The organism is Luteirhabdus pelagi (assembly GCF_016827595.1).
Lineage (GTDB): Bacteria > Bacteroidota > Bacteroidia > Flavobacteriales > Flavobacteriaceae > Luteirhabdus > Luteirhabdus pelagi.
In genome coordinates this window covers 857,655-1,056,819 of record NZ_JAECMS010000001.1, presented here as the reverse complement: position 1 = coordinate 1,056,819, position 199,165 = coordinate 857,655, and the positions used below count along the sequence as shown (strand labels likewise).

Genomic DNA, 199,165 nt, shown 5'->3' with positions numbered 1-199,165 from the left:
CAGGGTGGTTTTTTGTCTTTCATAAGGTATAGTACTAAAAGGGTTAATTTTTAGTCAACCTATTTCAGGACGATGCATACCAATAACATTGCCCCAACGTTTACGGCTAATTTTAATCCTTCTGTCGTTCCTCTCGAAATAGCATCCAATACATTGCTTCCTACCTTATCTTTTGAAATATCCAGTGTTTTATCCACCTTTTCGGTTTCAGGATATAGCATTTTTGCAATTAGGATAGCTGCTGGAGCCGACATGATGGAAGCGGTAAGCAAGTGTTTGGTGAAGATTACCTTCTCTGCATCGCTATCACCACCCAAGAACGCGATAAAAGCGGCAAGTACGCCGCCAGCAATAGTTGCCATTCCACCAACCATCAAGCAGAGGATTTCCGATTTGGTCATTTTATCTAAATACGGCTTCACCACTAGAGGCGCTTCGGTCTGACCGATAAAGATATTTGCCGCAGCCGCCAAACTCTCTGCTCCTGAAAGATGCATGGTTTTGCTCATAACATAAGCAAAGGCTTTTACAATTTTCTGTAGAATTCCGAGGTAATATAGTAGTGATGTAAACGCTGAAAAGAATACGATGGTAGGTAGTACCTTAAAAGCGAAGATATATCCGAACGTGTCCATGTCGGTCACTAATCCACCGAACAAGAATTCGGCACCTTTCTCACTAAAGTTCAGGAACTTCACCACCTTATCGGAAATCCAATCGAAGCCCATGGCTACGAAATCGACCTTCAACACTAAAATCGCAAATAGCAATTGAAGGGCAAGCCCTGTAGCGACCAACCGCCAGTTAATTTTTCTTCTATTACTGCTTAATAGAAAGCATACCGTTAGCAAAAAAATCATTCCCAATACCCCACGCCAAATACTGGTAACGTTTATGCCCACTCCTTCATCTGGATCTAAGGCTAGGCTGCTATCAGTATCCACTTCAACCTGGGAGACCTGAGTGTCATCGGGAGCTGAAAAACGATAGTTTACCTTATTTTCAGAAAACACCAACGTGCTATCGGTCAGTTCTGAAACGTGATACCTTCGAATGGTGTCTTTCGGCAGGGTGTAAAAAAACACCAATAAATTATTCTGATAAATATAATCGCCAGCAGCATTCAGGCTGTCCTTTGCTGCTAATGAGTAGGTAAAGCGACCTTTTTCAAGGCGCAATGAATCCGATTCAGGGTTTATATTTAATAGGGTTTCTCCTTCTTCATTTTCGATGGAAGCGAAGTCCCAAGTACGCTCGATAGATTGACTGTGAAGGGTGAGAAATGATACGCTAAAGAGGATGAATAGTAGAAAGTGACGCATGGATTCTAATCGAGTTATCGGCTGCTTCAAAAGTGGTTAAAAGTTGAAGGGTTGAATTTTGCAGGGCAAAAGTAGAATAGAAATTGAAACTGCCTCATAAAATCGAATTATTTACGTTTGGAAATCTCATCCCGAATCCCGGCAGCTTGTTCATAATCTTCACCAGATACAGCTTTTTCCAACATCTTTTTCAGTTGCTTAAGGGTGTATTTGCTGTAATCGATTTTCTTTTTTTCCGACGTTTTTTCTTCACCCCCAGAAATTAGATCATCCAACACTGCTTCTTCCTCGTCGGAAAGCTTTTCTTTCTTCTTTTCAGGAGTTGTTTTCAGGAAAACTCCAGCCTTGTCTAAAATAGTTTTATAGGTGAAAATAGGAGCATTGAAGCGCAGTGCTAACGCTATTGCATCGCTGGTTCGGGCATCCACAATTTCCTCAAGTCCGTCTCGCTCGCAGATAATACTACTATAAAAAACACCATCGATAAGCTTATGGATAATGACCTGTTTGATCAAAATTCCGAAGCGATCGGCGAAATTCTTAAAAAGGTCGTGGGTTAAGGGACGTGGTGGTTTTATTTCCTTTTCCAGCGCAATGGCAATCGATTGGGCTTCAAAAGCACCAATAACGATGGGCAATTTTCGCTCCCCTTCCATTTCACTTAGGATAAGGGCGTAGGCCCCGTTTTGGGTCTGACTGTAGGATATTCCTTTTATGGTTAGGCGAACAAGACTCATGTAAGCGGCTCTATGTTTGAAAAGTTTCGTATACCTTTCATTGGGCGAATTCAGCAATGAAAAAAGCTGTTCAAAAAAAGGACGTGCCTTTCTCTGAACAGCCCTTTAATCAGGCACAAAGTAACAAAAATTATGCGTTCTGTGCCTTAAACTCTTTCAATTTTTCATTCAGTTTCGGTACCACTTCAAAGGCATCGCCAACAATTCCGTAGTCTGCTGCCTTAAAGAAAGGCGCTTCAGGATCGTTATTGATAACCACCTTGGTTTTGGAAGCATTAATACCTGCCAAGTGTTGAATTGCTCCAGAAATACCGATTGCGATATATAGGTTGGAAGCTACAGGTTTTCCTGTCTGTCCTACGTGTTCACTATGTGGACGCCATCCCATATCGCTTACTGGTTTGGAGCAAGCGGTAGCAGCGCCAAGAATATCGGCCATTTCTTCAATCATATCCCAATTTTCAGGACCTTTCAATCCACGGCCACCAGAAACTACAATTTCAGCATCGGCTATTGTTACCTTATCGGTTGCTTTATCGACAGAAACCGTTTCCACATTATAATCGTCTGAAGATAGCTCGGGAGCAAAGTCTTCAATTGTTGCGTCGGCATGATTTTCGTGAACGCCGTAAGCATTCTTCGCAAGTCCGACAACCTTTATATCAGTCTTAATTTCAGTGGTAGCAAAGGCTTTGTTGGTGAAAACACTATGTTTTACTTTAAACGGACTTGTGCTTTCAGGAAGTTCGCTAACGTTTGGAACATAACCAGCGTCAAGATTAACAGCCAATAATGGTGCTAAAAACTTTGCGTTTGCACTACTGGATACCACTACTACTTTCGCTTCTTCCTTTTTGGCAGCTTGCGCCAAGACATCAGCATAGGCAGCTGCATTGAAATTTTTAAGCGCGTCATCCTTCACTTGCAATACCTTATTGGCACCGCATTTTTCCAATTCGGAAGCATCGCCACCGTTAATGGCAACGGCTGTTACGCTCATATCCATCTTATCGGCTATGCCACGCGCAAAGGATACGGCTTCCTGGGCAATTTTTTTATATTTTCCTTCTTCGGATTCGGTATATACTAATATAGACATGTTCTAATTATGAATTATGAATTATGAATTATGATTCAGAGTAACTTTTACTTCTGAATTCTACATTCAGCATTCTGTATTATTAAATTACTTTCGCCTCGTTATGAAGTAAATCGACTAATTCGTCGACAGTTTCAACCAACTTCACATCTCCTTTTGGAGCAGGTTTTGCAAAATGAACGGCTTCGGTTTCAGCATTTGCGTCGACAGCTTCTTTCACATTCAACGGTTTTTTACGCGCTTGCATAATACCGCGCATATTGGGGATGCGAAGATCGCTTTCTTCAACCAAACCTTTCTGACCGCCAATGACTAATGGAAGTTCTGCTTTTAAGGTTTCCTTACCGCCATCTATTTCGCGAGTAGCTGTTGCGGTAGTACCATCGATTTCAAGTCCGATACAGGTATTGATAAAGTTAGCACCGGTAAGTTTTGCGACCATCCCGGGTACCATTCCACCATTATAGTCGATGCTTTCACGACCTCCAATGACTAAATCGTAGCCACCTTCTTTTACTACATTAGCTAATTGCTTCGCAACGGAAAATCCGTCGGTTGCCGGAGCATCTACACGAATGGCCTCATCGGCACCGATTGCTAGCGCTTTTCTAAGCGTTGGCTCTGTTTCTGCTCCGCCAACGTTTACCACGTGTACGGTAGCACCTTGCTTTTCTTTAAACCACATGGCACGGGTAAGACCGAACTCGTCGTTCGGATTAATTACGAATTGCACACCATTGGTGTCGAATTTCGAATCGCCATCGGTAAAATTAATTTTGGATGTGGTGTCGGGAACGTGACTAATACACACTAAAATTTTCATATTATGCAGCTATTTTTTTAGATATAAATTTCGTTACTGTCTTAGTAGTTGTAAGCGTTTACAGCTATTTGGATAGTCTAAGACATTTTGGGTTACGAAGATACGGATATATTTCCGAAAAATGCTATGCATGCATAATAAATTTGCGTTAAATGTTAACATTTTTTCGCCCTACCCATTCAGATTATGCTATTTTTGTCCTCCGAACTTTTATTGCGATTCTTTAAAGCAGTATTCCTATGAAAACAATCCAATTTCGAGAAGCGATAGCGGAAGCAATGAGCGAAGAAATGCGCCGCGACGATACCATCTATCTTATGGGCGAAGAAGTAGCCGAATATAACGGTGCTTACAAGGCCAGTAAAGGTATGCTAGACGAGTTCGGGGCGAAGCGCATCATCGATACGCCAATTTCGGAACTTGGATTCGCGGGCGTTGGAGTGGGATCTGCAATGAACGGAAACCGACCGATCATTGAGTTTATGACCTTTAACTTCTCGTTAGTGGGTATCGACCAAATTATAAACAACGCTGCAAAGATGCGTCAGATGAGCGGAGGCCAATTTAATATCCCGATTGTTTTCCGTGGACCAACCGCATCGGCAGGTCAGTTAGCAGCCACACACTCCCAAGCCTTTGAAAGCTGGTATGCCAACTGTCCGGGATTAAAGGTCGTAGTACCCAGTAATCCAAAAGACGCAAAAGGATTGTTGAAAAGCGCCATTCGTGATGATGACCCCGTGATCTTTATGGAAAGCGAGCAGATGTATGGCGATAAGGGTGAAGTGCCAGAAGGCGAATACCTTATTCCACTAGGAGTTGCTGAAGTAAAGCGAAAAGGTGCCGATGTAACCATCGTTTCCTTTGGGAAAATTATCAAGGAGGCATACAAAGCCGCTGAAGAATTGGCCGAGGATGGTATTGAATGTGAAATCATCGACTTACGAACGGTTCGTCCGATGGACCATGACACGATTTTAGAATCGGTGAAAAAAACCAATCGACTGGTTATTTTGGAAGAAGCATGGCCCTTTGGAAATGTCGCTACTGAAATTACCTATCAGGTACAAAGCCAAGCGTTCGACTTTTTGGATGCACCTATCGTTAAGTTGAATACTGCCGACACGCCGGCGCCATACTCTCCCGTACTTTTGGAAGAGTGGTTGCCAAATAAGGATGACGTTGTGAAAGCAGTACGAAAGGTTTTATACAAAGACTAATTTAGCTCCTACAGCACTTAATTTAAATGAGAAAACTGAGCCTTCATAGGTTCAAATGGATTCATTTTAGTATCTGCATCTTAATTTTGTGATTTATTTGTCAATTCGAAATTGTATTTTGGCAAATTATTCGTGTCCTTTGCGCACGCTGTAACAGCCTCTTAAATAGTGAGCCCTATCAATATACGATATCTACTTATATGTTTATTAGTCTTGCCCTGTCTGGCTTGGTCACAAACCAAGGTCAGCGGTGTGGTACGGGGTGCTTCAGGTGCTTCACTACCTTTCGTGAATGTGGTCTTTCAGAATTCAAATGATGGTACTATTAGTAATGAAGAAGGGCGCTTTTACCTAGAAAGTTCTAAAAGTCATGATACCTTAGTGTTTTCCTTTGTTGGGTTTGAAACGAAAAAGGTGCCACTCACCAAACAGGCAACTTATAAAATGGAGGTTACCTTGGAAGAAGAGGCAGCGGCCTTGGATGAAGTGGTAATCTATACAGGCGATCAACCAAAAAAGAACAATCCAGCCATTGATATTCTCCGAAAAATTTGGGAAAACCGACGGGAGAATGGTGTCAAGAAATTCAAACAATACAGCTACGATAAATACGAAAAGCTGGAATTCGATTTAAATACAATCGATTCTGCCCTTATAAAAAGTAAGGTTTTTAAAGGCATGGAATTTATCTGGGACCAGATCGATACCTCGCGGGTAACGGGTAACTCCTACCTTCCTATCTTCATCAATGAAGCGTTCTATAAAGTATATGGCGATAATGTGATGAACGAGAAAAAGGAGGTGCTAGAAGGAAATAAGAATTCCGGGTTCAGCAATAATCAAACGCTGATTGCTTTTGTAAAAGACCTCTATAAGGAATATGACGTATACGATAACTATCTGAAGTTTTTCGATAAGGCCTTCACCAGTCCGCTCTCCCGTACCGGAATAGACGTCTATAATTATGTTTTATTGGACAGCGCCTATCGCGACAATAAATGGTGCTATAATATTGTATACTACCCAAGGCGTAAAAATGAACTCACCTTCAAAGGCGATTTCTGGGTGAATGATACCACCTGGGCCGTAAAGGAAATCAACCTTCAAGCCAGTAAAAGTGCCAATATCAACTGGGTACGTGAAATTTATATCGAACAGGAATTCGATGTCTTAAACGATTCCACTTTCCTGATGACGCGCGACTATTTTATGAGCGATTTCAGCATTCGCAAAAAGGAAGAAGCCCAAGGAATTTATGGAAAGCGCACCACTTTATACGACGATTACGAATTCAATAAAAAGAAGCCAAAGGAGTTCTACGGCGAACAAACCGAATCGTATAATGAAATCGTGTACAACCGACCGGATAGTTTTTGGGATAAAAATCGATTGGAAGAACTCAATAAAGATGAAAAAGGTATTTATACCATGCTCGATACGCTAAAAGAGGTTCCCAGGTTTAAAACGCTTTATAATATCGGTGCCACGTTAGCCTCAGGATACTATGAAGTCGATAACTTCGATATCGGCCCCGTGTTTTCCATTTTCGGTTTTAATGAAGCGGAAGGCCTGCGGATTCGATTGGGGGGACGAACCTATTTCAGTCAGAACGATATGTGGCGATTGGAAGGCTTCGGCGCTTACGGATTTAAAGATCAGCGTTTCAAATATGGAATTTCCGGAAAATGGTTGCTTGACCGAAAAAGTCGCTTCACCGTGTTCGCTGGTAATCGAAAGGATGTGGAACAGACCGGGGCAAGTTTAACGACAAGCAATGACGTATTAGGTCGAAGCTTGGCATCTTCCTCCTTGATATCCGTAGGGCAAAACGATCGTCTTACCCGAATTAACTTAACCACTGCTGGATTTGAGTTCGAACCTGCTAAAAATCTTAATTTCCGCGTGACGGGCTCTTATAGAACCCTTCGTTCGGCCACCAATACCTTTAGTTTGGATTATAAGGTATTTGAAGATGGCGTCTTCACGGGTGAAGTAAGAAGCCGGATTCAGCAACCGGAAGTCGAGGTAGGGGTTTTCTACACCCCTAATCGAAAGACTTCGGGTTATGGTGTTGAACGCACGATTATCAACGATGGCGATTTTCCTAGCCTCTATTTAGGCTATACCTATGGTATGGATTATGTTCTTCAAGGTGATTTCGAATACCAAAAGCTTCAAGCATTTTATACTCAGCCTTGGAATATTGGTGGCTTCGGAAGATTGTTTAGCACCGTTGAAGTCGGTAAGATTTTCGATCCCGTTCCATTGGGATTGTTGAGTCCAGTACCAGGAAACCAAACCTACTTCAGTATCTACAACACCTTCACCAATTTGGATTTCTATGAATTCGTGACCGATACCTATGCTTCGCTTCACCTTCGGCATAATTTCGGCGGACGAATCTTCGGAAGAATTCCAGGGCTTCGCGACCTCGATTTACGGGAAGTTGTAGGATTCCGTGCTGTTTATGGTGAAATATCAGATGAAAACCGAGCGCTGAATGCTTCAAACATCACCTACCAAGCCCCTGGCGATATCTATTGGGAATGGAGCGTTGGCGTAGGGAACATCTTCCGAATCTTCCGTATCGACTTCAACTTCCGAGGAAATTACCTCGATAATCCAGATGCGCGTTCCTTCGGTGTGACCGGCGAATTTGGTTTCTCATTCTAAGCGACTTACAGCGTTAATGTTAAGTTTTTCTGGCGAAGGTTACCGCAAGGTTAATTTATTGTACTTTAGCGGCGCGAAATTCCCCGAATGATTATGTTTTTTGTTGAAAAGAAAGCACGATTTCAGAACAAACACGTAGTTCATCAGTCCGATTGCGAGCTCCTTCCGGTACAGGACAATTGTATTCCTCTTAAATCAGCCAAGAATAGCGATCAAGCGTTGGAAGAAGCCTCAAAACACTACCCTCGTGTGCGTCTATGCTCCGTCTGTTTTTCGGATGGTGAAGAAGAATAAGGTAAATCCCCCTTTCATCCTATTTAATTTTAAAGTACATTTGTATCATTATGAAAATGAATGATATAGCGTAATTGCATCATTTTGGAAGTGTTCCAGAATGATTCCCGTCTTTCCGTTCCCCTCAGGGGCTATTTGTTATTTCATTTATTTCAACCACTATGTCATCATTTTCAACCACTACCAATTCCATATTCTCACTCCTAAAGGAAGCCATTGCAGGCAAGGAAGTACAGGTCACTTCAGGAAGTATTAAAAAAGCTATCTTTCTGTTGGCCGTGCCCATGATTCTTGAAATGTGCATGGAATCCATCTTTGCGCTTGTCGATATCGCATTCGTATCGCAGGTAAGTACAAATGCTGTGGCTACCATCGGCCTTACCGAATCGGTTATTACCTTAGTCTATGCAGTAGCGGTCGGACTTTCCATGGCGGCAACCGCCGTAGTGGCCCGAAGGGTAGGAGAAAAAAAGTATGCTGAAGCGAATACCGCTGCAGTCCAGGTTATTATTTTAGGTGTTGCCGTTTCTATACTTGTCAGTTTGCTAGGAGGATTTTATCCAAAGGAAATCCTGCAGTTGATGGGTGCTGAAGCAGATCTTGTCGCGGAAGGCTACCGTTATACCCAGATTTTATTTGCGGGGAATGCAACTATTATGTTGTTATTTCTAATAAATGCAATCTTTCGCGGTGCCGGAAATGCTTCCATGGCTATGTGGACCTTGGTTTTATCGAATGGATTAAATATCATTCTCGATCCGATTTTTATTTTCGGTTGGGGCCCAATTCCTGAATATGGCGTCGGCGGTGCTGCAATCGCAACCACCATCGGAAGGGGATCAGCGGTCTTGTTTCAACTTTACATTCTGTTTTTTGGCGCTACTCGTATACAATTGGCGCTTTCTGATTTTGTATTGAATTTGAAGGTGATGTGGAATTTGGTGAAAGTTTCCTTAGGCGGAATCGGTCAGTTTCTCATCGGGACCTCCAGTTGGATATTTCTTATGCGGATTATGAGTGAATTTGGCAGTGAAGTATTAGCCGGTTATACCATTTCGATTCGCGTCATGATGTTTACCCTTATGCCCGCTTGGGGAATGAGCAACGCAGCGGCCACCTTGGTAGGTCAGAATCTTGGTGCCGGACAACCCGACCGGGCCGAAATCTCGGTTTGGAAAACGGGGCGATACAATGCTTGGTTTATGGCCATAATCTCATTGGTATACCTATTCTTCGCTGAAACTATCATCCGACTTTTCAGTGATGCTCCCGATGTGCTGCATTATGGTTCGCTAAGTCTTCAAATTGTAGGGGCTGGATATGTGTTTTATGCCTATGGCATGACGGTCACCAACGCTTTCAACGGTGCGGGAGATACACGAACTCCTACGATCATTAACTTCTTTTGCTTTTGGATTTTTCAGTTGCCGTTCGCCTATGCGGCAGCACTTCTTTTCGATTGGGGGCCGAAAGGCGTTTTTTGGGCTATTACATTGGCCGAAGTACTTATTGCCGTAATCGCTATCGTCTGGTTTCGCAAAGGAAATTGGAAACGAACGGTAGTATAACATCATACTTTTTCGTATTTTAGGTAAAAGTGAAGGTATGAGTAGAGGATTTGTAAAAGAAGGCGATCAAGAAGAGCCGGTAGTTATTCCACCAAGGGCAGCCTTGCCAGATGGAGCAACCAATTATGTTACACCCCAAGGGCTTCAGCAAATGATGGATGAAAAGGAAGAATTGTTGAAGGAGCGCGCTGAAGTATCAGGGAGTGAAACGGAGATTCGGCGTACGCATACCTTACTAGATGGAAAGCTGGCTTTATTAAAAGAGCGAATTACTTCGGCTCGTGTAATTGATCCAAGTGACCAGCCCGAAGATGAAGTTCGATTTGGTGCGACGGTAACCTATCTGTTGAAAAATTCCAAACAACCTGTCACCATTACCATCGTTGGCGTAGATGAAGCGGACGTCAAAAAGAAAAAAATTGCCTTCGTTGCACCTATTGCAAAAGCTTTGTCAGGCGCTAAGGTGGGGGAAGAAGTAACGTTTCAGCTAGGAAATGAAGCGCGAACGTTGACGGTGAAAAACATAGAATATCGTTCCTAACAAAATAATAACATAACTACGTATCCCATCCTTCCTTTTTCAGTATCTTTGCACCCCCAAATATAGTCCTAGATAAAAGCTAAGAACTGAATAATGACAGCAGACAAAGTATCTACCTTCGATGTGCTAATCGAAATTCCGAAAGGAAGTCGTAATAAATATGAATACGATTTCGACCTAAAGAAGATCCGTTACGATCGTATGATCTTTTCTTCCATGATGTATCCAGCCGATTACGGCTTTATGCCTGAAACCTTGGCATTGGATGGCGACCCGTTAGATGTATTGGTGTTGGTAACAGAGCCCACATTCCCAGGATGTGTAATAGAAGTGAAACCTATCGGCGTTTTTCATATGGCAGATGAAAAAGGACCTGATGAAAAGGTAATTTGTGTACCCGTTAGCGATCCTATCGCAAATAATGTAAACGATTTAGTGGAATTGAACCCACACCTTAAAAAAGAAATTGAACACTTCTTTCAAGTGTACAAGGATTTGGAAGAAAAGAAAGTCGATGTTGGTGGCTGGGGCGATGTAGAAGAAGCCAAGGATATCGTCGCCAAATGCGTCGACCGTTTCCGCTCTAGCGATGTTCCCGTAAAGGATGTAAGTATTCGCTAGTAACTATATTATATAACGTATTTCAACCCAATAATGAGAAGCAATAACCTAGACGGTTATTGCTTTTTTGTTTTACCCGATTTTGTTACTTTAGCACCGCTTTAACAAAACCTTAAATAAACATGGAACAAAACGTGATTTATGTACCGATAGCACTGGCTATTTTAGGCCTTTTATTCATGCTTGTCAAAATGAGCTGGGTAAAAAAACAGGCTGCTGGTAGTGAACGAATGCAATCAATTTCAAAAAGTATTAAAGAAGGAGCCCTTGCCTTTCTTAGTGCAGAATATCGCTTATTGGCAATCTTTGCCGTTATTGCTGCGGTACTGCTTTATATCATTTCTACCTTGGTAGATAGCACTAGCTGGATGATTGTACCAGCCTTTTTTATCGGTGCTATTTTCTCAGCACTCGCTGGAAATATCGGAATGCGTATTGCAACCGAAGCCAATGCGAGAACCGCTGAAGCTGCCAAAACATCCTTGCCACAAGCGCTAAAGGTTTCTTTTGGCGGTGGTACCGTAATGGGACTCGGTGTTGCAGGTCTTGCCGTGCTCGGACTTAGTTTGTTCTTCTTGTTTTTCCTAGGACAGTTTGTTACGGAAGGTGGCGATTTCTACGCTGAAATGACCGTTGTATTGGAAGCCTTGGCCGGATTCTCTCTTGGTGCTGAAAGTATTGCACTTTTCGCCCGTGTAGGTGGTGGTATTTATACCAAAGCTGCCGATGTTGGGGCCGACCTAGTTGGAAAAGTGGAAGCGGGTATTCCAGAAGATGATCCTCGGAACCCTGCAACCATTGCCGATAACGTAGGAGATAACGTAGGGGATGTGGCCGGTATGGGTGCCGACCTTTTCGGTAGTTATGTAGCCACCGTTTTGGCTGCCATGGTATTGGGGAATTATGTGATTCGCGATATGAGCGCAACGACCCAATTTACCGATGCATTTAATGGCATGGGACCAATCCTTTTACCACTCGTTATCGCTGGAGTAGGGGTGTTGGCTTCTATTATCGGAACCTTCTTGGTAAGTATAAAAAATAATGACGCAAAAGAACCACAAGTCCAGAAAGCACTTGATATGGGGAACTGGACTGCAATTGTACTAACATTGATCGCTAGTTGGTTCCTAATCGATTGGATGCTTCCTGAAACCATGACGATGAATTTCTTCGGTGAAGGAAGAGTTGAAGTTGCCTCTATCAATGTTTTCTGGGCTGCCTGTATCGGATTGGCCGTTGGAGCCTTGATCTCTTTTGTAACAGCCTACTACACCAGTCTTGGTAAAAAGCCGGTATTGGATATCGTACAGAACTCTTCAACAGGAGCTGCAACGAACATAATCGCTGGTCTAGCCGTTGGGATGAAATCGACTTTCTGGAGCGTGCTTCTTTTCGCTGCCGCTATTTATGGTTCATACGAATTGGCTGGCTTCTACGGAGTAGCCTTGGCGGCTTCTGCCATGATGGCGACGACTGCCATGCAGTTGGCAATCGATGCCTTCGGACCTATCGCCGATAACGCGGGTGGTGTTGCTGAAATGAGTGAATTGGAACCACACGTTCGTGAACGTACCGATATTTTAGACTCGGTAGGAAATACAACGGCTGCCGTTGGAAAAGGATTTGCAATTGCCTCTGCTGCCCTTACAGCCTTAGCACTGTTTGCCGCTTATGTAACCTTTACAGGTATTGATGGTATCAATATATTCCGTGCCGATGTGTTGGCAATGCTGTTCGTAGGAGGAATGATTCCAGTAGTCTTCTCCGCTATGGCGATGAAAAGTGTTGGTAAAGCTGCTATGAAAATGGTACGTGAAGTACGGCGACAGTTCAAGGAAATTCCAGGAATCATGGAAGGAACGGGAACTCCTGAATACGGTAAGTGTGTGGATATTTCAACGAAAGCAGCGCTTCAGGAAATGATTCTACCAGGCCTTCTAACTATCGTAACTCCTGTGTTTATCGGACTTGTTTTTGGTGCCGAGCCGCTAGGTGGTTATATGGCCGGCGTTTGTGTTAGCGGTGTTATGTGGGCGATCTTCCAAAACAATGCTGGTGGAGCGTGGGATAACGCTAAGAAAAGCTTTGAGGCTGGTGTTATGATTAATGGTGAAATGACCTATAAAGGAAGTGATGCGCATAAAGCAGCTGTAACTGGCGATACGGTTGGAGATCCATTTAAGGATACATCAGGGCCTTCTATGAACATCCTTATCAAGCTTACGTGTTTGGTCGGATTGGTCATCGCTCCTATCCTTGGAGGACATAGTTCTATGGATCAGGCTACCAATACGAATACGGACACGTATGTGATTGATGAAAACGGAAATCGTACTGCCGTGGATGGTAAGAAAATCCGTGAAGCAGATAAGGAAATCAAAGTGGATTATTCTGTTGAAGGTGACGTAGCAACTGCTAACGTTCGCATCATGACCAAAGAGAATGGTCAGGAGACTGTTGAGGAAAAAACCTTTTCAGGAACTGAAGCAGAAGTGAAATCACAGGTGGAAGCCCTAAAAAGAGAAGTAAGGAAACAATAAGATTTCCACACGGAAGAATATATAAAACCCTGCTTTCGAGCGGGGTTTTTTGTTTTAGACCTGCCGAATATTCAAACCCAGCAGGTATTCATGTTAAATTATATTTAACACAAGTTGTCTTCCTATATGAGAGTGTTATTTTAGGTGAACAATGGAATACAACGACCTAATCACTTTAGCGATTGCCTTTGGCCTTGGAATGCTTGTCGGTTTACAACGTGAAAAAACCGATAGCAAGATGGCTGGCGTGCGCACCTTCACCCTCATTTCAATATTGGGAGTGATGAGCGGTTTTATGACCCGAGAATTCGACAACCCTTTTATTTTGCCAGTTTTTGGTTTGGCTATTGCTGGATTTTTGGTTGTCGCGAATATCGTGAAGTTAAGGAAATTCGACGAAGCCGATGTCGGACAAACCACTGAGGTCGCCGCACTTTTAATGTTCGCCGTCGGAGCCTATTTGGTATTGGGCGATCAGGTCATCGGGGTAGTAGTTGGCGGTGCTTTGGCTATCCTTTTATATGTAAAGGAACATCTTCACGATTTCATTGAAAACTTAAAGGACAAAGACCTTGCGGCCATCATGACCTTTGCTGGGATATCGTTGGTAATACTTCCCATCTTACCAAATGAAACCTACGGTCCGTTAGACGTACTGAATCCAAGAAATATTTGGCTGATGGTCACGCTCATCGTGGGGATTAGTGTCATCGGATATTTCATTTATAAGTACGTTGGCAAAAATGTGGGGATCATCTCAAACGGTATCTTAGGAGGGTTAATTAGCAGCACAGCTACCACCGTAAGCTATGCGCGTAAAACAAAGGATTCTAAGGATATCAATAAAATGGCTGCATTTGTCATTCTTGCAGCCTCTACAATTGCACTTGCAAGGGTTTTGGTTGAAGTTGGGGTTATCATTCCGGAGAAGCTACCGCAAATTATCCTTCCCATTTTGGTTGAATTTGTTTTGATGATACTATTATGTGTGGGATTATTCTACCTTATCAATCAAGACGGAAAGGACGATGAAATGCCCGAACCCGATAATCCCGCGCAGTTTAAAAGCGCCTTGATTTTTGGATTGCTGTACGGACTAATTCTTCTTGCCGTAGCTTTCACCAAAGAAGAATTTGGGAATGAAGCCTTGTACGTGGTAGCCATTATCAGTGGCTTAACCGATGTGGATGCCATTACGCTTTCACTTTCCCAAACGATGAAGGGCGGGGGACTCGAAACGAATACCGGCTGGCGATTGATTCTTTTGGCTTCACTATCTAATTTGGTTTTTAAGGGTATTATGGCAGCGGTGTTAGGAACCAAAAAACTTACCAAATGGGTTGCGATCTCTTTTGGGATTTCAATCGTGGCGGGACTTCTTATTATGTGGCTATGGCCTGAAGGCTGGCATTTTTAATCAAAAACGCACAAGACCATATGTCTATTTTTACCAATGATCCTTTACAAATTATCACCTTTCAAAGCTATGGAACGAGCTCGCACCTCTATTGTCGAGGTCGTGCTCTAGAGGACGAAAACATCGATTTGACCAAAAAAGGATTTTTTTCACTGTTGAAGAATACCTGGAAGCGCTTTGAAACCGACGAAATTCCAAATACACGACTAAAACTTCAACTGCCCGACGATACCACACACTATATTCACACCAATCATGAAGGCTATTATAAAATTGACCTTCCGGAGAAAAACCTTCAACAACAAATCAATAGTGAAGGTTGGTTGCCGTACGAAATCAGTTATGATCCGCCTATAAAGAATAAGGTAATTCAACAGGAAAATCGGTTTCCAGGTGAAATGCTGATCCCGCCTTCAACAGCTAAGTTTGGTATTATAAGCGACATCGATGATACGATTTTGCATACCGGAGTTGCCTCCTTTTTCAAGTGGCGACTTATCTTCAATACGTTTTTCAAAAATGCTGAAAGTAGAAGTCCCTTGGAGGGTGCTGCAGACTTTTATCATATGCTTCACCAAGGAAAAACAGGAAAAGAGGCAAATCCACTATTCTACGTAAGTAATAGTCCGTGGAACCTATATCGATATCTGGAACTTTTTCTTCAGAAAAACAAATTTCCAAAAGGTCCGATTTTGTTACGCGATTTCCGGGCACCTTTCGAAAAAAGGATAAAACGAAAGCGGCCGCATAAGCAGCATGAAGTGCGAAATATCCTTGATACCTATCCAACTCTGAAGTTTATTCTGATTGGTGATGCCGGTGAACATGATGCGGATATCTATCTTGAAGTGGCAAAGGAATTTCCAGGTCGTATCTTGGCGATTTACTTGCGAAGTGTTCAGCATGCAAAAAAACGATTGCGAATATTGGAATTGTTCGACGGATTTAAAGCGGTACCAACATTATTGGTGGAGAGCAGTGAAGAAGCCGTTCAGCATGCTAAAGCGGCTGGTTTCATTGCGTAGTTTTTGAAGCTTTCTTTTTTACCGCTTTTTTAAAGTAGTCGTAAGTTGCTAATTGCGACTGTACCTTCTTTTTGTCGTTTTCCACATATCGATTCAACTGCATCTCATCGATGACGCGGGCTTTTACGTTGTCCTTTATCTGAATATCGATTACGTCACGAATAGTTTTATGAATATCTTTATCTAAAATTGGGGTTACAACCTCAATCCTGTGGGTTAGATTTCGCTTCATCCAATCGGCAGAACCGATAAACATTTTTTCCTCTCCATCATTTCCGAAGATATACACCCGGCCGTGCTCTAAAAAGCGGTCCAAGATACTAGTTATGTAAATTTCTTCACTCTGACCTTTAATGCCAGGAATCAAGCAACAAATACCACGCACCAGCAGTCGGATACAGACACCGGCTTTACTCGCTTTGTAAAGCAGTTTGATGGTTTTTTTGTCTTCCAAGCTGTTCATCTTGGCGATGATGTAGGCTTCCTTTCCTTTTTTTGCATTTGCGATTTCCTTTTCGATCATCGTTTCGAATTCGTCTCGTAAGGTGAAGGGCGAAATAAGGAGTTGCTGAGGTTTCGGAATGATCATCTTTCCCTCTAATACCAAGAAAAGTTTATGTAAATCCTCTGTAATTTCATCATGGGATGTCATCAATCCGAAATCGGTATATAGAGTAGCGGTGTCTTCGTTGAAATTTCCGGTAGCGATATAGCCATAGCGTTTGGTTTCACCATCGACTTCCCGTTCAATACACGCAATTTTTGAATGTATTTTGATGGCAGGAAAACTATAGATTACATTCGCGCCTTTTTCTTCAAAAATATGGCCCCACTTAAAGTTGTTGCGTTCGTCGAAACGTGCCTTGACTTCAATAAAAACGGTTACTTCCTTGCCGTTTTCTGCGGCGCGAACAATCGCATCGTTTAAACGGCTTTCATCGGCCGACCGATAAATGGTAATCTTTATAGAACTCACTTTTGGGTCTTCAGCGGCTTCTTCCAATAATCGAATTATTGGTTCAAAGGCTTGATACGGATAGTGAAGAATTTGATCTTTTTCATCAATCGCATCAAAAATGGAATTGGCATCTGTCAACACCGGATGGGGAAGAGGTGGAAGGTCATTGTTCGATAAATAGTTCTTAGAACTCGGATTGGGAAAGCCGAAAAAGTCACGGAAATTATGATAGGTACCACCTTGTACAATATCTGTAGCATATACATCCAAAGCATTCTTCACCACTTCCTGAAAGGGTTTCGGCATTGTTTGGTCTATCAATAATCGGGTGGCCTGACCTTTATCACGCTTCGGTAATGATTTTTCGATTTTCTCCTTTAAGTTTCCAGAAAATTCATCGTCAATATACAATTCGGCATCTCTTGATTTCTTAATCGCATAATGCTGAATTTGCTTTTCACCTTGTGGACTTTGCTTCAGGTTATATTTCAAGATATCATCGATAAAGGTGATGTAGTGGTTGCCGTTTTGCTTCGGAAAGGTGAAGAAACGCGGTTCATCATCGGGAATCTTCACCAATTGAAATTCCGTTTCACTTAATTGGGCTGCGAGATATAATGCTTCATTTTCAATAAAAACATCATCCTTGCCCGTACATGGATTGCAGCTAATACGAAGTTTTTCCTGAAGTGTTTCTTCAAAATACGTCTTGGCAATTTCCTTTTGGGTGGCAGAAAACTCTTTGTGTGAAATAAGGTGAATGTTTTCTCGCTTCAGGGCAGGAACGATATCTTCCTTAAAGATTTTTCCAAATTCTTCCTGTTGCATCGCCACCTGCTTCTTGATTTCCTTTAGTACTTTATTCGGCTTGGTAATCAGTTTTTTCCGAAGCGGTTTCTCAATCTTTTTAATCTGTCGAATATCGGAAACCCGAACGCGGAAGAATTCATCTAGATTTGAAGAAAAGATCGCCAGAAACTTGATGCGCTCGTACAATGGATTTCGAGTATCAGCGGCCTCTTGAAGCACTCTGTGGTTAAAGCGAAGCCACGACAAATCGCGGTGATAATATTTGGTGTTGTATAATTTTCCCATAGCCAGTTTCCCCGTAAATAAAGGGATTCCTATTCATTTCAATCGCAAGCAAAATACGGAAAGCGAAAGCGAAACTATGTTTGGGAAATGTTAAGGTTTAGAGCACTCTTGATTAGAATAATCCATGCAGTTCCGCATCAATTTTATTGATCACGGTTCCTAAATCCTCGGGATCATCTACGAAGTTTAAGTTGTCTACATCCACAATCAATAAATTGCCTTTGTCGTAGTCATGGATCCAAGCTTCGTAACGTTCATTTAGTCGACTTAAATAATCGATACTGATAGAGTTTTCGTAGTCGCGACCGCGTTTATGAATCTGGTTCACCAAATTTGGAATACTGCTTCGTAGATAGATGAGCAAATCTGGCCCTTCCGTAACGCTTTCCATCAAATCGAATAGCGAGCGATAATTTTCGTAATCGCGATTCGTCATAAGGCCCATCGCATGAAGGTTGGGGGCAAAAATATAAGCATCCTCGTAAATGGTTCGGTCTTGAATGACGTCCTTTCCCTTTTCACGAATATCCAAAATTTGCCGAAACCGACTGTTCAGGAAATACACTTGTAGGTTAAAGGACCAACGTTCCATTTGATTGTAGAAATCATCGAGATACGGATTATCTTCTACATCTTCAAAATGCGCTTTCCATTTATAATGCTTGGAGAGTAAACGAGTCAGTGTGGTTTTTCCAGAGCCTATGTTTCCTGCTATGGCAACGTGCATATACTATTCTTTCTTTGGTTGGTTTCGGGTGAAGGTACGCAGCTTCGTACCGTCGTAAAGATACAGGATTTCCTGTGTAAGGTACAAGTCGAATGCTTGGTTTTCCTTTATTGGAAGTTCAAAAGGTTGAATGGTAACCGAATCCTCTTTTTCTTCAGCCATATCGGGAATATGAAACAGTTTATTTCCCTTCAAAACAAATACTTTTTCATCCTGTTGAAAAACATGGGTATAGGTATCGTTTGGCAATTCCTTCAGCAAACTTCCATACACATTAAAGCTTCGCAATTTTCGTTCGGTCAACAAAAAACAATAGTTGAAGTTACTCGCCAATCCTAATAATTGCCCTGGGAATGGCTGCGACACAATCGTTTTTCGCTGGGTTCTGTAGTTGAAGAGTTCTAGTTGTTGGGTATCGATATTGAAAAGCCAAAGGCGGTTATTTCCGGCATTATTTGCCGCACCAACATTCGTGAATTCAGGCACACTGTTGAAGTTGATGCGCTCGATTTCATTCAAGCGGTTGTCCAATAATACCACCGTATTGGTCATTTCATAGAAAACAACAATATTCAGTGGATTGATGAGGTCTACGGAAGTAATTTCACCTAATTGAAAATCGTTAAAATTATAATCGCCATCGGCTCCTGTTTTGTGAAGCACCATGTCCTTAGTGAAATATAGATTTTTATAGCCATCGACACCCAGAAAGGTGTCGGCCACCAATGGAATGGAATCGCCTTCAGTGAAGGATTGTCCATATAGTAGGGACGCCTGAAGCAGCAATAAGAAGAACAACGATTTCATGTGTGGGTAAGATACGAATTTCAACATTCTAAAGATTCACTTGAGAACAAAACGGAGGGTTTTCATTGAAATTGTAATATTGTATGGAAGTAATCGTCTTTCTGCTAAACCAACCTTCAACCCAAATGAAAAAATCAATACTCCTGTTAACGCTATTTGGATGTCTCACCTTTAGTATCGCACAAGACTTCACCGGCATCGCTACCTATAAAACCGATCGTAAGGTCGACCTAAAACTTGATGGTGACGGCATGAACGACGATATGCAAGCCCAAATTGCTGCTCAGCTGCGAAAGCAGTTTCAAAAGGAATATACCTTAACCTTCAACAAAGAAGAGTCGGTCTTTGAAGAGGTGGAAAGCTTAGACGCCCCTGCCCCACAAGCTGGCGGTTTTCAAATTACAGTGAGCGGCGGCAACGATGTTGTGTATCGAAATGTGAAGAAGAACGAATATCGCAATCAAACTGAAATCTTGGGTAAGCCATTCCTAATTATCGATTCGCTTCAAAAACCGGAATGGGAACTTCATTCTGAAACGAAAAATATTGGTAATTATACTTGTTTTAAGGCAACACATAGCCTGGAAGTAACCGAAAAGACCATGAGCAGTGAGAGCGATAGCCTCGTTGAGGTAACAAAGCTGAAAACCACAACGGCTTGGTATACTTTGGATATCCCATTACCGCACGGACCAGAGGAGTTTTGGGGATTGCCAGGAATGATACTTGAAATAAGCGACGGTGATCTTACTATTTTGTGCTCCAAAATTGTCCTTAACCCTGAAGCGGAAATCAATATAGAGGTACCTTCGAAGGGAAAAGAGGTGACACAGGCCGAGTTCGACGAGATTCAGGAAAAGAAAAATGCGGAAATGCTGGAACGCTTTCAAAGCGATGGTCGAAAAAAAGGAGAAGGCAGTTCATTTCGGATAAAAATCGGAGGTTGATAAAACCTTTTGCATCTTTTAAAGTCTAAAAGGTTTTGTAACAAAATTGACTGGACGAGACCTATCTTCCAGAAAACCGATACCTCTATGAGAACATTTTTTCTAACCATTACACTGCTGTCTTACCTTTTTAGTATTTCGCAAAACATCAGTGGAAAGGCTGAATATCAATCGAAGACCACTATTGATATGGATAATTTTGGTGGTTCCGAGATGAGCGAGCAGATGAAGCAGCAAATCGCCGAACGTATGAAGAGCATGTTGGAAAAGACGTTTATTCTTACGTTCAATGCCAACGAATCTATCTATAAGGAAGAGGAAAAGCTTGAGACCGGTGGAGGGCGTGGCTTTGGAATGATGATGAATAGCTTTAGCGCTGGACCACAGTATAAAAATCTAAAGGAAAATGTGTTATTAGAGGAGCGTGAATTCTTTGGAAAGCAATTTTTGATAAAAGATACACTAAACGGGCTGAATTGGGAAATCGGTAAGGAGAGCAAGCAAATCGGTCAGTATTTGGCTATCAAAGCAACCGCGACCAAGGAGATCGATGAAAACGATTTCAGTATGGCACGTAGGCGAAACCGAGATCGGGACGAAGGTGAAAAAGAAGCCGATTCCACCAAAACTGAAAGCGACGATCCGATGGATCAAATTGAAGTTCCAAAACAGATATTGGTCACGGCTTGGTTTACGCCTCAAATCCCCGTGGGGAATGGTCCTGGTGAATACGGCGGACTACCAGGATTAATTCTGGAACTGAATGCTTATCGAACCACTATTCTCTGCACAAAAATTGTGATGAATCCTTCGGAAATGGATGCAATCGAACCATTGACGAAGGGTGAGGAAGTGAGCCGTTCAGAATATAACGCCATTATAGCCGAAAAAATCAAGGAAATGCGCGAAAACTTCCGAAATCGGGGAGGACGTCGTGGCAGAAACTAATACCCAACCAATCATATGACCCACAGAAACTTGTTTTCTTTATTGCTGCTGCTTTTGCTAGCGGCAAGTACCAACTCCCTTATGGCGCAATCTATTAAGTTGCGCGGAACCATCCAAGATAGCATCGGGCAACCACTCGAATTAGCCAATGTGGTTGCCATGGTGCAGGGTTCGTCTACCATGGAAGGCTATTCCATCACCAATTATGAGGGTCGCTACCAGATGGACCTTTCAAAAGGGAATAACTATTCGGTTCGAGCTAGTTTTCTAGGATATGAAGCACAGGAAAAGATTGTGGAAGTACCGGCAGATGCCGAGGATATAACGCTTAATTTCAATCTTAATTCCTTAGCAGATGAATTGGAAGGAGTTGAAATTGTATACGAAATGCCCGTAACGGTGAAGGGAGACACTATTGTTTATAATGCTGATAGCTTTAATCGGGGCGATGAACGCAAGTTGGGCGACGTGATGAAAAATCTTCCTGGCGTAGAGGTGAATGAAGATGGTGAAATACAAGTGGAGGGGAAAGCCGTTCAAAAGGTGATGGTGGAAGGAAAGGATTTTTTTGATGGCGATTCGAAATTGGCGACAAAGAATATTCCTGCCGATGCTGTCGATAAGGTTGAGGTACTGCGAAACTACAATGAAGTAAACCAAATGCGTGGTTTGGGGAACGATCAGGATAATGTCGCCATCAATATTCGTTTAAAGGAAGGAAAGAAAAAGTTTTGGTTTGGAGAGGTCACTGCCGGAGGTGGAATTTCAGATCGCGATGAGCAAGGACGCTATTTAGCACATCCCAAATTGTTTTATTACAGTCCGGATTATAGTATCAATTTGTTAACGGATTTCAATAATATCGGGGAAGTGCCTTTTACGTTTCGGGATTATTTCAACTTTACCGGGGGTTTCAGAAACTTTAACCGTGGTGGAGGTACGCAGTTTAATATTAGTGAAGGCGACTTAGGATTTGCTATTGCGCGGAACAATCGAGCGCAAAATATTGAAGCCGGCTTTCTGGCAGGAAACTTCAGTTGGAAGGCTTCGGAAAAGTGGGATCTCAGCGGTTTTGCGATTTTATCCGACAATAAAACCGATATGGTCACCAATAGTATTCGGGAATTTATCGGTTCCGGAACGACAGAAACCACTAATTCAACAAACGATCAAAGAAGTCAATTGGGAATGTTCAAGCTCAGTTCTGTGTATAAACCGAGTGTCGATTTTCAATTGGATTACGATGTATTGCTGAAGGCTTCGAAGCAAACGGAGGATGCCAATACGCTTTCCTTATTCGAGGATATTACGAACGATATTTCAGAAAGAAAGGAAAATACACCTGCGAGTATCAATCAAAACGTGAATGCATACTATACCCTAAATGAAAAAAATATTTTCGCAGGTCAGTTGCAGCATTTATACCAAGATGAAGATCCATTCTATCGAGTGTTACAGGATGTTTTTGCCTTTCAGAATATTATCCCGGTCGATAACGAACAGCAGCGGTACAATATCAACCAACAGAAAAACGTGAAGACTCATAAAATTGATGGGAAGGTCGATCATTATTATGTGTTGAACAATACCAGTAACTTAAATTTCACCTTGGGAGGAACCTATAGTCACCAGCAATTCGATAGCAGAATTTTCCAGTTATTGGATAACGGAGGCGACCAGCAATTCACGGAAACGTCGGAAGTAAATGGGGAAACATTCCCGTTGCAAAATGACGTGAATTTTGGCTTTACAGATTTGTTTGCCGGCATTCATTATAAAGTGAAGACCGGTGCCTTTATTTTTACGCCAGGCGTGACGCTTCATAATTATAATGTGAAGAACGACCAACTTGGGTTGACCACCAGTCAGAATGAATGGAATCTTTTGCCCGATTTAAATATTATTTGGGAGCTGAAAAAGAGTGAAAACATTCGCTTCAATTATGCGATGTCGGCGCAATATACCGATGTAAACGATTATGCTGAAGCCTATGTCCTGAACAATTACAACCGCTTATATCGTGGAAATCGCTTTTTGGAAAAATCGCTGGCGCATACCTATAACCTAACGTATTTCAGCTTTAACATGTTCAACTACACGAATATTAGTGCTTCCTTGAACTATAGCAGAAGGGTAGAGGCCATCAAAAACCAATTGGACATTTTTGCCATCAACCAAGCCAGTACACCGTTTAACATTGATAGTAATTTTCCAGATGAAACCTTTTCAGCAGTAGGGCGCTTTAGCAAGCGGGTGAAAAAGCTTCAGTTTAGAGCCAATGCAAATCTTTCCTATAGTCAATCGTTTAATACGATTAATCAACAAATTGCAGAGAGTACAAGCTTCACCCAAAACTATGAAGGAAGTATCCGAAGCAGCTTTAAGGAATGGCCAAATTTTGAAGTAGGATACAACTTCACCCTAAACGATTATGAAAATGCCAACCAAGGACGCACATTCTATACCCATCGACCTTTTGCGAATATTGATGTCAATTTTCTAAAAGATTTTACCTTAAGTGCCGATTGGGAATATTACAACTATTCAGATGAATCGAATACGGTAGAAAATACCTATTCATTCCTAAATGCAACCCTCTACTATCAAAAAGGGGAAAGCCCGTGGGAATTCGAACTGAGAGGGGATAACCTATTGGACACGGAATTCTTGAATAACGACAGCTTCAACGAACAGTTTAACACTACTTCGCAATATTTTGTCATGCCACGAATTTTTATGCTCGTGGTTCGATATGAGCTATAGGTTAGTTTGAAAATTAGATAATTTAAAGATAGACGAACTTTCAAATCTTCAAATTCATCCATTTTCAAATTTTTATTTCAGTATCTTGAAGCAAAAAAAGATGCGAAATATATTCTTCGGAATTGTCATTGCACTCCTTATCGTATTCGGATTTTTGGATGCCCGAAAAAAGGCGTTGGTCGTGGTAAATGCGAAGGCTACGGTTGCGTACGACTTAAGCTTGGTGGAAACAAAAGTAGACCCAGAGACCCGCACCGTAAGCATTACAGGGATTCCCGAACCCGAACTCAACATCAATCCAAACATTGAATATTACGACGTACAGCAAGATTACCTCAATCAGTTTGAGGCATCAGACTATAACAAAATAAAGAATAAGGTTGAAACTGAGTTACGCGAAAAAATTGAAGATTCACCACTCATGACCAATGCTAACAATCGGTTGATTTCCGAATTGCAGAAAATCTATATCCTTACCAATAGCATGGGGTGGACACTCCGGTATATGGGTGAGCCGGTTAATGAGGAAGAGAAATTACAATCCATTAAACTATAATACTGTTGCCTTCTTTTTAAGTTGCACCTTTATCTGTTTCTTTGTAGAAAATTAAGCTTATGAAAATCAAGTCGGCTTCTTTTGTTGTTAGCAACAGCGATGTGGCAAAATGCCCTATGAACCCAATTCCGGAATATGCGTTTATCGGACGAAGTAATGTGGGCAAGTCGTCGCTAATCAATATGCTAATGAACCATAAGGGCTTGGCAAAGACGTCGGGAAAGCCCGGAAAAACGCAATTGATCAATCATTTTATCGTAAACGATAATTGGTATTTGGTCGATTTGCCTGGCTATGGGTATGCGAAGGTTTCCAAACAAACAAAAAAGAAGTTCCAGAAATTTATCACCGACTACTTTTTGCTTCGGAAGCAGTTGGTCATGGGGTTTGTATTGGTGGATGTACGCCATGAACCCCAAAAAATAGATGTGGAGTTTATGCAATGGTTGGGAGAGCAACAACTTCCGTTCGGAATTATTTTTACAAAAGCAGACAAGTTGAAGCCAAAAGCCCTGGAGCGAAATATAGAGGCTTATCAACAGGAATTATTGGAAACCTGGGTAGAGCTACCGCCAATTTTTGTTACTTCCGCTACCAATGGAACGGGACGCGATGAGGTGTTGGAATATATCGGGTCGGTAAACCGTCAGTTGTCAGACGTTACGCCTTAGATTAAAACCTCACAGTTTTCGAAAACCTTCGAGGAATGAAGTTCTATTTTTCGTATAACTCCAACTTCTCCGCGAAATATTCAGAGAAATCGCGCATGGTGGCGCTCATCTTTTCATCGCTAGTAGCACGTTCGAAGGTGTCGGCCATCGCTTGCAGCGTTTGGTGAAAAAAGATTTTCATATCGTCTAATGGCATATCCTTGGTCCATAGGTCGATCCGCAGCGATTCGCGTTTGTTATGATCCCAAACATTCAAAAACACAGCCTTTGCTTCGGCTTTGTCGACACCACCATCCTTGGCTGTCCAATGTAATTTTTCGGGTACTTTGTTTTCGTCGACCGATACTTCAATATTGATATTTGACTTCTGATTTCCCATTACTTTGCCGGTTTGTATTTTGAATTATTAAAAATTTCCTCTGCTGGTTTCTGTAGCATTTGCTTAATGCTGATATCGTTATTTTGCATATACGCTTCCACGATTTTCCAACCGATGTAGCGGCCGATTTCTCCTGGCGACTCATTGTCGATTTCAAGGTAGAACTTTGAAAAAGGCGCTGGATTCAAAAACCTGGCTCCTAATTTTGGCTCTGAGCTGTAGAGCAATTCATTCTCTACAAAATAGCGCCAAATTTGTTGTTCGTTCTCTTCCGCCCATTGCCATTCTTCTGGTGAATACCCTATAATGGCACAATCTTCAGCATTAGGAACCCAAAGATTTTTGAGGTATAAAATTTTACCATAATATATCATCTGTCCCAAGAAATGACGTTTTCTAGGGTAGGCGGTAAGTTGCTTTGCATAAGCTTCAGCCACATCGGGAGCGATTTGGGAAGGCTTCAGATTTTTCGAAAAATATTTTTGTATGCCTTCGTAGAACGGATGCTCCGCACCTAGATAGGTGTCAAGCGAAAGCACCATCAACGAATCGGTGGCAATAGCTTTATTCTGGTAGTCCACGTCGCTCGTAACCGTAACAACAGTAGGGGCTTCGAATTCGGGGAAGTAGAATTGTATATGTTGAAATAAAGGCGTCAATTCATCTTCTAACACCGAATTATTCGGGAAGGCTTTATCCACTTCTGCATCCAATTGCTGTTGAAGCGTGTCCTGCATCTTACCGATCCAAATGCTATCGTGAAACTGTTTTGGAAAGAAGATAGGATAGTTCGCTTTCAGCTGAGGTAAATCTGAAGGCGTTGCCTCGGCAAAGATCTGATCGAACCGAACGATGTCGAATTCCATCGGAATCGCTTCGATTTTTGCTTCCCGTTCCGATGTTCTGTCACAACTGAAAAGGACTGTTAGGGAAATAAAAACTGTAAAAAGTTGAAGAATTCTATTCATCGTTTATTCACGTTCGTTTTTGTTATTTTTACGAGGCAATTTTCCGAAGCATTCGGCGGCCACAAAAATAGGGCTTCTCTTCGGATTTCAACACCCTAAAAGATTTCAATATGCAAACTGAAAAAGTAGCAAATCATATCATAACCTGGTTAACCGATTATTGTAAAAACGCCAAGATGGAAGGTTTTGTTGTAGGGGTGAGTGGCGGCATCGATTCGGCGACCACATCAACCCTATGTGCCATGACTGGCTTGAAAACCCACGTACTGGAAATGCCCATACATCAGGCGAAAAGCCAGGTAACAAGGGCGCAGGAGCATATTGAGCAACTGAAAGAGCGCTTTCCTAATGTTAGTAGCGATGTGGTGGACCTCACACCGGTATTTGAACAATTTAAAAAACAAGTCCCCGATGCGCAAGACAACACCTTGCTCGATCTTTCGTTAGCGAATACGCGTGCACGGCTCAGAATGACAACCCTTTATTACTTTGCGGGTTTGCACCGGTATTTGGTGGCAGGTACGGGAAATAAGGTGGAGGATTTTGGCGTTGGCTTCTTCACTAAATATGGTGATGGCGGTGTCGATCTAAGTCCGATTGCCGATTTGATGAAAAGCGAAGTATACAAAATCGGGGCGTATGTGAACGTCCCAGAATCGATTATGAAAGCGGCGCCCACCGATGGTTTGTTTGGTGATAGTAGAACCGATGAAGACCAGATTGGAGCGAGTTACGACGAATTGGAATGGGCGATGAAAATGGAAGCGGAGGATAAGGAGATTGGCGATTTCTCAGGCCGTGAAAAAGAGGTTTACAAAATCTATCAACGCTTGCATCGTGCTAACTTACATAAGATTACACCCATACCCGTATGTGAAATCCCAGACAGCTTACGATAACTTCCGTTATTGAACGAATTTTCTTGAAGTTGGACGAATAATATGCTATTCAGTCCAACTTTTTTTTAGTTTTGATTTGTAGTATAAATATTACAAAAACCTCACTAGCGGATTTGATGTCCCCGAAAACCGCTGCTTACATAAAGAAGTATGAAAAAAATAGTAATTGCAGACCATCATCCGATTACACGTAAGGGAATTGCATGTATGCTGAAGAAGAATACGGATGATTACGCCATTGTTGCAAAAGCGAATAATGGTGAAGAACTGTATAACAGTTTACAGGAGCACAGTCCTGACATTTTAATTATGGAAATTGATATGCCGCAAATTAACGGGATTAATGCGCTGCGGAGTATCAAGGACTCTTTCCCACAGACAAGGGTAATCATCTTTTCTACCCACCCGGAAGAAATCTACGCCTTGCGTTCCATCAAATCTGGAGCTGCCGGATACATTCCAAAAACAGCTTCGTCAAAAGTCTTCATGAAAGCACTTAAAAAAGTAGCAAAAGGGGGTATTTTCTTGAATGAGGAATTGACATCTACCTTTACAAGTCGAAATGTAGGGGAGAGTAGCGCCATAAGTCGTTATAAAAAGCTTTCTTCCCGGGAAATCGAAGTATTGAATCTTCTTTCCCGCGGAAAGCGAAACAAGGACATCGCCAATGCCTTGAACATTAATGAAAAGACGGTGAGCACCTATAAAACTAGGTTGTTGAAAAAACTAAAAGTGGACAACTTGGCCGATCTGATTCATCAGTCGAGAATGTTCCAATTTGGATAGGCCGTTTATAATACGCGACGGAGCTTCTCTGAAAGAACCTTTCGAAGCGTGTTGTAGTCGATAATATGCTGTAAGTGCTCTTGACTCTGGTCGGGAGCATTTTCTTTTATATCGTTGGAAAGCTCTGCAATCTTTTTATTGACTAGTTCACGGCGCAAATTTAGAATGGTCTCATTCACCATTTGTGAAATACCGTATTTCTTTTCCTTCACATAAATATCCATCCGTTCCCAATCGTGAAGCTGGTATTTTTCTTCCTCCATTAAAATATCGGTAACCGCTTCAGCCTCCTCTGGTTGTAAACTATTTACAAAGGAGTCTACCTGAAATTCCTGTTGTTGGTTAAAGCGATTGATGATTTCAGCATACAATTTTTGAAAATCGGGATGGCTGAATTCCATTTCATCTTCCTGAAGATCTAAGTAAATTTTCTCAAATACTCTGGCATTAACCTTTTCTGGCTTTAGAATAACTTCGCCATTTTCATCGGAATCCAATAGTACATCTTCAAACTCTTCTTCAATAGAACCATAAAGTAGCAGCAATTCGATGATTTTTCGTTCCAGTTCATGTTGAACGTTGATCTTTTTGACAGGCTTTGGATCGTCGGCCACCTTCTGAAGTTGTTCCTGTGGCTTGCTCCATTTTTTGGAATTGTCGCGACGGTTCTTTTCAAGTATTTGTGCAAGGGTATTGAATAGCACTTCTTCCGAAATATCCATAATTCGAGCGCATTCCTTGATATACAGCTCGCGCTTTATGTCATCTGGAATTTTAGAGATGCTCTCTACCATATCGCGGATGGTCTCAGCCTTTTTAATAGGGTCGCCCTTTGCTTCTTCGGCCAGCAAAGAAGCTTTAAAGCTCATAAAGTCTCTAGATTGTTCGCTTAGGTATTCTTGAAGTTCCTCTAGACTATTTTTCCGCGCAAAACTGTCGGGGTCTTCGCCTTCGGGAAAGGTACACACCTTTACATTCATGCCCTGGGCCAAGATTAAATCGATTCCGCGTAGCGATGCCCGTAGCCCGGCCGCATCGCCATCAAATAGAACAGTGATGTTATTGGTAAGCCGATGAATCAATCGAATTTGCTCATGCGTAAGTGCAGTACCGGAAGAAGACACTACATTTTCAATTCCTGTTTGGTGAAACTGAATTACATCGGTATAGCCTTCAACCAAATAACAAGTATCTTCCTTCGCAATCGCTTGCTTGGCATGATAAATACCATACAATACCTTGCTTTTATGATAGATATCACTTTCAGGAGAATTGAGGTATTTGGCCGCTTTTTTATCGTTGGTGAGAATTCTTCCGCCAAACCCGAGGGTTCTTCCACTCATACTAAAAATGGGGAACATAACCCTTCCCTTAAACCGGTCAAATTGCTTGGTTGCTGCACCCGTAGAAGCATCGCCCTTTACAATAGTAAGTCCCGTCTTCTCTAAAAACTCAAGCTTATACCCTTTTTTGATGGCATGTGAAGTAAACGCCTCCCAGCTATCGGGCGAATATCCCAATTCAAACTTTTTGATGGTTTCAGGAGTGAAGCCTCGTTCCTTGAAATAGCTTAAACCAATGGCCTTGCCCTCTTCTGTTTTCAGTAGCGTGTTATGAAAATATTCCTTTGCGAATTCTGAAACCACATACAAGCTTTCCCGTTCGTTGGCCGCTTCCTTCTGTTCGTCTGTTTGTTGGGTTTCTTCAACTTCTATCCCATATTTTTTCGCGAGGTATTTGATGGCTTCTGGATAGGTGAAATGTTCGTGCTCCATTAGAAAAGCGATGACATTTCCACCCTTTCCACTACTGAAGTCTTTCCAAATCTGCTTGACTGGCGAAACCATAAAACTCGGTGTTCGCTCGTCGGTAAAGGGACTTAATCCTTTAAAATTACTGCCCGATTTCTTCAAATGAACAAAATCGCCAATGACCTCCTCTACGCGGGAGGCATCGAAAACGGCGTCTATGGTCGATTTTGCTATCATGAAGTGCTATAGGTTGAAGCTGTAAAAATAACATTTCAAGAGTAGAAGATAACAAAAAATGCTGCTTCTTAAGAAACAGCATTTCGAAACACTTAAAAAAAGGATTGGTTAGTCCATATCGAATCGAAGTCCGAGTGAAATATTCCGTTGTTCTACTGGATTATCCTTAAAAATAGGATTGAGGTCATACTTCACATACAGAGCGGTGTCGCGCCATCCAAGATAAGCACTTACGCCATAAATAAAGTTGTTGGTATTGTACCCGCCTTTCAGCTTTTCCTTGATATCTTGGCCGTCTTCCTCATACTTCAGTTTTTGACGCGCTCCCAATTTGATTCCGGCATATCCACCAAATCCAAACTTGATCTGATCGCGGGTGGAATATCGGAAATAGGTATCCTTTTCAATCTTTTTGGACGGCCCTATTTCAAAGTGAATAGGAATAACGAGGTTATCCATACGGAATTTTGATTTGTCCAATTCGACCGGAAATTCTTCCAAGACAGTCTGCCCTCCCATATCAACAAAGTAGCGGTTATCCGTTGGCTTCAACCCATTGAATTGAAAGGAAAATCCATATTTTACGCGGAGCCAGTTCGAGTTCTTAAACACACGGGTTTTCCATGCCCAGCCCAATTCAGCAAATCGGCTTCCTCCGAGTTTGAAATCGCTATCGTTCAGCGATTGTCCTTCGGTAATAACGTTGTTGAAACCGACCGCTAGTACAAAATCACTGGTAGTGCGTCGGTCATACTTTCGCTCTTTATTTTTCTTTCCTAAAAAGATGAAAGTATCGTCATCGTCGTTGGAACCTATCCGCAACACTACACGGTCGTCATCGTCGGAGTAGGTTTTTTCTTCAGCATTGCGTTCTAGAAGCGCTATTTTGTTATCGACGATGGCCAAACGATTTTCAATATTCAATGCTCTTTTTTGTGCTGCCTCTTTTTTGAGGTTTTCGGCTTCTTCGTAAGATAGTTGTTCGTTTTCCAGTCGTTGCTGGATATTCTCAACTTCTTCCTTAAGGGCTTCTTTTTCTTCGGAAACGATTTCCTCACGTAAAGCCTGAAGCATTTCTATCTGCTCTGCATTGGTTTCCTGTGCAAGAACGCCAACGGTCGATAAAAGCCAGAGCGACATGAGGGTACATAGTGTAATGATTTTCATAATGATTTGATTTTAGTGCGCATAGCAATCCTACCCAATCGACCCGACTGGGCAGACTGCTACATGCTTGATTGATGAATGAATGATGTTAGTTGTTGCGTTCGGCCATGGCTGTCCGGATTTTTTGAAAGCCATCGCCTAAAGCGTCGAATACTTTTTCCCGAAAGCTTCGTTCTAGTTCAAGCTCGACATCCAATAGTAGGGCGGCCGCATCTACTTTTTGGGTGTTGGCATCCAAGATTCGCTGTGTGGCTAATTCGGCTTGGGCTTCCGCCAACAATTTATCGATATCGTCAGCGGTTATGCTAGGATTTGCTTCTGCCAGTGTCTGCACTTTTTTCGCTGTTTCCTGAATCTTTTTATCCATGGGATTTTCAGGTGCTATTTTTTTTGTTTCTTCCTTTGTTTCCACTTTCGCAATAGTTGCTTCGGTTTTATCGGTTGTATTGTCTTGAATCGCTGTCTTTTTTATAGGTGAAGAAGCCTTCTCTGGACGCTTCCTATTTGACTGCTTTTCAACTTCTGCGAGCTGTGTTTCAGGTTGGATTTCCTCTTTTTCTGAAACTATTTCTATCGGAGCAATTGGTTGAAGTTTTTGTTCTTCAGGTGACGCATTGTTTTCTTCAACCAAGGCATCGTTGGAAACTTCGTTAGTATCTGAAAAGATCCAGGGCGTCAGTAATAAGAAACCCACTAAACAAGCGGCTGCTAAGTACCAAAAGGGCTTTAGGTTGCGGCGCTTTTTGGGCTCGCCCAGCATTTCTTCCATACGTTCCCAAGCAGTATCGCTTGGCTGTAGCTCTCGCGATTCGAAAGCCGTCTTTAGTTGTTCTTCTATATTATTATTCCGTTCCATAGCTTGTTTTGTTTTGGTGGTGTACCCATTCCTGTAATTGCTGTCGGGCCTTCGACAATTGCGATTTTGAAGTGCCTTCAGAAATTCCCAACATTTCAGCGATCTCGCTATGTTTATATCCTTCCACTACGTAAAGTATAAAAACAGCTTTGTATCCACTGGGTAAGGCGTCTATCAAACGCTGCAAATCTTCAACCTCTAATGCATCGCTTGGTTTTTGTGCATGATCTAAAGAATTAATGAGAATATCCTCGTCCTTCATTACTTCAACTTTCCGCTTGCGAAGGGCATCGATGCTTTCATGGACCATAATTCTACGAATCCAACCTTCGAAACTCCCTTCACCCGAAAAGGAATCCAACCGTGTAAAGACCTTTTGAAAACCTTTCAGCATTACATCCTCTGCCTCCTGTTCATCCTTCATGTATTGTCGGCATACGCTTTTCATCTTCGGCGCGAACAATTCGAACAATGCATGTTGTGCTTTTCGATTGTCCTTCTTCGCCTTTTTGATCAGGGAAGCATAGTTTTTATGTAATGAAATTAGTTTCATAAACGCGCTGCCGTTTGGGCCTTCTATTTATATAGACGGAAGATATGACAAAATGGTTGCCTGAGGGGTGAAAAAAATTAAATTAGTCTGAAGTCTGGAGTCTAAACTCTGGAGTCTGGAGCCTGGAGCCTGGAGTCTGGAGTCTGAAGTCTGAAGTCTGGAGTCTGGAATCTGGAGTCTGGAGTCTGAAGTCAATAGATGGTGGTTGGGGAGTAAGATAGGGGCAAAGCAGAGAAGGAGCAAAGAGGCAAAGTGTGTTTTTTGAATATGAAAAAGGAGATTTTTAGTTGCCTACAACCTATCGCCTACTGCCTAAAGCCTACAGCCTACAGCCTACGGCTTTGTTTATTTTTTCCGCTCAATCACATAATTCACCATCAATTCGAGTGAGTCTTTGTATGGTGATTTTGGATAGGGTTGAAGCAATGCCATGGCTTTCGTTTGGTATTCCTTCATCTTTGAAACCGCATAGTCTAATCCGCCGCTATCCTTCACAAATTGAATAACTTCCTTCACTCGTTGCTTGTCCTTGTTATGGTTTTTTACGGAATTGATAAGCCATCTACGGTCTTTATCTGAAACGGTGTTCAAGGTGTGAATAAGCGGAAGGGTCATTTTTTGTTCCTTGATATCGATACCGGTTGGTTTTCCGATTTTTTCTTCACCATAATCAAACAGGTCGTCTTTAATCTGAAAGGCAATCCCGATGAGTTCCCCAAAATGACGCATCTGTTCTACGGCTTTTTCCGAAGCATATACCGATTGCGCCCCCATGGCACAACAGGCTGCGATAAGCGTTGCTGTTTTCTGTCGAATGATATCGAAATACACGTCTTCGGTAATATCTAATCGACGCGCCTTTTCAATCTGAAGCAATTCGCCTTCGCTCATCTCGCGAACTGCCACCGATATGATTTTCAGCAAATCGAAATCGTCATTATCGATCGATAGTAACAACCCTTTTGAGAGCAGATAATCACCTACCAAAACAGCAATTTTGTTTTTCCAAAGGGCATTAAGGGAGAAAAACCCACGTCTTCGGTTACTATCGTCTACTACATCATCGTGTACCAAGGTTGCGGTATGAATAAGTTCAATGACGCTGGCACCGCGATAGGTTCGCTCTTTCACTTCACCATCGCCCAGCATTTTGGCAATGAGAAAGACAAACATTGGGCGCATTTGCTTTCCCTTTCGATTTACGACATAATGAGTGATTCGATTTAGCAATGCTACTTGCGACGACATGGACTTTGAAAATTTCTTTTCAAACAATTCCATCTCGGCATCGATGGGCAATCGTATTTGTGAGGTGATTTTCATCTATTGTTCCCAAAAATACATGAAAAGGGATTAGGATTAAAAAAAGAAGCGAAGATGATAATGTCTTCGCTTCCTGCTATTTTATGAAACTGACTTATTCAGATTCTACTCGATTTCGATAGAGTGATGTGTCAATACAGTTTTTCATAGCTTCTTTATCTAAGCTGATACCTAAAAATCGTTCAATTCGTTCCAGTACCGGCTTTGGATTTTTCAGCACTTCCGTGTAATTAACATATAGGATTTCTACACCGGGTTCCTTCTTATTCCAAATGTTAACATTGGATAGCATTTTTTGGTATTTATTGTATAGGGTAATAGGGAACTCTTCGGGTTTTTTCCCAATCATTTTTTGTTGCGATTGAATAACTTCATTGAGATCGCGATTCATAAAAATGATTTTATATCGAAACTTTTTGTCAAGGTGTTTTAACAAGGGTGCAACAATCTTCAATCCCTTGTCTTGGGCGTCGGTCAACCATGAATTGTCTTTATAAAGAGACATTACAGGCTCGTATTCGTAATACCCTTTAGGATTCGAAACATCCGCCTCTCGTTTTTCATCTTGAAGAATATCCACTCCGCCTTTATCTAACATCTGCATCATTAAGGAAGTTCCGGAACGAGGCAGTCCTGATACCACTGTAATTTGATTTTTGCGATATACATTTGAGACCTTATCCTCAAATTCGATATCGAGTTCTAGTTTTTCAATTACATTTTCAAGCGATTGTTCAGCTTTGTGAAATTCTTTTGGTTTTAATTTGGAAGCCATTTCGAATGCTATCTTCGCGTTTTCCAAGTCTCCCATCCCTTCTAAGGCTTGCCCCAATACATAATGTGCTTTTGGAAAAAACTTCACTAATTCGATACTCGTCAATGCATAATTTGCGGCATCTTCATACTCTTCTAATTGGACTAGAGTGTCTGCTAATGCCGTATAGAAAATTGCTTTTTGTGGTTCCTTTTCAATAGCCTCTTCTAATATATCTCGCGCTTTTTCAAATTCTCCCAATTGAAAGTGAAGTTTTCCAATACGAAACAACACTTGACCCGATTCATTACGTTTACGATCTTCTTCAAGAATTTTCAAAGCTTCTTTTGGCCTACCGATTTCTTCCAAAATCTTTGCTTCCGTAAATTTCAAATTGTACTTGATTTCGGTGTCAGAATCCTTAACCAAGCCAAGATACTCATGAGCTGTCTCAAATTCTTTCTCCATAATAGCGATACTGATTAAGTCCATATAAAATGGAGCTTTATCAATATCGTCGTCTTCCCTTAATAGTTCTAGCAATGGTTTTTTAGCGTTTGAAAGGTCTTTTTTACCAAGATAAACTCGGGCTAAATTGTGTTTGAGGTCAATTCTGGTTTTTCTGATAGCTTTTTCATATTTTTCATCAAGCTTTTCAACGTATCCCAACTCGACGAGTTGTTGCATAGTTTCTTCGTCCGACAAGGGATCGGTTTCGGTGTTTGAAAGATCTAAATCGGCAAAATCGCCTTCTTTCTTATCCCAGCTATCGATATATTTAGGCTCGCCAGGTTCTTTGAAAATATCCAAAATTACTTTTCCATCCATGTCTTTTCCAATGGGAAGTCCATAATGATGAAGAATTGTTGGTGCCACGTCGATTAATCCCATCCCAAATATTTTTTGATTCTTTTTAATATTGGGTCCGGCTGCCACGAACATTCCAAACTGACGATGTTCCAGGGAGGGTGCTGCTTGTACTTTCGGCATTTCGAGGATTCGCTTTTCGCCTGATTCAAAACCATGATCGGACATAATAATTATAGTCGTATCGTCATCAATCAGTTGAAGGGCACGCTCAAGCATCATATCTTGAAAGCGATACGAACCGGTTACGGCATCTTTGAAGATATCATAATTTTCTTGTTTTACAGTAGGTAGTTTTGGTGGGTGATACTTCATGAAACTATGGCAAAAGTGGTCGATCATGTCATGATATATCGCCATAAAATCCCATTCACTGGTTCTCAACAACCGTGTTGCCGCATTATGTAACGAAGTGTTTTCCGATACTATTTTACCAATCGCATTAAGCCCTTTATGGTTTTCTTGATCAACATCATGCGCACGAGGAACGAATGGATATAAGTGCGCTTCGGTTATTTCAAAAGGAAACATCCGCAGTCCCTTGAATTCATCTTTATTTTCCCACGGATGAATTGAATTTGCACTCATGGGGGTTTGCTTCATTGGATCACGGTGTGTTTTAGGATACCTGTCGGAAACAATGTAACCATTAATAGGTTCTGTGGGGAAACTTGGCCACCATCCTACAAGATTACTTTTCATGCCTTGGTTGTGGAAGATGTTCCAAAGCGCTCTTGTTTTTCGTGATGTTGTCGTAACAGGGCGCACAGTTTTTTTATCTGGGGTGACTTCAATAAACCCAAGAACCCCATGTTTATCAGGTGTTTTTCCCGTAGCAACTGAAGTCCACAGCATGGGCGAATAGGGTGGGTTCATAGTACTCATGTTGCCGTAAACGCCTCTTTCAATCACACTTTTTAATGCGGGCATTTTACCTTGTTTAATCAACGGCCATATAATATCCCAATCTGCGGCATCCCAGCCAATTAAAAGCAATTTATTCTTTTTCATTTTCCTTTTTTTGATTGTGAAGCACTTTAGCCTTTCTCCATGCCGTAAATCCGATATCGCCTAAGGCTAATATTCCTAGCGATCCTACAATAGGAATGTTATTTATGTCAAATTTTTGCCTTTTATCTTTGTTTTTATTCATTCTTGTGATTTTTTCATACTTTTTGTAATCTTTTCGATATATTTACGAAAAGAAACATGGGTAAAACTGCAAAACATTTACCTTAAATCCTATAAATTATGAAAAAAACTACTTCAAAAAAATTGTCTAAAAGATTATTGCAATATGGTGCTATGTCAGCGGCAGCATTTGGTGTGGCTGAGGCCAACGGTCAGATTCAGTATGTAGATATCGATCCTGATCAGGTGCTTAACGTCGGTGATGATTTCGAAATGGATATTACTGGTGACGGTACTCCAAGAATTCGTCCTGCCAACCCTGCAGATTTAGCTGGTGGTAATGCAGCTATCGTTTTTGCAGATTCTGCTGGAGCGGCATTTGTAGGTTTCAGTTCAGGTGGATTCCAATATCCATTATTGATGGCTGAAGGCGATATGATCGATTCAAGTCAAAGTTTCACTACCGCAGGCGAGCGAGGTGACTTAAACTATTACGGGTGTAACTACGCTAACAGCGAGTGGTGTGGAGACGTTACTGATGGATACCTTGGAATAACCTTCCAATTTAGTGGTAATACACATTATGGATGGATCCGTATGGATACTGATGTTAATGGTGATAATATTATGACAATTAAGGATTTTGCTTTTGAGGCAACTCCGGATACTGCAATTGCAGCAGGTGATCAGGGACTTAGTGTTGAAGATGAGGTTTTTGCTAACTTCAACTACTTTACTACTCAAAACAACGATCTTGAGCTTCGTGCTACTGCGCCAATGCAAAATGTACAATTGCATAATGTATTGGGACAGCAAGTAATTAATAAAGCGCTTTCTAGCAATACAGAAACAATTAGTCTTGCATCTTTAAACAGCGGCGTTTACCTTGCAACTGTTACTATCGACGGTGCAAACAAAACCTTTAAAGTTGTTCGTAAGTAATTATTAGCATCTTATAAAATAGAAAAGCGACTCAATCGAGTCGCTTTTTTTATGTTCTCTTTTGACACATTTATGTCTTCGACTTGTTTGCTAACTGACCACAGGCGGCATCGATATCCTTTCCACGGCTACGACGAACCGTCACGGGAATTTGATTGTTCTCCAACGCCTTTATATAATGATCGGTGGCTGCGCTTGAGGCCTGTTGGAAATCGCCATCGTCTATAGGGTTGTATTCAATTAAGTTTACCTTACAGGGAACATAGTTGCAAAACTGTACCAAGGCGTCGATGTCCTTTTGAGTGTCATTAATATCTTTCCAAACAATATACTCGTAAGTGATGCGACGTTTGGTCTTCTGATACCAATATTCAAGCGATTCTCGTAAGTCTTCTAAGGTGAAGTTTTTGGCGAAAGGCATAATCTGCTCCCTAGTTTCCTGAATCGCCGAATGTAACGAAACGGCTAAATGAAATTTCACCTCGTCGTCTGCTAATTTTTTGATCATTTTGGGAACTCCTGAAGTGGAGAGTGTAATTCGCTTAGGCGACATTCCCAATCCTTCGTCTGAGGTGATTTTTTCAACCGAAGCAAGCACATTGTTATAGTTCATCAAAGGCTCGCCCATTCCCATAAAAACGATATTCGATAACGGACGGTCATGATATAGTTTGCTTTCCCTGTCGATAGCGACCACCTGATCGTAAATTTCATCTGGATTCAGGTTTCGCATACGCTTTAACCTTGCAGTAGCACAAAAGGCACAGTCTAAACTACAGCCTACTTGAGAGGAAACGCAGGCGGTCGACCTGCTTCCTGTGGGAATCAATACAGACTCCACAACATAACCGTCATGTAGCTTGACCGCATTTTTAATGGTGCCGTCATTGCTTTTCTGAAGACTGTCTACTTCAATATGGTTAATAACGAAATGTTCCTCGAGATGGGCTCGGGTTTCCTTGGAAAGATTGGTCATGGCATCGAAATCATGAACGCCTTTGTTCCATAGCCAATCATATACCTGCGATCCACGAAAGGATCGATCACCCTTGCTTACGAAGAATTGCTGTAACTCCTTTTTAGTGAGTGCTCTTATGTCTTTTTTAACGGTTGAATTCACGCTGCAAAAGTACGATAATAAAAAGCCTTTAGAAAATGGTAGAATTTAGTTTTGAATAATAATCTTCTTGGTAATGAAATTCTCGTTATCGCGATCGGTAAGTTTTAAGAAGTAAATTCCGTTTGGAAGATCAGCTACGGAAATAGTGCTAAGCGTATCCGACATGCCGCCGTGTTTAACGTCTCTACCGGAAACATCAAAAAGATTGAAATGGAGGTTAGGATATCGGTTATTGACAATGTTCAAGAAACCTGAAGCGGGATTTGGATATACCTGAAGCGCTTCGGAAGGGTCGAAGGTAGGAGTGTTCAGGGCATTTTCAATGGATGATAAAATAACCTGTCCTGTATTTTGGGGGTCTAGCCACTCTTTTAGTCTTGTTTCAGGCGTTTCACCCCCGTGCCATGAAACGGCCAAACGTCCATAGATATCATACCCGCCATTATTTTCAAGGCCATCACAAAAGGCCTCACCAGCATACAACTGGCCGATAAGATGACCATTTTGGTTGAAAAGAGGCGATCCCGAACTTCCACTTTCCGTAGTTCCTATTTCCCATCCATTACCTTCGCCTACAGAGCCGCCACCGATAAGCCAAACATCTACACCGTTGGCATTCTCGTGGATGGCGCCACTATCGTCGCGACATATTTTCATTATATCACCTTGCGGGTGGTGAATCCCAACTTCATATGAAGGAAGTTCGTCGGTAATATTCCAACCGGCGAACGCAACGTCCCATGTCTCAGGAATCGAGTTTTGCATTTCAACCAATGCAAAGTCAGATTGTTCGTTAGATGCTCTTAATTCGGCCCCACTCATCGTGAAATTGGTTTCAATATCAGCGCTAGGCGCATCTTCCCCACATACAGGATTTGGACTCATCCAATTAAAACGAACCGACCAATAGGCAGGATCACTGTTTTGCAAACAGTGGTTGGCTGTCAACAAATACGGAGTTTTATCATTATTTGTATTGTTTATGAGGGTTGCTGAACATAAATATCCGTTCCCCAAATTTAAGAGTGCTACGGTTTTCTTAAGCATCGCCTTTTTCTGCTCAAAATCGTTTCCGATAAAGCAGTTAACATCCATATTACAGGCCCCGGAGTCGTTCAGGCCGCGATTTTGATCGACATAGCGTTCTGCGGCTCCCATTCTATAGCCGTGAATGATACTACCAATGCGTAGCGATACCGTTTCGTTGGTGTCTACTGTTTGTACGTATTCCACATAGATGGTCTCCCCATTCAAAAACCAAGAGCCTAAGGTACGATTCGAACGGTTTTGATCAGACGAAAGTGGAAGTAACAATTCAGAATTGTCTGCATTGTATAAAAACAATTTTCCGCCTTCAGGAATAAAAAAGTCGTCAAAGTTAACACTGATATTTTCAGCATTCGGAGAGGTAATGGCTAAGCGATATACCTTGTCGCCATTGTCTAAAATAGTTTCCGAGCCTACCTCGGTAACATTTACTTCAATATCGCGAACAATTCCATAGCGCCAAGGAATGGTTTTATCTCGGTCGTTAATTAGGTCTTCTTCGTACAACTCCTGCAGGTCGATGGGAGGGAGATTGAAAACACTAGGATCTTCCAGAGTACGTATATGCCAACTTAGCGGTTCATCTGCTTCATACTGTTGCGCATGCGAAAAAACCGACACAAGGATTGCAATGAGAACGAAAAAGTATTGTTTCTTCACTCGAAAAATCTCCTTTTGGATTCAACAAATCAAGATACAATATTTTTCGTAAACTTTTTACTTTCAGATGAAAAACCGATGTATTGTATATAAAAAAAGCCTGCAGATTGCAGGCTTTTTACTTATAGTAAGGATTTGTTATAAAATCAACATCGCATCACCATAGGTGAAGAATCGATATTTCTCTTTTACAGCCTCTTCATACGCTTCCTTCATGAAATCGTGACCAGCAAAGGCCGATACCATCATTAAGAGTGTCGATTTAGGGGTATGGAAGTTAGTCACCATACAGTTCGCAATACTGAAATCGTACGGAGGAAAAATGAATTTATTCGTCCATCCTGTGTACGGATTTAGCGTGTTTGCTGAAGAAACCGAGCTTTCCAATGCACGCATAACCGTGGTCCCGACGGCGCAGACACGTTTCTTGCGTTGAATCCCAGTGTTAATAGTGCTAACGGTATTGTCTGGAATATGAATTTCCTCTGAATCCATCTTATGTTTGCTGAGGTCTTCCACCTCTACAGGACTGAACGTTCCGAGTCCTACGTGAAGCGTAATCTCTGCGAAATTGATTCCCTTAATTTCAAGTCGCTTTAGCAAATGCTTAGAAAAGTGAAGACCCGCGGTTGGCGCTGCAACAGCACCTTCCTCTTTTGCAAAGATGGTTTGGTAACGATCTGCATCTTCAGGTTCCACATCGCGTTTAATATATTTTGGAAGTGGTGTTTCGCCAAGCTCGGTCAATTTTTTCCGGAACTCTTCATATGAACCATCGAAAAGGAACCGAAGAGTACGTCCGCGAGAGGTTGTATTATCGATTACCTCAGCTACCAACGATTCGTCTTCGCCAAAGTACAGTTTGTTTCCGATTCTGATCTTACGAGCGGGATCTACCAATACGTCCCATAATCTTGTTTCAGGATTCAGTTCACGAAGTAAAAATACTTCGATACGAGCGCCTGTTTTCTCCTTATTACCAAAAAGTCGCGCAGGAAAAACCTTTGTGTTGTTCAACACCAATACATCATCTTCTTCAAAATAATCGATAAGGTCCTTGAACATTTTATGCTCGATGGTTTTTTCCTTTCGGTTTAGTACCATTAAGCGCGCTTCATCGCGATTTGGAGCAGGATATTCTGCTAATAATTCTTTTGGAAGGTCGAAATTGAAATTCGAGAGTTTCATTCCCATAGCAAGTTGCTTTTTAGCTTTAAAAAGTTGCAAATATACAATGTCAGTATAGGGGATGTCAAGTAAATGAGCAATTTATTCTTGAAAAGTGACCGATATTCCGATTTTTTCCAATTCTTTCCAAAAAGTGGTGAAAGATTTGGTAACTACCTGCGGGTTTTCGATCCGAATGGGAACCCTTGCGGCAAGTGGCGCAAAAGCCATCGCCATACGATGGTCGTGATAGGTGGCGATAGTACAGTTGCGTGTTAGGGAAGTGATAGGCTCAAGACAGATGGAATCGTCGGTTATAGTAACGGTGGCGCCTAGTTTTTTTATTTCGTTCTGTAAGGCTTGCAACCGATCTGTCTCTTTTATTTTTAGGGTGCGTAAGCCTGAAATAGTACAGGCCTTTCCCAGTCCTAAAGCTGTTACAACTATGGTTTGCGCAAGATCGGGCTGCTCGATTAAATCTAGGTTTATTTCGGATTCTTGTGTAGGTACATCGTTACGCAATAGCATTCCACTTTCGGTAAATGTTGTGGTTACACCGAAAGATTTATACAAAGAGGATAAGACGGCGTCTCCTTGCAATGATGTTTCTGAAAAATGCAATAATTCGAAGGTCATCGGTTTTGGCAGTAGTGCCAATGCGCTGTAAAAATAAGAGGCCGAGCTCCAATCGGGTTCTACCGCAATGCGGGTTGGTGATACTTCCTTTTTGGGTAGAATTGAAATCGTATTTCCGTTGAACTGAACAGCTATGCCTAACTGTTGTAACAGTGAAAGTGTCATTTCCAAGTAGGGACGGGAGGTAATGGTGCCTTTCAGGTGAAGCTGAAGTCCGTTTTTGAAAGAAGTGGCTACAAGTAGTAAGGCGGAGAGAAACTGACTGCTAATGGAGGCGTCGATTTCAATTGCACCGCCTTGCAATGGTTTGCCCTCGATGGCCAATGGCGGATATCCTTTTTTACCTGTATAGGAAATGGAAGCACCTAACTTTTTAAGCGCAGTAACCAGGGGTTCAATAGGGCGCTGTTGCATGCGTTCGCTACCGGTAAGCATGACAGTACTTCCTTCCTGCGAAGCAAAATAGGCTGTTAAAAAGCGCATGGCAGTTCCCGCATGACCAATGTTGATTGTATTGGTGGGATTTTGCAGTGCCTTTTCAATAGCTTTGGTGTCGTCGCTATCAGATATATTCTCGATATTGATGGTAGGATAGCATGCTTGCAGGATCAGCAATCTATTGGAAACACTTTTGGAACCAGGTATGCTTATTTTTGGTTGGCGCTCCGGAATCTTACCGGTTGAAAGAAACGCTATCATTATTGGCCTTGTTGCTCTTTTATTTTTCTTCGGAACTTTCCGAAAGATACCAAGAAGCCATAGAATAATCCTGCTAAAATAGTGCCGCCAAAGAAAAGTAGCGGATCTTGTTTGGTAAAATAGCTAACAGTAAACCCTTCTATTGCCCATTTTATGAGATGAAACAAAATTATAAATGCGAGTCCAAGAGAAACTACCGAGCGCCAAAAGCCTTTATGTTGAATTACTTTTTGAAACATTTTATTCCGATTTCATATTAAGTTTCTACACTAAGAAGATGGATGTATTCGCTTACTTCTCGCTTATTTCAGTTTTTTGTTGGAATGGTGACGATCGTGATCGCGTTTGGCCTTCAACGCAAGTTTTTTGTCGAAGGCCTTCTGCAGATCTGTTCCGGTTTGGTTTGCTAAGCACAAGACCACGAATACGACATCGGCTAATTCTTCACCTAAATCCTTATCCTTATCGCTTGGTTTTTCACTCTGTTCGCCATAACGACGCGCAATGATTCGAGCAACTTCACCGACCTCTTCGGTAAGTTGGGCCATATTTGTAAGTTCATCGAAATAGCGAACCCCGTGTTCCTGGATCCATTCATCGACAGCTTTTTGTGCATCGTTCAGTTTCATAGTTAGACTTTTGTAAGAACTATTTTTTCGTTTTCTTTTTTCACCATTATTTCAAATAGCTTCTTTATTTCTGGATAGGCATTTGAAGCCATAAATGAATTTTCTATTGAAAATTCGACAGAGCACTGAAGCATATTGTTCGTACTATTTACAATATATTTAAAAGAACCCTTACCATTAGGAATAACAAAATTAACACTTTCAGGAATGGTCTCTACAGTATATCCCTCTGGAATCGAAATTGTAATTAAGTACCTTTTCATGTGCGGATACCCAAAGTCTATTGGGTATTTACGTTCGTCCAATTTAAATGGGTTTTCTTCAATTGCTTGAAAAAGCATAGGTGACAAATATAGTTTGTCACTAATTTTTTCTACGGCTTCTGGAGCATGGAAGTCAAAAGTTAGCTTAAGAGGTTCGTAGCTATTCTCCATTTTTGCAATAGATGAACTATCAATTTCTACCCCTGTCATTGATTTTTCTAATAGCTTAATTCTATCTGAGTTAGATACATTTCGAAAATTAGAACGATTACTCATGGCAAAATGTCCTGAATATTGAGTTCTTGTCGATCCGATTGCTATCAGATCTTGGGGGTCTATAGAATATTGCATCATACAGCTTTCCATTGCAATGTCTTTTGGCATAAGTGATACCCAAGCAGAACTCCCATCTTCTCTGATTAGCCTACCTTTCCAGTTCAGTAATTCTTCCTGAAGCAGATTAGGGATACTTTCTTTGTCCGTAGCATCCATTAAAACTACAGAATTTTGTATTTCCACTCCTGCGATTACAAAATTGAAACCATTGCGTGTCGGAAAAATTGGAATACCATGCGATTTTGTACTCACTAATATAGGATTCGCATCGATACCTGCATTTCGTAACATGGCAACCAGCATTAAATTAATATCAGCTGCATTACCAACCTCTTTTTTATAAGCATCTCTAACCCCTTCTTGAGAATATATTCCAAGGTATCCATTCCAATTCATTTTTGCTTTCACATATTCAAAGATTCGAATGGCCTTTTCAGTGTTATTGGAAGCATCCTTTAATATTCGATTTAAATCTTTATCGAAATAGTTGCTTTTAGCCAATTGTTTTCCAAACCCGCTAGACTTATATATCGACTCCGATACATTGTCCCAATTTGTGGACACCATTTTTAAGGGCCTGTTTGGAATGCTAATATAGGATAATTCGAACTGAAGTGTGGCAGTATAATTATTGATGTTGCCTGCATATGCCTCTTTTTCAATAGGTGGAACATCGGTTAATGATACTTCATAGTCTTTTTCGGTAAATGTGAGCTTTGTATTAACTGTTTCGCGCTGTAGGTTTGATCCGTATGTTCCATTTCTATTTTGAGGTCGGGATTCGTACGTATAGTTAATAGTGCGTTCGCCTCCACTCTCATTGATGTTATATGATAGCCCTCCGCGTTGGTGCAATTTATAATTAAAGTACTCTGGGGCACTAAACCTCATTTCAATTTTATTAACCGGAATCTCTTCCTGAAACCGATAGGGCTCTATGTCTCCGATAAAAGGAGACCGTAAGGTGTATTTGAATTCAATTATTGAACCCTCGGTAACGTTGGGGAGTGCAAAACGTACAACCTCCATGAACTCACTTACTTCTTCTTCAAATATACCATCATTACGGAGTTTCTCATCTTTTACCTTATTCCCGTCCAAATAGTAGGTATATCCTTTTAGACCACTTACTTTGTCGTTCATGACACCATTTCCTTGATAAAGTTTTATCGCTTTTTTCGCCCAATCCATTCCGGCCTTGTTGTAAATTTTGATGCGTTCAAATACTTCAGTTACGGTATGAAAATCGGTATTTTGGCTATACTCAAAGTGTGTCTTTGTTTCACGATATAAAATTGCCGCATCGGCTTCTGGATATTTAGGGTGCTGTTTTTCCATAAGTTCCTCTTTGGAAACCTTTCCAAATCTAAAATCTTGTCCAAAAGAGAAGGTTGAAATAAAAATACAGAGGAGTGTAATCTTTTTAATCATTTGTTTGGGTTTTTGGGGGAGTCTTATCTTGGATTACTAAAATTTTACTATTGTCGTAACGGGAGATATTCCGTAGAAATTTTCGAAATTCGGAATACGCTTCTTTCGAATAGGAAGCCTTCCGCATTGTAAGCGATCTATACACATTGAGATGGCGGTTGTCGCCTTCCTCAACCTTCAACTCATAGCTTCCAAAGACATTTTCAATCGTCACGGGCTCAGGTAATGCATCAGCTCTATAAGTCTTGGGAAGAGTGATGCTAATGCTGTCGATATCCTGATATGCCGTTGCCGTTTTAAAACCATACCGACGGTTTCTGCTCCTAGGAGGAGTGTCTACACTTCTATTGAAAACATTTAGTGGTAACAAAAATCCATCCCCGACCTTAGAGGCAAAATTTGGGGCTTGAAAATCGATGATTTCTTTAAATTGGATGTTCTGTTTGTCGTTTTCTAGGTGAATGTTTTTCAGAAATAATCCGTTTATATATCCCCATCTATTTTTATAGCTGGCGTCCAATTCTTCCTTATCATAAGTTTCAAGATGAAATTTGTCGTCGTATTGAAGGCCGCCAGAATTAGTTGTTAAAACTCCTTGAATACCACCCTCGGGTGTTACTTTAATTTCAGCATTTTGATATTGAAAGCTCTCCTGCGCCGAAAATTTCTTTGTATGTACAATCGCTCCACCTTCTGGAGTAATGACCATAACATCGCGATCGTCTGAAAAATTTCCACCAAATCCGAATGGACTTAATTGGCTTGTACATTCCAGCCATACAATTTCATCTCCTTCTGGAATTCCTAAAATAACATGGTTTCCCATAATCCCAGAAAACTCAGGATTCAGATCTCGTTCTTGGTCTCCTGCATAAAGCACAGTATAATAAGATGGAACTCCGACCGCTTCCAATAAGGTCTTGGTATAAAATGTGAGTGCTTTACAATCGCCATAACCCAATCGATCAACATCGGCTGCTGGCATGGGTTTCCAGCCTCCGATTCCTACCTGAATACTGATGTAGCGTACTTTATTCTGTAAATAATTATATACTATTTTCGCCTTACCGATGTTGGTAGTCTCATTTGCTACTAATGATTTAACGTGGGAAATAGTGCTTTCGGGGAGTTCTTTTCCGTCGCTTAACAGAGCGGTCTCCATCCAGCTTCCCAACTCCTTCCAATTCCGACCATTTCCTTTTACGCCTTTTAAATAGAATTCATCTAACTGAAAAGCGATATGAGGAACTATTTCAGTATGCGAAAGACTATAGGCTTCTGGTACAATAGGAGCTATATCCTTTGCCGTGCAAACAATTCTATCTTCTTCTTCAGTGACACTGATATCAAACCCTGAAAGGTTTTTTGATAAATAGCGAGGTTTGTTGGCAGGGTCGTAGCGTAATGTATAGGTACTGCTTTTGGTACCGGTATGGTAGCCCCAAATTGGGCGCCAGGTTGGTAAGAAAGCGGTGGTGTTACTTTCGGTTTCCGACTCGAACACTAAAGTATAAGGATAAGTGGTAGGGGTGTAGTCTAAATATAGCGCTCTATCATCATTATAAATTGAAATGCCATCATGGGCGCTGATGTCATCAAAATCACGTTTTTTATAATGCTCAATTTCGTTTCCCAGGGCATCATAGACCCAGATTTCAATATTTTTTACCTTGGTGTCATCATCATAATAAGTGTAGGTCGAAACATCATCAGAGCCGAGTTTATTCAACACGGCCACCGCAGTGCGATATCGATATATCATCTTGTCGCCTTCACGAACATCAACTTCATAGGTTTCTTCCCAGGTAACGCTATTCGCCTTTTCCTTCAATTTTGAAGGAAGGAGTAGCGTGTTATAATGACTGTCTTGCGCACACAATGAACTTGAAAAAAGTATCAGTACAAGGAGTACAAATTTATGGGGCATCAATCTAAATTTTACTATGGGGAGCGGAAATTTATTCCTTGTTTTTGGTATCGATAACCAAGGTTACTGGGCCATCATTTACCAATGAAACATTCATCATCGCGCCAAATATACCGGTTTGCACCTTTCCATCCAATTCTTTTTCAAGTCGCTGCACGAACTGCTGGTATAATTGCACTGCAGTATCAGGTTTTGCGGCCTTAATGAAAGATGGACGATTTCCTTTTTTGGTGCTAGCATGTAGGGTAAATTGACTAACAACTATAATTTCCCCACCACTATCGGTTAGCGATATGTTCATATGGTTTTCTTCATCGGGGAAGATCCTGAGGTTCGCAATCTTTCGTGTCAACCAACTGATATCATCTGATGTATCCTCATCTTCAATACCCAACAATACCACTAATCCGTGTTTAATAGAAGCAACCGTTTTACTGTCTACTTCCACCGAAGCCTCCGAAACCCTTTGTAATACTGCTCTCATATTGTTATTTTTCTGAATAGATATCCCTTCTGTAAGGCTCATCGTCGCCCTCCAATAACTGAAGGTATGTTTTATAGCGCGACCAAGCAATTTCGTTATTCTCGAGCGCTTCCTTAATGGCGCATTTGGGCTCATTTACGTGCATACAGTTATGGAACTTACAGTGCTGTTTACGCTCAAAAAACTCTGGAAAGTAATCACCTATTTCCTCGGCTTCCATTTCCACCACCCCAAAGCCTCGAATCCCAGGCGTATCTATTAGCTGGGCATTAAACGATAAATCGAACATCTCGGCAAATGTTGTGGTATGCTGTCCTTGTCGATGTTGGTCCGAAATTTCAGCAGTTTTTAATTCTAATCCTGGTTCCAGTGCATTGGCTAAGGTCGATTTTCCAGTGCCGCTGTGTCCGGAAAACATAGACACCTTTTCTTCCATCAAATCTTTTACCTTTTCAATGTTATGACCCGTTTTAGCTGAAATTTCGATACAATGGTAACCAATAGATCGATAGAGTGAAGCCAAGTACTTCATCTCCAGCATCTCCTCTTCGGAAAGCGTATCTATTTTGTTGAAAAGTAATATGGCTTCAATATCGTACGCTTCGGCAGTGATCAAAAAGCGATCGATAAAGGGTGTGAACGTAATAGGATTGGTAAGGGTAACCAATAAAAAGGCTGTATCGATATTGGCCGCTATTATGTGGGTTTGTTTCGAAAGATTCACTGAGCGACGGATAATATAGTTCTTTCGATCCTCGATAGTATGGATGATTCCAACGGTCTCATCGCCCTTGGTTTCCACATCAAACCCGACATGATCGCCTACAGCAACGGGGTTTGTGCTTTTGATGCCTCCAATACGGAACTTCCCCTTTATTCTACATTCGTAAAAGTCGCCTTGTTCCGATTTAACGGTATACCAACTTCCGGTCGATTTGTATACGGTTCCCCTCATGATCCACAAAATTCGAAAAAAAAAGAGAACCACGCCTTTCAATGATATATATTTACCGCATTATTTTAAAAACACGTTAAAAACCAATTACAATGAAAAAACTTTTACTGCTTGTATGTTTACTGCTTGGTGCTATTCACACTTCAAACGCCCAAGAAACCTATGAATTTCAAATTGTAACGGTTGTGGAAAGTATTGTCCCAAATGGGGTGGGACGTTCCCGCATGATTGTGGCGAATGAAAGCCGTGACTATATGGAGTTTACCACCACCCAAACGGAAGAAGATAACTCTCGTAACAAATCCGATCGATCAGATATTCGTGTAAAGGGGTTTGATGAAACGAAGTTGCTTAACTTTTTTAATCTAGGTGGTATCCGTTTCCAGAATATCGCAGCCAATGATGCATTGGTCACTTCGAAGCTGAATGCCATGAGTGCAGATGGTTGGGAGCTTGCCTTTGTAAATAGTGGCGTGGAAAGCTATGGTGGTAAAGGCGACTCAAACGGAATTTATGTTACGCGCTATATCTTTAAAAGAGCAATTTAAGCGTTTTCTATATCGAAAAGAAAAAGCCCCATTTCAAATTGGGGCTTTTTTTATTCTTGGTTGGGGTGAATTATTTTTTTCTGGTGGTTTATCGATTCTTGATGGATAGCCTTATATAATCGAAGAATGAATTCTTCGCTCAATTTGCTTTCCTCTCCCTTTAAAATCATTCTGCCCAATACTTCATTCCATCGCTTTACCTGAAGAATGGCAACGTTATGCTCCTTTTTCAATTCGCCGATGGCATCGGCAATCGTCATTCGCTTCCCTAACATCTCAACTATTTTATTATCGATTACATCAATTTGGGTGCGAAGGGTATTCAGTTCGTTTTGAAAAGCAATTTTCTCATCTCCCTTTTTACGAATTCTCAAATCGATGGTAATTTGGTCTAACCGTTCGGGTGTTATCTGTTGGGCTGCATCGCTCCATGCATTTTCTGGATCGTAATGCGTTTCGATCATTAAACCGTCGTAATTTAGGTCTAAGGCCGTTTGACAAAGATCGAATATAATGTCGCGACGCCCTGCAATATGGGAAGGATCCAAAAATAATGGGAGGTCCGGAAATCTGTTTTTTAAATCAATCGGTATTTGCCATTCGGGATTGTTTCGATATTTTGTTTTTTCATAGGTCGAAAACCCGCGATGAATGACCCCTAAGTTTTTAATATCGGCTTGATGCAGTCGCTCTACCGCTCCCAACCATAAGGCTAAATCTGGATTGACGGGGTTTTTGACCAAAATTGTTTTATTGGTTCCTTTTAAGGCATCTGCCAATTCTTGCACAATGAAGGGTGAAACAGTACTTCGAGCGCCGATCCAAAGAATATCAACATCGTGTTTCAGTGCTAGCTCAACATGATGTGGGTTGGCAACCTCGGTCGTGGTTAGCATCCCGGTTTCTTCTTTTGCCTTTTGAAGCCATTTTAGTCCTAACGCTCCGACTCCTTCAAAATTTCCAGGACGTGTTCTGGGTTTCCAGATTCCGGCGCGCAATACCGTTGCATCGGTTTCTTTCAATTGATGCGCAGTTTTTAATAGCTGTTCCTCGGTTTCGGCGCTACACGGCCCTGCAATTACCAAGGGGTGCGACAGATTGAACGCATCTAACCAACTCCTTAATTCTTTCTTATTTTCCATTTCCTAAAAATAAAAAGGCCCCTACATGGGACCTTCACTTATATCGTATTCATAAAAATATTCCCACTACTTTATCGTTGGTCTATATACCACCAAATTGTAGAATTATTTTTATGTGCTGTTTTCATTGGTATAAAAGTAGTGAAAATTTTTTTCCTTCCTTCTTTTTATCAATTATTTGACAGTTCGTCTTGTTTCAAAAAACGTACATTTGCTATTGAAAGTATGTCAATAACCGTTTCAAATATTACCAAAACCTATGGTGCCCAAAAGGCATTAGATAACGTTTCCTTCACTATAAAAGAAGGTGAAATCGTCGGTTTTTTAGGTCCAAATGGAGCTGGTAAAAGCACGATGATGAAAATCTTGACTACTTATTTAGCGGCTTCGGAAGGATCAGCGGCTGTCGCTGGGTTTTCGGTGGAAGAAGAACCAAAGAAAGTTCAGTTTCATACGGGCTATTTGCCAGAACACAATCCGCTTTATACCGATATGTATGTGAAGGAGTATCTCGGGTTTCAAGCAGAGACCTACGGTATTGATAAATCGCGCATAGTGGAAGTCATCTCACAGACCGGACTTACACCTGAAGCCCACAAAAAAATAAAGCAACTGTCCAAGGGATATCGGCAGCGTGTAGGATTGGCCACTGCACTTTTACATCGGCCGAAAGTGCTTATTTTGGATGAACCGACGACAGGGCTAGATCCCAACCAGCTAATTGAAATTCGTGAACTGATCAAGAATATCGGGAAATCGGAAGAACACGAAAAGACAACCGTTTTGCTTTCAACCCACATCATGCAGGAAGTTGAGGCTATTTGCGATCGTGTAATCATAATTGATAGGGGAAGCATTGTGTTGGATAGAAGTATGGAAGAACTGAAAAAAGGACAGCAGCAAATTGTTGAAGTCGAGTTTGATTATCGGGTAGAAACGGTAGCGCTTCAAAAAATACCACATGTTTCAAAAATTGAAAATCCAGGGGGCCATTTCGTTTACAACATCACCTTTTCAACAGAAAAAGACATGCGCCCGTCAGTTTTCGACTTTGCCCATGACAATGGACTGAAGATTCTTCAGCTTCATCAAAAAAATACCACCTTGGAAAAACTATTTGTGGAGCTTACGGGAGCTCGAAAATAAGACGACCAGTATATAATTCTTCAACTTCTATTATTGGCGGTTCATTCACAGAGATGACATCTCCAATACTCACAATTTTTCCGCTAAGTTGGTTTTGTGGATTGACTATCATCTGATTGGTGCTTCGGTGAAACACGTAGAGGTTGTCTATCGAAAGTTCTGCCGCCTCTACTCTGGAATCGCCGGCGTATAAGCCTATGGAAGCATTTAAAGCCGTGCCTGAAAGATAGAAATTGGAAAGCCCATTTGAAATAACATCCAATCGGTCAACAGCTAATTGCAACCTAAAATTCCCGTCGATGTGATAGCCATCCTCATTTTCCTGGTCTTCACTCAGTAATGTTAGATTTTCATAGGAAAGGGTACCGATACTTTCTACGGTAAGGCCAGAGCTGTTTCGGATTACTGTAATGTTGGGGCTGGTTACGTATACTTTTGTAATCCCGTAATCGCGAACAAGGTTGCAACCATTGTTATTGTAAATGTTGAGGGTTCCTTCATCTACACTGACTTCAACATCATTCAAAAGATTTTCACCTGTTTCAATGATTACTTTTTGTGTTTCACCTTGCTGAATAATGAGTTGTGCCCGTTCCCAAACAATGATTTTATCAAATTCAGAAACAGTTACTTCCTCTTGAATAATATCGCCAGCTGCCTGAAAGCAATTTAGGCCCTTTTCAGAATCGCATCCGAGTACCGTTATCAAAATAAAAATGTATGCTAATTTCTTCATCCTGTTTTTCTTATAACCGAACTCCTATTCCAAATTCAACGCCTTCTGCTTTTGCCCAATGTGCTTTAACGGTAACCGATGCGAAAATTTTGTCTTCATAAAGATAACGTTTCAAACCTAGTCGGTTGTAGATTCTATTTTCAAATTCATACGGCCAATACACATAATACCCTAACTGCGAAACGAAGGCGGTGCGATTAAACCGTAATTCATGTCCGATAAATAAACCTACCCTTTTGTAATCTTCATCGCCACTCAACCCATCTTCGGGATACGCAATCGAACGGTAGTAAATCAATTCTTCCAAAAACTTGGCGAAAAACACATCCACACCGGCTTGTAAGGTGCTTTTGTAATTAATTCTTTTGTCAACAAACGCTGAAGCGACATAGAATGGAAATTGTCCCTGACGTACGACATCGCTTTCATTCCATCCAAATCTAAAAACGAAGTTGTATTTTAAAGGCTCGGCATGCGAACTGCTTGGTGGATCATCCTTTACAATATAATCCGGAAACTCTTCATGGTCTATCAAGTAGCTCAATCCTACATTAAAAGCCCACGTATTGGTACTATTATTTGGAGCGCGGAGATTGGCATTGGAATAATGGATAATCGAAAAACCAGCATGAAATCCTAATCCTTTGTAGACGTTTTCACGTACATAATTTGCTTTCAGATAGGTGGTGCTCAAAAAATGGGTGCCATAGGCGTTGTTCTGATAGTTTTCTTGAAAATCATACGGATTTTCCGCATAGGCGACTCCCTGTCCGAGTCGTACCACAAGATTTCGATTCAAAAAGTACCAATTGAAATGACCATACAAACCGTAGAGCCTTCCCAAATACGGATTAATCATATCCTGATAGGAAAACATAAACCCCCAATCGGGATATTGGTAACGGCGTTCCCATTCTGAAAAACCGTACGTTTTGCGATTATAGGTTAGTGTGAAACCTCGAGGATGGTTCGTAATAAGGTGCGAAATATCAGGATTGTGTTCCAAAATACTTCCATAGAAAAAATCGGCTTCTAGGCTTATGGGTTTCAGCTCTTCCTCTTGCGCCAGCAATGAAGTAGCAAGAAGCAATGGTATAATTAAGAAGCAAATTTGTTTCATAATATATTATAGAAATAGTAGGCGTCCTGTCCAGGTTTCTTCTACTTGAACTTCTTCAGGTTGGTAAAGTGAAAGTATGTCGCCAGTACCAAAAATCGATCCTGTAATGGATTGAGTAGGAAAGACAACCATTTTATTGGCACTTCGCTGTAACACCTTTAAGTTTTGAATTCTAAAATCAGGTCCCTCAAATCTTGGAAACTCATCGCTGAATACAATATTCGCATTTTCACAGAAGCCATACAAATTAAAGACACTTTGTCCGTTGGCTGAAATCACAAGCTCCGAAATATCAAGGCCTAAATAGAAATTACCGCTCTTAGTGGAAATTTCAGGTCCGCCAGTACTATTGCTTTCCAATGTCAGGGAGGGAAATCGCAAAATTTCCACTCCCATTATGTTTCGAGGCGAACTATGCCGGATATGGGTTAGTGTATCCGTAGCAACGTAAACAGTTGAAATTGCGTATTCCCTGCTTAGATTACAACGATTGTTATTTCGTATTACTAAGGTCCCGTCTTCAACACCTACGTAAAAATCATTGCGTAGGTTTTCACCTGTATTCAGATATATCTCTTGTTTATTGCTCTGGGAAAGGACCATACTAACATCTCCTTCTAGTTGGATGCGGTGAAACCGTGGTACTTCAATCTCCTCATTATTAATTTCACCAGCCGTTTGAATGCAGTCCCAAGCATCTTCCTGATTACAGGAAAGTAGCAATGTACAAACCAATATGTAAAAAGCCTTTTTCATCTAAATTCTATATCCAATTCCAAATTCAACACCCTCTACTTTAGCACCATGCGATTTCAACGTTGTGCTGGCAAACCAATGATTACTAATTTCATATTGTAATCCTACTCTGATATACGTGCGACCTTCAAAATCGTATGGGTAATACACATAATATCCGAATTGAGCAGGCACCGAAAGTTTTCCGAAATGTAATTGATGTCCGACAAAAACCCCCACTCTTTTATAGTCTTCATCGCCTTTTAGTGAAGCGTTTAGTTCCGAAGCGATAAGATATTTGATTTCTTCTTTTAAAAAGGATGCGAAAAAAGCATCTACACCGATGTGAAGACTGCTTTTATAGCTTACCCGCTTATCGGCATAGGCGGACACTACCCAAAAGGGATGTTGACCCAAGCCCACATAGTCGCTTTCGTTGATCCCACCTCGTAGTACTAGGTTAAGATGAATGGGTTCCGTAAACCGTTCATCATCTTCTGAAATTACTGTAATTCGTTTTGCTTCCTGTAGCGAATAATTCAAGCCAAGGTTGAAGGTAAAGGAATTCGTACTACTGTTTGGAGCCTTAAAATTACCGTTGGAATAGTGAACCAATGAAATGCCCCCTTGTATTCCTATATTTTTAAGAATATTTTTTTTGTTGAAATTCACCATCATATAGGTGGTGCTCAACAAGCGCGTTCCATAGGCGTTGTTCCTGAAGTTTTCTTCCAAGTCGAAAGGATTGCTAGCATAGGCAATTCCTTGTCCGATACGAAACATTACATGTCGTTTCAAAAAATAAAAGTTGAAATGACCATACAATCCGATATTGCTTCCCAAGGTTTCATAGCCAGGATTATGATAAACGGTTGAAATTCCCCAATCGGGATAGTTGTATTCTTGGTGCCATCGCTCGGTACCATCGGTTTCAAAATTGAATCCTACGATTCCGCCATGGGGGTGGTTCAAAACAAGGTGCGAAATATCTTTATTATGCCGAAGAATAGTACCGTAGAAATAATTGGCATCTACGAAATGGCCCCTTTGTGAAGGCTCTTGCGAGAAACCCCAAAAGGAAGTAAGAAATACGAATAGGCACGCAAGACGTTTCATCAGCGGCAAAGAAACGGAAAGTTTTTGAGTTAAAAGGGAAGATTGTCAAGGTCCACATTTCCTCCGCTAATAATAATGCCGACTTTTTTCCCCTGAAAACGTTCTTTCTCCTTTAGAATAGCGGCTAACGTAACGGCAGAAGAGGGTTCGACCACAATTTTTAAGCGTTCCCAAATAAGGCGAAGCGCGCCGATTATGGCTTCTTCCGAAACGAGGATGATACCTTTAACCGTCTCTTGAATAATAGGAAAATTGATATTGCCCAGGGTTGTTCGCAATCCGTCGGCAACCGTATCAGCTTCAGCATTGGTTTCAATAGAACCCGACTGCAAAGATCGATACGCATCATCGGCATTTTCGGGTTCGGCACCCCAAACGTCACAATTCTTTCCAAAATATTTTGCGGCAAGACCTGTTCCTGCGATTAGTCCGCCACCGCCCACTGGTGAAACAATGATATCTAGATCAGGATGTTTTTGAAGCAGTTCATACGCTGAGGTAGCATTTCCGAGAATAACATCCTTGGCGTTTGAAGGATGTATAAAAGTAGCCTGCTTTTCCTGTTGAATTTTTTGTGCGGCCGCTTCCCTGGCTTTTAATGTGGGTTCACATTCAGTAATCTGCCCCCCGTAGGTTTTTACCGCTGCTTTTTTTACTGATGGAGCATTCGAAGGCATAACGATATAGGCAGGGATTCCAATTGTTTTGGCGGCTAACGATAGCGCTTGGGCAAAATTTCCTGAGGAATGGGTCACCACGCCTTTTTCTTTTTGCGCTGCTGAAAGGGAAACCAAGGCATTGGTGGCACCGCGCATTTTGAAGGCGCCCATCCGTTGGAAATTTTCACATTTAAAAAAAAGCGAAGCGCCGCTTATTTCGCTTAAGAGGGAGGAGGTAAGCACCGGTGTCTGATGCACATGGTTTTTTACATTATCATACGCTTGTAGGACCTCTTTTTCAGTTGGATTCATAGTATTCTTGATAAAGGTTAAAAATACTATTTATTGCCGACTTCAATTAGAAAGGTGAATGCCGCATTCCCTGTTTTCAAATGCCTTTACGGGATCTACATAATCAGGTTCGCTAGGGAGGTTGTGAAACGCCATATATTCGTCAATAGCAGCATCATCGAAATGAAAGAAGGGGCAAACCTTTAAAATGCCATCGGAAGTATAGGTGAGCACATCTAGACTTTTGCGATGCTCGGTTTGCGATTTCCGAAGATTGGTGAACCATACATCGGGCTGGTGACGTTTTAGCGCTTTCTTAAAGGGCTTTAGTTTTACGATTTCCGAAAATATTTTATGCTCCTCCGACCCCGGTAGCGGTACCCCTAGCCAAGAATCTATAAAGCCTCGGGAATAGTCGGGTACAAAAATATCTATTTTTAAGGATAGGGTTTCAATAAGATGTTGGGCATGCGAATAGGTAGCGGCTGTATTATATCCCGTATCGCACCAAACAACTTGAGTGTTAGCTTTTATATCGGTAACAGCATGAAGAAGGGCAGCACTGTGGGTTCCAAAGCTGGTCGTAACCAATGGCTTCTGCGCTTTTTCCAATACAAATGAAATTATTTCAGAGGGCGATTCGTACCGTAGATTTTGATTTAAAACAGCTAGCTTTTCAGAGGAAATTCGCATTGTTTTTAAAGTCTATGGGATTAGTAGACTTTGCAAAAGTAGGGATTTTTTTTTAATGTAGGGGTACTATTACTCCTCATCAATGAGATCTTGAAGCGTGGTGTTGGCCAAAATAGCAAGGGCATTGTCCCGAACCTTAATCATAAGTTTTCGAACCGTACAGGAATCTTCATCAGGACAATCATCGCACTTTTCGTAAAAATTCAAGCTTACACAGGGCACTAGTGCAATAGGGCCTTCTAGGATACGATAGACTTCTGCTATTTTGATATTTTCAGCGCTCTTCAACAAGTAATAGCCACCGCCTTTTCCTTTCTTTGACTGCAAAAAGCCAGTTTTACGAAGCGATAATAAAATGCTTTCCAAAAACTTCTGCGAGATATTTTCCGACTCCGCTATAACTGAAATTTGAACCGGATCATTTCCCTGTCTTCTTGCTAAAAAAGTAAGTGCTTTTAGGCCGTATTTGGTTTTTCTAGATATCATTTGGGAGCTAAAGTTACTTCTTTTTTTAGTATTGCCGAATTGGGTATATTTGTGCGAAAATAGAGGATAGATTTGACCTGCTTGCAACCTCAGACACTAGTAACACATGTGTCCAAAAATGCTAAAACAGTTGTTTCTTGAAGACACTCCTGCAAGCGAACCACAATCTCTCCTCCTTAAAAAAAATCTATGGCTTATTTATTTACTTCGGAAAGCGTTTCTGAAGGACATCCCGATAAAGTTGCTGACCAAATTAGTGACGCTCTATTAGATCATTTCCTTGCCTTCGATCCAGAATCGAAAGTGGCCTGTGAAACGTTGGTTACAACTGGGCAAGTGGTGCTAGCAGGTGAAGTAAAAAGCGACACCTACCTCGATGTTCAAAACATCGCTAGAAAAGTGATCAATAAAATCGGGTACACAAAAGGAGCCTATCAGTTTAGCGGTGACAGTTGTGGGGTTATTTCCCTCATCCACGAACAATCCCAAGAAATAAATCAAGGGGTAGATCGCGACGATAAGGAAGAACAGGGTGCTGGCGACCAAGGAATGATGTTTGGCTACGCCACCAACGAAACAACCCATTATATGCCGTTGGCGTTGGAGATTTCACATAGTATCCTAATCGAATTGGCAAAATTGCGTCGCGAAGGAAAAATGATTCCGTACCTACGACCCGATTCCAAAAGTCAGGTTACCATAGAGTATAGCGACGATAACGTTCCACAACGTATCGTGTCTATCGTAGTTTCTACCCAACACGATCCGTTTGATGATGATGATGATGCCATGCAGCAGAAAATTAAGAAGGATGTCAGGGAAATCTTGATTCCTCGCGTCCGTGAGCAGTTGCCAGAATACGTTCAGAAATTATTTAACGACGATATTATTTACCACGTGAATCCCACCGGTAAGTTTGTAATTGGGGGGCCGCACGGCGATACGGGCCTTACCGGTCGAAAGATTATCGTGGATACCTACGGTGGAAAAGGAGCCCATGGCGGAGGTGCTTTTAGCGGAAAAGATCCGAGTAAAGTAGATCGTAGTGCCGCCTATGCATCACGACATATTGCAAAGAATTTAGTGGCAGCGGGTGTTGCCGATGAGGTATTGGTGCAAGTGAGTTATGCGATTGGTGTGGTGGAACCAACTTCCATTTTTGTAAACACTCACGGAACCTCCAAAGTAGAGATGACCGATGGTGAAATAGCTAAAAAAGTTTCTGAAATCTTCGATATGCGACCAGCCGCCATCGAAAAGCGCTTAAAACTTCGGAATCCAATTTATGTAGAAACCGCGGCATATGGGCATATGGGGCGTGTGCCTGAAACGGTGACAAAAGTTTTTGAAAGTTATAGTGGTGAAGAAGTGAAGCGGGAAGTGGAATTGTTCACTTGGGAAAAACTAGATTATGTAGATCAGGTGCGAGACGCCTTCAGTTTATAGGAAAAATAGTGGCCTAGAATTATGAAACCGTGCTTTATAAGTACGGTTTCTTTATTTTTATGAAAAACTTTTCCCGATGCGAACGATTCTTTCTTTCCTTTTAGTAAGCCTTTTACTAATAGGTTGTAAAACCGAAACAGAACCTGAAACTGAAGAAATTGTACTGTGGAACGCCTATGATGAAACGGAAGAAATCGCCCAACAGCAGGAACATGAAACCGAGCGGATGCGGTTTAAGGTTATTCAATCTGTGTATCAGGATAAGAATGAAGTGTTTCAACCTTTGTATGAAGAAGTTTCCAATTTTTCAGAAGAACGCTACGCCGAATTGAAACCCCTCGTGTTGGAACAGGATATCGCAACGCTTCAACAGCATATTACAGAAGAAAAATTTACCTATGAGGAACTTACGCTTTTCTACTTGAAACGTATCTACAACTATGAATTAGATGCAGAAAAATCACTTCACACTATCATGGCATTAAATCCAAATGCAGTAGCGTTGGCTCGAGAACGAGATAAAAATAAAAGCAACGCATCCAACACGCTCTACGGAATGCCAATTCTTCTAAAGGACAATATCGATACCAAGGATATGAAAACGACGGCGGGAGCGAAGGTGCTAGAGGAGAACCAACCTTCAAAAGATGCTTTTATAGTACAGCAGTTGCGAAAAGAAGGAGCTATCATTCTAGGAAAGGTGAATTTAAGTGAATGGGCGTATTATTTCTGTCAAGGATGCCCGTTGGGCTATAGCGCCGTGGGCGGACAGACCCTAAATCCGTACGGTCGAAAAGAGTTTGAAACCGGAGGAAGTAGTGCGGGAAGCGGAACGGCAACTGCAGCCAATTACGCCGTGGCAGCTGTGGGCACCGAAACGGCAGGGAGTATTATTTCACCTTCGTCACAAAACTCTCTGGTTGGTTTAAAGCCGACGGTTGGGGTGTTGAGCAGAACGGGGATTATTCCCATTTCACATACATTAGACACGCCTGGACCAATGGCGAAATCGGTGATGGATGCAGCTATTTTATTGGAAGCTATGTCAGGAAAGGATGCTTCCGATACGGTAACGGTTTCAAGAGAAAGAAGTTATGTCCAAACGATTAAAAACGGAAGCCTCGAAGGAATACGGTTGGGTGTTTTTAATAGCTTAATGCAGGATTCCATTTATGCGGAAACCATTAAGAAACTCGAAAAAGAAGGTGCTGAAATTGTTTCTTTCGATCCACCGGAGGTATCACTAAATGGATTTCTAACGCTTTTGAACTTGGAGATGAAGGAAGATCTGCCGAAGTATTTAGCGGAACGGTCTTCAGAAAAAAGTAAGGTGAAAAATCTTCAGGATATCATGGCCTTCAATCAAGCGGACAGCGTAAAACGAATGCCCTACGATCAAGGAATATTTGATGACATTATGGCCGATAGCACTACTGTTGAAGACTTCAAAAAACTTCGCAGCCAGCTTCAGGAGAATGGAACCCGCTACTTTGAAGAACCGATGGAAAAACATAATCTTGATGCTATTCTTTCCATCAACAATTATCATAGTGCTTATGCTGCGGTGGCACATCACCCATGCCTAACCCTTCCGATGGGCTATAAAGAAAATGGAGAACCCATCAACCTAACATTGATAAGTGCTCCATTCACTGAAGTTTCGTTGCTTCGACTAGGATATGCAATTGAAAAAGCACATCCTATCCGTAAAATTCCAAGCGACTATAGCAATTAGTTTGCCGCGTCGATGGCAAGGTTTTGCAACGCGTTTTTAATCGTATCCAAGTTTTCATCTTGGGCAGTTGAAATGCCATGTCGTTGTTGAAGGTAGGGAGGATTGTTGTACGAAATTTTTACGCTTCCATCTTCATCTTCCCAAACCAATACCTTCTGTGGCAAATCGATCGCAGTCGTTTGTGCATCCTGCATTAAGGGTGTTCCTAAACTCGGATTTCCAAATACAATTAGGCGAGTTGGATTCAAGTCTAAATTTGCCGTTTGTGCATTGGCTTGATGATTTACTTCCGCTACCAATAATAGATCGGGATTGTCTGATACAGCATTCCGAAGACTGTTATAGGTAGTATTGAAATCGTTGTTACTATCTATACTAATAATACCTTGATTGTTTGATACGGTAGCAGGATTGCTGGAAATACTATTGCTCGTGGTGTTGGTGGTGAAATTTTCTAACGCCTGGCCGATTTGCTGTAAGGTGTTCACATTTCCAACATTATATCTTGAGGATAAGTAAGAGGTGCTATTGTACGCTACAAACACATCACCATCGCCATTTTCATATACCATTATTCTTTGAGGGAGGTCTAAACCGGCCAATTGGTTCTCTTGCATAATGGGTGTTCCCAAGGTTGGGTTTCCAAAAATGATGACACGCGTATTCCGTAAACTCTCGCCAATATTTTGCGCATTGGTGGAATGATTAATCTCAGCGATAATCTGGATATTCGAATTGCTTTGAATAGCACTTCTCAAACTGTTGTAGGTAGTCGAAAAATCTTCGTTACTTACTGCGTATGTCAGCCCAGGTGTTTCCGGGAAATCGATATTTGGAGATGAACTATCATCATCACTGCAGGATACGATTAGGGTTGAAAATAAAATTAAAAATAATGTTCTCATGATACTTCAATATTTTGGTCGAAGTATAGCAAACCTAAGTTAGTTGGAGAACATTTTTAAGCATTCTTAACAGGTAGATCGTAAGGAATTGTTAAGCTAAATAATATTATGCCGTTTTGCCTTTTGCACGGCTTCAATCTTGCTATGAACCTGAAGCTTTTTATAGATATTTTCAATGTGTTTTCGAACCGTACTGGGTGAAATGAATAGATTATCGGCAATGGCGGTGTACGAAAGCCCTTTGCTAATTTGCTCCAACACCTCTACTTCACGTTTCGATAAGGTAATTTCCTCTTTATCGGATTGATTTTCAACCGCCGTCGGATTACGAAGCAGTCGTAAGGTCTTAAGGGCTATGGATGGATTCATCGCAGCACCACCGTTCATGGTTTCCTGTATTCCTTTGTACAATTCATCAGGTTGAATTTCCTTCAACAAATAGCCGTCGGCACCCGCTTTTATCGCATTAAAAATATGTTCGTCATTATCGAAGGCCGTCAGCATAATGATTTTGATATGCGGATATTTTTGTTTCACCATCTGGGTAGTTTCAATACCGTTCAGTACCGGCATTTCGATGTCCATCAAAATAACATCTACATTGTGGTTTTCCTCCAATTGCGTCAATAAATCGCTACCGTTGGTTGCCGTACACTTCAGGTGAATGTCATCGAAAAAAGAAAGTTTCTCCTTGATTGCATTTATCAAAAAGCTGTTGTCGTCGGTTATGGCAATTTTCAATGGTTGCATAGGAAGTTGCTTTAAGTATTGGTGGTGCTATCAAGAATTATTTCGGGTTGTTTTACCATTACTTCACTCAGGTTATACCGTAAAAAATCGTAGCGATGCAATGCTGTTTGTCGTTTATGGATCTGTGCTTGGTGTTCATTGAAATTATCTGCAAGGCTTATCAATACTCGTTGATGTTGTTTTTCCATAGCTTCCTTCTTCCAACGGAATAATGCCAAGCAACTTACGCTTATTAGTACGAAGGTAGTTATGATATAAAGACCAGGCATTTTTCTTTTTAATTCTGAAAGATAAGGCAAACGGTTTTGGAATCCCATAGGGCAACTGACGTATTATTCAGGTTTCGGGAACGTGACTTCTACTTTTGTTCCGGTTTCTGGTGAAGAAGAAATAGTCGCTTCGCCACCAAGATCGTGAGCACGTTTTTTGATATTGTTCAAGCCGTTGCCGCCAGCCACTTCAGTAGTAGAAAAGCCCTTTCCATCATCTTCAATTTTTGTGATGATGCTCTTATTCTCTGAAGTGATGCGAACATTGATATTGTTGGCTTCGGCATATTTCAACGCATTGTTCACGCTTTCCTGAATAATGCGATAGACGTTCATGCCCTGAACCGATGAAAAAGTGGTTTCGGTAGCAATCTCTTCTGAAATGTTGAAGTTGAAATTCACATCTTCTGAAGCGACTCTCGCCTTCTCCATAAAGTTGCTGATACGTCCTTGCAGGTCCTCCGCAGTAATTTTCTCTTTATTCATCGCCCAAATCGTATCCCGAAGCTCATAGATGGTTTGGGTGGTAAACTGACTAATTCCACTAAGTTTCTCCAATACAGGTTTCGATGCATCCTTCAGTCCATATTTTAAGTTATCGATGGAGGAAATGATAAAGGTTAATTGCGCCCCAATGTTATCGTGAAGATCGCGTGAAATGCGTAACCGTTGTTCCTGAAGCTTGTTTTGTGTTTCGATACGCGCAAGGGCAGACCTAAGCTCACTTTCTTTTTGAAGCTGACGGTTCTTCAGTTTTTGTTGGCTATAGACCAAATAGCCAATAAGGGCCAATAGGAGTGCCAAGCCAAAACTTCCGTACAATAAGGTGTTTTTTCGTCGTACTTCTAAATCTTTCTCCGCTAGATTTGCTCTGGTTTGGGCCAAATCGCGTTCCTTCTCGGCAACGTTGTATTTTGTTTCCAGTGCTGCTAGTTTTTCGGCACTTTCAGAAGAATAGATACTATCGCGAAGCGATTCGTAGCGCTCCAAATACTCATTGCCAGCGTTGATATTGCTGCTTCTGTAGTTCGTTTCCGCAGCATCTCTATAAAAACCAGCAACGGCATTTCCAGTAAGGGAAAACTCCTGTAACAAAGCTTCTCCTTGTTTCACATAGCTGCGAGCAGCTTCCAAATTCCCATTTTGGTTATAAAGATTTATGATAGTTGAAATAGCAGACAAATTGCTCCTCCGGTCGATGTTGGTTTTATTTCTCCCGGAAATGATCTCCTCTAACAATGGAATTGCTTTATTGGCTTCTTCCTTTTTCACATACACGTTCGCCAACGTATTCATAGCATTATAGACCGTTTGGGTTTCATTGGCGAACTCAGCAGCATCTATCGCTTCTTTCGCGGTTTTTTCGGCAAGCGTTAAGTCGCCTTTTTCCTTATAAACAATGGCCATATTATTCAAGGAAATAGGGATTTCGTTGATAACATTATTCTCCTTTCGATACTTATAGGCTTCATCATGGTACTGTAACGCCTTATCCCATTGCCCCATTTCCTGATAAATCAGACCGATATTGTTTAGATAAACAGCGTCATTTCCCCAATCACCTTTTTTACTCCGACTAAAATCCAACGCCTGAAAAAAATAGTCCAACGCCGTTTCGTATTCACCTCTATTCCAATGATACATCCCAAGGTTGTTGATGGCCATCACCTTGATGTTATCATACTTTCTAGCATTACTGAGATCCAATGCTTTTTCAAAATAGATTCTTGCCGAATCAGCTTTACCCGAAACATCCATCAAAATACCATAGGTGTTGGTTATTTCGGTTTCTGAAAAAGGAACATTGCGTTCCTTGGAAAGTCGTAATCCTTTCGTTAAAAGCTCCTTTGCTTTAGGTTTATCGTTGAAGATATAGTAAAAACTGACACGATTGTAGATGCGAAGCTTCGCCGAGTCGTTGCTTTTTTCAGCTAGTTGCATCAGACTGTCGATCTGCTGTTGAACGGATTGTGCCCGAGCAAAAAAAGTTGCCAGCACTAGGGTGCAGAGCAAAAGTTTATATTTCATAATCAGTTGGTTAGTTACTACCAAAATACTAAAAAATCAAAACCCCGCTCGTAAATCGATTGGGGTTTTGCAAACCAATGACACTCCTCAATACCATTGGCTGCTAAACAAAGTTTAGTCTTTATTTGGTTAGATCGTATGCAAAAATGGAATTGTTGTCGGCTTTATAGTATAGGACTCCTGCAATTTCATCTACTTGGTATTCTGGTTTTTTATCTTTTAAAATGATTTCCTTTTCCATGGCACCAGAGTCCTTATTCAATTTTACCAAGCCGACGCCATCATCTAATTTTGTAAGAACAAACTGAGCATCCGCTGTTGCGGCAGTGGCTTTAAACCTTCGGAGCATTTCCGCGACCGAAGCACCGGATGCCATTGCCATCCCGTCGCCTAAATCGGCATAGCGTTCACCTCTATCGGTATAGGCGCCTAATTTATTTCTATTTTGGTTAGCGGCATTATACGCAGCCATAGCCGTCGCTGCTGTCGCTACCGCCATAACTCCTGATAAAATGGCTCCAAAGGCACTTTTTCCTGGTGCACGATAGTATTCATGCCATTTCGAATTACCGTCCCAATCTAAAAACATCATGTTCTGATCGCTGGTCAGTAAAATACCATCATTTCTGACTTCAACATGACTCGGATCTTCCTTTCCTTCAAACTTGCTTTCGGCAAGCGTAGACACTTCACCTGAATTCGCATCCACCGCAAAGAGTTCGTCATCTGCACTAATCAGATACCGACTATTCTTGCTGTCGTAGGTAGAGCTAATGGCATCGGCACGTTTATATTTTAAAGGCTTCTTCCATACTTGTTCGCCATTTGTCAAATTAACAATATTGGCATCTTCGGAAGTGATATAGATAAGTCCTTGCGGCGTTTCGGCCATGGTAAGAATATTTTCACCCGTTTTCAAAGGCTTTTTAAATAGCGTTTTTCCATCATAGGAGATTTTATTGATACCGCCTTCTTGAATTCCGAAGAGGATACCGTCTTCCATAATATAGAAATGCTGCACATAGCCTTTCGTTTTGGGTGCCTTATCCCATAAATCTTCACCATTGGTAGCACTTAACATGGCGATTTTAGACTCTGACGCACCTGCTAAGATTCCTTTTCCTTGATTGTACGTATTGCTTACTACGGCCAATCCTTGTGGCAATATTTCAAAATTGGTCACAACTCCTTTCACCTTTGCATCGTCGCTCCATACTTCGGTTCCCTGCGGACTAACCTTATAGATCTTTGTCCATGCATTGGTGTCATTCGTTTCAAACGCATAAATATCAGACTCGTCTTCATTCGCCACCATCCAATCGATGTTTTTTAGGTCATTGTCCCAAAGCGTTTCACCGGTTTTCGACTTGGCGATAATCCCTTGACTGGTTGGAATAAGTAATTTGTCCTTCATCAATAGGGGTCGTCCACTTACCAAATAATTTCTCATGGTCACTTTTCCTGGGTCAACTAGATTGAAGCGATAATCTTCACCTCCAGTAGTAAGATCGTATACGGCTACTTGCGACGCATATTTCTCGTCGGCTCGTCGCTGTCCGCTCACCACCAATTTATTTTGCGGCATGATAACATCGCAGGTCATAACTTGTTTCCAGCCGTTGTCTTCGGTGCTGAACAATTTCTTTCCGCTGATATAATCGATAACTGCTTTTTTGGTCGACATATTGGCAAAACCGGTCTGACCAACAATTACATACGGGGCTTGTGGAACATAAAACAGTTCTTCGGGTTTCACGCGACCATAATCGATGAAGTTGAAGAGCAGTTCGTTGCTGCCAGGTTTTATACCTACAAGTCCGTCGTTGGTAGCGACGACCATGGTACCGCCCTCGGTAAGGGTCATTTCGTTGATTTTTGCTCCGACATCATATCGAAAATCGGGCTGCTCGGCTTTTTGACCGAACACTGTAGTACTAAGCAGAAACACACTTAGCAAGAGTGATGTAAAAATTGAAGTTTTCATAATCGTGGTTACTTAGTTGTGATGATGTAAAGGTGAAGGAATTGACGTACGAATTCAATAGGGCAATTGACGTATATGTGTAGCTGTAAGCTCTAGGCTCTAAGCTATAAGCTATAAGCGGTGCGTACAGCATACAGCTTACGGCATATAGCGATAAAAAACCGGAAACAGAACAATGTTCCATTCCCGGCTCCACGTAAAAACCTCAACACTTGAGATTTCTCATAATGGAAAAATTAGTTGGTTAGTTATTGGTGACCTCAATATTGAATTCGCCTTCTGTTACGGAAACAGTATCAGCGTTATCATCTAAATTGAACCCCGTAAAGCTAAATGTTCCTTTAATAGTCGTGCCATCGTAGCTAGATACATTCACTTCACCATTATTGCTCTGGGCATCTCCAACGGTAGTGTAAACAACTACTGTATTAGGATCTGGATTGCTCGGATCTGGTAAATAACTATACGTTCCGATACTTGTAAAGTTTAGATTATAGGAGCCTTCGCCATCGAAACCTTGAACAATCATTTGAAGGTTCTCTGAAGCGTTAGTCCCTCCGCTAATTGCCAAGACTTCGCCCCCACCATTGCTAGTTACTTGAGCTACAACGGTTCCTTCGATGCCTGTAAAGGTGCTACCGTCTACCTTGGCAGTGAATGATCCAGTTCCGCCAGAGGGATCGTCGCCTCCGTCATCATCTTTTTTGCATGCAACTACTGCTGCCGCCATAAATAATACTAAAAGTGCTTTTTGTAAAGTCTTCATAATTGTTTTGGTTTTTACTTCCTCCCATTAGGGAAGATGGTTTTGGTTATTTTTTCAAAGGTGTAAAATGAACGCACCGAGTTCAATACGACATTTGCCGTATTCTAGAATTTGAAGGAAACACCGGCTTTGAAGATGGATACTCCATATCCCAATTCCGCATTTACGGCTATCGCGTCGCTAAACCAATAGCGCGCACCTAATTGACCACCATATAGCAAACCAGAGGCTTCGGCGCTAAAGTTGAAGCCGTTATTGTTGCCTACCGACTCAGAAGAAATACTAACGTATCCTAGTTTTGCTCCAGCATATACATTAAAGCTTTCTTCATTCACGAAATGGTAGTTCCCCACGGCTCCAAATAACGTATAGGTGTAATCGTATCCAAATCCTGAGTTTCTGAACTCAGCACTAGCGTATCCGGCAAAGATTCCGCCCGTAATATCCTCGGTAAAGGCATATTCTCCTGCTATTTCAATAGGTGGGGTGGAAGACTCGTAGCCATTACCAGAATAAAATGTTGGACTTAATCCCACTCCTAAGGAAACTAAAATGTTGCCTTCCTCAATTTGAGCGTTGGAGGTTTGAAATGCACAAAGCGCCAAAATCGCAATTAAAAATGTTCTCATAATAGTTAATTTGGTTAGGTCACAAAGTTGAAACTATCAAGAGCGTTGTTCAATACGACAATTGACGTATATGTGTGGCTGTAAGCTGTATGATATAGGCAGTTGGTGGTAGGTGGTAGGTATGGAGCGGCGCTCGTTATAATAAAGTATAAGTTACTTTCTAAAGCGTTCAGAACCTTAAGTGGGGAAGTTTTCGTTGAAGGGAATCGATCTTCTGTTGCAGTTTTTGTTGAAATGCTTGGTGCCCTTCACTATTCGGGTGAAAAGGTCGATGCTGTAAACCCTGTTGAATGTTTCCGATTTCTTTTTGAAGATCATAAGTTGTTGAAGCCATCCAAGCCTTGTTGAATTTTTCCCAAATGATGTCGATAGCCAAGCTGTTTGGGTGAAGCATATCCCGCTCATAAAAACGGTAGTCGCGCAATTCGTCCATCATAATTTCATAGGAAGGAAAGTAATGAAGCTGTTTTCTGGGTTCCACCACTTCATGTACCGCTGCGATTAAATGCGACTTGCTTCGCATGTTTTCAACTACACCATCCTTTAAATGACGAACGGGCGAAACGGTAAAGATGAAAGTTGCCTCCGGATTCACATCTCGGACCAAGGCAATCATATTTTCAAGGGAAGCAGAAATAGCTTCAACAGGCAATAATTCTTTTAAAAATTTTTTCTGCGGAACTTTATGGCAGTTGGCTACAAATTCGTCCGATTCAATATAGCGATAGGCCCAAGCGGTTCCTAAGCTCAAAATAATATGTGAAGCAGACGTCAATCGTTCACCTAATTGCTGAAGTTGTTGATTTAGGGTTGAAAGAGATGCTTCTTTACTTTCTTTTGCTAGTGAAGAATGCACTTCAAAGCAGCGCCAACTTCCGTCTTGTTGGAATAGGTCTTCTTCTGAGAACTGTTCTTGGTTGATTGTACGCGTGATCAATTTTTCAATCGCCAAGGGTTGAAATAAAATGCCCATCGGATTCTGAAGCGACTGAAACTTAAAATACGAGAGTTTATCACCGATATTCTCGGTAAAGCAAGATCCCATCAACAGCAACTTCGAATCGTAATCAATTTGATTGCGTTCGGGCGTAATGGGTATTTGGGTCTGTAAGTCCAACCTTATTCGATATAATTTTTAGCGGCTAGCAAGGCGTTTTCGATTCCCTCTGGATTTTTACCACCTGCCGTTGCGAAGAACGGCTGACCGCCACCACCACCTTGGATGTGTTTTCCTAACTCACGAACAATCGTTCCAGCATTCAGCTCGCGTTCTTTTGCCAACTCCTTCGAGATATAGCAAGTAAGCAGCGCTTTGCCATCATTGTCAGCACCAAATAGGATAAAGGCATTTTCCATCTCACTTCCCATCTCATACGCCAAATCCTTCATGCCCGCAGCGTCCAAATCCACTTTTTTAGCTAAGAATTGAATGCCGTTTACTTCGCTAAATTCCGACTTGAGGTCACCTTTCAGATTTTTGGCCTTATCCTTTTTTAAGCTTTCAATTTCTTTCTGAAGCTGTTGGTTCTCTTCCTGAAGGCTTTCAACTGCCTTCACCGGGTCCTTGGCGTTATTCAGTACTTGTGTTACTTTCGAATAGGCTTCACTTCTATCGATAAAATATTGTTTGGCAGCTTCACCCGTAATCGCTTCAATCCTACGAATACCGGAAGCTACTGAGCTTTCAGAAGTGATAATAAAATGCCAAATCTGTCCGGTGTTTGGCAAGTGCGTTCCACCACAAAGTTCCATCGACTTTCCAAACTTGATGGTTCGAACACTATCGCCGTACTTTTCACCAAAAAGTGCAATCGCACCTTGATCAATCGCATCCTGATACGGAATGTTTCGATTTTCCTCCAATGGAATTCCTTCCCGGATACGAGCATTCACAAAGTCTTCAACCTCGCGTAGCTCTTCGTCACTAACCTTGCTAAAGTGCGAAAAGTCGAACCGTAGGTTTCGGCTATGGACCATCGAGCCTTTTTGCGCCACATGTTCACCCAACACATTTCGTAGCGCTTGGTGAAGCAAGTGTGTGGCTGTGTGATTGGCAGCAGTGCGTGTTCGATAGCGAACGTCTACAACGGCTTGAAACGTTCCTTCAGGATTGCGCGGTAAATTTTTCGCATAATGAACGATGAGGTTGTTCTCTCGTTTAGTATCGATAATATAAACAACTTCACCGTTTGGTGCTTCCAGATACCCTTTGTCGCCTACCTGTCCGCCGCCTTCAGCATAAAAAGGCGTTAAGTTGAACACCAGTTGATAGATTTCACCTTCTTTCTTGCTTTCAACCTTGCGATAGCGGGTAATTTTAACCTGCGTTTGCAATAAATCGTAGCCTACAAACTCTTCTTCAGCATCGTCATCCAAGATAACCCAATCGCTTGTTTCAACTTTGGTAGCTTGGCGTGAACGGTCTTTCTGCTTTTGCAATTCCTTTTCAAACCCTTCAGAATCGAGTTCATAACCACGTTCTCGAAGAATCAATGCGGTTAAGTCGATTGGGAAACCGTAGGTATCGTATAGTTCAAACGCTTTCTTTCCGGAAACGGTTTTGTCTTTGGTGTTGGTGATGATATTTTCTAGTAAAACCAAGCCTTGATCAAGTGTTCGCAGGAAAGATTGTTCTTCTTCACGAATGACATTGAAGATAAGGTTCCGTTCTGAAACCAATTCACGGAAAGCCTCACCCATTTGTTTAACCAAGGTGTCGACCAAGCGATAAATAAAGGGTTCTTTTTTGTCTAAGAAGGTGAAGCCATAGCGAATCGCACGACGTAAAATGCGTCGGATAACGTATCCTGCACCATTGTTGGAAGGCAACTGTCCATCGGCGATACTGAAGGCAACGGCCCGAACATGGTCGGCAATCACGCGAATGGCGATATCGGTTTCTTCAGAGGTGCCATATTTTGAGTTGGTAATCGCTTCGATTTCACGAATTAGTGGCGTGAATACATCGGTGTCGTAATTGCTTTTCTTGCCTTGAAGTACCATGGCCAAGCGCTCGAAGCCCATTCCTGTATCCACATGTTGCGCAGGTAATTTTTCAAGGCTGCCATCGGCTTTTCGGTTGAACTGCATAAAAACCAAGTTCCAGATTTCTACAACTTGTGGATGGTCTTGGTTTACCAATTCATGACCGGGTGTTTGTTTCTTTTCTTCTTCGGAACGGAGGTCGACGTGTACTTCACTGCACGGACCACAAGGGCCTTGGTCGCCCATTTCCCAGAAGTTATCTTTTTTGTCGCCATTCAAGATGCGATCCTCCGCAATATGCTGTTTCCAATAATTGAAGGCTTCGGTATCGCGGTCTAGTCCGTCGGCTGTATCTCCTTCAAAGATGGTCACATACAAGGTGTCTTTGTCGATGCCGTATACATCGGTAAGCAGTTCCCACGCCCAGTCGATCGCTTCTTTCTTGAAGTAGTCGCCAAAGCTCCAGTTTCCCAACATTTCGAACATGGTATGGTGGTAGGTATCTTTCCCTACTTCTTCCAAGTCGTTATGTTTTCCGCTTACGCGAAGACATTTTTGGGTGTCGGCTACACGTGTGTTTTTAGGTTCGGTATTCCCGAGGAAGTATTCCTTGAATTGGTTCATCCCTGCGTTCGTAAACATCAGGGTCGGATCATTTTTAATGACCATGGGTGCCGAAGGCACGATTTTATGCTGTTTCGACTTGAAAAATTCTAAAAACTGGGAACGTATCTGCTTGGATTTCATCTAAGAATATTCATCGGATTAGTTAGGGAAGTGCACTACCAAAACAATTTCTATATTTGTAAAGCGTTACCAAAAGGTTACCACTGCCCATCAACTGCAAAAATAGGATTTTTTTAGCGTATGTCTAAGGTTAAATATTACTACGATAGCGAAACACTTTCCTACCGGAAAATCGAACAAAAAAAAGGTAGAAAGTTGGGGATCTTCGTGTTGAGTTTGGTTGGGGTAATTCTTAGTGGCTTCGTGGTGTTTCTTATCTACATTAACTTACCCTATGTGGAAACACCAAAAGAGAAGGCTCTAAAACGCGAGCTCGCCAATATGGAGCTACAGTACGAACTGCTCAATAAAAAGATGAACGAGGCCGAAGCCGTGTTAGCGGAAGTAGCCGATCGCGATAATAATCTTTACCGTGTTTATTTTGAAGCTAATCCCATTCCTGAAGAACAGCGAAGAGCTGGTTTTGGAGGGGTTAATCGCTATCGCGAATTGGAAGGTTTCGACAATAGCAATTTGATTATCAATACCAGCAAACGGTTGGATGTGCTGACGAAGCAAATTGTGGTTCAATCGAAGTCATTGGATGAAATCGCTAGTTTGGCCGAGGAAAAAGAACAGTTGCTAGCGGCAATTCCCGCGATACAACCTGTAAAAAATGAAGACTTAACCCGTATGGCATCAGGATATGGGTATAGAACTGATCCGTTTACGAAAGCTAGAAAGTTTCACTACGGAATGGATTTTACCTCTCCTCGCGGAACGCCCGTTTTTGCATCTGGTGATGGGGTTGTGAGTCGTGCCGATAATACTGCTAGTGGCTATGGAAACCATATTCGTATCGATCATGGGTATGGTTATGAAAGTTTATATGCCCACTTGTATAAATACAACGTTCGTCGCGGTCAGCGTGTGAAGCGTGGCGACCTAATTGGCTTTGTGGGAAGCACCGGTAGGAGCGAGGCGCCGCATTTGCACTATGAGGTATTTAAGGATGGCGAACGTATCAATCCGATTAATTTCTACTACGGAAACTTAACGCCTGAGGAATTTGCCGAAATGCAGAAAAAAGCCCAACAGGAAAACCAATCGCTTGACTAATGCACGTAGAACTTCCAGAAAAACGATATTATGGCATTGGAGAGGTTGCAGACGCCTTTGGGGTGAATGCATCGCTGATTCGGTTTTGGGAAAAGGAGTTCGACATACTTCAGCCTAAGAAAAATGCGAAGGGAAACCGAAAATTTACGCCCGAGGACATCAAGAACCTTGAGTTTATCTACCACTTGGTGAAAGAACGTGGGTTTACCTTGGAAGGCGCCAAGATTCATCTACGGGAAAACAAGAAAGACACCCTCAGCAATTTTGAAATTATCCGTAAATTAGAATCGATTAAAGCGGAACTACTTAAAATTAAAGACCAACTTTAAAGTCAACATTCATGAAAAAAGGGATTATCGCACTTATCGTAATCATTGCATTGATTGCGATTGGCGGAATATGGTTTGTTAGTGTTAATAACCGATTGGTACCTATGGAGGAAAGTGTAACGGCACAATGGGCAAATGTCGAGAGTGCCTATCAACGTCGAGCCGATCTTATTCCAAATATCGTCAGTACTGCAAAAGGCTATGCCGAGTTTGAACAGGAAACATTGATTAGAGTTACGGAAGCTCGAAGCAAAGCGACCTCCGTTACCATAGATCCTACTAATATCACTCCGGAGCAATTGCAGCAATTTCAAGAGGTGCAAAGCAATTTAACAGGTGCTTTGGCGCGTTTATTAGCAGTATTTGAGCGCTATCCTGACTTAAAGGCGAATGAAAATTTTAAGGAATTGATCAATTCGCTGGAACGTACGGAAAACCGCATTAATGTGGAGCGAAACCGATATAATGAGCAGGCACGTACTTTTAATAGTGAAGTACGTCAAATCCCTACAAATATTGCAGCGAGTATCCTTGGGTTTGAGCGCAAGGCATATTTTGAAGCAGATGAAGGAAGTGAAGATGCGCCTGAAGTAGAATTCGACTTCGGAAGTTAAGTATTGAAATAATAGTGTATGTCAAAAGTTGAAGATTTCCTTTCGGCCAGTGAAGAAGCCGAAATTGTTGAAGCCATCCGTAAAGCTGAAAGCAATACTAGTGGTGAAATTCGGGTGCATTTAGAAGCACATGCCGAAATAGATGCCTACGATCGGGCGGAAGAGGTGTTTCATTATCTGCATATGGACAATACCAAAAACAGCAATGGCGTATTGATTTATGTGGCTGTAGAGGATCGAACGCTGGTTATTCTGGGCGATAGCGGCATTAACGCTGTTGTGGAAGTAAACTTTTGGGATAGTACGCGAGACATTATCATCCAACATTTCAAGAATGGAGATATGAAACAAGGCTTGGTTGATGGTATTTTGATGGCGGGAGAACAATTAAAGCGACACTTTCCTTATAAGAAGAACGACAAGAATGAATTGCCTGATGATATTTCAGTAGGCTAATGCATTTTCTTCAGCAAGCATATCGACCCTTAGTTTTTGTTGCTTTCTTTTTGCTAGGCTCTTATGCTACACTTGCGCAATTCGATATTCCTCCAAAACCAAGTAAGCAATCGGAACAGACCTCCCTTTACGATTACATCGACTTATTAACTTCTCAGCAAGCTGCATCTCTAGAGAATAAACTGTTGCGATATGCCGATAGCACATCGACCCAAATTGTTGTTGCTATTATTGCTTCTACCCAAGGGGAAGATATTTCGTTGTTAGGTGCGAAGTGGGGACAAAAATGGGGCATCGGTCAAGCTGATGAGGATAATGGAATTTTGATTTTGTTAGCTAGAGATGACCGTCGAATTGATATCAATACCGGTTACGGGATTGAATATCGCATCACCGATATCATGGCGGAACGGATTATCAATCGCATCATGATTCCAGAATTTAAAAAGGGAAACTACTACCAAGGTCTCGACAAAGGAGCTGATGCTATTTTTGCAGCGCTGAATGGAGAGTTTAGTGAAGATCGTGACTTTTCGAAGAAGGGCGATAATAGTTGGATCGTAGCGCTTATCATTTTTATAGTAATCATCATTCTTATTGCCCGTGGTAATAAAAACAATCGCGGTGGAAATGGTGGTCGAGGTGGAAGTATATGGGACGTCATAATTCTGAGCAACATGGGTCGCACCGGAGGTTTCGGTGGTGGCGGTGGTAGCTTTGGAGGTGGTGGCGGTTTCGGCGGCGGCTTCGGTGGAGGAGGTTTTGGTGGCGGCGGTGCTTCGGGAGGCTGGTAATTGGACTTTAGATTGAAAGATATACGATTTTGGATTGAATTTTATTCCAAAACCTCCGGGAATGGTGGTGGTTGTTTTCTCAATTTTGTAAACTGGAAAGTACAAAATTGGGGAAAACGTTTCCGTGGCAATTCCTTTTCGGTGCTTCAGGAGGCTGGTAGTTCGATTTTAGATTGAAAGATATCCGATTTGCGATTGAATTTTATTCCAAACCTTCGGGAATGGAGGTGATTGCTTCCTACTTAAGCTGTTTGATGTATTCTTCGCAAAGGACACCTATTTTTTTCGGATATAAATCTTCATTGGAACACCAGTGAAATCGAAATGTTGACGTAATTGATTCTCCAAGAAACGCTTGTACGGATCCTTCACATATTGCGGAAGATTTGCAAAGAAAGCGAAACTTGGATAAGGTGTCGGTAGCTGCGTACAGAACTTGATTTTCACATACTTTCCTTTGGTCGCTGGAGGAGGCGTGGCCTGAATCAGCGGAAGCATCAAATCGTTCAGCTTACTCGTTTTTACCTTTCTCGTTCTGTTCTCATATACCTGAACAGCTGTTTCGATCGCTTTGAAAATACGCTGCTTTGTCAAGGCAGATATGAAGACAATCGGCACATCAGTAAAAGGTTCACATTGCTCGCGGATATACGCTTCCATCTGCTTGGTGGTCTTATTGTCCTTTTCAACCAAATCCCATTTGTTCGCTAAAATTACGATGCCCTTATTGTTTCGGTGAGCCAGCCAAAAAATATTCTGTACCTGTCCGTCGAACCCTCTAGTGGAATCGAATACCAAAATAACAACATCGCAATGTTCAATAGCGCGAACACTACGCATCACCGAGTAAAATTCCAGGTCTTCCTTCACCTTACTCTTTTTCCGGATTCCTGCTGTATCCACCAAATTGAACTCAAATCCGAAGCGATTGTACTTCGTATCGATACTGTCTCTTGTAGTACCGGCAATATCGGTTACGACGAAGCGCTCTTCCCCGATTAGCGTATTGATAAAGGAAGATTTTCCGGCATTCGGTCGACCAACCACTGCAAATCGTGGCAATTCAGTTTCCTCCTCTTCGGGTTCTTCAGGTAGACTAGCTACAACATCATCTAATAGTTCACCTGTACCACTTCCGTTGATGCTCGAAATAGTATAGTATTTTTCAACCCCGAGTGAATAGAATTCAACTGCGTCGGCATGTCGTTTGGCATTGTCGACCTTGTTCACCGCTAAAAAGAAAGGCTTATTCGACTTCCGAAGCAACTTGGCAACTTCCTCGTCCATGCCAGTAATACCGCTTTCAACATCTACCATAAACACGATAGCATCCGCTTCATCGATGGCCAGTTCTACCTGTTTGTCGATTTCCGCTTCGAAGACATCGTCACTTCCTTTCACATACCCACCCGTATCGATAAGTGAAAACTCCTTCCCGTTCCAATCGCTTTTGCCATAGTGACGATCGCGGGTTACACCGCTTACTGCATCTGTTATAGCTTCGCGTCGCTTGATCAAGCGATTAAAAAACGTCGATTTTCCTACATTAGGTCTTCCTACTACGGCAACAATACTCATGGTGTCTACTTTACTGCTGCAAAAATAGTTGAATTAGTTGGAAGTATTCGAGTTCGTATATCATTTCAAAAAAAATAGTACTTTCATATAAAAATTAATGAGCTAATGAAACTTTCAAATGAAGTCGTGTTGCGTCCTCGGTTCCAAATGGAACTGCAACAGAATATGGCTTCAATTTTAGAAGCGTTTCAAAAGCAAAAAGAGCTTCAAAACAGTATTGTCGTCAGTTTGGTCGATGAACATATCTTTTTAAAAATCCCTAGAGCCGAACAGCATATTTGGTCACCTCAACTGCATCTTGAATTGTTGGAGCGCGAAGACGGGAGTTGTATGCTTTTTGGGACGTTCGGTCCGAATCCTAGAGTCTGGACCTTATTTATGTTTTTACATTTTTTGGTAGGAACCGCTTTTTTAGGATTTGCTGTTTGGGCGTACAGTAACGCTTCGCTTAAAGAGCCTTATGCCTTACAAGTGCTGGCTATGGGATTATTGCTTATCGGTTGGTTTGTATTGTATTTCGTGGGACGAATGGGGAAAAAAGCTGGGCGGAAGGAAATGATTGCGCTTCATCTTTTTATGAAAGACACGCTACATATCTAGATGGTGGACTGTTGAATTTCCATAGTACCCGTTAACAGGGCTTCCATTCGGCGGATGTTCTGTAAATTTTTTCCATAATCGATGAGCGTTGTCTTTAACCTTGGCCGGCTAGAAATTTCATATTGATAGGAAGAACCTCTATCGCTTACGATTTGTATTCTGATTTCTTCACCCCACGATTTCATGGTCATGGTTGATTGCAATAAAATCCCGTTTTCTATTTCCTTTCGAACCATTAGTTGAAATACAGGATCATCTTTTAGCATTTGAAGTAATTCTTCTATCGATAGCGTAGAAATAATAGTTCGTTTTTGATGCACACCCAAATGCTCCTGCGCTATCTTTTGAATGCCTATTTTTCGTAAGTGGTACTTTAGGATTGCAATTAAACTAAGCGCCATAATGCCCCCGAAAAGTGTAGTATAGATGAGAAATTTTTCAATGCGCAACGCTTCGCCACCGATTAGGTGGAGGCCCATCATGCCAATAGCAAATGGGATCCCCGTTAGAAGAAACGTCTTGATAAAAAGTTTTGTGAGCGCTGTCATTTTCTAAAGATACGGCAAAATTTAGAGTGATAAAGGAGCAAAGAGGCAAAGGAGCAGAGAATTAAGAATGAAGAATTCAGAATTATGAGAGCATACTAATTCTAACATCTTTTAACCTACAACCTACAACCTACAACCTACAACCTACAACCTACAGCCTACAGCCTACAGCCTACAGCCTACAGCTACTTATTATACCCAAACCGCCGCAACTGCTTTTCGTCGCTTCGCCAATTCTTGTTCACCTTTACATAGGTTTCTAGGTGTACCTGCTTTCCGAAGAAGGCTTCAAGGTCTTTACGCGCTTCAACGCCAATACGTTTTAACGCCGAACCTTTATGACCGATAATGATTCCTTTCTGACTTTCACGCTCGACCATAATAATCGCACGGATTCGGATGATTTCATCCTCTTCAAAAAACTCTTCGGTCTCGATTTCCACAGAATACGGGATTTCCTTCTTATAGTGCATCAAGATCTTTTCACGAAGGATTTCATTTACAAAGAAACGTTCGGGCTTATCGGTGAGTTGATCTTTGGGATAGAAGGGCGGATTTTCTGGTAGTAGTTCCAATATTCGTTGAAATACTTCCTTCACCCCAAAATTTTCTAAAGCTGAAATGGCAAAAATCTCTGCATTCGGAACTTTTTCTTCCCAAACCTTCAATGCTTCCATCAACTGGGCTTCATCGCCCTTATCAATTTTATTCAGCAGTAATAATACCGGTATTTTCGTATGGGTTATTTTGTTGAAGAAACCTTCATCCTTCAAGTCCTTTTCACCCAATTCCACGATATAAAGCAGAATATCGGCATCCTCGAAGGCAGATTTCACGAAATCCATCATGCTCTCTTGAAGTTCATAAGCGGGTTTGATAATACCAGGCGTGTCGCTAAATAACACCTGAAAATCGTCACCGTTAACAATGCCGAGTATCCGATGACGTGTGGTTTGCGATTTGTTGGTAATAATCGATAAACGCTCGCCGACAAAGGCATTCATAAGGGTGCTTTTCCCAACATTTGGATTTCCAATAATATTTACAAAACCTGCTTTATGCGCCATTCAATGCTATTTTTTACAAAGGTACATCAAAATTATGCAACGGTATTTTGAGAATCGTATCCGAGCATAGGGATTGCCTTATGATACCTTTAATTTATTGTAACAGCCTCTTAACGTATCAAGCGAAATTCGATAGGTATCTTGACATAGAAATTGATGTAAACCTAACAAAAGAAATGATTATGAAAAGGATACAATTGATAACAATACTCGCATTAGTATTTAGCGTAACAGTATTTGCACAGTCGAAAGAAGATAAAAAATTGATGAAAGATGCTGAAAAAGCAAAAGCTGCATTCATGGATAAAGATCCAAATATCAAAGAACATTTTTCAACTGCTGAAGCGTATGTAATTTTTCCAAATGTCGGAGAAGGAGCACTCGTAGTTGGCGGAGCATCTGGAAATGGTGTGGTTTATGAAAGTGGCCGTGCAGTAGGAATGGCAAATATGAAGAAAGTTGATGTTGGCGCACAAGTAGGTGGAGAAGCCTATAGCGAAATCATTTTCTTTAAGAATGAAGCTGAATATGATGCGTTTAAGGATGACGATTTTAGTCTATCTACAAAGGCATCAGCTGTGCTTATTAAAGAAGGTGCTGCAAAGGAATCTACCTACGAAGATGGCGTGAAGGTTTTTGTATTGCCGAAAGCAGGATTAAGTCTTGAAGCCTCAGTTGGTGGACAAGAATTCGATTTTACACCCATGTCGAAGATGTAATTTTTAGAACATAACAGATATAAAATCACCATTGTAGTAATACGATGGTGATTTTTTTATAGCTTTTTCTGAAGCTTTTGTGCTTTCTGATAGTAAGGTGAAGTACTCGGTACATTTTTGAGCAGTTCTTTTGCCAAGCTATGTTTTTCTTGTTTCAAGCGGTTTAAGGCGGCATACCATATCGCTTCTTCGGCGTACACAGAGTCGCCATTCATTAATTCATTATACAATTCGGCAGCTGTTTCCTCTTCGTCGCTTTCCGTCAACGCAATCGCATTATATAATAGGATCTCTGGCGAACCTTCCCCTGCATTTCGAAGTCGGGTGAAGGCCACCGCTGCGGCTTCAAAATTCTCGTTGTTATAAGCGGTTTGTGCTCGCTGTAGTAATTCTGACGTGCTTTCAGTACCGCGAACACTAATACTAATAGGTGAAAATTCGCGATAATCATCGTACGTTGGGATAGCAAAAAACTGGAAATAGGAAATTGCGATCAAGACTAATACCGTTGCGGCCGCGGCATATTGCCACGGGCGAAGCTGACGGATTTTTGAAATTGTTGTAGGTTCAGTACGAGCGTAATCATTGGCAACCTTTGCTATGTTCTGTCGGAAGTCTTCACGTTCCGTGGCCTTTCCGATGGTATGTTTGCCAAAGGCGTTCAATTCCTTATAAGTCGTAAAGGAATTCTGGAATTCGGCATCAGAAGTCAACCGGGCTTCAAACATTCGCTTTTCTTCATCGGAGAGCCTTCCGTCCAAATAGTCTTCAAATAATAAATAGGTGTCGGCGTCCATCTTCGGGCTATTTTAATTGTTCATATTTAGGTGAAGCTTGGATCAATTCGGTTAGCTGACCGATACATAACGATTTCTTTTTTCGGGCGTAAGCATAGGAAATATCCAATTTTTCAGCGGTTTTCTGCATATCATCCAGTTCGAAAACCACCTTTAATAAATCCTGACACGCTTTGCCCAGTTTTTTGAACATATCGTTAAATAGCGATTGCTTTTCTTCAAAAACCGTGGTTTCAAAGGCAAACTGATCGGCTTCTTTATGTTCAGATACAATTTCCTCGTTGATTGTTACCTTCTGAAGCCGTTTCTTTTTCAATTGATTGAACCATTTTCGCTTACACAATAGAAAGAAGTACGCATCGAACGGACACGTTAATTTTAAATCCTGTTGGTGGGCTTGGTCGTAGATTACCATTAACACCTCTTGAACCAAATCCTGGGCTTGGGCTTCCGATCCGCTGTTCTTGCGGATATACCCGACCACCTTCGGAACGAAGTTTTTATAAATAGCATTGATAATGGCCGTATCGTTTTGGGCAAGCCCGTCGACGTAGCGTTGATCACTATGAACATTCTTGTTTTGCAAAGGCAGCTAGTTTCACTTAAAGGTAGAAAATTAACTTCAAAAGGAGATTTCCTTTCTGTTTTAAAAAAAAATTATAACGCTAATGTCAGTAATGGTAAGGTCTGAGGAAGATTTCAGAAAAAAATTTAAAAATTAGGGGTAACACTTTTCAGGTGAAATGGATATAAGGGCGAACAACGAAAAATGTTTCATTTAAAACTTAGAAATCATGAAAACTTCAAAACTAATTTTTACAGCCCTTTTTGCAACTGCCCTTTCTTTTACTTCTTGTCAAGTAAATGATGATTCCGATGGAATCCCAACCGACGATGGTGTTCCCTATATCGCGCCAAGTCGTGAGGACTACAACAACCTTAAGGATGAAGCCCTAGAGGATATTACCCTTCGAGTCGATTTTGATGCGGAGGATGGAATTTCCTTTATCTCCCCAAAAGGCGTACAAGTAAACATCAACGGAAACTGCCTGTTTAGTAATGGAGAACCAGCCACCGGACCCGCCACCGTTGAATTTGTGGAGGTATTTGACCGCGAAACCATGCTAACGGCGAATAAATCGACCATGGGAGTAATGCCTAACGGCGATAAGAACCTCCTGCTTACCGGTGGAGCCTTTTATATCGATGTCAAGCAAAATGGTGAATCGATCCAAAGCACTTGTAACATGACCCTTTTAATTCCAGCAGATCTGACCGGTGGGCCAGATCCATCAATGATCTTGTGGGATGGAACCGTAAATGAAGACGGTGATGTAGAATGGAGAGAAAACGATGCAGGTGCGAATGGAGAAGAAGGTGTGTTCGCAGAAGGAAATCAATACTATGCGTACTTCGATGAGTTTGGATGGACAAACGTAGACCGATTCTATAACGACCCACGTCCGAAGACCACCCTTAAAGTAGATGTTCCAGAAGGGTACGATAATACCAATAGTGGTGTATACCTTTCGTATGACGGTGAAGAAAATGCCTTGGCACAATTAGATACCTACGACGAAAACACAGGGTTGTTTTCGGAACATTACGGACAAATTCCTGTCGGATTGGAAATGCACGTGATCTTCGTAACAGAAGAGAATGATGAGTACCGATGGGCAATCCAAGGGGTGACCGTTGCTGAAAACGATGTGTATGTCTTTAGCTACGAAGAAACCCAAACAGGAACAAGAGCCGAAATGGTGGCAGCCATTCAAGCCCTGCCATAAAAGTTGCCCCAGAGGTTGAGGAAGAGCGTCGTTACCACTTTTGTGGAGCGGCGCTCGAACTCATTACTGCTATGTCGAAAATTATTCGGAACTTTAACAATGCCAATATGTTACTGACAACCAAAACCATTTCAGCTATGAAGACGCTGAGCCTATCATTTATCCTTTTAGTTAGTACCCTGATGTTTTGTGTTTCCTGTTCGGATTGCGAGGAGGAGATGTTCGTTACCGAAGCCGAAGCATTTGAGGCACCAACGCCGCAAGAGTTCGAACAGCTACAGCAAGCCTCCTTCGAAAGTGTAACCCAACAATTCGTGGTGAATGCTTCTGAACCATTTACCATAGAAACGGAAAACGGTGTGTTTATAAATGTGGCAGCACAGTGCCTAAGCTTCAATGGAGCTCCGGTGGAAGGTGAGATTACGTTCGAAGTGACCGAATTTTTCAATCGAGGTGAAATGCTCGCTGCCAATGCCAGTACCGTAGGAGTTGATGCTAACGGAAATCTCGAATTGCTAATTTCAGGCGGGATGTTTTATTTTGAAGCCTTTCAGGATGGAAATCCACTTACATTGGAATGTGAAACCTTGCTTACGGTACCTACAGACCTTACGGGAGGCGAAGACCCAGAAATGACCGCTTTTACGGGAGAAGAAAATGCCAATGGTGACGTGGTTTGGACACCTCAGAACGGTGAGTTCTTTTTAGGTGAAGATCCTGTCGGAAATCCGGCCTATATCACACTTTTCAATTCTTTGGGATGGTTCAATTGCGATCGCTTTGCAAATTTTCCAGATCCAAAAACCGAAATTGAGGTATTTCTACCTCAGGAATTTTCACAAGAAAACAGCAATGTCTATCTAGCGCTACAGGGAGAACCCAATAGTTTGGGCTATCTCTATGGTGAATTTCCGGTTGGCTTAGCAGTGTATATCATTTTTATTTCTGAAGAGGATGGCGATTTCCGATATGCCATTCGAGAACTCATCATAGAGGAGAACCAACAGGTCATTTTTGCGGTTCAAGAAACGGGGCTTGCCTCGCCTTCAGCTTTTCGTCAATTACTAAATGAACTGCCATAACATGGAAAAAAGGGTTCTCATTTACTGCGTTCTATTATTTCCGTTTTTTGGAATAGCACAAACGGTCGCCGATAGCCTTCAAATACGAACGGCTGTCATCGGATATGATGTTATGGGCAATGAAGTGCAGTTTTCACCACAAACTCCCCCATTAAACCAAATGGCTGGCGCTCCCAAAGCATATTATTCTTACTATTGGGAGTTTGGCGATGGTCGCTACAGTACCGAAAAAGAACCCAAGCATTCCTATAAGGAGAAAGGTGAATATGAAGCCCGACTTTGGGTAACCAATCATTATGATAATGGGAAACCACCAGCCACGAGACCTGAAAAGGTATCGGTATCGGACGTTACAGACGATTATCAAGAGGAAGCTTCGATGGAGAATACCTTAGATATAAAGCGAAACCGCGATCCGGTACCAGGTGAGGAAATCGTACTTGTCATGCGATATAAAAATCCGAAAGCCTATGAAACCCGTGGAAAGCTCTACCTTTTCTTCAACGAAAGGAAATATAAAACTGATCACTTTCAGATTTCGGACATTCGGACCTATCATGGCGAAAAGCAACTTGTCGAACCGCTGGCAGTTCAGTTTCAGAAAACAGATGATGGTTCTGACTATGCTTCCCTGGAAACCTTCAACCAACGCAAAATTTTGAAGGATTCGACAGAACGCGTCAATTTACCAGCCACCTTGGAAGAATCACAGGAAGAATATAAAAATTACGAAGCCTTTAGTTTCGATAAGATGCAACCGAATGAACAGCGCAATATCTTCTTCACCGTACAAGCAACGCCCGAAATGTTGAAAGATACAAGTGCCATCGTAAAGGTGCGCAGTATTTATGTGCCAGATGATGATTACCCCAATCACAATGTGAAAGAGACGGAAATGGAAGTCGTAACCAGTCACGACCCAAACAAAATGGCCTCCAACGCAACGATTATGAACTATCGTCTGGTTCGGTTTAAGAAGTTTCTCTTCAAAATCAAGTTTCAGAATAATGGTGAAGGTCCCGCCAGTACGATTAAACTGGATACCGATATTCCGGAAATGTTTAATCCCAAGACCATCGAGGTAGTCGACCAATATCCCGAATGCCCCATTTGTCCCGATGAGCGAGAGGTACAGTATAGCTGTTTGGATACCACCTTTGCGGAGAACAAAGCTGTTTTCACATTTAAAAATATCTACCTACCCGGAAGTGAACAGAAAAATGTAAAGGAATACGATTCTACCAAGGGTTTCGTGAAGTATAGAATTGCGTTAAATAAGGATTTTCACAAGACGAAAACGAAAAGCCGGACAGCGATCTACTTCGACAAGAACGAACCGATTATTACCAATTACGCGACCACACGCTTTAAACCGGGCCTTTCCATCGGTGCCAAAGCAGGTTTTCACTACACTTTTGAAACCGAAGAACAGGAATATTTTGCTGGGGTTACCGTTTCGCCTTTTAAATCGTATCGTGGCTATTGGCAAGCCGAATTGATGGTTGGGGCAGGTTCTTTCGATGAACTTTCAACCTTTTCTGAAAGTGAAGTGGTTAATGAAGCCTTTACCAATACCTACGAGTTTACCCAATCGAAGGAGATACGGAACATTTCGGCCTATCTGGTCCCTATCTCGTATCGATACAATCTAAATAACTATCTAGCGGTTGCCGGTGGCGCTCAGTTGAAAGTCGATCTTTCCGAAACAACCGAAACCAATACTACGGGCGAATATTTCCTAGAAATCCCTAACGAGAATGTCGTCATTCGCGATGAGACGCAAGATATTTCGATGGAACTCAAGAAAGATTGTAGTTTCGTCAACTTCCAACCCGGCGTATTTGTAGGCGCCAATGCCGGATTTGTACGTATCGGTCCGAGTATCGGAGCGCGCTATATCTATTACTTCAACGAGCCACATCAACAACTACAGCTGTATGCTATTTGGAAGTTTTAGGAAGTGTATTTTACCTACACTATTGCTTTTAGCGGTGGTTCTTTTCTGGAGTGAAGGGTTTTCGCAGCAATTGGAGGAGCAACTCTATCAAAAAGTGGATAGCTTGGTAGCGAATCCTTCCCTTACCTATCTTCAAAATCTTAAAAGTGAAGAAGAAGCGATGTCGAAGCAAATTTCGTCAAATGATGAAGCCTTGGCGTACGTGATTCTTCTTTGTAATAAAGGTTATTATTTTGAACGTTTTGGGAAGCTTTCGGAGGCTATTCAGCAGTACGAACAGGCATGGAAACTATTTAAAAATCGAAACCTGAAAGGGTACGACATCATTGCCTATTGTTTACAGCCCCTCGGTAATTTGTATACGAAGGTAGGCGCTTTCAACAGTGCGGAAAGTACTATAAAGACCTATATCGATTTGGCTGAAGAAAAGGGCGATTCCTTTCAAAAAGTAGCGGGAATTTTGAACTTGTCGACTGTATATAATGCTTCCGGCTACTTCAAGTTGACCACCGACTTACTTTCAAATGCTCTCGATGTCGAAGCACTGACAGCTTCACAGCGTCGAACACTATTGAATAATGCAGCGGTGAGTTATATGGCGCAGAAAAAGGTGGATACGACAGCCGCAATCCTTCAGCAGTTGCAACAAGAATTTCAGGAGCCGACGGTTTCAGAATTAAAACTTAATGCACAAGTACAGGTAGTGCATAAAAACTATTCGGAAGCTATTTCACTACTGAACAGGGCAGAAGAAATGCTTTTCCAACAAGACAATACTTCAGCAAGGGACTTGGCCCGACTTCATTTGGAAAAGGCAGATGTCTATCGGTTGATCAACAGGAAAAGGGAAGCAATGCAGGAGCTCAACGCTGCCTTGAAGCTTTTGTTACCTCAATCTGATAGTTCTTTGCCTGCTATTGACTGGCTCTATGGAGAAACTACCTTGATTGGCATTTTCGATCAATTTGGCGATCTACACGCAACGGAAAACCCAGACAAAGCGATAGCCTATTACGAAAGAAGCCAATATGTTTCACGACTGTTACAAGCTGAATATACGGCACAACAGACCCAAATCCTTCAACTTTCCGATGCGAGGAAACGGACTGAAAAGGTACTTCAACTTTATTACAAAGCGTATTCTGAAACGAAGAATAAAGATCTTTTCGAAAAAGCGCTACAATGGGCCGATGTGAGCAAGGCTTCGGTGCTCTCTAAATCGCTATCGAAACGGGAATTACGCGCGAAATATCCTAGCGATACGCTCTTGGAGAAGGAGCGTGAGCTATCGTTCCGCTATGAAACCATGGTGAGAGAGTTGGTGCATGCGCAGCGTAAAAACAAAGTGCCTCGAATTACCACTATAAACGAAGAAATCAGTCGCCTCACCATTCAGCTAAAGGAAGTTCGTAAAGACATTAAACAAAAATATAGTACGAATGATAAATTATTCTCTCTGGCTGAAGTACAGCAACGCTTAGTCAAAGATGAGGCTGTCGCCTATGAATTCTTCTATGGTGAAGAATCTATTTATGTGTTTGAACTGACAAGCGATTCCTTTCAATGGAACCGAGTTTCACTTCAAAATGGGTTCCACGAGAAGATTCAAGAATTTGTTTCACTATTCGACGCTCCTGAAACGGTTACTAATGATGTTTCCCGATACAAGAAATTAGCTTTCGATCTGTTTCAAAAACTTCAACTTTCAAAACAAAGTGAAGTTTCAAATTTAATCCTTGTTCCAGATGGGATTTTAAGTTTTGTTCCTTTCGATGCGCTGTTAACGAAACCTTCCGCTTCCAACCAATTTGAGGAGATGCCATTTTTGGTGACATCGTACAACACCGCATATGCTTCTTCACTTTTACAATATATGCACTATTCAAAGGAAACCACTTCGGGTGAAGAAATTAAAATGTTGGGAATATTCCCTGTTTTTGAGGGAACGCCTAACGAGTTATTCTTTTCAAAAAAAGAAGCAAAAGCATTTCAAAAAGCCTTGGATGCTGAGGTGTTGATAAATGAAGCCGCAACCAGACAGAATTTTCTCGATCAACTTCCAAAGTTTTCTGGCATTCATATTTCTAGTCACGCCTACGGCGGAACGGCTTCACGTCCGGCGCGTATTGAATTTTATGATGAATCGCTTCAGCTACAGGAACTGTACAGTCTCGATTTGAAGACGGAATTGGTAGTGCTTAGCGCCTGTGAAACGGGAGTGGGTGCTTTATACAAAGGTGAAGGGCCCATCAATTTGGCACGCGCTTTCCAATACGCCGGAGCACAAAATGTGGTCGTCACCCTTTGGAAAGTAAACGATCTTGCCACGGCCGAAGTAATGGAAAATTTTTATGAAGAATTGTCTGAGCCTCATGCTGCCTTCACCGCAAATAGTGAAGCGAAACGGGCATATCTTGAAGATGGGAACATTTCAAACCCTAAAAAATCGCCCTACTATTGGGCCGCCTTTTCTTATTTTGGGGAGGTTCAAAAACCGAATTCATCCTCCTCCTTTTCGTATTGGTGGTTCTTAGTACTCCTGCCGATTGGTTTTGTTGCCCTCCGCTTCTTTCGAAGGTGATCACTGACGAGATTTCTGTCTGCTTCTATCGTATAGCACAATGCTTCCGGCCACGGCTACATTCAAACTGTATTCACTTTCAAACTGAACCAGAAAATGTGATTTTTCGATAGCTTGATTCGATAGGCCATGGTCTTCAGCCCCTAGTAAATACACACAGCGTTTTGGGTGTTCAAAATCTTCCAGAGGAACTGCATCTTCCGTTTTTTCAACCCCCACAATACGGACTCCCTTGGGAAGATGGTTGTAGAAATCATCGAAGGTTTTATAGTGAAAATAGGGCATCGACTTTACCGAATTATGGGTGTCGCAGGCTTGATTGGCATATCTATTTCCTATGGTGAAGATAAAGCTGGCACCCATATTTTGTGCCGTTCGCCACAACACCCCTAAGTTTTCGGGTGTCTTGCCATTTTGAATACCGATACCAAAAAATTCGGTTGTAAAATTGTCGGGTTGCATGCCGCAAAAATAGCAAATTGCGAACGGTTGAAGGCTAGGTTATCGTTTCACTATTCCCTTCAACAGAACTTCAGTCATATCGCGTTTTAATACGTTTTCATCTACCTTGCCACGTTTTTGATACCAAAGATAGAGCGTTCGCAGGGTAGATAGTATCGAGAATAGCATTACTTCAGGATGTCGATTTTCCAATTCACCTTTGTCCATACCTTCTTTTAAAATCTTTCTGAAGTTTTGCTCATAGGCATCACGCATTGCTACAAAACGATGCAGTGCTTCCTCTTCCAGGTGCATCCAATCGTTATTCATGGTTGCCAAGGCATCGGGATGCGCTACGGTGATGTCTATATGGATTTCGATAATCCGGGTGATTTTTGAAAGTGGTGAGGAAGTCCTGTGTATCACTTCCTCCATGCCATCGGTAAAGGCATGGGCCACCCGCATGACCAAAGAGTGCAACAATTCTTGTTTTCCTGAAATGTGATTATATAGGCTTGCAGCCTTCATGTCCATAGCGTAGGCGATATCACGCATGGTAACGGCCGTATATCCTTTTTCCTTAAATAGTCGGGATGCAACAGCGATAATTTCCTCTTTCCGGGTGGAGACTTTCATTTGAATGCAAGGTACAAAATAATGCTTTTCAGCGCTTGGAAAGCCCACGTGGCTACGCTACTTTTGATAGCTATGGAGACACGCATCGAATCGAATGAACTTTTAGATAGGTTACCACCACATTTAAAGCAGTATATCAAACCCCAAGATTATGAACAATATACGCCGATAAATCAGGCGGTTTGGCGGTATGTGATGCGTAAGAATGTCGATTACCTAAGCAAGGTAGCCCACGATAGCTATGTGGAAGGGTTGCGAAAGACCGGAATTTCAATCGACGCTATTCCTAGTATGTATGGTATGAACCGTATTTTGAAGGAAATCGGTTGGGCAGCGGTTGCGGTGGATGGGTTTATTCCGCCGAATGCCTTTATGGAGTTTCAGGCGTATAAGGTGTTGGTAATTGCTAGTGACATCAGGCAGTTAGAAAACATTGAATACACACCTGCTCCCGATATCATTCATGAAGGTGCGGGTCATGCTCCCATCATTGCAAGTCCCGATTATGCGGAGTATCTTCGACGGTTTGGTGAAGTGGGTGCCAAAGCTATCTCCAGCGCCCATGATATTGAATTGTACGAAGCCGTTCGAGAACTTTCTATACTGAAGGAAGCGGAAGGTACTTCCGAAGAAGAAATTGATGCCGCCGAAAGAAAAGTGGAGCAATTACAGCAGAAAGAAACCGAACCTTCAGAAATAGCACTGATTCGAAACCTGCATTGGTGGACGGTAGAATATGGTTTGGTAGGAACGGTTGATGAGCCTAAAATCTATGGCGCTGGACTACTGTCTTCTATTGGTGAAAGCACTTGGTGTATGAAGGATGAGGTGAAGAAAGTTCCCTATTCCATCGATGCGGCCTATCAGGATTTCGACATTACGAAGCCACAACCACAATTGTTTGTAACGCCCGATTTCGCATACCTACAAGAAGTCTTGGAAGAGTTTGCGAATACCATGGCCTTACGAAAAGGAGGGTGGCGAGGATTGAAGAAATTGATCGGTTCCAAGCAAATCGGAACGATCGAACTAAGTACCGGTCTTCAAGTAAGCGGAATTTTCACTAGAATGATTCAAAATGAAGATAACGAGGTAGTGTATTTTGAAACCGAAGGTCCCACAGCGCTTGCGTATCGTGAGAAAGAGGTTATCGGGCATGGTATTAAACGCCACGACAATGGTTTTCGGTCGCCTTTGGGGAAATTGAAGAAAATCAATCTGGCTATTGAAAACATGGGGCCTCGCGATTTGCAGGCCTATAATTTCTATGATGGGAAGCCGATTGCGTTCGAGTTTGAAAGTGGCATTACCGTAGAAGGGATGAACGTAACGGGGATGCGGAATATTCGTGGGGAATTGATGCTTATTCAATTTACAGACTGTACGGTGAAGTATGGCGATGAGGTGTTGTTTTCGCCAGAAAAGGGCGATTTCGATATGGCAGTGGGGAAGGAGATTGTTTCAGCCTTTGCTGGAGCTGCCGATTATCTCAGTTTTCCAACCGCCTTGCACAATCCTAGCACCACCGAAACGGTCAAGCCAAAGCGTTCGGAAAAAGAAGCATCCTTGATTCGTTTATATGCTTCAGTTCGTGCGCTAAGAGAGCAACGTGAGACGGTTTCAAAGGAAAAGCTACTTTCAAAAGTAAAAACAATATTTCAAGAACTTCAACAAAACCATCCTTCCGATTGGTTGCTTCCGCTGGAGATATTTGAATTGATTGCCACTCAAGAAAATGAACTCAGCAATGCTGTTCAACAACATTTACTAGCATTAAAAAAGAGATTCCCTAACAAAGCGCACCTAATAGATGACGGTTTATTGTTGTTGGAAAAACAATAAACCTCCTTTCAATAAAGGATATCCGCAGCAACTATTCAATCATTACAAAAACAACCCATGCTCTTTTGAAAAGCTGTGCCTCGTACTTGATAAATTATTGCACCAATCTTTCGATAGCATAATACGTGCCGGGAGCACTTCCGGTGCTTCCACCGGTAAATGCAAATATTCGGGTATCAGCCGCGTGTCCAAAATAATAGGATTGAGATGCTATTAGGGGTACAATAGCGGTAAAAGTTGCCGTGTGACCTTGAAAACCTGCATCCGCCACAATGCTGCCTAGTATTGAAAAGCGTGCCACCCACTGACCAGCATTTTCGCTTGTACCAGTTGACCTTGCAAATCCAAAAACGTAATTTTCTGGTATTGCTAGAGAACCTAGCCTACGTGTCGTAATTGTCATGGTAATTCTATAATTCGCAGTAACCGGTGGTGTAAAGAAACTGAAGGCTTCATTAAAATTTCCTTGGTTAAAAAAACCACCAATATTGTTTATTCTTGATATTACGGTGGAAGCTGGGACGGAATCATCATCCGATGTCGATCGTCCAAGGAACTCTGTTATAAATGTTCCGCTTATATCGAAAGTTGTTTTTCTTACATATCCATCTGTATCCACTACTAAATATTGGTCGCTAGTAGCTGAATTATCCGGGACTGCCCGTACCCGAAAATCGCCATTTACATCTAAGGTTGTCTGAGGATCGGTAGTATTGATCCCCACTTGGGCACTCATTCCAAAAGCAAGGAATAGTGTTGCTAAAAGTAAAATGTTAGTTTTCATGCTATTTTAATTTAGATAGTACGAATAGCATAAGTAGGTTATCGTTCAATTTTCTTCAAAAACACATGGATAGTTCATCGACTAGTGTGTAGAGAAGAAAACCGGCTATGTAGGTAGCTAAAAGGGCAAAATAATTTGGTCTTCTACTCGTAATGAGCTGTCTACTACCTGCTAAATTTGGTCAGTTCGCTACTGCTGGTAATTTTCCCCTTTTTATTATAATCTTCTTGTTTTACCATACCCACACCTTTGGCAAACCATTGTTTGGCAGTACCGGTACGATTCATACCCATTTTGATGTTGGAGGTATAGCTAATGATGTAACAGTCGAAAGTTCCCGCTGGAGTTGTGACCGACTCTTCGCCAATTACTTTTCGATCGGTTAGGGAAACATCCATTTTCATAGAAATTCCGCCCATATCGACTGCCATGTTCATGGTGGCATCGGGCAATGCCATTCCTACGGAAAGATCGTTCGGAATTATGATATCAGTTCCAGAAATATCGGTTTTGAAATCCTTAAATTGGTCAAAAAGCTGTGGGTTCAGAAGCGATTTAACATCCATGGAAACACCATTGTTCTTGCAATGGATTACAAATTCACCATCGCTCAATACTTCACCTTTGTCATCTTTTAAGGTACTCTTCACCGTAGCTGATGAGGCGCTCGTTTCGGTTATGGTATAATCTGTCACGGCAGCGGTCTTCCCTTTTCTCGAATAACTGGTAATTTGAAAGGAGGTGCCTTCTTCAAATGGATAAAAGTCGCTGCATTCTTGCGCTATGCCAATAGTGAAGATAATTAGGAATAATACGGTTAACATACATGTCGGTTTCATACTGAATTAATTTTAGTGGTTTTTGGGTGAAATGAGAATTTCAACTCTTCTATTTGTTTGTTTGTTTTCTGGGGAATTGTTTTCTACTATCGGATTTGTTTCACCAAACCCTTTTGATGTTATGGTGAAGCCATCAGACAATTGCTTTTTTAATACTTGAGCAACGGCCTGTGCGCGTTTTAAGGAGAGTGTCTTGTTTTGTTCTGCACTACCATCGCTATCGGTATGACCTTGTACTTCCACCATCCCTTTTGGAAATTGTTGAATGGTCTCCGAAAGTTCTGAAAGCGCAGCTACAGCGGAATCCCGAAGCGAATAGGACCCAGAATCGAACAGTACCGAACTGTTTACCGATAAGAGCATAGCGCCTCCAATGGCAGCCACCGCATCAATATCGGCCCCTGGGATACCACTGGGGGTCTTCAGATCTGTAAGGCGAACGTATTGAAACGTGTCAGCTTTTGAAACATAAGGTGCGATGTCCACACTCGCGGTTCCTCCCTCTATTTTGCCCACTTCTATCCATTCGCTGCCCGTTTTTGAAATTTCCAATTTCGTAGGTTCAATAGCGCCCATTTCAAAAACATATAAATCAGGTCCATTTACATCGGTAAGCGTATTATCGATGAATTTGAGGGTAATACTTCCTGATAGTCCGAGATTGCAGATGTTCGGGTCTACATCGTGAAACCGTTGGATGGACATATCCGGCACTCCTAAAGCACCTTCAGGATGGGCCCCACCTCTACCTATTGCTTGTGAAGCAATGACATCGGCAAATGAGCGATCGCCAATGGGTAGAAAAATAAAGTTCCCTCGTTCATCTATATAAGTGTTGTCTACCGAGTTACTGGCATTGTCCCACTCAGGATTCTCATGATAGAAACGCTTTCGAGCTTTTGAAGCTTCTTCGATGAATTTACTAGCCAAGGTTCTTTTTTGTTCCAAAGCCTCGGTAACTAACGTTTGAAATGGACCTGTTGCTTGGCCGCTATTCAAATGGTCTTTAATTTCTTTTGGAAATTGGTATTCGTTGGCACTTTTTGCTTCTTTCTCTGAAGGGATTTTGTTGAAGAATGCCGGAACGGATTCCAATAACCGAACCTCCTTTTCGGAAATTTGGTAATAGTCCATCAGTACTGCACGGGTTTCTGTTTCTGAAGTACTCTTCGCCAATTTTGAAAGTGTCGTAAGCCGTTTCTTATTATCGTTGCGGTTATAGGTGCTGAGGTTTTCTTCCAAAAAGCCTTCTTCGCGTGTTCCTAATTGCTGTAAGGCTTCATTAATCTTCCCTCGGGCTTGGAGTGTGTTGTATTTTGAGGTCAATGCTTGCCGGTTGCTCGCTTCACTTGCTTCAATCAAGGCTTCGGCTTCTTCAAGGGATAAAGAAACGCCTGCTTCTTCCATTCTATTTTTGAAATCGGCAGTCAGTACTTCCGAGTTGCTCCAATCGTTGCTATTCCGATTGGTCGATATCAATTTTTGAAGATGCTCGACCTCTTCGCGATCAAGGCCGTGTTTTTTCAGCAAGCGCTCATACTTTATTTCGATAGCGAATGTTTCAGTGCTTTCCAGAAATTTTTCAAAAGCTTGAAGCCCTTCTTCTGCTTCCGCACTCATTTCCCAACCTGCTTCATCAACTTCTGAAAATAGGTCGATATCCTCTTCTTCCGAAACTTCAGATATGGTTGCTTCTGGTACTGCGATTTCGGTTTCAGTTGCCTCTTTACAGCTTTGAAAAAGCAATAACGCGAATATGATAACTATTGATAATGACTTCATCTTAGTTGGGTCTTTTATAGGCCATGGAGGTATATTCATGCAATAAATGTCCAAAACGATCGTACCAGTCTGGAATACCGTGTTGTGCTTCACAATCATTCAACATCATAAGAATGTCAAACTGTGAGGATAGGAGTTCGTTATACTTTTTGTCATAAGACTTTTTCAAGGTCTTAAGCGACTTTTCAATTTTTATTCGTTGAAAACTCCATCCTATTCCACTCCCGCCCGGCAGCGTTGAAAAACTGTTTCCGAAAGCAATGGCTGTGTTGGCAAAATCGGAAGTACAGCTGTATATGGTTTTAAGCTGCTCGAATGTATAGCGATTCTCTTGTAACAGGTTTCGCGCATCCACAAAGCAATCCTTGCATTGTTGGGTTTCACAAAAGCTAGGAATACTTGGGGCACCAGGTGGAGGGGTATTGCTCAAGCAATCGGTCAACCCTTGATATTTATCATACATAGATGTAGCTATTGTATACATTCCTACCGCTTTATCGGTATTGCTACTAAGGTCTTTTTCGAATTTATCCCATCGTTTTCCCATTTCTATAGGATTTGGAATATTGCTATTGCTTGGTCGCTCAGAATCCAACCAGTCCTCATACGTGTCCTTATCATGCCAGATAACTCCATCATGTTGTTGGGCCATAGCAAATCCTCCCCATAATAGGAGTAGCAGTAACGAAACGGACTTTTTTCGCCTGCCTAGTAGTACGCCTGCCAGAAGCGCTATAAGTAGCCCTGCCACTCCCAAGGCAATATACATCCACATCGGTGTGCTTTCGCCTGTAGTACCTGATGGTTGCGAGGCCATACCGGCAGTATTGGTAACCGCTGCTTCCGACTCCTTCATCTTTACAAAAGGTGAGGGGAGATATGTCTTGGAGGGTTCGGTGGTACTGGCAGCAATCGTAATATTAGCGGCCTCGTCGCCAGGAATAATTCTTATACCAAAATCGCCATAATCCCTAAATTTAAAATTCACGATTCCTTCTTCTGCGGTTGCAGTATTTTCGGAGTAGACGACATCCTTCCAATTGCTATCCACCAATTCTACCGTAAAGGAGGCATTATTGTAGTTGCTAAAAACATACACATCCACGAATTCAAACATGGTATGTCCCTTTACATAATAATAAAGTGTTTCAGAATTTAAGTCGGCATTTGTTATAACGAGTTTTCCCTTACCGTTTTCATTGGGTTTTAACTCCAATAGGAATGGCTTTAAGTCTTTGTCTAAGGTAAAAGGTTGTGCCCATGTGGTGGAGCAGATGCACATCATAAAAATGAGCGTTGCGAGTACAGTTTTCATGTTGCTTTAATTTGAAAATGCGTTTGTTTAATGATCTTATTTCCGTGTTTAATGTGAAGCGTGTACGACCCCTCGTTTAAATTTTTGGTATCCAAATAAATATGCTGACCTGGAATCCATGGAAGCTTCGCTTCATAAATTGTTTCTTGCTTCTTCATAAAAGTGGGGAGTACGAAAATTTACTATCATCTGGATAAGGAAAAGAAAGCAATCCCCTATTCTTTAATGGATAGTAGCACTTTTGAAGTATCCCTAATTACTTTTGATCGCAACAAGGCATTCACTATGCAGGGAGTAAAAAACTATGCATAAAACGAACATATCATTAATGCTTCTCAAATGTATTGGGGAAGTATATATTCGGCTGGTAAGAATGTAACAATCACTAAAACATCTGTAACAATGAAGAATAGAAAGGGTTGCTAAAAGCTATTCAGACGCTTCTACATAGGCCGAGGGAGCAGTACCAAACGCTTGTTTAAAACACTTACTAAAATAGGAGGGATCATTAAAGCCTACCATATATCCGATTTCTGAAATGGAGGCTTTGTTGTCCTTGAGAAGATTTTTAGCAAGTTTTAGGCGTTGGTCTTTTAGTAGCTCCGTACTGCTAACTCCTATGATGCCTTTCAGCTTTCTATGAAGCTGCATTCGGCTCATGCCCATCTGTTCGCTAAATTTTGTAGCGGTAAAATCAGGATCGGTTACATGATTGTCCAATACCTCCTGTAACCGTTTTAAAAATTTCTCTTCTTGAGATGAAACTTTTATTTCTTTTGGAACCAGTATCAATTCCTGGGAAAAACGCTCATGGAGCTTTCGACGGTTTTCCAAAAGGTTTTCCACTCGCGCTTTTAAAAGTTTCGGACTAAAGGGTTTTTTTACATAGGCATCGGCACCTTTTTCCAAGCCTTCAATTTGATCGGCTGTTTTGCCTTTTGCTGTTAAAAGAAGTATGGGGATGTGTGATGTAAGCTGATGCGATTTGCATTTATGGGTAAATTCGAAGCCATCTGAAATTGGCATCATGACATCGCTAATAATGATGTCGGGAACCACTTCTTTCGCTATCGAGAAGCCTTCCTCGCCTTGTTCTGCTGTAATGACTTTGTAGGAGCTTTCAAAAATAGTCGCAATGTATTCACGAACATCCCTGGCATCCTCTACAATCAAAAGAACTGGGGCGTCTTCCAATAAAAGTTCTTCTACTTCTGGAACGATTTCAGGTTGGATAATTTCTGTATCATCAGAAAGATGCCATTGCTCATGTAATTGTTCTTTTTCTGAAAAATAGGATTGTGTTACAGGAAGTGCTACTCGGAACGTAATTTCGTTCGCTTCACTAACAACATGAATAGTGCCTTTGTGTAATTCGACCAGTTCCTTGGTGAGGGCCAAACCAATACCCGAACCGCTGCCGTGCTGTTCAACTTGATAAAATCGGTCAAAGACCTTCGCCTGTTGGTGTTCGTTAAAGTGCACTCCCGTATTCTGAACGGCAAGTTGCAGAAATCCTTTTTCAACCGCTGCTTCAACCAAAACGGAATGTTTCTCAGGAGTGTATTTACAAGCATTTCCGATAAGGTTGACACATATTTTTTCCAATGCATCGCGATCGAACCAATGAAGCTCTTCTTCTTTTAGATTGAAATCGGTAGTGATGGTGATGTTTTGTTCAGCTGCCAGAAAATGAAACGCTTCCACTTGAACACTCAAAAAACGATATAAGCTATCGGGTTGAACATGAAGACTGAACGTCCCACTCTCGAGCTTAGACAAAGCCAATAACTGTTCTACCAATCGCTCCAACCGTTCAGCACTGCGATGCGCATTCAAAAGGTTTTTCCGTGAAGCATCCTGTTGCTGTTGCCGTTCCAATTGATCTTCTAAAGGTCCTTTAATAAGCGTCAACGGTGTGCGAAATTCATGAGAGATATTAGCAAAGAATGTAGACTTCGCACGATCCAGCTCCTTCAACTTACGAGTGGTCTTCTGTCGATTGCGATATTGAAAGAAGAAAAACAAACCTGCCAGCGTTGTAACCCCCAAACCTGCTGCAAATAAATTTCGCTGATTCTTTTTTTGCTGGGCAGCCAGTTCATTCTGGGAAGTAAGCAATGCAATCTCTCGATCCCGACTTTCAGTTTCATATAAGGCTTCAATCTCTTTAATTTGGGCTGCATTTTGAACATTTTGAAGGGAATCCTGTAGTTTTTTGGCACGACGACTAAGATTAAATGCGAGCTTATAATTTCCTTTCAAACTATATACTTCCGCTTTGCTAAAGAGAATGTCTTGACGTAATCGACTGTTCTGCGCTTCTGCATTCAATGATTCGGCATCGTTGAGAAACTGTAATGCTTTATCCGGTTGATTTTTGGAAAGCGATAAGTTTGCCAATTCAATAGCGGCCAATCCCGCTTCATAAGGTCTTTCACTTGCCTTATGTAACCTATAGCTTTCTTCATAAAAAGAGTTTGCTTGAATGGGGTCATTTTTCTTTAATGCGAGTTGTCCCAAGTAAGTCGCTATTTCGGCAACAAGACGAAAATCCTCTGCTTTTGTAAAGTACGAATAAGACTGCCTCAGTAAACTATCGGCCTTGATGAGCTGATCATTTTCCAAAAATGCTTTTCCCATAAAAACATTGGTGGTGTTCAGATAAAATGGAACAACCGTTTCCGGTAATTTTGAAAATTCGCTATTGGCTTTTTCAAATTGAGTGACGGCAGAATCGTATTCTTCCAAATCTAAGTAAATACTGCCTAAGGCTTGATATGCAGCGGCAATGATATCGGGGCGTAACGGTGATTTACGATGAAGCGAATCGGCTAACAATAGTGGCTCAATCGCCTCTTTCATCATATTTTTTCGAGCATAGGCTGTCGATAATGCTATATAGGAATCTGCTAGTATGAGTTTTGCGCTGGGATTCTCTATTGGGATGACGCTCTCTATCGCTTCCTTAGCTGAAACGATAGAACTATCCATTTTACCAATCACATAATAGGTTCGCGACAAGTTGTTTAAGGCCCTGCCTTTCCCCAAATCATATTGAATATTCTGCGAGAGCTCCCTCGATTTTTGAAAATGGAAAATAGCGCTATCAATCTTTTCAATGCGTTTATAACAGGCGCCCAAAAGATAATCGCCATCGGCGATTCCAATATCATAATCGAGGTCTTTTGCAACCGATTTATAGTTGCGAGCGTAGTAAAGGGCACTGTCCGGAAGGGGATTGACATACTGCGCTATTTTCTGTTTATAGGAAGATAACAGCAGTGAATCCTGTGTTTTTAAATTACTGTTTTGAGCCTGTGCACCCAGTGAAAAGCCCACAAAAAGGCAACAGATATAAAGTAGCGATTTCACACTGAAAAAGGTTTGTCATTATAAATATAGATAATATTATGAATATGAGTTGAATAGGTTTCCTGTTTTAACTGTAGGCAGAAATGCTTTTCCAAAAGTGAGGATAATCGTATTTTTAGAGGCGCCATTGCGCACTAATAGAATTGCAAAAACAGATTTTTATGGGATTGCTGAGCTTCCTCTTCGGAGATAAAACAAAAAAGATTAAAGACTTTCAAGAGCGCGATGCCATTATCGTCGATGTGCGCTCAAAGGCCGAATATGATAGCGGGGCGATTCCTGGTTCTAAGCATATTCCATTGCAGCAGATTACTTCAAAGGCAGCCCAAATAAAAAAATGGGATAAGCCGATTATTACCTGTTGCGCAAGTGGCATGCGAAGCGGAAGTGCTGCGGCCATTCTCCGCAAACATAATATCGAGGTTATGAATGGCGGTGGCTGGCATTCCCTTTATAAAAAACTAGATTCCTAAAAAGAATACAGCAACACGTGATTTTCGTCGCCGCGAACGGTTAGGTATTTTCGTGAGCTGTTACTCGGACTTGCAATTTCGGCTTCACTTGTTCCATATACAGGAAAGTTCGAAACGCTTTCTCCTAAACGCGTAAAAACATGGGTTCGTTTTTCCTGTGTTTCCGTCACCGTTACATAGGTTTCACGACCGATACGATATAACTTTGGTGCGGTATAAATTCCAAACGGCAATTCAATCAATTTTCCATTAATGCGAAGCAGATTATCGTCCAAGGTAGCTTTTATAGCACCTTGAACAGCAAAATGATAGCTATTGGAAACATTCAATGGCTGACGTTCAACCCTTCCGCTCTGCGAGATAGAAACCTTGGTATTGTCTTTTGTGATAATAACAAAAGAGGTTCCTTCCTCTGCGATAGGAATATCTGAAAATTCAAACTTCTCTTTTACGGTAACCCGTGTCTTTCCGGTTCGGTGAAGAATATTGAGCTTCCCATTCTTTTCTGCCACAATTATATAATCCTTGTTGCCCATCCGAATATGTTGTGGCGGCAGTACGACTTCTGATGAAGCCTTGTCGAAAGTAAACCCTTTTACCGACTGTCCTTTCTGATTGTACATAAACAACTCCCGACCTTGGGTCACAACAAACCGATAGTTCCGATTATTGTCATAGTCGAATACCGAAAGCGGTTGCGTAATTTCGTCCCGAAAGCTCATGGGGAATGGCGCTACGGGACGTCCTGTTCGGTCTAATATGTATACTTTATGTGAGGTGGCGAAAGCGAGCTGCTTTTTACCATTTCGCAAGATGTCGACTTCCTGAATTTTCCCCAGTATCGGCCCTTCAAGTTGTTTTGTCCAAAGGGTTTTACCTTCTTCGGAAACTAAGTACAACGTATTTCCAATATCCTGAACCACCACATCCAATCCGTTTGTACGATGGTTGCTGAAGAAATAGGGGCCGTTTAATACTGTTTTGTCCAGCGCAACATTGAAGCGTTCGCTTACCCCTGATGAAGCTATTTGCTGTGAAGACTTCACTTCGGAACATACCAAGTTCACATGCGCAAAATCACGGTCGTTACTAAACTGAAGCATGGCAAAAGGATAACTTGAAAAAGAACTCGCCTGCATTTTTTCAGCAAAAGATTCTGATAATAATTGTGTGAACAAACTCGGTGCCTGATCTTGAAAGCGCATCCATGCCAAGGTAGTCGCCGAACTTAGCTGTTTCGATGCTTGTTCATAATAGGGCATGCTATTTACACAGGCTTCATTCGTATAGGCCGTAATAAGCGATTCGGCTACAGCTTGGTTTTCTGCTAAGAGGAAAAAGTCTTCCAATTGAAATAAAATAGAGGCCTCTATCGTAAGCAAGGGTTGAAAGGTTTCCTTAAAAAACTGTGGTTGATCGAAACTGTATAACGTTGTATTTCGGAAGCTTTCAATTTCTGAAAGAAAAGGGGCAAAGGCTTCTTCCGTAAGGGAAGGATCAATGCTGTGCATGGCGATTGCGTTTCCTTCGGGCACTGAAATCTCAGCGATTTCCTTTAGCGATTCCAATATGGGTGAAGGTGTTGTAGCGGTGGAATCGCCTCTAAATTTTGCCAATTGTTGAAGCAGTCGTGACGCGTCGCTATAGCCAAATGAAAACACCGATCGTGCGGAGGTTGGGGCTACTTGAGCAATTTCATTCGATTGCGGAAGCTGACCTTCAAAAATGGAAAGCAGTTCGGTGCTGTCGGTCGACTTTAGTACAATTCCGTTAGCTTGGATGGACGAGGGTGAAAGCTTTAGGTCTAAGGCCAATTGTGAGGCAAGGGTAAAGGATAAGGAATCGTTCTGACGCCATTTCGGTTTTGGGTTCAACAGCATAACTTCTGCCGATTGCATCACCTGATAGGCTTTTTGGAATGAAGGGGAAGCGTTAGATTTGGAATTCAGTAAGTCTTGAACGATTTTTTGGGAACTACTGACGATAAACACACTGTCTTTGCGGGTAGCAGTCATGGTTTTATTCTGAAGAACAATACGCTGTAAGGTGTCCGAATCGATTACTAAGGTCTCCACAGATCGATCCTTGATACTATCGAGTTGAAATAAACTACTGTCCAAATGGGAAACAAAGGTAATGTCGGTTACGCTATCATTTCTTTTAGTGAAACTTATGATGCTGCTTCCTTTAGGGTGAAGCTGATTGTAAAACGGATTCTCTTTCTGAAGGAATTCGATGTCGCTTACAAATTTTTGTAATACCTCGTTATTGGATAAATCTGCCTTTAGGGTGTTGAAGTCATTGATCTTTAGCACCAATTCAGAATCGGAAGGAATGAAGTTCTCCAGCGGTGCCTTTTTCGCTACTGTAGCATCGCAAGCAACGAGGCTCCATAGCAATAGCAGACCGATAAAATAAGTGAGGTTTCGGTTCATATCCCAAAAATACGATAGATTAAAGCGAATTGGTAGCGGTTTGAAAACAGTTTATTGACGTGTTTTCAACAGTTTTCGAGTGGTATTTTCAATTGTTCTGGCAACAAGCGAAAGCTTTTTCGATGATAGGGCGTTGGGCCGAATTCACGAATGGCAGCCCGATGTGTTTTGGTAGGATAGCCCTTGTTCGAATCCCAACCATATTCAGGAAACTCTAAATGAAGGTTTTTCATATAGGCATCCCGCTCGGTCTTTGCCAAGATGGATGCAGCAGCAATATGAAGGTATTTGCCATCGCCTTTAATGACACATTCAAAAGGTGTTTTTTTGAAGGGTTTAAAACGATTTCCGTCGATGGCGATAAACTGTGGTGGATAGGAGAGATCCTCGATACAGCGATGCATGGCTAAAATGGAAGCGTTTAAAATATTGATGTTATCGATTTCATCCATCATCACATGCTGAATGCTGTAGCAGACCGCTTCAGAAAGAATGATTTCCCGCAATGCCAAGCGTTTTGCTTCGGTGAGCTGTTTGCTGTCGGTAAGGTAGGGGTGACTAAAATCATCCGGTAAGATTACGGCAGCAGCAGTAACAGGTCCTGCCAAGCATCCTCTTCCCGCTTCATCGGTTCCACACTCCAAAAGATGATCGTTGATCTTCAACTTCAGCATGAGGCAAAAATACAAAGAGCCTTGGGTAAATTACAAATCTCAAATTTGAAATTCCAAGGGAGCAAAGAGGCAAAGGGGCAAAGAAAATAGAGTATAGAGTATAGAGTATAGATTGTGTAAGTAGAATTCTTTTATTTTTACCCAACACCCCTAGCCCGCCGAAGGAGGGAACACCCAACACCCCCGCCCGAACGTACCTGCGACTAAAATCACATACGCGTTCGGTACGGACGGGCAACACCCAACATCTTTTAAAAAATCCCGTTATAAATCAAGTGAATGTACGAACGCAAAAACCGTTACCTTTGCCAAAATTGATTGCGATACATGAATACCCACTTTCTTCGCCTCTTATTGCTATTGCTACCATTTTCGATGCTATCGCAAACCCTTCCTCTAGGGAATAATCAATCGGATACGAGTCCGAATCCGCCGATGGAGAAACCACCGATTGAGTATTACAAAATCATTTCGTATGATCGTGATACCACCTTTGTGGATACATCGCTTAGTATTCAAAAGGAGTATAAATTCAATTACCTAAGGCGCGATCATTTTGAATTATTGCCGTTTAGCAACGTTGGACAAGCGTATAATACACTCGTTTATAATTTTGAGGATACGAACCTATTGCCAAAATTCGTGGCACAGTCGCATCACTTTAATTATATGGATACGGAAGATATTTCGTATTACAACGTGCCCACACCACTGACCGAACTATATTTTAAGACAGCTTTTGAGCAAGGACAGCAGTTGGATGCCTTTTTCACCGTGAATACCTCACCGCAATTTAATTTTAGTGTAGCATATAAGGGTGTCCGTTCTCTGGGTATTTACCAGAGCATCCTAACGAGTACGGGAAATTTTAGATTCACCGCCAATTATCATACGAAAGACAATCGATATAAAATTCGTACGCATTTTACCGCGCAGGATATTCTCAATGAAGAGAACGGTGGATTGGCACCAACTTCCATACCGCTATTTGTGAACGATGACCCAGAATTCGAGGATCGTGGTCGATTGGATGTAAATTTCGAGGATGCCGAGAATAAGATTGAAGGACAACGCTATTACATGGATCATGAATATGAATTGATCTCTCAGCGGGATAGTGTGGCGCATTCTATTCTGGCCATTGGAAATCGGTTGAAGTTTGAGGACCGCTACTATCGTTACTCCCAAGATACCCCTTTTGAGGGTTTTGGGCCTTCCTACGAAAATGAAAACCTACGAACACGAACGACCTTAGAAGAATTCAATGCACAAGCATATGCCAGGTGGGACCATCATTTGTTTGGAAGAATCGATGCTTCATTGGGCTATACCAATTTGAATTATGGCTATAATTCCATATTGATTTTGGATGAGGGCCGTATTTCGAACCGTATCCAGGCAGATGTGGTACAGTTTACCGCTGGCTATCAGAAGCGCTATCGTGGTTTTGAGCTTTCCGGTCGAGGAGGCATCAATCTCTCGGGCGATTTAGCCGGTAATTTTTTGGAAGGATCGGCTTCTTTCGACTTTACGGATGATTTAGGGGTGAAGGCAAGCACACGCATTCATTCTGCCGCACCGAACTATAACTTTTTGCTCTACCAAAACGATTATGAAAACTATAACTGGCAAACCAGTTTTGATAATGTGAAGACGCAGGAGTTGGCCTTCGAGCTCTATTCTGAAAAGTGGGGAAAGGCGAAGGTCAGCTACACTGGAATTGACGATTATGCCTATTTCGCTGTACCTGAAGTTGGGTTAACGCCCGCCCCACAGCAGGCTTCTGAACGTATCAATTATTTGAAGGTAAAAGCTGAAAAAACCTTTCGATATGGGGTTTTTGCCTTGGCAAATACCATTGCCTTTCAACAGGAAGTAGGAGGGGAGGACATTTTTAATGTTCCTCAGATTGTCACGCGGCAATCCCTGTTTTACGAGGATCATTGGTTTAAGAAAGCACTCTTTCTACAGACTGGGATTAATTTCAAGTGGTTTTCGGAATATAATATGAATGCTTACGATCCGGTGTTGGCAGAATTCTATGTGCAAAACGATCAAAAATTAGGCGGTTTCCCTTTGTTCGATATTTTCTTTAATGCCAAGGTACGTCAGACACGTATTTATTTAAAATACGAACACGTCAATCAACTGTTCAGCAGTCGCAACGAATATTTTTCCGCGCCCGGCTATCCCTATCGCGATGCCATCATCCGTTTTGGTCTGGTTTGGAATTTCTTCTTATAACAATTCATGAATCGCCAGCCGTAATTCATGAAGTGGAGGAGATTTCTTTTACATTCTTCATGTTATACTTTTACTTTTAAACGGAACAATACGTTTTCCATCCCGAACCTTCCTGACGCCTGCCTGTCGCCTGCCTGTCGGCAAACAGGGCAGACAGGGCAGGCAGGCTTGATTCGGCATCCAGTCGATTCGGCATCCACTTGCGGGAGCGACCTGCCTGCCGGCAGGCACGGTTGCAGCGATACCCCGCCAAGCCATTTGGATGCTGGCTTGGCGGCGTTTAGCGTAAAGCGCGGTCTGGGCGAAAGCCCAGGGCCGCCCATAAAAAAACCCGACTAAAAAACAGTCGGGTTCATATTCAATAAGGGTACATTGTTTAGTCTCTAAGCAGTCCTCTTGAGATCACGATTTTTTGGATCTCTGACGTTCCTTCATAAATCTGGGTAATCTTTGCATCGCGCATCAAGCGCTCTACATGGTATTCCTTTACGTAACCGTTCCCACCGTGTACCTGAACTGCTTCAACGGTAACATCCATGGCTACCTTACTCGCGTACAATTTCGCCATGGCACCGCTCATATCGTAGTTGTTGCCTTGGTCTTTGTCCCAAGCCGCTTTCATCACCAAGTGACGCGCTGCTTCGATTTCGGTATGCATATCGGCCAACTTAAAGGCAATGGCCTGGTGGTTACAGATCTCGGTGCCAAACGCTTTTCTGATTTTAGAATAGTCGCGAGCCAAGTCATAGGCTCCTGCGGCAATTCCCAATGCTTGGGCAGCAATTCCGATTCGTCCGCCGCTTAAGGTTTTCATCGCGAATTTAAATCCGAAGCCATCTTCCCCGATACGGTTCTCCTTAGGCACCTTTACATCGTTGAAGTTTAGGGTGTGGGTATCGCTTCCTCGAATCCCTAATTTGTCTTCTTTCGGACCAACTTCGAATCCATCCCAACTTTTTTCTACAATAAAGGCATTGATTCCCTTATGTCCTTTTTCTTTATCGGTTTGGGCAATTACCAAGTAGTAATCGGCGCTACCGCCATTGGTAATCCAGTTTTTGGTACCATTCAGAAGATAGTGGTCGCCTTTGTCGATAGCCGTGGTGCGTTGCGACGTAGCATCACTTCCCGCTTCGGGTTCGCTCAAGCAGAAAGCACCAATGCTTTCACCAGTAGCTAACTTCGTAAGGTATTTCTGTTTTTGTTCTTCACTACCGTAGGTTTCAAGTCCCCAGCATACCAAGGAATTGTTCACCGAAACGATTACGGAGCTTGACGCATCAATTTTGCTCAGTTCTTCCATCGCCAACACATAGCTTACGGTATCCATACCGCCACCGCCGTATTTTGGGTCGACCATCATGCCTAGGAAACCAAGTTCTCCCATTTTCTTCACCTGTTCGGTTGGGAATTCTTGTTTGATATCGCGCTCGATGACGCCCGGTTTCAATTCGTTATTGGCAAAATCGCGGGCCGCATCGCGAATCATGAGGTGTTCTTCTGAAAGACTGAAATCCATAATCGTATTTATTAATAGGTTTTTTTGATATAAAGGTCTGCAAAGGTACTGCTTATCGCACATATTTCCCAACCCTCTGTTTCTAAAACTGTTTTCCGTAATTTTGAATCATGCGAAAGAAGGAATATCACGTATTGGGAGTCATGAGCGGTACGTCGTTAGATGGTATCGACTTGGCCGAATGCTATTTCGGTATTTCCGATACGAATCAGTGGCAATTTCGGTTTGGAGAAACGACCACCATTCCGTATTCTGATGATTGGAAGCAACGGCTATCCGAGGGTGTAAATCTGGAAGAACACGACCTACAACGGTTGGATGTGGACTATACTGCTTATTTAGGTGAAACGATCTCAACCTTTATAAAAAGGCATGCTATTTCAAATTTGGAGGCGGTTTGTAGTCACGGGCATACCATCCTTCATCAACCTGACAAGGGAGTTACCTTGCAAATAGGAAACCTGCCGTCGCTTTCCGAAACATTAGATCAAACAGTGGTTTGCGATTTTAGGGTAGGCGATGTGGCATTGGGCGGACAAGGAGCGCCTTTGGTGCCGATTGGCGATAAACTGTTGTTTGCAGAATATGACTATTGCCTAAACCTTGGTGGTTTTGCGAATTGCTCTTTTGATAAAGAAGGCCGCCGTATCGCGTACGACATTTGCCCCGTAAATATCGTATTGAATAAACTGGCGGAAAAGTTGGGGCAGCCTTATGATGATCAAGGGAAATTGGCTTCCGAAGGAAAGGTGGATGATTCCCTTTTGAAAAAGCTGAATGATTTAGTTTTTTACGGTGAAACAGCGCCCAAGTCGCTCGGACTCGAATGGGTGAATGAATACATTTGGCCGTTTTTGAAGGATTCTGATAGTTCGGTGTATGACAAGCTTGCTACCTTCACCCAACACATCGCCCAACAGTTGGCACGGCAGTTTGAAGAGAATGCTTCGGTCTTTATTACGGGAGGCGGTGCTTATAACGAGTATCTTATTTCCTTGCTGGGGAAAGAGAAGAAATTGCGAATTCATATTCCAGACGCAACATTATTGGAGTTTAAGGAAGCCTTGGTGTTTGGGTTATTGGGAGTACTTCGACTGAGGGAAGAGGTGAATTGTCTCTCCAGTGTTACGGGAGCAAAGTATGACCATACTAGCGGAAGGGTATTTCTTCGTTAAATAAACGTAAATTCGGGCAAACCCCTTTTCAATTTTTTATATTTGTCGAGATGCTTTAGAAACTACGATTAAAAAGCATGCTAACCTCAAGCTGATTGATGAAAGAACTACTCAAAAAGTACGAAGAAAAAGCTCCCGAAATTGTTTTCCATTGGAATGACCCAGAGACCGAAGCCGAAGGCTGGACGGTAATAAACTCCCTTCGTGGCGGTGCCGCTGGAGGTGGAACGCGTATGCGACCCGGCTTGGACCAAAACGAAGTATTATCGTTGGCCAAAACCATGGAAGTAAAATTTACCGTTTCGGGTCCGCCCATTGGAGGCGCAAAATCTGGAATCAATTTCGATCCGGCCGATCCACGTAAAAAAGGCGTATTGGAACGCTGGTATAAAGCGGTTTCCCCATTGTTGAAATCCTATTACGGAACAGGGGGTGACCTAAACGTAGATGAAATTCACGAAGTAATCCCAATTACCGAGGAAAGCGGTGTCTGGCATCCACAGGAAGGGGTGTTTAATGGGCATTTCACACCTACGGAAGCCGATAAGATCAATCGTATCGGTCAGTTGCGACAAGGGGTAATCAAAGTACTTGAAAATTCTTCATACTCTCCCGATATTTCCAGACGGTATACCGTTGCCGATATGATAACAGGCTACGGTGTTGCGGAAGCCGTGCGCCATTATTATGAAACATACGGTGGAAATGTGGAAGGAAAACGTGCCATCGTGCAAGGCTTCGGAAATGTGGGCGCAGCAGCAGCTTATTACCTTTCACAGATGGGCGCCAAAATCGTTGGTATCATCGACCGTGAAGGTGGTGTGATAAATGAAGAGGGCTACACTTTTGAAAACATGAAGAAATTCTTTCTCAATAAGAAAGGAAATACCTTACGATCTGAAAATATGATTCCTTTTGCTGAAATGAACGAACGCATCTGGAAGCTTGAAGCAGAAATCTTTATGCCCTGTGCCGCATCCCGCCTTATTACCAAGGATCAGATTTCACAATTAATCGATACCGGTTTGGAAGTCATCAGTTGTGGCGCAAATGTTCCTTTTGCCGATTCCGAAATCTTCTTCGGACCGATTATGGAATATACCGACGAGCGTGTTAGCTTAATCCCGGACTTCATTAGTAACTGCGGAATGGCACGTGTGTTTGCCTACTTTATGGAGCGCAAGGTACAGATGACCGATGAGGCGATTTTCAACGACACCTCAATGACTATTAAAAATGCTATTCAGAATACATTCGATAACAATAGCGATAAAACGAATATAAGTAAGACAGCGTTTGAAATAGCGCTAAACCAATTGTTGTAAAAAAACAAGTGCCATATTATGGAGTCAATCATCATTTTAATATTTGTAATTGGATACCTTTCCATTACACTTGAACATCCCCTTCGGTTAGATAAAACAGTACCAGCTTTAATTATGGCAGCCCTTATTTGGGCAACATTGGCCATAGGGTTTCATGCCGGTTGGTTCGATGTCATCGATACGCACGAACATGCCTATAATTACCTAACAGGTGGCGACACCGCCGAAGAGGGCTTCAAAAATACCTTGCTCCATCACCTAGGGAAGACAGCAGAAATCTTGATTTTCCTTATCGGAGCAATGACCATTGTAGAGATTATCGATCTTCACCGCGGTTTTGAAATCCTCAAAGGAGCTGTAAAAACACGTAGTAAGCGCAAGCTTTTATGGATCATCGGAATTCTAGCCTTTATCTTATCGGCCATTATCGATAACCTTACCGCAACCATCGTGTTGGTAACCTTACTTCGTAAACTGATTCACAAGCGTGAAGATCGCCTTTGGTACGCGGCTATGGTAGTTATCGCAGCTAATGCAGGTGGTGCCTGGTCGCCGATTGGTGATGTTACCACCACTATGCTTTGGATTGCAGAGAAGGTGACAGCCCTCGGATTGATAGAATTCGTAGTATTGCCATCGATTGTATGTTTTGTGATTCCTTTCTTAATAGCAAGTTACCTATCGCCCTTTCGCGGAGAAATTGAAGTAGATGCTACCGAAGATACCGTAGCCGAGCGCCTTTTGAGTAGTAAAACAATGCTGTTTTTAGGATTGGGAATGATCGTTTCGGTGCCTGTTTTCAAAACTATCACGCACTTACCTCCCTATATGGGGATGATGCTCGCATTAGGAGTTGTATGGTTGGTTTCAGAATATATCCATCCAGAGGAAGACTTCAGTAAAGAACGTAGACATCTCTATTCTGCTCATAAAGCCTTATCGCGAATCGAAATCTCAAGTATCCTATTTTTCTTAGGAATCCTGATGGCTGTTGCCGGACTGGAAAGCTTAGTCTATGGAGTAGTGAACGGAGAAGAAGTAGGGACACTTCGCTATTTGGCTGAGGTGCTTCAAGCGACCATTCCGAACCAGGATGTAGTAGTTATGCTCTTAGGGGTATTCTCCGCAATCATCGATAACGTACCCTTGGTAGCAGCGTCGATGGGAATGTACGACAGTCCGACCGATTCCGTATTATGGCACTTTATCGCCTATTCGGCTGGTACCGGAGGAAGTATGCTAATCATCGGTTCGGCAGCAGGGGTTGCCGCAATGGGAATGGAGCGTATCGACTTTATCTGGTACTTAAAGAAAATCGCTTGGTTGGCCTTTATCGGCTTCGCCGCGGGAGCAGGAGTTTTCTTGCTGTTCGAACGCGTATTGTTTCACAATGCCTAACAATTTCTATTCGTTTTCATCGTTATTCAAACCGAATGGGTGCTATAGCGCCTGTTCAATGGAAAAAAGAAAGTTCGCTAAAACGGACTTGATCCTAAACCTTACTTTATGCTAAACCTATCGTTACAGGAGGTCGCCGAAGAAGCGGCGCAAAATTTGGAGCCTGAAACAACCGAAAAAACCTTATCGGTCCTCGAACTGATTATGAACGGTGGCGTCGCTGCCCAAGTCATTATCGGCGTATTATTTATCCTATTATTTGTTGCGGTGTATATCTATTTCGAGCGATTGTTCGCCATTAAGGCGGCTTCGCAGATGGACAGCAACTTTATGAACCAGATTCGGGACCATGTGGCCAACGGAAATATCCAAGGCGCCAAAATGTTGTGTGCGCAACAAAATTCACCTGTATCGCGCTTAACTGAAAAGGGAATCACCCGCATCGGAAATCCTTTGGAAGATATCAATACCGCTATCGAAAATGCTGGTCGATTGGAAGTATACAAACTGGAGAAAAACGTCAGTATCTTAGCTACCATTGCTGGAGCTGCACCCATGATTGGATTCCTTGGAACCGTAATCGGTATGGTCTTGGCATTTCACCAATTGGCAACGAGTAGCGGACAAGCGGAAATGGGCGCTTTGGCAGAGGGTATCTATACCGCTATGACAACCACGGTGGCGGGACTTATCGTCGGTATTATCGCATATATGGGGTATAACCACTTGGTGGTACGAACCGATAAAGTAGTCCACCAAATGGAAGCCACGGCAGTCGATTTCTTGGACCTTTTGAACGAACCAGCCTAATATGAACTTACGCGGAAGAAATAAAATTAGTCCAGAGTTCAGCATGAGCTCCATGACCGATATCGTATTCCTGCTATTGGTGTTCTTTTTGTTAACATCACCCGCGATTACACCCGACGCCTTGGATCTTATTCTTCCGAAGGCGAAAGGAAAATCGACCAACCAACAAAAGGCATCCGTTAGTATTACGAGCGATGGTGCCTATTACGTCAATAAGGAACGCGTTAGCGAATACAGTCTGGAAAACGAATTGAAGGCCGTACTAAGCGGACAACAGGAACCGACCATCATCCTACGGGCAGAAGAAGGCGTACCCATCGAAGATGCCGTGTTCGTGATGGACGTGGCCAACAAAAACGATTATAAGGTGGTATTGGCAGTACGACCAAATTAAGGAAGTTGCGCTGAAGAAGTTGGGCGTTCCCCCTCCTTCGCTAAAGCTGCAGAGGGGTCGTGTCTTCGGCAGTCGCTTTCCCGCCACAGCGGGAAGAGCTCCAACAAAGCCTCAACCACTAACGCGGAAGAAAGAATTTTAATAATCTCACAGCATGTCATTATTAGACACAAAACATAAAAAGAAGAGTATGGCGATCACGGTAGTGCTGCACGTCATTATTCTTATCTTGCTATTCTACGTGGGATTAACCTATTTGGATCCACCACCGGAAGATGGTATTGCCGTGAATTTCGGTACGATGGACACGGGTAGCGGAAACATTCAACCTACGGAAGCCATCAAATCGGCACCCACCGAAACTACACCACCGCCCACACCACAACCGAAAACAGAGATTAAGGAGGAGGTAGTCACCCAAGATTCGGAAGAAGCGCCTGTGATAAAAAAAGAAGAGAAAAAAGTCGAGCAGAAGGAAACACCCGTTGAGGAAAAACCGAAGGAAACACCTAAAAAACCAGATCCAAAGCCAGATAAATCGACTACCGATGCGCTTTCCAGCCTGATAAATGCTCCAAAAAGCGATGGAACCGCCCAAGGCAGCGAAGGTAACGACAATACAAGTGGCGATAAGGGCGACCCAAGTGGCGACCCGAATGCAAAAAGCTATTACGGCACAGGAAAAGGCTTGGATGGCGATGGTAATTATCTACTCGGCGGTCGAAAGGCCTTGAATAAGGAAAAGTTTCAACAAGATTGTAATGAGGCTGGAACCGTGGTCGTAAGCATCGAGGTAGACCGCTCTGGAAAAGTGATAAAAGCCATGCCAGGCGTTCGTGGTACAACTAATAACTCTTCTTGTTTATTGGAGCCTGCAAAAAGAGCAGCCTTGGCGACCCGTTTCAATGCCGACTCGAATGCGCCTGCGAAACAAATTGGAAAAATTATTTATCGATTCAAACTTTCTGAATAATAGTCTTTTGTGTTTTTTCAAAAAAATGTAGTACATTGACTACAACTTTTACGGACATTGATTCCCCATCTGTCCTTTTCAACTAACTGTGTTACCGAAAATTCTGAAGATATTGGCACTTATCGCCGGAGTGGCTTCCATTCTGGTATCTGTAACTATTTCCAATGAGGATACGGCCTATGTCAAGCCGTTTTTTCATATATTCCTATTTCTGTTTTATACCCTAAGCGCCAAACGCTTTAATTTTTTTCTTTTTCTTTTTCTGGGGTGCTTGCTGGTGGCCGAATACTTTGTGGCAAAGGATTTTGTGGGGTACTACTATATAATTATTCCTTTATTTATCATCAGTTTTATTACGGGAATTGCACTGCTTCGACCAATGCTTCGGTTTATGAAAGCCGAATGGAGCCGTGTCGATATATTTACACCTTTATTAAGTGCCATCGGATTGGCCTATGTAATTGTTTCGGTATATACACTCACTATTGCCCCAATAGACGATACCTTTTTGGATATAGCGGGAATGGCTGCCTTTAGTCTCTTTGTTATTGCATGCTTTTATGTTACGATTTTCAATGTTCATCCCAAAAACGTCTACTTATTTATTACCGGAGCAGGGTATATGTTTGTCTGCATGGGCTATTTAATTTATGAACTGGTTTTTAAAGCCACAATCTTGTTAGCGTTGGTAAATATATGTGAAGTCCTTGCCCAGTTTTATTTCGTATTATATTTAGTTCACATTAAAAGTATTGTAAAAAGCAAATTCCAACGCTATCTATAATTGAAATTTCTTGGCAACGCGCTCTTGAAAACTGTACTTTTACGTCACTTAATTTGTCGATTATCAACTACGAAGAAACCTTATCCTGGTTGTTTGCACAACTTCCTATGTATCAGCGCGTCGGTAAAACGGCCTACAAAGCCGATTTGTCGAATACCCATCTATTGATGCAATACTTGAATCACCCTGAAAACGGTTTCAAGAGCATTCACGTGGCGGGCACGAATGGGAAGGGTTCTGTAAGTCATATGCTGGCATCGGTACTCCAAATTGCTGGTTATAAAGTCGGATTGTACACGTCACCACACCTGAAGGACTTTCGCGAACGAATTAAGATAAATGGCGACATGATTTCAGAAGAAGCCGTCACTGCTTTTATTCAACAAAACAAAGCGTTTTTTGAGGCGAATTCACTTTCCTTTTTTGAAATGACAGTCGGGTTGGCATTCGATTATTTCAGGAATGAAAAGGTCGATATCGCAGTGGTGGAAGTAGGAATGGGCGGTCGCTTGGATAGTACAAATGTGATAACACCTGAAATATGCGTTATTACGAATATCGGTTTTGACCATACGGCATTTCTCGGAAACACGTTAGCCGAAATAGCAGGAGAGAAAGGGGGCATCATCAAAAAAGAGGTGCCTGTGGTGATTGGAGAGACCGTTTCAGAAACAAAGGCCGTCTTTCAGAAAATCGCTGCTACGCAACACGCCCCAATCACCTTTGCCGAAGCAGCAGAGATTCCCGAATACGATTGCGATTTAGTGGGAAAATACCAACAAAAGAATAAACGAACCGCGCGTGTAGCATTAGGCATTCTTCAACAGAATGACTGGACTATTTCAGAAGAACATATTGTAGAAGGCTTTAAAAAAGTCGTTCCAAATACGGGACTCCTGGGGCGTTGGCAAGTGCTTCAACAAAACCCTACGGTCATTTGTGACACGGCGCATAATAAGGAAGGCTTAGCCTATGTAATAGAACAGCTTCAGGAGCAAAAATACAATCAGCTTCATATTGTTTTGGGTTCGGTAACCAATAAAGATTTGGATGCTATTCTGCCATTGTTTCCCAAGAACGCGAACTATTATTTTTGTCGACCGGATGTTCCCAGAGGTTTGGAAGAAAAAATATTAGCCGAAAAAGCTACGGAATATGGGCTAAAAGGGGAATCGTATTCTTCTGTTTCGGAAGCATTGCGTCATGCGAAAAAACGAGCCGAGGAAACCGATCTTATTTTTGTTGGCGGCAGTACCTTCGTAGTTGCTGAAGTAGTGTAATTAGTCTTTCGATTTAAAATCCCGCTTTTTCTTTTTATCAGGATTCGTAAACAACCGTTTAAAGAAACCATCGCGTTTTGTCGGTTCACAATCCAAAAGCCCTTGAACTTCACTACTCGGATTTTCAAATCTTGCGTTCGTTATCGATGCGTATGCTTCATCTTTATTGAGTTGCTGATACCACTTTGCGAAAATTGGCAAGGCGGCATTGGCCCCTTGACCGGTAGCAGTCGTTCGAAATCCGATACGATGGTCGTCGTGCCCGACCCATGTTACTGCGATGAGCTGAGGCGTTATCCCAACAAACCAAGCATCCTTATTCGATTGGGTGGTACCGGTTTTCCCAGCAATTTCATTTCGTAAACCATAGGTATTACGCAATCGTTGCGCGGTTCCCTTGTTTACTACCGATTGCATCATTTCCAACATCACTTGTCTCGTGGTGGCAGAAAAAGCTTCTTGCCTCGACTCTGGGGTTTCGAATTTCTCTAGGACTTCACCTGTATCGCTTTCCACTTTCAGTAAGTAATGAGGGGTAACGGGGATGCTATTATTGACAAAAGCAGCATAAGCGCCTGCCATTTCAGGGATGGTTACCTCGGCTGTTCCTAATGCTAGGGAAGGTACAGCGGGCAATTCACTATTAATTCCGAGTTTTTCAGCTAGTGCGATTGTATTTCCGATTCCTGCTGCTTCCAAAACCTTCACCGAAACCGTATTGATGGATTTGCTCAAGGCGGTTTCCATATTGTAGTTCATGTATTCTTCATCTACATCACCTGAATTTGAAGGCGACCAACCCTTCATATTGGCATATGCTACCTCACGGGCCGAAAAATAGTCACAGGGTTCGATACCCTGTTCCAGTGCCGCGGTATAAACGATTGGTTTAAAGGTGGAACCGACCTGTCGTTTGCTTTTCGAAATATGGTCATATTTAAAGTGCTCAAAATCGATGCCCCCAACCCAAGTCCGTACGGCTCCCGAGGAAGGGTCGATGGATAGCATCCCGGTACTCAAGTATTTTAGATAATGCTTTAGACTATCGATGGTGCTTGCTTCTACTTCTTCGTATCCGTCATAGGTGAACCACTGCATCTTCTTCTTTTGTGAAAGGGAATCGATGATTGCTTCTTCCGAAAGTTCTTTCGCTTTTAATCTTCTATAAGAAGGCAATTTCTTCAGGGTGGAGGTGAGAATTTTTTCATTTTCCCATGGGCCGTTATCGCCATACTCTTTTTCGAACTGTTGTTGAAGGTTTTGTAAATGATCCAACGTAGCCGACTCTGCATATTCTTGAAGGCTTTTATCGAGGGTGGTATAGATTTTTAGTCCGCTGGTGTATAGATTTAACTGATTCTTCTTAGTTGAATGTTCTTCACACCACTTCAGCATCTTTTGTCGCAATGTTTCCCGAAAATAAGGAGCGAGTCCCTTTTGCTCGTCATAACGACCAAAGTCGAGTTCAAGCGAATCTTTTTTGGCCGTTTCAAAAGCGGAATCCTCCAGATAACCATAATTGTTCATTTGGAATAAGACCACATTTCTTCTATTCTGACTTCTTTCTGGGAATCGATAGGGATTGTAGGTATACGTAGCTTTTAGTCCACCGATAAGCGTAGCCGCTTCGGTAAGGCTAAGGTCTTTTGCTTTTTTGTTGAAGAATTTAAGGGAGGCACTTTCAATACCGTAGGTGTTTCCGCTGAAAGGGACCGTATTCAGATAGAGTTCCAATATCTCCTTTTTTGAATAGAGGCGTTCGAGTCGTTTAGCGGTAATCATTTCCTTCACCTTTACCACGGGAAGCGTCATGAAGCTATAATTTTTCCGTTGGAAAAGATTTTTTGCGAGTTGTTGGGTGAGTGTACTTCCCCCACCACTGGATGCATCCTGAAGTAAAATCGTTTTAAAGAAAACGCGAAACAGACTTCGGGTATCGATACCGCTGTGCTCATAAAACCGAGCATCTTCGGTCGCGATAAGTGCGTCGATAGTATGTTGTGGGACCTGCTCTAGAGGGATTGGTTGGCGGTTGGCCAAATAGAATTTTCCGATGAGGTCACCATTGCGATCATAAATCTCCGATGCCTTTTGTTGCGATAGCTCTTGAAGCGCTGTCTTATTTGGGATGGGTCCCCAGGCACCAAAATAAACGGACACTATAAACAGTCCTAAAATACCCAGTCCAATGGCAATAGCCTTGGCTATCCGAAGGCCCCATTTTTTCATTTTTTCTTTGTTGAAGAATAGTTTCATAGCTTGTTCACAAAGGAAACGGAAAGCGTAGGGGTAGATTGTCTCTTTAACGAAACTTTATAGGGAAGACGAAAGGAAATCGAAGCCTAAAATTTTCTGTATTTTTTTGAACTAATTGTTTGTGCTAACGGAAAACTGTTTTATATTTGCACCCGCCTACGCACCATTGCATGGTGCTCCGGCAAACAGGCCTGCCTACAAAAGTAGGGCGCGTAGCTCAGTTGGTTCAGAGCACTTGGTTTACACCCAAGGGGTCAGGGGTTCGAATCCCTTCGCGCCCACTTGTAATGATTATTTAAAAACAAAACCTTGCATATCTTATTGATTTGCAAGGTTTTATCGTTTTTGTACACTCATATGATTTGGTTTGAAATGGTCTTATTCGGTCTACAATTCGGTCAACAGATTTAAAAGTGAAAAGTGTTGACCGAATAAGAATGTAAGAAGCTTTAAATCAGATAGTTAAAATTTGACTTTCGTAGGAAATTATAGTCTAATTTAACATAAATCCTATGAGAACGCGGTCAACATTTTCGATCAATTTCTGGATCAACACATCTAGATCAACCAACGGGCAGGCAAAATTATATGCCCGTATCACTATTAATTCAAAGCGTACCAACCTCAGTCTAAAGTATACGATCCCAGCTGAGGATTGGGATAGCAAGACATCATCGCTTAAGCCAAGAAGCCCCAATGCCAAGGAGGTGAACGATTATCTTAGCGAGGTCCATTCCGACCTATACCAATGCTATCGGGACCTGCGTTCCGAGAACAAGACAGTGACTTCCGAGATGGTAAAACTGAGGTACTTCGGAGAGGATGGCCCCCATAAAACGCTAGAGGACCTTTTTGAGTACCACAACGAGAATGAAGAACACAAGATAAGCCCTTCTACCCTAAGCCATTACCGCACTACGCAGAAGTATCTCCGCAGCTATGTCAAGAAATCCTATAAGCGGAATGAGTACCTGGTCGAACAGGTAGACCATAAATTTTTGGTAGGGTTCGAGACCTTCCTAAAAGGAATTTATCCCAAGGACCGGCACGTTCAGATCAACAACAACGGAGCGATGAAGCACCTACAGAGGCTCAGGAAGATGATTTACATGGCTCTGAGCCACGAATGGATTGAAAAGAACCCCTTCTCCAATTTTAAGATAAAGATGAAGAAAAACGAGAGGGAATTCCTATCGGAGGGTGAACTTGAAAAAATAAGCCTATACAAGACAAAGGTCATACGATTGAGAATCGTTAGGGATCTTTTCCTGTTCAGCTGTTATACTGGCCTGGCCTATTGTGACCTTATGGGACTGAAAGACAAACAGATTGTTATCGGTATTGATAAGAAGCCTTGGATAGTAACCAGTAGAAAAAAGACAAACAACGGTGTAAGGGTACCGCTTCTGCCCAAGGCTCTGGCTATTCTGGAAAAGTACCAGGGCCATCCTAATGTGTTGGAAGGTCGCCTGTTGCCTCAGATCTCCAACCAAAAACTCAACTCCTATCTGAAGGAAATCGCGGATGCCTGCTATATCGAGAAAGAATTGACCTTCCATATGGCTAGGCATACTTTTGCCACTACGGTGACGCTCTCTAATGGCGTTCCCATCGAAACGGTTTCCAAGATGCTTGGCCACACTAAACTGGCAACAACTCAAATATATGCGCGTGTACTGGACTTAAAAGTGGCCAACGACATGAAAATATTACGTGATAAATTGCGTTAAGTCTATGATGAAAGAATTGTTATTTAGTGGACTTTTAACCTTGGTCACCTTCGGAATGTTTTCGCAAGATGTAATAGGGGAATGGAAGAACTTCAACTCGGAAGGAGAGGTTCGCTCGATTGTAAAAATCTTTGAGAGCGGTGGACTTGTCCACGGAAAGGTCGTCAGGATTATGGATGAAGAGGATCGGGATGACCTCTGTGTCCATTGTGAGGGAGAGCAGAGGAATAAGAAGATTGAAGGGCTCGTTCTTATGAGGGATTTTCAAAAAGAGGGAGATGTTTACGTTAACGGAACTATCACTAATCCAGACAATGGAAAAGTATACAGGTCAAGAATTTGGGTGGACGAAGACGATCCCAATACGCTCAATGTTAGGGGGTATATCGGCTTTTTTTATAAAACCATGCAATGGGAGCGTATATCCACTTCACCATAACTGCAGAATTATAATTAGAATAGAGGGTCGGGGGTTCGAATCCCATTTTCAGGTTCGAATCCTAATATTTGGTGGATGGGAAACCCTGAATTATTGGTTTAGATTTTAATGAATTTTTCAAAAGTCCTTCCCCAAGATATCAGCACCCTTTTCCTTCCGTGATGCCGCGCCTTACTTTTTGAACAAAGAAAGAGGTCTATTGCACACGACCAGCATAAACCGGTCGCGATGCTACCCTATTTATATGGTCTTAGTGCTCCCGACCTCTATTGGAAAGATATCAAAAAGGTAACAGCGACGGCAATATGGGAAGTAAGTCTAGGACGTACCCAGTCTAGCCACGTCAAGAGTTATGTCTTTTCTATGGACATATTGTACAGTCTCGTTGAAAAATATTATGATCAAAAAAGGAAAACGCTCTGGATATGATAAGTAAATCCAATTGCAAACCTCAAGAATGGACAAAATAGACTTATTGCTACCTATCAATTAATAACCCAGGAATTATGAAGTGTTAGTAAAGGGCGTTTTCGAGCTTCGTTAAGCCCTTTACTTATTTGGAAAGTTTCATGGTAAAATGGACAAATATAAATTACATCATTTTGCTACACTAAAAATTGATCGAAAAGTCAAAGGAGGTGTTAAGGGTAGGGTTAAAACTTTTTTAGGTATAAGGGCAGGTTTTATAATAAATTGAAACCGAACCCTTATTAAAATGTCATGGTCAGAAGCTTTCATGCCCCTAAGAGTGCAATTGACTTAATAGGTAAAAGGTTGTATATTGCAACAGCAAACCTAATATCCCAAGGCAGGTAGAGTGCTTCTTACAATATTACTTATCGATGATGATTACATTACCAACGTAATCAATGAAAGGTTGATAAAGGATCATTTCCCCCAGGCGGACTTGAAAGTGTTTAAGGATGCCAAGACTGCGATACAGTTCCTAAGGGAGGATTCTGATTACTACCTAGAGGAAGTCTGTGTGTTCCTCGATTTAAACATGCCCCATATAAATGGTTGGGAGTTTCTCCGTCTTATAGAAAAGAGAAATTTACCGCTTAAGAGAAAGATCCATATCCTCACCTCATCCATCTCAATGAAGGATAGGGTAATGGCTGATGAAAGTGCTTGGGTAGTCTCTTACATAGAGAAGCCATTGACCCCGGAAAAACTTTTTGAGGCTGTTTCTAAATCCAGTGATTAAAGGAGCTATGCCTTTTCCCCAGTATTGTTCAACATTACTTTTCTTTTTTGTTCGTAGGTTTCGTTCAGTTTCTTGGTATATCGGTTAAGCTCTTCGGATACTTGGTTTATGTACTGGCCGTACTCCTTTATTTTGGCTTCCTGCATTTCCTCTTCCGCTTCAATTGCGGATGTTAGGCCCAATAGCGTTGTAACGGGTTTTCGCAATACATGCGAAATGTCAAATGCAATTTGTTCAATTGTATTCTGATAGGCCACTTTGCTGGTAACATTTTCAAAATAGCCGTACCACCGTATGCTGCCATCGGATTGTTTTTCTGGTAGGGCCCTGGCCAAAAACCACTGGGTATCTGTGGTGACTATCCTAAACATTTCCTCCCATTTAGAAATTGATCGATACGATGCCCTAAATCCATTTATAACATTCTCCCGATCATCAGGATGTACCTTGTCAAACAAGGACTGAGGGTTTTCTATGACCTTTTCAGGCGTTAGGTCGGGATGCAAAAAAGAGACACCTTCGCTTAAGAACTCTAAACGTAGCTCCTTTTGCTCGGTGATAAGAGCCTGAAAGACCGCTGCGGGCAAATGGTCAGTCAGCTTTTTTAGCTTTTCCGCATTGTTTGTGATTTCTTTTTGCTGCTTCTTGATCAACCGTTGACGGTTTAGGTATTCCATGGCACGCTTGGAGAGTGACTGTAGTACTTTTCTCTGCTCCGAATCAAGTTTTCTCGGCTCAGTATCAATGACACAGAGTGTTCCGAGCATATTGCCACTGGGTGTAACTAAAGGGGCTCCTGCATAGAACCTAATATTAGGGTCATTAAGGACCAGGGGATTGTCTTTGAAGCGAGCGTCGTGCCATGAATCTTCAATCTCTAAAATCTGATTCGGGTCATCCATGGCATGTCTGCAAAAGGAATCTTCCCTTCTTGTGCTATTAATGGGAATGCCCTTCTTTGAGATGAAATGCTGGTCTTCGGTATCTAGCAAGGTAATAAGGGAAATAGGGGTTTTGCATATCATTGATGCAATATGGGCGAACTCGTCCAAAACGGCTTCTGGCTTTGCATAGTCAAGTTCGTAGGAATATAGGTCTTTTAGACGCAGCTCCTCCTGTTCGTTATAAGTAGGCATGGGGCAAATGCTTTGTTATTCGGTAAATAAAGTATTGTAAAAATAGAAAGAATTAACAAAAGATGCGTTTAACCAGCCCTTAAACTTCAATTGCTAGAACTTTTCACAATAATGGTGATTAAGTCACAGGATACAATCGAACTCCCTTTACCATATATAAAAATTAGATATATTTACCGTCGAACGGTTAGTCGTCAAGAATATTGATAACCCCATTATCACAACAAACCTACTTATGTTGCCCAAATTTGAAAAGGCAAAGGGTTCTTCCCCCGGAACCATTTTGCGCAAAGGACTTGAAGAGAAGTCCTTAACCATCATCTGTCTTGCTAAATCCATAAACGAGCATAGACAGGTCATTAGTGCTATCCTCAATGACCGACGACATATTAATCTCAGGCTCTCCATAAAACTTGGAAGGGTGTTCGATGTGGACGCGGATTACTTTATGCTATTACAGTCCAGTTATGACGTTGGGGTAGCGCTCAACAACGAACCAAAAAAGCGCCCAAGATTATATAAATTTAGGAGTACACTATTTGGGGAGAGGGATCTTTACCGGTTGGATTGGCAAAAAAACAAAACGTTCATCGTGGAACGGGTTTTGGAGCAGGGAAACCAAAAGGAAATCCTTGAACTAATTTCGTTTTACGGTAAAACATGTCTTCAAAGGGAAGTAAAGAATATTCGTATCAGGCATCCGCTAACGGAAAGGAATATACAAAAATATGGTCTCAAAGGATAAAGCCTAGCTCTTAATGGAGCGATGAACGTTGGAAAAAAGTTTCTAGAAATAATCCAAACGTACTTTCAGGGTTAATGCCGCATGATAGGCATATACTGTATTAGAGCATGAGGACAACCCGGGTTCCCTGTTCTAAATCTGTTATCTTAAAATGGATATTCGTATTGTTCTCCCTATTGAACAGGTCAATTCTATTTTTTACGATTTTTAATCCTAGCGATTCTTTATTCAGGCTTTTGTTTTTAAGGGCGCTTCTCGCTCTTCCTATTCCATTGTCCTCAATGGTAACTTTGCAATTCCCATTTGCCTCCTTGATAGTAATGGAAAGTCGTTTCCTTCCTTTCTTTTCGCGTAAGCCATGCCATAGGGCATTTCCTATAAAGGGTTGCAGTATAAAGGAGGGTATTTTGTATTCACGCAGGTCTAAACTGTTCTCAATATCAATGGTATAATCAAGGGAATCATCAAACCTCATGTTTTCGATGCTTAGGTAAAGCTCAATATTCTCTATTTCTTCCCGTAGATTGATGTTGTCGCTCATCTCCAAAACCCGGCGGATAAACTTGGCAAACTTTCCTAAATAGCTCGAAGCTTTCCTGAGGTCATTTTGTAGAATAAAGAGTTTAATGGAATTCAGGACATTAAATACAAAATGCGAATCCATCTTACTGCGAAATACTCGGTTACGGATCAGGGCTAACTCCGTTTTCAACTGTTGCTTTTCCTTTTGTTCCTGTAAAAACTTATTTTCCCTTTTTTGGAGGAAGACTTTTTCCTTTAACTCATTCTGTAGCTTTTTCTGGGTAATGTTTAGATCCAGTTGTATCTGCATTTTTTCTTGGTAAACATTCACCACCTTTTTAATCAACCCTATCGAAAACAGGCTTGTTTCAATTATTACCGCCCAATAAAAAATAATGATGGTATGTCCTTCTAAGAAATTGAGGTTGAATGGTTTGGCAAACAATGCGCTGAACGATAGTATGAGATACAGCGTAATACCTACGAAATAATAGTGCTTGGAAGAACTGTTTAGTTTAAACCCTTTGGATAGCACATATATGCCAACAAATAGGTGGATAGGTACGAAGACAAGAAGGAAATAATGTTTGTAGAGATAAATATCCAACGTTGCTAAATCGATGATAGCGACCAATAAACTTACAAGGATACTGTAAGTGCGATACCGTTTTATAAAACTCGTTAGTTTCGGATAGTGTATATCCACATCTAAAAAATAAACACCGAAGAGGACCAAATAATTCAAATAAACAACCTGAACAAACCAATTGTATATCAAAGAACTGAACTTAAGAGTGAATAGGGCATAGACATTTACAGTAGGATATAGGAAGTCAACTTTCAAGAATAGGTACAGGATCAAGAAAAGAGCATAGATAGCATAATAGCGATATACAGGCTTTTTGTTTTTACTGTAAATTATTGCTGACATTGAACCGAAAAGCAATAACAGGCTCAAGCTGAACGCCCAAAATATGGCTTCCAAGACAACTAAGAAATCCATCCTAAGTATTTTTTAATAGATCTCCCTTTCTTTGCCTGGAAACGGGAATTGACGTTCCGTCCTCCAACAAAATATAGTTCTCGTTGCGATTGAACTCCTTGATCTTTTCAATATTCACTATGTAGGAATTATGGACTCGATAGAATATCTGATCGGGAAGCCAGGCCGAAACCTTTTTTAGGCGTTGGGATACCATTAAAGGGGTTTCATCTACGGTAAAGAAATGGGTGTAGCTGCCATCTGCCTTACAATATAGTATTTCTTGTGGCCTTACGTAATGTAATTTCCCTTCGGTAGGAATTTTTATCTTGCTGGGAATTTCAGTATTGCTGTTTAATTTGGTGAACGCATCGTTCAATCTTTTTTCAATATTCAGTGCATTCTGCTTTTCGATAATCTTATTGATGCACTGTTCCAAATCCTCTGTGTCGATGGGTTTAAGCAAGTAGTCGAAGGCGCCTTTCTTGATTGCCTCCACAGCGTATTCACTATAGGCAGTGGTGAAGATCACGAGCGAGCCTAAAGGCTTGATCTTTTCAGCAAATTCCATCCCATTTATCTCAGGCATTTCAATGTCGAGAAATACTACATCCACAGGATGACTCAATACGAAATCCAGTGCTTGTTTGGAAGAAGTAAATGTATTTTCTATGCTTACAATCTCGTAGTTGGATAGCTCTAGGGCTAACGCCTCTATCGCATTTTTCTCATCGTCAATTATCACACATTGTATCATGGAAACATTTTTATAAAGGTATTTATTTCTTCTAACTCTTCATTGGGGAGGTACATGACTTGTCCTGCAAACCTTTTAAATGGTAGTATTTTTTTCATAGAACGCAAATTAGATAATAGTTGTATCCCTTTTCTCATTTTCCATTTATGAACTATTTGTTACCACATATGAAGAGGCTGTTTGGATTGGGATATAAATTCAGAAAATTTGTTTGAAAACCCAATAATTATGAAATCCATAGCAACAAGAAATGATAATATTTTCTATAAGCTAACTTGTCGGGTAGCTGTAGGAAGAATCTTTATGACTGTCCTTCTCATGGTTTTTTTGATGTCATGCAAGGACGAAACCAAGAATAAGATCGAGGATGCTAAAAATGATGCGAACGCGGTTGTGAACGTGTTGGAAAACACGAATTCCATGCAGGAAAAAGTGGAGGAGCTATCAAAAATGGAGCCTCTGACGAATGAAGAATTAAAGGAATGGCTCCCATTGTCCGTCAGCGGGATGGATAGGTCATCCTATGAGGTGGGCACTGCAACCTACGGAAATGCAAGTTCCATTCAGGGTAGGTATAATAATTCTGGTAAGGAGTTCAAGATTGAGGTCGTCGATGGCGCCGGGCCGGTGGCAAGTATGGTTCTAATGGCTGGTACAACGTACCAAATGGATATGGAAAAGGAGGATGAATATAGACATGAGGTAAAGGTGGAGAGAAACGGGATAGAGGCCCGTCAGACTTACCTCAAAAAACAAAATCATACCCATCTAAACTTTCTATATAAAGATAGGTTTTATGTTGAAGTCCGGGCAAAGAAAATGGGTGTTGACGAGACCTGGGAAACTTTGGAAGATATAAATTTAGATCAGCTGCAATAACGCTATAAATCACTTTACTTATGGCTAAAATACATAAACTCGCCCTATCATTATTTCTAGTTGCCATATTCTGTCTAGGTGGCTGTAAATTACAGCAAGCATTTGAAGGCACGGTATCCGATTGGCAGGAAGGAGAAGCTAAGGTCATTAGCTTAATTGGAGACCCTGTTCCTATTGGGGTAATAGACGGGTCAGGAAAATTTACAGTACCTTTAAAGGACAATCTATTGGCCGAGTCGGAAAAGGCGATACAGACCTATAATAATGGTTCATCAAATGGAAGCTTTAGCTTGAATACGTTGGAAGATGCTTTTTCATGCAGTGACGGCGGCGTAATGGTCCAAAATGGTGGCCAGAAGCTTTTTTCCCTAGGAATCTTCGGAGGTTATTCCATTGCAGACATCGAGAAGAAGAAAATGTATGGAGCCTTTATGGCCGTCAATTCAGAAGACTTTGCTGTGGCCTTTGCCTCATTTGGCGAACTTCAACCTGTTAAGGGCTATTATTTAGATTGGTATTTCGTGAGGGAAGCCGCCGAGGTCAAGGGGGAATGTACAACAAAAACATTTACGGGAAATCAAGAGGAGTTTTATAATGAGTCCACTACCTACCAATTGGATTTCAAAGAAGGCTGGAACCTTATTAAAGTTAGCGCTGATGAAATTTATGTAGGGAATAACGGAAAGAACTATATCTCTAAGTGGTCGTATGAAACAATACCAAATATTCCTGCTGGTACAGAATTCATCTTTATTGAGGAGTAGCTCAAGTAAGTCAAGTTTTGAATCAAATGGGTAGTGAACATTCATGAAAGCCAAATTGGAAACATCAGAAAATGCACGTCGAAAGTTTTTTAAGCAACTGATATTAGGTGGCGTTGGCTTATATATTATGCCCTATTGGCAATCCTGTACCGATAAAGAAACACAAGTCGCCAGTATTGAAGGCAGCGGTATGGCGCCATATAGTGTTTGGGAAGAAATACTGTACGCTATAGTAAACAGTACTTCCCACTTACCGGGCAAAATGAAACACCTGATTAAGGAGGGAGACCCTGAGAAAATGCTTCATTTTGTTCGGGATGATTTTATGCTCTTACCGGAAAGCAATAGAAAAGTCGGTGACCTAGATATATCAAAATGGGGAATGCGATATGTGTTGCGAAGTGGATTTGCTACGGCCAGGGAAAAAGCAGAACTGCTAAACCACATGTTTCAGGAAAGCAATATGTCTTCAAAGGTTATATTGGAGCGTACAGATTTTGAAGAAGAAAAGGTGAGATCTCTTTTCCTGCGTCCCTCCCCAAGGGATTTTTCTCTTGATGTACCCGATGAAATCTTGGAAAGATGGGCTTCCGCACTAGGCTATGGATCCCTAGATGATATAGAAAACAATGAAATTAGTGGGATAGAAGACGAGGCTCAGGCACTTGGGGAGGAAATCTGGGATCAGCTAAACATTTCCCCAGAGTATAGATATTTTAATTCATTCAACTATAAATGGGATAATTATAACACCCCGGCGGTGCAGTTTGAGCATGAGGGGGCAACCAAGTATGCTCATTTGTTTGACGCTTCGATCCCTTTTGGAAGTCTAAAGGGGGATGTTCAGGATATCCGTGATGCAAAGCCTCTAAAGGAAAATAAAGAGAGGATAGCCATATCAATTACATACAGGAACTCAATCGAACCAAACGTTGAAAAAGAACTAATTTCAGGAAATTGGTTGGCCAATGAAATCGTGGGCAGGCAATTAAATCTAGAGTTCCTTACTAACTTGACTTTAGAGGAAATGGCCGTTACGCCCGTCGGCAACGTGGATACTTTTACCCCTGCTATATCATTCCAGGCCATCGATGAAACAGAGGAATATATGGCAGACCGTTCTCTGGTTGGGCACCCTATCACCCTGTCGGGACAGCAAATCCAACTTGCTTCTGACAAGGGCAATGTTAAGATTGATGATGTAGAGATAGTTCAGGAGGACACAGAGGAATTACGAAGTTCCGTGAAAGACCTCGCCGTCACAGCCAAGACAGTGGGATATCCAAAAGTTAAGTTGAGCGTTACCCCCACAGATGAGCATGGAAATATGGTAGAAGGCCTTTCGGCTCTAGGATTTGCTATAAAGGAAGATGGTAAGCCCGTTCGGGCTATAATGCAAAGCAATAAACAGACCCCTCGAATCCTTTTGATGGTTGACGGATCCGGAAGTATGCCAGATTCCCATAGCGGGGAAAATATGAAAAAGTTTGTCTCCAAGCTTAGGGGTAGGATTGCGGCTCAGTATCCGGCAGCAAGTATTACTTATTGGGAAACCAATTCTGAACTATATAAATGGTTGCTGAAAGCTTCCCGTACCACTACAGACCTTATCGTTTTTGCTACCGATGGCCATGTGTGGGATGATTATGATGAAAAGAACAAGTCAATTTATGAAAATGGAGCCCCTGCCGTAATTCTTGATGTTAATAGCTCTAAGGATGAAAAACAACGGATGACCTTCAAAAAATTGGCAGATATTACAGGAGGTACACATGTTCCGGTCGAGAATGAGAAAAAAACCCTAGAGGCGATAGTGGAATTTTTGAACACCTTGCCCATTAGCCCTTATACTTTCACCTACAGTAATATTGGCGAAGGTGAGGATAGAGAGGTTGAAGTTACCTTCGACAAGCGTATTTCTCGCAAGGCATCCTATACTCTTCCAACTCATGAATCCAAACAATTGGGTCCAAGTATCATAGGACTATATCTAAAATACGAAGATAGGGATCATACGGTGAATAGGGTGTTGGCGGGCTGGGATCCCGAATTGGAAAAAGATAAGGAGCCTGCCAAGGAAATGGTGGATGAGGTCAATGAATGTATGTTTGGAGGTGCTCAGTTATTTTTTGAAGGAGCGGGGCCTACCTTTTCCAATACATTAACAGATATTCTTCGGGTTCGATTGAGTACGAGGGAATGGGGAGAAGCCCTACTGAAAAAGGACTTTCAGAAAGCAAAAACCGCCTTTGAACAGGGCTTTTTAAAACTCGCTCCCGACAGTACTTTCTTAATGGCACCATTACCCAATACAAGAGCGGAAGACCATATAACAATTCCAAATGGAATGCGGGTAGCAATCCAGTCGGGTAACCCAGGCTTCCTTTCCGATAAAACAGTCATCAAGTTTGACTACCTGCCAACGGCAGATTACTTTTCCTTAAGCTCTTCACCGAGTAAGAGCTTTAGGGAAACGTTAAAGGGAACGGCTATCCTAGCCATTCGCGAAAAATATGCCTATAATGCCAGCACGGTTTCAGAACTGGAAGATAAGACTACAATAAACCTCGAAGCTGCAAAGGAAAATAATTGGTTTGACCAACTTTCCCATGAAAGTGGTGAATATTTATATTGGAGAAAGCGAGTGGGCTATGGCTCGAAGTTTAAGGTTTTTGATAAAAATGCAAGTACACGTGCTTTCTTTAGCATCGATGACAAAACAGGCCATCTCCATGCCTTGTTGCCAGATGGCACAGGTGGCGGAAGGTTCGAAAGCAATTCGGATGGGCTGGGGAAAACCATGGAAATCCTTATGTTGATTATCAATATAATGGATCAGGTAGCAAAAATAACCAAGGGGAGCGGTTTTCTTAATACCGCGGGGGCAACATCACTGGGTATCGTGGCCAAATATGGGGTTACGCTAACAAAACTGTATGCAATAGCATCCGAAGCAATTCTGATAATGGATACTACTGGAATGGACGATAAGGTTAAAAAGGTACTACAGGAATTTGCTTGTGAAGTCCAAAAGGAAATTCTATATGCTACAAATGGAGATGCGGGCAGTACCATTTCAGGACTCGATACGCTCATAGGTATGATAATGGGGGATGAAAGTCCTTTCTCATGCTCACAATAAGGATTTTCAGAGAAACATTAGAACCCTGTCTTTAGAGGATTCAGAAACTATTTTTATTATTTAAACCTGTATCTTCCCTAATTCCTTTTAAATGGTATTCCTCCGATGAAATATCCTAGATAAGCCTCACCATTTTATATATGCAAAGACCATGTAAAATAGTTACAAATTACACTTAGGAGGAATAGCAAGAGGGTAACACGCTGCGCGATGTTACATAGACTTCCAATACTCTGTGATCCCTTTATCCATAAGATCTTGAATAGCATGGTCCAAACCTGTTTAAGGAAGGAATTGCTATGATTTTAACGTAAATGCTGCGTCAGCCCAGTAATAGCAGTGTTTGTTTCACGGAAAGATGCCATTTTTGCCAGCCAGTCCAGTTTTGTTTTTGAATGTTTGAAGGCCTTGGTTAATATAGTCAACAAGCATACAAAATCCAAGTCACGATAGCTCCATTCAAACCAAGAAAATAGTATATTTATAAAAATTGCTCAAACTGGAATTATATCCCCAATTTGAGGTTGATTGTTAAGTAGCCCTATCTAGCATAAACTGGATAGGGCATTTTTATGGAGGCTCTTCTTCCCATAAATCAATTTTTGTTTTGGAAGCCATATAAGAAACCAACTGCATTTCCGTTAAGAAATAATACTACAAAACAACCAAACTACAATGACAGCAACCCATACTATTTTAGAATGTGAAATGAAATATAAGGACGGCAGCGCTACCGTTAACAGATTACCGCTGGAGCAACTTTCCATTGGATTAAAAGCTATAAATGAAACCTCGGTACGCCACTATCTAACGGAGCAATTGGAAAATGTAGAAGAAGTACGGATAACGGATGTACGCTCTTTTAAGGATGAAACCGAGTATGTGTCTTATATACGATCTGTAGCGGTGTAGTTCTTTTAGGGTAGCAGCAATTCTAGTTTAAATAGTTGCCTCTAACGGAGTGTTTTTTACCCCATAGGGTGAGGCATGTCGAGGTATTGAAAAAAATAAGTAAATTTGAGGTATGACTACAACTGCAAAGACCAACCACATTGGCAGAAAGATAAGCCGTATCCGCGAACTGCGCGGCATGAAACAGGAAACCCTGGCCGAAGAACTGGGCATTAGCCAACAGGGTGTCTCGCAATTGGAGAACAGTGAAACGGTAGAGGAGGAGAAGTTGGAGCGGGTGGCCAAGGTACTTGGTGTAAGCAAAGAAAGTATCGAGAATTTTTCTGAAGATGCTGTGTTTAATTATTTCAACAGCTTCCATGATCAAAGTGCTTTTAATACTCATTGCACCTTCAACCCTCTGGACAAGTTTGTTGAAGCAGTAGAAGAAAATAAAAAACTGTACGAGCGGTTGTTAGCGGCCGAAAAGGAAAAGGTGAAATACTTAGAAGGTTTAGTGTCTAAAAAGTAACAGCATTCCTTTATTACTCGTAAGAAGCCCTATCCCCAATAATGGCTTGGATAGGGCTTTTTTTATTGTGGAAAACCGTAACAGGTTAAAGGGAGGGTGTAATAGTTTTGTAGTAGCAAGCTAGTTGTTTGGACGGAATTGCGTGTAAAAAATAGTATTAGTGAGGATATAATTAATTAGCACAAGCTGAAAAATGAAAAATATTATTATTACGATATTGCTTTTTTTTGTTTGTTTCATTTTTGGATTAACACCTTCGTTTGCCCAAGAAACAAACCTCGTTGCATCCTGCTGTGAAGGAGAAATTGGTAGATGCACTGGCTCATCGTATTGCACAGCTTGTAAAAATTGCAGGTATTGTAAACACTGTAATAGTGGAGGTTCTTGCGGAGTTTGTTCCGGAGGTAGAAGAAGAACAACGACCCCAACTTATTCACCTAATAGGACAGCCTACCCTTCAACTTCACGAAGCTCAACTACCACTACAAGAAGTAGCACAAAAAATGATATTTGGAATAATAGCACCACCACGAACTCTGATATATACTACTTGCCGAATGACAGGTTTTCTGAATACTATTTAAAAACCTTGATGGTGAATACTATTGCTTTGAATTTAAGGGCTGGCCCTGGAACCGAATATGTAATTTTGGAAAGGTTGAATGAATATCAGGAATTAATTTTTCTTGCAATGACCGGAAATTGGGTAAAAGTAAAAGTGAAATCAACTAATACAATTGGATTTGTACACTACAAATATGTTGTTGTTTTAAATGATTAAAACCAAGTTGTAAACAGTGTATTTAGACCATAGTTGGGCTCATTGCTTAATCGAGCGTAATTCCTTCAAAATGAACAAAGAAAATTTAGAATTTTGACCTTTTAGCAAATTAAAAATGAACCAAAAAAAGGTCGACCTATTTCAGGACAAGACAGATTTTAGAGATTTTAATTTTTTTAGTGTAAAACAAATTCATATTCATTATTGCAAAAACCCAATAAATTATGACAATAAATAAATTTATAAAACAATGTTCTTCTTTAGATAGTCCATTTGGGGATTTAGCGAACGATATTTTGAGTGATGAAAACTTTCCTTCGTCAAAACCTGAAAGAGAAATTATTGAGTATTTAGATTTTAAGACAATACAAGGCGGAACCAATTCAATTTTTCAAGAATTCCTAGCTGAATATCGAAAGAGAAATAATCAAACTCTAAAATTTATTTTGAACTATTTCAAAGAGAATAATATTAAATCTATTGACGACGCAATGGCGAAAGGAATAGCAACATCTTTTGTCGAGTCTTGTGGATATTTAATAAAAATTCCTGTTGAAAATTATTTTCCTGAAAATGTGATAAATGACTTAAAAGAACTTGAAACAATGAATGAAAAGTGGGTGGAGATTTCAGATGGAGAAAAAGTGCAGAGTCATATGCTTACTCGTCCTAATATAAATGACGGAAATAGTATAAATTTTTGTTGTCAAGAAATTCAATTTGACTTTCTCTTATCTTTAACGGACTAAAAATAACGAAATGTCAACATGTCTGACTACAATTAAGGTTGAATGGTTACTTGAATGAAAATGATGCTTAAAGTTGTCTAATTTATCAATTAGATAAAAACACAAGCAAACAATACCGACGGTGGTTGTACGGTTCCGTTGGCAAAAGTTCATATAATCCTTTAAGCAAGACATTAAAGTGCGTTAGCCACGACCTTTAAATGCCTTAATAAGTTTTACAATTTCTGCATTAACTGATTGTCTTCGGGATTTACCGAGTATAGAGTAGATAATAATCACAGTGATTAAAAACAGAAATGGAGATTTAATTAAAACGACGGAAAAATCCGTAATTGACTCCAAAATTTCGTGAGTAGGACTTACAATTCTCATTCAAGTAATATTAGCAAAGCCTGAACTGCATCAAATGTGCTCAATGCCTTAAAGTTTAAAATTGATTGAATAAAATGGAAACGTGAACGAAGTCTTGGTGAAGTCCTTTTCAGCCGAAGAATGACTGGTTTTTTGTCCTTTGCAGTCCTTTGCAAAATTTAAATGCTAGTCCTTTTAGTCCCTTTGTTGGTCCTAGATAAGTACCTAACATTTATCCATTTGAGGTAAAGATAACAAATTAATTGAATTGACAAAATAACGTTTGCCAAGAACGTGAAACACAAATTTCTCGGTTGATTCCTCCTCGGAATCATCCTCGCGGAAGGTTAACCTAAAAGTAATTTCTATAAAATACAGTAAATTGTTGTCGCAACATTTTGTTCAACAATACTCTTGCAAACATTTAAAAAACGGAATGAATAAAAATCTAACTTTTATAATAGTTCTACTTTTTTGCGCTTGCAACGCGCAGCCTAAAGTTAGTTCGACAATTGAGTTTACTTCAAACTTAGAAACGTTTGAAAACCTTTCGGGACTGAAAGAGACCTTAAAGGAGGTAGAAATAATTGCCATTGGCGAAAATACGCACGGCCTGGGAGCGGTATTTTCAGCGAAAACAGAACTAGTTAAGTTCCTACATCAAGAATTAGGGTTTGATTTGATCCTTTTCGAATCGGGATTTGGTGATGCCGCATTAGCCTGGGAACAATTGGACGCATTATCAACTAAAGAATATACAAGCGTTTTTAGCTCAAACTTTTATTACAACTCAGAAGAAATTGAAAATCTTGTAAACTATGTAAAACTACAAGATGGGAAATTAAAAATCCAAGGTTTCGACTGCCAACCACAGCAAAACTATCTTATTAAGCGAATGTCCGAGATTGCCCAACCATTGGATTCAATATTGGCAAATTCGGTCCCGTTGGAAATGAAAAGTTTTAATTATCTCTATCAATATGAAAATGACAAAGATACATTGTCATTCAACAATCAACGAGACAGGTTTATTGGGTTTTTAAACAGTTACGACGCTTTTTTGGATAAAAACCTAGATAATTTGCTTACATCAGGAACAACAAAAAATGAAATTGATGCGCTAAAAAGATCAAATGAAATTTTTATAGAGACCTACTCGAAAATCAATATTGGTGAGATAATGAGCTGGCCAATAGCGGATAACATAAGGGATAGATCATTATTTGAAATCGTAAAATCCTTCAAAGAATCCGACCCTACATCAAAAATTATTATTTGGGCTCAAAACAGCCATATTGAAAACAAGACCAAACCGAACTACAATGTCAATTGGATCGGGCATAATCTTAAAAAAGCTTTTGGCGATAAATATTATTCAATTGGAGCAGTGGTGTATAGTGGTAAAAACCTGACCTATAATGGGGCATTTGATTTTGAGCATAGCGACCCTAAGTATCTTGCGTATCACCTTAATCAATTTCAAAAAGAAAAATTCGTGTTGGACTTAAGAAACCATAACAAACAGGATTTTACCAACGAGCTGCTTTTAGGAATGGAAAACAATGGAAATACAGCTGAATTCATTGCTAAAGACAGATTTGATGGACTCTTTTTTATTCAGTTTAGTGATATACCAACGTTGATTAAAGAACAGTAAAAATGTTTGCCAACTACGTATAGGGATAAATATTGCCTGAGACGGTTATGTTTGAAAAAGATTTCGGGGAACCACCTTGTCCACCCAATCGGAATAGTATGTAAACTAAAAACTACACAGCTATACGATAGGCAAGACCGTTTCGTTTAAAATAAAAGTTTTATATTTAGACAGAATTGCTAATAGGCTTCCACTAAAAGGGAAGCCGCTTGGAAAGTTTTGAATGGCCCTCTCCCCAGTTTAGGCTAGGAGAGGGCTTTTTATTTGTTGAAATTGGTAAGGGGGTGAAAAGGCGCTGTAATATGTAATGAGATCATCTGTTTATAGGAATGGGTGAACTGGAATAAGTGATTTTATTGATTATATAAAAAGGTTCCCAAAAATTGAACAATAATGAAACAGGTAGGAAAATTTAAGCTATTTAATAATGCTGAGTTTGAGATTTGGACTGAGCAGCAGAGGTTTAGTAGAAAAGTTGACAACCTACAATTGCATCATACTTGGATTCCAGCATATAGACATTTTGATACGAACAATCATTTCAAATTATGTCAAAGTATGGAAACTTCGCACTTAAATAGAGGGTTTAATCAAATTGGGCAAAATATAACAATTTTCCCTGATGGATTAATAATGGTATGTAGACCTATTGACACTAAACCTGCTGGAATAAAATACAATAATACCGGTGCTATATGTATCGAAAACGTAGGAGATTTTGATACCGATAAGGATAATATGACGGACCTACAAAAAGAAAGTATTTTAAATGTATTGAAGGTATTTCTGATAAAATTTAATTTACAGGCAAATGACAGTTCTATTGTTTACCATCATTGGTTTCACCTAGGCAGTGGTAAACGTAACAATGGAGGCCCTAAGAACACAAATAAAACTTGTCCTGGGACTAATTTTTTTGGTGGGAACAAAGTAAACGATTTCAAAAAAAATTTACTTCCTCTGATAACTAAAAAAAATGATTATGTCTGAGAATTTTGATATAACCGAAGATGAACTAAAAGAGAATTTAAGAAAATCTACTTATCCATCAACTAATAAAGTCGAGGATATTAAATTCGAAAATTTGTTTAGAGTCCCAGATAATTCACAAAATAAATACGCAACTTTTTCTGAAGAATTCGAAAAGTATAAATTAAAGGTTGACATTGTAAAATGGTTGATTGGTACAGTAGGCCTTACTCTGATAACATTTGTTATTAATTGGGGTTTCAAAGACAGAGAGAGAGGTCTTATAGAGTTACAAATGTATGATAGATATGCTAATAAAACAGTTGTGTTTCACGAGAACCCAAAGAATAGATTACTACTGGCTCAATTTTATTCAAATGTTTCTCCTTCTGAAAAACTTAGAACTGGATGGGTCAAATATTTAAAAGTGGTTGAGGAAGATTACAGAATATTCAAAAAAGAAGATTCAATTACAAAGGCAGAGCTTTTAAAGCTAAAAAAAGAAGACACTCTAAATAAATCGCAAATAGAAGAAAAACAACAATTGGAAATTAAAAATGCGAATATAGAAAGAATTAAAGCCGAGCCATTGATGTTAGATATTAATAATACTTATAAAAAAAGAAATAAGATATACTTGCATATCTATAATGAAAATCAAAGAGATGAGATTAATAAAATAATGAATGATTTGAATTTGCTAGGCTTAAATGCATTGGGCATAGAATTAATTGAAAACAGAGAGGTTAATAATAAAAATGAGATACGATACTATTTCGAAGAAGATATTGATTTAGTTAATTTAATTAAAAGTGAGATTGAAAGAAATCGTAATAAAAAAATTGAAATAAAATATATTCCAAGCCTACAATCAAAAACATCACAAGGTACAATTGAACTATGGTTTATGTAATAATTACTTTGTGTATCAACGCATATAAAAAATAACGGTATTTGTGCTTAAGATTAGGAAAATTAATAAATCAAAAGTCATTATAAAACCGAAAAATTAGTGTGTAAAAATATGCTGCTATTCCTTTTCAAGATCGTTAGCGGTTATTTAATTAAAAATTATGGCTAGAAAAATTATGGTTCTTCATCTACTACTATCTTTCGCCTCCTTATTTGCACAGGTTGATCGAATAGATAATCCAGTTAAAAATTTTGATAAATTATGGAGTGTGTTCAATGATAGATATGCAAATTTTGAATTAAAAAACGTAAACTGGGACTCTGTTTATAAGGCCTATCGTCCACTTATCAATGAACGCACCACAAATGATAGTTTATTTAAGGTCTGTAACAAAATGCTTCTCGAGCTAAAAGATGGCCACGTAAACCTAATTGAATACGGGAGAAAGGGAAAGGTACTCAAGAGGGGAGATGACGGTAGTCCCTCTAAGTTTCTGGAACGATTCCCACTATCAAAAAATGATAAGTACACAATATATAAACTATTGAAAACCACTGATAGTACATTAAGAGAGAATGGGTTCATTCATATTGGCAACTCAGGGAACAGTACATTAGAATATTATAAGTCGGAAGATTTTGGATACTTGAGAATTCTATCTATGGGGAAACTGAGCTCAAGAGAATATAAAAGATATATAGATGATGCGGTCAAAAATTTTAAAGGTTTGAAGGGGGTTATTATTGACATAAGGTTCAACGGTGGCGGCGATGATAAAAATTCAATGATTATAGCAAGCAGGTTTACCGATAAAAAAAGAGTTGGGTTCTTAAAAAAAGAAAGAATAAATGGTACTTCGAGATACAAAAAAATGGTTATAAGCCACATATCACCCGCTGGGCAAGTCCAATATACAGGACCCATTGTGATCTTGACAAGTGACCTAACAGCAAGCGCTGCCGAGGTCTTTGCCCTAGCGATGAAAGAATTACCATATGTAAGTATTCTTGGAGATAACACAAATGGGATATTCTCAGACATGTTTGATTTTAAATTGCCAAACGGATGGTTGGCGACCTTATCACATCAAAAGTATTTCTCGGCCAATATGAAAAATTTTGAGGGAATTGGAGTAGAACCAGATATAGAGGTGAAAAATACTCATGAAGATATAATAACTGGAAGGGATCAAGTTATTATAGAAGCTATTGATCTGATTAATCAATAAACAACTGCTAACAACGCATAACGTAAATTGCTCTGATGATTATTAAAGAATTACTTTAAACAGGCTTATCTGAAAAATTCGTAATTTGATTTTACGTCAAAAATCCTGTTAGCAATAATTAATAGACATTTTATGAAATACCTTCTTTGCGCAATACTTTCCTTTATAACCTTAAATAATTCGGCAGCTCAGGAAAGGAATATGGTTCCGGTTGCATCCATTGATGGCATTATCAACGAACTACTTGACCAAATAACTATAGAAAAGGGAGAGAAAATGGATACCACAGCAGTTAGGAATTTATTTCACCCCTCTGCCATACTTACAGTGGCTGATGATGCAAAAGCTGAAACGGTATCGCTTGATGACTTTCTTAATCTCTTAAAAGATCCTTATTATGAAGAAGGGTATCTCGAAAAGGAAATTCATAAAATAGTGGACGAGTATAACGGAATCGCGCAAGTGTTTCAAAGTTTTTATGGCAAGGATTCCGAGGGTGTTGAAGAAAGAGGTGTGAATAGCTATCAGTTAACCTATTATGATAACCGATGGTGGATAGTTAGCCTTTTATGGACTGTAGAGCGTGAAAGTTTAGAAATACCTGCGAAGTATGTAGGGCAATGAGCGAAAAGTTGTTTTAAAATCAACCAATAATGCCTTCAATATATAACCATGATTAAAATTGAAAATATGAAAAGGATAGTATTTACGCTGTCCTTGGTACTAAATATTTCCCTTGCTTTTAGCCAAAATGATTGTTTACAATACGACGGCAACTATGAGTACCGGGCCGAGTTAAATATTGCCGAAGTACCGGTAGATTTTGATAAAAACGACTTTTTATCACACATAACGGCTCTTGATGATATTGCTGCTGATGATTTAAACACGCTATCCACAGAAGTTATCGCTGTTTATAAAATATTTCCCATGGCAACGGGTGAGGTGGTGACCATCGAGGCGCAATCCGAAATCTACCCAATCCTATCCGAATTGGAAAACGCTATCAATTTTCATTTTTGCGTAGAGAACGACTGTTCCAATGATGAGGGGGAATTTCAATACCTGCCCCTACTATATATCGAAACAGTTCCGAATGATTTTGATAAGAATGATTTCATCGATTTCATCGAAGGTGTGGAAACCGTATCAAATGAGGATCTAGCTACGCTAACGAACAATATAACAGCTGTGGAGAAAACCTTTCCATCTTCACAATCCGGAGTGCTAGTTAGAGTTGTCACCATCGCTGCTACTGGTGACTTATATCCAATTCTCGATAGCTTGGAAAATGCAATCGAATATATGGAATGTGGCTTCGATGAGGTGGTGCTAGGTATGGATGGTCTCAAAAATAATACTGATATCTTGGTCTATCCAAACCCAATTACAGACAATTCGGTAATAAAGATTGGCAAAGATAGGACGGACCTTAAGTGGGAGGTGGTTAATACGCTGGGAGAAATAATACATCAGGGCAGCCATGCCGGTGCTGATGGTATTGAAATTGGGAAAATTGCAATGCTAGATGGAGTGTATTTTGTTAGAATTCATGACAAAAAAGACAAACAGATATATGTTGTTCGGATAGTCAAATAAAAATGATGCATAAGAATAGAAATTGCTGTATAAGAGGCAAATTATAAAAAGAAATAGGTTGTGGGTGAAGGCCTTCAAGCTTCGATAGGCAGCTATTGATTTCAGTTGAAAGCAATTTAGAAGTAAACAATTTTGTTTACTTTTTTGATTTATGTTGTTTTTACGGGTAAATTTAACTTCTTTATGTTGCCAAGTTTAGGAAAAATAAAAGGTATTCATCCTGGTGCGTTAATTCGATGGGAGCTTGATAATCGTAATCTCAAAAGTAGTCAGCTGGCAGCTGCCATTGGTGAGCATAAACAAACCATAAGTGCCATTCTTAATAAAAGGAGAAATATTAACCCAAAGCTCTCCATTAAGTTGGCAAATGTATTTGGTACTGAGAAGGATTACTTCATGCTATTGCAGGCAAGCTACGATGTAAAGGAGGCCGCTGCTAAAGTAAGGACTATTCCTAATTTCACTAAAATAAGAAGGATTCTCTTTTGGGATACGAACTTTGATACCATAGATTGGGATAAAAATAAAAGATCTGTGATTAAAAGAATATTGGAGAGAGGGACCAAAGATGAGATAAATGAAATCATTTCCTTTTATGTTAGAAATGTGGTTTCTAAAGAAATTAAATCATTAAAAAGCTATCTACCTTTCTTTGAAAAGAATGCAATGGACCATAATCTAATGTAACGTATGAAATTATATTTGAATACCGTTTCCAAAAGCCTGTGGGATGCGCTTACAAAATTAATGGTTGCCGAGGAATTTGATAATTTTAGAATGGTGGGAGGTACTTCACTCAGTCTCCAACTAGGACATAGGGAATCCGTTGATATAGAACATGCTGTCACAAAGTGACATTTTACTATTTTCTCAAGTATTTTTTACATCAATATTGAAATATAGTACACCTCGATATTCACTTTTCTTGAGTACAATGGATTATTGGAGGTCGTTCTTTTACGTTAGATTTGGTTGTATCCTTTCCATTCTAGAACGTGGGTAAAAACTGCTAAATCAAAATTGTGTAAATTGGTAGTCGAGCCACTTAACGTATCCGTTGTGGTTTTGATAATTTATAAATTTCGGATTTGGAAAAGAAAAAGTATTTCGCTTCGATAAGTAAATGGAACGCTGATAGGGTTGTTAGTATTTCAGCAATTATTGTGAGCTTGGGTACGCTTTTCATGATATTCTACCAGACCAACCTTATTCGAAAGGAACAGAAGGCGTCAGTGATGCCGAGCCTAAGAATCGGATACAGTATTTCACAAGATAGTATAGGCGTAAAGGAGAATTTATTTGTGATAAATCAAGGGCTAGGGCCTGCATTTATTGATGAAGTTAGGATTGTTGAAAATGGAAATTCTTATGACTTAGATCCATATTCCTATATATCACGGGTTCCTGGTTATCAGAAGGAAGAGACAACCTATTTCAATAGACTATATACCGGCTCTATAATTTCGCAGAATGATAGAGTCAAGATATTTGAGAAAATAACGGATACTACCTCTAGGGTCGCACTAAGTCGGTTGTTCAAATTTCCTTATGAGGTTGGCAGCAGAGAGGTAAGCGAAAGGGCAACCTCGGTAATTGAGATTGTTTACAAAAACATATATGACGATAAGTGGTTAATCAGATCAAACGAAGCGGTTCCTCAAATAGTTGATTGATATAGATTCGGTTATGCCTAAAAGAAAATGATACAGTTTGAATAATTTAGGTTAAGTAACCTTTCGCCTCTACTCCATTTTCGCATCCAATTCTACAGATGACCAATACTTTGTTGTTAGTACAAGTTTTCTTTCATAACAACTTAAAGAGACCACATAAGATCGTAATAATGACGATAATTTTAGTAGGAAAATACTTAAAATCATACCGTTAATCGAATTTATGGTTAAAAAAAGTGTATTTCATCGATGATTTCATATCCTTGTCGAAAACTTTTCAACTATTCATGCTGAAGACATTTCGTCCCCTAGTTTTGTCGTCCCAAATTAGACTAACTTATGAAATCGAAATCTCTCCTCGTAATTCTATTATTGACTTCATTTCTTGGTACTGCTCAAGTTGGTATCAATACAACAACGCCTGATCCTTCTAGTATCTTGGATGTTCAAGCTACTAACAAGGGAATGTTGATTCCTCGTGTAGGGTTGACTAGTACAACGGATGTTGTTACTATCCAGAATCCTGCGGAAGGCTTAATGGTTTATAATACTACAGAAGATATTGGTATTTCCCCAGGCTTTTATTTTTGGGATGGTTCAGATTGGATCGTATTTAATACAGGTACTGGGGGGTCAGGAAGTACCGGTGGCTCGGATGATAAATGGTCTAAAGAGGGTGATGACCTTTCAGGTAGTGAATTTATCGGTAGCACCAACTATCAATCCCTCCAATTTCGGGTGAATAATAATGAGATGGGACTAATACACCCTAATGGTGGTTTGGCTTTTGGTAATAATGCTGAGGCAAACCCAAATAATTCATTGGCTTTGGGAACGAATGCTGATGCATCTGTCAGTAATGAGGCTGTGGCTATAGGACCTTCTACAACTGCTACTGGCTTCCGCTCCACGGCAATTGGATATAATGCAAATGCAAGTAATGCCAATAGCACTGTTGCGCTTGGCGACTCTGCTTCGGCCACAAGCTTTCAGTCCGTTGCGATTGGAAAGAATGCCTCCACAAGCGGTAACAATAATGCTATGGCATTAGGAACGCATAGTACGGCTACTGGTGAGAACAGTACTGCATTGGGGGTTTCTGCAACCGCCAGCGGTCAGTATTCCATGGCCTTGGGATATGGTTCTGAAGCAACTCAGGTGAATACTATTATTCTTGGTAACGATATTACGGATGCTACCGACTGGGCAGCAACCAAGGTGGGAATCGGTACTACTAATCCAACCGAGAAGCTGGAGGTGCATGGTAATATCAAAATCCAGCAAGGAAAGCTTAAAATGGAAAACAGTTCGCTCCAATTGGCGGATGGAACACACGGAGAAGGAAAGGTTTTGGTCTCCGATGCAAATGGAAATACTTCTTGGGCCGATATGTCTGCAACTTCGCAATTGGCATATGCAGATATTTATGCTAGTAGCGATCAGAACTTAGTGTCCTGGAATCCTATTTCATTTGGAAGTATAGAGGTGTCTGAAAACCTGAATATAAATAACAATAATGTTCAGTTTACGACGGCGGGTACATATAGGATAACTTTTACGGTGACAGTAACTAAATCTGGAGGTAGTGATGAAAATATCAAGTTCCGGTTGGCAAGAGGTCATAATTCCAACTTTATTCCTGGAAGCAGTGGATATGCCTTTATCGGAAATGGAGACCGACAAACGGTTCAAATCTCAAAAATCGTGCACTTTAATGCTTGGCAACAGCTTTATGTTTGCACCGATGCTGCTAATGGTTCCGGCTTAGTTGCGTTGGGAGATGCCACAATGTTAAACATCGAGTTGATTAAGGCGGACTAAGGAAGACCTGCCACTCTCTTTTTTTGTATTCAATTATCCTGAAAATTGGAAATTTCCGTTTAGGGAACTTATGGCACCATCTATATACTCGAGTAATCGATTAAAAAATATGTCATATATTTAAATAAAATTATGTGTTATGAACCGAATGGATTTCGAAACCTTATCGGAAGCTGTAGATTTCTTTACTGAAAATGGATACGAGGAAGATTTTGAAGCGGAGGATGATAAGATTATTGGAAACTTTTCTAGGAAAGAATATCAGCCATTAGATCTTTTGATAATAGACTATTATCGTTTTGAGGGAGCGACGGATCCAGATGATGAGGTAGCGGTTTTTGCAATAAAGGCTAAAGACGGTTCAAAAGGGACACTAGTAATGACATATGGTGCTGAACAAAATCAAAATGCAGAACTTTTAAGAAAAATCCCTAGGCGAGATTGATGGCTCTTGAGAGAGTATTCTGAGACATGGTATTTTAAAGATTATAAGCTTATCAGCTAATGATATAAACAACTTTCTAGATTAAACTTGGGTTACTTATTTATATAACAACAATATAAATAGAAAAGAGATAATCTCCCTAGGTCCCGAAATTTATTTCCTCTGTGCAACAATTTACTACTGGTCCTTAACATCCAACCTTTTTAATCCTGTAGCACTTTGTCTTTTAGGCGTTTTGGCTTTACTAATTTTTACTGGTAAGGTATTGGTGGGAATTATTGTATCGGTTGCAATAATCATGATAAACCTATTCTTCGCTTTGGCCCTTGTTTCTGAAATATCTGAGTTTTCCGAGCCGGTAAATAATTTTTGGAACCTTCTTCTTGTTGGCTCTCTCTTTCTAGTTATTAACCTAATAATGGCTACGCTTATGCTTTCAAAATATATACATAGGAAAATGGATACTTCGGGCATTGTTTAGTAGCCTTATAGAGCACAATAATATTATTTAGCTATAAATAATTATATTTGGATATTACGAAAGTTAAATAGGCTATTAGGTCTACAATTCGGTCAACAAGAAAAAAATAAGAAACGCAAGTATCTGTAAAACAATAGCTTAAAGTGTAGGTTCGAATCCCTTCGCGCCCACTTCAAGCACAAATCCCGAGTCATTGACTCGGGATTTTTTTATTCCGTAACGTCAAAAACTCGTTTTTGAAAGGAGTCGGGATGAAAAAATACTGTTTGCGAAGCAAGCGGGGATTTGTACCTTGCCTGCGGCAGGCAGGTTTGCAAGAGCGGTCTCGCCCTGGGATGGCGGGAGTAATCCCTGTAGTTTTCTTTTCCATAACTTCCTTGAAAACTTTATTGCCATTCCAAAAAATAGTATTTTTGTCGGCGCTTGGGTCATTAACTCAGTTGCCTGCCTATTACGAACTGGAGTGTTAGCTCAGTTGGTTCAGAGCACCACCTTGACAGGGTGGGGGTCATTGGTTCGAATCCAATACACTTCACAAAGGCAGGCATGGTTCACCCGCCCGTACCGAACAGCTACGTTCGGGCGGGGAGTGTTACCTTGACAGGGTAGAAGTCACTGGTTCGAATCCAGTATGACCCACTTTTAAGTAAAAATCCCGAGTAAATTGACTCGGGATTTTTTTATCAAATAAATTCAAGTATACGTTCCAATGCCATTCCTCTGGAGCCTTTTATCAAGATGAAAGAGTGGTTGGGGAGCGATTTCGGAAACACCTGCTTTACATCTTCAAAGCTTCTGAATTTTTCTATATGTGAAGCATCCGAGCTTGTCTTATAAAAGTCTTCGCCTACTAAAAAGATCTTCGCTTCGGTTTTGTTTTTAAGGAAGTCGGTGATGGCTTGATGCTCCACTTCAGCATCCCTTCCCAGTTCAAACATATCGCCTAGCAGTAGGACCAAATTATTGCGTTGTTTGCTAAAAACATTCTCTAATGCAGCGAGCATACTCGTTGGATTGGCATTATAGGCGTCCAGTAAAATAGTATGGCCACATTTTTCCATTAATTGTGAACGGTTGTTCGAAGGAACATATTCTTCAATAGCATCCTTAATTGCCTTTAGTGGCACTTCAAAATAATTGCCGATAGCGATTGCGGCAGAAATATTCCCAAAGTTATAACGTCCCACCAAACGGCTCTGTATTTCCGTGTCATCGACTTTCAATTTTAGTCCAAGATCGTTTTCTTCAATCAAAACTGGCATAACTGAGTCTTCGGTTCTACCAAAGACAATCCGGTCCATTTGTTTCGTTAAGGAAAGCTGTTTTGAATCGTTACCGTTTACAAAAACTTTTTTCCCATGCTTCTGAAGATGTTGGTATAGTTCCGACTTTCCTTTTACAACTCCTTCAACTCCTCCGAAGCCCTCTAAATGTGCTTTGCCAAAGTTGGTGATATAGCCGTAGTCTGGAAAAGCGATGTTGCACAAGTTTTCAATTTCCTTTTGATGATTCGCGCCCATTTCAACGATACCCATTTCAGTATCTTTTGCCATTGAAAGTAAGGTAAGCGGTACGCCAATATGATTATTTAGGTTGCCCTTAGTTGCAATTGTATTGAATTTCTTCGAAAGTACAGCGCTGATCAGCTCCTTCGTGGTCGTTTTGCCATTACTTCCAGTAAGTGATACAATGGGGATTCCCAACCACTTTCTATGGTAAGTTGCCAATTGTTGAAGTAAGCTTAGGCTGTCGCCATGGAGGATAGTTTCGCCAGTGTTTCGGTGGAATCGCATATCGTCAATTACCACCTTATAAGCCCCTTTTTCTAATGCTTCGTCGGTAAACTTGTTGCCATTAAAGTTGTCACCTTTCAGGGCAAAAAACAGACAGCCTTTCGTAATCTTTCGGGTGTCGGTACAAATGCCGTTACTATCTAAAAAGTGTTGGTGTAAGGTTTCAATTCTCATAGCTTAAAAATACAATGAAAAAAACCCTTCAATGTAAGATTGAAGGGTTTGCTTGAAAATTTTATCAAAAAATTAATCTCTTGGTCGTTTTCCTTTTTTGGATTTGGATCCAACACGAGACATTGCACAACGGAATCCGATATAGTCGGTTGCCATATCCTGTGGGAAGAAACGGCGCTGTGCTGGGTCTAACCAGTAATCGCGATCTCTCCACGAACCTCCTTTATACACCCGAACTTCATTATCGATAAGTGTAGTACGGTTTGAGGATTCATCATATTGCATATCCATTTTCCCTGTGCTATCAGCATATACTTTATGCTTAGGAGAGTTGTACATGCGTTCTTTCTCATCGTTTTCAGTTTCACCGCCAAAATCGTTAAAAGATTGATAGTAGCGAGTAGAACGTTTGTCTCCATCACGGAAGTCGCGGTTATCACTAGTCGAGAAGTTTGTTCTTAAGTATGTTTCCTCGTCGCCTACCGGTACTTCCATAATTTCACCTGGAAGATTACGTGCTACGATGCGTCCGTTGCTCAAGGTGTCATAAAGAATAGAATCTGCGGTAACAACTTTTACCTTACCATCTTCGTCGATTGCATGTTTGGTATATACGTTACCACGATAGTAGTTGAAATCGTTAAATTCATCGTCAACAATAGGACGGTATACATCGGCAACCCATTCGGCTACGTTACCCGCCATATCGTACAAACCGAAATCGTTTGGCTCATACGACTTGATTTCAGCTGTAATATCGGCGCCATCATCACTCCAACCAGCAATTCCTCCATAGTCACCATCACCTTGCTTAAAGTTCGCTAATTGATCACCACGGCTACGGCGCTTTCCAGAACGTGTATATTGTCCGTCCCATGGATATTTCTTACGACCGCGGTATACGTTATAATTTCGAAGTCCAACTAGGCCTAAGGCTGCATATTCCCACTCGGCTTCCGTTGGAAGTCGGTAAGAAGGCAATAGCAGTCCATCCTTACGTTGAACATAAATATTAGTACTGTCTTCGTTTCGGCTTAATAAGCGCTCTGAGCTTTTTCCGCCACGAGTAATAGAATCTTTACCACCATAGGTCATGGTAGGAGCATTCAAATAAGTTTGTGTGCTAAAGGTTTCACCTGGTTCAACGTCGTAACGTGCACCACGAGCGGTAAATCCTTCTTCTTCCAAGATAAGTTCGTTTACACGGTCGGTACGCCAGTTACTGAATTCAACAGCTTGTACCCAACTAACTCCTACTACGGGATATTGAGCGTAGGCAGGGTGACGAAGGTAGTTGTTTGTCATTACCTCGTTATACCCAAGACGGTTTCTCCAAACCAAGGTATCGGGTAGTGCTCCTGCATAAATATTACGGTAATTTTCGTCTGCTGGTGGGAAAACATCCTTAATCCAATCAAGATATTGAAGGTACATCAAGTTCGTTACCTCCGTTTCGTCCATGTAGAAAGACTGAACGTGTTGTTGGGTTGGAGTGTTATTCCAATCGTGCATAGGATCGTCTTGAACACGCCCCATGGTAAACGTACCACCTTCAATAAATACAAGTCCAGGACCAGTTTCCTGTTCCTTTGCTTCAGGGTTGTACTGGAAACCACCTTCTTTGTCGTTGAGTTTCCAACCTGTAGCTCTCGACGTATTCTTGTAATCTCTAGATTTGTTGCAGCTTACGAATATTCCTGTTGCGACCAGTAGGATAAGGAGTCGCAATGCTAAGGTTTTCTTTTCGTTCATAGTATCAATTCTGATAAATTGGGTTCGCAATATAGTAATTAACGGTAAAAATGCAATAATATTTTACTTTTTATAATTCGTTAGGTTTTAGGGGTTCTCCCCACTAACTCCTTAGTGAAACGATAGTAAATCGATTTTATTTCATCGGGAAATAATTTTCCGACTTTTTCCAAAGAGCCCATTATACTAACTGTATATTTGATGCGTTAATGACAATGATGAGAAACTATTTATTTTTTATCCTTTGCGGTTTTATAAGCGTCCTATCCTTCGGGCAGACGAAGACAATAGTTGTGCCATGGGATGCATACGAGCCATTGCCTAAAAATAAATCTGCTTCACGTGGAATGCAACAAACGGATTTTGCCAAAAATAATAATGCCAAACGGGCAACATCCGAACGGAATAGAGCAAAAGACCGACTAAAGCTTAAATTGGAAGGAACTATTGCGTTTCGAGATCAATGGTTAGACGATGGGTATGCGATGAAGAACTCGCTGCAGGTTTCAAACATTCAGTACGCGCCCTTAACCCAACGCGAACAATCGCTAATTCAGGCAAGTACTATTCCTAGCACTCCCTCTTTTTCAATTAGCAGTTCTCAGGCACGAACAGAACTTTATACTACAGTTTCAGCAACACCTGTTATTCGCAGAAATGGTCGATTGGAAAAAATTACCTCCTTTACGATTAGCTATTCAAAACAGCGTAGCGGTAGCCAAATGCGTATGCCGATTCAAAATTCGGTATTGGCGACGGGCGAATGGTTTAAATTTAAGGTAGAGGAAACGGGTGTTCACCGCATAAATAAATCCTTTCTCGATAATTTGGGGATGAATACCAATACTATTGATCCTAGGAATATCAAAATATACGGACATGGCGGAAAACCGCTTCCATTGCTGCTGGCAGACAATACGCAGTTCGACCTTCCCCAAACACCTATTCGTGTTGTTGGTGAAGAGGATGGTTCGTTTGGTAACAACGATTATATTTTATTTTACGGCATTAGTACCCAGGGGTACGATGAAGAGAGTGAAACACACCTCAATCCGTATAGCGACGATTCCTATTATTATGTTACTGTTAGCGGAGGACCTGGCATGCGTATCCAGCCCATGTTGCAGCCATCAGGAGCGGCAACCACTACTATTACAACTTTCAACGATGCTGGTTTTCAGGAAGAGGATGAATATTCACCTGGAAAGATAGGAAGACGTTGGTTTGGAAATCGCTTCGACATTGAAAACGACCAAACCTATGAATTCGATTTTCCAAATATCGTGTCCGGATCGGATATGCGCGTCGAGGTAAAAGTTGCAGGCGTCTCTGAAAGTCAAACCAGTTTTTCGGTAACCGTTAATAGCACCTCGCTCGACCCCTTAACAATCGCTGCAATTGGTGAGGAAGTTCTTCAAGACAACCAAAGAGTCTATTCTATTCCCGCTGCTGGTCCATCGGTTTCCGTAAATCTGACGTATAATAATAATGGAAACCCAAGTAGTGTAGGGTATTTGGATTATGTGAGGGTGGAAGCACTACGGCAGTTAACAGGAACGGATTCCCAAATACTTTTTCAAAATGAAAGCGTGGCCAGTCAGAGTGGAATTGCCGAGTATCAGTTCTCGAATGCATCTGCCTATTCCGAAATCTGGGATATAACAAATATTGAAAGTATTACAGCGGTTTTAAATGAGGAAAGTGCTTCTGCAATTTCATTTAAGTCTACTATGGGACAGCCACGTAAATTTTTGGCAGTACATCCTTCAGATTATTATCAGCCTGTTACCATCACCGATCCTCGAGTACCAAACCAAAATCTAAAAGGAACCGTGATGAAAGACGCGTCAGGTGCCTTTCAGGACATCGATTATTTAATTGTAACAGCGCCATTCCTATTACAGCCGGCACTTCGATTGGCAAATTTTCATCAGACGCAAAGAGGGCTTCGAGTGAAAGTGGTAACTACCGATAAAATATATGAAGAATTCAGTTCCGGCAAACAAGATATTGGGGCTATCCGTAACTTTGTGAAGTATATTTACGATAATGCTTCTTCCCCAGACAATCGACTTCAATATATTGGTTTTTTCGGTGATGCTTCGGTCGATTACAAGAACCGACTTCCCAACAATAATAACATAGTTCCAACTTTTCAAACAATAGAGAGTGTTCAGGATTCCGACTCCTTTATGACAGATGATTTTTATGGTTGTATGGATGCTGATGAGGGGGTTATGAATGGAGTCGAAAAATTGGATATTGCAGTAGGCAGAATTTTAGCCGATAATGTACTGTTGGCAAATCAAATGGTCGATAAGATTATTTCCTATACCTCAGACGAGGCGTATGGAAACTGGCGAAACAATCTTTTAATCGTTTCAGATGATGTAGATGAGTCATGGGAATTTGATGCTCTTGAAAAGCGATTGGATAGTTTGGGTGACGAAATAGTGCAAGAGAAACCATTTGTAAATTTAAAGAAAGTACATTCAGATGCTTTTCAACAGGAGGCTTCTGCTGGTGGAAATCGCTATCCTGAAGTAAATGAGCGTATCACGGAAATTTTGGAAGCTGGGGTGCTAATCATGAATTATTTTGGACATGGAGGAGAAGACGGATTAAGTGGTGAGCGAATTTTCACCAAGGAAATGGCAAATAACTTAAATAATAAGAACCGGTTACCATGTATCATTACGATAACGTGTGAATTTACAAAATTTGATCTTCCATCTCGTATTACAGGGGGCGAACTTACCTTTTGGAACCCAAATGGCGGTGCTATTTCATTGATTACGACTACCCGAAAAATAGGTGCGCGATTAGGAAGCGATATCAATAAGGCAATGGCAGAAAACCTTTTTGGATATGGGGTTGAGGGTTCTTATCCGCCTGCTGAAGCATTGCGAAGAGCCAAAAACGGATTGTCCTCTAGCAATCGAAGGGTGGTTTTCTATATCGGCGATCCAGCGCTTCCATTAGCCTTTCCAGAGCAAGAAATACGGTTAACATCTGTAAATGACCAACCTATAGGGTTAGGTTTATCACCCATACCTGCCTTAGGTCGCGTAAAAATGAAAGGAGAGGTTGTCGATTTAAATGGTAATTTGCTCAGTAATTATCAAGGAGTGCTCGAGGCGAAGGTGTTCGATAAGAATGTAGAACGACAGACCTTAGGGAATGACGGGGTAATTGTTGGGGGCGAATTGGCGATAATGGACTTTATTACACTTGGCCAAAATTTATTTAATGGTCAAGCGACTATTGAGAATGGGCGATTCGAATTTGAATTTGTGATGCCGCGTGACACCCAAATTGCAGTTGGTAATGGCCGCGTAAGTCTGTATGCTAAGCGCAATAATCAAAAAGAAGATCATACAGGAGTAAATCAACTCGTTCGGATTGGTGGCTTAAATGAAGATGCGCCAGAAGACAATCAAGGGCCGAACATCCAATTGTTTATGAACGATGACGGTTTTGTTTCTGGTGGAATAACAAATGATTCCCCAGCGCTGATCGCTAAATTATCTGACGATAATGGTATTAACACCGCTAGTGGCGTTGGACATGACATTGTAGCTATATTGGATGGCGATGAAGCCAATCCATTTGTGTTGAATGAATACTATCAAGCCGATGTCGACGATTTTACAAGAGGTATAGCAAATTATCAGTTGCGCGATTTAGAGCCAGGATTGCATACCTTAACTTTAAAGGCTTGGGATGTCTATAACAATTCGAATACTTCTGAAATTCAGTTCGTGGTCGTAGGTGATGATAAGCTGAAGATCGATAACGTTCTTAATTATCCAAATCCTTTTGTAAACTATACCGAATTTTGGTTTGAACACAACAGACCGAACGAGCCTCTTGAAGTGCAAGTACAGGTGTTTACCGTTACCGGAAAACTCGTATGGACGCGTAATCAGATCGTTACAACCATCGGAAATAGATCTCGTGATATTACGTGGGATGGAAGGGACGATTTTGGCGATAGAATTGGAAAAGGTGTCTACGTATACAAGATTACAGTAAAAAGTACGTTAACCAATAAGCAAACTGAAAAATACGAGAAACTCGTAATCCTTTAAAAAATACATTTATATTTGCCCAAAACACATAACCTCATGAAGAAAATACTTCTTTTATCATTCCTTTCCATTTTCATTTTTGAAGTAAGTGCACAAGAAACCGTTACCATTCCAAATTCATCAGACTCTAGAGTTATTACAACTGGGGTGCCCTTTGTATTGATAGCTGCCGATGCGCGGGCTGCTGGTATGGGAGATATTGGAGTGGCTACTTCTGCCGATGCCTTCTCACAACAGTGGAACCCCGCTAAATATGCCTTCGCTATTTCGAAGCAGGCTGTAGGTATTACATATACTCCGTATTTAAGCCAGTTGGTGAACGATATTTTCTTGGGGAATTTAACATATTACAATCGTTTGAATGAAAGAAGTGCTGTAGCGGCAAGCTTTCGATATTTCAGTTTAGGAGAAATAGACATTCGTCAAGGTCCTAACGATATTGGAATTATTGAAGAGCCAAACGAATTAACTTTCGATGTTTCCTATGCACTCCGACTGAGTGAACGCTTTTCCATGGCGGTTACTGGGCGTTACCTACGGTCCGATTTGAAACTTCAATCGGTTCCAAATGCAGATGATGCTTCTGCAGGTAGTTCCTTTGCAGTAGATATTTCAGGGTATTATCAAAGCGAAGAAATAGCCTATAACGATTTCGATGGGCGCTGGAGAGCAGGTTTTAATATTTCGAACCTCGGGCCGAAGATTAAGTATGATGAAGCAGGACAGGAAAACTTCCTTCCAACAAACTTAGGCCTTGGTGGTGGTTTCGACTTTATTTTGGATGCTTATAACAAGATTGGAGTAAATGCTGAAGTGAATAAGCTTTTAGTGCCAACACCACCTATCAGGGGGCGTGAATTTATAGATAACGATAATGATGGTGAATATGATCCAACTATTGATGAAAATATTAATGAAAATGCGATTGTTGAAGGATCCGATCCCGATGTGAACTTCTTTAAAGGGGTCTTCCAATCGTTTGGAGATGCACCGGGAGGTTTTTCTGAAGAGTTGAAAGAATTTACGTGGGCATTGGGAGCAGAATATTGGTACCAGGACGTATTCGCCTTCCGTGCAGGATACTTTAACGAAAGTGAAGATAAAGGATCGCGTAAGTTTTTGTCGCTAGGAGCTGGGTTCCGTTATACGGCCATCAACATCGATATTTCATATCTTTTCTCTACCTCCAGAGTCCGTTCTCCATTGGAAGGAACACTTCGTTTTGGGCTAACGTTCAACTTTGGCGACGAGTACGACGAATATTAATAGTTTGAAAAAACACATTCTTGAAATTGCCTTAGAGGTGTACGATTCGGTTTCCGAACTACCTGAGGAAATTCAACAATTAATGGAAAAGGCGCAGCAGTCTCGCGATGAGGCTTATGCGCCTTATTCACGTTTTAAGGTTGGGGCGGCTATTCAAATGGAGAATGGACACATCGTTACCGGTAATAATCAAGAGAACGCCGCTTTTCCGTCAGGGCTTTGCGCGGAACGCGTGGCGATCTTCCATGCGGGAGCAACTTACCCTGATGTGAGGATGGACGTTATGGCGCTTACCGCCAAATCCTTAAACCAAGAGGTAAATACCCCAACACCGCCATGTGGCGCTTGTCGACAATCTATTGCCGAATACGAAAAGAAACAAAAGTCACCCATCGCTATCTATTTTATGGGTGAAACCGGTAAAGTGGTAAAAGCTTCTTCTATCAGCGATTTATTGCCATTGTTGTTTGATAGTTCATTTCTGTAGGCTTCACTTTACTTCGCGTTGTTAGTTTTATGCTGTATGCAATAAGCTATACGCTTTGTAATAAAAATTTTTTAACTTTTATTCTCAATTCTCAATTCTCAATTCTCAATTCTCAATTCTCAATTCTCAATTCTCAATTCTCAATTCTCACTGTTACACTTTCACCAAACATCCGTAATATTTCAACAAAGCTTTTTTCCTATAACTTTAGAAAACATTATTTTTGTTGTTCGCAAAACCGTAACCGAAACAAGGCTTCGGCTTAGATATTTCCATAGATGAAAAAAATCACGAAAAAAACGTATCTCGATTGGTACGAAAACATGCTGTTCTGGCGTAAGTTCGAGGACAAGCTAGCGCAGGTGTATATCAAACAGAAAGTGCGTGGGTTCCTTCACCTTTACAATGGTCAGGAAGCCGTATTGGCGGGAGCATTACACGCCATGGATCTTGAGAAAGATCGTATGATTACCGCATATCGAAACCACGTGCAACCTATTGGTATGGGCGTCGATCCTAAAAAAGTGATGGCTGAACTTTATGGGAAAGGGACCGGAACGTCTAAAGGACTGGGCGGTTCTATGCACATTTTTGCGAAAGAGCATCGTTTCTACGGCGGTCATGGTATTGTGGGAGGGCAAATCCCACTTGGTGCAGGATTGGCTTTTGCCGATAGGTATTTCGAACGCGATGCCGTAACCCTCACTTTTATGGGAGATGGAGCCACACGTCAAGGGTCATTGCACGAAACCTTCAATTTGGCAATGTTATGGAATTTACCGGTGGTTTTCTGTGTTGAAAATAATGGCTACGCTATGGGTACTTCCGTAAAACGAACTTCCAATCATACCGATATCTATAAACTCGGAATGGGCTATGAGATGCCGTGTAAACCTGTAGACGGTATGAAGCCTGAAGTAGTGGCAAAGGAATTAGACGAAGCCATCGATCGCGCGCGACGTGGCGACGGACCAACCTTCCTTGAAATCAGAACGTACCGTTACCGTGGACATTCCATGAGTGATGCGCAACACTACCGAACCAAGGAAGAAGTGAAAAAGAAGCAAGAAGAAGATCCTATTTCCTATGTGCTTCATAAGATTTATCAAGAGAAATGGGCTACCGAAGAGGAAATCAAGAAAGTGGATAAGAAAGTTAAGGAGCGCGTGAAAGAATGCGAGCAATTTGCCGAAGAATCCGACTATCCAGAATTAAACGTGATGTACGATTCGGTATACGAACAAGAAGACTATCCATTTTTACCCCATAAACTATAAGCAATGGCAGAAGTGATTAACATGCCCCGACTGAGCGATACCATGGAAGAAGGAACCGTGGCGAAATGGCTCGTAAGCGTTGGCGATAAAGTGGAAGAAGGCGATATTTTGGCCGAAATCGAAACCGATAAGGCGACGATGGAATTCGAATCGTTTTATGAAGGAACCTTGCTTCACATCGGTATCGAAGAAGGTGAAACAGCCAAAGTTGACAAGCTTTTAGCTATTATCGGAGAGGAAGATGAGGATATTTCCGATTTGCTGAATGGTAAAGGTGAAAGCGAAGACGATTCCAAAGAAAAGAAAAAGGAGAAAGATTCTTCCGATGAGAAGGAAGAGGAAGATGACGAAAAGACTGAAGCTGATACCAAGGAAGAAGAGACTGATAGCCATAGCGATAATGAAAATGGAGGTGAAGGTGAAGAGGATAGCGATAGCGACATCCCTGAAGGCGTTGAAGTGGTTACCATGCCGCGCCTAAGCGATACTATGGAAGAAGGTACGGTCGCTAGTTGGTTGAAGCAGGAAGGCGACACGGTTGAAGAAGGGGATATTTTGGCCGAAATCGAAACCGATAAGGCGACGATGGAGTTTGAATCCTTCTATAACGGAACGTTGTTGAAAATCGGAATTGAAGAAGGTGAAACCGCAAAAGTAGATGCACTATTAGCGATTATCGGACCAGAAGGTACCGACGTTTCAGGCGTAATCGAAAACTTCAAAAGCGGTTCGGGTGCTAAAAAGAAAAAGAAAGCTTCTGACGCTTCAGATAAAAAAGGAGATTCTAAAAAGTCTAAGGATTCTTCAGAAGAAAAGAAAGAAGTTAAAAAGGAAACAAAGCAAGAAAGTAAATCGACTTCACAACCTGTCCAAAAGGATGGTGGTCGCATTTTTGTTTCACCTTTGGCCAAGAAATTGGCAGAGGAAAAAAACATCAACTTATCGCATGTTCAAGGTAGTGGCGACAATGGCCGTATCGTAAAACGCGATATCGAAAATTATCAACCGGCCGCTGCTGGTCAAGCGTATACACCTGTTGGAACGGAGTCCTTCGAGGAAGTGACCAACTCTCAAATGCGTAAAACCATCGCAAAGCGTTTGGGCGAATCGAAGTTTACGGCACCGCACTACTACCTCACCATCGAATTGGATATGGATAACGCTATTTCGGCTAGAACGGCCATCAATAGCGATCCAGAGGTGAAAATTTCCTTCAATGACATGATCGTGAAGGCATGCGCCATGGCACTGCGCAAACATCCTCAGGTAAACACCCAATGGAATGGCGATACCACCAAGATTGCTAAGCATATCCATATTGGAGTTGCGGTTGCTGTGGATGAAGGATTATTGGTGCCGGTTTTAAAGTTTGCCGATCAGATGACCTTCTCGCAAATCGGTGCGAACGTGAAAGATTTGGCAGGTAAGGCGCGAAACAAAAAGATTAAACCCGAGGAAATGCAGGGAAGCACCTTTACGGTTTCCAACCTTGGAATGTTTGGTATTAAAGAGTTCACGTCTATCATCAACCAACCAAATTCAGCGATTCTTTCCGTAGGGGCGATTGTTCAAAAGCCCGTCGTAAAAAATGGAGCGATAGCCGTTGGAAATACGATGACGGTTACCCTGGCTTGCGACCATAGAACGGTCGATGGTGCGACGGGAGCGAAGTTCCTCGAAACCGTTCGAAAATATATCGAGAATCCGGTAACGATGTTCGTATAGAAATGTAAACCTCACAGGTTTTCAGAACCTGTGAGGTTTGTTATATTTAAAGGCATGAAGAAGAAAAATGTAATCATTACCGGAACCAGTCGTGGTATTGGCTACGAATTGGTTTCCCTCTTTACAGATGCCGGCCATAATGTATTGGCGCTTTCCCGAAATGATGTTCCGATCTCCGGATTGGAAATTTCAAACTGTACCTGCTTCCCTTGCGATATAACCGATGATCAGGACCTGAAGAAGGTGAAAGACTTTTTAGAGGAGAAATGGGAAACGGTCGATATTCTTATCAATAATTCTGGTTATTTGGTGAATAAACCCTTTTCAAAATTGAAAAAGGAAGATTTCTTGGATAGCTATGAAGTGAATGTTTTTGGTGCTGCGGCTTTAACACAATTGGTGCTTCCCATGATGTCGAAGCAAGGCCATGTTGTAAACATTAGTAGTATGGGTGGTATTCAAGGGAGCATGAAGTTTCCTGGCTTAGCAGCCTATAGCAGTAGTAAAGGTGCCATCATAACGTTAACCGAAGTATTGGCGGAAGAGTTTAAGGAATCTGGCCCTTCGTTTAATGCCTTAGCGCTGGGTGCTGTTCAGACCGAAATGTTGGAAGAAGCATTCCCTGGATACGAAGCTCCACTTTCTGCTGAAGAGATGGCAGCCTATATTTTCGATTTTGCCTTAAATGGAAACCGCTACTACAATGGCAAGGTGCTTCAAGTATCTAGCAGTACGCCATGATTGAAATTCTGGAACGATATATTCCAAAGGCAGCTGTTGCACCTGTTTTTGAACTTATCAAGACGAATCATGTCTACCTTAAAATCGTTGATGAGCGCAAAACGCGTCATGGTGACTATCGTAAACTTCCAGATGGGCAGCATCAAATAACCGTCAATGCAAATCTGAACACCTATCGTTTTTTAATTACGTTGGTACATGAAATAGCCCATTTGGTGGCGTTTCAGAAATATGGGCGCTCTATCAAGCCACATGGAAAGGAGTGGAAACATACATTTCAACGTTTGATGCTTCCTTTTATTCGCCCGGAAATCTTTCCGCAACAATTGTTGCCACTGCTGGCGCTGCATTTTAAGAACCCTAAGGCGAGTAGCGATACTGATGAAAAGCTTTCATTGGCCCTCAAACAGTTCGATCCTCCCAACGATAAAACCTTTATCTTTGAAATCCCTTTTGGAGGCCATTTTCGGTTGTATAATGGGAAGGTCTTCAAACGGGGGAATAAACGGGTAAAACGGTTTGAATGTGTAGAAGTTGCCACTGGGCGATTGTATCTTTTCAACCCAAATGCTGAAGTAGAATATCTATCTTAGGAGGCGATTACTAATCAACTAGAAAAGAATTATGCTGAATAAAGATTATTACGCCGTAATCATGGCGGGAGGAATTGGCTCGCGGTTTTGGCCGGTGAGTACTACTGAATTTCCGAAACAGTTTCATGATATGTTGGGAACGGGACAAACGTTATTGCAACGTACTTTTTCGCGTCTCAATAAATTGATGCCATCGGAGAACATTTTGATTCTTACTAATGAACGGTACCTATCGTTAACAATGGAGCAACTACCTGAAATTAAAGAACAACAGGTGGTTATGGAACCGGCTATGCGTAATACGGCTCCTTGTATATTATTGGCAGCGATGAAAATCCAGAAAGAAAACCCGAATGCATTGATGCTGGTCGCGCCAAGCGATCATTGGATTGAGGATGAAGAGGCCTTCGCCAACGATGTGCAGACCTGTTTCGATGCGTGCCAGCGAAATGACTATCTTATGACGTTAGGCATTCCCCCCACTTTCCCAAATACAGGATACGGCTATATTGAAGCTGAGGAAGGATCGCGTTCGCCTGTTCAGAAGGTGAAACAATTCCGTGAAAAACCGGATTATGAGACAGCTAAACAATTTGTAGATGCTGGTAACTTCCTTTGGAATGCCGGAATCTTTTTATGGAGCGTAAAAAGCATTACCGACGCGTTTGAAAAGCATAATCCGGTAATGCATGCCCTGTTTTCGGAAGGGAAGCCTGCCTATAATACAGAAGAGGAAGAGCTGTTTATACAAGATAACTATGGAAAGGCAGAGAATATTTCAATTGACTATGCCATTATGGAAAAGGCCAATAATGTATATGTGAAACAAGCAAGTTTCGATTGGAACGATTTGGGTACTTGGGGGGCACTTCACGAAGAACTTAAAAAGGATGATGCCGAAAATGCCGTAGTGCGGGCCTACTCACATTTAGAGGATGCTGAAGGGAATATGATTTATTCAGCAACGAAAAAGTTGATAGTTGTCGACGGACTTAGCGATTATATCGTAGTCGATAAGGAAGATGTTTTACTTATCTTTCCAAAGAAAAAAGAGCAAAATATTAAGAACTTACTTAACGAAATAAAAAGTAAGTTTGGCGAAAAATATACCTAAATGGCAGACGACAAGAACGATATAAAAATTACTCCGAACGAGGAGGAATTTGAGCAGGTGAAATTAACCACCTGGGAAAACCTGAAGCAGTTTTTTAAAGAGCTGTTCGATATACGTAGCGATAGCGACCGTGATGCTACGATCGCTGCCGTGAAAAAAGATATTCCCTTTAAAGGGCATACCGCTTGGATTTTGATTTTTTCCATTTTCGTGGCTTCGATTGGTCTAAATGTAAGTAGTACGGCAGTGGTTATTGGTGCCATGCTTATATCGCCATTGATGGGGCCAATCGTGGGTATCGGATTATCGGTAGCGATTAATGATGTGGAGACCCTGAAGCGATCGCTTATCAACTTGGGTATTATGGTCATATTAAGTGTGCTAACGGCAACTTTATATTTCAAAATTTCTCCCTTAACTGAAGAAACTCCAGAGTTGTTGGCACGAACCTATCCCACTATTTTGGATGTGTTGGTGGCTATTTTCGGAGGATTGGGCCTTATTGTGGCAAAAACCAAAAGCGGCACCATTGCTAGCGTAATCTTTGGGGTTGCAATTGCTACGGCACTTATGCCGCCATTATGTACGGTTGGATATGGAATAGCGATTGGAAATTGGTCGTATGCCGGAGGTGCCTTGTATTTATTCTCTATAAATGCAGTATTTATTGCGCTTGCTACCTTTATTGTTTCAAAGCTGTTGCGTTTTCCATTGGTGCGGTATGCAAACTCGAAACGGAGAAAGCGTATCGCGCAAATCGCTTCCCTGATTGCTATAATTGTAATGGTTCCTAGCGTGATTCTTTTTATTAATCTTTTGGACCAGCAATTGTTCGAGCAGAAGACGAAAGAGTTTGTAAAAGATATCGTGCAGTATGACGGAGCAGAGGTTGTGAAATTTACACAAGATTATAAAACCAAGAATATTGATGTCTACTTGATCGGACAACCGGTTCCAACATCAAAGATAAACGAATGGTTAGAGACCGCTAGTACAACTGAACGTTTAGAAGAAGCGAATCTTCGGATTCACCAGGGTGCCGATCAAAGCGGGCAGATGGCCGAGCGCTTATCAAGTGAAGTAAAAGCAGGAATCTTGGAGGATTTATATGTGAAGAACGACCAGCTTATTCAGGATAAAAACTCTAGAATCGAGTTTCTTGAGAATGAGATAGCGCGTCTTCAGGTGAAAGAATTGAATTTCCAGGAACTTAGTAAAGAAGTGAAGACCGTTTACACCGAGTTGGATCAGTTTGCCTATTCCAAGCGAATTTTGACGAATTTCAGTAAAACAGATACCTTGCCCGTATTCTTCGTAACCTGGAATGAATCGGTGAAGCCACAGCAACAACAAGAGAAGAATACAACGCTCTACAATTGGCTTAAGCTAAAGATGAAGGTCGATACGCTTCGGGTTGAAACGATGACTCCATAAAACAAAAAAGCGCCGTAAATCGACGCTTTTTTTGTTGCCAAATCAAACGGTTTATTTCTTGATAAACTTATAGTTTCCTTTTTTGCCACCTACTTCAATCGTAGCGAAATAGATACCGCTTTTCAATTGCTGAGTAGAAACTGTTTCACCCGAAGAAATAGTAGTTGTTATCACTATCTTACCATTTACATCGGTAATAGTAAGTGGAAGATCATTTTGTCCTTGAAGACTGAAGCTAATGTATTCTGTTGAAGGATTCGGATACAAATTGATTCCTGTAATTGTATTGGTTTCTGTTGAAAGCGGAGCACTTCCTTCAACAATAAGATGCTGCGTATTGATATCAGGTCCATCAATCTGATCAATCGTTCCCGATGGCCAATAAACTGTTACGGTTTCGATTTCACTACTAGTTCCAATTCCGAAGTGTGCGACCAAGCTATTCATATGGCTAAAGCCTTGGCCAGAACGTATTTCACGCATTTGTTCGCCCCATTCACCTGCAATTACAACTCTTGCGCCAATTCCGTTAAAATTACTATCAACGCCCTCCAATGCAACCTTCACATAGTTGTTACCATTTCCATCGTTAAACCAAATAGTCCCATCATTGGCTACATCTAAGAAGCCGTCATTGTTTAGGTCGGCAATGGCCCCTTCATCAAAAGGTAAATCGATACCGGTAAAGGTCATATCGCCATTGTTGATGTAAAGTTCCTTTGAAAGCTCAGAGAAAATATCCACAAAGCCATCATTGTTGAAGTCGGCTGCTTGATTCTCCCAAGCGCCTAGGTCATTCGGATTGATTCCAGTGGTTGCAATGATATCCGTAAAATTGCCAGTACCGTCATTTTCCATAAAACGGTTTTGGAAATCGTGGTTCACGATAAAGGCATCGAAGTCGCCATCATTATCAAAATCTTCAAATACAGTCGACCAGGACTGTGCATTGTCGCGCATTCCAATATCCGCACCGTTTTCAGTAAAAGTACCATCTCCATTATTCGTATACATAGCGTTATCGCGTTCTGGGTCGCCAGGGCTGGATCCGCCTCTACATTTTGTTAGGTACATGTCGGTATCACCATCATTATCATAATCTACCCAAACAGCGGCATAGTTGCCCGGTAAGTTTATGGTTTCAATAAGGGTTTGGTCTTCAGTCATATTTCCATTACCGTCGTTTCGATAGGGGTGGCTTAGGTCTATGTCATGACATACAAACGAATCTAGGTCGCCATCATTATCGATATCGGCCATGGTTGAACGCTGTGAGAAAATAAAGTCTGTAAAGGAAGTGTCTTCTGTATGAGTGCTTCCGTCGGAACTTGAGAAGACAAAAGAAACGCGTTGTCCGTTTCCTAATACCAAATCGTTATAGCCGTCTCCGTTTAATTCACCTGCGGCGATACTCCAATTAGGATCATTTTGAATGGGTGTATTTTGAAATACAGAGGTGAAGGATCCATCAGCATTTTGATAATCGATACCGATACCACTCGGTGCTACACGAACATAGTCGTCTAAGTAGTCTCCATTCATATCGACAGCACATTCTGAAGTATCGTCATAATTACCGATTCCTCCAGAGGAAGGAGTAAATGAAACTTGGGCCATCGCTCCTATTGAAATAGCGAAGGAGAGACTTAGAAGTAGAATTTTTTTCATGGTTACATTTATTTTAGGGCCTTAAAAGTAACCATTTTTTTGAAAGGCAGATTGTTACAAATCAAATTTTACCCTTCTTTTAGCTGTGCTTCCTTAATTTTTTTGAAAAGATCGGACGAATACACAAAGTTTACCACATCTTCGTTATCGGTTTTGAAGATCTCCTTATTCGTACCTTGCCACACTAATTTACCATGCTTTAACAGTACGACTTTTTCACCAATCTCCATCACCGAGTTCATATCGTGGGTGACCACCACCGTTGTCATATCAAATTCGTGTGTGATTTCTTGAATCAGGTTATCGATAAGTGTAGCTGTTTTAGGATCTAAGCCACTATTGGGTTCGTCACAGAACAAATATTTCGGGCGATTCACGATAGCACGTGCAATGGACACCCTCTTTTGCATTCCCCCAGAAATTTCAGCGGGATATTTTTTATTGACATTCTCGAGGTTTACGCGGGAAAGGACCTCGTTTACGCGATCCAACATTTCACTTTTCTTCTGCTTGGTGAACATACGCAGTGGAAACATCACATTTTCCTCGATATTCATACTGTCGAAAAGGGCACCCCCTTGAAATAGCATGCCGATTTGCTCGCGAAGCTGTCGTTGTTGTTCATCATTCATATCCTGAATGGCGGTATCTTCATAATATATCCGACCTTTTTCTGGTTTGAATAGGCCTAGCAAACATTTAAGCATCACCGTTTTACCACTACCGGATTGTCCGATAATAAGATTTGTTTTTCCCTTATCGAAAACCGTACTGATTCCCTTCAGAATTTCTTCATCCCCAAAACTCTTATGAATGTCATCTACCTTAATCATTAGCTAAGCAATAATTGGGTTAGTATATAATTCGAGAGAATAATAAGCACGCTTGTCCACACAAAGGAATTGGTACTTGCCTTTCCTACCTCCAAGGCGCCGCCTTTCATATAATATCCCTGCCAAGAAGGAACAGTGGCTAGGATAAAAGCAAATACGACCGTCTTTATAAAGGCATACGTAAGATGGTACGGAATAAAGGATTCCTGAAGTCCTTCCACAAAAGCAGAGGAAGAGGTGAAGCCTCCATATACACCGGCTACCCATCCGCCCATAATGCCTAAAAACATCGAAATAGCGATTACAAATGGGTAGAACATCAAGGCTACAATCTTTGGGAACACTAGGTAATTTAGTGAATTGATACCCATCACTTCAAGGGCATCAATCTGTTCCGTTACTCGCATAGATCCTATGCTGGACGTAATAAACGAGCCCACTTTTCCCGCCATGATGATGGAAATAAAAGTAGGGGAGAATTCCAAAATAACGGATTGCCGAGAGGCATATCCAATTAAGGATTCTGGAATTAGTGGGTTGTCCATATTCAATGCGGTTTGAATGGCAACAACGCCTCCTACAAAGAAGGAAATGAACGCCACGATTGGCATCGAATCGATAATAAGATCGTCAAGTTCCTTAAAAATAAGTTCCCGCAATACCGAGCGTTTGGTATAACTACCGAACACGCGTTTAATCATCAGGAAGTAGGAACCGATATCCTTGAGGTATTTCATGCTTTAAAGCTACGGGTAATTAGTAGAATTTTCAAGGTAGCCAATCTCAGGCTTATTCCAACAGCAATTGTTTGATTTTATGATAAATTTCAGTGTTTTCATAAATCCCATTGAAATTTTCAGAACCCGGTCCCGCAGCAAAAACGGGAATCAAGGTCGATGAATGACCGCCGGTAGAAAACGATGGCTTTATTTTGTTGTAGTCGCCTTCATCTGAAGCCAACGTAAACCCACCGGTTTCGTGGTCGGCTGTTACGATAACCAACGTATTATCGTGAATATCGGCATAGTCGAGCGCTACTCCAATAGTTTTGTCAAAATCCAATTGTTCACCGATTAAGTAGTCGGCATCATTGGCGTGACCTCCCCAATCTATTTGTGATCCCTCCACAACCAAAAAGAAACCATCGGTGTTTTTTGCCAATTTTGTAATGGCTAGTTGGGTGGCATCCGGAAGGAAGTCACCACGATTTTCAATAGCTTTTGGCATACCATCCTTCGCCAACAAAATGGCTTGTCTTTTGGTTGAAGCGTTTGCAGGAAGGCTTTCGGTGTAGACCTCAAAACCATTGTTGCGTAGATCCTCATAAAGGTCGCGCTGATCCTTTCGCTCTTGAAAGAATTGTGTACCACCACCAGCGATAAAATCTAGGTCGCTTTTTGAAACAAAATCAGCAATCTCCTCGTACATCCGACGGTTTTCTACATGGGCATAAAAACTAGCAGGGGTTGCATGTACAACCGAGGAGGTTGATATCAATCCCGTAGCAAGACCTTTATTCGCTGCCTGTTCGGAAAGCGTCGGAACACTGTTTTTGTTTTTATCGACACCTATAGCTCCGTTATACGTTTTAACGCCCGCTGAAAATGCCGTGGCGCCCGCAGCCGAATCGGTTATTAAATCGCTGGAAGAAGAGGTTTTTATGAGTCCGATGGTTGGTAACCGCTCGAAATTTGATTTTTTATCGGAATAGAACATTCCTGCAGATACCTGACTCAATCCCATGCCATCGCCAATTAGCAAGATAACATTCTTTGGTTTTTGTGAAGAAACCGTTTCGGAAGAAAGGGTATTGTCCTTTACCTGAACCGAAACACAGGATGTAACAAGCAGTAGTAGTAAAAGTAAGGCGGTGTATTGTGAAAAATTCTTCATGGTGAATGCTGATTGAATGTAGTATCAAAAATACTGAGAATTGAAAGCTTTTGCAGACCACTGCATTTAAAAATTTCAAAAAAGTTTACGACGGATACCGTTCCAACGAAGTTTTCGGATAAATTTTCCCTCTTCTACCGAAACAAGAAAAGCGTTCTTTGAGTTCTTTGCTTTTCGATATCCTTTCATACAATTCATGAAATACGAGAAGGATTTTTTGGCCGCCGCTAATTTGGCACTAGCGATAAATGTGAGCCAAAAGCCATATCGCATTTTATAAAAGGCTTCGCCTTGCTTCCATCTAGCAGCGGGCGAATAGGTGGTTCCAGTAGGCTTCAGATGTTTTACCTGAAGGCTTTCATCCGTACAGATTTCCCAGCCATGGTAACGAGCTAATAATTCATCGACGGTGTCCCAACCCATTGCGTTTTTAAGGCCTTCTATTTGCTCAAAGCATTTTTTTCGGTAGGCTTTTAAGGCTCCTCTTATATGGTCTTTATTGGTAAGACTTTCCAATATCCATTGCCCATTCTTTTCAACATAACAAAATCCACCAGCCATACCACATTTCGGTTTTTCGGTGAAACACTGAACAATCTGCTCGAGATAATTGGGCGGGAAGATTAAGTCTGCATCAAATTTGCAAATGATGTCGTATTCACTGTCCAGCGCTGATAATCCTTTCTGAAAAGCATTAATCACCTTGCTTCCTGGTGCATGATCTGTAGAAGAAATGCTTTCAATACCAGAAAGGAAGGCATATTTAGAAGCAAAACGGTCTATAATCGCTTGGGTGCTATCGGTGGAGTTGTCGTTTACCACTACTATTTTAGAAGGTTGATGGGTCTGATCGACCAAGGATTGAAGTGTGCTTGCTAAGAAGGCTTCTTCGTTATGGGCGGGTATGACGATATAGCATTTCATGAAATCCGTTCTGCATACACCAAATAATAGCGAGGCGTGAAACGTCTAAGAATGGGACGAATTCCGATTTTTTTAACGGGATTGGTGAATTTTTCCGAAGCTTTTATTTTCCAACCAGCCTTTTCCAACAACCAATTGAATTGCCAATCCTCAAATTCGTGATAATGACGGTCGCGTTCATCATTTGGATTTTTGTAGGCAGAAGCAAACCAAAGCTTTAGCGGAACTGATGCCACTAGCTTATTGGCCTTAATGTTACTCAAGATATTGAAAGGAGCTACCAAATGCTCGAAAATCTCAAAAGCCGTTACCGCATCATAATCCGTTTGTTGTACTGCGGAATAATCGATGTCTAAATCCTCGCCATTCGTATTTGACACGATATAGCCTGCTTCTTCCATGATTTCGGAAAATGGATTTCGAACGCCAAGGTCTAAAATATTGGAACTAGAAGGAATATGCTTTTCTAGAAAGCGAAGGGTATGGGCATATCGTTTGTTGGGAAAATTTCCTTCGTACATGTGAAGTATTAGGCTTGATATACGATTGCATTTATGTTCATTCCCGCACCGACACTGGCAAAGATGAGTACGTCGCCTTTTGAAACCGAGTGTCCCTCCAATTTTCCATTCATCACCAAATCGTATAGCGTAGGAATAGTCGCAACACTGCTATTTCCAAGCTTATTGATGCTCATAGGAAGCACATTCTCCGGAACCTCTTCACCATACAAGCCATAAAATCGTTTAATAATGGCTTCATCCATTTTTTCATTCGCTTGGTGAATAAAGATTTTGGATACTTCAGAAATAGAACGTCCGCTCTTATCCAAACAATTTTTCATAGCCTGCGGAACATTGCTGATGGCAAATTCGTAAATTTTTCGGCCGTACATTTTGATATACCGTCGCGCATCGTTCAATTCTTGATTATAACTTTCACCAAAATAAATAAAATTAGCTTCGTCGTATGCAAAAGTTGCGGTGTTATGAGCTAAAATGCCGCTTTCAGTATCATCGGATTCTACTACTGTTGCGCCGGCACCATCGCTATAGATCATTGAATCGCGGTCGTGCTGGTCAACGACTCTACTCAACGCCTCAGCACCAATAACCAAGCACTTTTTGGCCATACCACTCTTAATATATGCGTGTGCCTGAATCATGCCTTCAACCCATCCAGGGCAACCAAAAAGCACATCATAGGCGACACACTGTGGCGATTTTATACGAAGTTGATGCTTTACACGTGAAGCTATGCTAGGGACCGTGTCGCTTTGTTGGTTCCCGTGCTTTACATCGCCATAATTATGGGCTACAATAATATAATCAAGCGTTTCTTTATCGATACCGGCATTGTCGATGGCTTTTTTCGCAGCGAAATAAGCAATATCAGAGGTATTGTAATGGTCTTTTATATAGCGGCGTTCTGAAATGCCGGTAATTGCCTTGAACTTTTCTATAATGACATCATTTTCATGTCCGAACCGAGAACCGTCCTCGTTATAAAAGCTGTGCTCTTGAAATTGTTCGTTCGGAGCTACGCCTTCAGGAATGTAACTACCGACACCAGTAATTTTTGTACCCATGACCTATATTTTGGGCTAAAAATACGGAAAAGATGCCGGTTGAGCCTTGCATTTAAAATGAATTTCACATGATTTGCCAGAATTGCAATTTTAAGTACTAGAAATAAAAAATCCTCATTTCAAATCTCTGAAAATGAGGATTTTTGAAAAAATATATGTTTTGTCTTACGCTTCCATATACGCCTCAATTGGATCGCAAGTACAAATCAGGTTTCGATCACCGTAGGCATCGTCGACGCGACGAACGGTCGGCCAAAATTTATTCTCTTGAATAAAGGGAAGCGGAAATGCAGCCTGCTGTCGCGTATACGGAAGCTCCCAAGTGTCACTCGTTAGCATAGCTTGGGTGTGGGGTGCATTTTTTAGTGGGTTGTTGGGTTCATCCTTGCTCGCTTCATCAATCTCTTTTCGTATTGAAATCATAGCATCGCAGAAACGATCCAATTCTTCTTTGCTTTCGCTCTCTGTTGGTTCAACCATCACCGTTCCAGCCACCGGAAACGACACCGTTGGAGCATGGAACCCATAGTCCATCAAGCGTTTTGCGATGTCCACTACCTCAATGCCGTGTTCTTTAAACGGGCGACAATCCAAGATCATTTCGTGTGCTGCGCGACCTCTTTCACCTGTGTATAGTGTTTCATAATAGCCCTTTAAGCGTTCTTTAATATAGTTTGCATTTAAAATGGCATACTGGGTAGATTTTTTCAATCCATTTTCACCTAGCATGGTGATATAGGCATACGAAATAAGACATACAAGAGAACTTCCCCAAGGTGCCGCAGAAATAGCATTGATACCATTTTTTCCGCCGGTTTCAATCAAAGGATTCTTCGGAAGAAAGGGCACCAATTGCTTGGCTACACAAATTGGTCCAACCCCAGGTCCACCGCCACCATGTGGAATAGCGAAGGTTTTGTGAAGGTTTAAGTGACAAACATCCGCGCCAATCGCTCCAGGATTGGTTAGTGCTACCTGGGCATTCATGTTGGCGCCATCCATATAGACTTGCCCGTCGTTGTCGTGAATGATCTGAGTAATTTCACGAATAGCCGATTCGTACACACCGTGTGTGGAAGGATAGGTAACCATCAACGCAGAGAGGTTGTCTTTGTACTTTTCTGCCTTTTCTCTTAAATCATCCACATCGATATTTCCATCCTCATTAGATTTTGTAACGACTACTTTCATGCCTGCCATAACAGCACTCGCTGGATTGGTGCCGTGCGCTGAGGAAGGAATAAGACAAATATTTCGATGATGATCGCCACGACTTTCGTGATACTTTCTGATGACCATCAAGCCAGCAAACTCACCTTGTGCTCCGGAGTTGGGTTGAAGGGAAGTAGCGGCAAAACCGGTAATTTCCGTAAGTTGTTTTTCGAGTTTCTTCAACACCTGTTGATAGCCTTCCGCCTGTTCTACAGGAACAAAGGGGTGCATATTGCCCCATTGCGGATCGCTTAGTGGGAGCATTTCGGCAGCAGCGTTCAGCTTCATTGTACAAGACCCTAAAGAAATCATAGAGTGATTTAGTGCTAAATCCTTGCGCTCCAATTTTTTGATGTAACGCATCAATTCCGTTTCACTATGATAACGGTTGAAGACATCATTGGTAAGAAACTCGGTTTTCCGGGCAGCTGCTTCGGGAATAGCCTTTCCTGTAATGATTTCGTTAATTTTTTTCGCTTCAGTATTGGTAGCTTCTGCAAAAACAGAAACAATTTTATTTAATTCCTTAAGTGTAGTGGTTTCGTTCAGTGAAATGGAAACCGTTTCGGTATCGGGATAGTAGAAATTCAGCTGCTTCCCTTCCGCAAGGTATTTAATTTTAGTGGCATCCGTTTTTACGGCAATAGTGTCGAAATACGTTTCATTCACTTGGTATAAACCAATTTCCTCCAAGGCATTTGCCAAGGTGGCGGTAGCGTTATGCACCTTGTTTGCGATATGTTTCAAACCTTCAGGTCCGTGATATACGGCATACATACCAGCCATGACGGCCAACAGTACTTGAGCCGTACAAATATTGGAAGTGGCACGGTCACGTTTGATGTGTTGTTCGCGGGTTTGTAGGGCCATTCGGAGAGCTGGATTTCCATCCATGTCCTTGCTTACGCCAATTATTCGACCCGGAATGTTTCGTTTATATTCATCTTTTGTTGCGAAAAAGGCTGCATGGGGTCCACCATACCCTAACGGAATTCCAAAGCGCTGTGTAGAACCTACCACAACGTCGGCACCAAAATGACCAGGCGATTCAAGCATTACCAGGCTCAAAATATCGGCCGCAACAGCTACTTTAATATTTCGACTGTTTGCATTCTCAATAAATCCTTTGAAATCGTGTACTCTTCCGGTTCGACCAGGATATTGTAGCAACACGCCGAAGTACTCTTCAGAAAAGTCGAAATCTTCATGCTTTCCGATTACCAATTCGATTCCGATTGGAATCGCTCTGGTTTTTAAGACTGAAAGCGTTTGCGGCAAGACTTCTTCAGAAATGAAGAATTTGTTTACGTCGTTTTTCTTTTGGTTACGGTCACGAAGTGAAAACAAAAGTGTCATGGCTTCTGCAGCTGCAGTAGCTTCATCTAAGAGGGAAGCATTTGCCAACTCCATTCCGGTTAGGTCAGCTACCATCGTTTGAAAGTTTAAAAGCGCTTCCAAACGACCTTGGGCGATTTCAGCCTGATAGGGTGTGTAGGCCGTGTACCATCCTGGATTTTCAAGAATATTTCGCTGAATCACCGGTGGCAAGTGCGTGGCGTGGTATCCCAGTCCAATATAGGTTTTAAACAGTTTATTCTTTGCCGCTAACTCGTTAATATGTTCAAGATATTCCTGTTCGCTCAAGGCGGTATCCAATTTCAGATCTTTCTTGAGGCGGATATCATCAGGAATGGTTTCAAAAACAAGTTGTTCCAAACTTTCAACCCCAACTTTTTTAAGCATTTCCGGAAGGTCGCTTCGTCTTGGGCCGATGTGTCGTAAGGCAAAGGAGTCTGTATTCATTCTCTACGTTTATTAGGTGAAAAAAATGTGGTGCAAAAATACGATATTTACTATCCAAATGCTTCAAATTAATACGCTTCCTAAAAGAACTTTTCAACCGATGCGATAGGTTGTTAACAGTTTCGCTACTTTTGGAGGCATGCGATTCATTTCCAACCTTTTTCAGTTTTATATCAATAGCAGCATTCATGTAGCTTTAGCGGTGCTTGCATTTGTTGGAATTACACTTTTCGAATATGATATTTCCGTTTCAAATTCATTCCCGTGGTATATCTTTTTAGCAACGATTACGGGCTATAATTTCGTTAAATACGCTCCAGTAGCAGGGTTGCATCACCGAAGTTTGGCACAATCACTTCGTGTTATCCAAGTCTTTTCATTTATCGCTTTTCTAGGCTTGTTATGTGTGTCATGGTTACAGCCCATTCCGGTATTGGTTGGAACATTTGTTTTGGGGCTTCTCACGTTGCTTTATGCTATCCCTTTATTAAAGAATAGAAGCCTGCGCACCATTGCGGGATTGAAGATTTTTATAGTAGCACTGGTTTGGGCTGGCAGCACAGTCTTTTTACCAGCTGTTTTTGGTGGGATTTTAAATCATTTGGATGTTTGGATCAGCTTTATACAACGATTACTATTAGTGATGGTGTTAACCCTACCATTCGAGATTCGGGATTTACCGTATGACAAAAGAACATTGGGAACCATTCCTCAACGGATGGGCGTTCGGACCACAAAATGGCTTGGTACTATAAGTATTGTGCTTATACTTTTAGTAGAATGGATGAAGGAGTCCGCTGCAGATGTGCACTTCTATTATCTGATTGGCATTTGCGCTATCACTACCATTGCACTTTGGAAAGCATCACCTAAACAATCAAGTTATTTCGCTTCTTTTTGGGTGGAGGGGATTCCTATTTTAGGCTGGCTGCTATACTACGGTTTGCTACAAATAACTTCGTAGTTGCTGCTTCATAGCTTCCTTTTTTTCGCGGGATAAGGTTGCGATAGCGGAGCTATGCATAAAATCGGTAAGGCGTTTGTTTTGAGTGGAATATTCGCGGCATAATTTGCAGATAACTAAATGAAACTGCAATAACATTCTATCGCTCTTGGAACATTCCTTGTATTGATGTTTGTCACAGGCGTGCGCCGCCTCTTTGCAACTAAAGGCAATTTGTATCTTCATTCTAACCAGTGTTTTTTCAGGCAGGTCATCAAGGCTTTTCTAGCACGGTGAATGATAACCCAAAGGTTAGACGGAGTAATATTATATTCATTACAGATAGCTTCCGTATCATAATTTTGGATGGTCTTTAATTTGAAGATATCGGCATGTCGTTCATCTAAGGTATCCAAGCATTCAAATATTGCCAAACGTAATTCCTTGTTTTCTAGCGTGTCTTCGGCAGTTTGATCGGAAAAATCCTCAACTCGTTCCTCTAGCCAATCGCCTTCCATTTCGTCATCGGAATAGGTAATATGCACTTCCGCTTGCGCCTTTTGTGTGTTTTTCTTTCGATAATAATCGATTATTTTTCGCTTTAGAATAGAAATAAGCCAAGTGCGCTCACTTGCGTTGCCCTTAAAATTGTCCTTCGATTTTAAACCGGCAAGAAATGTTTCCGAAATTAAGTCCTCCGCGACAATCCGATCATTAACGCGCACAATGGTATAGTTGAAAAGATAGTCGGCATAGCGATCGACCCACTTTTCAGGATGTAAGGTTACCTCACCCATAGCATTTTTGGTCTTAAACTACTCAAAAATACCAAAGTTATCTCACAACTTTATCACAAAATCATTCCTACATGGGTGTGATTTAGATTCTTAGCTATTCTGAAGTAATCCCGCACGTTTAAGAAGTGCCTCAGGATCTGGCTTCCTTCCTCTAAAGCGAACATATAGTTCCATGGGGTCTTCAGTACCGCCTTGTGATAGAATATGGGTATAGAATTTTTGGGCGACTTCCTTGTTGAATAATCCTTCCTCCTGAAAATATGAAAAAGCATCGGCATCCAATACCTCGGCCCATTTATAACTATAATAGCCTGCGGAATAGCCACCTTGAAAAATATGGCTGAAAGAAGTGCTCATGCAATTTGTTGGTACATCGGGATATAATTTGGTCGATCCAAAAGCCTTGACTTCAAATCCCTTTACGTTTTCAATTCCACTCGGGTCGCTACCATGCCAAGCCATATCCAGCAAGCCAAAACTCAACTGGCGTAATGTTTTCATGCCCTCCAAAAAGGTAGCCGATTCCTTAATTTTGGTGATGTATTCCATCGGAATGGTTTCACCTGTTTTATAATGCTTTGCGAAAAGCTCTAAGGTTTCTTTCTCATAGCACCAGTTTTCCAATACCTGACTGGGCAACTCTACAAAATCCCAGTATACATTTGTGCCAGATAATCCTGAATAGGTTGTATTGGCCAACATTCCGTGAAGTGCGTGTCCGAATTCATGAAATAAGGTCGTTACTTCGTTAAATGTTAAGAGAGAAGGTTTGCTAGCCGTTGGTTTGGTAAAATTGCAAACGATAGAGATATGTGGACGTTCGTTTTCGCCGTTTTTAATCTGCTGCTGGCGATACACCGTCATCCACGCACCGTTGCGTTTGCCAGCTCTTGGGTGGAAATCTGCATAAAAAATGGCAACGAGTTCACCTTTAGTATCCGTAACGCGATACGTCTTCACATCTGGGTGGTATTTGTCGATATCTTGCACTTCCTCAAAGGAAAGTCCGTATAACTTATTCGCTACCGTAAAAACGCCATCGATTACATTCTTCAATTCGAAATAAGGCTTCAGTTTTTCATCGTCCAAATCGAATAACTTTTGCTTCAACTTTTCAGAATAATAGGCACCATCCCATTTCTGAAGTTGATCGATTCCATCGGTTTCCTTCGCGAACGCTTCAAGCTCGTCAAATTCCTTTTGGGCGGCAGGTTTCGCTTTTTCGAGCAATTCATTTAGGAAATCATGCACTTTCTCTGGCGTTTCTGCCATTCGTTCTTCCAAAACAAAGTGGGCGTGACTATCGTATCCTAATAGGTTAGCACGTTGGTGACGAAGGTTCGCAATTCGTAATACGTTTTCCTGATTGTCTAGCTCATCGCCGTGAAAGCCTTTTGATCCGAACGCTAAGGCCAACGTTTTTCGCAATTCGCGATTGTCGGCATACGTCATAAACGGAATATAGCTCGGATACGCTAACGTAAACACCCAGCCATCCTTTCCTTTTTCTTTTGCAGTAGTAGCGGCTTCCTCGATAGCACCATCTGGTAATCCGGAGAGATCCTTTTCATCGGTTAAGTGAAGTTCGTATCTGTTGGTTTCTGCCAATACGTTTTCACCAAAGGTTAACTTTAATTTCGACAGTTCTTGATCGATTTTTCGAAGTGTTTCCTTTTTCTCTTCTGAAAGATTCGCACCATTACGGGCGAAGCCTTTATATTGTTTGTCGAGCAGTGTTTTTTGTTCAGGTGAAAGGGAAAGCGATTTTCGATTGTCGTAAACTTTTTTTACCCTTTTGAAGAGTTCTTCATTCAACAACAAATCATTATTGAAGTCGGATAACAACGGTGAAACCTCCTGCGCAATTTTTTGAATGGTCTCATTCGTTTCGGCACTATTTAGGTTGAAGAAAATAGCTGTTACCCGATTAAGCTGCTCACCCGTTTGTTCCAACGCCTCTATCGTATTTTCGAAGCTTGGAGCTTCTTCATTCTCCGTTATAGCATTGATCTCTTCTTTAGTATCGGCAATCAGCTGTTTTATGGCTGGCAGGAAATGTTCGTCCTTGATGTTGCTGAAAGGTGCCGTGTTAAAAGGGGATAATAATGGATTTGTGGTGTTTGTCATGTTTAGTAAATTTTTATGTCTGGTCGAGCGCCCGCCTGCCGGCGGGCAGGCAGTCGAAGAGTTTAAATTTTTAAGTCTGTTTGGTTAATTGGAGTGTTTAAAACTTCTTCCGCACCTCCTCGGCGCCATCAGTCACCTTCTGCTTCAACCCTTCTTTATAGGCTAAAATCTTATCCAAAACACAGTTATCGGCAACTCCAATGATCTGTGCGGCGAGAATACCCGCATTTTTAGCGCCATCCAAGGCTACGGTGGCAACCGGAACACCTCCCGGCATTTGAAGAATGGATAATACACTATCCCAACCATCAATGCTGTTCCGCGATTTCACGGGAACTCCAATAACCGGTAGGGGTGAAAGCGAAGCGATCATCCCTGGAAGATGGGCAGCGCCACCAGCACCAGCAATGATAACGCTGATACCACGTTCGTGCGCGTTTTTTCCATAGTCGAAAAGTTTATCAGGAGTACGGTGGGCCGATACAATATCGACTTCAACTTCAATGTCGAAGCCTTTCAGCATGTCGATGGCCTCTTGCATGACGGGAAGGTCGCTCGTGCTTCCCATGATAATTCCTACTTTGCTCATAGTTTTTCTAACTTATTACACAAAAATAGGGCTTTTGTCGCGAACTATTTGCTGATAACGCGAATGGATTTCTTCACCTCTTCAGCTACTTTCCGTGCCTTTGAAATATCTGGGTCGACAATCGTTACATGGCCCATTTTTCGAAAGGGACGCGTTTGCTTTTTTCCGTAGATATGAGGCGTAACACCTTCCATACGCATAATTTCTGCGATGTTTTCGTACACTACCTCTCCAGTATGACCTTCTGCACCGACCAAATTTACCATAATACCTCCTACCTTGCTGTCGGTTTTGCCCAAAGGAAGATTTAAAATGGCCCGAATATGCTGTTCAAATTGATTAGTGTAGCTGGCTTCAATACTATAATGACCACTATTATGTGGACGCGGAGCGACTTCATTAATCAAAATATCGTCATCTTCGGTTTGAAACAATTCTACCGCCAACAATCCAACGTGCTCAAATGCTTCAGAAACGTTTTTGGCTACTTCACGCGCTTTCGATGCAACATGCTCTTCAATCCGTGCGGGACAGATAACATATTCAACTTGATTGGCTTCCGGATGGAACTCCATTTCAACAACAGGATAGGTCGTTACTTCCCCGGAAGGGTTTCGCGCCACAATAACTGCCAATTCATTTTTGAATGGAATCAATTTTTCTGCAATACAGGAACCTTCCGAAAGCGGAATCAAATCCTCTGCATCGCGAATAATGCTGACACCTTTTCCATCGTAACCACCCGTACAGCTTTTCCATACAAAGGGATAGTTTAATTCTTTGCGAACGACGGCTTCATTCAACTCATATTTATCCTTATAGCGCTTAAAAGGTGCCGTCGGAAGTTTGTGTTCCTTATAAAATTGTTTCTGAACCCCCTTATCCTGAATATTCCGTAAGGTATTTGAAGACGGATACACGGTTTTCCCTTCCTTTTCCAATTGTTCGAGCGCATCGACGTTTACGCCTTCAATTTCAAACGTTAGCACGTCTACCTTTTGACCAAATTTATAAACGGTATCATAATCCATCAAGTCGCCTTGCTGAAACCTATCGCAGGCAATTCGGCAGGGCGCTTCGGCACTGGGATCGAGCACATGGGTGGTAATATCGTACTTTCTTGTTTCGTAGAGCATCATCTTGCCGAGTTGACCACCGCCAAGGATGCCGAGCGTAAAGGAAGAAGAGAAATAGTTCATGGCAGCAAAGATAAGAAAAGGGGAAAAGGATTGCTTCCGAAGGGCTAAAAATCGACTGTAAACTTCACAACCTAACTATGGTAAATTCCACTGCATTATCTTTATCTTTGCGTTTTGCCATGTGGCGATTTCTAACACAGCTATTTTCAACAAAACATAGAAAGATGACAAACATCGTACTATTTGGTCCTCCCGGAGCCGGGAAAGGGACACAAGCCGATATTTTAAAGGAAAAATATAATCTGGTACATATCTCGACTGGTGACGTATTTCGATATAATATTAAAAATGAAACTGAATTGGGAACCCTGGCGAAAAGCTATATGGATAAAGGCCATTTGGTACCCGATAATGTAACCATCGACATGTTGAAAGCTGAGGTGGAGAAAAATCCAGATGTAAACGGTTTTATTTTCGACGGATTCCCAAGAACAGCAGCACAGGCCGAGGCCTTGGCAAAGTTGATGGACGAAACAGAAAGTGAAATCAATGGTATGATCGCGCTGGAAGTGCCGGACGAAGTCTTGGTGAAGCGTTTGTTGGAGCGTGGAAAGACAAGTGGTCGTGCCGATGATGCGAATGAGGATGTTATCCGCGAACGCATCGCAGAATATTATCGCAAAACCGATATTCTAAAAGAATACTATCAAAAAGAAGATCGCTATTATGGCGTGGATGGTGTAGGAAGTATTGAAGAAATCACCGAACGCCTTAGTTCTGTTATCGACAACCTAAAATAAGGTATCCAGAGTTTAGACTTTTTTTATTTTAATTTTTACATTTTAAATTTTTATGACCGAAGGCAATTTTGTTGACTACGTAAAAATCCATGTAACTTCCGGAAAAGGAGGGAAGGGGAGTACGCACCTTCGGCGAGAGAAATTCGTTCCTAAAGGCGGTCCCGATGGAGGTGATGGCGGACGTGGAGGCCATATAATTATCAAGGCGAACAAGAATATGTGGACCCTCTACCACCTAAAGTTTAAGCGTCACTTTCGTGCCGGACACGGAGGTAGCGGCGGTAAGCAGACCAGTACGGGAGCCGATGGTGAGGATATTATTATTGAAGTTCCTTTGGGAACAGTGGTGAAAAACACCGATACCGATAAAAAACTCTTTGAAATGACCGAAGACGGTGAGGAGCGCATCGTTGCCGAAGGTGGAAAAGGTGGAAAGGGAAATGCGCATTTTAAAAGTGCTACACGTCAGACACCACGCTATGCACAACCTGGACTGGAAGGTGAGGAGGCCAATTTAACGATCGAACTAAAAGTCTTGGCCGATGTTGGCCTCGTCGGTTTCCCAAACGCAGGAAAAAGCACCTTGCTTTCTGTAGTTACTGCTGCCAAGCCCAAAATTGCCAATTATGAATTCACAACTTTAAAGCCTAATTTGGGAATCGTCACCCATCGAGAAGTCAATACCTTTGTAATGGCTGACATTCCAGGAATTATAGAAGGTGCTGCGGAAGGAAAAGGGCTTGGGCATTACTTCTTACGGCATATCGAGCGAAACTCTACCTTGCTTTTCCTTATTCCAGCCGATGCCGATGATATCCGAAAGCAGTATGACATTTTATTGGATGAACTACGTCGCTATAACCCTGAACTTTTGGATAAGGAGCGATTGGTCGCCATCAGTAAAAGTGATATGTTGGACGAAGAGCTTAAAGCTGAAATGAAGCAGCAATTGGATGAGGATTTTAAGGAGATTCCCTATATGTTTATTTCGTCTGTCGCCCAGCAAGGCTTGGTCGAGCTAAAGGATAAGCTTTGGGAGATGTTGAATAAGCAGCAAGAAGAAATTTAACGAATGCTTACGAATTCATGGTCTACTTTTTGCTTAGATTAGAAGCAAAACTTGCGCTATGAGAGTATCAATACTCGTCTTATTTATATTAATGCTAACATCTTGTGGTCCGGCGGTAACCTTGGATTATGAGCCAGAAGCCGATTTTTCGTCATACACCACCTATAATTTTTATCCCACCGTGGACTCGGGCCTAAACGCTTTAGATGAAAAACGAATCATGCGAGCAACCGATAGTGTGTTGCAAGTAAAAGGGTTGCAAAAATCTGAAACGCCCGATCTTTATGTTAATTTCTATGCTTCCGAGCAACTTGGTAGCCGCAATACCATTGGTATAGGCGTCGGAAGCGGCAGTGGTAACGTAGGGGTTGGAGTCGGCGGAGGAATTCCTATTGGCGGACGAAAAATTGAACAACAACTTACTATCGATTTTATAGATGTTTCAAACGATGCGCTAATCTGGCAAGCGATTGGTGAAGACGACTATCCAGAGAAAAGTACTCCAGAGCGAAAACAAACGTTTTACAATAAAATGCTAGCTAAAATCTTCAAAAAGTACCCTCCCAAACAATAAGGAAATGAAATATTTCATCGGACTGTTTTTATTGGTTACTGCCTCCTCATGCTTTGCTCCTACTTCTATTTACTACGAAGTGAATAGCGACGTTAGCGGATTTTCAACCTATAACTTTTACCCAGTGCTCGATACCAATTTACCCGAGGATGAAACGAAGCGTATCATGCAAATCATCGACCTTGAATTATATAAGGCCGATTTTCAGAAATCCGAATCCCCAGATTTCTACGTAAATTTCTTCGCTGAGGAAAATACGATGTATGTGCCGATCTACAACGATAGTATTCCACGTCAAAGCGATTCTATTACGTTAAAAACCGTTGCTGTCGACCAACTCTTATATCTTGATGTTGTAGATGTTGAAAATGATGAACTGGCATGGACCGCTACTATTGAAGGCACACTACAGGATACACTATCGGAAGGAGAAGTCCACCAATACTATGTGGGAAAAATAACAGAAGCGCTTCAGAATTTTGTCCTCGAAGTGAAAAATGAAGAACTTGAAAACAATGAATAAACTTTTTTCCATATTATTGGTCTTACCTTTTTTAGTGAATGCGCAAACCGCTTTCGACAAGGGGGAAGCTTTCTTTAAAAAAGAACAATTTTCCAAAGCGAAACTCTTGTTCCAAGAATATCTATCTGAAAATCCTACCAGCGATAAAACCCGTGAATATCTCGGCGATATTGAAGGCTACGCAAAAAATTGGGACGAAGCGTTGGAGTATTACGAGCCATTGGTCGAGCAACGTCCCAATAATGCAAACTATCATTTTAAGGTAGGAGGGGTGCTGGGAATGAAAGCCCTAGAAAATAAGTTGGCAGCCATTACCATTATCGACGATATTAAATTCCACTTCGAAAAAGCAGCCGAATTAGACCCTAACCACATCGATGCGCGCTGGGCACTTGTCGAATTCTATATGCAACTCCCGGGTATCTTCGGCGGAAGTGAACGCAAAGCCGAAAAATATGCTGCCCAACTCCAAAAAATATCTGCCGTCGATGGCTACTTGGCCAAAGGCTATATCGCAGAATATAACGACCGTGAAGAAGATGCAGAACGCTATTACAAACAAGCGATTAAAGTTGGTGGCTCGCCCCACACCTACGAAAAACTTTCCGATCTATATGAAAAACAAAACCGAGGGGAAGATGCCTTAGCAACAACCTCCGAATCCTTGCAGAAGCACAAACGCAACCGACTAAACTATCAAATCGGAAAAATTGTAGCCCAATACAAGCTCAATGCCGAAAAAGGTATTGCTGCCTTGCTTGCCTACATTGAAAACTATACCATCCGCGACGGCGTGCCAAAGGACTGGGCCTACTACCGCCTTGCGCAGATCTACAAAAATATCGGCAACAAACAAAAAGCCCTGCAATGGATCGATAAAGCCCTTGCATCTAGACCCGATTTCGACGAGGCCCAAGACGAAAAAGAGGAAATCCTCTCCTTATAGTCACAGCGGACTTGTTCCGCTGTCGTTTCAATGCCAGGCCATAGCGGACCTGTTCCACCACTGTATTGTCCGTTTGCCATGGCGGACTAGTTCCGCCATCGTGTTCACCCTTTATCTATATTATAATAGCAATCCCTCCTCCGTCGGGCCGCGCTATCGGCTGTAGTAGCGCATCGCGCTAGCTAGCTTACCTCTATCGCTATTGCGGGAATGTCATGCCGAACCTTTCCATGCCGAACCTTTCCATGCCGAACTTGATTCGGCATCCATTCACCACCCAAAAGTCCCCCTTTGAAGGTGGATTTAGGGGGATGTTTAATACCTTTACACTAAAACACTACTTATGCGCGTCCATTTTATCGCCATCGGCGGCTCTGCCATGCACAACCTCGCCCTCGCACTACATGAAAAAGGATATAACGTTACGGGTAGCGACGATGAAATCTTCGATCCCTCCAAATCACGCCTTAGAAAAAAGGGCTTGTTGCCTAACGAGTACGGCTGGTTCCCTGAAAAAATCACCTCCGACCTCGATGCGGTAATCTTGGGTATGCACGCGAAACCCGATAATCCAGAACTCGCGAGGGCAAAAGAATTGGGAGTAACGATCTATAGTTATCCAGAATTTCTTTATCAACAATCCAAGAATAAAACCCGAGTCGTTATTGGTGGCAGCCACGGCAAGACCACCATCACCTCCATGATCCTTCACGTTATGAACTATCATGAAAAGGAAGTCGATTATATGGTCGGCGCCCAACTCGAAGGCTTCGAAACCATGGTGCACCTCACCGAAGAAAACGATTTTATTGTATTGGAAGGCGATGAGTATCTTTCTTCGCCCATCGACCGTAGACCAAAATTCCATCTTTATAAGCCCAACATCGCCTTGTTAAGCGGAATTGCTTGGGACCATATCAATGTATTTCCAACCTTTGAGGGATATGTCGAGCAATTCGAGATCTTTCTAAATGAAATCACCGAAGGTGGTGTTATCGTATATAACGAAGAAGACGAAACCGTTCAAAAAGTAGTGTCTGAAACCACTAATACTATCAAAAAATATCCCTACCGAACACCCAAATATCGCGTAGAGGATGGCGAAACCTTACTCCAGACTCCAGAAGGCCCTATGCCGATCGAAATTTTTGGAAAACATAACCTAAACAATCTCGAAGGCGCTCGATGGATCTGTCAACTGATGGGTGTCGATGCCGACGATTTCTACGAGGCGATCGCGACCTTTAAGGGAGCAAGCAAACGATTGGAAAAAATTGCCGAAACCGATACGGCCGTTGCCTATAAGGACTACGCGCACTCTCCAAGCAAAGTAAAAGCCACCACACAAGCGATGAAAAACCAATATCCACAAAAAAAGATATTGGCCTGTTTGGAATTGCATACCTATAGTAGCCTAAACCCAGAATTTCTCGAGCAATATCAAGGCGCATTGGATGCAGCCGATCAGGCCATCGTGTTCTATTCGCCACATGCGGTTATGATTAAAGGGTTAGAGGAAATCAAGCGCCATCAAATTCTTGACGCTTTCCAACGGGAAGATCTCGAGGTGTTTACCAATCCAAGCGATTTCAAGACCTTCCTCTACAATCACGATTTTCGCGATACCGCCTTGCTATTGATGAGCAGTGGTAACTACGGCGGACTCGATTTCGACGAGGTGAAGAAATACTTATAAAAACATCTACTAATCCAAGCCTTGGCGGACCCGTTCCGCCAACCGTTTTGTTCCCTTTCCATGCCAAACCTTTCCATGCCGAACCTGCCTGACGCCTGCCTGTCGGCAGACAGGGCAGGCAGGCTTGATTCGGCATCAATTCCGCCACCGTTTTGTCCGTATGCCATGGCGGACTAGTTCCGCCATCGCTAAAAAATATTCTATAAAAAAACTAGAAAACTTTGTGTTGCGGCTTAAAGCTCTCGCTCCTGTAGCCACTTATGAAGAATTTCATTAAAGGTATCGGGATGTTCCATCATCGCGGCATGCCCGCATTTATCGATCCAATAAAGATTAGAATCAGGAAGTAATTCGTGGAATTCCTCTGCTACATTAGGAGGCGTTACATTGTCCTGTTTTCCCCAAATAATGCAGGTAGGTTTCGTCATGTTGGGTAAATCCTTCGCCATATTATGACGAATAGCGCTTTTCGCAATGGCCAACGTTCGTATCAGTTTGTTACGGTCATTTACCGTTTCATATACATCATCTACAATTTCCTTGGTCGCCACTTTCGGGTCGTAAAAAACATTTTCTGCTTTCTTCCGAATATATTCCCGATCGCCACGTTTTGGATAGCTTTCGCCCATAGCACTTTCATACAGACCAGAACTACCGGTAATGACCAAGCCTTTTACCTTTTCAGGATATAATTTTGTACATAATAAGCCGATATGACCACCAAGCGAATTACCCAGTAAAATCGCCTTGTCAAAATCCATATGATCGATAAATTCCGAAACGTAATCTGCAAAGCGTTTCACATTAGTCTTCAGCAAAGGCATGGTGTAGATAGGAAGTTCAGGAATAAGAATCTGATAGCCTTTATTGGGAAAATAATTCGATACACCGTCGAAATTGCTCAGTCCACCCATCAGACCGTGTAGCACAACTATCGGGGTTCCTTCCCCCAATTTCAAGTATTTGAATTTCCCTTCTTCGTGTAGATGGTTGGTCATGCAGTTGTCAGTTTGCAAAACAAAAATACACTTTTTTAGGGAAACCCTATCGCTTTGAATGACTTGTAAAAATAGGGCGTTTCAGCCTGTTCAAATCTTTTTCATATCAGACTGTCAGTGACATCATTAGCATTTCCTGAAACCGTAGTGGTAAAACTTATCAACAAAGTGGTAAAATGTGGTAAAAAGTGGTAAGAGTTCTTTATATTTGGAACATTCAACCGCAGAAAACCAATCCCTTCATGCTCAATTTGATAGGTACATACGAGTGCAAAGCCGACGTAAAAGGTCGTGTCATGATGCCCGCTGCCTTGAAAAAGCAGTTGGCTCCAGTCGCTCCTAATGGCTTTGTCATTAAACGGGCGGTCTTTCAGCCCTGCCTCGAACTATACCCTATGGAAGAATGGAATGCGCTCATGGAAAAAATGGGCAAGCTGAACCGCTTCAACCGAAAGAACAACGACTTCATCCGTCGCTTTACCGCCGGCGTGAAGACAGTCGAATTGGACGGTACCGGTCGACTTAACATTCCGAAGGATTTGGCGGCTTTCGCAGGTGTTGAAAAGGAAATTACCATTTCAACAGCTATCAACATCGTTGAAATCTGGGATAAGAATCGATATGAACAGGCAATCAATGATGCGGCAAACGACTTTGCCGATCTGGCCGAGGACGTAATGGGCGACAGCAATGATGATGACCATGGAATATCATAAACCCGTATTGCTTACCGAAACGGTGGACGGCCTAAACATCCGTCCCGACGGTGTGTATGTGGATGTCACCTTCGGTGGTGGGGGACATTCCCGTGAGATTCTGAGTCGTTTAGGGAAAGAGGGAAAACTCCTCGCCTTCGATCAAGATCGCGACGCCTTGGAAAACGAAATCGATGATTCACGCTTTCAGATGGTAAGTGAAAACTTCCGCTTTCTGAAGCGATACCTCCGCTATTACGGACATACCGAGGTAGATGGAATTTTAGGCGATTTCGGTGTAAGCTCACATCAGTTTGATGTGGCTGATCGTGGTTTCAGCACCCGTTTCGAAGCCGAATTGGATATGCGGATGAATCAGGATAGCAGCTTTTCAGCATTGGATGTGGTAAACACCTATGACGAAAAACAACTTCGTGATGTTCTTTCTCAATATGGAGAGCTTCGAGCCGCAGCCGGAATGGCAAGAGTGATTGTAGAGGCACGTCACGACGGAGACATAAAAACGAGTGAAGATTTGAAGTCGGCCCTCGGTCGCTTTCTTCCAAAGCATAAAGAAAACAAAATTCTGGCGCAGGTCTATCAAGCCATTCGCATAGAAGTGAATCAAGAGCTGGAAGCCTTAAAGGAATTTTTACTGCAAACGCAAGAGGTGGTGAAAAAGGGCGGACGCCTAAGCTTGATAAGTTATCATTCCTTGGAAGATCGACTGGTAAAACGCTATATGCGGGACGGTCAGTTTGAAGGGCAGCCGGAAAAGGATGTCTTTGGAAGGGTAGAAGTGCCCTTCAAGCCGGTAGGAAAGTTTAAGGTTCCTTCGGATGAAGAAATTGAAGAAAACAGCCGTGCGCGAAGTGCAAAGCTTCGCATAGCGGAAAAACTATAACAGAAGACAATTGTCTTCAACAGAAATGAAAAAAGGCTTGTACAATATCATCAAGGGAAAGTTTCTCGTCAGCGACGATGCGCTAAAGAATTGGCGCTTCATATTGTTTCTGTCGATCCTAGCCTTAATCATGATTGCAAGTTCCCATAGTGCCGATCAAAAAGTACATCGTATCGCCCAGTTGAACAACAACGTAAAGGAGTTAAAAAGCGAGTACTTGGATGTGCGAAAGCAATTGATGCAAGCGAAAATGGAAAGCCGGATAACGGCTGCCATGGCAAAACGAGGGTTGGTGCCTTCGATTACGCCGCCCCAGATAATAAAAATCACAAACCCTAAAAAGTAATCGCGGTGGCCTTCGAAGAGAAAAACATACTAAACCGCCTCTACTTTATCGCCGGATGTATGTTCATCTTTGCGATAGCGGTGACCATTCAATTGCTCAACATTCAATTTGTGGAGGGTGAAAAGTACCGCGAATTGGCCGAACGCAATACGGTGAAAAATTTCACGATTCCTGCGAATCGTGGGAATGTTTATGCCGATGATGGTAGTCTTTTGGCAACTTCAGTTCCAAAATATGACATTCGTTTCGATGCGGTAACGGTTTCCAATGATGACTTTAAGGAATTTTTGGTACCGCTTTCAAAGGAACTGAGCAAGATGTTTGGTCGCCCGGCTTCTTATTACCAAAATGTATTTAGAAAAGCACGGGCTAACAAAAACCGCTATCTCTTGGTGGCTAAAAATTTGGGCTATTCCGATTATATCAGAGTGAAGAGTTTTCCGCTGTTTAAAAAAGGGCCGTACCGAGGCGGTATTATCGTAGAGCAGTATACCGTTCGCGAGCATCCCTTGGGGAAAATCGCCGAGCGTTTGGTAGGGAATGAAGAATGGGATGCCCCAGGAAAATATGAAGTTGGCTTTGAAGGTGCCTTCGATGATTACTTGCGTGGTAAGGAAGGAAAACGTCTAAAACAAAAAATTGCCAAAGGACAGTGGAAGCCTGTTTTCGATGAAAATGAAATTGAGCCGCAAGATGGCTACGACGTTATTTCAACCATCGATGTGAACATTCAGGATATCGCGCACCACGCGCTGTTAAAGCAGATGGAATATTATGAAGCCGAGCACGGTAGCGTCATCGTTATGGAGGTTGAGACAGGTGAAATAAAAGCGGTTTCAAATTTGGGCCGCACTAATCAAGGGACGTATTACGAAAAATTGAATTATGCTGTGGGTGAAAGTCACGAACCGGGCTCCACCTTTAAGGTCATGGCTATGATGGCAGCGTTGGAAGACAAGGTCATCGATACTGCAACGGTCGTCGATACCAAGGAAGGACGTAAACGTTTTTATGGTCGCTACATTCACGATAGCCGAAGAGGCGGTTACGGAAAGATTTCTGCCGCACGAGCCCTGGAAGTCTCTTCCAATATTGGATTGGCGAGTATTATCGATGCGCATTATGCGGAGAATCCAACAAAATTTACCGACAGACTAAAAGAATGGAAACTCGATCAAAAGGTTGGGATTCAAATTAAGGGAGAGGGTACGCCTGTAATCCCAGAGCCTGGTCATGAATTATGGAGTAAGAACGCCTTGCCTTCTATGGCGTATGGCTATAACCTTCGGTTAACCCCGCTTCAGGTATTGACTTTCTATAATGCCATTGCGAACGATGGGGTTATGGTGAAACCGAAGTTCATCAAGGAAATTCGAGAGTGGAACCTTCCGGTGGAACAGTTCGATACGGAAATTCGTCATGACAAAATCGCTTCCGAAGAAACCTTAACCCAAATTCGGGATATACTAAAGAACATCGTAAAACGCGGAACGGGTCAGTCGCTTTACTCTGAATATTTCTCCATGGCAGGAAAAACCGGAACGGCTCGTACCGAATATTGGGAAGCAGATTGGGCCGACAACCGTCGCTATATTTCCTCTTTTGCGGGATACTTCCCTGCAGAAAACCCGAAATATTCCTGCATTGTCGTCATCCATAAACCGAGTACCAAAAAAGGATATTACGGTGCCGATGTTACGGGTCCGGTGTTTAAACGAATTGCCCAAAAAATCTTTACCGATTCACCCCTGATTGAAGAAGTGCAATTGGCGGATAATCTCGACCCTAAACTGACTTCTGATTTTGAAACCTATTATAAAAAAGTACAGGCGCACTATAGCAAAATGCCAAACGTAACCGGAATGGCTGGAATGGATGCCATTTCACTATTGGAAAACTTAGGGCTTCGAGTCGTGGCAAGAGGAAATGGAACCGTGACAGAACAGTCCATTGAATCTGGTGAACCGCTCAAGGAAGGCCAACAAATTATTTTAAAACTATCGTGATCGTATTAAAAGACATACTCTATAAAGTACCCCTAGAAAAAACCATTGGAAATACCAATGTTTCGGTGCGTGAGCTTCAGTTCGATTCACGGAAGGTGGGATTGGACGATGTCTTTATTGCCATTCGCGGAACGGTTTCCGACGGTCATGAATACATCATCAAAGCCTGTGAAAATGGGGCTATTGCTATTATCTGCGAGGAACTTCCAGAGCAAACCATCAATGGAATAACATATGTTCAGGTTGCGGATAGCCAAAAAGCCTTGGCCTTGATGGCTTCAAATTATTACGATACGCCTTCTGAAGCAATTAAACTCATAGGAACGACTGGTACAAACGGTAAAACGACCATTTCAACCTTACTATACCAGCTATTCACTAGGGCAGGATACGAATGCGGATTGCTCTCCACGGTAAATGTGAAAATCGGAAAGAAAGAATATCCAACGACCCATACCACACCAGATTCTATCACCATCAATCGCTATCTGCGTGAAATGGCCGATGCTGGGGTGGAGTATTGCTTTATGGAGGTAAGCAGTCACGGTATTCATCAAAAACGGACGGAAGGCCTTCGTTTTAGGGGAGGTATTTTCACCAACCTTTCGCATGATCATTTGGATTATCATAAAGATTTTAAGGAATATCGAGATGTGAAAAAGCGCTTCTTCGATCAATTACCGAAAGATGCGTTCGCTCTAGTGAATGTAGATGATAAGAATGGTTCCTATATGCTTCAGAATACGTCGGCCAAAAAAGTAACCTACGCCTTGAAGTCGTTTGCCGATTACAAAGCGCAGATTCTAGAGAATCAATTCAACGGTCTGTTGCTGAAGCTAAACGGACAGGAAGTCTGGTCGAAACTTATTGGCTCTTTCAACGCGTACAATCTCCTTGCTATTTATGGTGCTGCCGATTTGCTCGGATTGGAAACGATGGAGCTGTTACAGCATATCAGTGCCTTGGAAAGTGTGGCGGGACGGTTTCAGTATTCGGTTTCCGAAGAAGAAAAGATTACCGCCATCGTCGATTATGCGCATACGCCTGATGCTTTGAAGAATGTGTTGGAAACCATCAATAGCATTCGCACCAAAAATGAAAAATTGATCACCGTGGTAGGCTGTGGTGGCGATCGCGATGCTACTAAGCGACCCAAAATGGGAAATATTGCCGCTACGCTCAGTACGAAGGTAATTTTCACCAGCGATAATCCACGTACCGAAGATCCTGATGCTATTATTGAAGACATCGAAAAGGGTGTGCCGGCCGAACATTATAAGAAGACATTGAGCATTACCGACCGCAAGCAAGCTATTAAAACGGCCTGCCAAATGGCGCAACCAAATGATATCATTTTAATTGCTGGAAAAGGACATGAAACTTATCAGGAAGTAAATGGCAAGCGAAGCGATTTCGATGATTTCAAAATTGTAACCGAAACACTAACCCAACTGAAAAAATAATGCTGTATTACCTTTTTGAATATTTGGAGCAGAATTACCAGTTCCCCGGAGCCAGCCTTTTTGGGTTTATCACCTTCCGGGCAGCCTTGGCGGTTATTTTTTCATTGTTTATCGCGACGGTATACGGTAAAAAGATTATTCGGATCCTTCAGCGAAAGCAAATGGGCGAGCAAATTCGCGATTTAGGCCTCGAAGGTCAAAATGAAAAGGCCGGAACCCCAACTATGGGAGGACTTATTATCATTCTAGCAACCTTAGTCCCAGTCTTGCTTTTCGCCAAACTGGAAAATATTTATGTCATCATGCTTATCGTTACCACGCTATGGATGGGAACGATAGGGTTTATCGATGATTACTTGAAGAAGTTCAAAAACGACAAGGAAGGATTACCTGGAAAGTTCAAGATCATCGGTCAGGTTGGTTTGGGAATTTTCGTGGGTGCCACCATGTATTTCCATCCTGGAGTGACGGTCAAGCGTGAAAAAATCAATCCGGTTAATGAAACGGAGTTGGTCACTCAAAATTCACCACGGGAATTCTACCCAGAAGAAAAAACATTACTGACAACCATTCCTTTTGTTAAGAAAAACGAATTCAACTATGAAAGTTTAATCAATTGGGCAGGCGAAACTGCCAAGGAGTATATCTGGCTGATTTTCATTCCAATCGTGATATTCATTATTACAGCGGTATCGAACGGAGCCAATCTCACCGATGGTATCGACGGCCTGGCAGCAGGTTCATCGGCCATTATCGGGCTCACGTTGGCACTCTTTGCCTGGGTTTCGGGCAACGTAATATTTAGTGATTACTTGAATATCATGTACATCCCGAATACGGGTGAAATGACCATTTTCATTACTGCCTTTGTGGGAGCGCTCATCGGGTTCCTTTGGTACAACGCTTATCCAGCACAGGTTTTTATGGGTGATACGGGAAGTTTGACAATAGGGGGGATAATTGCCGTTATCGCGATTGCGGTACGGAAAGAGCTGTTAATTCCAATTCTCTGCGGAATTTTCCTGATGGAAAATCTATCCGTAGTGCTTCAAGTAGGTTGGTTTAAGTATACCAAGAAAAAGTTTGGGGAAGGGCGACGCATATTTAGGATGTCCCCGCTTCACCATCATTATCAAGTGAAAGGGTTTCATGAAAGCAAGATCGTAACCCGATTTTGGATTGTGGGAATCTTTTTGGCCATACTGACAATCGTAACACTCAAAATACGATAAGGGTGAAGCGATTGGTCATACTTGGAGCGGGAGAAAGCGGCGTTGGGACTGCTTTACTCGGAAAGAAAAAAAAATACGAAGTCTTTGTTTCTGACTTCGGAAAAATTAAGAAACGGTATAAAGACGTTCTTGAACATTTTGAAATTGATTGGGAAGAAGAAGGCCATACGGAAGATAAGATATTTTCGGCCGATGTGGTGATGAAAAGCCCCGGTATTCCCGATACCGTTCCTATTGTGAAAAAATTGGTATCAAAGGGAATTCCCGTGATCTCCGAAATCGAATTTGCAGCGCAGTTTACCAATGCAACTATTGTGGGTATTACGGGTAGCAATGGAAAAACCACCACGACAACCTTAACGCACAAGTTATTAGAAGACGGCGGATTGGATGTAGCATTGGCTGGGAATATTGGGAAGAGCTTTGCGCAACGTGTTTCTGAAAAGGAGCGTCAGCATTATGTGTTGGAGTTGAGCAGTTTTCAGCTCGACGGTATTGAAACCTTTCGACCCCACATCGCGATTCTGACGAACATTACGCCAGACCATTTAGATCGGTATGAGCATGATTTCAACAAGTATATCGCGGCCAAATTCCGAATTGCCATGAACCAAACGGAAGACGATTACTTCATCTATGATGCCGATGATGAAGTGATTACCAAACGGCTTCAACAGCACCCAATCAAATCAAAATTATTGCCCTTTTCAGCAAAAAAAGAAGTGAAGCAAGGAGCGTATTTAAAAAATGAAGAAATAACAATAACAATAGATAACACACAATTTACCATGCCAATAGCAACATTAGGACTACAAGGACAGCACAACCAAAAGAACGCCATGGCGGCATCGACGGTTGCAACGCTGTTAAAGATCAGGAAAGCGACCATTCGCGAGTCGTTGTCACATTTCCAAGGAGTGGAACATCGATTGGAGAAAGTCCTTAAAATTAACAATGTGCAATACATTAACGACAGTAAAGCCACCAACGTGAACGCAACGTTCTATGCCTTGGATAGTATGGAAAGTCCAACGGTTTGGATTGTAGGCGGCGTTGATAAAGGAAACGATTATAGCGAATTACTGCCTTTGGTAAACGAAAAGGTGAAGGCCATCATTTGCCTCGGATTGGATAACGATAAGATTATCGCTCAATTCGGAAATGTGGTCGATATGATGGTGGAAACCGACGCTATGCATGAGGCAGTTCAGATTGCCTACCGATTAGCAGAACGAGGTGATAGTGTATTGCTTAGTCCAGCTTGCGCTAGCTTCGATCTATTTGAAAATTACGAAGACCGTGGGCGTCAATTTAAAGAAGCCGTTCGAAAATTATAATAATGACCAGACCTGCTGGGTCTTTAGCACCCGGCAGGTCTAAAGTACCCGGCAGGTCTAAAAAAACAAACCCGGCAGGTCTAAACAAGTAAAAAATGCGAAACATCTTCAAAAACATACAAGGCGATAAAGCAATCTGGGCGATAGCCGGAGTACTTGCCGTGTTTTCGTTTTTGCCAGTGTATAGCGCCAGTAGTAATCTGGCCTATCTGTACGGCGATGGAAGCACCTTGCCGTATTTGTTGAAGCATTTCGCACATCTATTGTTAGGTTTCGCTATTCTATATGGCGTTCACAAAATTCCGTACCACTATTTCCGTGGACTTTCCATTATTGCCCTACCCGTAGTAATCGTATTGTTGTTGGTCACATTGGCACAAGGCACAACCATCGGTGGTGCTAATGCCAGTCGATGGATTCGTGTTCCATTTGTGGGCGTAACCTTTCAAACGTCCACCTTGGCAGCGGTGGTGTTATTGGTCTATGTGGCGCGGTATTTATCCAAAATAAAGGATAAAACAGTGACGTTTAAAGAAACGCTATTGCCGCTATGGTTACCGGTATTTGTAGTATTGGCATTGATTCTTCCTGCCAACTTCAGTACAACGGCCATCATTTTTGCAATGGTTACCGTATTGGTATTTGTGGGTGGCTATCCGTTGAAATATTTAGGAATTGTGTTGGGAGCTGGATTATTGGCATTGACCATGTTTATCCTATCAGCAAAAACATTTCCTGGTGTCTTTCCGAACAGGGTCGATACCTGGATGAGCCGGATCGATAGCTTTATCGATGATGAAGACACCGAAGCCGATTATCAGATTGAGAAAGCAAAGATTGCTATCGCTTCTGGTGGTGTAACGGGACTCGGCCCAGGAAAAAGTATACAGAAGAATTTTTTACCACAGTCTTCATCCGATTTTATCTACGCGATTATTGTTGAAGAATTCGGCCTCGCGGGAGCACTCGGACTCATGTTTGCCTATATGTTCCTACTATTCCGGTTGGTTGTTGTGGCACATAAAAGTGAAAGTCCGTTTGGAAAATTATTGGTCATAGGCGTTGGATTGCCCATCGTTTTTCAAGCGTTTATCAATATGGCGGTTGCGGTGGAGTTGTTTCCAGTAACCGGTCAGACGTTACCACTAATCAGTAGCGGTGGGACCAGTATTTGGATGACCTGTCTCGCTTTGGGGATGGTATTAAGTGTAAGCGCGAAACGTGAAGTTGTAAGAAATGAAGCCGAAGATGGCGAAGAAGTAGAAGATAATCCGTTGGATGTCTTAAGTGAAACGATATAAACCTGCTGGGGCTAGTGAAGCCGGCAGATCTAAAATAAAAAATGACAAAAAGTCGATCAACATACAAATTCATTATCTCCGGTGGCGGAACGGGCGGTCATATCTATCCCGCTATTGCCATTGCTGATGAATTGAAACATAGGTTCCCGGGCTCGGAGTTTCTGTTTGTCGGTGCTGAAGACCGCATGGAAATGGAAAAAGTTCCACAGGCGGGGTATGAAATTAAAGGACTTTGGATTTCAGGTTTACAGCGAAAGTTGACGTTGAAGAATTTGATGTTTCCGTTTAAGCTGTTGTCAAGTCTTTGGAAATCACGAAAAATTGTGAAACAGTTTCAGCCAAATGTAGCCATTGGAACGGGCGGTTATGCCAGCGCGCCACTATTGCGTGCCGCTTCAGCAAAAGGCGTTCCCTGTCTTATTCAAGAGCAGAACAGTCATGCTGGAATCACCAACAAGTGGTTGGCATCAAAGGTTCGAAAAATCTGTGTGGCGTATGAGGGTATGGACTCATTTTTTCCTGCGGATAAAATTCGCTTTACGGGAAATCCGGTTCGTCAGGATTTATTCAGTATCGATCAGAAGCGGGAAGAAGCACAAAACTTCTTCAGCTTAGATAAAGAAAAGAAAACATTGTTGGTCCTGGGTGGAAGTCTTGGTGCTAAAAAGATTAATGAATTGGTGGCATCGCATATCGATTACTTTTCCTCGGAAGGGGTTCAGGTAATCTGGCAATGTGGTAAGCTGTACGAAGAAAAATATATACGGCAAACGGGACGAACGGTACAAGTACATCCCTATCTCAATAGAATGGACTTAGCCTATGCGGCAGCCGATTTTATCGTTTCTCGTGCAGGGGCACTTTCGGTTTCGGAATTATGCTTGGTCGGAAAGCCGGTCATTTTCATTCCTTCACCGAATGTGGCAGAAGACCATCAGACCAAAAATGCCTTGGCATTAGCCGATAAAGATGCGGCCATCGTGCTACGTGAAAACAAGGCAGAAGAAAAATTTAAGAAGCTGTTTTCAGAATTGTTGAAAAGTGAAGAAATGCAACAGTCGCTTTCAACAAACATCAAGAAAATGGCAAAACCAAATGCTACGAAAGAAATCGTAGATGAAATAGAACTATTGTTGAGGCAGTGACACAGTATTCAAACATACAAACCTATTACTTCATCGGTATCGGCGGTATCGGAATGAGTGGCCTGGCTAGGTATTGCAAGCTTCAGGGCAAGCAGGTGTTTGGATACGATAAAACGCCTAGCGAGCTTACTGATAAGCTTATTTCAGAAGATATCCCCGTCACCTTTCAGGATGATATTTCAGTGATTCCAGACGACATCAAGAATACGGAAACTACCTTGGTTGTGTATACACCTGCTATTCCGAAGAACAACAAGCTATTAAACTGGTTTCAGCAAAACGATTTTACCATTACCAAGCGTGCCCATTTGCTCGCCGAGGTAACAAAGCACACTTTATGTTTGGCAGTCGCCGGCACCCACGGGAAAACCACCACTTCGGCTATTCTAGGTCATTTGTTGGTCCACTGCGGGATGCCGGTTACCGCTTTTTTAGGCGGCATTGCTGAAAACTATGACAGTAATTTTATTTCAAAAGGAACCGATATTACAGTGGTGGAAGCAGATGAATTCGATCGCTCTTTTCTTACGTTGAAGCCGAATATTGCTTGCGTTACGAGTATGGATGCTGATCATCTTGATATTTATGGCGACGAATCGACGATTACGAGTGCCTTTAATGAATTTTCCCGATTGGTTGAAGACTCCGATAATGTATTGGTGAAAAAAGGATTGCCATTGAAGGGACAGTCAGTTGCGATTGAAGAAGATGCCGATTTTGAAGCCCAGAACGTTCGAATTGAAGACGGCGGATATGTCTTCGATCTAAAAACACCTAACAGGATTTTAAAGGATCTAAAATTCTTTTTGCCTGGTCACCACAATCTCTTCAACGCAGCCACTGCCATGGGAATGGCAATCAAGGCAAAGGCACCTTTGGATAAATTACCAGAAGCGCTGGCGACCTTCAAAGGAGTGCAGCGACGTTTCTCTTATAAAATTAAAAGGGACGATTTGGTGCTAATCGACGATTACGCTCATCATCCAACCGAAATAAATGCCTTGTATCAAGCGGTTCACGAAATGTATCCGAACGATCGGAAACTGATTGTATTTCAACCGCATTTGTTTAGTCGAACCAAGGATTTCGCTGATGGCTTCGCAAACAGTCTATCCAAATTTGATGAAGTATTACTATTGGATATCTATCCGGCACGAGAAGAACCTATGGAAGGCATTACTTCAGAATGGTTGCTATCAAAGATTGAAAATAAGAACAAGCAATGCATCACGAAGGACGATTTATTTCAAAAGATGAAGCAATCTACCTGCCGAATACAATTATTGGTTGGCGCAGGCGATATTGGTGCTAAGGTAAGTAAAATCACTAAAAAACTGAGCCATGAAGCATAGTTGGGTCTACATACGGTTCATTTTGATTATTGGTTTGATCGTGTTTTTGTTCGGCTTTGCCAAAAAGAGAAACAAAACCCGAAATCTGACCAATGTAGAAGTGACATTCGTAGATGAAAATAGTCCTTTTATCACCCTTGAAACCGTTAATAAATTGTTGATACAAAATCAGGACAGTGTTACGGGCATGCCTAAAGAAAGGGTAGTTTTGAAAGAGATGGAAGAACGCCTGAACCAAAACGATATGATTCGTGAGGCACAGGTGTTTATGAGCGTGGATGGCGCCTTGGGTGCGAAAATCGAACAACGACGGCCAATTGCCCGAGTTACCGCTGCACCCGATTATTATATTGATGAAGACGGAAAAAGGATGCCGCTTTCCACGGTTTACACCGCACGAGTTCCCTTAGTAACGGGAGCGGTGACGGACGATTTCTCCAAAATTACGCCCCTGCTTTTGGAACTGGAAAAAGACGCGTTCATGAATAGTAGCGTTATTGGTCTGCACGTGCAGAAGAATGGAAAAGTAGTCTTACGGCTGAGAAAACATGATTTAAAAGTGGTATTTGGGCAACCAATCGATATTGAAAAGAAGATACAGAACTTTAAGGCGTTCTATAAAAAAACAAAAGAAGATAAGATGCTTAAAAGCTACAAAACGGTAAACCTAACATTCGGAAACCAAGTAGTAGCAACAAAAAAATAAGCTATGGAAAAAGAAAACATCGCGGTCGGACTGGATATTGGAACCACAAAAATTGTGGCCATGATCGGTAAGAAGAACGAATACGGCAAGATGGAAATCCTGGGCATTGGCAAAGCCAAAAGCTTAGGGGTTCACCGAGGTGTGGTTAATAATATTACACAGACCATTCAATCGATTCAGCAGGCGGTACAAGATGCTGAAACTTCCTCTGGAATGCAAATAGATGAAGTGGTCGTCGGTATTGCGGGCCAACACATTAGAAGCCTTCAGCATAGCGACTACATCACGCGAAGCGATAGCGATGAGGTAATCGATGACGATGATATCGAGCGGCTTTGCAATCAGGTTCACAAATTGGTGATGCTTCCCGGTGAAGAGATCATCCATGTGCTTCCACAGGATTACAAAGTGGACGGTCAGGCGGAAATCACCGAACCCATCGGAATGTATGGCGGCCGATTGGAAGCCAATTTTCACGTGGTGGTCGGACAGGTTTCTTCCATTCGAAACATTGGCCGTTGTGTGAAAAGCGCCGGTCTTGAGCTTTCGGGCATAACCTTGGAGCCGTTGGCTTCCGCAAATGCCGTGTTGAGTCAAGAAGAAAAAGAAGCAGGAGTTGCCTTGATTGATATTGGGGGTGGGACCACCGACTTAGCCATTTTTAAGGACGGTATCATTCGCCATACGGCCGTGATTCCTTTCGGTGGAAATGTGATTACTGAAGATATCAAAGAAGGCTGCAGCATCATCGAGAAGCAAGCAGAATTGTTGAAGATTAAGTTTGGAAGTGCTTGGCCAGGGGAAAACAAGGATAATGAAATTGTTTCCATTCCTGGACTTCGTGGGAGAGAACCGAAGGAAATTACGCTAAAGAACCTTTCGAAGATTATCCATGCCCGCGCGGTTGAAATAATCGAACAGGTATATCTCGAAATCAAGAACTATGGTCACGAGGAACAAAAGAAAAAATTAATCGCCGGTATCGTGCTAACAGGTGGTGGTGCCCAGTTGCAACATTTAAAACAATTGGTCGAGTACATCACTGGTATGGATACCCGAATTGGCTTTCCAAACGAGCATTTGGCAGGCGGCGATAGCAATAAGGAAATTACGAGTCCGATGTACGCTACGGCGGTCGGTTTGGTACTAAATAGCCTTCAGAGTAAGGAGAAAAAGACAAATGCAAATAGAGCCATGGCCACTTTCGATAATTCGCAAGAGGCTACGGCAACGGAAGAAATGGAAACTTCCGAAGAAGATGTCGCGACCCAAACAGAAGAAAAAACCGAAAAACGAAAAGGATTTTTCGATCGTTGGGCTGAAAAGTTCAAGGAGTTTTTGGACAATGCGGAATAATTAAAAGTTAACTAAGAATAAGAATTCTGGAAACGGAACAACCTCACAAATACAAATAATATGAGCAGCAACACTGAATTTGATAACATTTCATTCGACCTGCCGAAGAACCAAAGCAACGTCATTAAGGTCATCGGTGTCGGCGGCGGTGGAAGCAACGCAATAAATCACATGTTTAGTCAAGGCATTAAGGGTGTCGACTTCGTGATTTGCAATACCGATTCACAGGCATTGGAAAATAGCCCTGTGCCCATTAGAATACAATTAGGTGTTTCCCTTACCGAAGGTCTGGGCGCTGGAGCAAATCCTGAAATCGGAGAAAAGGCCGCCATGGAAAGCATGGAGGAAATAAAATCGATGCTGACTACCAATACCAAAATGGTGTTTATTACTGCTGGAATGGGTGGTGGAACAGGGACGGGAGCAGCTCCCGTTATCGCAAAGATGGCGCAGGAGATGGATATCCTAACGGTAGGTATTGTAACCAGTCCGTTTCAGTTTGAAGGAAAAACGCGGAACGACCAAGCACAATTGGGAGTTGAAAAGCTGCGTCAGAATGTCGATTCGCTCATTGTTATCAACAACAACAAATTACGTGAGGTATATGGTAATTTGGGCTTTAAAGCTGGCTTCTCAAAGGCAGATGAAGTCTTGGCAACGGCTGCTCGTGGTATCGCCGAAGTAATTACGCATCACTACACGCAGAATATTGACCTTCGCGATGCGAAAACAGTACTTTCAAATAGTGGAACAGCTATTATGGGAAGCTCCAGTGCCAGCGGAAGCAATCGTGCCAAGGATGCCATTAGCAAAGCGCTCGATTCACCGTTGCTTAACGATAATAAAATTAAAGGTGCCAAAAACGTATTGCTTCTTATCGTTTCTGGTTCCGAGGAAATCACAATCGATGAAATCGGTGAGATTAGTGACCATATTCAAGATGAAGCTGGTCACAGCGCGAACATCATTATGGGTGTGGGTGAAGATGAAACGTTGGATGGAGCGATTGCCATTACGGTAATTGCAACAGGTTTCAATGCAGAACAACAGGATGATATCGTGAATACCGAAACCAAAAAAATTATTCACACACTTGAAGACGAACAAAAAGCAGAACAGGATCTTTCAGTGAAGAAAGGTGCTACTCCAGTTGAGTTGCCAAAACCTAGCGCTGCTCCAAAAAAGGAAGAGAAACCGATTATACGTCACACCCTTTTTGAGGAAGAAGAAGAGGTGAAGCCGGCTCAAAAGACGCCAGAGGCGAAGCAAGTTGAAGGAATGCCAGCGCCTGAAGCACCGGTTCAAAAGGACCTTCCGTTTGAAGGTTATATCGAAACCTCGGAGTTGTTGAAGAATATCGATGTTTCTTATGAAGAAGTCGATATTCACCATGTTGCCGAATTCGAGCAATTGTTGATTAATGAAATGGAGGTGAACGATTTCGTCATTTTGGAACCGAAGAAAGACGAAGCAGCGCCTCAGGAGGAAGAAAAACGAGAGGAAATTTCAGCAGAAGACGATCAGATGTTGATGTTCGACTTGCCCGTGAATACTCCTAAAAAGGAAGCACGAACTGCGGAAAGTGAAAAAGAGGAGGAAGACGAGGTGGAGACCATCGTTTCCCGTCTAGAGGATATTGAAGTGAAGGATGCCGTGGAAATCATTCCCGTAACCGAACATAAGGATGGTGGGGTGAAGCGATATAGCTTAGACGATTATGAGCAGAAAGAAGAAGAATTGCTTTCCGCCAAGCCTTCAAAAGGAAATGCAGCAGCCGAGGAAGAAGAGGAAATCGTATTTGAAAAGAAGACGGTTGAACCTGTAGAACCGAAAGAGAATGATGGTGAAGATGAAGATCCGATGAATTCACCGATCTCAAAATTGCTTCGGGACCGTGCTGAAGACCGCAAAAAGAAGATGAAGGAGTTCAACTATAAATTCAGAAATAGTTCTTCAAAAATCGAGGAAATAGAAAAACAACCTGCTTACAAACGAATGGGTATCGATCTAGATGATTCTGTAGACGAAGGTTCCGAGATGTCGCGCACATCGGTTAACGATGATGACGATGATATCGAATTGCGGAGCAACAATTCGTTCTTACACGATAATGTGGACTGATTACCTACTTTATGCTAGCTCCTCAGACCCGGCCATCCCACATTGATGGTCGGGTTTTTTATTTTCTGCTTTTTTTGAAACCGTAGATTGATTATCTTCGCAACCTGAAAAATTTATTTCGATGAGCTTACAGAAAGACGTAATGGATGCGATGAAAACAGCCATGAAGGAAAAGAAGGCAAGTGACCTTGAAGCCCTTCGTGCGGTGAAGTCAGCCTTACTTATGGCCCAAACGGAAACCGGAAGTAAAAAAGAGCTTTCTGAAGACGAAGAGATTAAATTATTGCAGAAATTAGTAAAGCAACGGAAAGATAGTGCTGCTATATATCAAGAACAAGGTCGTGCCGATTTGGCCGATCCAGAATTGGAGCAAGCAGCCGTTATCGAACGCTTTTTGCCAGCGCAGTTAAGTGCTGATGAAGTAGCTGCCGTTGTAGATGACGTTATCGCCGATACCGGAGCGAGTTCCATGGCCGACATGGGCAAAGTGATGGGAGAAGCAAACAAACGATTGGCAGGGCAAGCTGATGGAAAAACCATCGCTGCCATTGTGAAGCAACGTCTTTCAAACTAAGCTATTGGCCGTATACTATCCCGAACATTTCTTTAGAAATGGGCGGGGTTCAACTGGATACCTGCCTGCCGGCAGGCAGGGAATATCAGATTTGCAGCGGTAATTGAAATAAATTGGAATGTATTATGTTTACGTTCTTAAAAGTGAGGTGGATGGGAGGCTCTATAAAGGGTTTACTCGAGATATCGAGCTAAGAGTTCGACAACATAATAGTTGTAAGGTTAGATCGACAAAGGGCTATGTTCCCTGGAAATTGGTGTATCAAGAAGCTTACGCTTTAAAAGAAGAAGCGATCCAACGCGAGAGATTTTTGAAATCAGGTGTTGGTAGAGAGTTCTTAAAGAAAATATTGGCCGCGTAGTTCAACTGGATACCTGCCTGCCGGCAGGCAGGGAATATCAGATTTGCAGCGGTAATTGAAATAAATTGGAATGTATTATGTTTACGTTCTTAAAAGTGAGGTGGATGGGAGGCTCTATAAAGGGTTTACTCGAGATATCGAGCTAAGAGTTCGACAACATAATAGTTGTAAGGTTAGATCGACAAAGGGCTATGTTCCCTGGAAATTGGTGTATCAAGAAGCTTACGCTTTAAAAGAAGAAGCGATCCAACGCGAGAGATTTTTGAAATCAGGTGTTGGTAGAGAGTTCTTAAAGAAAATATTGGCCG

Annotated in this window: 177 protein-coding genes, 2 tRNA genes and 1 pseudogene; 100 read left to right on the top strand and 80 right to left on the bottom strand. The window is 41.6% G+C overall.

All coding sequences use genetic code 11. From position 1 onward, the window contains the following. Positions 1-59 precede the first annotated feature (59 nt). The 4 genes from I4Q58_RS04825 to I4Q58_RS04810 form a co-directional block, all read right to left on the bottom strand. On the bottom strand, positions 60-1,322 hold the full coding sequence (locus tag I4Q58_RS04825; protein WP_203294266.1) for a Na+ dependent nucleoside transporter N-terminal domain-containing protein: 1,263 nt from the start codon (positions 1,320-1,322) through the stop codon (positions 60-62). A gap of 107 nt (positions 1,323-1,429) precedes the next feature. After that, positions 1,430-2,059 carry a bifunctional nuclease family protein gene (locus I4Q58_RS04820; RefSeq protein ID WP_203294264.1) on the bottom strand — a complete coding sequence of 210 codons (630 nt, stop codon included), beginning with the start codon at positions 2,057-2,059 and terminating at the stop codon, positions 1,430-1,432. Positions 2,060-2,189: 130 nt separating this feature from the next. After that, positions 2,190-3,158, bottom strand: coding sequence for an electron transfer flavoprotein subunit alpha/FixB family protein (locus I4Q58_RS04815; RefSeq protein WP_203294262.1), 969 nt, complete (start codon positions 3,156-3,158; stop codon positions 2,190-2,192). 82 nt (positions 3,159-3,240) lie between these two features. After that, positions 3,241-3,981: an electron transfer flavoprotein subunit beta/FixA family protein gene (locus I4Q58_RS04810; RefSeq protein WP_203294260.1), complete on the bottom strand. Its 741-nt coding sequence runs from the start codon at positions 3,979-3,981 to the stop codon at positions 3,241-3,243. 239 nt (positions 3,982-4,220) lie between these two features. On the opposite strand from I4Q58_RS04810, the gene I4Q58_RS04805 reads away from it, so the two are divergent. The 9 genes from I4Q58_RS04805 (at position 4,221) to I4Q58_RS04765 (ending at position 15,883) form a co-directional block, all read left to right on the top strand. After that, positions 4,221-5,201, top strand: coding sequence for a pyruvate dehydrogenase complex E1 component subunit beta (locus I4Q58_RS04805; protein ID WP_203294258.1), 981 nt, complete (start codon positions 4,221-4,223; stop codon positions 5,199-5,201). Between the two features lie 213 nt (positions 5,202-5,414). Continuing rightward, positions 5,415-7,874 (top strand): DUF5686 and carboxypeptidase-like regulatory domain-containing protein, encoded by a 2,460-nt coding sequence (locus I4Q58_RS04800; protein ID WP_236002817.1) that lies wholly within the window; start codon positions 5,415-5,417, stop codon positions 7,872-7,874. A gap of 87 nt (positions 7,875-7,961) precedes the next feature. Then, positions 7,962-8,168: a hypothetical protein gene (locus tag I4Q58_RS04795; RefSeq protein WP_203294256.1), complete on the top strand. Its 207-nt coding sequence runs from the start codon at positions 7,962-7,964 to the stop codon at positions 8,166-8,168. A 161-nt stretch (positions 8,169-8,329) separates the two neighbouring features. Next, positions 8,330-9,736, top strand: a complete 1,407-nt coding sequence (locus tag I4Q58_RS04790; protein WP_203294254.1) for an MATE family efflux transporter — start codon at positions 8,330-8,332, stop codon at positions 9,734-9,736. Positions 9,737-9,773: 37 nt separating this feature from the next. Continuing rightward, positions 9,774-10,277: a GreA/GreB family elongation factor gene (locus tag I4Q58_RS04785; RefSeq protein WP_203294252.1), complete on the top strand. Its 504-nt coding sequence runs from the start codon at positions 9,774-9,776 to the stop codon at positions 10,275-10,277. A 93-nt stretch (positions 10,278-10,370) separates the two neighbouring features. Continuing rightward, the gene (locus I4Q58_RS04780) at positions 10,371-10,898 is read left to right on the top strand and encodes an inorganic diphosphatase (protein ID WP_203294250.1); all 528 of its coding nucleotides are present in this window, start codon (positions 10,371-10,373) and stop codon (positions 10,896-10,898) included. A 122-nt stretch (positions 10,899-11,020) separates the two neighbouring features. Continuing rightward, on the top strand, positions 11,021-13,441 hold the full coding sequence (locus I4Q58_RS04775) for a sodium-translocating pyrophosphatase (RefSeq protein WP_203294248.1): 2,421 nt from the start codon (positions 11,021-11,023) through the stop codon (positions 13,439-13,441). A 151-nt stretch (positions 13,442-13,592) separates the two neighbouring features. After that, a complete protein-coding gene (locus I4Q58_RS04770) occupies positions 13,593-14,858 on the top strand; it encodes an MgtC/SapB family protein (RefSeq protein ID WP_203294246.1) in 1,266 nt (421 codons plus the stop codon). Between the two features lie 20 nt (positions 14,859-14,878). Then, the gene (locus I4Q58_RS04765; RefSeq protein WP_203294244.1) at positions 14,879-15,883 is read left to right on the top strand and encodes an App1 family protein; all 1,005 of its coding nucleotides are present in this window, start codon (positions 14,879-14,881) and stop codon (positions 15,881-15,883) included. On the opposite strand, the gene ppk1 is transcribed toward I4Q58_RS04765, so the two are convergent. The 3 genes from ppk1 to I4Q58_RS04750 form a co-directional block, all read right to left on the bottom strand. Next, the gene (ppk1, locus tag I4Q58_RS04760; protein ID WP_203294242.1) at positions 15,873-17,936 is read right to left on the bottom strand and encodes a polyphosphate kinase 1; all 2,064 of its coding nucleotides are present in this window, start codon (positions 17,934-17,936) and stop codon (positions 15,873-15,875) included. The two genes, I4Q58_RS04765 and ppk1, sit on opposite strands and share 11 nt — an antisense overlap. 112 nt (positions 17,937-18,048) lie before the next feature. After that, positions 18,049-18,663, bottom strand: a complete 615-nt coding sequence (locus I4Q58_RS04755) for a deoxynucleoside kinase (RefSeq protein WP_203294240.1) — start codon at positions 18,661-18,663, stop codon at positions 18,049-18,051. Positions 18,664-18,666: 3 nt separating this feature from the next. After that, positions 18,667-19,470 carry a hypothetical protein gene (locus I4Q58_RS04750; RefSeq protein ID WP_203294238.1) on the bottom strand — a complete coding sequence of 268 codons (804 nt, stop codon included), beginning with the start codon at positions 19,468-19,470 and terminating at the stop codon, positions 18,667-18,669. A gap of 125 nt (positions 19,471-19,595) precedes the next feature. Here I4Q58_RS04750 and I4Q58_RS04745 point away from each other — a divergent pair, with 125 nt between their 5' ends. The 5 genes from I4Q58_RS04745 (at position 19,596) to yihA (ending at position 25,355) form a co-directional block, all read left to right on the top strand. Then, positions 19,596-20,417, top strand: a complete 822-nt coding sequence (locus I4Q58_RS04745) for a GLPGLI family protein (protein ID WP_203294236.1) — start codon at positions 19,596-19,598, stop codon at positions 20,415-20,417. An 87-nt stretch (positions 20,418-20,504) separates the two neighbouring features. After that, positions 20,505-21,365 (top strand): GLPGLI family protein, encoded by an 861-nt coding sequence (locus I4Q58_RS04740; protein WP_203294234.1) that lies wholly within the window; start codon positions 20,505-20,507, stop codon positions 21,363-21,365. 15 nt (positions 21,366-21,380) lie between these two features. Next, positions 21,381-24,128, top strand: coding sequence for a TonB-dependent receptor (locus tag I4Q58_RS04735; RefSeq protein ID WP_203294232.1), 2,748 nt, complete (start codon positions 21,381-21,383; stop codon positions 24,126-24,128). A 100-nt stretch (positions 24,129-24,228) separates the two neighbouring features. Further along, complete coding sequence (locus tag I4Q58_RS04730) at positions 24,229-24,684, top strand: DUF4230 domain-containing protein (RefSeq protein WP_203294230.1); 456 nt, start codon at positions 24,229-24,231, stop codon at positions 24,682-24,684. Between the two features lie 59 nt (positions 24,685-24,743). Beyond that, entirely contained in the window at positions 24,744-25,355 is a 612-nt protein-coding gene (gene yihA / locus I4Q58_RS04725; RefSeq protein ID WP_203294227.1) for a ribosome biogenesis GTP-binding protein YihA/YsxC, read from the top strand. Positions 25,356-25,398: 43 nt separating this feature from the next. Here yihA and gldC read toward each other — a convergent pair whose 3' ends face one another. After that, complete coding sequence (gldC, locus tag I4Q58_RS04720; protein ID WP_203294225.1) at positions 25,399-25,734, bottom strand: gliding motility protein GldC; 336 nt, start codon at positions 25,732-25,734, stop codon at positions 25,399-25,401. Then, complete coding sequence (gldB, locus tag I4Q58_RS04715) at positions 25,734-26,702, bottom strand: gliding motility lipoprotein GldB (RefSeq protein ID WP_203294223.1); 969 nt, start codon at positions 26,700-26,702, stop codon at positions 25,734-25,736. Before gldB ends, gldC begins: the two co-directional genes overlap by 1 nt. 110 nt (positions 26,703-26,812) lie before the next feature. Between gldB and nadE the strand changes: the two genes are divergently transcribed. Then, a complete protein-coding gene (gene nadE, locus I4Q58_RS04710) occupies positions 26,813-27,601 on the top strand; it encodes an NAD(+) synthase (RefSeq protein WP_203294221.1) in 789 nt (262 codons plus the stop codon). A gap of 150 nt (positions 27,602-27,751) precedes the next feature. Continuing rightward, a complete protein-coding gene (locus I4Q58_RS04705; protein WP_203294219.1) occupies positions 27,752-28,387 on the top strand; it encodes a response regulator in 636 nt (211 codons plus the stop codon). A 5-nt stretch (positions 28,388-28,392) separates the two neighbouring features. On the opposite strand, the gene dnaG is transcribed toward I4Q58_RS04705, so the two are convergent. The 7 genes from dnaG to I4Q58_RS04670 form a co-directional block, all read right to left on the bottom strand. Continuing rightward, positions 28,393-30,375: a DNA primase gene (gene dnaG / locus I4Q58_RS04700; protein ID WP_203294217.1), complete on the bottom strand. Its 1,983-nt coding sequence runs from the start codon at positions 30,373-30,375 to the stop codon at positions 28,393-28,395. A gap of 108 nt (positions 30,376-30,483) precedes the next feature. Continuing rightward, positions 30,484-31,542, bottom strand: coding sequence for a cell division protein ZapA (locus I4Q58_RS04695; protein ID WP_203294215.1), 1,059 nt, complete (start codon positions 31,540-31,542; stop codon positions 30,484-30,486). A gap of 88 nt (positions 31,543-31,630) precedes the next feature. Further along, positions 31,631-32,398 carry a hypothetical protein gene (locus I4Q58_RS04690; RefSeq protein ID WP_203294213.1) on the bottom strand — a complete coding sequence of 256 codons (768 nt, stop codon included), beginning with the start codon at positions 32,396-32,398 and terminating at the stop codon, positions 31,631-31,633. Continuing rightward, positions 32,385-32,951, bottom strand: coding sequence for an RNA polymerase sigma factor (locus I4Q58_RS04685; protein ID WP_203294211.1), 567 nt, complete (start codon positions 32,949-32,951; stop codon positions 32,385-32,387). The genes I4Q58_RS04690 and I4Q58_RS04685 overlap by 14 nt, the downstream gene beginning before the upstream one ends. A gap of 345 nt (positions 32,952-33,296) precedes the next feature. Then, complete coding sequence (locus I4Q58_RS04680; RefSeq protein ID WP_203294209.1) at positions 33,297-34,274, bottom strand: polyprenyl synthetase family protein; 978 nt, start codon at positions 34,272-34,274, stop codon at positions 33,297-33,299. A 94-nt stretch (positions 34,275-34,368) separates the two neighbouring features. After that, a complete protein-coding gene (locus I4Q58_RS04675; RefSeq protein WP_203294207.1) occupies positions 34,369-36,906 on the bottom strand; it encodes an alkaline phosphatase family protein in 2,538 nt (845 codons plus the stop codon). Beyond that, on the bottom strand, positions 36,893-37,048 hold the full coding sequence (locus I4Q58_RS04670; RefSeq protein ID WP_203294205.1) for a hypothetical protein: 156 nt from the start codon (positions 37,046-37,048) through the stop codon (positions 36,893-36,895). Before I4Q58_RS04670 ends, I4Q58_RS04675 begins: the two co-directional genes overlap by 14 nt. A gap of 98 nt (positions 37,049-37,146) precedes the next feature. Between I4Q58_RS04670 and I4Q58_RS04665 the strand changes: the two genes are divergently transcribed. Then, complete coding sequence (locus tag I4Q58_RS04665; RefSeq protein ID WP_203294203.1) at positions 37,147-37,968, top strand: T9SS type A sorting domain-containing protein; 822 nt, start codon at positions 37,147-37,149, stop codon at positions 37,966-37,968. 70 nt (positions 37,969-38,038) lie between these two features. Here the strand turns inward: I4Q58_RS04665 and rlmN are convergent, their stop codons facing one another. From rlmN to rsgA, 10 genes are all read right to left on the bottom strand, one after another. Further along, entirely contained in the window at positions 38,039-39,088 is a 1,050-nt protein-coding gene (gene rlmN, locus I4Q58_RS04660) for a 23S rRNA (adenine(2503)-C(2))-methyltransferase RlmN (protein WP_203294201.1), read from the bottom strand. 45 nt (positions 39,089-39,133) lie between these two features. Then, positions 39,134-40,795, bottom strand: a complete 1,662-nt coding sequence (locus tag I4Q58_RS15720) for a T9SS type A sorting domain-containing protein (RefSeq protein WP_203294199.1) — start codon at positions 40,793-40,795, stop codon at positions 39,134-39,136. Positions 40,796-40,933: 138 nt separating this feature from the next. Beyond that, a complete protein-coding gene (gene queA / locus I4Q58_RS04650) occupies positions 40,934-41,983 on the bottom strand; it encodes a tRNA preQ1(34) S-adenosylmethionine ribosyltransferase-isomerase QueA (protein WP_203294380.1) in 1,050 nt (349 codons plus the stop codon). 81 nt (positions 41,984-42,064) lie between these two features. Beyond that, positions 42,065-43,297, bottom strand: coding sequence for a 3-phosphoshikimate 1-carboxyvinyltransferase (locus I4Q58_RS04645; RefSeq protein WP_203294197.1), 1,233 nt, complete (start codon positions 43,295-43,297; stop codon positions 42,065-42,067). Continuing rightward, complete coding sequence (locus I4Q58_RS04640; protein WP_203294195.1) at positions 43,297-43,536, bottom strand: hypothetical protein; 240 nt, start codon at positions 43,534-43,536, stop codon at positions 43,297-43,299. Before I4Q58_RS04640 ends, I4Q58_RS04645 begins: the two co-directional genes overlap by 1 nt. A gap of 63 nt (positions 43,537-43,599) precedes the next feature. Next, positions 43,600-43,926 carry a nucleotide pyrophosphohydrolase gene (locus tag I4Q58_RS04635; RefSeq protein WP_203294193.1) on the bottom strand — a complete coding sequence of 109 codons (327 nt, stop codon included), beginning with the start codon at positions 43,924-43,926 and terminating at the stop codon, positions 43,600-43,602. A gap of 2 nt (positions 43,927-43,928) precedes the next feature. Then, positions 43,929-45,956 carry a DUF3857 domain-containing protein gene (locus I4Q58_RS04630; RefSeq protein ID WP_203294191.1) on the bottom strand — a complete coding sequence of 676 codons (2,028 nt, stop codon included), beginning with the start codon at positions 45,954-45,956 and terminating at the stop codon, positions 43,929-43,931. Beyond that, positions 45,949-47,883 (bottom strand): DUF3857 domain-containing protein, encoded by a 1,935-nt coding sequence (locus I4Q58_RS04625; protein WP_203294189.1) that lies wholly within the window; start codon positions 47,881-47,883, stop codon positions 45,949-45,951. Before I4Q58_RS04625 ends, I4Q58_RS04630 begins: the two co-directional genes overlap by 8 nt. Before the next feature lie 31 nt (positions 47,884-47,914). Beyond that, positions 47,915-48,367 carry a D-aminoacyl-tRNA deacylase gene (gene dtd / locus I4Q58_RS04620; RefSeq protein WP_203294187.1) on the bottom strand — a complete coding sequence of 151 codons (453 nt, stop codon included), beginning with the start codon at positions 48,365-48,367 and terminating at the stop codon, positions 47,915-47,917. Between the two features lie 4 nt (positions 48,368-48,371). After that, positions 48,372-49,322, bottom strand: a complete 951-nt coding sequence (gene rsgA / locus I4Q58_RS04615; protein ID WP_203294185.1) for a ribosome small subunit-dependent GTPase A — start codon at positions 49,320-49,322, stop codon at positions 48,372-48,374. Between the two features lie 92 nt (positions 49,323-49,414). Between rsgA and I4Q58_RS04610 the strand changes: the two genes are divergently transcribed. Next, positions 49,415-49,870: a hypothetical protein gene (locus I4Q58_RS04610; RefSeq protein ID WP_203294183.1), complete on the top strand. Its 456-nt coding sequence runs from the start codon at positions 49,415-49,417 to the stop codon at positions 49,868-49,870. Between the two features lie 50 nt (positions 49,871-49,920). Here I4Q58_RS04610 and I4Q58_RS04605 read toward each other — a convergent pair whose 3' ends face one another. Then, positions 49,921-51,012: a bifunctional 3-deoxy-7-phosphoheptulonate synthase/chorismate mutase type II gene (locus I4Q58_RS04605; RefSeq protein WP_203294181.1), complete on the bottom strand. Its 1,092-nt coding sequence runs from the start codon at positions 51,010-51,012 to the stop codon at positions 49,921-49,923. A 225-nt stretch (positions 51,013-51,237) separates the two neighbouring features. Here I4Q58_RS04605 and gldA point away from each other — a divergent pair, with 225 nt between their 5' ends. Beyond that, positions 51,238-52,158, top strand: coding sequence for a gliding motility-associated ABC transporter ATP-binding subunit GldA (gene gldA / locus I4Q58_RS04600; protein ID WP_203294179.1), 921 nt, complete (start codon positions 51,238-51,240; stop codon positions 52,156-52,158). Here the strand turns inward: gldA and I4Q58_RS04595 are convergent. From I4Q58_RS04595 to I4Q58_RS04565, 7 genes are all read right to left on the bottom strand, one after another. After that, positions 52,139-52,894: a head GIN domain-containing protein gene (locus I4Q58_RS04595; protein WP_203294177.1), complete on the bottom strand. Its 756-nt coding sequence runs from the start codon at positions 52,892-52,894 to the stop codon at positions 52,139-52,141. The genes gldA and I4Q58_RS04595 overlap by 20 nt on opposite strands. Positions 52,895-52,904: 10 nt before the next feature. Further along, positions 52,905-54,014 (bottom strand): acyloxyacyl hydrolase, encoded by a 1,110-nt coding sequence (locus I4Q58_RS04590; protein ID WP_203294175.1) that lies wholly within the window; start codon positions 54,012-54,014, stop codon positions 52,905-52,907. 6 nt (positions 54,015-54,020) lie between these two features. Next, a complete protein-coding gene (locus I4Q58_RS04585; protein ID WP_203294173.1) occupies positions 54,021-54,770 on the bottom strand; it encodes a head GIN domain-containing protein in 750 nt (249 codons plus the stop codon). Then, positions 54,771-55,865: an acyloxyacyl hydrolase gene (locus I4Q58_RS04580; RefSeq protein WP_203294171.1), complete on the bottom strand. Its 1,095-nt coding sequence runs from the start codon at positions 55,863-55,865 to the stop codon at positions 54,771-54,773. Positions 55,866-55,894: 29 nt separating this feature from the next. Continuing rightward, positions 55,895-56,836, bottom strand: a complete 942-nt coding sequence (locus I4Q58_RS04575) for a pyridoxal-phosphate dependent enzyme (RefSeq protein WP_203294169.1) — start codon at positions 56,834-56,836, stop codon at positions 55,895-55,897. 42 nt (positions 56,837-56,878) lie between these two features. Beyond that, positions 56,879-57,508, bottom strand: coding sequence for a phosphoadenosine phosphosulfate reductase domain-containing protein (locus I4Q58_RS04570; RefSeq protein WP_203294167.1), 630 nt, complete (start codon positions 57,506-57,508; stop codon positions 56,879-56,881). A 69-nt stretch (positions 57,509-57,577) separates the two neighbouring features. Then, positions 57,578-57,994 carry an RrF2 family transcriptional regulator gene (locus I4Q58_RS04565; protein WP_203294165.1) on the bottom strand — a complete coding sequence of 139 codons (417 nt, stop codon included), beginning with the start codon at positions 57,992-57,994 and terminating at the stop codon, positions 57,578-57,580. Positions 57,995-58,183: 189 nt separating this feature from the next. Here I4Q58_RS04565 and metK point away from each other — a divergent pair, with 189 nt between their 5' ends. Next, positions 58,184-59,440: a methionine adenosyltransferase gene (metK, locus tag I4Q58_RS04560; RefSeq protein WP_203294163.1), complete on the top strand. Its 1,257-nt coding sequence runs from the start codon at positions 58,184-58,186 to the stop codon at positions 59,438-59,440. A 76-nt stretch (positions 59,441-59,516) separates the two neighbouring features. Further along, positions 59,517-61,175, top strand: a complete 1,659-nt coding sequence (locus tag I4Q58_RS04555) for an amidase family protein (RefSeq protein ID WP_203294161.1) — start codon at positions 59,517-59,519, stop codon at positions 61,173-61,175. On the opposite strand, the gene I4Q58_RS04550 is transcribed toward I4Q58_RS04555, so the two are convergent. The 9 genes from I4Q58_RS04550 to alaS all read right to left on the bottom strand — a co-directional run bounded on the left by I4Q58_RS04550 (position 61,172) and on the right by alaS (position 72,238). Further along, on the bottom strand, positions 61,172-62,080 hold the full coding sequence (locus I4Q58_RS04550; RefSeq protein ID WP_203294159.1) for a DUF302 domain-containing protein: 909 nt from the start codon (positions 62,078-62,080) through the stop codon (positions 61,172-61,174). The two genes, I4Q58_RS04555 and I4Q58_RS04550, sit on opposite strands and share 4 nt — an antisense overlap. Positions 62,081-62,176: 96 nt before the next feature. Then, complete coding sequence (locus I4Q58_RS04545; RefSeq protein WP_203294157.1) at positions 62,177-62,830, bottom strand: response regulator; 654 nt, start codon at positions 62,828-62,830, stop codon at positions 62,177-62,179. An 11-nt stretch (positions 62,831-62,841) separates the two neighbouring features. Next, on the bottom strand, positions 62,842-63,099 hold the full coding sequence (locus tag I4Q58_RS04540) for a hypothetical protein (protein ID WP_203294156.1): 258 nt from the start codon (positions 63,097-63,099) through the stop codon (positions 62,842-62,844). Positions 63,100-63,162: 63 nt separating this feature from the next. Next, positions 63,163-65,127, bottom strand: a complete 1,965-nt coding sequence (locus I4Q58_RS04535) for an ATP-binding protein (protein WP_203294153.1) — start codon at positions 65,125-65,127, stop codon at positions 63,163-63,165. Between the two features lie 121 nt (positions 65,128-65,248). After that, positions 65,249-67,111 (bottom strand): outer membrane protein assembly factor BamB family protein, encoded by a 1,863-nt coding sequence (locus tag I4Q58_RS04530; protein WP_203294151.1) that lies wholly within the window; start codon positions 67,109-67,111, stop codon positions 65,249-65,251. 244 nt (positions 67,112-67,355) lie between these two features. Continuing rightward, the gene (locus I4Q58_RS04525; RefSeq protein WP_203294149.1) at positions 67,356-67,877 is read right to left on the bottom strand and encodes a DUF6252 family protein; all 522 of its coding nucleotides are present in this window, start codon (positions 67,875-67,877) and stop codon (positions 67,356-67,358) included. A 104-nt stretch (positions 67,878-67,981) separates the two neighbouring features. Then, positions 67,982-68,506, bottom strand: a complete 525-nt coding sequence (locus I4Q58_RS04520) for an outer membrane beta-barrel protein (protein WP_203294148.1) — start codon at positions 68,504-68,506, stop codon at positions 67,982-67,984. 169 nt (positions 68,507-68,675) lie between these two features. Further along, positions 68,676-69,623 carry a GSCFA domain-containing protein gene (locus I4Q58_RS04515; protein ID WP_203294146.1) on the bottom strand — a complete coding sequence of 316 codons (948 nt, stop codon included), beginning with the start codon at positions 69,621-69,623 and terminating at the stop codon, positions 68,676-68,678. A 2-nt stretch (positions 69,624-69,625) separates the two neighbouring features. After that, a complete protein-coding gene (gene alaS, locus I4Q58_RS04510; protein WP_203294144.1) occupies positions 69,626-72,238 on the bottom strand; it encodes an alanine--tRNA ligase in 2,613 nt (870 codons plus the stop codon). Between the two features lie 120 nt (positions 72,239-72,358). Between alaS and I4Q58_RS04505 the strand changes: the two genes are divergently transcribed. From I4Q58_RS04505 to I4Q58_RS04485, 5 genes are read left to right on the top strand one after another with little or no spacing between them, the layout of a single operon-like run. Further along, positions 72,359-73,336, top strand: a complete 978-nt coding sequence (locus I4Q58_RS04505; RefSeq protein WP_203294143.1) for a M23 family metallopeptidase — start codon at positions 72,359-72,361, stop codon at positions 73,334-73,336. Then, positions 73,336-73,665, top strand: coding sequence for a MerR family transcriptional regulator (locus I4Q58_RS04500; RefSeq protein ID WP_203294141.1), 330 nt, complete (start codon positions 73,336-73,338; stop codon positions 73,663-73,665). The genes I4Q58_RS04505 and I4Q58_RS04500 overlap by 1 nt, the downstream gene beginning before the upstream one ends. Before the next feature lie 11 nt (positions 73,666-73,676). Further along, positions 73,677-74,279, top strand: a complete 603-nt coding sequence (locus I4Q58_RS04495; RefSeq protein ID WP_203294139.1) for a LemA family protein — start codon at positions 73,677-73,679, stop codon at positions 74,277-74,279. Positions 74,280-74,297: 18 nt separating this feature from the next. Next, the gene (locus I4Q58_RS04490; RefSeq protein ID WP_203294137.1) at positions 74,298-74,735 is read left to right on the top strand and encodes a TPM domain-containing protein; all 438 of its coding nucleotides are present in this window, start codon (positions 74,298-74,300) and stop codon (positions 74,733-74,735) included. Then, a complete protein-coding gene (locus I4Q58_RS04485) occupies positions 74,735-75,529 on the top strand; it encodes a TPM domain-containing protein (protein WP_203294135.1) in 795 nt (264 codons plus the stop codon). The genes I4Q58_RS04490 and I4Q58_RS04485 overlap by 1 nt, the downstream gene beginning before the upstream one ends. Before the next feature lie 276 nt (positions 75,530-75,805). Here I4Q58_RS04485 and der read toward each other — a convergent pair whose 3' ends face one another. Then, positions 75,806-77,107 carry a ribosome biogenesis GTPase Der gene (gene der / locus I4Q58_RS04480; RefSeq protein ID WP_203294133.1) on the bottom strand — a complete coding sequence of 434 codons (1,302 nt, stop codon included), beginning with the start codon at positions 77,105-77,107 and terminating at the stop codon, positions 75,806-75,808. A gap of 105 nt (positions 77,108-77,212) precedes the next feature. On the opposite strand from der, the gene I4Q58_RS04475 reads away from it, so the two are divergent. Beyond that, the gene (locus I4Q58_RS04475; protein WP_203294132.1) at positions 77,213-77,707 is read left to right on the top strand and encodes a GTP-binding protein; all 495 of its coding nucleotides are present in this window, start codon (positions 77,213-77,215) and stop codon (positions 77,705-77,707) included. Here the strand turns inward: I4Q58_RS04475 and I4Q58_RS04470 are convergent. Together I4Q58_RS04470 and era are read right to left on the bottom strand one after the other, a co-directional pair. Next, a complete protein-coding gene (locus tag I4Q58_RS04470; protein WP_203294130.1) occupies positions 77,704-78,255 on the bottom strand; it encodes a hypothetical protein in 552 nt (183 codons plus the stop codon). The genes I4Q58_RS04475 and I4Q58_RS04470 overlap by 4 nt on opposite strands. A 185-nt stretch (positions 78,256-78,440) precedes the next feature. Beyond that, the gene (gene era / locus I4Q58_RS04465; protein ID WP_203294128.1) at positions 78,441-79,322 is read right to left on the bottom strand and encodes a GTPase Era; all 882 of its coding nucleotides are present in this window, start codon (positions 79,320-79,322) and stop codon (positions 78,441-78,443) included. Positions 79,323-79,504: 182 nt separating this feature from the next. Between era and I4Q58_RS04460 the strand changes: the two genes are divergently transcribed. Continuing rightward, positions 79,505-80,041, top strand: coding sequence for a lipid-binding SYLF domain-containing protein (locus I4Q58_RS04460; protein WP_203294126.1), 537 nt, complete (start codon positions 79,505-79,507; stop codon positions 80,039-80,041). 56 nt (positions 80,042-80,097) lie between these two features. Here I4Q58_RS04460 and I4Q58_RS04455 read toward each other — a convergent pair whose 3' ends face one another. Both I4Q58_RS04455 and I4Q58_RS04450 read right to left on the bottom strand, forming a co-directional pair. Continuing rightward, positions 80,098-80,838, bottom strand: coding sequence for a hypothetical protein (locus I4Q58_RS04455; protein WP_203294124.1), 741 nt, complete (start codon positions 80,836-80,838; stop codon positions 80,098-80,100). A gap of 7 nt (positions 80,839-80,845) precedes the next feature. Further along, entirely contained in the window at positions 80,846-81,424 is a 579-nt protein-coding gene (locus I4Q58_RS04450) for an RNA polymerase sigma factor (protein ID WP_203294123.1), read from the bottom strand. Positions 81,425-81,632: 208 nt separating this feature from the next. On the opposite strand from I4Q58_RS04450, the gene I4Q58_RS04445 reads away from it, so the two are divergent. From I4Q58_RS04445 to I4Q58_RS04430, 4 genes are all read left to right on the top strand, one after another. After that, entirely contained in the window at positions 81,633-82,625 is a 993-nt protein-coding gene (locus tag I4Q58_RS04445) for a hypothetical protein (protein ID WP_203294121.1), read from the top strand. Positions 82,626-82,696: 71 nt separating this feature from the next. Then, the gene (locus I4Q58_RS04440; protein WP_203294119.1) at positions 82,697-83,707 is read left to right on the top strand and encodes a hypothetical protein; all 1,011 of its coding nucleotides are present in this window, start codon (positions 82,697-82,699) and stop codon (positions 83,705-83,707) included. Position 83,708: 1 nt separating this feature from the next. Next, entirely contained in the window at positions 83,709-85,664 is a 1,956-nt protein-coding gene (locus I4Q58_RS04435; protein ID WP_203294117.1) for a PKD domain-containing protein, read from the top strand. Further along, a complete protein-coding gene (locus I4Q58_RS04430) occupies positions 85,645-88,245 on the top strand; it encodes a CHAT domain-containing protein (protein ID WP_203294116.1) in 2,601 nt (866 codons plus the stop codon). Before I4Q58_RS04435 ends, I4Q58_RS04430 begins: the two co-directional genes overlap by 20 nt. Here I4Q58_RS04430 and I4Q58_RS04425 read toward each other — a convergent pair whose 3' ends face one another. Then, entirely contained in the window at positions 88,246-88,707 is a 462-nt protein-coding gene (locus I4Q58_RS04425) for an RNA methyltransferase (protein ID WP_203294114.1), read from the bottom strand. Between the two features lie 39 nt (positions 88,708-88,746). Further along, entirely contained in the window at positions 88,747-89,322 is a 576-nt protein-coding gene (locus I4Q58_RS04420; protein WP_203294112.1) for a TetR/AcrR family transcriptional regulator, read from the bottom strand. A 72-nt stretch (positions 89,323-89,394) separates the two neighbouring features. On the opposite strand from I4Q58_RS04420, the gene I4Q58_RS04415 reads away from it, so the two are divergent. Next, positions 89,395-91,164 (top strand): aromatic amino acid hydroxylase, encoded by a 1,770-nt coding sequence (locus tag I4Q58_RS04415; RefSeq protein WP_203294110.1) that lies wholly within the window; start codon positions 89,395-89,397, stop codon positions 91,162-91,164. 94 nt (positions 91,165-91,258) lie between these two features. Here I4Q58_RS04415 and I4Q58_RS04410 read toward each other — a convergent pair whose 3' ends face one another. From I4Q58_RS04410 to I4Q58_RS04385, 6 genes are all read right to left on the bottom strand, one after another. Further along, complete coding sequence (locus tag I4Q58_RS04410) at positions 91,259-91,948, bottom strand: hypothetical protein (RefSeq protein WP_203294108.1); 690 nt, start codon at positions 91,946-91,948, stop codon at positions 91,259-91,261. Between the two features lie 164 nt (positions 91,949-92,112). Then, complete coding sequence (locus I4Q58_RS04405) at positions 92,113-92,772, bottom strand: TapB family protein (RefSeq protein ID WP_203294106.1); 660 nt, start codon at positions 92,770-92,772, stop codon at positions 92,113-92,115. Positions 92,773-92,799: 27 nt separating this feature from the next. Beyond that, on the bottom strand, positions 92,800-94,569 hold the full coding sequence (locus tag I4Q58_RS04400) for an OmpA family protein (RefSeq protein WP_203294104.1): 1,770 nt from the start codon (positions 94,567-94,569) through the stop codon (positions 92,800-92,802). A 1-nt stretch (position 94,570) separates the two neighbouring features. Next, positions 94,571-95,884: an LPXTG cell wall anchor domain-containing protein gene (locus I4Q58_RS04395; RefSeq protein WP_203294102.1), complete on the bottom strand. Its 1,314-nt coding sequence runs from the start codon at positions 95,882-95,884 to the stop codon at positions 94,571-94,573. Further along, complete coding sequence (locus I4Q58_RS04390) at positions 95,881-96,042, bottom strand: hypothetical protein (RefSeq protein ID WP_203294101.1); 162 nt, start codon at positions 96,040-96,042, stop codon at positions 95,881-95,883. Before I4Q58_RS04390 ends, I4Q58_RS04395 begins: the two co-directional genes overlap by 4 nt. A gap of 271 nt (positions 96,043-96,313) precedes the next feature. Continuing rightward, positions 96,314-99,256, bottom strand: coding sequence for a hybrid sensor histidine kinase/response regulator transcription factor (locus I4Q58_RS04385; RefSeq protein WP_203294099.1), 2,943 nt, complete (start codon positions 99,254-99,256; stop codon positions 96,314-96,316). Positions 99,257-99,417: 161 nt separating this feature from the next. Here I4Q58_RS04385 and I4Q58_RS04380 point away from each other — a divergent pair, with 161 nt between their 5' ends. Further along, positions 99,418-99,729 carry a rhodanese-like domain-containing protein gene (locus I4Q58_RS04380; protein ID WP_203294097.1) on the top strand — a complete coding sequence of 104 codons (312 nt, stop codon included), beginning with the start codon at positions 99,418-99,420 and terminating at the stop codon, positions 99,727-99,729. Here I4Q58_RS04380 and I4Q58_RS04375 read toward each other — a convergent pair. Both I4Q58_RS04375 and I4Q58_RS04370 read right to left on the bottom strand, forming a co-directional pair. After that, positions 99,726-102,164, bottom strand: coding sequence for a hypothetical protein (locus I4Q58_RS04375; protein ID WP_203294095.1), 2,439 nt, complete (start codon positions 102,162-102,164; stop codon positions 99,726-99,728). The two genes, I4Q58_RS04380 and I4Q58_RS04375, sit on opposite strands and share 4 nt — an antisense overlap. Positions 102,165-102,229: 65 nt before the next feature. Beyond that, positions 102,230-102,838 (bottom strand): ribonuclease HII, encoded by a 609-nt coding sequence (locus I4Q58_RS04370; protein WP_203294093.1) that lies wholly within the window; start codon positions 102,836-102,838, stop codon positions 102,230-102,232. 327 nt (positions 102,839-103,165) lie between these two features. On the opposite strand from I4Q58_RS04370, the gene I4Q58_RS04365 reads away from it, so the two are divergent. Next, the gene (locus tag I4Q58_RS04365; protein ID WP_203294091.1) at positions 103,166-105,082 is read left to right on the top strand and encodes a putative porin; all 1,917 of its coding nucleotides are present in this window, start codon (positions 103,166-103,168) and stop codon (positions 105,080-105,082) included. A gap of 376 nt (positions 105,083-105,458) precedes the next feature. Here I4Q58_RS04365 and I4Q58_RS04360 read toward each other — a convergent pair whose 3' ends face one another. Then, positions 105,459-106,601 (bottom strand): acyl-CoA dehydrogenase, encoded by a 1,143-nt coding sequence (locus I4Q58_RS04360; RefSeq protein ID WP_203294089.1) that lies wholly within the window; start codon positions 106,599-106,601, stop codon positions 105,459-105,461. 110 nt (positions 106,602-106,711) lie between these two features. Here I4Q58_RS04360 and I4Q58_RS04355 point away from each other — a divergent pair, with 110 nt between their 5' ends. The 8 genes from I4Q58_RS04355 (at position 106,712) to I4Q58_RS04320 (ending at position 114,740) form a co-directional block, all read left to right on the top strand. Then, complete coding sequence (locus I4Q58_RS04355) at positions 106,712-107,776, top strand: anhydro-N-acetylmuramic acid kinase (RefSeq protein WP_203294087.1); 1,065 nt, start codon at positions 106,712-106,714, stop codon at positions 107,774-107,776. A 98-nt stretch (positions 107,777-107,874) separates the two neighbouring features. Continuing rightward, positions 107,875-109,101 (top strand): Glu/Leu/Phe/Val dehydrogenase, encoded by a 1,227-nt coding sequence (locus tag I4Q58_RS04350; protein ID WP_203294085.1) that lies wholly within the window; start codon positions 107,875-107,877, stop codon positions 109,099-109,101. Between the two features lie 18 nt (positions 109,102-109,119). Beyond that, positions 109,120-110,499 (top strand): sodium:proton antiporter NhaD, encoded by a 1,380-nt coding sequence (nhaD, locus tag I4Q58_RS04345; RefSeq protein ID WP_203294083.1) that lies wholly within the window; start codon positions 109,120-109,122, stop codon positions 110,497-110,499. Between the two features lie 108 nt (positions 110,500-110,607). Further along, positions 110,608-111,309, top strand: a complete 702-nt coding sequence (locus tag I4Q58_RS04340; RefSeq protein WP_203294081.1) for a MotA/TolQ/ExbB proton channel family protein — start codon at positions 110,608-110,610, stop codon at positions 111,307-111,309. A gap of 1 nt (position 111,310) precedes the next feature. After that, on the top strand, positions 111,311-111,703 hold the full coding sequence (locus tag I4Q58_RS04335; RefSeq protein ID WP_203294079.1) for an ExbD/TolR family protein: 393 nt from the start codon (positions 111,311-111,313) through the stop codon (positions 111,701-111,703). 154 nt (positions 111,704-111,857) lie between these two features. Continuing rightward, positions 111,858-112,676, top strand: coding sequence for an energy transducer TonB (locus I4Q58_RS04330; protein WP_203294077.1), 819 nt, complete (start codon positions 111,858-111,860; stop codon positions 112,674-112,676). Positions 112,677-112,764: 88 nt separating this feature from the next. Next, positions 112,765-113,460 (top strand): hypothetical protein, encoded by a 696-nt coding sequence (locus I4Q58_RS04325; RefSeq protein WP_203294075.1) that lies wholly within the window; start codon positions 112,765-112,767, stop codon positions 113,458-113,460. 62 nt (positions 113,461-113,522) lie between these two features. After that, entirely contained in the window at positions 113,523-114,740 is a 1,218-nt protein-coding gene (locus I4Q58_RS04320; RefSeq protein WP_203294378.1) for a bifunctional folylpolyglutamate synthase/dihydrofolate synthase, read from the top strand. Here I4Q58_RS04320 and I4Q58_RS04315 read toward each other — a convergent pair whose 3' ends face one another. After that, a complete protein-coding gene (locus I4Q58_RS04315) occupies positions 114,741-116,969 on the bottom strand; it encodes a penicillin-binding protein 1A (RefSeq protein WP_236002815.1) in 2,229 nt (742 codons plus the stop codon). Between the two features lie 233 nt (positions 116,970-117,202). Here I4Q58_RS04315 and I4Q58_RS04310 point away from each other — a divergent pair. The 4 genes from I4Q58_RS04310 (at position 117,203) to I4Q58_RS04295 (ending at position 120,372) form a co-directional block, all read left to right on the top strand. Further along, positions 117,203-117,277 (top strand) — tRNA-Val (locus I4Q58_RS04310). Positions 117,278-117,508: 231 nt separating this feature from the next. Continuing rightward, on the top strand, positions 117,509-118,726 hold the full coding sequence (locus tag I4Q58_RS04305; RefSeq protein ID WP_203294071.1) for a site-specific integrase: 1,218 nt from the start codon (positions 117,509-117,511) through the stop codon (positions 118,724-118,726). A gap of 4 nt (positions 118,727-118,730) precedes the next feature. After that, on the top strand, positions 118,731-119,165 hold the full coding sequence (locus I4Q58_RS04300; RefSeq protein ID WP_203294069.1) for a DUF2147 domain-containing protein: 435 nt from the start codon (positions 118,731-118,733) through the stop codon (positions 119,163-119,165). 817 nt (positions 119,166-119,982) lie between these two features. Continuing rightward, entirely contained in the window at positions 119,983-120,372 is a 390-nt protein-coding gene (locus tag I4Q58_RS04295; protein ID WP_203294067.1) for a response regulator, read from the top strand. A gap of 5 nt (positions 120,373-120,377) precedes the next feature. On the opposite strand, the gene I4Q58_RS04290 is transcribed toward I4Q58_RS04295, so the two are convergent. Beyond that, the gene (locus I4Q58_RS04290; protein WP_203294065.1) at positions 120,378-121,508 is read right to left on the bottom strand and encodes a GAF domain-containing protein; all 1,131 of its coding nucleotides are present in this window, start codon (positions 121,506-121,508) and stop codon (positions 120,378-120,380) included. A 235-nt stretch (positions 121,509-121,743) separates the two neighbouring features. Here I4Q58_RS04290 and I4Q58_RS04285 point away from each other — a divergent pair, with 235 nt between their 5' ends. Next, a complete protein-coding gene (locus I4Q58_RS04285; RefSeq protein WP_203294063.1) occupies positions 121,744-122,253 on the top strand; it encodes a DUF6922 domain-containing protein in 510 nt (169 codons plus the stop codon). Between the two features lie 100 nt (positions 122,254-122,353). Here I4Q58_RS04285 and I4Q58_RS04280 read toward each other — a convergent pair whose 3' ends face one another. Then, the gene (locus I4Q58_RS04280) at positions 122,354-123,778 is read right to left on the bottom strand and encodes a sensor histidine kinase (protein WP_203294061.1); all 1,425 of its coding nucleotides are present in this window, start codon (positions 123,776-123,778) and stop codon (positions 122,354-122,356) included. A 1-nt stretch (position 123,779) separates the two neighbouring features. Then, a complete protein-coding gene (locus I4Q58_RS04275) occupies positions 123,780-124,514 on the bottom strand; it encodes a LytR/AlgR family response regulator transcription factor (RefSeq protein WP_203294060.1) in 735 nt (244 codons plus the stop codon). Between the two features lie 228 nt (positions 124,515-124,742). Here I4Q58_RS04275 and I4Q58_RS04270 point away from each other — a divergent pair, with 228 nt between their 5' ends. The 19 genes from I4Q58_RS04270 (at position 124,743) to I4Q58_RS04180 (ending at position 142,908) form a co-directional block, all read left to right on the top strand. Continuing rightward, positions 124,743-125,393 (top strand): hypothetical protein, encoded by a 651-nt coding sequence (locus I4Q58_RS04270; protein ID WP_203294059.1) that lies wholly within the window; start codon positions 124,743-124,745, stop codon positions 125,391-125,393. A 20-nt stretch (positions 125,394-125,413) separates the two neighbouring features. Next, entirely contained in the window at positions 125,414-126,157 is a 744-nt protein-coding gene (locus I4Q58_RS04265) for a hypothetical protein (RefSeq protein WP_203294058.1), read from the top strand. 43 nt (positions 126,158-126,200) lie between these two features. After that, positions 126,201-129,299 carry a hypothetical protein gene (locus I4Q58_RS04260; protein WP_203294056.1) on the top strand — a complete coding sequence of 1,033 codons (3,099 nt, stop codon included), beginning with the start codon at positions 126,201-126,203 and terminating at the stop codon, positions 129,297-129,299. Positions 129,300-129,974: 675 nt separating this feature from the next. Continuing rightward, a complete protein-coding gene (locus I4Q58_RS04255; RefSeq protein ID WP_203294054.1) occupies positions 129,975-130,211 on the top strand; it encodes a hypothetical protein in 237 nt (78 codons plus the stop codon). Between the two features lie 112 nt (positions 130,212-130,323). Continuing rightward, positions 130,324-130,722, top strand: a complete 399-nt coding sequence (locus tag I4Q58_RS04250; protein ID WP_203294023.1) for a helix-turn-helix domain-containing protein — start codon at positions 130,324-130,326, stop codon at positions 130,720-130,722. Between the two features lie 260 nt (positions 130,723-130,982). Then, positions 130,983-131,306 (top strand): hypothetical protein, encoded by a 324-nt coding sequence (locus I4Q58_RS04245; protein ID WP_203294021.1) that lies wholly within the window; start codon positions 130,983-130,985, stop codon positions 131,304-131,306. Positions 131,307-131,314: 8 nt separating this feature from the next. Continuing rightward, the gene (locus I4Q58_RS15760) at positions 131,315-131,503 is read left to right on the top strand and encodes an SH3 domain-containing protein (protein WP_203294019.1); all 189 of its coding nucleotides are present in this window, start codon (positions 131,315-131,317) and stop codon (positions 131,501-131,503) included. A 224-nt stretch (positions 131,504-131,727) separates the two neighbouring features. After that, positions 131,728-132,252 (top strand): YozE family protein, encoded by a 525-nt coding sequence (locus I4Q58_RS04235; protein WP_203294017.1) that lies wholly within the window; start codon positions 131,728-131,730, stop codon positions 132,250-132,252. Between the two features lie 787 nt (positions 132,253-133,039). Next, on the top strand, positions 133,040-134,260 hold the full coding sequence (locus tag I4Q58_RS04230; RefSeq protein ID WP_203294015.1) for an erythromycin esterase family protein: 1,221 nt from the start codon (positions 133,040-133,042) through the stop codon (positions 134,258-134,260). A 393-nt stretch (positions 134,261-134,653) separates the two neighbouring features. Continuing rightward, a complete protein-coding gene (locus I4Q58_RS04225) occupies positions 134,654-135,250 on the top strand; it encodes a peptidoglycan recognition protein family protein (RefSeq protein WP_203294013.1) in 597 nt (198 codons plus the stop codon). Further along, positions 135,243-136,142, top strand: coding sequence for a hypothetical protein (locus I4Q58_RS04220; RefSeq protein ID WP_203294011.1), 900 nt, complete (start codon positions 135,243-135,245; stop codon positions 136,140-136,142). The genes I4Q58_RS04225 and I4Q58_RS04220 overlap by 8 nt, the downstream gene beginning before the upstream one ends. A 160-nt stretch (positions 136,143-136,302) precedes the next feature. After that, entirely contained in the window at positions 136,303-137,370 is a 1,068-nt protein-coding gene (locus I4Q58_RS04215; RefSeq protein ID WP_203294009.1) for a S41 family peptidase, read from the top strand. Between the two features lie 132 nt (positions 137,371-137,502). Further along, the gene (locus I4Q58_RS04210; RefSeq protein WP_203294007.1) at positions 137,503-137,994 is read left to right on the top strand and encodes a hypothetical protein; all 492 of its coding nucleotides are present in this window, start codon (positions 137,503-137,505) and stop codon (positions 137,992-137,994) included. A gap of 66 nt (positions 137,995-138,060) precedes the next feature. After that, positions 138,061-138,969 carry a T9SS type A sorting domain-containing protein gene (locus I4Q58_RS04205; protein ID WP_203294005.1) on the top strand — a complete coding sequence of 303 codons (909 nt, stop codon included), beginning with the start codon at positions 138,061-138,063 and terminating at the stop codon, positions 138,967-138,969. A 183-nt stretch (positions 138,970-139,152) separates the two neighbouring features. Next, positions 139,153-139,656, top strand: coding sequence for a HigA family addiction module antitoxin (locus I4Q58_RS04200; protein ID WP_203294003.1), 504 nt, complete (start codon positions 139,153-139,155; stop codon positions 139,654-139,656). A 3-nt stretch (positions 139,657-139,659) separates the two neighbouring features. Continuing rightward, on the top strand, positions 139,660-139,824 hold the full coding sequence (locus tag I4Q58_RS15685; RefSeq protein WP_203294001.1) for a nucleotidyl transferase AbiEii/AbiGii toxin family protein: 165 nt from the start codon (positions 139,660-139,662) through the stop codon (positions 139,822-139,824). A gap of 233 nt (positions 139,825-140,057) precedes the next feature. Beyond that, on the top strand, positions 140,058-140,642 hold the full coding sequence (locus tag I4Q58_RS04190) for a hypothetical protein (RefSeq protein ID WP_203293999.1): 585 nt from the start codon (positions 140,058-140,060) through the stop codon (positions 140,640-140,642). Positions 140,643-140,981: 339 nt separating this feature from the next. After that, complete coding sequence (locus I4Q58_RS04185) at positions 140,982-142,463, top strand: hypothetical protein (protein WP_203293998.1); 1,482 nt, start codon at positions 140,982-140,984, stop codon at positions 142,461-142,463. A 139-nt stretch (positions 142,464-142,602) separates the two neighbouring features. Continuing rightward, a complete protein-coding gene (locus I4Q58_RS04180; protein ID WP_203293996.1) occupies positions 142,603-142,908 on the top strand; it encodes a phosphoribosylpyrophosphate synthetase in 306 nt (101 codons plus the stop codon). Between the two features lie 177 nt (positions 142,909-143,085). Here the strand turns inward: I4Q58_RS04180 and I4Q58_RS04175 are convergent, their stop codons facing one another. After that, on the bottom strand, positions 143,086-143,382 hold the full coding sequence (locus I4Q58_RS04175; protein ID WP_203293994.1) for a hypothetical protein: 297 nt from the start codon (positions 143,380-143,382) through the stop codon (positions 143,086-143,088). Between the two features lie 467 nt (positions 143,383-143,849). Here I4Q58_RS04175 and I4Q58_RS04170 point away from each other — a divergent pair. Beyond that, positions 143,850-143,924 (top strand) — tRNA-Val (locus I4Q58_RS04170). Positions 143,925-144,072: 148 nt separating this feature from the next. Here I4Q58_RS04170 and I4Q58_RS04165 read toward each other — a convergent pair. Continuing rightward, positions 144,073-145,356: a UDP-N-acetylmuramoyl-tripeptide--D-alanyl-D-alanine ligase gene (locus tag I4Q58_RS04165; protein WP_203293992.1), complete on the bottom strand. Its 1,284-nt coding sequence runs from the start codon at positions 145,354-145,356 to the stop codon at positions 144,073-144,075. Positions 145,357-145,428: 72 nt separating this feature from the next. Next, entirely contained in the window at positions 145,429-147,108 is a 1,680-nt protein-coding gene (gldJ, locus tag I4Q58_RS04160) for a gliding motility lipoprotein GldJ (RefSeq protein ID WP_203293990.1), read from the bottom strand. 209 nt (positions 147,109-147,317) lie between these two features. Here gldJ and porU point away from each other — a divergent pair, with 209 nt between their 5' ends. From porU to I4Q58_RS04115, 9 genes are all read left to right on the top strand, one after another. Further along, positions 147,318-151,199, top strand: a complete 3,882-nt coding sequence (gene porU / locus I4Q58_RS04155) for a type IX secretion system sortase PorU (RefSeq protein WP_449564501.1) — start codon at positions 147,318-147,320, stop codon at positions 151,197-151,199. 36 nt (positions 151,200-151,235) lie between these two features. Next, complete coding sequence (gene porV / locus I4Q58_RS04150) at positions 151,236-152,465, top strand: type IX secretion system outer membrane channel protein PorV (protein ID WP_203293986.1); 1,230 nt, start codon at positions 151,236-151,238, stop codon at positions 152,463-152,465. A 4-nt stretch (positions 152,466-152,469) separates the two neighbouring features. Further along, the gene (gene cdd / locus I4Q58_RS04145; RefSeq protein WP_203293984.1) at positions 152,470-152,952 is read left to right on the top strand and encodes a cytidine deaminase; all 483 of its coding nucleotides are present in this window, start codon (positions 152,470-152,472) and stop codon (positions 152,950-152,952) included. Between the two features lie 278 nt (positions 152,953-153,230). Continuing rightward, entirely contained in the window at positions 153,231-154,229 is a 999-nt protein-coding gene (gene pdhA / locus I4Q58_RS04140; protein WP_203293982.1) for a pyruvate dehydrogenase (acetyl-transferring) E1 component subunit alpha, read from the top strand. Between the two features lie 3 nt (positions 154,230-154,232). Next, a complete protein-coding gene (locus I4Q58_RS04135) occupies positions 154,233-155,954 on the top strand; it encodes a pyruvate dehydrogenase complex dihydrolipoamide acetyltransferase (protein ID WP_203293980.1) in 1,722 nt (573 codons plus the stop codon). Positions 155,955-156,008: 54 nt separating this feature from the next. Continuing rightward, entirely contained in the window at positions 156,009-156,695 is a 687-nt protein-coding gene (locus tag I4Q58_RS04130) for an SDR family NAD(P)-dependent oxidoreductase (protein WP_203293978.1), read from the top strand. Further along, positions 156,692-157,288 (top strand): SprT-like domain-containing protein, encoded by a 597-nt coding sequence (locus I4Q58_RS04125; RefSeq protein WP_203293976.1) that lies wholly within the window; start codon positions 156,692-156,694, stop codon positions 157,286-157,288. Before I4Q58_RS04130 ends, I4Q58_RS04125 begins: the two co-directional genes overlap by 4 nt. Before the next feature lie 34 nt (positions 157,289-157,322). Further along, the gene (locus tag I4Q58_RS04120) at positions 157,323-158,402 is read left to right on the top strand and encodes a mannose-1-phosphate guanylyltransferase (protein ID WP_203294376.1); all 1,080 of its coding nucleotides are present in this window, start codon (positions 157,323-157,325) and stop codon (positions 158,400-158,402) included. Continuing rightward, positions 158,403-159,836, top strand: coding sequence for a DUF389 domain-containing protein (locus tag I4Q58_RS04115; protein WP_203293974.1), 1,434 nt, complete (start codon positions 158,403-158,405; stop codon positions 159,834-159,836). Between the two features lie 51 nt (positions 159,837-159,887). Here the strand turns inward: I4Q58_RS04115 and I4Q58_RS04110 are convergent, their stop codons facing one another. The 8 genes from I4Q58_RS04110 to gcvP all read right to left on the bottom strand — a co-directional run bounded on the left by I4Q58_RS04110 (position 159,888) and on the right by gcvP (position 169,757). Continuing rightward, entirely contained in the window at positions 159,888-161,504 is a 1,617-nt protein-coding gene (locus I4Q58_RS04110; protein WP_203293972.1) for an FG-GAP-like repeat-containing protein, read from the bottom strand. 68 nt (positions 161,505-161,572) lie between these two features. Next, positions 161,573-162,337, bottom strand: a complete 765-nt coding sequence (locus I4Q58_RS04105) for an ABC transporter ATP-binding protein (RefSeq protein WP_203293970.1) — start codon at positions 162,335-162,337, stop codon at positions 161,573-161,575. Next, positions 162,337-163,074: an MlaE family ABC transporter permease gene (locus I4Q58_RS04100; RefSeq protein WP_203293968.1), complete on the bottom strand. Its 738-nt coding sequence runs from the start codon at positions 163,072-163,074 to the stop codon at positions 162,337-162,339. Before I4Q58_RS04100 ends, I4Q58_RS04105 begins: the two co-directional genes overlap by 1 nt. A 52-nt stretch (positions 163,075-163,126) precedes the next feature. After that, complete coding sequence (locus I4Q58_RS04095; RefSeq protein ID WP_203293966.1) at positions 163,127-164,230, bottom strand: alkaline phosphatase; 1,104 nt, start codon at positions 164,228-164,230, stop codon at positions 163,127-163,129. Positions 164,231-164,305: 75 nt separating this feature from the next. After that, the gene (locus I4Q58_RS04090; RefSeq protein WP_203293964.1) at positions 164,306-165,154 is read right to left on the bottom strand and encodes a glycosyltransferase family 2 protein; all 849 of its coding nucleotides are present in this window, start codon (positions 165,152-165,154) and stop codon (positions 164,306-164,308) included. Then, entirely contained in the window at positions 165,151-165,675 is a 525-nt protein-coding gene (locus I4Q58_RS04085) for a methyltransferase domain-containing protein (RefSeq protein ID WP_203293962.1), read from the bottom strand. The genes I4Q58_RS04090 and I4Q58_RS04085 overlap by 4 nt, the downstream gene beginning before the upstream one ends. An 8-nt stretch (positions 165,676-165,683) precedes the next feature. After that, a complete protein-coding gene (locus I4Q58_RS04080) occupies positions 165,684-166,742 on the bottom strand; it encodes a 3-oxoacyl-ACP synthase III family protein (protein WP_203293960.1) in 1,059 nt (352 codons plus the stop codon). A gap of 165 nt (positions 166,743-166,907) precedes the next feature. Further along, entirely contained in the window at positions 166,908-169,757 is a 2,850-nt protein-coding gene (gcvP, locus tag I4Q58_RS04075) for an aminomethyl-transferring glycine dehydrogenase (protein WP_203293958.1), read from the bottom strand. Positions 169,758-169,896: 139 nt separating this feature from the next. Here gcvP and I4Q58_RS04070 point away from each other — a divergent pair, with 139 nt between their 5' ends. Further along, positions 169,897-170,721, top strand: coding sequence for a UbiA prenyltransferase family protein (locus tag I4Q58_RS04070; RefSeq protein ID WP_203293956.1), 825 nt, complete (start codon positions 169,897-169,899; stop codon positions 170,719-170,721). On the opposite strand, the gene I4Q58_RS04065 is transcribed toward I4Q58_RS04070, so the two are convergent. From I4Q58_RS04065 to purK, 5 genes are all read right to left on the bottom strand, one after another. Further along, positions 170,704-170,946: a hypothetical protein gene (locus I4Q58_RS04065; RefSeq protein WP_203293954.1), complete on the bottom strand. Its 243-nt coding sequence runs from the start codon at positions 170,944-170,946 to the stop codon at positions 170,704-170,706. The two genes, I4Q58_RS04070 and I4Q58_RS04065, sit on opposite strands and share 18 nt — an antisense overlap. Continuing rightward, a complete protein-coding gene (locus I4Q58_RS04060; RefSeq protein ID WP_203293952.1) occupies positions 170,943-171,497 on the bottom strand; it encodes a sigma-70 family RNA polymerase sigma factor in 555 nt (184 codons plus the stop codon). The genes I4Q58_RS04065 and I4Q58_RS04060 overlap by 4 nt, the downstream gene beginning before the upstream one ends. Before the next feature lie 90 nt (positions 171,498-171,587). Continuing rightward, a complete protein-coding gene (locus tag I4Q58_RS04055) occupies positions 171,588-173,624 on the bottom strand; it encodes a M3 family metallopeptidase (protein ID WP_203293950.1) in 2,037 nt (678 codons plus the stop codon). 97 nt (positions 173,625-173,721) lie between these two features. Beyond that, a complete protein-coding gene (gene purE, locus I4Q58_RS04050; protein ID WP_203293948.1) occupies positions 173,722-174,213 on the bottom strand; it encodes a 5-(carboxyamino)imidazole ribonucleotide mutase in 492 nt (163 codons plus the stop codon). 44 nt (positions 174,214-174,257) lie between these two features. Next, positions 174,258-175,412, bottom strand: coding sequence for a 5-(carboxyamino)imidazole ribonucleotide synthase (gene purK, locus I4Q58_RS04045; RefSeq protein WP_203293946.1), 1,155 nt, complete (start codon positions 175,410-175,412; stop codon positions 174,258-174,260). Between the two features lie 152 nt (positions 175,413-175,564). On the opposite strand from purK, the pseudogene I4Q58_RS04040 reads away from it, so the two are divergent. From I4Q58_RS04040 to I4Q58_RS04015, 6 genes and pseudogenes are all read left to right on the top strand, one after another. Continuing rightward, positions 175,565-176,152 (top strand): annotated as a pseudogene (locus I4Q58_RS04040) (adenylate kinase); the annotation flags it as partial. 52 nt (positions 176,153-176,204) lie between these two features. Continuing rightward, positions 176,205-177,221, top strand: a complete 1,017-nt coding sequence (gene obgE / locus I4Q58_RS04035) for a GTPase ObgE (RefSeq protein ID WP_203293941.1) — start codon at positions 176,205-176,207, stop codon at positions 177,219-177,221. 58 nt (positions 177,222-177,279) lie between these two features. Beyond that, entirely contained in the window at positions 177,280-177,795 is a 516-nt protein-coding gene (locus I4Q58_RS04030; protein ID WP_203293939.1) for a DUF4136 domain-containing protein, read from the top strand. Between the two features lie 4 nt (positions 177,796-177,799). Next, complete coding sequence (locus I4Q58_RS04025) at positions 177,800-178,318, top strand: DUF4136 domain-containing protein (RefSeq protein ID WP_203293937.1); 519 nt, start codon at positions 177,800-177,802, stop codon at positions 178,316-178,318. Next, positions 178,311-179,264, top strand: coding sequence for a tetratricopeptide repeat protein (locus tag I4Q58_RS04020; protein ID WP_203293935.1), 954 nt, complete (start codon positions 178,311-178,313; stop codon positions 179,262-179,264). The genes I4Q58_RS04025 and I4Q58_RS04020 overlap by 8 nt, the downstream gene beginning before the upstream one ends. Positions 179,265-179,607: 343 nt before the next feature. After that, on the top strand, positions 179,608-180,960 hold the full coding sequence (locus I4Q58_RS04015) for a UDP-N-acetylmuramate--L-alanine ligase (protein ID WP_203293933.1): 1,353 nt from the start codon (positions 179,608-179,610) through the stop codon (positions 180,958-180,960). A 233-nt stretch (positions 180,961-181,193) separates the two neighbouring features. Here I4Q58_RS04015 and I4Q58_RS04010 read toward each other — a convergent pair whose 3' ends face one another. Beyond that, positions 181,194-181,958 carry an alpha/beta fold hydrolase gene (locus I4Q58_RS04010; RefSeq protein ID WP_203293931.1) on the bottom strand — a complete coding sequence of 255 codons (765 nt, stop codon included), beginning with the start codon at positions 181,956-181,958 and terminating at the stop codon, positions 181,194-181,196. A 242-nt stretch (positions 181,959-182,200) separates the two neighbouring features. On the opposite strand from I4Q58_RS04010, the gene mraZ reads away from it, so the two are divergent. The 16 genes from mraZ to I4Q58_RS03930 all read left to right on the top strand — a co-directional run. Next, a complete protein-coding gene (gene mraZ / locus I4Q58_RS04005) occupies positions 182,201-182,674 on the top strand; it encodes a division/cell wall cluster transcriptional repressor MraZ (protein ID WP_203293929.1) in 474 nt (157 codons plus the stop codon). Then, positions 182,661-183,557, top strand: a complete 897-nt coding sequence (rsmH, locus tag I4Q58_RS04000) for a 16S rRNA (cytosine(1402)-N(4))-methyltransferase RsmH (RefSeq protein ID WP_203293927.1) — start codon at positions 182,661-182,663, stop codon at positions 183,555-183,557. Before mraZ ends, rsmH begins: the two co-directional genes overlap by 14 nt. A gap of 10 nt (positions 183,558-183,567) precedes the next feature. Next, a complete protein-coding gene (locus I4Q58_RS03995; RefSeq protein WP_394369320.1) occupies positions 183,568-183,903 on the top strand; it encodes an FtsL-like putative cell division protein in 336 nt (111 codons plus the stop codon). A gap of 5 nt (positions 183,904-183,908) precedes the next feature. Continuing rightward, the gene (locus I4Q58_RS03990) at positions 183,909-185,909 is read left to right on the top strand and encodes a penicillin-binding protein (RefSeq protein ID WP_203293925.1); all 2,001 of its coding nucleotides are present in this window, start codon (positions 183,909-183,911) and stop codon (positions 185,907-185,909) included. Next, entirely contained in the window at positions 185,906-187,372 is a 1,467-nt protein-coding gene (locus tag I4Q58_RS03985; RefSeq protein ID WP_203293923.1) for a UDP-N-acetylmuramoyl-L-alanyl-D-glutamate--2,6-diaminopimelate ligase, read from the top strand. The genes I4Q58_RS03990 and I4Q58_RS03985 overlap by 4 nt, the downstream gene beginning before the upstream one ends. Then, the gene (gene mraY, locus I4Q58_RS03980) at positions 187,372-188,604 is read left to right on the top strand and encodes a phospho-N-acetylmuramoyl-pentapeptide-transferase (RefSeq protein ID WP_203293921.1); all 1,233 of its coding nucleotides are present in this window, start codon (positions 187,372-187,374) and stop codon (positions 188,602-188,604) included. Before I4Q58_RS03985 ends, mraY begins: the two co-directional genes overlap by 1 nt. 2 nt (positions 188,605-188,606) lie before the next feature. Next, the gene (murD, locus tag I4Q58_RS03975) at positions 188,607-189,941 is read left to right on the top strand and encodes a UDP-N-acetylmuramoyl-L-alanine--D-glutamate ligase (RefSeq protein ID WP_203293919.1); all 1,335 of its coding nucleotides are present in this window, start codon (positions 188,607-188,609) and stop codon (positions 189,939-189,941) included. A 95-nt stretch (positions 189,942-190,036) separates the two neighbouring features. Next, the gene (locus I4Q58_RS03970) at positions 190,037-191,242 is read left to right on the top strand and encodes an FtsW/RodA/SpoVE family cell cycle protein (RefSeq protein WP_203293917.1); all 1,206 of its coding nucleotides are present in this window, start codon (positions 190,037-190,039) and stop codon (positions 191,240-191,242) included. Positions 191,243-191,283: 41 nt separating this feature from the next. Continuing rightward, a complete protein-coding gene (gene murG, locus I4Q58_RS03965; RefSeq protein WP_203293915.1) occupies positions 191,284-192,387 on the top strand; it encodes an undecaprenyldiphospho-muramoylpentapeptide beta-N-acetylglucosaminyltransferase in 1,104 nt (367 codons plus the stop codon). Beyond that, on the top strand, positions 192,384-193,739 hold the full coding sequence (gene murC / locus I4Q58_RS03960; protein ID WP_203293913.1) for a UDP-N-acetylmuramate--L-alanine ligase: 1,356 nt from the start codon (positions 192,384-192,386) through the stop codon (positions 193,737-193,739). Before murG ends, murC begins: the two co-directional genes overlap by 4 nt. Next, a complete protein-coding gene (locus tag I4Q58_RS03955) occupies positions 193,729-194,445 on the top strand; it encodes a cell division protein FtsQ/DivIB (protein WP_203293910.1) in 717 nt (238 codons plus the stop codon). Before murC ends, I4Q58_RS03955 begins: the two co-directional genes overlap by 11 nt. A gap of 3 nt (positions 194,446-194,448) precedes the next feature. Further along, positions 194,449-195,801, top strand: a complete 1,353-nt coding sequence (gene ftsA / locus I4Q58_RS03950) for a cell division protein FtsA (RefSeq protein WP_203293908.1) — start codon at positions 194,449-194,451, stop codon at positions 195,799-195,801. Positions 195,802-195,861: 60 nt separating this feature from the next. After that, positions 195,862-197,922, top strand: a complete 2,061-nt coding sequence (gene ftsZ, locus I4Q58_RS03945) for a cell division protein FtsZ (protein WP_203293906.1) — start codon at positions 195,862-195,864, stop codon at positions 197,920-197,922. A 121-nt stretch (positions 197,923-198,043) separates the two neighbouring features. Then, a complete protein-coding gene (locus I4Q58_RS03940; protein WP_203293904.1) occupies positions 198,044-198,496 on the top strand; it encodes a GatB/YqeY domain-containing protein in 453 nt (150 codons plus the stop codon). 118 nt (positions 198,497-198,614) lie between these two features. Continuing rightward, positions 198,615-198,857, top strand: a complete 243-nt coding sequence (locus I4Q58_RS03935) for a GIY-YIG nuclease family protein (RefSeq protein WP_203293902.1) — start codon at positions 198,615-198,617, stop codon at positions 198,855-198,857. A 70-nt stretch (positions 198,858-198,927) separates the two neighbouring features. After that, positions 198,928-199,165, top strand: a 238-nt coding sequence (locus I4Q58_RS03930; RefSeq protein ID WP_203294372.1) for a GIY-YIG nuclease family protein, incomplete at its 3' end; no start/stop codon positions are given.

Excerpts from the sequence above, each read along its gene's own strand:
- I4Q58_RS04825 (WP_203294266.1), bottom strand. The coding sequence starts at position 1,322 with ATGCGTCACTTTCTACTATTCATCCTCTTTAGCGTATCATTTCTCACC.
- I4Q58_RS04820 (WP_203294264.1), bottom strand. The coding sequence starts at position 2,059 with ATGAGTCTTGTTCGCCTAACCATAAAAGGAATATCCTACAGTCAGACC.
- I4Q58_RS04815 (WP_203294262.1), bottom strand. The coding sequence starts at position 3,158 with ATGTCTATATTAGTATATACCGAATCCGAAGAAGGAAAATATAAAAAA.
- I4Q58_RS04810 (WP_203294260.1), bottom strand. The coding sequence starts at position 3,981 with ATGAAAATTTTAGTGTGTATTAGTCACGTTCCCGACACCACATCCAAA.
- I4Q58_RS04805 (WP_203294258.1), top strand. The coding sequence starts at position 4,221 with ATGAAAACAATCCAATTTCGAGAAGCGATAGCGGAAGCAATGAGCGAA.
- I4Q58_RS04795 (WP_203294256.1), top strand. The coding sequence starts at position 7,962 with ATGATTATGTTTTTTGTTGAAAAGAAAGCACGATTTCAGAACAAACAC.
- I4Q58_RS04790 (WP_203294254.1), top strand. The coding sequence starts at position 8,330 with ATGTCATCATTTTCAACCACTACCAATTCCATATTCTCACTCCTAAAG.
- I4Q58_RS04785 (WP_203294252.1), top strand. The coding sequence starts at position 9,774 with ATGAGTAGAGGATTTGTAAAAGAAGGCGATCAAGAAGAGCCGGTAGTT.
- I4Q58_RS04780 (WP_203294250.1), top strand. The coding sequence starts at position 10,371 with ATGACAGCAGACAAAGTATCTACCTTCGATGTGCTAATCGAAATTCCG.
- I4Q58_RS04775 (WP_203294248.1), top strand. The coding sequence starts at position 11,021 with ATGGAACAAAACGTGATTTATGTACCGATAGCACTGGCTATTTTAGGC.
- I4Q58_RS04770 (WP_203294246.1), top strand. The coding sequence starts at position 13,593 with ATGGAATACAACGACCTAATCACTTTAGCGATTGCCTTTGGCCTTGGA.
- I4Q58_RS04765 (WP_203294244.1), top strand. The coding sequence starts at position 14,879 with ATGTCTATTTTTACCAATGATCCTTTACAAATTATCACCTTTCAAAGC.
- ppk1 (WP_203294242.1), bottom strand. The coding sequence starts at position 17,936 with ATGGGAAAATTATACAACACCAAATATTATCACCGCGATTTGTCGTGG.
- I4Q58_RS04755 (WP_203294240.1), bottom strand. The coding sequence starts at position 18,663 with ATGCACGTTGCCATAGCAGGAAACATAGGCTCTGGAAAAACCACACTG.
- I4Q58_RS04750 (WP_203294238.1), bottom strand. The coding sequence starts at position 19,470 with ATGAAATCGTTGTTCTTCTTATTGCTGCTTCAGGCGTCCCTACTATAT.
- I4Q58_RS04745 (WP_203294236.1), top strand. The coding sequence starts at position 19,596 with ATGAAAAAATCAATACTCCTGTTAACGCTATTTGGATGTCTCACCTTT.
- I4Q58_RS04740 (WP_203294234.1), top strand. The coding sequence starts at position 20,505 with ATGAGAACATTTTTTCTAACCATTACACTGCTGTCTTACCTTTTTAGT.
- I4Q58_RS04735 (WP_203294232.1), top strand. The coding sequence starts at position 21,381 with ATGACCCACAGAAACTTGTTTTCTTTATTGCTGCTGCTTTTGCTAGCG.
- I4Q58_RS04730 (WP_203294230.1), top strand. The coding sequence starts at position 24,229 with ATGCGAAATATATTCTTCGGAATTGTCATTGCACTCCTTATCGTATTC.
- yihA (WP_203294227.1), top strand. The coding sequence starts at position 24,744 with ATGAAAATCAAGTCGGCTTCTTTTGTTGTTAGCAACAGCGATGTGGCA.
- gldC (WP_203294225.1), bottom strand. The coding sequence starts at position 25,734 with ATGGGAAATCAGAAGTCAAATATCAATATTGAAGTATCGGTCGACGAA.
- gldB (WP_203294223.1), bottom strand. The coding sequence starts at position 26,702 with ATGAATAGAATTCTTCAACTTTTTACAGTTTTTATTTCCCTAACAGTC.
- nadE (WP_203294221.1), top strand. The coding sequence starts at position 26,813 with ATGCAAACTGAAAAAGTAGCAAATCATATCATAACCTGGTTAACCGAT.
- I4Q58_RS04705 (WP_203294219.1), top strand. The coding sequence starts at position 27,752 with ATGAAAAAAATAGTAATTGCAGACCATCATCCGATTACACGTAAGGGA.
- dnaG (WP_203294217.1), bottom strand. The coding sequence starts at position 30,375 with ATGATAGCAAAATCGACCATAGACGCCGTTTTCGATGCCTCCCGCGTA.
- I4Q58_RS04695 (WP_203294215.1), bottom strand. The coding sequence starts at position 31,542 with ATGAAAATCATTACACTATGTACCCTCATGTCGCTCTGGCTTTTATCG.
- I4Q58_RS04690 (WP_203294213.1), bottom strand. The coding sequence starts at position 32,398 with ATGGAACGGAATAATAATATAGAAGAACAACTAAAGACGGCTTTCGAA.
- I4Q58_RS04685 (WP_203294211.1), bottom strand. The coding sequence starts at position 32,951 with ATGAAACTAATTTCATTACATAAAAACTATGCTTCCCTGATCAAAAAG.
- I4Q58_RS04680 (WP_203294209.1), bottom strand. The coding sequence starts at position 34,274 with ATGAAAATCACCTCACAAATACGATTGCCCATCGATGCCGAGATGGAA.
- I4Q58_RS04675 (WP_203294207.1), bottom strand. The coding sequence starts at position 36,906 with ATGAAAAAGAATAAATTGCTTTTAATTGGCTGGGATGCCGCAGATTGG.
- I4Q58_RS04670 (WP_203294205.1), bottom strand. The coding sequence starts at position 37,048 with ATGAATAAAAACAAAGATAAAAGGCAAAAATTTGACATAAATAACATT.
- I4Q58_RS04665 (WP_203294203.1), top strand. The coding sequence starts at position 37,147 with ATGAAAAAAACTACTTCAAAAAAATTGTCTAAAAGATTATTGCAATAT.
- queA (WP_203294380.1), bottom strand. The coding sequence starts at position 41,983 with ATGAAACTCTCGAATTTCAATTTCGACCTTCCAAAAGAATTATTAGCA.
- I4Q58_RS04645 (WP_203294197.1), bottom strand. The coding sequence starts at position 43,297 with ATGATAGCGTTTCTTTCAACCGGTAAGATTCCGGAGCGCCAACCAAAA.
- I4Q58_RS04640 (WP_203294195.1), bottom strand. The coding sequence starts at position 43,536 with ATGTTTCAAAAAGTAATTCAACATAAAGGCTTTTGGCGCTCGGTAGTT.
- I4Q58_RS04635 (WP_203294193.1), bottom strand. The coding sequence starts at position 43,926 with ATGAAACTGAACGATGCACAAAAAGCTGTCGATGAATGGATCCAGGAA.
- I4Q58_RS04630 (WP_203294191.1), bottom strand. The coding sequence starts at position 45,956 with ATGATTAAAAAGATTACACTCCTCTGTATTTTTATTTCAACCTTCTCT.
- I4Q58_RS04625 (WP_203294189.1), bottom strand. The coding sequence starts at position 47,883 with ATGCCCCATAAATTTGTACTCCTTGTACTGATACTTTTTTCAAGTTCA.
- dtd (WP_203294187.1), bottom strand. The coding sequence starts at position 48,367 with ATGAGAGCAGTATTACAAAGGGTTTCGGAGGCTTCGGTGGAAGTAGAC.
- rsgA (WP_203294185.1), bottom strand. The coding sequence starts at position 49,322 with ATGAGGGGAACCGTATACAAATCGACCGGAAGTTGGTATACCGTTAAA.
- I4Q58_RS04610 (WP_203294183.1), top strand. The coding sequence starts at position 49,415 with ATGAAAAAACTTTTACTGCTTGTATGTTTACTGCTTGGTGCTATTCAC.
- I4Q58_RS04605 (WP_203294181.1), bottom strand. The coding sequence starts at position 51,012 with ATGGAAAATAAGAAAGAATTAAGGAGTTGGTTAGATGCGTTCAATCTG.
- gldA (WP_203294179.1), top strand. The coding sequence starts at position 51,238 with ATGTCAATAACCGTTTCAAATATTACCAAAACCTATGGTGCCCAAAAG.
- I4Q58_RS04595 (WP_203294177.1), bottom strand. The coding sequence starts at position 52,894 with ATGAAGAAATTAGCATACATTTTTATTTTGATAACGGTACTCGGATGC.
- I4Q58_RS04590 (WP_203294175.1), bottom strand. The coding sequence starts at position 54,014 with ATGAAACAAATTTGCTTCTTAATTATACCATTGCTTCTTGCTACTTCA.
- I4Q58_RS04585 (WP_203294173.1), bottom strand. The coding sequence starts at position 54,770 with ATGAAAAAGGCTTTTTACATATTGGTTTGTACATTGCTACTTTCCTGT.
- I4Q58_RS04580 (WP_203294171.1), bottom strand. The coding sequence starts at position 55,865 with ATGAAACGTCTTGCGTGCCTATTCGTATTTCTTACTTCCTTTTGGGGT.
- I4Q58_RS04575 (WP_203294169.1), bottom strand. The coding sequence starts at position 56,836 with ATGAATCCAACTGAAAAAGAGGTCCTACAAGCGTATGATAATGTAAAA.
- I4Q58_RS04570 (WP_203294167.1), bottom strand. The coding sequence starts at position 57,508 with ATGCGAATTTCCTCTGAAAAGCTAGCTGTTTTAAATCAAAATCTACGG.
- I4Q58_RS04565 (WP_203294165.1), bottom strand. The coding sequence starts at position 57,994 with ATGATATCTAGAAAAACCAAATACGGCCTAAAAGCACTTACTTTTTTA.
- metK (WP_203294163.1), top strand. The coding sequence starts at position 58,184 with ATGGCTTATTTATTTACTTCGGAAAGCGTTTCTGAAGGACATCCCGAT.
- I4Q58_RS04555 (WP_203294161.1), top strand. The coding sequence starts at position 59,517 with ATGCGAACGATTCTTTCTTTCCTTTTAGTAAGCCTTTTACTAATAGGT.
- I4Q58_RS04550 (WP_203294159.1), bottom strand. The coding sequence starts at position 62,080 with ATGAGAACATTATTTTTAATTTTATTTTCAACCCTAATCGTATCCTGC.
- I4Q58_RS04545 (WP_203294157.1), bottom strand. The coding sequence starts at position 62,830 with ATGCAACCATTGAAAATTGCCATAACCGACGACAACAGCTTTTTGATA.
- I4Q58_RS04540 (WP_203294156.1), bottom strand. The coding sequence starts at position 63,099 with ATGCCTGGTCTTTATATCATAACTACCTTCGTACTAATAAGCGTAAGT.
- I4Q58_RS04535 (WP_203294153.1), bottom strand. The coding sequence starts at position 65,127 with ATGAAATATAAACTTTTGCTCTGCACCCTAGTGCTGGCAACTTTTTTT.
- I4Q58_RS04530 (WP_203294151.1), bottom strand. The coding sequence starts at position 67,111 with ATGAAAACTTCAATTTTTACATCACTCTTGCTAAGTGTGTTTCTGCTT.
- I4Q58_RS04525 (WP_203294149.1), bottom strand. The coding sequence starts at position 67,877 with ATGAAGACTTTACAAAAAGCACTTTTAGTATTATTTATGGCGGCAGCA.
- I4Q58_RS04520 (WP_203294148.1), bottom strand. The coding sequence starts at position 68,506 with ATGAGAACATTTTTAATTGCGATTTTGGCGCTTTGTGCATTTCAAACC.
- alaS (WP_203294144.1), bottom strand. The coding sequence starts at position 72,238 with ATGAAATCCAAGCAGATACGTTCCCAGTTTTTAGAATTTTTCAAGTCG.
- I4Q58_RS04505 (WP_203294143.1), top strand. The coding sequence starts at position 72,359 with ATGTCTAAGGTTAAATATTACTACGATAGCGAAACACTTTCCTACCGG.
- I4Q58_RS04500 (WP_203294141.1), top strand. The coding sequence starts at position 73,336 with ATGCACGTAGAACTTCCAGAAAAACGATATTATGGCATTGGAGAGGTT.
- I4Q58_RS04495 (WP_203294139.1), top strand. The coding sequence starts at position 73,677 with ATGAAAAAAGGGATTATCGCACTTATCGTAATCATTGCATTGATTGCG.
- I4Q58_RS04490 (WP_203294137.1), top strand. The coding sequence starts at position 74,298 with ATGTCAAAAGTTGAAGATTTCCTTTCGGCCAGTGAAGAAGCCGAAATT.
- I4Q58_RS04485 (WP_203294135.1), top strand. The coding sequence starts at position 74,735 with ATGCATTTTCTTCAGCAAGCATATCGACCCTTAGTTTTTGTTGCTTTC.
- der (WP_203294133.1), bottom strand. The coding sequence starts at position 77,107 with ATGAGTATTGTTGCCGTAGTAGGAAGACCTAATGTAGGAAAATCGACG.
- I4Q58_RS04475 (WP_203294132.1), top strand. The coding sequence starts at position 77,213 with ATGAAACTTTCAAATGAAGTCGTGTTGCGTCCTCGGTTCCAAATGGAA.
- I4Q58_RS04470 (WP_203294130.1), bottom strand. The coding sequence starts at position 78,255 with ATGACAGCGCTCACAAAACTTTTTATCAAGACGTTTCTTCTAACGGGG.
- era (WP_203294128.1), bottom strand. The coding sequence starts at position 79,322 with ATGGCGCATAAAGCAGGTTTTGTAAATATTATTGGAAATCCAAATGTT.
- I4Q58_RS04460 (WP_203294126.1), top strand. The coding sequence starts at position 79,505 with ATGAAAAGGATACAATTGATAACAATACTCGCATTAGTATTTAGCGTA.
- I4Q58_RS04455 (WP_203294124.1), bottom strand. The coding sequence starts at position 80,838 with ATGGACGCCGACACCTATTTATTATTTGAAGACTATTTGGACGGAAGG.
- I4Q58_RS04445 (WP_203294121.1), top strand. The coding sequence starts at position 81,633 with ATGAAAACTTCAAAACTAATTTTTACAGCCCTTTTTGCAACTGCCCTT.
- I4Q58_RS04440 (WP_203294119.1), top strand. The coding sequence starts at position 82,697 with ATGTCGAAAATTATTCGGAACTTTAACAATGCCAATATGTTACTGACA.
- I4Q58_RS04435 (WP_203294117.1), top strand. The coding sequence starts at position 83,709 with ATGGAAAAAAGGGTTCTCATTTACTGCGTTCTATTATTTCCGTTTTTT.
- I4Q58_RS04430 (WP_203294116.1), top strand. The coding sequence starts at position 85,645 with ATGCTATTTGGAAGTTTTAGGAAGTGTATTTTACCTACACTATTGCTT.
- I4Q58_RS04425 (WP_203294114.1), bottom strand. The coding sequence starts at position 88,707 with ATGCAACCCGACAATTTTACAACCGAATTTTTTGGTATCGGTATTCAA.
- I4Q58_RS04420 (WP_203294112.1), bottom strand. The coding sequence starts at position 89,322 with ATGAAAGTCTCCACCCGGAAAGAGGAAATTATCGCTGTTGCATCCCGA.
- I4Q58_RS04415 (WP_203294110.1), top strand. The coding sequence starts at position 89,395 with ATGGAGACACGCATCGAATCGAATGAACTTTTAGATAGGTTACCACCA.
- I4Q58_RS04410 (WP_203294108.1), bottom strand. The coding sequence starts at position 91,948 with ATGAAAACTAACATTTTACTTTTAGCAACACTATTCCTTGCTTTTGGA.
- I4Q58_RS04405 (WP_203294106.1), bottom strand. The coding sequence starts at position 92,772 with ATGTTAACCGTATTATTCCTAATTATCTTCACTATTGGCATAGCGCAA.
- I4Q58_RS04400 (WP_203294104.1), bottom strand. The coding sequence starts at position 94,569 with ATGAAGTCATTATCAATAGTTATCATATTCGCGTTATTGCTTTTTCAA.
- I4Q58_RS04395 (WP_203294102.1), bottom strand. The coding sequence starts at position 95,884 with ATGAAAACTGTACTCGCAACGCTCATTTTTATGATGTGCATCTGCTCC.
- I4Q58_RS04390 (WP_203294101.1), bottom strand. The coding sequence starts at position 96,042 with ATGAAGAAGCAAGAAACAATTTATGAAGCGAAGCTTCCATGGATTCCA.
- I4Q58_RS04380 (WP_203294097.1), top strand. The coding sequence starts at position 99,418 with ATGGGATTGCTGAGCTTCCTCTTCGGAGATAAAACAAAAAAGATTAAA.
- I4Q58_RS04375 (WP_203294095.1), bottom strand. The coding sequence starts at position 102,164 with ATGAACCGAAACCTCACTTATTTTATCGGTCTGCTATTGCTATGGAGC.
- I4Q58_RS04370 (WP_203294093.1), bottom strand. The coding sequence starts at position 102,838 with ATGCTGAAGTTGAAGATCAACGATCATCTTTTGGAGTGTGGAACCGAT.
- I4Q58_RS04365 (WP_203294091.1), top strand. The coding sequence starts at position 103,166 with ATGAATACCCACTTTCTTCGCCTCTTATTGCTATTGCTACCATTTTCG.
- I4Q58_RS04360 (WP_203294089.1), bottom strand. The coding sequence starts at position 106,601 with ATGGATTTCAGTCTTTCAGAAGAACACCTCATGATTCGCGATGCGGCC.
- I4Q58_RS04355 (WP_203294087.1), top strand. The coding sequence starts at position 106,712 with ATGCGAAAGAAGGAATATCACGTATTGGGAGTCATGAGCGGTACGTCG.
- I4Q58_RS04350 (WP_203294085.1), top strand. The coding sequence starts at position 107,875 with ATGAAAGAACTACTCAAAAAGTACGAAGAAAAAGCTCCCGAAATTGTT.
- nhaD (WP_203294083.1), top strand. The coding sequence starts at position 109,120 with ATGGAGTCAATCATCATTTTAATATTTGTAATTGGATACCTTTCCATT.
- I4Q58_RS04340 (WP_203294081.1), top strand. The coding sequence starts at position 110,608 with ATGCTAAACCTATCGTTACAGGAGGTCGCCGAAGAAGCGGCGCAAAAT.
- I4Q58_RS04335 (WP_203294079.1), top strand. The coding sequence starts at position 111,311 with ATGAACTTACGCGGAAGAAATAAAATTAGTCCAGAGTTCAGCATGAGC.
- I4Q58_RS04330 (WP_203294077.1), top strand. The coding sequence starts at position 111,858 with ATGTCATTATTAGACACAAAACATAAAAAGAAGAGTATGGCGATCACG.
- I4Q58_RS04315 (WP_236002815.1), bottom strand. The coding sequence starts at position 116,969 with ATGAAAAAATGGGGCCTTCGGATAGCCAAGGCTATTGCCATTGGACTG.
- I4Q58_RS04305 (WP_203294071.1), top strand. The coding sequence starts at position 117,509 with ATGAGAACGCGGTCAACATTTTCGATCAATTTCTGGATCAACACATCT.
- I4Q58_RS04300 (WP_203294069.1), top strand. The coding sequence starts at position 118,731 with ATGATGAAAGAATTGTTATTTAGTGGACTTTTAACCTTGGTCACCTTC.
- I4Q58_RS04290 (WP_203294065.1), bottom strand. The coding sequence starts at position 121,508 with ATGCCTACTTATAACGAACAGGAGGAGCTGCGTCTAAAAGACCTATAT.
- I4Q58_RS04285 (WP_203294063.1), top strand. The coding sequence starts at position 121,744 with ATGTTGCCCAAATTTGAAAAGGCAAAGGGTTCTTCCCCCGGAACCATT.
- I4Q58_RS04280 (WP_203294061.1), bottom strand. The coding sequence starts at position 123,778 with ATGGATTTCTTAGTTGTCTTGGAAGCCATATTTTGGGCGTTCAGCTTG.
- I4Q58_RS04275 (WP_203294060.1), bottom strand. The coding sequence starts at position 124,514 with ATGATACAATGTGTGATAATTGACGATGAGAAAAATGCGATAGAGGCG.
- I4Q58_RS04270 (WP_203294059.1), top strand. The coding sequence starts at position 124,743 with ATGAAATCCATAGCAACAAGAAATGATAATATTTTCTATAAGCTAACT.
- I4Q58_RS04265 (WP_203294058.1), top strand. The coding sequence starts at position 125,414 with ATGGCTAAAATACATAAACTCGCCCTATCATTATTTCTAGTTGCCATA.
- I4Q58_RS04260 (WP_203294056.1), top strand. The coding sequence starts at position 126,201 with ATGAAAGCCAAATTGGAAACATCAGAAAATGCACGTCGAAAGTTTTTT.
- I4Q58_RS04255 (WP_203294054.1), top strand. The coding sequence starts at position 129,975 with ATGACAGCAACCCATACTATTTTAGAATGTGAAATGAAATATAAGGAC.
- I4Q58_RS04250 (WP_203294023.1), top strand. The coding sequence starts at position 130,324 with ATGACTACAACTGCAAAGACCAACCACATTGGCAGAAAGATAAGCCGT.
- I4Q58_RS15760 (WP_203294019.1), top strand. The coding sequence starts at position 131,315 with ATGGTGAATACTATTGCTTTGAATTTAAGGGCTGGCCCTGGAACCGAA.
- I4Q58_RS04235 (WP_203294017.1), top strand. The coding sequence starts at position 131,728 with ATGACAATAAATAAATTTATAAAACAATGTTCTTCTTTAGATAGTCCA.
- I4Q58_RS04230 (WP_203294015.1), top strand. The coding sequence starts at position 133,040 with ATGAATAAAAATCTAACTTTTATAATAGTTCTACTTTTTTGCGCTTGC.
- I4Q58_RS04225 (WP_203294013.1), top strand. The coding sequence starts at position 134,654 with ATGAAACAGGTAGGAAAATTTAAGCTATTTAATAATGCTGAGTTTGAG.
- I4Q58_RS04220 (WP_203294011.1), top strand. The coding sequence starts at position 135,243 with ATGTCTGAGAATTTTGATATAACCGAAGATGAACTAAAAGAGAATTTA.
- I4Q58_RS04215 (WP_203294009.1), top strand. The coding sequence starts at position 136,303 with ATGGCTAGAAAAATTATGGTTCTTCATCTACTACTATCTTTCGCCTCC.
- I4Q58_RS04210 (WP_203294007.1), top strand. The coding sequence starts at position 137,503 with ATGAAATACCTTCTTTGCGCAATACTTTCCTTTATAACCTTAAATAAT.
- I4Q58_RS04205 (WP_203294005.1), top strand. The coding sequence starts at position 138,061 with ATGAAAAGGATAGTATTTACGCTGTCCTTGGTACTAAATATTTCCCTT.
- I4Q58_RS04200 (WP_203294003.1), top strand. The coding sequence starts at position 139,153 with ATGTTGCCAAGTTTAGGAAAAATAAAAGGTATTCATCCTGGTGCGTTA.
- I4Q58_RS15685 (WP_203294001.1), top strand. The coding sequence starts at position 139,660 with ATGAAATTATATTTGAATACCGTTTCCAAAAGCCTGTGGGATGCGCTT.
- I4Q58_RS04185 (WP_203293998.1), top strand. The coding sequence starts at position 140,982 with ATGAAATCGAAATCTCTCCTCGTAATTCTATTATTGACTTCATTTCTT.
- I4Q58_RS04180 (WP_203293996.1), top strand. The coding sequence starts at position 142,603 with ATGAACCGAATGGATTTCGAAACCTTATCGGAAGCTGTAGATTTCTTT.
- I4Q58_RS04175 (WP_203293994.1), bottom strand. The coding sequence starts at position 143,382 with ATGCCCGAAGTATCCATTTTCCTATGTATATATTTTGAAAGCATAAGC.
- I4Q58_RS04165 (WP_203293992.1), bottom strand. The coding sequence starts at position 145,356 with ATGAGAATTGAAACCTTACACCAACACTTTTTAGATAGTAACGGCATT.
- gldJ (WP_203293990.1), bottom strand. The coding sequence starts at position 147,108 with ATGAACGAAAAGAAAACCTTAGCATTGCGACTCCTTATCCTACTGGTC.
- porU (WP_449564501.1), top strand. The coding sequence starts at position 147,318 with ATGACAATGATGAGAAACTATTTATTTTTTATCCTTTGCGGTTTTATA.
- porV (WP_203293986.1), top strand. The coding sequence starts at position 151,236 with ATGAAGAAAATACTTCTTTTATCATTCCTTTCCATTTTCATTTTTGAA.
- pdhA (WP_203293982.1), top strand. The coding sequence starts at position 153,231 with ATGAAAAAAATCACGAAAAAAACGTATCTCGATTGGTACGAAAACATG.
- I4Q58_RS04135 (WP_203293980.1), top strand. The coding sequence starts at position 154,233 with ATGGCAGAAGTGATTAACATGCCCCGACTGAGCGATACCATGGAAGAA.
- I4Q58_RS04130 (WP_203293978.1), top strand. The coding sequence starts at position 156,009 with ATGAAGAAGAAAAATGTAATCATTACCGGAACCAGTCGTGGTATTGGC.
- I4Q58_RS04125 (WP_203293976.1), top strand. The coding sequence starts at position 156,692 with ATGATTGAAATTCTGGAACGATATATTCCAAAGGCAGCTGTTGCACCT.
- I4Q58_RS04115 (WP_203293974.1), top strand. The coding sequence starts at position 158,403 with ATGGCAGACGACAAGAACGATATAAAAATTACTCCGAACGAGGAGGAA.
- I4Q58_RS04110 (WP_203293972.1), bottom strand. The coding sequence starts at position 161,504 with ATGAAAAAAATTCTACTTCTAAGTCTCTCCTTCGCTATTTCAATAGGA.
- I4Q58_RS04105 (WP_203293970.1), bottom strand. The coding sequence starts at position 162,337 with ATGATTAAGGTAGATGACATTCATAAGAGTTTTGGGGATGAAGAAATT.
- I4Q58_RS04100 (WP_203293968.1), bottom strand. The coding sequence starts at position 163,074 with ATGAAATACCTCAAGGATATCGGTTCCTACTTCCTGATGATTAAACGC.
- I4Q58_RS04095 (WP_203293966.1), bottom strand. The coding sequence starts at position 164,230 with ATGAAGAATTTTTCACAATACACCGCCTTACTTTTACTACTACTGCTT.
- I4Q58_RS04090 (WP_203293964.1), bottom strand. The coding sequence starts at position 165,154 with ATGAAATGCTATATCGTCATACCCGCCCATAACGAAGAAGCCTTCTTA.
- I4Q58_RS04085 (WP_203293962.1), bottom strand. The coding sequence starts at position 165,675 with ATGTACGAAGGAAATTTTCCCAACAAACGATATGCCCATACCCTTCGC.
- I4Q58_RS04080 (WP_203293960.1), bottom strand. The coding sequence starts at position 166,742 with ATGGGTACAAAAATTACTGGTGTCGGTAGTTACATTCCTGAAGGCGTA.
- gcvP (WP_203293958.1), bottom strand. The coding sequence starts at position 169,757 with ATGAATACAGACTCCTTTGCCTTACGACACATCGGCCCAAGACGAAGC.
- I4Q58_RS04070 (WP_203293956.1), top strand. The coding sequence starts at position 169,897 with ATGCGATTCATTTCCAACCTTTTTCAGTTTTATATCAATAGCAGCATT.
- I4Q58_RS04065 (WP_203293954.1), bottom strand. The coding sequence starts at position 170,946 with ATGAAGATACAAATTGCCTTTAGTTGCAAAGAGGCGGCGCACGCCTGT.
- I4Q58_RS04060 (WP_203293952.1), bottom strand. The coding sequence starts at position 171,497 with ATGGGTGAGGTAACCTTACATCCTGAAAAGTGGGTCGATCGCTATGCC.
- I4Q58_RS04055 (WP_203293950.1), bottom strand. The coding sequence starts at position 173,624 with ATGACAAACACCACAAATCCATTATTATCCCCTTTTAACACGGCACCT.
- purE (WP_203293948.1), bottom strand. The coding sequence starts at position 174,213 with ATGAGCAAAGTAGGAATTATCATGGGAAGCACGAGCGACCTTCCCGTC.
- purK (WP_203293946.1), bottom strand. The coding sequence starts at position 175,412 with ATGAACTATTTCTCTTCTTCCTTTACGCTCGGCATCCTTGGCGGTGGT.
- obgE (WP_203293941.1), top strand. The coding sequence starts at position 176,205 with ATGACCGAAGGCAATTTTGTTGACTACGTAAAAATCCATGTAACTTCC.
- I4Q58_RS04030 (WP_203293939.1), top strand. The coding sequence starts at position 177,280 with ATGAGAGTATCAATACTCGTCTTATTTATATTAATGCTAACATCTTGT.
- I4Q58_RS04025 (WP_203293937.1), top strand. The coding sequence starts at position 177,800 with ATGAAATATTTCATCGGACTGTTTTTATTGGTTACTGCCTCCTCATGC.
- I4Q58_RS04020 (WP_203293935.1), top strand. The coding sequence starts at position 178,311 with ATGAATAAACTTTTTTCCATATTATTGGTCTTACCTTTTTTAGTGAAT.
- I4Q58_RS04015 (WP_203293933.1), top strand. The coding sequence starts at position 179,608 with ATGCGCGTCCATTTTATCGCCATCGGCGGCTCTGCCATGCACAACCTC.
- I4Q58_RS04010 (WP_203293931.1), bottom strand. The coding sequence starts at position 181,958 with ATGACCAACCATCTACACGAAGAAGGGAAATTCAAATACTTGAAATTG.
- mraZ (WP_203293929.1), top strand. The coding sequence starts at position 182,201 with ATGCTCAATTTGATAGGTACATACGAGTGCAAAGCCGACGTAAAAGGT.
- rsmH (WP_203293927.1), top strand. The coding sequence starts at position 182,661 with ATGGAATATCATAAACCCGTATTGCTTACCGAAACGGTGGACGGCCTA.
- mraY (WP_203293921.1), top strand. The coding sequence starts at position 187,372 with ATGCTGTATTACCTTTTTGAATATTTGGAGCAGAATTACCAGTTCCCC.
- I4Q58_RS03970 (WP_203293917.1), top strand. The coding sequence starts at position 190,037 with ATGCGAAACATCTTCAAAAACATACAAGGCGATAAAGCAATCTGGGCG.
- murG (WP_203293915.1), top strand. The coding sequence starts at position 191,284 with ATGACAAAAAGTCGATCAACATACAAATTCATTATCTCCGGTGGCGGA.
- I4Q58_RS03955 (WP_203293910.1), top strand. The coding sequence starts at position 193,729 with ATGAAGCATAGTTGGGTCTACATACGGTTCATTTTGATTATTGGTTTG.
- ftsA (WP_203293908.1), top strand. The coding sequence starts at position 194,449 with ATGGAAAAAGAAAACATCGCGGTCGGACTGGATATTGGAACCACAAAA.
- ftsZ (WP_203293906.1), top strand. The coding sequence starts at position 195,862 with ATGAGCAGCAACACTGAATTTGATAACATTTCATTCGACCTGCCGAAG.
- I4Q58_RS03940 (WP_203293904.1), top strand. The coding sequence starts at position 198,044 with ATGAGCTTACAGAAAGACGTAATGGATGCGATGAAAACAGCCATGAAG.
- I4Q58_RS03935 (WP_203293902.1), top strand. The coding sequence starts at position 198,615 with ATGTATTATGTTTACGTTCTTAAAAGTGAGGTGGATGGGAGGCTCTAT.